The sequence below is a fragment of the Cryptosporangium sp. NPDC048952 genome, assembly GCF_043197895.1.
Lineage (GTDB): Bacteria > Actinomycetota > Actinomycetes > Mycobacteriales > Cryptosporangiaceae > Cryptosporangium.
On record NZ_JBICTY010000008.1, the window covers coordinates 226,847 to 436,831 of the forward strand.

The 209,985-nt window shown below is 69.2% G+C and carries 258 protein-coding genes, 15 tRNA genes, 4 pseudogenes and 1 riboswitch (2 of these 278 only partly in view); of the genes and pseudogenes, 144 read left to right on the forward strand and 133 right to left on the reverse strand.

Going from position 1 to position 209,985, the window contains the following annotated elements:
- Together ACGFY5_RS37900 and purD are read left to right on the forward strand one after the other, a co-directional pair.
- Positions 1-239 carry the 3' portion of a hypothetical protein gene (locus ACGFY5_RS37900; RefSeq protein ID WP_392728396.1) on the forward strand. The gene continues 106 nt to the left of window position 1, outside the view, so 239 of the gene's 345 nt are visible here — the last part of the coding sequence; the start codon falls outside the window, past its left edge; the stop codon is at positions 237-239.
- A 22-nt stretch (positions 240-261) separates the two neighbouring features.
- Entirely contained in the window at positions 262-1,503 is a 1,242-nt protein-coding gene (gene purD, locus ACGFY5_RS37905; protein WP_392728399.1) for a phosphoribosylamine--glycine ligase, read from the forward strand.
- Between the two features lie 26 nt (positions 1,504-1,529).
- Here purD and ACGFY5_RS37910 read toward each other — a convergent pair whose 3' ends face one another.
- Entirely contained in the window at positions 1,530-2,228 is a 699-nt protein-coding gene (locus ACGFY5_RS37910) for a hypothetical protein (RefSeq protein WP_392728402.1), read from the reverse strand.
- 145 nt (positions 2,229-2,373) lie between these two features.
- On the opposite strand from ACGFY5_RS37910, the gene ACGFY5_RS37915 reads away from it, so the two are divergent.
- Entirely contained in the window at positions 2,374-3,435 is a 1,062-nt protein-coding gene (locus tag ACGFY5_RS37915) for a glycoside hydrolase family 6 protein (protein ID WP_392728405.1), read from the forward strand.
- Here the strand turns inward: ACGFY5_RS37915 and ACGFY5_RS37920 are convergent.
- On the reverse strand, positions 3,399-4,613 hold the full coding sequence (locus ACGFY5_RS37920) for an RNA polymerase sigma factor (protein ID WP_392729074.1): 1,215 nt from the start codon (positions 4,611-4,613) through the stop codon (positions 3,399-3,401). The genes ACGFY5_RS37915 and ACGFY5_RS37920 overlap by 37 nt on opposite strands.
- A complete protein-coding gene (locus tag ACGFY5_RS37925) occupies positions 4,598-4,978 on the reverse strand; it encodes a YciI family protein (protein ID WP_392728408.1) in 381 nt (126 codons plus the stop codon). The genes ACGFY5_RS37920 and ACGFY5_RS37925 overlap by 16 nt, the downstream gene beginning before the upstream one ends.
- Before the next feature lie 89 nt (positions 4,979-5,067).
- On the opposite strand from ACGFY5_RS37925, the gene ACGFY5_RS37930 reads away from it, so the two are divergent.
- Both ACGFY5_RS37930 and ACGFY5_RS37935 read left to right on the forward strand, forming a co-directional pair.
- Complete coding sequence (locus ACGFY5_RS37930; RefSeq protein ID WP_392728411.1) at positions 5,068-5,832, forward strand: maleylpyruvate isomerase family mycothiol-dependent enzyme; 765 nt, start codon at positions 5,068-5,070, stop codon at positions 5,830-5,832.
- Positions 5,833-5,990: 158 nt separating this feature from the next.
- Positions 5,991-6,890, forward strand: coding sequence for a serine/threonine-protein kinase (locus ACGFY5_RS37935; RefSeq protein WP_392728414.1), 900 nt, complete (start codon positions 5,991-5,993; stop codon positions 6,888-6,890).
- On the opposite strand, the gene ACGFY5_RS37940 is transcribed toward ACGFY5_RS37935, so the two are convergent.
- Positions 6,839-7,543: an endonuclease/exonuclease/phosphatase family protein gene (locus ACGFY5_RS37940; RefSeq protein WP_392728417.1), complete on the reverse strand. Its 705-nt coding sequence runs from the start codon at positions 7,541-7,543 to the stop codon at positions 6,839-6,841. The genes ACGFY5_RS37935 and ACGFY5_RS37940 overlap by 52 nt on opposite strands.
- An 89-nt stretch (positions 7,544-7,632) precedes the next feature.
- Between ACGFY5_RS37940 and ACGFY5_RS37945 the strand changes: the two genes are divergently transcribed.
- Positions 7,633-9,087 carry an alpha/beta hydrolase gene (locus ACGFY5_RS37945; RefSeq protein ID WP_392728420.1) on the forward strand — a complete coding sequence of 485 codons (1,455 nt, stop codon included), beginning with the start codon at positions 7,633-7,635 and terminating at the stop codon, positions 9,085-9,087.
- On the opposite strand, the gene ACGFY5_RS37950 is transcribed toward ACGFY5_RS37945, so the two are convergent.
- Both ACGFY5_RS37950 and ACGFY5_RS37955 read right to left on the reverse strand, forming a co-directional pair.
- Entirely contained in the window at positions 9,075-9,515 is a 441-nt protein-coding gene (locus tag ACGFY5_RS37950) for a DUF4396 domain-containing protein (protein ID WP_392728423.1), read from the reverse strand. The two genes, ACGFY5_RS37945 and ACGFY5_RS37950, sit on opposite strands and share 13 nt — an antisense overlap.
- Before the next feature lie 25 nt (positions 9,516-9,540).
- On the reverse strand, positions 9,541-10,470 hold the full coding sequence (locus tag ACGFY5_RS37955) for an acetamidase/formamidase family protein (RefSeq protein ID WP_392728426.1): 930 nt from the start codon (positions 10,468-10,470) through the stop codon (positions 9,541-9,543).
- 131 nt (positions 10,471-10,601) lie between these two features.
- Here ACGFY5_RS37955 and ACGFY5_RS37960 point away from each other — a divergent pair, with 131 nt between their 5' ends.
- The gene (locus ACGFY5_RS37960) at positions 10,602-11,018 is read left to right on the forward strand and encodes a RidA family protein (protein WP_392728429.1); all 417 of its coding nucleotides are present in this window, start codon (positions 10,602-10,604) and stop codon (positions 11,016-11,018) included.
- Positions 11,019-11,020: 2 nt separating this feature from the next.
- On the opposite strand, the gene ACGFY5_RS37965 is transcribed toward ACGFY5_RS37960, so the two are convergent.
- Complete coding sequence (locus tag ACGFY5_RS37965; protein WP_392728432.1) at positions 11,021-11,707, reverse strand: FadR/GntR family transcriptional regulator; 687 nt, start codon at positions 11,705-11,707, stop codon at positions 11,021-11,023.
- A gap of 50 nt (positions 11,708-11,757) precedes the next feature.
- Between ACGFY5_RS37965 and ACGFY5_RS37970 the strand changes: the two genes are divergently transcribed.
- From ACGFY5_RS37970 to ACGFY5_RS38000, 7 genes are read left to right on the forward strand one after another with little or no spacing between them, the layout of a single operon-like run.
- A complete protein-coding gene (locus ACGFY5_RS37970; protein ID WP_392728435.1) occupies positions 11,758-12,447 on the forward strand; it encodes an alpha/beta fold hydrolase in 690 nt (229 codons plus the stop codon).
- A complete protein-coding gene (locus ACGFY5_RS37975) occupies positions 12,444-12,911 on the forward strand; it encodes an MOSC domain-containing protein (protein ID WP_392728438.1) in 468 nt (155 codons plus the stop codon). The genes ACGFY5_RS37970 and ACGFY5_RS37975 overlap by 4 nt, the downstream gene beginning before the upstream one ends.
- Before the next feature lie 2 nt (positions 12,912-12,913).
- Positions 12,914-13,846, forward strand: a complete 933-nt coding sequence (locus tag ACGFY5_RS37980; protein WP_392728441.1) for a PDR/VanB family oxidoreductase — start codon at positions 12,914-12,916, stop codon at positions 13,844-13,846.
- Between the two features lie 18 nt (positions 13,847-13,864).
- The gene (locus ACGFY5_RS37985) at positions 13,865-15,022 is read left to right on the forward strand and encodes a serine hydrolase domain-containing protein (RefSeq protein ID WP_392728444.1); all 1,158 of its coding nucleotides are present in this window, start codon (positions 13,865-13,867) and stop codon (positions 15,020-15,022) included.
- Between the two features lie 29 nt (positions 15,023-15,051).
- Positions 15,052-16,773: a SpoIIE family protein phosphatase gene (locus ACGFY5_RS37990; protein WP_392728447.1), complete on the forward strand. Its 1,722-nt coding sequence runs from the start codon at positions 15,052-15,054 to the stop codon at positions 16,771-16,773.
- A 40-nt stretch (positions 16,774-16,813) separates the two neighbouring features.
- Entirely contained in the window at positions 16,814-17,545 is a 732-nt protein-coding gene (locus ACGFY5_RS37995) for a VOC family protein (protein ID WP_392728449.1), read from the forward strand.
- A gap of 2 nt (positions 17,546-17,547) precedes the next feature.
- Positions 17,548-18,063 (forward strand): DinB family protein, encoded by a 516-nt coding sequence (locus ACGFY5_RS38000; protein ID WP_392728451.1) that lies wholly within the window; start codon positions 17,548-17,550, stop codon positions 18,061-18,063.
- Positions 18,064-18,192: 129 nt separating this feature from the next.
- Here the strand turns inward: ACGFY5_RS38000 and ACGFY5_RS38005 are convergent, their stop codons facing one another.
- Positions 18,193-18,579: a 4-oxalocrotonate tautomerase family protein gene (locus ACGFY5_RS38005; protein WP_392728453.1), complete on the reverse strand. Its 387-nt coding sequence runs from the start codon at positions 18,577-18,579 to the stop codon at positions 18,193-18,195.
- A 60-nt stretch (positions 18,580-18,639) separates the two neighbouring features.
- Here ACGFY5_RS38005 and ACGFY5_RS38010 point away from each other — a divergent pair, with 60 nt between their 5' ends.
- On the forward strand, positions 18,640-19,089 hold the full coding sequence (locus ACGFY5_RS38010; protein WP_392728456.1) for a MarR family transcriptional regulator: 450 nt from the start codon (positions 18,640-18,642) through the stop codon (positions 19,087-19,089).
- Positions 19,090-19,106: 17 nt separating this feature from the next.
- Positions 19,107-19,176, forward strand: a riboswitch (guanidine-III (ykkC-III) riboswitch).
- Positions 19,177-19,191: 15 nt separating this feature from the next.
- The gene (locus tag ACGFY5_RS38015) at positions 19,192-19,506 is read left to right on the forward strand and encodes a DMT family transporter (protein WP_392728459.1); all 315 of its coding nucleotides are present in this window, start codon (positions 19,192-19,194) and stop codon (positions 19,504-19,506) included.
- Here ACGFY5_RS38015 and ACGFY5_RS38020 read toward each other — a convergent pair.
- Positions 19,503-20,630: an ROK family transcriptional regulator gene (locus ACGFY5_RS38020; protein ID WP_392729076.1), complete on the reverse strand. Its 1,128-nt coding sequence runs from the start codon at positions 20,628-20,630 to the stop codon at positions 19,503-19,505. The genes ACGFY5_RS38015 and ACGFY5_RS38020 overlap by 4 nt on opposite strands.
- Positions 20,631-20,724: 94 nt before the next feature.
- Between ACGFY5_RS38020 and ACGFY5_RS38025 the strand changes: the two genes are divergently transcribed.
- Positions 20,725-21,987 carry a DUF1479 domain-containing protein gene (locus ACGFY5_RS38025; protein ID WP_392728461.1) on the forward strand — a complete coding sequence of 421 codons (1,263 nt, stop codon included), beginning with the start codon at positions 20,725-20,727 and terminating at the stop codon, positions 21,985-21,987.
- Here ACGFY5_RS38025 and ACGFY5_RS38030 read toward each other — a convergent pair.
- Entirely contained in the window at positions 21,949-22,713 is a 765-nt protein-coding gene (locus ACGFY5_RS38030) for an alpha/beta fold hydrolase (protein WP_392728463.1), read from the reverse strand. The genes ACGFY5_RS38025 and ACGFY5_RS38030 overlap by 39 nt on opposite strands.
- Before the next feature lie 93 nt (positions 22,714-22,806).
- Between ACGFY5_RS38030 and ACGFY5_RS38035 the strand changes: the two genes are divergently transcribed.
- Complete coding sequence (locus ACGFY5_RS38035) at positions 22,807-24,309, forward strand: carboxylesterase/lipase family protein (RefSeq protein WP_392728465.1); 1,503 nt, start codon at positions 22,807-22,809, stop codon at positions 24,307-24,309.
- On the opposite strand, the gene ACGFY5_RS38040 is transcribed toward ACGFY5_RS38035, so the two are convergent.
- On the reverse strand, positions 24,306-24,785 hold the full coding sequence (locus tag ACGFY5_RS38040) for a cupin domain-containing protein (protein ID WP_392728467.1): 480 nt from the start codon (positions 24,783-24,785) through the stop codon (positions 24,306-24,308). The genes ACGFY5_RS38035 and ACGFY5_RS38040 overlap by 4 nt on opposite strands.
- A gap of 69 nt (positions 24,786-24,854) precedes the next feature.
- Between ACGFY5_RS38040 and ACGFY5_RS38045 the strand changes: the two genes are divergently transcribed.
- From ACGFY5_RS38045 to ACGFY5_RS38055, 3 genes are all read left to right on the forward strand, one after another.
- Positions 24,855-25,484 carry an SRPBCC domain-containing protein gene (locus tag ACGFY5_RS38045; protein ID WP_392728470.1) on the forward strand — a complete coding sequence of 210 codons (630 nt, stop codon included), beginning with the start codon at positions 24,855-24,857 and terminating at the stop codon, positions 25,482-25,484.
- 229 nt (positions 25,485-25,713) lie between these two features.
- Positions 25,714-25,824, forward strand: coding sequence for a hypothetical protein (locus ACGFY5_RS38050; protein WP_392728472.1), 111 nt, complete (start codon positions 25,714-25,716; stop codon positions 25,822-25,824).
- A 47-nt stretch (positions 25,825-25,871) separates the two neighbouring features.
- Entirely contained in the window at positions 25,872-27,026 is a 1,155-nt protein-coding gene (locus ACGFY5_RS38055; protein WP_392728475.1) for an RNA polymerase sigma factor, read from the forward strand.
- Positions 27,027-27,098: 72 nt separating this feature from the next.
- Here the strand turns inward: ACGFY5_RS38055 and ACGFY5_RS38060 are convergent, their stop codons facing one another.
- On the reverse strand, positions 27,099-27,851 hold the full coding sequence (locus ACGFY5_RS38060) for a DeoR/GlpR family DNA-binding transcription regulator (RefSeq protein ID WP_392728478.1): 753 nt from the start codon (positions 27,849-27,851) through the stop codon (positions 27,099-27,101).
- A 48-nt stretch (positions 27,852-27,899) separates the two neighbouring features.
- Between ACGFY5_RS38060 and ACGFY5_RS38065 the strand changes: the two genes are divergently transcribed.
- The 4 genes from ACGFY5_RS38065 to ACGFY5_RS38080 are packed head-to-tail and all read left to right on the forward strand — an operon-like array spanning position 27,900 to position 29,573.
- Positions 27,900-28,277: a DUF4406 domain-containing protein gene (locus tag ACGFY5_RS38065; protein ID WP_392728480.1), complete on the forward strand. Its 378-nt coding sequence runs from the start codon at positions 27,900-27,902 to the stop codon at positions 28,275-28,277.
- A complete protein-coding gene (locus ACGFY5_RS38070) occupies positions 28,274-28,417 on the forward strand; it encodes a hypothetical protein (RefSeq protein WP_392728483.1) in 144 nt (47 codons plus the stop codon). The genes ACGFY5_RS38065 and ACGFY5_RS38070 overlap by 4 nt, the downstream gene beginning before the upstream one ends.
- Before the next feature lie 19 nt (positions 28,418-28,436).
- Entirely contained in the window at positions 28,437-28,817 is a 381-nt protein-coding gene (locus ACGFY5_RS38075) for a PPOX class F420-dependent oxidoreductase (RefSeq protein WP_392728486.1), read from the forward strand.
- Between the two features lie 42 nt (positions 28,818-28,859).
- Positions 28,860-29,573: a class I SAM-dependent methyltransferase gene (locus tag ACGFY5_RS38080; RefSeq protein ID WP_392728489.1), complete on the forward strand. Its 714-nt coding sequence runs from the start codon at positions 28,860-28,862 to the stop codon at positions 29,571-29,573.
- 24 nt (positions 29,574-29,597) lie between these two features.
- Here ACGFY5_RS38080 and ACGFY5_RS38085 read toward each other — a convergent pair whose 3' ends face one another.
- Both ACGFY5_RS38085 and ACGFY5_RS38090 read right to left on the reverse strand, forming a co-directional pair.
- The gene (locus ACGFY5_RS38085) at positions 29,598-32,372 is read right to left on the reverse strand and encodes an AAA family ATPase (RefSeq protein ID WP_392728492.1); all 2,775 of its coding nucleotides are present in this window, start codon (positions 32,370-32,372) and stop codon (positions 29,598-29,600) included.
- A gap of 159 nt (positions 32,373-32,531) precedes the next feature.
- Positions 32,532-33,794: an alkaline phosphatase gene (locus tag ACGFY5_RS38090; RefSeq protein WP_392728495.1), complete on the reverse strand. Its 1,263-nt coding sequence runs from the start codon at positions 33,792-33,794 to the stop codon at positions 32,532-32,534.
- A gap of 162 nt (positions 33,795-33,956) precedes the next feature.
- Here ACGFY5_RS38090 and ACGFY5_RS38095 point away from each other — a divergent pair, with 162 nt between their 5' ends.
- Positions 33,957-34,301: a PadR family transcriptional regulator gene (locus ACGFY5_RS38095; RefSeq protein WP_392728498.1), complete on the forward strand. Its 345-nt coding sequence runs from the start codon at positions 33,957-33,959 to the stop codon at positions 34,299-34,301.
- The gene (locus tag ACGFY5_RS38100; protein ID WP_392728501.1) at positions 34,298-35,275 is read left to right on the forward strand and encodes a permease prefix domain 1-containing protein; all 978 of its coding nucleotides are present in this window, start codon (positions 34,298-34,300) and stop codon (positions 35,273-35,275) included. Before ACGFY5_RS38095 ends, ACGFY5_RS38100 begins: the two co-directional genes overlap by 4 nt.
- Positions 35,276-35,319: 44 nt before the next feature.
- Here ACGFY5_RS38100 and ACGFY5_RS38105 read toward each other — a convergent pair whose 3' ends face one another.
- Positions 35,320-35,997 (reverse strand): response regulator, encoded by a 678-nt coding sequence (locus ACGFY5_RS38105; RefSeq protein ID WP_392728503.1) that lies wholly within the window; start codon positions 35,995-35,997, stop codon positions 35,320-35,322.
- Positions 35,994-37,139 (reverse strand): sensor histidine kinase, encoded by a 1,146-nt coding sequence (locus tag ACGFY5_RS38110; protein WP_392728506.1) that lies wholly within the window; start codon positions 37,137-37,139, stop codon positions 35,994-35,996. Before ACGFY5_RS38110 ends, ACGFY5_RS38105 begins: the two co-directional genes overlap by 4 nt.
- A 186-nt stretch (positions 37,140-37,325) precedes the next feature.
- On the opposite strand from ACGFY5_RS38110, the gene ACGFY5_RS38115 reads away from it, so the two are divergent.
- The 6 genes from ACGFY5_RS38115 (at position 37,326) to ACGFY5_RS38140 (ending at position 42,559) form a co-directional block, all read left to right on the forward strand.
- Positions 37,326-39,470 (forward strand): MMPL family transporter, encoded by a 2,145-nt coding sequence (locus tag ACGFY5_RS38115; protein WP_392728508.1) that lies wholly within the window; start codon positions 37,326-37,328, stop codon positions 39,468-39,470.
- A complete protein-coding gene (locus ACGFY5_RS38120) occupies positions 39,454-40,287 on the forward strand; it encodes a TIGR03619 family F420-dependent LLM class oxidoreductase (protein WP_392728511.1) in 834 nt (277 codons plus the stop codon). Before ACGFY5_RS38115 ends, ACGFY5_RS38120 begins: the two co-directional genes overlap by 17 nt.
- A gap of 37 nt (positions 40,288-40,324) precedes the next feature.
- Positions 40,325-40,567: a hypothetical protein gene (locus tag ACGFY5_RS38125; RefSeq protein ID WP_392728513.1), complete on the forward strand. Its 243-nt coding sequence runs from the start codon at positions 40,325-40,327 to the stop codon at positions 40,565-40,567.
- A gap of 81 nt (positions 40,568-40,648) precedes the next feature.
- Positions 40,649-40,927: a hypothetical protein gene (locus ACGFY5_RS38130; protein WP_392728516.1), complete on the forward strand. Its 279-nt coding sequence runs from the start codon at positions 40,649-40,651 to the stop codon at positions 40,925-40,927.
- Between the two features lie 94 nt (positions 40,928-41,021).
- Positions 41,022-41,429 (forward strand): YciI family protein, encoded by a 408-nt coding sequence (locus ACGFY5_RS38135; RefSeq protein WP_392728518.1) that lies wholly within the window; start codon positions 41,022-41,024, stop codon positions 41,427-41,429.
- Positions 41,426-42,559 carry an RNA polymerase sigma factor gene (locus ACGFY5_RS38140; protein WP_392728520.1) on the forward strand — a complete coding sequence of 378 codons (1,134 nt, stop codon included), beginning with the start codon at positions 41,426-41,428 and terminating at the stop codon, positions 42,557-42,559. Before ACGFY5_RS38135 ends, ACGFY5_RS38140 begins: the two co-directional genes overlap by 4 nt.
- On the opposite strand, the gene ACGFY5_RS38145 is transcribed toward ACGFY5_RS38140, so the two are convergent.
- Complete coding sequence (locus ACGFY5_RS38145; RefSeq protein ID WP_392728523.1) at positions 42,543-43,400, reverse strand: LysR family transcriptional regulator; 858 nt, start codon at positions 43,398-43,400, stop codon at positions 42,543-42,545. The genes ACGFY5_RS38140 and ACGFY5_RS38145 overlap by 17 nt on opposite strands.
- Before the next feature lie 96 nt (positions 43,401-43,496).
- On the opposite strand from ACGFY5_RS38145, the gene ACGFY5_RS38150 reads away from it, so the two are divergent.
- Positions 43,497-44,213 carry an LLM class flavin-dependent oxidoreductase gene (locus ACGFY5_RS38150; RefSeq protein WP_392728525.1) on the forward strand — a complete coding sequence of 239 codons (717 nt, stop codon included), beginning with the start codon at positions 43,497-43,499 and terminating at the stop codon, positions 44,211-44,213.
- On the opposite strand, the gene ACGFY5_RS38155 is transcribed toward ACGFY5_RS38150, so the two are convergent.
- The 8 genes from ACGFY5_RS38155 to ACGFY5_RS38190 form a co-directional block, all read right to left on the reverse strand.
- Entirely contained in the window at positions 44,191-44,589 is a 399-nt protein-coding gene (locus tag ACGFY5_RS38155; RefSeq protein ID WP_392728528.1) for a RidA family protein, read from the reverse strand. The two genes, ACGFY5_RS38150 and ACGFY5_RS38155, sit on opposite strands and share 23 nt — an antisense overlap.
- A 10-nt stretch (positions 44,590-44,599) precedes the next feature.
- On the reverse strand, positions 44,600-46,060 hold the full coding sequence (locus ACGFY5_RS38160; protein ID WP_392728531.1) for a hypothetical protein: 1,461 nt from the start codon (positions 46,058-46,060) through the stop codon (positions 44,600-44,602).
- Between the two features lie 141 nt (positions 46,061-46,201).
- Positions 46,202-46,399: a hypothetical protein gene (locus ACGFY5_RS38165; RefSeq protein WP_392729089.1), complete on the reverse strand. Its 198-nt coding sequence runs from the start codon at positions 46,397-46,399 to the stop codon at positions 46,202-46,204.
- Complete coding sequence (locus tag ACGFY5_RS38170) at positions 46,320-46,535, reverse strand: SgcJ/EcaC family oxidoreductase (RefSeq protein ID WP_392728534.1); 216 nt, start codon at positions 46,533-46,535, stop codon at positions 46,320-46,322. The genes ACGFY5_RS38165 and ACGFY5_RS38170 overlap by 80 nt, the downstream gene beginning before the upstream one ends.
- On the reverse strand, positions 46,532-47,689 hold the full coding sequence (locus tag ACGFY5_RS38175; protein WP_392728536.1) for an alpha/beta hydrolase: 1,158 nt from the start codon (positions 47,687-47,689) through the stop codon (positions 46,532-46,534). The genes ACGFY5_RS38170 and ACGFY5_RS38175 overlap by 4 nt, the downstream gene beginning before the upstream one ends.
- A 50-nt stretch (positions 47,690-47,739) precedes the next feature.
- The gene (locus ACGFY5_RS38180; RefSeq protein WP_392728539.1) at positions 47,740-48,561 is read right to left on the reverse strand and encodes an ABC transporter permease; all 822 of its coding nucleotides are present in this window, start codon (positions 48,559-48,561) and stop codon (positions 47,740-47,742) included.
- On the reverse strand, positions 48,558-49,523 hold the full coding sequence (locus tag ACGFY5_RS38185) for an ATP-binding cassette domain-containing protein (protein ID WP_392728541.1): 966 nt from the start codon (positions 49,521-49,523) through the stop codon (positions 48,558-48,560). The genes ACGFY5_RS38180 and ACGFY5_RS38185 overlap by 4 nt, the downstream gene beginning before the upstream one ends.
- A 98-nt stretch (positions 49,524-49,621) precedes the next feature.
- A complete protein-coding gene (locus ACGFY5_RS38190) occupies positions 49,622-50,017 on the reverse strand; it encodes a hypothetical protein (RefSeq protein WP_392728544.1) in 396 nt (131 codons plus the stop codon).
- Positions 50,018-50,085: 68 nt separating this feature from the next.
- Here ACGFY5_RS38190 and ACGFY5_RS38195 point away from each other — a divergent pair, with 68 nt between their 5' ends.
- Positions 50,086-50,529: a DUF6869 domain-containing protein gene (locus ACGFY5_RS38195; protein WP_392728547.1), complete on the forward strand. Its 444-nt coding sequence runs from the start codon at positions 50,086-50,088 to the stop codon at positions 50,527-50,529.
- A gap of 20 nt (positions 50,530-50,549) precedes the next feature.
- Positions 50,550-51,191 carry an alpha/beta fold hydrolase gene (locus ACGFY5_RS38200; protein ID WP_392728550.1) on the forward strand — a complete coding sequence of 214 codons (642 nt, stop codon included), beginning with the start codon at positions 50,550-50,552 and terminating at the stop codon, positions 51,189-51,191.
- Here the strand turns inward: ACGFY5_RS38200 and ACGFY5_RS38205 are convergent.
- Together ACGFY5_RS38205 and ACGFY5_RS38210 are read right to left on the reverse strand one after the other, a co-directional pair.
- Positions 51,179-51,757, reverse strand: coding sequence for a pyridoxamine 5'-phosphate oxidase family protein (locus ACGFY5_RS38205; protein WP_392728552.1), 579 nt, complete (start codon positions 51,755-51,757; stop codon positions 51,179-51,181). The genes ACGFY5_RS38200 and ACGFY5_RS38205 overlap by 13 nt on opposite strands.
- Positions 51,758-51,761: 4 nt before the next feature.
- The gene (locus tag ACGFY5_RS38210) at positions 51,762-52,268 is read right to left on the reverse strand and encodes a PadR family transcriptional regulator (RefSeq protein ID WP_392728555.1); all 507 of its coding nucleotides are present in this window, start codon (positions 52,266-52,268) and stop codon (positions 51,762-51,764) included.
- Between the two features lie 60 nt (positions 52,269-52,328).
- Here ACGFY5_RS38210 and ACGFY5_RS38215 point away from each other — a divergent pair, with 60 nt between their 5' ends.
- Entirely contained in the window at positions 52,329-52,775 is a 447-nt protein-coding gene (locus ACGFY5_RS38215; protein WP_392728557.1) for a hypothetical protein, read from the forward strand.
- 10 nt (positions 52,776-52,785) lie between these two features.
- A complete protein-coding gene (locus tag ACGFY5_RS38220) occupies positions 52,786-53,655 on the forward strand; it encodes an alpha/beta fold hydrolase (protein WP_392728559.1) in 870 nt (289 codons plus the stop codon).
- On the opposite strand, the gene ACGFY5_RS38225 is transcribed toward ACGFY5_RS38220, so the two are convergent.
- Both ACGFY5_RS38225 and ACGFY5_RS38230 read right to left on the reverse strand, forming a co-directional pair.
- Complete coding sequence (locus ACGFY5_RS38225) at positions 53,606-54,166, reverse strand: PH domain-containing protein (protein WP_392728561.1); 561 nt, start codon at positions 54,164-54,166, stop codon at positions 53,606-53,608. The genes ACGFY5_RS38220 and ACGFY5_RS38225 overlap by 50 nt on opposite strands.
- Before the next feature lie 20 nt (positions 54,167-54,186).
- A complete protein-coding gene (locus ACGFY5_RS38230) occupies positions 54,187-54,876 on the reverse strand; it encodes an alpha/beta fold hydrolase (RefSeq protein WP_392728564.1) in 690 nt (229 codons plus the stop codon).
- Positions 54,877-54,895: 19 nt separating this feature from the next.
- Between ACGFY5_RS38230 and ACGFY5_RS38235 the strand changes: the two genes are divergently transcribed.
- A complete protein-coding gene (locus ACGFY5_RS38235) occupies positions 54,896-55,372 on the forward strand; it encodes a GNAT family N-acetyltransferase (protein ID WP_392728566.1) in 477 nt (158 codons plus the stop codon).
- 159 nt (positions 55,373-55,531) lie between these two features.
- The gene (locus ACGFY5_RS38240; protein ID WP_392728567.1) at positions 55,532-56,380 is read left to right on the forward strand and encodes a CPBP family intramembrane glutamic endopeptidase; all 849 of its coding nucleotides are present in this window, start codon (positions 55,532-55,534) and stop codon (positions 56,378-56,380) included.
- 51 nt (positions 56,381-56,431) lie between these two features.
- On the opposite strand, the gene ACGFY5_RS38245 is transcribed toward ACGFY5_RS38240, so the two are convergent.
- The 5 genes from ACGFY5_RS38245 to ACGFY5_RS38265 form a co-directional block, all read right to left on the reverse strand.
- On the reverse strand, positions 56,432-57,094 hold the full coding sequence (locus ACGFY5_RS38245; RefSeq protein ID WP_392728569.1) for a response regulator: 663 nt from the start codon (positions 57,092-57,094) through the stop codon (positions 56,432-56,434).
- A complete protein-coding gene (locus tag ACGFY5_RS38250) occupies positions 57,091-58,227 on the reverse strand; it encodes a sensor histidine kinase (RefSeq protein WP_392728570.1) in 1,137 nt (378 codons plus the stop codon). The genes ACGFY5_RS38245 and ACGFY5_RS38250 overlap by 4 nt, the downstream gene beginning before the upstream one ends.
- Positions 58,224-58,925 carry a hypothetical protein gene (locus tag ACGFY5_RS38255; protein ID WP_392728571.1) on the reverse strand — a complete coding sequence of 234 codons (702 nt, stop codon included), beginning with the start codon at positions 58,923-58,925 and terminating at the stop codon, positions 58,224-58,226. The genes ACGFY5_RS38250 and ACGFY5_RS38255 overlap by 4 nt, the downstream gene beginning before the upstream one ends.
- A complete protein-coding gene (locus ACGFY5_RS38260; protein ID WP_392728573.1) occupies positions 58,922-59,830 on the reverse strand; it encodes an ABC transporter ATP-binding protein in 909 nt (302 codons plus the stop codon). The genes ACGFY5_RS38255 and ACGFY5_RS38260 overlap by 4 nt, the downstream gene beginning before the upstream one ends.
- A 107-nt stretch (positions 59,831-59,937) precedes the next feature.
- A complete protein-coding gene (locus tag ACGFY5_RS38265; protein ID WP_392728575.1) occupies positions 59,938-60,114 on the reverse strand; it encodes a hypothetical protein in 177 nt (58 codons plus the stop codon).
- 119 nt (positions 60,115-60,233) lie between these two features.
- Between ACGFY5_RS38265 and ACGFY5_RS38270 the strand changes: the two genes are divergently transcribed.
- On the forward strand, positions 60,234-60,362 hold the full coding sequence (locus ACGFY5_RS38270) for a hypothetical protein (protein ID WP_392728576.1): 129 nt from the start codon (positions 60,234-60,236) through the stop codon (positions 60,360-60,362).
- Between the two features lie 57 nt (positions 60,363-60,419).
- Here the strand turns inward: ACGFY5_RS38270 and ACGFY5_RS38275 are convergent, their stop codons facing one another.
- Positions 60,420-60,851 (reverse strand): VOC family protein, encoded by a 432-nt coding sequence (locus tag ACGFY5_RS38275; protein WP_392728578.1) that lies wholly within the window; start codon positions 60,849-60,851, stop codon positions 60,420-60,422.
- A gap of 103 nt (positions 60,852-60,954) precedes the next feature.
- Positions 60,955-61,521, reverse strand: coding sequence for a hypothetical protein (locus tag ACGFY5_RS38280; RefSeq protein WP_392728580.1), 567 nt, complete (start codon positions 61,519-61,521; stop codon positions 60,955-60,957).
- Between the two features lie 289 nt (positions 61,522-61,810).
- On the opposite strand from ACGFY5_RS38280, the gene ACGFY5_RS38285 reads away from it, so the two are divergent.
- From ACGFY5_RS38285 to ACGFY5_RS38300, 4 genes and pseudogenes are all read left to right on the forward strand, one after another.
- On the forward strand, positions 61,811-61,939 hold the full coding sequence (locus ACGFY5_RS38285; protein WP_392728582.1) for a hypothetical protein: 129 nt from the start codon (positions 61,811-61,813) through the stop codon (positions 61,937-61,939).
- A 119-nt stretch (positions 61,940-62,058) separates the two neighbouring features.
- A complete protein-coding gene (locus ACGFY5_RS38290) occupies positions 62,059-62,760 on the forward strand; it encodes a DUF433 domain-containing protein (RefSeq protein ID WP_392728584.1) in 702 nt (233 codons plus the stop codon).
- Positions 62,761-62,818: 58 nt separating this feature from the next.
- Positions 62,819-63,109, forward strand: a pseudogene (locus ACGFY5_RS38295) (DUF5615 family PIN-like protein); the annotation flags it as partial.
- Positions 63,110-63,155: 46 nt separating this feature from the next.
- Positions 63,156-63,308 (forward strand): hypothetical protein, encoded by a 153-nt coding sequence (locus tag ACGFY5_RS38300; RefSeq protein ID WP_392728586.1) that lies wholly within the window; start codon positions 63,156-63,158, stop codon positions 63,306-63,308.
- A 5-nt stretch (positions 63,309-63,313) separates the two neighbouring features.
- Here the strand turns inward: ACGFY5_RS38300 and ACGFY5_RS38305 are convergent, their stop codons facing one another.
- Positions 63,314-63,595, reverse strand: a complete 282-nt coding sequence (locus ACGFY5_RS38305) for a hypothetical protein (RefSeq protein WP_392728589.1) — start codon at positions 63,593-63,595, stop codon at positions 63,314-63,316.
- Between the two features lie 115 nt (positions 63,596-63,710).
- Between ACGFY5_RS38305 and ACGFY5_RS38310 the strand changes: the two genes are divergently transcribed.
- The 9 genes from ACGFY5_RS38310 to ACGFY5_RS38350 all read left to right on the forward strand — a co-directional run bounded on the left by ACGFY5_RS38310 (position 63,711) and on the right by ACGFY5_RS38350 (position 73,833).
- The gene (locus ACGFY5_RS38310; RefSeq protein ID WP_392728591.1) at positions 63,711-64,118 is read left to right on the forward strand and encodes a hypothetical protein; all 408 of its coding nucleotides are present in this window, start codon (positions 63,711-63,713) and stop codon (positions 64,116-64,118) included.
- Between the two features lie 692 nt (positions 64,119-64,810).
- Positions 64,811-66,187, forward strand: coding sequence for a nucleotide sugar dehydrogenase (locus ACGFY5_RS38315; protein WP_392728594.1), 1,377 nt, complete (start codon positions 64,811-64,813; stop codon positions 66,185-66,187).
- Position 66,188: 1 nt separating this feature from the next.
- Complete coding sequence (locus ACGFY5_RS38320) at positions 66,189-67,205, forward strand: polysaccharide deacetylase family protein (protein ID WP_392728595.1); 1,017 nt, start codon at positions 66,189-66,191, stop codon at positions 67,203-67,205.
- A gap of 25 nt (positions 67,206-67,230) precedes the next feature.
- Positions 67,231-68,580 (forward strand): glycosyltransferase, encoded by a 1,350-nt coding sequence (locus ACGFY5_RS38325; RefSeq protein ID WP_392728597.1) that lies wholly within the window; start codon positions 67,231-67,233, stop codon positions 68,578-68,580.
- Entirely contained in the window at positions 68,570-69,307 is a 738-nt protein-coding gene (locus tag ACGFY5_RS38330; protein WP_392728600.1) for a hypothetical protein, read from the forward strand. The genes ACGFY5_RS38325 and ACGFY5_RS38330 overlap by 11 nt, the downstream gene beginning before the upstream one ends.
- Entirely contained in the window at positions 69,304-70,809 is a 1,506-nt protein-coding gene (locus ACGFY5_RS38335) for a polysaccharide deacetylase family protein (protein WP_392728602.1), read from the forward strand. The genes ACGFY5_RS38330 and ACGFY5_RS38335 overlap by 4 nt, the downstream gene beginning before the upstream one ends.
- 208 nt (positions 70,810-71,017) lie before the next feature.
- Entirely contained in the window at positions 71,018-71,296 is a 279-nt protein-coding gene (locus ACGFY5_RS38340) for a hypothetical protein (RefSeq protein ID WP_392728605.1), read from the forward strand.
- Between the two features lie 120 nt (positions 71,297-71,416).
- Entirely contained in the window at positions 71,417-72,904 is a 1,488-nt protein-coding gene (locus tag ACGFY5_RS38345) for a GMC oxidoreductase (RefSeq protein ID WP_392728607.1), read from the forward strand.
- Entirely contained in the window at positions 72,904-73,833 is a 930-nt protein-coding gene (locus tag ACGFY5_RS38350; protein WP_392728610.1) for an aldo/keto reductase, read from the forward strand. Before ACGFY5_RS38345 ends, ACGFY5_RS38350 begins: the two co-directional genes overlap by 1 nt.
- A gap of 43 nt (positions 73,834-73,876) precedes the next feature.
- Here the strand turns inward: ACGFY5_RS38350 and ACGFY5_RS38355 are convergent, their stop codons facing one another.
- The gene (locus ACGFY5_RS38355; protein WP_392728612.1) at positions 73,877-74,860 is read right to left on the reverse strand and encodes an LCP family protein; all 984 of its coding nucleotides are present in this window, start codon (positions 74,858-74,860) and stop codon (positions 73,877-73,879) included.
- A 494-nt stretch (positions 74,861-75,354) separates the two neighbouring features.
- Here ACGFY5_RS38355 and gmd point away from each other — a divergent pair, with 494 nt between their 5' ends.
- The 5 genes from gmd (at position 75,355) to ACGFY5_RS38380 (ending at position 82,035) form a co-directional block, all read left to right on the forward strand.
- Complete coding sequence (gene gmd / locus ACGFY5_RS38360) at positions 75,355-76,341, forward strand: GDP-mannose 4,6-dehydratase (protein ID WP_392728614.1); 987 nt, start codon at positions 75,355-75,357, stop codon at positions 76,339-76,341.
- The gene (locus tag ACGFY5_RS38365) at positions 76,338-77,651 is read left to right on the forward strand and encodes a glycosyltransferase family 4 protein (RefSeq protein ID WP_392728617.1); all 1,314 of its coding nucleotides are present in this window, start codon (positions 76,338-76,340) and stop codon (positions 77,649-77,651) included. The genes gmd and ACGFY5_RS38365 overlap by 4 nt, the downstream gene beginning before the upstream one ends.
- A gap of 601 nt (positions 77,652-78,252) precedes the next feature.
- A complete protein-coding gene (locus ACGFY5_RS38370; protein WP_392728620.1) occupies positions 78,253-79,482 on the forward strand; it encodes a glycosyltransferase in 1,230 nt (409 codons plus the stop codon).
- On the forward strand, positions 79,475-80,761 hold the full coding sequence (locus tag ACGFY5_RS38375) for a hypothetical protein (protein WP_392728622.1): 1,287 nt from the start codon (positions 79,475-79,477) through the stop codon (positions 80,759-80,761). Before ACGFY5_RS38370 ends, ACGFY5_RS38375 begins: the two co-directional genes overlap by 8 nt.
- A gap of 59 nt (positions 80,762-80,820) precedes the next feature.
- Positions 80,821-82,035, forward strand: a complete 1,215-nt coding sequence (locus tag ACGFY5_RS38380) for an O-antigen ligase family protein (protein ID WP_392728624.1) — start codon at positions 80,821-80,823, stop codon at positions 82,033-82,035.
- A 10-nt stretch (positions 82,036-82,045) separates the two neighbouring features.
- Here the strand turns inward: ACGFY5_RS38380 and ACGFY5_RS38385 are convergent, their stop codons facing one another.
- Complete coding sequence (locus ACGFY5_RS38385; RefSeq protein ID WP_392728627.1) at positions 82,046-82,558, reverse strand: sigma-70 family RNA polymerase sigma factor; 513 nt, start codon at positions 82,556-82,558, stop codon at positions 82,046-82,048.
- Between the two features lie 106 nt (positions 82,559-82,664).
- On the opposite strand from ACGFY5_RS38385, the gene ACGFY5_RS38390 reads away from it, so the two are divergent.
- A complete protein-coding gene (locus tag ACGFY5_RS38390; protein ID WP_392728628.1) occupies positions 82,665-84,752 on the forward strand; it encodes a BTAD domain-containing putative transcriptional regulator in 2,088 nt (695 codons plus the stop codon).
- On the opposite strand, the gene ACGFY5_RS38395 is transcribed toward ACGFY5_RS38390, so the two are convergent.
- Both ACGFY5_RS38395 and ACGFY5_RS38400 read right to left on the reverse strand, forming a co-directional pair.
- Positions 84,745-86,067, reverse strand: a complete 1,323-nt coding sequence (locus tag ACGFY5_RS38395; RefSeq protein WP_392728630.1) for an FAD-binding oxidoreductase — start codon at positions 86,065-86,067, stop codon at positions 84,745-84,747. The two genes, ACGFY5_RS38390 and ACGFY5_RS38395, sit on opposite strands and share 8 nt — an antisense overlap.
- The gene (locus ACGFY5_RS38400) at positions 86,067-86,891 is read right to left on the reverse strand and encodes an SMP-30/gluconolactonase/LRE family protein (protein WP_392728632.1); all 825 of its coding nucleotides are present in this window, start codon (positions 86,889-86,891) and stop codon (positions 86,067-86,069) included. Before ACGFY5_RS38400 ends, ACGFY5_RS38395 begins: the two co-directional genes overlap by 1 nt.
- A 191-nt stretch (positions 86,892-87,082) precedes the next feature.
- Here ACGFY5_RS38400 and ACGFY5_RS38405 point away from each other — a divergent pair, with 191 nt between their 5' ends.
- Positions 87,083-87,208: a hypothetical protein gene (locus ACGFY5_RS38405; protein WP_392728634.1), complete on the forward strand. Its 126-nt coding sequence runs from the start codon at positions 87,083-87,085 to the stop codon at positions 87,206-87,208.
- A 183-nt stretch (positions 87,209-87,391) separates the two neighbouring features.
- On the opposite strand, the gene ACGFY5_RS38410 is transcribed toward ACGFY5_RS38405, so the two are convergent.
- Positions 87,392-87,832, reverse strand: coding sequence for a hypothetical protein (locus tag ACGFY5_RS38410; RefSeq protein ID WP_392728636.1), 441 nt, complete (start codon positions 87,830-87,832; stop codon positions 87,392-87,394).
- On the opposite strand from ACGFY5_RS38410, the gene ACGFY5_RS38415 reads away from it, so the two are divergent.
- Entirely contained in the window at positions 87,821-88,528 is a 708-nt protein-coding gene (locus ACGFY5_RS38415; protein ID WP_392728637.1) for a GNAT family N-acetyltransferase, read from the forward strand. The two genes, ACGFY5_RS38410 and ACGFY5_RS38415, sit on opposite strands and share 12 nt — an antisense overlap.
- A gap of 198 nt (positions 88,529-88,726) precedes the next feature.
- Here ACGFY5_RS38415 and ACGFY5_RS38420 read toward each other — a convergent pair whose 3' ends face one another.
- Positions 88,727-89,005 (reverse strand): GlsB/YeaQ/YmgE family stress response membrane protein, encoded by a 279-nt coding sequence (locus ACGFY5_RS38420; RefSeq protein ID WP_392728640.1) that lies wholly within the window; start codon positions 89,003-89,005, stop codon positions 88,727-88,729.
- Positions 89,006-89,176: 171 nt separating this feature from the next.
- Between ACGFY5_RS38420 and ACGFY5_RS38425 the strand changes: the two genes are divergently transcribed.
- The gene (locus tag ACGFY5_RS38425) at positions 89,177-89,710 is read left to right on the forward strand and encodes a hypothetical protein (protein WP_392728641.1); all 534 of its coding nucleotides are present in this window, start codon (positions 89,177-89,179) and stop codon (positions 89,708-89,710) included.
- On the opposite strand, the gene ACGFY5_RS38430 is transcribed toward ACGFY5_RS38425, so the two are convergent.
- Entirely contained in the window at positions 89,701-90,195 is a 495-nt protein-coding gene (locus ACGFY5_RS38430) for a pyridoxamine 5'-phosphate oxidase family protein (protein ID WP_392728644.1), read from the reverse strand. The genes ACGFY5_RS38425 and ACGFY5_RS38430 overlap by 10 nt on opposite strands.
- A gap of 112 nt (positions 90,196-90,307) precedes the next feature.
- Positions 90,308-90,766, reverse strand: a complete 459-nt coding sequence (locus tag ACGFY5_RS38435) for a nitroreductase/quinone reductase family protein (protein ID WP_392728647.1) — start codon at positions 90,764-90,766, stop codon at positions 90,308-90,310.
- Between the two features lie 102 nt (positions 90,767-90,868).
- Between ACGFY5_RS38435 and ACGFY5_RS38440 the strand changes: the two genes are divergently transcribed.
- On the forward strand, positions 90,869-91,321 hold the full coding sequence (locus ACGFY5_RS38440) for a MarR family winged helix-turn-helix transcriptional regulator (RefSeq protein ID WP_392728650.1): 453 nt from the start codon (positions 90,869-90,871) through the stop codon (positions 91,319-91,321).
- A gap of 218 nt (positions 91,322-91,539) precedes the next feature.
- Positions 91,540-92,529, forward strand: coding sequence for an LD-carboxypeptidase (locus ACGFY5_RS38445; RefSeq protein ID WP_392728652.1), 990 nt, complete (start codon positions 91,540-91,542; stop codon positions 92,527-92,529).
- Between the two features lie 29 nt (positions 92,530-92,558).
- On the opposite strand, the gene ACGFY5_RS38450 is transcribed toward ACGFY5_RS38445, so the two are convergent.
- The 3 genes from ACGFY5_RS38450 to ACGFY5_RS38460 form a co-directional block, all read right to left on the reverse strand.
- Positions 92,559-93,020, reverse strand: a complete 462-nt coding sequence (locus ACGFY5_RS38450) for a cupin domain-containing protein (RefSeq protein WP_392728655.1) — start codon at positions 93,018-93,020, stop codon at positions 92,559-92,561.
- Positions 93,021-93,086: 66 nt separating this feature from the next.
- On the reverse strand, positions 93,087-93,698 hold the full coding sequence (locus ACGFY5_RS38455; protein WP_392728658.1) for a class I SAM-dependent methyltransferase: 612 nt from the start codon (positions 93,696-93,698) through the stop codon (positions 93,087-93,089).
- A 127-nt stretch (positions 93,699-93,825) separates the two neighbouring features.
- Complete coding sequence (locus ACGFY5_RS38460) at positions 93,826-93,987, reverse strand: hypothetical protein (RefSeq protein WP_392728660.1); 162 nt, start codon at positions 93,985-93,987, stop codon at positions 93,826-93,828.
- A 185-nt stretch (positions 93,988-94,172) separates the two neighbouring features.
- On the opposite strand from ACGFY5_RS38460, the gene ACGFY5_RS38465 reads away from it, so the two are divergent.
- Positions 94,173-94,301, forward strand: coding sequence for a hypothetical protein (locus ACGFY5_RS38465; protein WP_392728661.1), 129 nt, complete (start codon positions 94,173-94,175; stop codon positions 94,299-94,301).
- A gap of 108 nt (positions 94,302-94,409) precedes the next feature.
- On the opposite strand, the gene ACGFY5_RS38470 is transcribed toward ACGFY5_RS38465, so the two are convergent.
- Entirely contained in the window at positions 94,410-94,940 is a 531-nt protein-coding gene (locus ACGFY5_RS38470) for a hypothetical protein (protein ID WP_392728663.1), read from the reverse strand.
- A 236-nt stretch (positions 94,941-95,176) separates the two neighbouring features.
- Here ACGFY5_RS38470 and ACGFY5_RS38475 point away from each other — a divergent pair, with 236 nt between their 5' ends.
- Together ACGFY5_RS38475 and ACGFY5_RS38480 are read left to right on the forward strand one after the other, a co-directional pair.
- Positions 95,177-95,635 carry an NUDIX domain-containing protein gene (locus ACGFY5_RS38475; protein WP_392728665.1) on the forward strand — a complete coding sequence of 153 codons (459 nt, stop codon included), beginning with the start codon at positions 95,177-95,179 and terminating at the stop codon, positions 95,633-95,635.
- A gap of 103 nt (positions 95,636-95,738) precedes the next feature.
- Positions 95,739-95,864 (forward strand): hypothetical protein, encoded by a 126-nt coding sequence (locus ACGFY5_RS38480; RefSeq protein ID WP_392728668.1) that lies wholly within the window; start codon positions 95,739-95,741, stop codon positions 95,862-95,864.
- Between the two features lie 48 nt (positions 95,865-95,912).
- Here the strand turns inward: ACGFY5_RS38480 and ACGFY5_RS38485 are convergent.
- Positions 95,913-96,005: pseudogene (locus ACGFY5_RS38485) on the reverse strand (SAM-dependent methyltransferase); the annotation flags it as partial.
- 348 nt (positions 96,006-96,353) lie between these two features.
- Here ACGFY5_RS38485 and ACGFY5_RS38490 point away from each other — a divergent pair.
- Positions 96,354-96,950, forward strand: a complete 597-nt coding sequence (locus ACGFY5_RS38490) for a hypothetical protein (protein WP_392728670.1) — start codon at positions 96,354-96,356, stop codon at positions 96,948-96,950.
- Positions 96,951-97,053: 103 nt separating this feature from the next.
- The gene (locus ACGFY5_RS38495) at positions 97,054-97,182 is read left to right on the forward strand and encodes a hypothetical protein (RefSeq protein ID WP_392728661.1); all 129 of its coding nucleotides are present in this window, start codon (positions 97,054-97,056) and stop codon (positions 97,180-97,182) included.
- Between the two features lie 69 nt (positions 97,183-97,251).
- Here ACGFY5_RS38495 and ACGFY5_RS38500 read toward each other — a convergent pair whose 3' ends face one another.
- Complete coding sequence (locus ACGFY5_RS38500) at positions 97,252-98,883, reverse strand: DUF222 domain-containing protein (RefSeq protein WP_392728672.1); 1,632 nt, start codon at positions 98,881-98,883, stop codon at positions 97,252-97,254.
- Between the two features lie 203 nt (positions 98,884-99,086).
- Here ACGFY5_RS38500 and ACGFY5_RS38505 point away from each other — a divergent pair, with 203 nt between their 5' ends.
- A complete protein-coding gene (locus ACGFY5_RS38505; RefSeq protein WP_392728675.1) occupies positions 99,087-99,209 on the forward strand; it encodes a hypothetical protein in 123 nt (40 codons plus the stop codon).
- A 54-nt stretch (positions 99,210-99,263) separates the two neighbouring features.
- On the opposite strand, the gene ACGFY5_RS38510 is transcribed toward ACGFY5_RS38505, so the two are convergent.
- Complete coding sequence (locus ACGFY5_RS38510; RefSeq protein ID WP_392728676.1) at positions 99,264-100,115, reverse strand: LysR family transcriptional regulator; 852 nt, start codon at positions 100,113-100,115, stop codon at positions 99,264-99,266.
- An 81-nt stretch (positions 100,116-100,196) separates the two neighbouring features.
- Between ACGFY5_RS38510 and ACGFY5_RS38515 the strand changes: the two genes are divergently transcribed.
- On the forward strand, positions 100,197-101,162 hold the full coding sequence (locus ACGFY5_RS38515) for a 4,5-dihydroxyphthalate decarboxylase (RefSeq protein ID WP_392728679.1): 966 nt from the start codon (positions 100,197-100,199) through the stop codon (positions 101,160-101,162).
- Here the strand turns inward: ACGFY5_RS38515 and ACGFY5_RS38520 are convergent.
- Complete coding sequence (locus ACGFY5_RS38520; protein ID WP_392728681.1) at positions 101,159-102,241, reverse strand: hypothetical protein; 1,083 nt, start codon at positions 102,239-102,241, stop codon at positions 101,159-101,161. The genes ACGFY5_RS38515 and ACGFY5_RS38520 overlap by 4 nt on opposite strands.
- 2 nt (positions 102,242-102,243) lie before the next feature.
- Complete coding sequence (locus tag ACGFY5_RS38525) at positions 102,244-102,750, reverse strand: SigE family RNA polymerase sigma factor (RefSeq protein ID WP_392728682.1); 507 nt, start codon at positions 102,748-102,750, stop codon at positions 102,244-102,246.
- A gap of 177 nt (positions 102,751-102,927) precedes the next feature.
- Here ACGFY5_RS38525 and ACGFY5_RS38530 point away from each other — a divergent pair, with 177 nt between their 5' ends.
- Complete coding sequence (locus tag ACGFY5_RS38530; protein WP_392728685.1) at positions 102,928-103,056, forward strand: hypothetical protein; 129 nt, start codon at positions 102,928-102,930, stop codon at positions 103,054-103,056.
- On the opposite strand, the gene ACGFY5_RS38535 is transcribed toward ACGFY5_RS38530, so the two are convergent.
- The 3 genes from ACGFY5_RS38535 to ACGFY5_RS38545 all read right to left on the reverse strand — a co-directional run bounded on the left by ACGFY5_RS38535 (position 103,038) and on the right by ACGFY5_RS38545 (position 106,233).
- Positions 103,038-103,451: an SDR family NAD(P)-dependent oxidoreductase gene (locus tag ACGFY5_RS38535; protein ID WP_392728686.1), complete on the reverse strand. Its 414-nt coding sequence runs from the start codon at positions 103,449-103,451 to the stop codon at positions 103,038-103,040. The genes ACGFY5_RS38530 and ACGFY5_RS38535 overlap by 19 nt on opposite strands.
- 73 nt (positions 103,452-103,524) lie before the next feature.
- Positions 103,525-105,204, reverse strand: coding sequence for a sugar transferase (locus tag ACGFY5_RS38540; RefSeq protein WP_392728687.1), 1,680 nt, complete (start codon positions 105,202-105,204; stop codon positions 103,525-103,527).
- 210 nt (positions 105,205-105,414) lie between these two features.
- Positions 105,415-106,233, reverse strand: coding sequence for a glycosyltransferase family 2 protein (locus tag ACGFY5_RS38545; protein ID WP_392728688.1), 819 nt, complete (start codon positions 106,231-106,233; stop codon positions 105,415-105,417).
- A 428-nt stretch (positions 106,234-106,661) separates the two neighbouring features.
- Here ACGFY5_RS38545 and ACGFY5_RS38550 point away from each other — a divergent pair, with 428 nt between their 5' ends.
- Positions 106,662-108,077, forward strand: coding sequence for a polysaccharide biosynthesis tyrosine autokinase (locus tag ACGFY5_RS38550; protein WP_392728690.1), 1,416 nt, complete (start codon positions 106,662-106,664; stop codon positions 108,075-108,077).
- Between the two features lie 6 nt (positions 108,078-108,083).
- On the forward strand, positions 108,084-108,845 hold the full coding sequence (locus tag ACGFY5_RS38555) for an SGNH/GDSL hydrolase family protein (protein ID WP_392728691.1): 762 nt from the start codon (positions 108,084-108,086) through the stop codon (positions 108,843-108,845).
- Here ACGFY5_RS38555 and ACGFY5_RS38560 read toward each other — a convergent pair.
- The gene (locus tag ACGFY5_RS38560; protein ID WP_392728694.1) at positions 108,842-109,564 is read right to left on the reverse strand and encodes a class I SAM-dependent methyltransferase; all 723 of its coding nucleotides are present in this window, start codon (positions 109,562-109,564) and stop codon (positions 108,842-108,844) included. The two genes, ACGFY5_RS38555 and ACGFY5_RS38560, sit on opposite strands and share 4 nt — an antisense overlap.
- A gap of 14 nt (positions 109,565-109,578) precedes the next feature.
- On the opposite strand from ACGFY5_RS38560, the gene ACGFY5_RS38565 reads away from it, so the two are divergent.
- From ACGFY5_RS38565 to ACGFY5_RS38595, 7 genes are all read left to right on the forward strand, one after another.
- A complete protein-coding gene (locus ACGFY5_RS38565; protein ID WP_392728697.1) occupies positions 109,579-110,154 on the forward strand; it encodes a DinB family protein in 576 nt (191 codons plus the stop codon).
- 38 nt (positions 110,155-110,192) lie between these two features.
- Positions 110,193-110,672, forward strand: coding sequence for a carboxymuconolactone decarboxylase family protein (locus ACGFY5_RS38570; RefSeq protein ID WP_392728699.1), 480 nt, complete (start codon positions 110,193-110,195; stop codon positions 110,670-110,672).
- A gap of 64 nt (positions 110,673-110,736) precedes the next feature.
- Entirely contained in the window at positions 110,737-111,705 is a 969-nt protein-coding gene (locus ACGFY5_RS38575) for an NAD-dependent epimerase/dehydratase family protein (protein ID WP_392728702.1), read from the forward strand.
- On the forward strand, positions 111,702-112,196 hold the full coding sequence (locus ACGFY5_RS38580) for a class I SAM-dependent methyltransferase (RefSeq protein ID WP_392728705.1): 495 nt from the start codon (positions 111,702-111,704) through the stop codon (positions 112,194-112,196). The genes ACGFY5_RS38575 and ACGFY5_RS38580 overlap by 4 nt, the downstream gene beginning before the upstream one ends.
- Positions 112,197-112,207: 11 nt before the next feature.
- Positions 112,208-112,465 (forward strand): hypothetical protein, encoded by a 258-nt coding sequence (locus tag ACGFY5_RS38585; RefSeq protein WP_392728708.1) that lies wholly within the window; start codon positions 112,208-112,210, stop codon positions 112,463-112,465.
- Positions 112,462-113,001, forward strand: a complete 540-nt coding sequence (locus ACGFY5_RS38590) for an META domain-containing protein (protein WP_392728710.1) — start codon at positions 112,462-112,464, stop codon at positions 112,999-113,001. The genes ACGFY5_RS38585 and ACGFY5_RS38590 overlap by 4 nt, the downstream gene beginning before the upstream one ends.
- Positions 112,998-113,480, forward strand: coding sequence for an N-acetyltransferase (locus ACGFY5_RS38595; protein WP_392728713.1), 483 nt, complete (start codon positions 112,998-113,000; stop codon positions 113,478-113,480). The genes ACGFY5_RS38590 and ACGFY5_RS38595 overlap by 4 nt, the downstream gene beginning before the upstream one ends.
- Here the strand turns inward: ACGFY5_RS38595 and ACGFY5_RS38600 are convergent.
- Positions 113,407-114,129, reverse strand: coding sequence for a helix-turn-helix domain-containing protein (locus ACGFY5_RS38600; protein WP_392728716.1), 723 nt, complete (start codon positions 114,127-114,129; stop codon positions 113,407-113,409). The genes ACGFY5_RS38595 and ACGFY5_RS38600 overlap by 74 nt on opposite strands.
- Positions 114,130-114,328: 199 nt before the next feature.
- Between ACGFY5_RS38600 and ACGFY5_RS38605 the strand changes: the two genes are divergently transcribed.
- Positions 114,329-114,991: a DUF4097 family beta strand repeat-containing protein gene (locus ACGFY5_RS38605; RefSeq protein ID WP_392728718.1), complete on the forward strand. Its 663-nt coding sequence runs from the start codon at positions 114,329-114,331 to the stop codon at positions 114,989-114,991.
- Here the strand turns inward: ACGFY5_RS38605 and ACGFY5_RS38610 are convergent.
- On the reverse strand, positions 114,961-115,830 hold the full coding sequence (locus ACGFY5_RS38610) for a LysR family transcriptional regulator (RefSeq protein WP_392728719.1): 870 nt from the start codon (positions 115,828-115,830) through the stop codon (positions 114,961-114,963). The genes ACGFY5_RS38605 and ACGFY5_RS38610 overlap by 31 nt on opposite strands.
- Positions 115,831-115,899: 69 nt before the next feature.
- On the opposite strand from ACGFY5_RS38610, the gene ACGFY5_RS38615 reads away from it, so the two are divergent.
- A complete protein-coding gene (locus tag ACGFY5_RS38615; protein WP_392728722.1) occupies positions 115,900-116,751 on the forward strand; it encodes an NAD(P)H-binding protein in 852 nt (283 codons plus the stop codon).
- Positions 116,748-117,419, forward strand: coding sequence for a tRNA (guanosine(46)-N7)-methyltransferase TrmB (trmB, locus tag ACGFY5_RS38620; RefSeq protein WP_392728724.1), 672 nt, complete (start codon positions 116,748-116,750; stop codon positions 117,417-117,419). The genes ACGFY5_RS38615 and trmB overlap by 4 nt, the downstream gene beginning before the upstream one ends.
- Positions 117,420-117,426: 7 nt before the next feature.
- Here the strand turns inward: trmB and ACGFY5_RS38625 are convergent, their stop codons facing one another.
- A complete protein-coding gene (locus tag ACGFY5_RS38625) occupies positions 117,427-118,011 on the reverse strand; it encodes a TetR/AcrR family transcriptional regulator (protein WP_392728726.1) in 585 nt (194 codons plus the stop codon).
- Between the two features lie 72 nt (positions 118,012-118,083).
- On the opposite strand from ACGFY5_RS38625, the gene ACGFY5_RS38630 reads away from it, so the two are divergent.
- Positions 118,084-119,025 (forward strand): ATP-binding cassette domain-containing protein, encoded by a 942-nt coding sequence (locus tag ACGFY5_RS38630; RefSeq protein WP_392728728.1) that lies wholly within the window; start codon positions 118,084-118,086, stop codon positions 119,023-119,025.
- Complete coding sequence (locus ACGFY5_RS38635; protein ID WP_392728730.1) at positions 119,022-119,774, forward strand: ABC transporter permease; 753 nt, start codon at positions 119,022-119,024, stop codon at positions 119,772-119,774. The genes ACGFY5_RS38630 and ACGFY5_RS38635 overlap by 4 nt, the downstream gene beginning before the upstream one ends.
- Here the strand turns inward: ACGFY5_RS38635 and ACGFY5_RS38640 are convergent.
- The 5 genes from ACGFY5_RS38640 to ACGFY5_RS38660 form a co-directional block, all read right to left on the reverse strand.
- Positions 119,771-120,118, reverse strand: coding sequence for a nuclear transport factor 2 family protein (locus ACGFY5_RS38640; protein WP_392728732.1), 348 nt, complete (start codon positions 120,116-120,118; stop codon positions 119,771-119,773). The genes ACGFY5_RS38635 and ACGFY5_RS38640 overlap by 4 nt on opposite strands.
- A complete protein-coding gene (locus tag ACGFY5_RS38645; protein WP_392728734.1) occupies positions 120,118-120,540 on the reverse strand; it encodes an SRPBCC domain-containing protein in 423 nt (140 codons plus the stop codon). The genes ACGFY5_RS38640 and ACGFY5_RS38645 overlap by 1 nt, the downstream gene beginning before the upstream one ends.
- Positions 120,530-120,844, reverse strand: coding sequence for an ArsR/SmtB family transcription factor (locus tag ACGFY5_RS38650; RefSeq protein ID WP_392728736.1), 315 nt, complete (start codon positions 120,842-120,844; stop codon positions 120,530-120,532). The genes ACGFY5_RS38645 and ACGFY5_RS38650 overlap by 11 nt, the downstream gene beginning before the upstream one ends.
- Before the next feature lie 103 nt (positions 120,845-120,947).
- A complete protein-coding gene (locus tag ACGFY5_RS38655; protein ID WP_392728737.1) occupies positions 120,948-121,577 on the reverse strand; it encodes a TetR/AcrR family transcriptional regulator in 630 nt (209 codons plus the stop codon).
- A gap of 36 nt (positions 121,578-121,613) precedes the next feature.
- A complete protein-coding gene (locus tag ACGFY5_RS38660) occupies positions 121,614-122,048 on the reverse strand; it encodes a nuclear transport factor 2 family protein (protein ID WP_392728739.1) in 435 nt (144 codons plus the stop codon).
- Positions 122,049-122,084: 36 nt separating this feature from the next.
- Here ACGFY5_RS38660 and ACGFY5_RS38665 point away from each other — a divergent pair, with 36 nt between their 5' ends.
- Positions 122,085-122,744 carry a TetR/AcrR family transcriptional regulator C-terminal domain-containing protein gene (locus ACGFY5_RS38665; protein ID WP_392728742.1) on the forward strand — a complete coding sequence of 220 codons (660 nt, stop codon included), beginning with the start codon at positions 122,085-122,087 and terminating at the stop codon, positions 122,742-122,744.
- On the opposite strand, the gene ACGFY5_RS38670 is transcribed toward ACGFY5_RS38665, so the two are convergent.
- From ACGFY5_RS38670 to ACGFY5_RS38685, 4 genes are read right to left on the reverse strand one after another with little or no spacing between them, the layout of a single operon-like run.
- The gene (locus tag ACGFY5_RS38670) at positions 122,729-123,454 is read right to left on the reverse strand and encodes a hypothetical protein (RefSeq protein ID WP_392728744.1); all 726 of its coding nucleotides are present in this window, start codon (positions 123,452-123,454) and stop codon (positions 122,729-122,731) included. The two genes, ACGFY5_RS38665 and ACGFY5_RS38670, sit on opposite strands and share 16 nt — an antisense overlap.
- A 22-nt stretch (positions 123,455-123,476) precedes the next feature.
- Positions 123,477-124,604, reverse strand: a complete 1,128-nt coding sequence (locus ACGFY5_RS38675; RefSeq protein WP_392728746.1) for an esterase-like activity of phytase family protein — start codon at positions 124,602-124,604, stop codon at positions 123,477-123,479.
- Positions 124,605-124,646: 42 nt separating this feature from the next.
- The gene (locus ACGFY5_RS38680; RefSeq protein WP_392728749.1) at positions 124,647-125,093 is read right to left on the reverse strand and encodes an SgcJ/EcaC family oxidoreductase; all 447 of its coding nucleotides are present in this window, start codon (positions 125,091-125,093) and stop codon (positions 124,647-124,649) included.
- 29 nt (positions 125,094-125,122) lie between these two features.
- Entirely contained in the window at positions 125,123-125,569 is a 447-nt protein-coding gene (locus ACGFY5_RS38685) for a GNAT family N-acetyltransferase (protein ID WP_392728751.1), read from the reverse strand.
- 67 nt (positions 125,570-125,636) lie between these two features.
- On the opposite strand from ACGFY5_RS38685, the gene ACGFY5_RS38690 reads away from it, so the two are divergent.
- A complete protein-coding gene (locus ACGFY5_RS38690) occupies positions 125,637-126,509 on the forward strand; it encodes an RNA polymerase sigma-70 factor (protein WP_392728753.1) in 873 nt (290 codons plus the stop codon).
- A 54-nt stretch (positions 126,510-126,563) separates the two neighbouring features.
- The gene (locus ACGFY5_RS38695) at positions 126,564-127,073 is read left to right on the forward strand and encodes a GNAT family N-acetyltransferase (protein WP_392728755.1); all 510 of its coding nucleotides are present in this window, start codon (positions 126,564-126,566) and stop codon (positions 127,071-127,073) included.
- On the opposite strand, the gene ACGFY5_RS38700 is transcribed toward ACGFY5_RS38695, so the two are convergent.
- Complete coding sequence (locus tag ACGFY5_RS38700; RefSeq protein ID WP_392728758.1) at positions 127,033-127,923, reverse strand: LysR substrate-binding domain-containing protein; 891 nt, start codon at positions 127,921-127,923, stop codon at positions 127,033-127,035. The two genes, ACGFY5_RS38695 and ACGFY5_RS38700, sit on opposite strands and share 41 nt — an antisense overlap.
- A 70-nt stretch (positions 127,924-127,993) precedes the next feature.
- Here ACGFY5_RS38700 and ACGFY5_RS38705 point away from each other — a divergent pair, with 70 nt between their 5' ends.
- Positions 127,994-128,860 (forward strand): dihydrodipicolinate synthase family protein, encoded by an 867-nt coding sequence (locus tag ACGFY5_RS38705; protein WP_392728760.1) that lies wholly within the window; start codon positions 127,994-127,996, stop codon positions 128,858-128,860.
- 5 nt (positions 128,861-128,865) lie between these two features.
- Positions 128,866-129,297: a VOC family protein gene (locus ACGFY5_RS38710; protein ID WP_392728762.1), complete on the forward strand. Its 432-nt coding sequence runs from the start codon at positions 128,866-128,868 to the stop codon at positions 129,295-129,297.
- Here ACGFY5_RS38710 and ACGFY5_RS38715 read toward each other — a convergent pair.
- Positions 129,247-129,612 carry a DoxX family protein gene (locus tag ACGFY5_RS38715; protein WP_392728764.1) on the reverse strand — a complete coding sequence of 122 codons (366 nt, stop codon included), beginning with the start codon at positions 129,610-129,612 and terminating at the stop codon, positions 129,247-129,249. The genes ACGFY5_RS38710 and ACGFY5_RS38715 overlap by 51 nt on opposite strands.
- Before the next feature lie 94 nt (positions 129,613-129,706).
- Between ACGFY5_RS38715 and ACGFY5_RS38720 the strand changes: the two genes are divergently transcribed.
- A complete protein-coding gene (locus tag ACGFY5_RS38720; RefSeq protein WP_392728765.1) occupies positions 129,707-130,081 on the forward strand; it encodes a winged helix-turn-helix transcriptional regulator in 375 nt (124 codons plus the stop codon).
- Here ACGFY5_RS38720 and ACGFY5_RS38725 read toward each other — a convergent pair.
- Complete coding sequence (locus ACGFY5_RS38725; RefSeq protein ID WP_392728767.1) at positions 130,063-130,488, reverse strand: hypothetical protein; 426 nt, start codon at positions 130,486-130,488, stop codon at positions 130,063-130,065. The two genes, ACGFY5_RS38720 and ACGFY5_RS38725, sit on opposite strands and share 19 nt — an antisense overlap.
- A gap of 8 nt (positions 130,489-130,496) precedes the next feature.
- Entirely contained in the window at positions 130,497-131,336 is an 840-nt protein-coding gene (locus ACGFY5_RS38730) for a LysR family transcriptional regulator (protein WP_392728769.1), read from the reverse strand.
- Positions 131,337-131,413: 77 nt separating this feature from the next.
- Between ACGFY5_RS38730 and ACGFY5_RS38735 the strand changes: the two genes are divergently transcribed.
- Both ACGFY5_RS38735 and ACGFY5_RS38740 read left to right on the forward strand, forming a co-directional pair.
- Entirely contained in the window at positions 131,414-132,127 is a 714-nt protein-coding gene (locus ACGFY5_RS38735; RefSeq protein ID WP_392728772.1) for an SDR family NAD(P)-dependent oxidoreductase, read from the forward strand.
- Between the two features lie 178 nt (positions 132,128-132,305).
- Positions 132,306-134,123 (forward strand): acyltransferase family protein, encoded by a 1,818-nt coding sequence (locus ACGFY5_RS38740; protein WP_392728774.1) that lies wholly within the window; start codon positions 132,306-132,308, stop codon positions 134,121-134,123.
- Positions 134,124-134,148: 25 nt separating this feature from the next.
- On the opposite strand, the gene ACGFY5_RS38745 is transcribed toward ACGFY5_RS38740, so the two are convergent.
- The 5 genes from ACGFY5_RS38745 to ACGFY5_RS38765 all read right to left on the reverse strand — a co-directional run bounded on the left by ACGFY5_RS38745 (position 134,149) and on the right by ACGFY5_RS38765 (position 134,551).
- Positions 134,149-134,224 (reverse strand) — tRNA-Cys (locus tag ACGFY5_RS38745).
- Between the two features lie 13 nt (positions 134,225-134,237).
- Positions 134,238-134,311 (reverse strand) — tRNA-Arg (locus tag ACGFY5_RS38750).
- A 13-nt stretch (positions 134,312-134,324) separates the two neighbouring features.
- Positions 134,325-134,399: transfer RNA gene (locus ACGFY5_RS38755), tRNA-His, on the reverse strand.
- A gap of 1 nt (position 134,400) precedes the next feature.
- Positions 134,401-134,473 (reverse strand) — tRNA-Val (locus tag ACGFY5_RS38760).
- Between the two features lie 5 nt (positions 134,474-134,478).
- Positions 134,479-134,551: transfer RNA gene (locus tag ACGFY5_RS38765), tRNA-Asn, on the reverse strand.
- A 91-nt stretch (positions 134,552-134,642) separates the two neighbouring features.
- Here ACGFY5_RS38765 and ACGFY5_RS38770 point away from each other — a divergent pair.
- Entirely contained in the window at positions 134,643-135,002 is a 360-nt protein-coding gene (locus ACGFY5_RS38770) for a ClpX C4-type zinc finger protein (protein WP_392728776.1), read from the forward strand.
- A gap of 8 nt (positions 135,003-135,010) precedes the next feature.
- On the opposite strand, the gene ACGFY5_RS38775 is transcribed toward ACGFY5_RS38770, so the two are convergent.
- From ACGFY5_RS38775 to ACGFY5_RS38785, 3 genes are all read right to left on the reverse strand, one after another.
- Positions 135,011-135,084, reverse strand: a tRNA-Ile gene (locus ACGFY5_RS38775).
- Positions 135,085-135,095: 11 nt separating this feature from the next.
- Positions 135,096-135,169, reverse strand: a tRNA-Asp gene (locus ACGFY5_RS38780).
- An 11-nt stretch (positions 135,170-135,180) separates the two neighbouring features.
- Positions 135,181-135,253 (reverse strand) — tRNA-Ala (locus tag ACGFY5_RS38785).
- A gap of 58 nt (positions 135,254-135,311) precedes the next feature.
- On the opposite strand from ACGFY5_RS38785, the gene ACGFY5_RS38790 reads away from it, so the two are divergent.
- The 3 genes from ACGFY5_RS38790 to ACGFY5_RS38800 are packed head-to-tail and all read left to right on the forward strand — an operon-like array spanning position 135,312 to position 137,569.
- Complete coding sequence (locus tag ACGFY5_RS38790; protein ID WP_392728779.1) at positions 135,312-135,809, forward strand: flavin reductase family protein; 498 nt, start codon at positions 135,312-135,314, stop codon at positions 135,807-135,809.
- Complete coding sequence (sodN, locus tag ACGFY5_RS38795) at positions 135,809-136,207, forward strand: superoxide dismutase, Ni (protein WP_392728782.1); 399 nt, start codon at positions 135,809-135,811, stop codon at positions 136,205-136,207. Before ACGFY5_RS38790 ends, sodN begins: the two co-directional genes overlap by 1 nt.
- A 36-nt stretch (positions 136,208-136,243) precedes the next feature.
- The gene (locus tag ACGFY5_RS38800) at positions 136,244-137,569 is read left to right on the forward strand and encodes a radical SAM protein (RefSeq protein WP_392728784.1); all 1,326 of its coding nucleotides are present in this window, start codon (positions 136,244-136,246) and stop codon (positions 137,567-137,569) included.
- Positions 137,570-137,809: 240 nt separating this feature from the next.
- Here the strand turns inward: ACGFY5_RS38800 and ACGFY5_RS38805 are convergent.
- The 7 genes from ACGFY5_RS38805 to ACGFY5_RS38835 all read right to left on the reverse strand — a co-directional run bounded on the left by ACGFY5_RS38805 (position 137,810) and on the right by ACGFY5_RS38835 (position 138,436).
- Positions 137,810-137,882, reverse strand: a tRNA-Leu gene (locus ACGFY5_RS38805).
- A gap of 5 nt (positions 137,883-137,887) precedes the next feature.
- Positions 137,888-137,960 (reverse strand) — tRNA-Leu (locus tag ACGFY5_RS38810).
- A 5-nt stretch (positions 137,961-137,965) separates the two neighbouring features.
- Positions 137,966-138,042, reverse strand: a tRNA-Gly gene (locus tag ACGFY5_RS38815).
- A 1-nt stretch (position 138,043) separates the two neighbouring features.
- Positions 138,044-138,115, reverse strand: a tRNA-Phe gene (locus ACGFY5_RS38820).
- A 1-nt stretch (position 138,116) separates the two neighbouring features.
- Positions 138,117-138,190 (reverse strand) — tRNA-Arg (locus ACGFY5_RS38825).
- A 13-nt stretch (positions 138,191-138,203) separates the two neighbouring features.
- Positions 138,204-138,276 (reverse strand) — tRNA-Pro (locus ACGFY5_RS38830).
- Positions 138,277-138,362: 86 nt separating this feature from the next.
- Positions 138,363-138,436, reverse strand: a tRNA-Trp gene (locus tag ACGFY5_RS38835).
- Between the two features lie 357 nt (positions 138,437-138,793).
- Between ACGFY5_RS38835 and ACGFY5_RS38840 the strand changes: the two genes are divergently transcribed.
- Both ACGFY5_RS38840 and ACGFY5_RS38845 read left to right on the forward strand, forming a co-directional pair.
- Positions 138,794-139,138 (forward strand): PadR family transcriptional regulator, encoded by a 345-nt coding sequence (locus ACGFY5_RS38840; protein ID WP_392728787.1) that lies wholly within the window; start codon positions 138,794-138,796, stop codon positions 139,136-139,138.
- Positions 139,135-140,166 carry a GlsB/YeaQ/YmgE family stress response membrane protein gene (locus tag ACGFY5_RS38845; RefSeq protein WP_392728789.1) on the forward strand — a complete coding sequence of 344 codons (1,032 nt, stop codon included), beginning with the start codon at positions 139,135-139,137 and terminating at the stop codon, positions 140,164-140,166. The genes ACGFY5_RS38840 and ACGFY5_RS38845 overlap by 4 nt, the downstream gene beginning before the upstream one ends.
- On the opposite strand, the gene ACGFY5_RS38850 is transcribed toward ACGFY5_RS38845, so the two are convergent.
- The gene (locus ACGFY5_RS38850; RefSeq protein WP_392728791.1) at positions 140,096-140,572 is read right to left on the reverse strand and encodes a carboxymuconolactone decarboxylase family protein; all 477 of its coding nucleotides are present in this window, start codon (positions 140,570-140,572) and stop codon (positions 140,096-140,098) included. The two genes, ACGFY5_RS38845 and ACGFY5_RS38850, sit on opposite strands and share 71 nt — an antisense overlap.
- Before the next feature lie 68 nt (positions 140,573-140,640).
- On the opposite strand from ACGFY5_RS38850, the gene ACGFY5_RS38855 reads away from it, so the two are divergent.
- Entirely contained in the window at positions 140,641-140,991 is a 351-nt protein-coding gene (locus tag ACGFY5_RS38855) for a VOC family protein (protein WP_392728794.1), read from the forward strand.
- Positions 140,992-141,123: 132 nt separating this feature from the next.
- Positions 141,124-141,654 (forward strand): NUDIX hydrolase, encoded by a 531-nt coding sequence (locus ACGFY5_RS38860; RefSeq protein WP_392728795.1) that lies wholly within the window; start codon positions 141,124-141,126, stop codon positions 141,652-141,654.
- Here the strand turns inward: ACGFY5_RS38860 and ACGFY5_RS38865 are convergent.
- Entirely contained in the window at positions 141,651-142,448 is a 798-nt protein-coding gene (locus tag ACGFY5_RS38865) for an SDR family oxidoreductase (protein WP_392728798.1), read from the reverse strand. The genes ACGFY5_RS38860 and ACGFY5_RS38865 overlap by 4 nt on opposite strands.
- 95 nt (positions 142,449-142,543) lie before the next feature.
- Between ACGFY5_RS38865 and ACGFY5_RS38870 the strand changes: the two are divergent.
- Positions 142,544-143,253 (forward strand): annotated as a pseudogene (locus ACGFY5_RS38870) (helix-turn-helix domain-containing protein).
- A 76-nt stretch (positions 143,254-143,329) separates the two neighbouring features.
- On the forward strand, positions 143,330-144,352 hold the full coding sequence (locus tag ACGFY5_RS38875; protein ID WP_392729079.1) for a MerR family transcriptional regulator: 1,023 nt from the start codon (positions 143,330-143,332) through the stop codon (positions 144,350-144,352).
- A gap of 49 nt (positions 144,353-144,401) precedes the next feature.
- Here the strand turns inward: ACGFY5_RS38875 and ACGFY5_RS38880 are convergent, their stop codons facing one another.
- The gene (locus tag ACGFY5_RS38880) at positions 144,402-145,190 is read right to left on the reverse strand and encodes an ABC transporter permease subunit (protein ID WP_392728800.1); all 789 of its coding nucleotides are present in this window, start codon (positions 145,188-145,190) and stop codon (positions 144,402-144,404) included.
- Positions 145,187-146,170 carry an ABC transporter ATP-binding protein gene (locus tag ACGFY5_RS38885; protein ID WP_392728802.1) on the reverse strand — a complete coding sequence of 328 codons (984 nt, stop codon included), beginning with the start codon at positions 146,168-146,170 and terminating at the stop codon, positions 145,187-145,189. Before ACGFY5_RS38885 ends, ACGFY5_RS38880 begins: the two co-directional genes overlap by 4 nt.
- Positions 146,171-146,311: 141 nt before the next feature.
- On the opposite strand from ACGFY5_RS38885, the gene ACGFY5_RS38890 reads away from it, so the two are divergent.
- A complete protein-coding gene (locus tag ACGFY5_RS38890; protein ID WP_392728805.1) occupies positions 146,312-147,451 on the forward strand; it encodes a sensor histidine kinase in 1,140 nt (379 codons plus the stop codon).
- Positions 147,448-148,089, forward strand: a complete 642-nt coding sequence (locus ACGFY5_RS38895; protein WP_392728808.1) for a response regulator — start codon at positions 147,448-147,450, stop codon at positions 148,087-148,089. The genes ACGFY5_RS38890 and ACGFY5_RS38895 overlap by 4 nt, the downstream gene beginning before the upstream one ends.
- Here the strand turns inward: ACGFY5_RS38895 and ACGFY5_RS38900 are convergent.
- Entirely contained in the window at positions 148,028-149,239 is a 1,212-nt protein-coding gene (locus ACGFY5_RS38900; protein WP_392728810.1) for an MFS transporter, read from the reverse strand. The two genes, ACGFY5_RS38895 and ACGFY5_RS38900, sit on opposite strands and share 62 nt — an antisense overlap.
- Positions 149,240-149,297: 58 nt before the next feature.
- Here ACGFY5_RS38900 and ACGFY5_RS38905 point away from each other — a divergent pair, with 58 nt between their 5' ends.
- Positions 149,298-150,287, forward strand: coding sequence for a LacI family DNA-binding transcriptional regulator (locus tag ACGFY5_RS38905; protein ID WP_392728812.1), 990 nt, complete (start codon positions 149,298-149,300; stop codon positions 150,285-150,287).
- A 33-nt stretch (positions 150,288-150,320) separates the two neighbouring features.
- Here the strand turns inward: ACGFY5_RS38905 and ACGFY5_RS38910 are convergent, their stop codons facing one another.
- Complete coding sequence (locus tag ACGFY5_RS38910) at positions 150,321-151,334, reverse strand: hypothetical protein (RefSeq protein ID WP_392728814.1); 1,014 nt, start codon at positions 151,332-151,334, stop codon at positions 150,321-150,323.
- Positions 151,335-151,394: 60 nt separating this feature from the next.
- Here ACGFY5_RS38910 and ACGFY5_RS38915 point away from each other — a divergent pair, with 60 nt between their 5' ends.
- Complete coding sequence (locus tag ACGFY5_RS38915; RefSeq protein ID WP_392728816.1) at positions 151,395-151,964, forward strand: TetR/AcrR family transcriptional regulator; 570 nt, start codon at positions 151,395-151,397, stop codon at positions 151,962-151,964.
- On the opposite strand, the gene ACGFY5_RS38920 is transcribed toward ACGFY5_RS38915, so the two are convergent.
- Positions 151,935-152,522, reverse strand: coding sequence for a TetR/AcrR family transcriptional regulator (locus tag ACGFY5_RS38920; RefSeq protein ID WP_392728819.1), 588 nt, complete (start codon positions 152,520-152,522; stop codon positions 151,935-151,937). The genes ACGFY5_RS38915 and ACGFY5_RS38920 overlap by 30 nt on opposite strands.
- Before the next feature lie 77 nt (positions 152,523-152,599).
- Between ACGFY5_RS38920 and ACGFY5_RS38925 the strand changes: the two genes are divergently transcribed.
- Positions 152,600-153,412 (forward strand): alpha/beta hydrolase family esterase, encoded by an 813-nt coding sequence (locus ACGFY5_RS38925; RefSeq protein ID WP_392728822.1) that lies wholly within the window; start codon positions 152,600-152,602, stop codon positions 153,410-153,412.
- Here the strand turns inward: ACGFY5_RS38925 and ACGFY5_RS38930 are convergent.
- Positions 153,409-154,059, reverse strand: coding sequence for an alpha/beta hydrolase (locus ACGFY5_RS38930; protein ID WP_392728823.1), 651 nt, complete (start codon positions 154,057-154,059; stop codon positions 153,409-153,411). The two genes, ACGFY5_RS38925 and ACGFY5_RS38930, sit on opposite strands and share 4 nt — an antisense overlap.
- Before the next feature lie 122 nt (positions 154,060-154,181).
- Complete coding sequence (locus tag ACGFY5_RS38935; RefSeq protein ID WP_392728826.1) at positions 154,182-154,910, reverse strand: TIGR03089 family protein; 729 nt, start codon at positions 154,908-154,910, stop codon at positions 154,182-154,184.
- A 60-nt stretch (positions 154,911-154,970) separates the two neighbouring features.
- Between ACGFY5_RS38935 and ACGFY5_RS38940 the strand changes: the two genes are divergently transcribed.
- Positions 154,971-155,390: a hypothetical protein gene (locus ACGFY5_RS38940; RefSeq protein ID WP_392728828.1), complete on the forward strand. Its 420-nt coding sequence runs from the start codon at positions 154,971-154,973 to the stop codon at positions 155,388-155,390.
- Positions 155,391-155,405: 15 nt separating this feature from the next.
- A complete protein-coding gene (locus ACGFY5_RS38945) occupies positions 155,406-156,794 on the forward strand; it encodes an alpha/beta hydrolase domain-containing protein (protein ID WP_392728831.1) in 1,389 nt (462 codons plus the stop codon).
- Here the strand turns inward: ACGFY5_RS38945 and ACGFY5_RS38950 are convergent.
- The gene (locus tag ACGFY5_RS38950) at positions 156,766-157,635 is read right to left on the reverse strand and encodes a hypothetical protein (RefSeq protein ID WP_392728833.1); all 870 of its coding nucleotides are present in this window, start codon (positions 157,633-157,635) and stop codon (positions 156,766-156,768) included. The genes ACGFY5_RS38945 and ACGFY5_RS38950 overlap by 29 nt on opposite strands.
- 21 nt (positions 157,636-157,656) lie before the next feature.
- Positions 157,657-158,610, reverse strand: coding sequence for a helix-turn-helix transcriptional regulator (locus ACGFY5_RS38955; RefSeq protein WP_392728835.1), 954 nt, complete (start codon positions 158,608-158,610; stop codon positions 157,657-157,659).
- Positions 158,611-158,671: 61 nt separating this feature from the next.
- Between ACGFY5_RS38955 and ACGFY5_RS38960 the strand changes: the two genes are divergently transcribed.
- Positions 158,672-159,772, forward strand: coding sequence for an epoxide hydrolase family protein (locus tag ACGFY5_RS38960; RefSeq protein ID WP_392728837.1), 1,101 nt, complete (start codon positions 158,672-158,674; stop codon positions 159,770-159,772).
- Here ACGFY5_RS38960 and ACGFY5_RS38965 read toward each other — a convergent pair.
- Positions 159,740-160,252, reverse strand: a complete 513-nt coding sequence (locus ACGFY5_RS38965; RefSeq protein ID WP_392728838.1) for a GNAT family N-acetyltransferase — start codon at positions 160,250-160,252, stop codon at positions 159,740-159,742. The genes ACGFY5_RS38960 and ACGFY5_RS38965 overlap by 33 nt on opposite strands.
- Positions 160,253-160,326: 74 nt before the next feature.
- Here ACGFY5_RS38965 and ACGFY5_RS38970 point away from each other — a divergent pair, with 74 nt between their 5' ends.
- Complete coding sequence (locus ACGFY5_RS38970) at positions 160,327-160,569, forward strand: hypothetical protein (RefSeq protein WP_392728840.1); 243 nt, start codon at positions 160,327-160,329, stop codon at positions 160,567-160,569.
- Here ACGFY5_RS38970 and ACGFY5_RS38975 read toward each other — a convergent pair.
- From ACGFY5_RS38975 to ACGFY5_RS38985, 3 genes are read right to left on the reverse strand one after another with little or no spacing between them, the layout of a single operon-like run.
- The gene (locus ACGFY5_RS38975; protein WP_392728842.1) at positions 160,557-160,841 is read right to left on the reverse strand and encodes a hypothetical protein; all 285 of its coding nucleotides are present in this window, start codon (positions 160,839-160,841) and stop codon (positions 160,557-160,559) included. The genes ACGFY5_RS38970 and ACGFY5_RS38975 overlap by 13 nt on opposite strands.
- Positions 160,838-161,152: a hypothetical protein gene (locus tag ACGFY5_RS38980; protein ID WP_392728845.1), complete on the reverse strand. Its 315-nt coding sequence runs from the start codon at positions 161,150-161,152 to the stop codon at positions 160,838-160,840. The genes ACGFY5_RS38975 and ACGFY5_RS38980 overlap by 4 nt, the downstream gene beginning before the upstream one ends.
- A gap of 38 nt (positions 161,153-161,190) precedes the next feature.
- Positions 161,191-161,796, reverse strand: a complete 606-nt coding sequence (locus tag ACGFY5_RS38985; protein WP_392728847.1) for a TetR/AcrR family transcriptional regulator C-terminal domain-containing protein — start codon at positions 161,794-161,796, stop codon at positions 161,191-161,193.
- A gap of 69 nt (positions 161,797-161,865) precedes the next feature.
- On the opposite strand from ACGFY5_RS38985, the gene ACGFY5_RS38990 reads away from it, so the two are divergent.
- The 4 genes from ACGFY5_RS38990 (at position 161,866) to ACGFY5_RS39005 (ending at position 164,798) form a co-directional block, all read left to right on the forward strand.
- Positions 161,866-162,369, forward strand: coding sequence for a peroxiredoxin-like family protein (locus tag ACGFY5_RS38990; protein WP_392728850.1), 504 nt, complete (start codon positions 161,866-161,868; stop codon positions 162,367-162,369).
- A 105-nt stretch (positions 162,370-162,474) separates the two neighbouring features.
- Positions 162,475-163,506 (forward strand): hypothetical protein, encoded by a 1,032-nt coding sequence (locus tag ACGFY5_RS38995; RefSeq protein ID WP_392728851.1) that lies wholly within the window; start codon positions 162,475-162,477, stop codon positions 163,504-163,506.
- A 13-nt stretch (positions 163,507-163,519) separates the two neighbouring features.
- Positions 163,520-163,846, forward strand: a complete 327-nt coding sequence (locus ACGFY5_RS39000) for a hypothetical protein (protein WP_392728852.1) — start codon at positions 163,520-163,522, stop codon at positions 163,844-163,846.
- Positions 163,821-164,798 (forward strand): MerR family transcriptional regulator, encoded by a 978-nt coding sequence (locus ACGFY5_RS39005; protein WP_392728854.1) that lies wholly within the window; start codon positions 163,821-163,823, stop codon positions 164,796-164,798. Before ACGFY5_RS39000 ends, ACGFY5_RS39005 begins: the two co-directional genes overlap by 26 nt.
- On the opposite strand, the gene ACGFY5_RS39010 is transcribed toward ACGFY5_RS39005, so the two are convergent.
- Both ACGFY5_RS39010 and ACGFY5_RS39015 read right to left on the reverse strand, forming a co-directional pair.
- On the reverse strand, positions 164,730-165,380 hold the full coding sequence (locus tag ACGFY5_RS39010) for a response regulator (RefSeq protein ID WP_392729081.1): 651 nt from the start codon (positions 165,378-165,380) through the stop codon (positions 164,730-164,732). The two genes, ACGFY5_RS39005 and ACGFY5_RS39010, sit on opposite strands and share 69 nt — an antisense overlap.
- A complete protein-coding gene (locus ACGFY5_RS39015; RefSeq protein ID WP_392728856.1) occupies positions 165,368-166,468 on the reverse strand; it encodes a sensor histidine kinase in 1,101 nt (366 codons plus the stop codon). Before ACGFY5_RS39015 ends, ACGFY5_RS39010 begins: the two co-directional genes overlap by 13 nt.
- A 109-nt stretch (positions 166,469-166,577) precedes the next feature.
- Between ACGFY5_RS39015 and ACGFY5_RS39020 the strand changes: the two are divergent.
- The 4 genes and pseudogenes from ACGFY5_RS39020 to ACGFY5_RS39035 all read left to right on the forward strand — a co-directional run.
- A pseudogene (locus ACGFY5_RS39020) lies at positions 166,578-167,228 on the forward strand (ABC transporter ATP-binding protein); the annotation flags it as partial.
- A 41-nt stretch (positions 167,229-167,269) separates the two neighbouring features.
- The gene (locus tag ACGFY5_RS39025; RefSeq protein WP_392728857.1) at positions 167,270-167,956 is read left to right on the forward strand and encodes a hypothetical protein; all 687 of its coding nucleotides are present in this window, start codon (positions 167,270-167,272) and stop codon (positions 167,954-167,956) included.
- 31 nt (positions 167,957-167,987) lie between these two features.
- Positions 167,988-168,812, forward strand: coding sequence for an MOSC domain-containing protein (locus tag ACGFY5_RS39030; protein ID WP_392728858.1), 825 nt, complete (start codon positions 167,988-167,990; stop codon positions 168,810-168,812).
- A 4-nt stretch (positions 168,813-168,816) separates the two neighbouring features.
- The gene (locus tag ACGFY5_RS39035) at positions 168,817-169,416 is read left to right on the forward strand and encodes a GNAT family N-acetyltransferase (RefSeq protein WP_392728860.1); all 600 of its coding nucleotides are present in this window, start codon (positions 168,817-168,819) and stop codon (positions 169,414-169,416) included.
- On the opposite strand, the gene ACGFY5_RS39040 is transcribed toward ACGFY5_RS39035, so the two are convergent.
- Genes ACGFY5_RS39040 through ACGFY5_RS39050 form a run of 3 tightly spaced genes read right to left on the reverse strand, consistent with a single transcriptional unit; the run spans position 169,388 to position 171,372 of the window.
- The gene (locus tag ACGFY5_RS39040; protein ID WP_392728863.1) at positions 169,388-170,128 is read right to left on the reverse strand and encodes a hypothetical protein; all 741 of its coding nucleotides are present in this window, start codon (positions 170,126-170,128) and stop codon (positions 169,388-169,390) included. The two genes, ACGFY5_RS39035 and ACGFY5_RS39040, sit on opposite strands and share 29 nt — an antisense overlap.
- The gene (locus tag ACGFY5_RS39045; RefSeq protein WP_392728865.1) at positions 170,125-170,604 is read right to left on the reverse strand and encodes an RNA polymerase sigma factor; all 480 of its coding nucleotides are present in this window, start codon (positions 170,602-170,604) and stop codon (positions 170,125-170,127) included. The genes ACGFY5_RS39040 and ACGFY5_RS39045 overlap by 4 nt, the downstream gene beginning before the upstream one ends.
- A gap of 39 nt (positions 170,605-170,643) precedes the next feature.
- Entirely contained in the window at positions 170,644-171,372 is a 729-nt protein-coding gene (locus ACGFY5_RS39050; RefSeq protein ID WP_392728867.1) for a TioE family transcriptional regulator, read from the reverse strand.
- 62 nt (positions 171,373-171,434) lie between these two features.
- On the opposite strand from ACGFY5_RS39050, the gene ACGFY5_RS39055 reads away from it, so the two are divergent.
- The gene (locus ACGFY5_RS39055; protein WP_392728868.1) at positions 171,435-173,006 is read left to right on the forward strand and encodes a DUF6194 family protein; all 1,572 of its coding nucleotides are present in this window, start codon (positions 171,435-171,437) and stop codon (positions 173,004-173,006) included.
- Between the two features lie 12 nt (positions 173,007-173,018).
- Here ACGFY5_RS39055 and ACGFY5_RS39060 read toward each other — a convergent pair whose 3' ends face one another.
- On the reverse strand, positions 173,019-173,255 hold the full coding sequence (locus ACGFY5_RS39060) for a hypothetical protein (protein WP_392728870.1): 237 nt from the start codon (positions 173,253-173,255) through the stop codon (positions 173,019-173,021).
- Positions 173,256-173,334: 79 nt separating this feature from the next.
- Between ACGFY5_RS39060 and ACGFY5_RS39065 the strand changes: the two genes are divergently transcribed.
- Complete coding sequence (locus tag ACGFY5_RS39065) at positions 173,335-173,892, forward strand: TetR/AcrR family transcriptional regulator (RefSeq protein ID WP_392728873.1); 558 nt, start codon at positions 173,335-173,337, stop codon at positions 173,890-173,892.
- Here ACGFY5_RS39065 and ACGFY5_RS39070 read toward each other — a convergent pair.
- Together ACGFY5_RS39070 and ACGFY5_RS39075 are read right to left on the reverse strand one after the other, a co-directional pair.
- Positions 173,863-174,405 carry a GNAT family N-acetyltransferase gene (locus ACGFY5_RS39070; protein ID WP_392728875.1) on the reverse strand — a complete coding sequence of 181 codons (543 nt, stop codon included), beginning with the start codon at positions 174,403-174,405 and terminating at the stop codon, positions 173,863-173,865. The genes ACGFY5_RS39065 and ACGFY5_RS39070 overlap by 30 nt on opposite strands.
- Positions 174,405-174,797, reverse strand: coding sequence for a nuclear transport factor 2 family protein (locus ACGFY5_RS39075; RefSeq protein WP_392729082.1), 393 nt, complete (start codon positions 174,795-174,797; stop codon positions 174,405-174,407). The genes ACGFY5_RS39070 and ACGFY5_RS39075 overlap by 1 nt, the downstream gene beginning before the upstream one ends.
- A gap of 36 nt (positions 174,798-174,833) precedes the next feature.
- Between ACGFY5_RS39075 and ACGFY5_RS39080 the strand changes: the two genes are divergently transcribed.
- Positions 174,834-175,646, forward strand: coding sequence for a DUF1932 domain-containing protein (locus ACGFY5_RS39080; protein WP_392728877.1), 813 nt, complete (start codon positions 174,834-174,836; stop codon positions 175,644-175,646).
- On the opposite strand, the gene ACGFY5_RS39085 is transcribed toward ACGFY5_RS39080, so the two are convergent.
- Positions 175,643-176,173: a CGNR zinc finger domain-containing protein gene (locus tag ACGFY5_RS39085; protein ID WP_392728878.1), complete on the reverse strand. Its 531-nt coding sequence runs from the start codon at positions 176,171-176,173 to the stop codon at positions 175,643-175,645. The two genes, ACGFY5_RS39080 and ACGFY5_RS39085, sit on opposite strands and share 4 nt — an antisense overlap.
- A 38-nt stretch (positions 176,174-176,211) precedes the next feature.
- On the opposite strand from ACGFY5_RS39085, the gene ACGFY5_RS39090 reads away from it, so the two are divergent.
- The 4 genes from ACGFY5_RS39090 to ACGFY5_RS39105 are packed head-to-tail and all read left to right on the forward strand — an operon-like array spanning position 176,212 to position 178,310.
- Positions 176,212-177,180, forward strand: coding sequence for a DMT family transporter (locus ACGFY5_RS39090; protein WP_392728879.1), 969 nt, complete (start codon positions 176,212-176,214; stop codon positions 177,178-177,180).
- Positions 177,177-177,479 (forward strand): hypothetical protein, encoded by a 303-nt coding sequence (locus ACGFY5_RS39095; RefSeq protein WP_392728880.1) that lies wholly within the window; start codon positions 177,177-177,179, stop codon positions 177,477-177,479. The genes ACGFY5_RS39090 and ACGFY5_RS39095 overlap by 4 nt, the downstream gene beginning before the upstream one ends.
- 39 nt (positions 177,480-177,518) lie before the next feature.
- On the forward strand, positions 177,519-177,848 hold the full coding sequence (locus tag ACGFY5_RS39100; protein ID WP_392728882.1) for an ArsR/SmtB family transcription factor: 330 nt from the start codon (positions 177,519-177,521) through the stop codon (positions 177,846-177,848).
- Between the two features lie 3 nt (positions 177,849-177,851).
- Positions 177,852-178,310, forward strand: a complete 459-nt coding sequence (locus ACGFY5_RS39105; protein WP_392728885.1) for an SRPBCC family protein — start codon at positions 177,852-177,854, stop codon at positions 178,308-178,310.
- Here the strand turns inward: ACGFY5_RS39105 and ACGFY5_RS39110 are convergent.
- From ACGFY5_RS39110 to ACGFY5_RS39155, 10 genes are read right to left on the reverse strand one after another with little or no spacing between them, the layout of a single operon-like run.
- A complete protein-coding gene (locus ACGFY5_RS39110; protein WP_392728888.1) occupies positions 178,292-178,990 on the reverse strand; it encodes an alpha/beta fold hydrolase in 699 nt (232 codons plus the stop codon). The genes ACGFY5_RS39105 and ACGFY5_RS39110 overlap by 19 nt on opposite strands.
- On the reverse strand, positions 178,975-179,340 hold the full coding sequence (locus ACGFY5_RS39115; protein ID WP_392728889.1) for a hypothetical protein: 366 nt from the start codon (positions 179,338-179,340) through the stop codon (positions 178,975-178,977). The genes ACGFY5_RS39110 and ACGFY5_RS39115 overlap by 16 nt, the downstream gene beginning before the upstream one ends.
- Positions 179,341-179,350: 10 nt before the next feature.
- Complete coding sequence (locus ACGFY5_RS39120) at positions 179,351-179,854, reverse strand: DUF664 domain-containing protein (RefSeq protein ID WP_392728892.1); 504 nt, start codon at positions 179,852-179,854, stop codon at positions 179,351-179,353.
- Positions 179,851-180,678 carry a MerR family transcriptional regulator gene (locus tag ACGFY5_RS39125; RefSeq protein WP_392728894.1) on the reverse strand — a complete coding sequence of 276 codons (828 nt, stop codon included), beginning with the start codon at positions 180,676-180,678 and terminating at the stop codon, positions 179,851-179,853. Before ACGFY5_RS39125 ends, ACGFY5_RS39120 begins: the two co-directional genes overlap by 4 nt.
- Before the next feature lie 10 nt (positions 180,679-180,688).
- A complete protein-coding gene (locus ACGFY5_RS39130; RefSeq protein WP_392728897.1) occupies positions 180,689-181,150 on the reverse strand; it encodes a hypothetical protein in 462 nt (153 codons plus the stop codon).
- Positions 181,151-181,161: 11 nt separating this feature from the next.
- The gene (locus tag ACGFY5_RS39135) at positions 181,162-181,785 is read right to left on the reverse strand and encodes a hypothetical protein (protein WP_392728899.1); all 624 of its coding nucleotides are present in this window, start codon (positions 181,783-181,785) and stop codon (positions 181,162-181,164) included.
- Positions 181,779-183,299, reverse strand: a complete 1,521-nt coding sequence (locus ACGFY5_RS39140) for a hypothetical protein (protein WP_392728900.1) — start codon at positions 183,297-183,299, stop codon at positions 181,779-181,781. Before ACGFY5_RS39140 ends, ACGFY5_RS39135 begins: the two co-directional genes overlap by 7 nt.
- Positions 183,296-184,150 (reverse strand): ABC transporter ATP-binding protein, encoded by an 855-nt coding sequence (locus ACGFY5_RS39145; RefSeq protein ID WP_392728901.1) that lies wholly within the window; start codon positions 184,148-184,150, stop codon positions 183,296-183,298. The genes ACGFY5_RS39140 and ACGFY5_RS39145 overlap by 4 nt, the downstream gene beginning before the upstream one ends.
- Positions 184,147-184,953, reverse strand: coding sequence for an anti-sigma factor family protein (locus tag ACGFY5_RS39150; RefSeq protein ID WP_392728903.1), 807 nt, complete (start codon positions 184,951-184,953; stop codon positions 184,147-184,149). Before ACGFY5_RS39150 ends, ACGFY5_RS39145 begins: the two co-directional genes overlap by 4 nt.
- Positions 184,950-185,492: an RNA polymerase sigma factor gene (locus ACGFY5_RS39155; protein WP_392728905.1), complete on the reverse strand. Its 543-nt coding sequence runs from the start codon at positions 185,490-185,492 to the stop codon at positions 184,950-184,952. The genes ACGFY5_RS39150 and ACGFY5_RS39155 overlap by 4 nt, the downstream gene beginning before the upstream one ends.
- A 111-nt stretch (positions 185,493-185,603) precedes the next feature.
- Here ACGFY5_RS39155 and ACGFY5_RS39160 point away from each other — a divergent pair, with 111 nt between their 5' ends.
- From ACGFY5_RS39160 to ACGFY5_RS39175, 4 genes are read left to right on the forward strand one after another with little or no spacing between them, the layout of a single operon-like run.
- On the forward strand, positions 185,604-186,578 hold the full coding sequence (locus ACGFY5_RS39160; RefSeq protein WP_392728908.1) for an NAD(P)-dependent alcohol dehydrogenase: 975 nt from the start codon (positions 185,604-185,606) through the stop codon (positions 186,576-186,578).
- A 12-nt stretch (positions 186,579-186,590) separates the two neighbouring features.
- Positions 186,591-186,986, forward strand: a complete 396-nt coding sequence (locus tag ACGFY5_RS39165; RefSeq protein ID WP_392728909.1) for a VOC family protein — start codon at positions 186,591-186,593, stop codon at positions 186,984-186,986.
- A 49-nt stretch (positions 186,987-187,035) separates the two neighbouring features.
- Positions 187,036-188,580, forward strand: coding sequence for a tetratricopeptide repeat protein (locus tag ACGFY5_RS39170; RefSeq protein WP_392728910.1), 1,545 nt, complete (start codon positions 187,036-187,038; stop codon positions 188,578-188,580).
- A gap of 8 nt (positions 188,581-188,588) precedes the next feature.
- The gene (locus ACGFY5_RS39175; protein WP_392728913.1) at positions 188,589-189,077 is read left to right on the forward strand and encodes a GNAT family N-acetyltransferase; all 489 of its coding nucleotides are present in this window, start codon (positions 188,589-188,591) and stop codon (positions 189,075-189,077) included.
- Here ACGFY5_RS39175 and ACGFY5_RS39180 read toward each other — a convergent pair.
- Both ACGFY5_RS39180 and ACGFY5_RS39185 read right to left on the reverse strand, forming a co-directional pair.
- Complete coding sequence (locus ACGFY5_RS39180) at positions 189,056-190,117, reverse strand: hypothetical protein (RefSeq protein ID WP_392728915.1); 1,062 nt, start codon at positions 190,115-190,117, stop codon at positions 189,056-189,058. The genes ACGFY5_RS39175 and ACGFY5_RS39180 overlap by 22 nt on opposite strands.
- A gap of 23 nt (positions 190,118-190,140) precedes the next feature.
- On the reverse strand, positions 190,141-190,878 hold the full coding sequence (locus tag ACGFY5_RS39185; RefSeq protein WP_392728917.1) for an alpha/beta hydrolase: 738 nt from the start codon (positions 190,876-190,878) through the stop codon (positions 190,141-190,143).
- A gap of 126 nt (positions 190,879-191,004) precedes the next feature.
- Between ACGFY5_RS39185 and ACGFY5_RS39190 the strand changes: the two genes are divergently transcribed.
- Together ACGFY5_RS39190 and ACGFY5_RS39195 are read left to right on the forward strand one after the other, a co-directional pair.
- Entirely contained in the window at positions 191,005-191,184 is a 180-nt protein-coding gene (locus tag ACGFY5_RS39190; RefSeq protein ID WP_392728920.1) for a hypothetical protein, read from the forward strand.
- A gap of 80 nt (positions 191,185-191,264) precedes the next feature.
- Positions 191,265-192,008 (forward strand): maleylpyruvate isomerase family mycothiol-dependent enzyme, encoded by a 744-nt coding sequence (locus tag ACGFY5_RS39195; RefSeq protein ID WP_392728922.1) that lies wholly within the window; start codon positions 191,265-191,267, stop codon positions 192,006-192,008.
- On the opposite strand, the gene ACGFY5_RS39200 is transcribed toward ACGFY5_RS39195, so the two are convergent.
- From ACGFY5_RS39200 to ACGFY5_RS39210, 3 genes are all read right to left on the reverse strand, one after another.
- Positions 191,995-192,120 (reverse strand): hypothetical protein, encoded by a 126-nt coding sequence (locus tag ACGFY5_RS39200; protein ID WP_392728924.1) that lies wholly within the window; start codon positions 192,118-192,120, stop codon positions 191,995-191,997. The genes ACGFY5_RS39195 and ACGFY5_RS39200 overlap by 14 nt on opposite strands.
- A 290-nt stretch (positions 192,121-192,410) precedes the next feature.
- Complete coding sequence (locus ACGFY5_RS39205) at positions 192,411-193,832, reverse strand: hypothetical protein (protein ID WP_392728927.1); 1,422 nt, start codon at positions 193,830-193,832, stop codon at positions 192,411-192,413.
- 3 nt (positions 193,833-193,835) lie between these two features.
- Positions 193,836-195,203: a serine/threonine-protein kinase gene (locus tag ACGFY5_RS39210; RefSeq protein ID WP_392728930.1), complete on the reverse strand. Its 1,368-nt coding sequence runs from the start codon at positions 195,201-195,203 to the stop codon at positions 193,836-193,838.
- Between the two features lie 289 nt (positions 195,204-195,492).
- Here ACGFY5_RS39210 and dnaE point away from each other — a divergent pair, with 289 nt between their 5' ends.
- Both dnaE and ACGFY5_RS39220 read left to right on the forward strand, forming a co-directional pair.
- Complete coding sequence (gene dnaE / locus ACGFY5_RS39215) at positions 195,493-199,035, forward strand: DNA polymerase III subunit alpha (protein WP_392728932.1); 3,543 nt, start codon at positions 195,493-195,495, stop codon at positions 199,033-199,035.
- A 3-nt stretch (positions 199,036-199,038) separates the two neighbouring features.
- Positions 199,039-199,629, forward strand: a complete 591-nt coding sequence (locus ACGFY5_RS39220) for a DUF6300 family protein (RefSeq protein WP_392728934.1) — start codon at positions 199,039-199,041, stop codon at positions 199,627-199,629.
- Here ACGFY5_RS39220 and ACGFY5_RS39225 read toward each other — a convergent pair.
- A complete protein-coding gene (locus tag ACGFY5_RS39225) occupies positions 199,614-200,396 on the reverse strand; it encodes an alpha/beta fold hydrolase (RefSeq protein ID WP_392728937.1) in 783 nt (260 codons plus the stop codon). The two genes, ACGFY5_RS39220 and ACGFY5_RS39225, sit on opposite strands and share 16 nt — an antisense overlap.
- 65 nt (positions 200,397-200,461) lie before the next feature.
- On the opposite strand from ACGFY5_RS39225, the gene ACGFY5_RS39230 reads away from it, so the two are divergent.
- Genes ACGFY5_RS39230 through ACGFY5_RS39240 form a run of 3 tightly spaced genes read left to right on the forward strand, consistent with a single transcriptional unit; the run spans position 200,462 to position 202,926 of the window.
- Entirely contained in the window at positions 200,462-201,445 is a 984-nt protein-coding gene (locus ACGFY5_RS39230) for a nitronate monooxygenase (protein WP_392728939.1), read from the forward strand.
- A gap of 54 nt (positions 201,446-201,499) precedes the next feature.
- Positions 201,500-202,273 (forward strand): sensor histidine kinase, encoded by a 774-nt coding sequence (locus tag ACGFY5_RS39235; protein ID WP_392728941.1) that lies wholly within the window; start codon positions 201,500-201,502, stop codon positions 202,271-202,273.
- On the forward strand, positions 202,270-202,926 hold the full coding sequence (locus ACGFY5_RS39240; RefSeq protein WP_392728944.1) for a response regulator transcription factor: 657 nt from the start codon (positions 202,270-202,272) through the stop codon (positions 202,924-202,926). Before ACGFY5_RS39235 ends, ACGFY5_RS39240 begins: the two co-directional genes overlap by 4 nt.
- On the opposite strand, the gene ACGFY5_RS39245 is transcribed toward ACGFY5_RS39240, so the two are convergent.
- On the reverse strand, positions 202,894-203,472 hold the full coding sequence (locus tag ACGFY5_RS39245) for a sensor histidine kinase (RefSeq protein ID WP_392728946.1): 579 nt from the start codon (positions 203,470-203,472) through the stop codon (positions 202,894-202,896). The genes ACGFY5_RS39240 and ACGFY5_RS39245 overlap by 33 nt on opposite strands.
- 285 nt (positions 203,473-203,757) lie before the next feature.
- Between ACGFY5_RS39245 and ACGFY5_RS39250 the strand changes: the two genes are divergently transcribed.
- Genes ACGFY5_RS39250 through ACGFY5_RS39260 form a run of 3 tightly spaced genes read left to right on the forward strand, consistent with a single transcriptional unit; the run spans position 203,758 to position 207,088 of the window.
- Positions 203,758-204,840: an OmpA family protein gene (locus tag ACGFY5_RS39250; RefSeq protein WP_392728948.1), complete on the forward strand. Its 1,083-nt coding sequence runs from the start codon at positions 203,758-203,760 to the stop codon at positions 204,838-204,840.
- A complete protein-coding gene (locus tag ACGFY5_RS39255) occupies positions 204,837-206,339 on the forward strand; it encodes a hypothetical protein (RefSeq protein ID WP_392728951.1) in 1,503 nt (500 codons plus the stop codon). The genes ACGFY5_RS39250 and ACGFY5_RS39255 overlap by 4 nt, the downstream gene beginning before the upstream one ends.
- Positions 206,336-207,088: a VWA domain-containing protein gene (locus ACGFY5_RS39260; RefSeq protein ID WP_392728953.1), complete on the forward strand. Its 753-nt coding sequence runs from the start codon at positions 206,336-206,338 to the stop codon at positions 207,086-207,088. Before ACGFY5_RS39255 ends, ACGFY5_RS39260 begins: the two co-directional genes overlap by 4 nt.
- Here ACGFY5_RS39260 and ACGFY5_RS39265 read toward each other — a convergent pair.
- Complete coding sequence (locus ACGFY5_RS39265) at positions 207,078-207,311, reverse strand: hypothetical protein (RefSeq protein ID WP_392728956.1); 234 nt, start codon at positions 207,309-207,311, stop codon at positions 207,078-207,080. The genes ACGFY5_RS39260 and ACGFY5_RS39265 overlap by 11 nt on opposite strands.
- Before the next feature lie 319 nt (positions 207,312-207,630).
- Here ACGFY5_RS39265 and ACGFY5_RS39270 point away from each other — a divergent pair, with 319 nt between their 5' ends.
- Positions 207,631-208,839 (forward strand): helix-turn-helix domain-containing protein, encoded by a 1,209-nt coding sequence (locus ACGFY5_RS39270; protein ID WP_392728958.1) that lies wholly within the window; start codon positions 207,631-207,633, stop codon positions 208,837-208,839.
- Here ACGFY5_RS39270 and ACGFY5_RS39275 read toward each other — a convergent pair.
- Both ACGFY5_RS39275 and ACGFY5_RS39280 read right to left on the reverse strand, forming a co-directional pair.
- On the reverse strand, positions 208,826-209,641 hold the full coding sequence (locus ACGFY5_RS39275) for a MerR family transcriptional regulator (protein WP_392728960.1): 816 nt from the start codon (positions 209,639-209,641) through the stop codon (positions 208,826-208,828). The genes ACGFY5_RS39270 and ACGFY5_RS39275 overlap by 14 nt on opposite strands.
- Before the next feature lie 21 nt (positions 209,642-209,662).
- On the reverse strand, positions 209,663-209,985 hold the 3' end of the coding sequence (locus tag ACGFY5_RS39280; RefSeq protein ID WP_392728962.1) for an NAD(P)H-dependent flavin oxidoreductase. The gene runs 796 nt beyond the window's last position; the window shows 323 of its 1,119 coding nt (coding positions 797-1,119); its start codon lies off the right edge, out of view; the stop codon is at positions 209,663-209,665.

Here is a 209,985-nt window from a genome sequence, read left to right on the forward strand (position 1 = left end):
GGATCCTGGCGAACGGCCCGATGGAGGGCCACGTGCTGTGGACGCTCGACAGTGAGCACGGCCTGACCAGCGCGGACCTGTTGACGATCCCGATACTGACGCTCGCCGGGTGGCGGCTGTGGCGCAGCGCTCCGCCGCTCGTCGCCCCGTCCGCTCAACGGAGGGTTACTCGCCGTCGATCGGCTGCCTCGCTCGTCCGGTTGTCCACAGGAGGGCCGGGCGGGGCATCGGGCGACTGACCACGCCACTAGGCTCGTCGCCGTGCGCGTCCTCGTTATCGGATCCGGTGCCCGTGAACACGCTTTGTGTACGGCACTGGCCGCAGACCCGTCTGTCGAGCTTCTCGTCTGCGCCCCGGGCAACGCCGGGATCGCGGCGGTCGCCCAGATCGAGCCGGTCAAGCCGACCGACCCGTACGCCGTCGCGGCGCTCGCCCGGCAGGTCGACGCGGAACTGGTGATCATCGGGCCGGAGGCGCCGCTGATGGCCGGCGTGGCCGACATGGTGCGCGAAGAAGGCATCCCGGTGTTCGGCCCCGACGCCGCGGCCGCGCGGATCGAGGGTTCGAAGTCGTTCGCCAAGGCCGTGATGAGTGCGGCCCGCGTGCCCACCGCCGAGTCCCGCACCTGCGACGACGGTCCGCAGGTGGAGGCCGCGCTCGACTTGTTTGGCGCGCCCTACGTCGTCAAGGCCGACGGGCTGGCTGCCGGCAAGGGTGTCGTCGTCACCGACGACCGGGCCGTCGCGCTGGCCCACGCGGCCGACTGTGGCCGCGTCGTGATCGAGGAGTTCCTCGATGGCCCCGAGGTGTCGCTGTTCGTCATCACCGACGGGGTCACCGCGGTGCCGCTGCTGCCGGCGCAGGACTTCAAGCGTCTCGGTGACGGCGACGAAGGTCCCAATACCGGCGGCATGGGTGCGTACACGCCGCTGAGCTGGCTGCCCGGCGGGTGCGTCGACGAGGTCATGCGGGCTGTGGTCCACCCGACGCTCAAGGACCTCGCGAGCCGCGGCACGCCGTTCGTCGGCGTTCTGTACGTCGGGCTGGCCATCACGTCGCGCGGGCCGCGGGTCATCGAGTTCAACGCGCGCTTCGGTGATCCGGAGACGCAGGTCGTGCTGGCGATGCTGGAGACGCCGCTGTCCGGGCTGCTGCACGCCGCGGCTACCGGTGCGCTGGCCGCGCACGCGCCGCTGACGTGGCGCGAGGGGTCGGCGATCACCGTGGTCATGGCGTCGGCCGGGTACCCGGGCACCCCGCGTACCGGGGACGTCATCACCGGCGCCGACCAGCCGGGGGTGCTGCACGCGGCCACCGCGCGCAACGACGCCGGTGAGCTGGTCACCAGCGGGGGCCGTGTCCTGTCGGTCACCGCGGTCGGCGCCGACCTCCCCGAGGCCCGGGCCGCCGCGTACACGAAGCTCGACTCGATCAGCTTCGACGGCGCCCAGTACCGCACCGACATCGCCGCCAAGGCCGAAGCGCAGGAAATCTCGGTCTGACCCGCCGCGCCGAGCCGGCAGAGGGGTCAGTCGGTCGCGGACGCCGCCCAGCTCCCGTCGTTGCTCACGGTAATGCGGTAGGGGAGGTCGGCGCCGTCGTCGAAGCGCACCAGGCACGCGTACGTCCCGACGCCGAGCGGGTCGACGGTGTCTTCGATGCAGGTCGCGCCCGTGACCGTCCCGTCGGCGGACGTGGTCGACGTCAGCTGCTGCTCGAGTTCGGTGGTGGTCATGACGGTCGAGGTCGCGTTCAGGTAGAGCGGGACGGTCACCGCGATGACGATGCCGAGGATCAGCGTCCAGACCGCGAAACTCGCGACCAGAGTGCCGGCGAAGACACCCCAGTAGCGGCCGCCGGGTAGTCCCAGCGCGCGGGCGTCGCTCGACCGGCGGGCAGCGGAGATCGCGCCGAAGATGCCGAAGAACATCGTGAAGACCGCGACCGGCCAGGCTTTGGGACCGTCGATGGACGGCCAGGCCGGAGCGGACGAGTAGTCGTAGCCGTAACCGGGGGAGTCGAAGCTCGGAGGAGCGGCGTGCGCGCCGTAGGAGTCGGGGATCGTGGCCGCGCCGCGGCTCCACGCACCCGCCATCGCCGGCGCGGGATGCGGAAGCGAGACCGCCGGGGACACCGGCGCCTCCGCCCCCGGTTCCACGTGGAACGCCGGAGCGGGCACAGCATCGGTCAGCGGGGAGGGCGTCGGCTCGGTGCCGGGATTGGTCATCGGGTTGGCTCCAGGAACGGGAGGGGCGGTGCACCGTTCGAGTCGGCCTCGCGGGCCCGAGCGTCACTGGTTCGCGCCGACCGCTCCCGTCCCGCACCAGAGCAAAAACCGTCAGGAACTCGCGCGTCGGACCGATGTTCCACGCATGCGGACGCTCGCCGGACGACACAGTGGCGTGGCGATCCTCGCCGCGACGGCGTTCGGTCTCGCCACCCTCACCGCGGGCGAACGAACCAACGCGCGGCTGGAGGAGACGCTCTCCGCGCCGGGCAGTCCGCTCACGGTGGCCGCGGCCGGTGCGAGCCCGGAGACCCAGCAGACGATCGTCCGCGCGCGGGCGCTCTACACCGCCCCGGGGAGTGCGGCAGCCGTCGCGCTGGCCAAGGCACCGCGTTCGCAGACCCGCACCCGCTCGTTGCTCGGCAAGATCGCCAACCAGCCGCAGGCGGTCTGGTTCGGCGACTGGCTCACGCCGGCGAAAGCGCGTTCGCAGGCGACGACGCTGGTCAAGGCTGCGAAGAAGACCAACAAGCTGTTGCCGGTCGTGCTCTACAACATCCCGTTCCGCGATTGCCACGGCTACTCGGCCGGCGGGGCGAAGAGCGACACCGCGTACCGCGCGTGGATCGACCAGGTCGCGGCCGGGCTCGCCGGTGGGAAGGTCGTCGCGGTCCTCGAGCCCGACGCCCTGCCCCACCTGGATTGCCTCACCACCTCCCGGCAGGCGGCCCGGCTGGCGTTGCTGCGCTACGCGGTCACGCGGCTGACGAACACGTCCGGTATCGCGGTGTACATCGACGCGGGCCACAGCGCGTTCAAGTCGGCCGAGACGATGGCTGCCCGCCTGGAGCAGGCCGGTGTCGACCGCGCCGCAGGGTTCGCGCTCAACGTCGCGAACTTCCGTGCGACGGCGGACGAGGTCGCGTACGGCCGCGACATCTCGCTCCGCGCGGACAATGCCCACTTCGTGATCGACGTCAGTCGCAACGGCAACGGGCCGTGGAGCGGGACGCAGAGCTGGTGCAACCCGCCGGGCCGTGCGCTGGGGTCCCGGCCCACGACGTCGACGGGGGATCCGTTGCTCGACGCGTCGCTGTGGATCAAGACGATCGGGCTGTCCGACGGGGCGTGCCGCACCGGCGCGCCGAAGGCCGGCATCTGGTGGCAGTCCTACGCGTTGGGCCTGGCCACGCGGGCGCGCTGGTAGAGGAACGCCTTCTCCGCCTCGTTCGCGGTGAGTTCGGCGGCTGCCTCGTACGCGGCGACCGAGTCGGACGTGCGGTCGAGGCGGTGCAGGAGGTCGGCGCGGACTGCGTGGAACAGGTAGTAGTTCTCCAGCGGCAGTTCGTCGACCAGTGCCAATGCGGCCGACGGCCCCTCCAGCTCCGCGATCGCCACCGCCCGGTTGAGCGCGACGACCGGCGTCGGCGTCATCGTCATCAGCAGGTCGTAGAGCTGGCGGATCTGGCTCCAGTCCGGAGGTGGTCCGTCGGTGTGCGCAGCGCTGATCGCGGCCTGCACCTGGTACGGACCGGGCTGTCCGCGGCGCAGGCACTGCCGCACCAGCGCCCGGCCCTCGTCGACCAGCGTGGCATCCCAGCGCGTGCGGTCCTGCGCGGTCAGCGGCAGCAACGAGCCGTCGGCGGCGACCCGCGCCTCCCGCCGCGACTCCGCCAGCACCATCAGCGCGAGCAGACCGCGCGCCTCCGGCTCGTCGGGCATGAGCTCGACCAGCAGGCGGCCGAGCCGGATCGCCTCCGCGCACAGCTCCGCCCGCACCAGGGACGCGCCCTCGCTGGCCGCGTACCCCTCGTTGAAGACGAGGTAGACGACGGCGAGCACACCGCGGAGCCGGTCGGGGAGGTCGGCGTCGCGCGGCACGCGGTACGGGATCCGCGCGGCGGTGATCTTCTTCTTCGCCCGGGTGATGCGGGCGGCCATCGTCGCCTCGGGCACCAGGAACGCCCGGGCGATCTCGGCGGTGGTCAGGCCGCCGAGCAGGCGCAGCGTCAGCGCGACCTGAGCGGCGGGGGCGAGCGCGGGGTGGCAGCAGGTGAACACGAGACGCAGGCGGTCGTCCTGCACGGGGCCCACCTCCTCCGGCGGCGTCGGGTCCATCAGTTGGAGCGCCTGCACGTGGCGGGCGTCCCGGGTGCTCTCCCGGCGGGCGCGGTCGATCGCGCGGTTGCGGGCGGTCGTGATGAGCCAGCCGGCCGGGCTCGGCGGTATCCCGTCGGTCGGCCAGCGCCGCACCGCGGAGGCGAACGCGTCCTGGACGCACTCCTCCGCGGTGTCGATGTCGCCGCAGACGCGGACCAACACCGACACCGCGCGCCCGTACTCGGCGCGGAAGATCGCGTCGATCTCGTTCAGGACTTCGCCCAGTAGAACGGCCGGACCTCGATCGGCAGCCCGATCGCGAGCGTGGTCCGCCGGCCCCAGCGCAGGGCCTCGTCCAGGTCGTCGACCTCGATGATCGTCAGGCCACCGAGGTACTCCTTGGCCTCGACGAACGGGCCGTCGGTGACCAGCACGTCGTCGTTGGCCAGCGAACCGCTCGGCAGGAGCCCGCCGGTCGCCCGGACCACTGTGGCGGTCTCCTGCGCCTCGAGCCCACCGGAGAACAGCCACACGCCGGCGTCCTTCATCTCCTGTTCGTTCTTCGCGACGCGCTCCATGATCGCCGCGAGAGCGTCGGGCTCCGGCGGGGTGCCCTCGGGCTGGTACACGCTGAGCAGGTACTGCGGCATGGTGGCCTCCGATTGTTTAGTGGATGCCGACTACACGAACGGACTCGAGCCGAATCGACAGTCTCACCCGCACGCGATATATGTCGGTCATGAGCGCGCCGGACATCGAGACTCCGATCAGCGCCCTGGCGCGGATCGACCACATCGAAGCGATGGACCTGACGGTCGTCGAACACGACCGTTTCCATGCCCAGATCGACGCCCTGGAGCCGGACGACTGGGAACGCGCCACCGACTGCGCGGGGTGGAGCGTCCGGGACGTGGTGGTGCACGTGCTCGGATCGGCGCGCGCTCAGGCGTCGCCCAAAGAAATGGTGCGGCAGGTGCGGGCCGGACGCCGGAGCGGCGCGAAGCGCTGGCGTGACCGCGCGAACGCGACCCAGTTGGCGGAGGGGGCCGAGCTCACGCCGGCCGGGTTGCCGGACGCGTGGGCGACCGCGTCGTACCAGGCGCTCCACGCCCGCCAGCGGATTCCGAGCGCAGTATTGGGATTGCCGCTGCTGCCGCTGGGGGTCGTCGACGGCATGCGCTTCGGTTGGAAGCCGGTCGGTTACCTGTACGGGATCGGGTTCACGCGCAGCGTCTGGATGCACCGCATGGACGTCGCCCGGGCAGTGAACACGGAGCCACACCTGAGCCCGGAGCACGACGGGCGGATCGTGGCCGACCTGGTCGCGGAGTGGGCGACGACCCACGCGGAGCCGTTCACGCTGTGGCTGACCGGTCCGGCCGGTGGCAAGTTCGAGCGCGCGTCGGGGCCGGTGACCGAGCTCGATGCGATCGAATTCGCCCGCACCCTCTCGGGCCGGGTCGACGGCGAAGGCTTACTCCGCCACCGCCTCCCGCTGGTCTGAGAGGGACTCGAGTGACGGAAGTCAACGAGCTGAATGCCGTTCTTTAAAAGAAGCTAGTAGCAGCGTGAACTCCACATTCGTGTCCTGGTGCATTGGCAGTCGCCATTTACCGTTGATTAGCGACAAGTGCGGGCCCTGGTATCCGGTGGGGGAAGCCGATGCGGCTCATCGCAGGACGGTACGAATTGCAGAAAGAGCTGGGCGCCGGCGGCATGGGGGCCGTCTGGCTCGGTCACGATCAGGTGCTGGGTCGGTCCGTGGCGATCAAGGAGATCCGCCTCGCCGCGACCGGCGCCACGAAGCTCACCGCTGCTGCCTTCCGGGAAGCGCGCGCCGCGGCGGCGCTGAACCACACGCACATCGTTCCGGTCTACGACGTCGTGGAGTACCGCAGCCGGCCGTGGATCGTGATGCTCGCGGTCGAGGGGCTGACGCTCCAGCAGCGTGTGCAGGCCGACGGCCCGATCGACCCCGACGTCATCGCGGCGGTCGGCGTCAACCTGGCGTCGGCGCTGGACGCCGCGCACGGGCAGGGCATCGTCCACCGGGACGTGAAGCCGTCGAACGTCATGCTGGCCCAGGACGAACACCCGTGGCTCGTCGACTTCGGAATCGCCCAGCCACGCAGTTGCGGAACGATCGACGAGACGTCTGCCCTGGTCGACGGGCCGCCGATCATCTCCCGCGCGGCCAAGGGAAGTGCTGGCTACGCGGCGCCCGAGCAGGTGCGCGGCGACCCGCCCGAGCCTCCCGTCGACGTCTTCGGGCTCGGCGCGACGCTCTACTACGCGGTCGAGGGCGAGCACGCGTTCAGCGGCGACGACGCCTGGGCCACGCTGATGGCGCCGCAGTTCGAGACGCCCCGCCGCCCGCGGAGGGCGGGCCGGCTGGGGTCGATCCTGCTGCGGATGATGGCACGGCAGCCCGACGAGCGCCCGACGCTCGAGGAGGTGCAGACCGCCCTGCGCCTACCGCCGCGTCGAACCTGCTTCCCCCCGCGGCGGCGTCACTCCGGTGCGGCTCCGCTCGGAGTCACGGTGGCGACCAGCGCTCGGTGATCTCCCACACCCAGGATCCGCGTGTGCAGTGACTCGACGGTGAGCCCCTGCGTGATCACGTAGTCGATCGTCCGGTCGGGGTGGCGCAGCGGGAACGTGTTGAGCCCGGCGGTCGCGCTCCAGCCCGCCTCTTCGACGGCGGGCACCACGACCGAGGGGGGCAGGTTCAGGTCGCCCATCAACAGGTGCGGGCCCGGCCGACGGCGCAGGACGTCGATCACGGCCGCCAGCTGGATCTCGGCGAGCGCGGGCCGGAAGTCCAGGTGGGTGACGCCGACCGACAGCGTCTCGCCGGCAGCGTGCACGTGCGCCAGGATCGCGACGCGCTGCTCGGCGCCCTCGTACCGGGACGTCTGCGGCAGCAGCACGACTTCGCGATCGCCCAGGTCACCGTCGACGAGCAGCGCGTTGCCGTACTCGCCGCCCTCCATCTCCATCGCGGCGCCGAAGCACGACTGCATGCCGGTCTCCTCCGCAGCGAGCGCGGTGAGGTCGGTGCCGCCGGAGCGGGTCGTGCACCGGTCGACCTCCTGGAGCGCGATCACCGAGGCGTCGAGTTCGGCACACGCCTTGCCGAGCAGGCCGGGCTCGACGGTGCCCGCCTCGGTTCGCCCGTGTTGGATGTTGAACGTCGCTACGACCACGGAACCCATACCGAGCGCTTACCCCGTAGATGGGCGACACATGTTTGGGACACGGAACGGGTAGCGATGCCTCAACCCCTGCATCAGGAGAGGACGCGATGGCTCTGCCTTACCCCACGCTCCCCGGTGACGTCGACCGGGCGGTCGCTGACGATTTCGCCGTCGTCCTGCGCCTGCTCGAGCACCTGGAGAACGTCGCCGGTGACCGTCGGACGCTCGCCGACCAGCTCGTGCACCGCTACACGTCGCTGTCGGTCGGGCTGGAGCAGGTCGTCTTTCCTACGTTCAAACAAAGTGCCGCTGTCGACGACGCGCTGAGCGCCCAGCACGCGGCCAAGGAGCGGCTGGCCGTGCTCGAGGCCGCCGAACCGGGCGAGGCGGAGTTCGAGCAGGCCTTGCTGCGCATGATCGAGGGCACGCGGCTGCACGTCGCCGAGATCGAGGGTCAGCTGCTCCCGGCGCTGCGCTCGTCCGGCGTCGACCTGCGAGCGCTCGGCGACCAGTATCTGGAGGCCCGGCGTCGGGCGCCCGGTCACGCGCACCCGGACGCGCCGGAGTCGCCCGCGGCGTCGAAGATCGTCGCGAAGGTCACGTCGGTGATCGACGGGCTGCTCGACCGGTCGTCCGGCCGGGTCGAGCGGCTGGCCACCGATGCGTCAGGCCTGCTCGACTCCGACGCCCAGCGGGTGGTCGACGCGTACGCGCAGCTCCAGCCGCGTCCGCTCGACACGCTCACCCCGGAGGAGGCGCGCGAGCAGCCGACGTTCCGCAACGTCATCTCGGTGCCGGCGTCCGACCCGGCCGAGCGGCGGACGATCGCCGGTGTGCCGACGATGGTGTTCCGCCCGATCGGCGTGGAGACCGTGCTGCCGATCGTCGTGTTCGCGCACGGCGGCGGCGGTGTGGTCGGGGCCGCGGTGAACACCACCGCCCAGGCGCTGTGCGACCAGCTGGACTGCCTGGTGGTGAGCGTCGACTACCGGCTCGCGCCGGAGCACCCGTTCCCCGCCGCACACGACGACGTCCGTGCGGTGCTGGAGTGGGTGCTGGCCAACGGCGCCGAGCTCGGTGGCGACCCCGCCCGGGTGATCGCGGCCGGCGAGTCGATGGGTGCGAACCTGGTGGCCTCGGCGGGTGACCTCGGGCCGGCGGCCCAGCTGCTGCTCACGCCGCTGACCACTGCCAGACAGGACACGCCCTCCATGGAGGACGCTGCCGACGCGGCGCTGCTGGACCGGCCCACACTCGACTGGTTCCTGACGCACTTCTTCGCCGACCCCGCCGACGCGCTCGACCCCCGGTTCGCGCTGCTGGAGGCCCCGGCGGAGCAGCTCGCCGCGATGCCGCCGACGCACGTCGTCACCGCCGAACGCGACCCGCTGCGGGACCAGGGTGAGCTGTTCGCCGCGCGGCTGGCCGAGGCGGGCGTCCCGACGACGCTGAGCCGGTACACGGGGGTGCCGCACGCGTTCTTCGGCCTCGGCGCCGACGTGCAGGCGTCCGTGCAGGCCCAGCTCGACGCGGCAGGAGCGCTTCGTCGCTACATCGAGTGATAGGAATGCACCACTGCATGGCCACGGCCCCGGCTGATCATCCAGCGGTTGACCGGAGTCGTGACCAGGAACGCGATCAGCAGCGAGAAGGCCAGCGAGCCCCAGAACAGCACGCTGGCCAGCCCGGCGTCCATCGCGCCGGGTACCGCGAGCACCACGCCGTTGTCGACGATCTCCATCACCGCGATGGAGACGGTGTCCGCGGCGAGCGCGACGCTCAGTGCCTGCCGTAATGTCACCCCGGCCGCGAGGACGCCGCGAATCGTCAGCGCGTAGCCGAAGACGAACGCGAGCGCGATCGACAGCACGACAGTGGCCGCGTTGTGCCAGCCCAGTGCTGTTCCGATGACCATGCCGAGCACCTCGCCGATCGCGCAGCCGGTGAGGCAGTGCAGCGTGGCCTGTAAGGCGGGCCGCCAGTCGCTCATGGAGCGAATATACCCCTCGGGGGTACTAGCCGACCATGGCGGCCAACGGGAGATAGGCCCCCACGACCCAGTTGGGCGCGTCGACGACCTCGCTGATCTTCAGGTCCACGAGCACGCTGCAGAGCAGGTACGCGTCCACCGGGCCGAGCCCGTACTCGCGACCGAGGTGGTCGATCATCGCCCGCACCGCGTCCCTGGCGGCCGTCATCAGGTCGGGCCCGACGCCGGTCGTCGCGTACCAGCCGGCGTCTTCGAGCCCGGCCCGTAGCGGCCCGGGGGTCTGCAGCTGCGGACCGGGGATCGACCGGCCCTTGTGCAGGCGGACGCGGATCTCGCCGGAGGCCGACGCCTCGATCGCGCTGACACAGACCTCGCCGTCCCCCTGAGCGGCATGCGAATCGGCGAGAGCGAGCCGCGCGCCCGGCGTCTGGACCGGTAGGTAGAGCTTCGTTCCGGCGACCAGGTCACGGCAGTCGAGGTTGCCGCCGAAATGGCCGGGCGGCAGGACCGGCTGGGGCTCCACGACGTCCGGACAGACACCCATCACGCCGAGGAACGGCCGGATCGGAATCCGGGCGGCCCCCTTGAAGTCGGCGTGGCTGCCGGACGACAGGTCCCACCGGTGGAACGCGGAATCCGGGAAGTCGTCGGCGAGCAGGCCGAGGCCGGGCACGATCGCCGTCCAGCCCCAGTCGACCGGCGTGACGTCGACGACTTCGACCTCGAGGACGTCACCTGGTTCGGCATCGGCGATGAGAATCGGCCCCGCCATCGGGTAGACGGCGTCCCAGTCGAGGTCGGGCACCGAATCACCGGTGCTCAACTCGTCGAACTGCCCGCCGAGGGCTTCCTGGACGAAGAACCGCACCGAATCCCCGTCGGAGACGGTGACGGCAGGTTCATGGGTGGTGGACCAGAGTCGGTGCGGTGGGCCGGTGAGTTCGTGCGTGGCCATACGCGATCCCCGGGGTCAGCAGGTCATCAGATGACTGGAGAGTTTCCGCGCCGGGGTGGGTCGTGTCAATGGAGTCTTGACACCGCTCCAACTTGTCTGATGACCTGATGTCCCCGACCTCGGAGTGCGCGATGGCTGTGCAGCGAATCAACCCGCCCACGTTGGCCGCTCCCGTGATGGACCTCTACTCCCACGTCGCGGTGTCGTCACCGGGAGCCCGGCTGGTGGCGATCGCCGGTCAGGTCGCTCTCGACGAGGCCGGCGCGCTCGTCGGCGCGGGCGACCACGGGCTCCAGGCAGAGCAGGCCTTCCGCAACTTCCGCCTCGCGTTGGAGGCCGCCGGTGCCACGCCGGCCGACCTCGTGAAGTACACGATCCACGTCGTGGGCTCCTCGCCGGCGCTGATCGAGCCGGTGTTCGGAGCCGGTCGGCGGGTCTTCGGCGACGACTGGCCACTGGTGCCCAGCACCTGGCTCGGCGTCGCGGCGCTGGGCCTGCCGGAGTGGTTGATCGAGATCGACGGTCTCGCGGCCGTTCCGGGCGCGTGAGGTCAGCGCTCCCGCTCGAAGAGCGCGACGGTCTCGTCGAGATGGGCGGTCGTTGCCGCGACCGCCGCGTCGGCGTTGCCGGCCTCGATCGCGTCGAGCAGCACCTCGTGCCGGTCGTTCGCCTGCTGGGGCACGACGATGTCGGCCACCACGCCGAGCGCTCCTTCCAGCGGGGGGCGGAGCGCCCCGTACATCTCGACCAGCACCGAATTGCCGGTGGCCTCCGCGGTGACCTGGTGGAAGACCGAGTCGGCCGCGATGAAGGCCGGGAGGTCGCCGGCCTCGGCGTACCGACGGCAGTCCGCCAGTGCGTTCCGCAGACGTTCGACGTGCCGGCTGGTCCGCCGGGCGGCGGCCAGCTGCGCGATGAGAACCTCGAGTGCCCGCCGCACCTCGAACACCTCCGGCACCCGGGCCGCGGCGAGCCGTGCCGGAAGCCCCGGGTCCTGCGCCACGAACGTGCCGCGGCCCTGCCGGGTCTCCAGCAGGCCGGTGTGCGAGAGCGCGCGGATCGCTTCCCGCAGAGTGGAGCGCCCCACCCCGAGCCGTTCGGCGAGCTGCGGCTCACTCGGCATGCGGTCGCCGACCGTGAGCCCTTCGTGCTCCACGAGCTCGCGCAGGCTCGCGATGACCTGATCGACGAGGAGGCGGCGCGTGGGCATCGCGATCTGCCGCCGGTCCTCGGTCACGCCGCAAGGTTACGACAGGGGCCTTCCACCGACCGTCGAGGAGATCCGAGATGACCACCTACGTCCTCGTCCATGGCTCCTGGTCGGGCGGCTGGAGCTGGGAACACGTCCGGCCCCGGCTCGAAGCCGCGGGCCACCGGGTACTCGCGCCCAGTCTCACCGGCCTGGCCGACCGTGGCCATCTGGCCGGGCCCGAGATCGGGCTCTCCACCCACGTCGCCGACATCACCAGGCTCCTGCAGTGGGAGGACCTGACCGACGTCGTCCTGGTCGGCCACAGCTACGGCGGCATGGTCGTCACCGGAGTCGCCGCAGAGGTACCGGAGCGGCTCGCCCACCTGGTCTATCTGGACGCGTTCCGCCCGGAGTCGGGCCAGTCGGCATTCGACGTCCTCCCGGTGCTCGAGGGGATGTTCGGCGATCCGCCGCCGGAACATCCGTGGGGCTGGTCGATGATCGACGTCGGCGTACTGGGCATCACCGATCCCGGAGAGGTCGCGGCGCTGACCGACCGCGCCACTCCCATGCCCGTGCTGACCCACCGCGAGAAGCTCGGGGCCTCGCGGCACCGGGTTCCGACCATCTACGTGCAGGGCGCGGCGTCACCGCTGTTCGACGCCACCGCGGCCAAGGCAGCCGCGGACGGTGCCACCGTGTTGACGTGGTCCGACGCCGGGCACGCGCTCCCGCTCCAGTTCCCCGAGCGGGTGGCCGGCGTCCTGTTGGAGCTGGGCTCGTGAGCTGGCGCGGCACGCTGCTGGCGATCTACACCGCCGAGATGGCCTCGGTGGAGATGACCGAGCGCTCCGAGGCGCGGCTGCTCGCCGGCGTCGGCATCGAAGGCGACCGGTACGCGACCGGACGCGGTCACTACTCCTACCTCCCGCACGAAGACCGGCAGGTCACCCTCATCGAGCAGGAGACGCTCGACGCGCTGGAGCGGGACCACCAGCTGACGCTGCGCCCGGAGGAGACCCGCCGGAACCTGTTGACCCGGGACGTCCCGCTCAACCACCTGATCGGTCGGCAGTTCCGGGTCGGTGACGTGGTGCTGTACGCCGGTCGGCTCAACGTCCCGTGCACGTACCTGGAGGATCTCCTGGACAAACCGGTGTTCACGCCCCTGGTCAACCGGTCCGGCCTGAACTGCCGGATCGTCACCGGCGGTGTCATCCGCCCCGGCGACGTCGTCGAACCGGTCTGACCATGGCGCCGAAACTGTTGATCAAGGTGCGTCTGGTCGAGGTCCGCGACGAAGCGGAGGGAATCCGGTCGCTGACGTTCGTGCCGGTGACGAGGCCCGACCTGCCGCCGTGGCACGGGGGTGCCCATGTGATCCTGCGGTTGCCGGACGGCGTCCGGCGCAGCTACTCGCTCTGCGGCGACCCGTCGGACCGCGGTACCTACCGGGTGGCGGTGCAGCGGGAGCCCGACAGCCGGGGTGGTTCGGAGTACCTGCACGCCGCGGCCCACGTCGGAGACGAGTTCTACCTGACCCACCCGCAGGACGACTTCACGCTCGCTCCCGACGCGTCCAGGCACATCCTGATCGCGGGCGGGATCGGGATCACGCCGATCCTCGGCATGCTCCGCGACCGACCGTCCGGGACGCGCACCGAAGTGCACTACTGCGTGTCGACGTCGAGCCGCGCGGCGTTCCTGACCGAGGTCAGGGAGCTCGCGGATGCGGTGACCCTCTACCCGTCCGACGCGGGACGGCGGCTCGACGTGTCGCGCCTGCTCGCCGAGCACACGCCGGGTGACCACGTGTACTGCTGCGGGCCGGCGTCGCTCGGCGACGCGGTGGAGGCGGCGGCAGCGCACTGGCCGGACGGCACGGTTCACCGGGAGCGGTTCGTCGGCGCCGCTCCGGAGCGCGGTGACCCGTTCGACGTGGAACTCGTCGCCAGCCGCAAGACGTTGCACGTCCCGGCCGATCAGACGTTGCTGCAGGTCCTGCGCGAGGCCGGAATCACCGTCGACAGCTCCTGTGAGGGCGGTCTGTGCCGCTCGTGCCGGGTGGGCGTCGTCGCCGGGACGCCCGTCCACCGGGATCTGGTGCTCTCGGACTCCCAGCGCGAATCGTCGATGCTCGCCTGTGTATCCCGCGGGGAAGGGGTGCTCCGTCTGCTGTTGTGACCTGAGAAGCTGTCTCGTATGGCGGAAGTGACGACGATTCAGGTGTCGGACGTGCTCGCCGCGTATGTCGCGGGCGGGAACGCGCCCGGGGCGCTGGCGCTGGTGAGCCGTGGGGACGAGGTGACCGTCCGGATCGAGGGCTCGGCGGACGTCGAAGGTACGAGCCCGTTGCGCCGCGACACGATCTTCCGGATCGGTGCGATGACCGTACCGATCGTCGCGGCCGCCGCGTTGATGCTGGCCGAGGAGGACCGGCTCGGCCTCGACGACCCGGTGGACCTCTGGTTGCCCGAGCTCGCCACGCGGGAGGTCCTGCGTTCCTGGACCGCTGAGATCGACGACACGGTGCCGGCGAAGTCTCCGGTCACGCTGCGGCATCTCCTCACGAACACGTGGGGCTTCGGCCTGTTCTTCGGTGCCGGGGACGCGCCGCTGCGCCGGGCGGCCAACGAACTGCGCGTGCTGAACGGTCCGCCGATCCCCGAGCACTCCGACAGCCCCGACGAGTGGCTGCGGCGGCTCGGCGAACTCCCGCTCGTGCACCAGCCCGGCGAGGGCTGGATGTACAGCGTCGGGGCGGACGTGCTGGGCATTTTGCTCTCCAGAGCGTCCGGACAGGCTTTGGAAGTGTTCTTGCAGGAGCGGGTGTTCGACCCGCTGGGGATGGTCGACACCGGTTTCGCAGTGCCGGCGGAGAAGCTCGACCGGGTGCCGCCCGCGTACTCGCGCGACCCGCGCGGCGGGGAACTGGACGTCTACGACCCGGGGTCGTGGGGCAGCGAGTGGCGGGAGCGGCCGGCGTATCCGTCCGCTGCGGGCGGGCTCGTGTCCACCGCGGACGACCTGCTGGCGTTCGGCCGGCTGCTGCGGAGCGGCGGACGTGCGAACGACGAGTGGCTGCTGACCCGGCGGTCGGTGGCCGCGATGACGACGGACCAGCTGCCCCCGGCGGCCAGGGCGAACGCGCGCTTCTTCCCGGGATTCTTCGAGGATCACGGCTGGGGGTTCGGCCTTGCGGTGACGCCGTCCGGGCGTTTCGGCTGGGACGGTGGGCTCGGGACGTCGTTCTGGGTCGATCCGGCGTCGGACACGATCGGGATCTTGCTGACGCAGCGCTCCGGAATGCTTGTGCAAACTGAGCTGTACCGGGACTTCTGGGCTGTTTTGGACGCATGAATTTGCTGCTCAGCGGTATTAAAAGCAAGGTGACCGAACTTTCGTCCGAGCGCCGGCTGGACGCTCTGGGGCGAACCGGCCTGGACGCTGCCGCTGACGCGATGTTCGACCGGTTCGCCGAGATGGTGCGCACCGTGCTCGACGTTCCCGTGGCGCTGGTTTCGCTGGTCACCAGCGATCGGCAGATTTTTCCGGGCGCGTGCGGGCTCGGTGACCCGTGGGCACAGGAGCGCGAGACGCCGCTGAGCCACTCGTTCTGCCAGCACGTGGTCGCCAGCGCGTCGCCGCTGGTGGTGGTCGACGCCCGGGTCGATCCGCGGGTGGCGGGCAACCTCGCGATCGACGACCTGGGTGTCGTCGGGTACGCGGGGATGCCGCTGACCGACGCAGACGGGCTGGTGCTCGGCTCGCTGTGCGCGATCGACACCGCGCCCCGGAACTGGACCGAACGCGAGCTCTCGCTGCTCGACGGCCTGGCGGCCGCTTGCTCCGACAGCCTCCGGCTGCGGATCGCGTCGCACCTCGTCGCGGAGTCGTTCGCGCGGAGTCGGCTGCTGCTCAGCGCCGCGTCCGCGCTGGCCGCCACGACGACGCTCGACGACGTCGTCACCACGGTGCACGAGCTGGTCACGACGATGCTCGACCCGGCGTACGTGGGCATCTCGGAACTCGCGCCGGGGCGGGAGGTGGCGCTGGCGTCGACCCAGTTCCTGCCGTCGCACCTGGCCGAGCGTTGGACCCGCTACAGCGAGGACGCCCGGACGCCCTCGGCGCTGGCGGCGAGCCTCGGTGAGGTCGTGCTGCTGCCGGACCTTTCTTCCGTGGCGGCCCGGACCCCCGACGCGCTGTCGACGTTCGAGGAACTTGGCTGGCAGGCGGCGGCCAGCTGGCCGCTTCCCGGGCCGCGCGGCCCGATCGGCTCGCTGACCTTCGTCTGGAAAAAGCCTTTCGTTCGCGACGCCGATCAGCAGGCGATGTTGGGCGCGTTGGCGGGGTACGTGGCGCACGCGGTGACGCGGGCCGGGGTGTTGGACGATCGGCGCACGGCGGCGGCGACGATGCAGAAGGCGCTTCTCACGCCCCTGCCCGCACATGCGGATCTGAGGATGGCCGCGCGATACGCCCCGGCGCACCACGAGAATCACGTCGGCGGTGACTGGTACGACGCGATCGCGTTCGACGGCGGGCGGCTCGCGCTGGTCATCGGCGACGTGGTCGGGCACAGCGTCGAGGCCGCCGCGACGATGAGCCAGTACCGGAGCACGCTGCGGACGCTGATCGTCGACCGGCAGGAATCGCCGTCGTGGGTGCTGCGGCGGCTCGAGCGCACCGGGATGGCGCTGGGCACGTCGGGGCTGGCGACCGTGCTGCTCGCCTACCTCGACCCCGCTCCGGCCGGCGGGTACACGCTGACGTGGTCGAACGCGGGGCATCCGCCGCCGACGCTCGTTTCGGCCGGCTCGGCGGAATTGTTGCCCGGAACGGACCCGCTGATCGGACTGGCGCGTGACCTGGCCCGGCGTGACCACTCGGTGACGCTGCCGCCGGGGTCGCGGCTGGTGCTGCACACCGACGGCCTGGTGGAGAGCCGCACGATGCCGGTCGACGTCGGACTGGAGCGTCTCGGAGAGCTGCTGGCGTCGCACGCGGACACCGATCTGGGGGAGCTGGCCGACCTGCTGATCGACACCGCGGTGGCCCAGGGACACGACGATGTGGCGCTGCTGCTGGTGGCGACGCCTCATACATAGCTGACTTGTTCTGTCAGTGGTCGGGTGCAGGATGGCGGGCATGACTGGAGTGGGACGTCTGGAAGTAATCGCCTTCGACGCGCCTGACATCGGGAAGATCGCGTCGTTCTACGAGGAGCTCGCGGGCTGGCGGATCGTCCGCACCGACGACGACTGGATCGCGATGCGTACTCCTGAAGACAAGGAGGTCGCGTTTCAGCGGGCGGCCGACCACGTGCCGCCGCAGTGGCCCGGGCAGGAGCGTCCGCAGCAGTTCCACCTCGACCTGCTGGTCGACGGGTACGAGCAGGCCGCGCAGCGAGCGGTCGAGCTCGGCGCCACCCACCTCGCCGACGGCGCGACCTGGATCACGCTCGCCGATCCGGCCGGGCACCCGTTCGACATCTGCCAGCGCGACGGCGTCGGCCCCGCGATGGATCTCTACGCGGTGACGATCGACGCGCCGGACGCGTCCGCGCTGGCCCGCTTCTACGCCGACCTCACCGGCATGGAGGTCACCTACGACGGCGAGTACGGCGCGCAGATCACCGGCGTCGGGTACCGAGGCATCGAGTCCAACCTCATGTTCCAGCCGGTCAGCGCCTTCACTCCGCCGCAGTGGCCGGATCCGGGGCACCCGCAGCAGGCCCACCTCGACATCGCGGTGGAGAACGTGGCCGACAGCGAGGCGAAGGTCGTCGAGCTGGGTGCGACGCTGCTCAACCGCGACCCCAACGGCTTCACTGTGTTCGCCGACCCGGTCGGTCACCCCTTCTGTCTCACGGCGCCGTGAGGGTGGAACCGCCCATCGCCGGCACCGAGGCCGAGACCTGGCTCGGCTCGCTGGACCGGCAGCGGGCCACGCTGCTCTGGAAGTGCACGGGCCTCGACGCGGAAGGCCTGAACACGACCGTGGGCGCGTCCACGATGACGCTCGGCGGTCTGCTCAAGCACCTCGCGCTCGTGGAGGACCAGTACTTCACCGTGCGGTTGCGCGGTGGTGACTACCCGGCGGTGTGGAGCTCCTACGACGGCGACGGCTGGGAGTGGCGCTCGGCCGCCGACGACTCACCCGAGGACCTGATCGCGCTGTGGAAGGGCGCGGTCGAGCGATCCCGGGCGGCGGTCGCGGCGGCGCTCGAGGAGGGTGATCTCGGGCAGCTGACGAAGTGGAAGTCCGACAGCGGGCACCAGCCGAGCCTGCGCCGGGTCTTGGCCGACCTGCTCGAGGAGTACGCGCGCCACGTCGGCCACGCCGATCTGATCCGTGAGGCGGTCGACGGCCTCGTCGGTGAGGACCCACCGGGGTGAGTGACTTCGCTCGGCTGCGCGGTGTGCTCGCGGCGCATGTCGACACCGGCTACACACCCAGCGCGCGGGCTATCCGCCGCTGTCGAAGGTCTATCTCGACTTCTGGACCAGTGCGTATGCGGCGTTGGACTAGGGGCTGACCAGCACGCCGGCGACGGCGGTGCGGCCGTCGGGGGCACCGACGAACTCGATCTCGGTGCCCTCGCGGACGCGCTCACCGATCACCGAGGCGATCGCGTCGGTGATGCCGGCGGCGAGTGTGGCGAGGATGTCGGGGCCGTCCGGGCGGCTGAACACGCCGTCGCGGATGCCGAACGTCACGCGTGGGGCCGGGCTCGCTGCCGGCTTGCCGCCGATGCCCCAGCGTCCGGGCGGGAACCCGACGAGTTGGACGACCGCGATGTCTCGTGCCCAGGTGCCGTAAACGGCGACGATAGCGTCGGTGATCGCGGTGATGAGGTCGGCTTCACGGCCGTCCAGGTCGCTGTCGAGCGCGTGGACGAGGAGGTGCGGCACGACTGCTCTCCTTTGATTCCAAATTAGCTTTGACTGCAAAGGTATTGAGGAGGCGGGGCTGTGTCAACGGATGACGCCGTCCGCGAACTGCTGCTCGTGATGCCGCGAGTGATCGGCCGCATCAAGAAGATCGCGCCGCCCGAGCAGCTCCGGTCGGCCGAGTTGGCGCCCCGGCATCTGTCGCTGCTGTCGTTGTTGCTGCTCGACGGGCCGCAGACCGTGTCGCAATTGGCCGAGCGGCTCGGGGTCGCGCCGACGACGGTGAGCCTGATCGTCGGCGAGCTGAGCCGGAAAGGGGTGCTCGATCGGCGCGAGGACGAGAACGACCGTCGCCGGCGCATCGTCGACATCGCTTCGGACGTGCGGCCGGCCGTGGAGGCGTGGCTCCAGCCGGGAGCGGCGGCCTGGCGGACGGCGTTGGCGCCGCTCAGTGCGGCTGAGCAGCGGATGGTGGTCGACACGTTCCTGGCGTACGAGGCGGCGACGGGCGTCACAGCCGATGACGCGTGAACGTTGCTACGGTGTTAGGTGACGCCGCAATCGTGGTGATCCCGGACGAGATGCGTGTCGTACCCGGCCTGAAAAGACGACCGCCGTCGAGGTGAGTCCGTCATGGCGTGGCTGGTATTGGTCGTTTCCGGGGTGCTGGAGACCGTCTGGGCGATTGCGCTCGAGAAGAGCTCTGGGTTCAGTCGGCCGCTACCGACTGTGGTTTTTGCGGTCGCGGTGGTGCTGAGCATGGGAGGGCTGGGGTATGCGCTCCGGTCGATTCCGGTGGGCACCGGGTACGCGGTGTGGGTGGGGATCGGCGCGGTCGGGACCGCCGTGGTCGGGATGGTGGCGCTCGGCGAGTCGGTCAACTTGCCGCGCATCCTGTGCCTACTGCTGGTGATCTGCGGCGTCGTAGGCCTGAAGGTCTTCCACTAGGCACCGGTCACGATCGCTTGGCGTAGGCGGTGGAGGGCTTCCAGGCGGGCGCCGGTGAGGGATGGTTCGGTGAGGACGCTCGGGGGGCGGATGGGGGCGTGGCGGGGCTGGCGCTCGGTGGCTGTGGTGATCGCGTCACGCAGCGCGGGGTGACTACCCCAGGGGCCGCCGACGATCACGTACTCCGGGTCGGCGAGCGCGAGCAGCGCGGCGAGTACGCCGCTCACCGCTTCGCCCAGGGCTTCGTGGGTGGCCGGGGCGGCGGCGAGGAGGCGGTCGACGTCGATCGCGGTGGAGTCGGGTTGCCGTAGACCCATCGCGTCGAAGACGTCGATGAAGCGGGCGGCGCGACCGTCCGGGCCGGTCGTGAGCAGGTGCGCGACCTCGCCGGCCAGGCCGTTCGCGCCGCGTCGTACCTCGCCGTCGCTGACGATCGCGCAGCCGAGTCCTTCGCCGAGGAACAGGTACGCGAAGTCCGCGGTGCCGTCGCGCTCGGCCCGCGCGGCCCAGTTCACGTCATTGTCGACGACGATCGGCCCGTCCACGAGCGGCCCCAGCACTTGCAACGGATCGAGCTCCCCGAGCAGGAACGGCGAGTCCGGCAGATGGATCATCCGCCCGGTCCCCCGATCAACCGGATCAGCAGCACTGACCACCCCCAACCGCACCCCACGGTCCTCCGCCCCATGGGCCCCTGCGGCAGTCGCGGGCGCTGTCTCCGCGGCCGCGGCCGCGGATGCCGCTTCGGCGGCGGCTCGGAGGGCGGTGGCCACCATGTCTGGGCGGGCGGGACGGGTTACTGGGTGCTCGGCGCGGGATACGACGTCGCCGTAGGCGTTGACGCGTTCGGCGACCACCCCCTCGGGCGCGATGCTCACCGCGAGCGCGGTGCCCACCCCGGAAGCCAGCGAGTAGTACGTGCCGACGCGCCCGCGCCCCCGCCCACCCGGCGTGCGCTCGCCGGTGTCCACGATCAACCCGGCGTCACTCAGCCGCCGAACACTCTCCCCGGCGGTCGGCTTCGAGATCCCGGTCTCGATCGCCAACTCCGCCCGCGTCAACCGACGACGCTGCATGAGCGCACGCAGCACGTGCTCATCGGTCACCGAACGCACGAGCTCCATCGGCTCCACGCCCCCGATCCTAGACAGGACCCTTGTCTAGAACGCCGACAACCCGTCTAATACAAGTAAGGAGACTTACCTAGAAGGAGCCCCGATGCCCCTACCGCACTGGGAACAGCAGCCGACCGACCTCCCCGCCGCCACCCGCGAAATCAAATCCGCGCTCCGCGCACAGATCGCCGCCTCCGGCCGCTCCGTCGAAGAAGTCTTCGCCGTCCTCGAAAAGCGCATCCAAGCCGACGTCGACGACATCAAGGCAGCGAAGGACCGCGGCGAGACCATCTGGCCGGTCATCGACTACGCCGACATCGAAGCCGGCACCGTCCCCCCGGACCAGCTGGCAAAGCTCCACCGACGAGGCTGCCTCGTCGTCCGCGGCCACTTCCCGCGCGAACAGGCCCTCGCCTGGGACGACAGCATCGTCGACTACGTCGAAAGCAATCAGTTCTTCGACAATTACCGCGGCCCCGGCGACGACTTCTTCGGCAGCGTCGGCTCGAAACCCGAGATCTACCCGATCTACTGGTCACCGGCCCAGATGCAGGCGCGCCAGAGCGTCCGCATGTCATGCGTCCAGAAATTCTTGAACGGGCAGTGGAAGCACGAGTCCGAGGGCACGCAGTGGTTCGACCCCGAGCGCGACTCGCTCTACCCCGACCGGATCCGCCGACGCCCGCCCGGCGCCAATTCTGGCGGCCTCGGCACGCATCTCGACCCCGGAACGCTCGACCTGTGGATGACGCAGGCCTACCAACAGGCGTTCCGGCACCTGTTCGACGGCTCGGTCGAGCAGTACGACCCGTGGGACGCCGCCTACCGCACCACCGGTCCGCAGTACCCGGGCTCGACGATGTGCTCGGTGTTCCGCACGTTCCAGGGCTGGACGGCCCTCTCGGACATGGCGCACGACCAGGGTGTGCTGCACACCGTGCCGATTCCGGCGGCGATGGCGTATCTGTTGCTGCGTCCGCTGCTCACTGACGTTCCTGATGACGACATGTGCGGCGTCACCGTGAACCAGGTCTTCCCGGCGAGCTTGAAGTGGCACCCACTGCTGCTCGAAGCGCTCAGCGGCATTCCGGATGTGCATGCCGGTGACTCGGTCTGGTGGCACTGCGACATGATCCACAGCGTCGCGCCGGTGGAGGACCAGCAGGGCTGGGGCAACGTCATGTACATCCCGGCGGCGCCGTGGTGCCCGCGCAACGAGCGGTACGCGGCGCAGGTGCGGGACGCGTTCACGACGGGTTCGAGCCCGAGCGACTTCCCCGAGGAGCACTACGAACGCTCCTGGCCCAACCGGTTCTCCACCGACGAGCTATCCGAGATCGGCCGCCGAGGCCTGGGCATCCTCTGATCCACCGCGGCGGAGCGGGGCGAAGCCATTGCCCTTGTCGGCAGCGTGGAAGTCGCGGATGAGCTGAGCGAAGAGCGCCGGCTTCTCGACCGGGAAGCCGTGCGTGCTCCGCGGCACGACGGCGAACTCACCGTCGGGGAGCGCCTCGTACATGGCGCGTGCATGGTCGAAGCGGATCTCGTCGTCGTCGCCGATCACCACGAGCGTCGGCACGTGCAGTCCGCGTAGGTCGTCGAGGGAGAGCGCCGGCTCCGTCTCGTGCATCGCCGCCATCTTCGCGACCACGATCGGCCAGTGGTCCCGCCCGTCGGGTGACACCTCTCCGTAGGAGTCGCCGAAGAACTCTGGCGGTTCGCCGTCGAGCACACCCGGCAGCCACCCCTCGTGATGGCAGACCGCGCCCGCGAACACCAGCGAGCGCACCAGGTCGGGTCGGGTGAGCGCGACGTGGAGGGCCACGATCGCGCCGTCGCTGTGGCCGAGCAGGTGGACGGGCGCGTCACCGGTGGATTCGATGAACTCGGCGGTGTCCGCCGCCATCGCGGCGAACGTCAGCGGCCCGTCGACGTCGGGCGTGTGGCCGTGGGCGCGCTGCTCGGGCGTCCGCACGAGGTACGAGCTCTCGAGTTCGGCGACCAGCGGGTCGAGGGACCGCGAGTCGACGCCACCTGGGTGGAGTAGGACGAACGGTGTGCCCGAACCGCGCTCGGTGTGCCAGAGCTTCATCTCCAGGAGCCTAGGTGGGTTCCGACCAAAGGTGGAACGGGTCTCGCGCATGGGGCGATTCGCGGGAGTATCGCCGCGCGATAGATCCTTTCTATGCGCAAATTACTTGTAGCTCTGCTGGTCATCCTCACCGCTTGCAGCGGTGCGCCCCCGCCCGCAACCAGCGCTCCGTCCGACGGCGGCCTCGCCCGCGCGACGGCCCGCGCGGCCGACCGGGAGACGGTCCGCGTGACCGATCACGGGGCGGTTCGCGGTACCGACCACGGGGAGTACCTCACGTACCGGGGCATCCCGTACGCGGCGCCGCCGGTCGGCGAGCGGCGCTGGAAGCCGCCCGAGCCTGCGAAGGCCTGGAACGACACGCGTGACGCGACCAAACCGGCCCGTGCGTGCGCCCAGGCGAACCTCGGCGCTCCGGGCCTACGGGGCTCCGAGGACTGCCTCTACCTCAACGTCACCGCGCCGGCGGGCCGGAGCAAGAACCGCCCGGTAATGGTCTGGCTCCACGGTGGCGGCTTCACCTACGGCTCCGGCAACGATTACGACGCAAGCCTCCTGGCCACCCGCGGCGACACGGTAGTCGTCACCGTGAACTACCGCCTAGGCATCTTCGGCTTCTTCGGCGACAACTTCGGGCTCGCCGACCAGGCCGCCGCCCTGCGCTGGGTGCGCACCAACGCGGCCGCGTTCGGCGGCGACCCGCACGACGTCACGCTCTTCGGGGAGTCCGCGGGCGGGATGAGCGTCTGCTCCCACCTCACGTCGCCGACGTCGAAAGGCCTGTTCGACAAGGCGATCATCGAGTCCGGCTCGTGCCTGACCGAGTTCCCGAAGAACGGCATCGCACCCGGCGTGCCGACCTACCGGCCGTGGTGGCCGAAGGACCGGATCGCAGCCATCGGTGCACAGACCACGAAGCAACTGGGCTGCGCGGACATCGCCTGTCTCCGCGCCAAGCCCACCTCCGAACTGGCCACCACCGACCTGATGTCCCGCTTCTCGTTCCCGGCATACGGCGTCGACCAGCTCCCGGAGGACCCGGCGGTCGCATTGCGCACCGGCCGCGTCCCGAAGATCCCGATCCTGCAAGGCTTCAATCGCGACGAGATGCGCTTCTACGTCGCTCCCGCGCTGGCGGGCGGCCTCACCCTCGACGAGGCCAAGTACGACGCGTTGCTCACCGACTCGTTCGGCCCGGCCGCGCCGAAAATTCGAGCCGTCTACCCACCGAAGCCCACCCCGGCCCTCGCCTGGGCGACAGTGCTCACCGACGCCGGCTGGGCGTGCACCACCCTCGCCGCGAACCAGGCTCTCGACGCCTACGGCTACGAGTTCGCGGACCGCACCGCGCCGAACGCCCAGCGGATTCCGACCGTCGCCGGCTTCCCGCTGGGCGCCGCACACGGCACCGAACTGGCATACCTCTTCCCGGGGCCGAAGCTCACTGCCCAACAGCAAAAGCTCTCCAACCGCATGGTCGACGCCTGGAGCCGCTTCGCCCACCGCGGCGACCCCGGCTGGGCGGAGTTCCCGCACGTGGAACCCCTCGGCGGCACCGCCGCCGACCACCACTGCGACCTGTGGACGTCGATCTAGAGCCAGTGGTTGTCGTGCTCGAGATAGAACTCGGCCTTCTCCTCCTCGGACATCGAGCCCAGGGCGAGCAGCCCTTCGAAGTAGCCCTCACGAGGCGCTCCGGGCGCGAAATGCAGCAGCATGGAGGCCGGCTCACCGGATTCGTTCCGGAACGCGTGCACACCCCCGATAGGCACGTGCACCCAGTCGCCGGGCGTCGTCTCGATCCAGCGCGTGCCGTCGTAGATCCGCACGGTGCCGGTCAGGATGTAGAACGACTCCGCGATCGACCGGTGGAAGTGGGGCTCGGGTCCGCTCGGCTCCGGCCCCATCTCCCATCGGTAGAGCCCGAACAGCCCACCCGTCGACTCGTGCGTGGCCAGGTAGTGCACGGTGTTGCCGTTCGGGTACGTCAGCTCCGGCTTGGCGTCGGGTCGGCGGTAGGTCGCGGTCAGTGTCCCGGTGTCTCCGTCGTACAGCGGAGGTGGATAACTCATGCTGTCGATTTTCGTCCGAGTCGTTGGTCGTCACTGACAGAACGGTTCGAACGAAACGGAGAGAGCACCATGCCCGAGACCTATCGCTGGGACGGCACGCTTCCGGCCGACGCCCTGACCACGTGGGACGCGATCACTCGTCATACCGCCGCCTGGCAGTGGCAGATCGACTACGAGCCGCGCCTCGGCGGTACCGAGCGCGGCCTCACGCCGGGCGGCGGGATAGTCGCCGCCTGGCTGCCCGGTCGGCACTTCCGGACGCGGGCCGAGAACGCGGACGGCTGGTTCAACGAGATCGACTTCCGCCTCGAAGCCGCCGGTGAGAACACGCACCTGCACTTCACGCACGCCAGCCCCGACATCGCCGACGACGTCGTCTACGCCCAGTGCGCCGGCCACACCGAGTTCTATCTGCGCAGCCTGGAGGCCTACCTGCGCTGGTTCCCCGGTCGGCCGGCCCGCTGTACCGAGGTCGACGTCCCCGGCTCGTTCGCCGAGGTCTGTGAACGGGTCGGGGACCGCGGAGAGGTCTACTACCGGTCCGCGCAGTTCCTCGGGCTGAAAGCCGGCAGTACCTTCGTTCGCGTCTTCGGCCGGGACGCCTGGGGTGGTTCTGTCGGTGTGTCGGTGCATGCTTTCGACGACAGCGAATTCGACTGGCTCAGCGACCTGGCGACGACCGAGGCGGTGTCCGCATGAGTAGCCAACCCCAGTACGCGGTCTTCATCTACGAGGCCGTGCCCCCGGAAGAGCTCCCTCCGGACGTGATGAACGGGCACCTGACGCTCCCCGACCGCATCGCGGAGAAGGGCGGGCGCGTCGTGGCGGGTCTGGGCTTTCAGACCCGTCGACGGCCACGGCGATCCGCGGCGGCCTGCCCACCGACGGCCCGTTCGTCGAGACGAAGGAGGCGCTGGCCGGTGTCTACGTGCTCGAGGCGCGCGACCTCGACCACGCGCTCGAGCTGGCGAAGCTGACGCCGATCGTCACCGGTGGCGTCGAGGTGCGTCCGCTGATCGACTTCCAGGTCATCAACTGACCACCAGGCAAGCCATTGCCGATGCGCACCGCCGCGAGTGGGCCCGCGTGCTCGCCGCGACGGTGCGTGTCACGCGTGACCTCGACCTCGCCGAGGAGTGCGTTCAGGACGCGTACGTCTCGGCGCTCACCGCGTGGGACCGGGACGGGGTTCCGGAGCGTCCGGGGGCCTGGCTCACCACCGCGGCCCGCAACAAAGCGCTCAATGCCCTCGCCCGTGGTCAGACGCTGCGGGCGAAGTTGCCGCTGCTGATCGAGCCGGAGGAGGAGCCTGCCGTGCACGGCATTACCGACGACCGGCTCCGGCTCGTCTTCACGTGCTGCCACCCCGCGCTGGCGCCCGAGGCGCGGATCGCGCTGACCCTGCGTCTGGTGTGCGGTGTCAGCACCGCGGACGTCGCGTCGGCGTTTCTGGTGCCCGAGGCGACGATGGCGGCTCGCATCACGCGGGCCAAGAAGAAGATCGCCGCTGCGCGGATTCCGTATCGGGTGCCGGGTACGCACGAACTGCCTTCCCGTCTCGACGACGTGCTGACCGCTGTGCACCTGCTCGCGACGACCGGGCACACCGCGCCGTCGGGTGACTCGCTCGTGCGTGTCGATCTGGCCGATCGGGCGCTGGATCTTGCGCGCATGCTGCACGCGCTGTTGCCGGGGGAGCCGGAAGTCGCTGGGCTCGTTGCGCTGCTCGTCGTCCACAAGAGCAGGGAGAGCACCCGCACCGACGCCGCGGGCCGGCTGCTGCGGCTCGCCGACCAGGATCGGTCGGCCTGGGATCACCTGTTGATCGCGGAGGCCGACCGCCTGGTGGTGGACGCTCTGCGGGCCGGGCCCGCTGGCCGGTTCACGCTGCAGGCCGCGATCGCGGCCCTGCACGCCCAGGCGCCGAGCTACGCCGAGACCGACTGGCCCCAGATCCTGACGCTCTACGACGCGTTGCTGCGGGTGTGGCCGACGCCGGTCGTGGCGCTGAACCGGGCCGTGGCCGTGTCCATGGTCGACGGGCCCGCCGCAGGGCTCGCCGCGCTGGCGCCCCTCGAGGCCGGCGGCCAGCTCGCCCAGTACCACTACCTTCCCGCCACCAAAGCCGACTTCCTCCGCCGCTCCGGCCGCCACACCGAGGCCCGCGACGAATACGCACGCGCTCTGTCCCTGACCGACAACGCCGCGGAACGAGCCTTCCTGCAGCGCGAGCTCGGCTGACCGGCGCCGCGCCCATCGCACGCGAGACCGCCCGCCGCGCGGCCTCGCACGGCGCCGCCGCGCTTGGCGGGCTCAGGTGAGGACCTGTACGCCGGCGGTCGTCAGGTCTTGGAGGGTGGGGTTGGTGGGGGATACGTCGGTGATGATGCCGGCGACGTCGGTCAGGCCGAGGACGGCGAACCGGGAGGCGGTGCCGATCTTCTCGGCGCTCGCCAGCACGTAGGTGTCGGCGGCCCGGCGGGAGAGCGCACGTTTCATCGCGGCCTCGTCGGCGTCGCCGGTGGTCAGACCCGCGCTGGCGTGCACCCCGGTGACGCCCATCAGGAACACGTCGGCATTGATACCGGCGGCGGCCTCGACGGCGGCGGCCCCGCAGGCGACCGCGGAATGTTTGAAGATCCGCCCACCGATGACGTGGATCTCCAGAGTGGGGTGATCGACGAGCGCGGACGCCACCGTCGGGCTGTGCGTTACGACAGTGGCGCGCAGGTCCGGCGGCAGCGCCCGGGCAACGGCCAGCGCGGTCGTGCCGCCGTCGAGGATCGCCGTGGTGCCTGGCGAGATCAGCCTCGCGGCCCGCGCCGCCACCCTGTTTTTGCTGTCCGGCTGCACGTTTGTGCGTGTTTGAAGGTCCGCGATGGCGGGGGAGACAGGAAGCGCTCCGCCGTACACCCGCTGGCACAGCCCCGCCGCCGCCATCTCTCGCAGGTCCCGCCGAATGCTGTCCTCAGAGATCCCCAGCTCAGCGGCCACGTCCTTGGCGACGATCCGCCCCTCGGACTCCAGCCGTCGAAGCAGGAGCTCCTGACGCTGAGCGGCAAGCATGCCAACTCCTTCTTGTTTCTGCATGATTCTGCATGTAGCTTAACGTTCATGACGACGAACAAGCCACTGCTCATTCTGATCGCCGGCCCCTACCGCTCCGGCACCGGCGACGACCCCGAGCGTATGGCCGCCAACCTGCGGAAACTCGAAGAGGCCGCGTGGCCGATCTTCCAGGCGGGACACGTGCCGATGATCGGCGAATGGGTCGCGCTGCCGGTTCTGCACGGTGCCGGCGGCACCGGGCCGACGGACCCGGTCGCCGAGCAGGTCATGTACCCGACCGCCCAGCGTCTCCTCCAGCACTGCGACGCCGTACTGCGCCTGCCCGGGAACTCCACCGGCGCCGACCAGGACGTCGCCATCGCCCGCGAACGCGGCCTCCCCGTGTGGTTCCGAATCGAAGACGTGCCGGGTGCTGCGGCATGACCCGAAGATCGATCGCAGCCAAGCGCGCCGCCGCGCGCCTCGCCACGCAGGAGAACTACCGCGGTCGCCACCGCGCGCACGCGTCCGGCAGTTCGCTCGAATCCTTCGTACTGCTGAGTCCGCAGTGGTGGTTGCGGTGATCGGCCCTACGCTGGCGGGATGACCGCCGTGGATGAGATCGGCCGTAGTAAGTACGTCAGCCTCACGACCTACCGCAAGGACGGCACGCCCGTGGCGACACCGGTGTGGCAAGTGCCGCACGACGGTGAGCTGTGGATCGTGACCGAGGCGGAGTCGTGGAAGGTCAAGCGGATCCGCAACAACCCGCAGGTCGAGGTCGTGGCGTGCGACATGCGCGGAAAGATCGCGCCGGGTGCGCCCACAGCGTCCGGCACCGCCCGCCTGCTCGACGACGTCGGCACGGCGCAGGCACGCAAGCTGCTCGCTGACCGTTACCTCATGTCCAAATTGGGCAACGCGTTCGCACGCGTGGTGCGCCTGCGACGCCCGCCGATGATCGGCGTCGTGGTTACGCTCTGACACCTCGCAACGTGTTTCCCCTTCGGAGATAAGGTCTCAAGGGTGGGGGAGGACTGGACGCCTGTTGCCGAGGAATGGGCGCGGTGGTGGGGGTCGTTCGCGGCCCCGGCGCGAGAGCTGATCGTGCGTGCCACCGCCGTCGCCCCCGGCTCGCGCGTGCTCGACGTCGGCTGCGGCAGTGGGGAGTTCCTGGCGGAGCTCGCCGGGCGGGGTGCGCGGGTGGCCGGTGTGGACCCCGCGGAGGGAATGGTGGAGCTCGCCCGCCGGTCGGTGCCGGCCGCCGACGTGCGGCTGGGTGACGCGGAGGCCCTGCCGTGGCCGGAGGGCGCGTTCGACGTCGTCACGGCGATCAACGCGCTGCAGTTCGCCGACGACCGGGACACCGCGGCCGCCGAGCTGCTGCGGGTCACCGCGCCCGACGGCTGGGTGGCCGTCGCGAACTGGGCCGAGCGCGCGAACAACCAGCTGGACGCCATCGACGCCGCGCTGAACGACGAGCCGGGCGAGGACGGGGACCTGCGCCTCCCTGGCGGCATCGAGCACCTCCTGATCGACGCCGGCGCCCACGTCGTCGAGACCGGGCTGATCGAGGTGCCGTTCGAGGTGCCCGACGACGACGCCCTGGTCGCCGCGATCCTGTTCGGCGAGGATCCCGCGTCGGGCCCGCTGGTGATCGAGGCTGCGCGTCCCTACCGCACGGGGTCGGGCGGCTACCGCTTCCTCAACCACTTCCGCTACGCACTGGCCCGCCGCTGACCGATCGGCAGCGAGGTCGGCCGGCTAGCCGGTCAGGCCGCTCTCGGTCACCAGGCGGGTCATCGCGGTCCGCGACCGCACGCCCAGCTTCCGGTAGGCGTGCGTCAGGTGCGCCTCGACGGTCTTCGGCGAGATGAACAGCGCGGCGCCGATCTCGTTGTTGGTCAGGCCCGCCGCGACCATCCGGGCGACCTGAAGCTCCTGGGGGCTGAGCTCGTCGAGTCCGGCGCCGGGGGTGTCCCGTGGCAGCCGGTGCCCGCTGGCGGCCAACTCCGAGAGGCATCGCTGCACCCACGGATCGGCGCCGAGCGCGGCGAACATGCGGTGCGCCGCCAGCAGCGGGGTCCGGCTCTGCGCCTTGCGTCGGGCCCGCCGCAGCGCCTCGCCCTGGCACAGCAGCGTGCGCGCGTGGTCGAACGGCGTCGACAGCCGTTCGTGCTCGGCGACCGCGGCCCGGAACTCCGCGTCGGCCTCCTCGGCGTCGTCGGCCAGAAGACCGCGGCAGCGGGCGCTGACCGCACGCGGCCAACGCAGGCCGGTGCGGGAGGCGCAGTCCTCCAACCAGGCCAGCGTCTCCCTGGCCGCGGCCGGATTGCCGGCCCGGACGTGGGCCTCGACAGCGTCCGCCCCGAACGGCGTGATGTTCGGGTTGCCCAGACCGAAGCGGACGAAGATCCGCTGGGCGTGGTCGAGGTGGACGACCGCGTCGGCGCCGGCCCCGCGGCTCAGGCAGTCCAGGCCGAGCGCCGCGTCCCGGTAGACCTGCATCGAGCGGACGTCGTCGAAGTCGGTGAACTCGACGGCCTCCGCCACCCGGCGCGCGCAACCCTCGTGGTCACCGCGGACGGCGTCGAACCGGGCGAGCATCAGCAACGAGGCCGCGACCACACCCCGCTGGCGTAGCGCGCGCCCCTTCTCGAGAGCCTCGACGTTGTCGGAGTAGCCGGCCGACCACTGGCCGGTCCACCAGCCCAGTTCACCGCGGACACCGAACGCGAACCCGTACGTTACCGGGTTGCCGCTGCGGCGCGCCCCGTCGAGGACGTCGTGCAGCAGACGCTGCGAGACATCGAAGCGTTCGAGGACGAAGCAGACCTGCGCGAGGTTCGTCAGCTCGATGCCGGTGACGCACGGGTCGGTGCCGTCGAACGCGGCCAGCGCACGGTCCAACTCGACGCCCGCTTCGGCGACGTCGCTGGTCAGCGCCAGACTCTGGCAGAGGAACAGCGAACTGCGTGCCGCCTCCTCGCCCGAGGTGGCCAGCGCGATCGCACGCCGGGCGGCCCGCGTGGCGCTGTGCGGGTCGGCGTGCATCACCGAGGGCAGGGCGGCTTCCCGGGCCAGCACGCCGGCGCGTGTGGCGTCGGCCGGAGCAATTGCTTCGACCGCAGCCGTCATCAGACGTTGCGCCTGTCCGACGTGGCCCATCCACGTGAGCGCGCGTCCGTGCAGCAACGCGATGTCGGCGCGCAGCGCCGGATCGGTCGCGACCTCCGCGGCCTCGACGCACCAGCGGGCGGTGTCGTCACAGGAACCGCCGAAGAACGCGTCGCGTGCGGCGTCGAGGAGGCGGGCGGCCGACTCGTCGGACCGGGGTGTCAGCTCGGCGGCGCGCGCCCACGCCCGGGCCGCGGCCAGGTACGAGCCGCACTGCCGGGCCTCCCGCGCGGCCCGCACCAGTTCGGCGGCGACCTCGTCGTTCGGTGCGGTGACCGCGCTCGCGAGGTACCAGGCGCGGGCGGCGCCGGTCGCGCCGTAGCCGAGAGCGCGGTAGGCCTCCCGGCGGACGCGCGGCGGCACGGCGTTGAGCGCGACCCCCCGCAGGATCGGGTGCATCAGCTCGTAGCGGTCACCGTCGACGGTGATCAGCCGGGCGTCCTCGGCAGCCGCCAGATCGTCGGGAGCGAGACCGAAGCCCTGCAATGCACGGTCGACGGTGTCGACGGCGGGATCACTCGCCGCCGCGACCAACGCGAGCGCGCGCCGGGCCTGCGTGGGGAGCGCCCCGATCCGCGCGATCCACCCCTGCTCGGCCCGGCCGCCGAGCGCGGGAGCGGCCGGCAACGGCTCGTTGCCCCGCAGCTGCGCGGAGCTGAGCCGGAACGCGAGTTCGAGCAGGATCAGGGGGTTGCCCCGGGAGAACGTGACCAGCGAGTCGAGGACGCCGCGCGCGACGTCGAGCCCGTGGCTGCGCAGCAGCTGGTCGCACTCCCGCTGGCCGAGCCCGGTGACCAGCAGGGTGTCCGGCCAGGACGAGTCGTCGCGGGTGGTGGCGTCGCGGGTGGCGGCGTCGCGGGTGGCGGCGACGAACGCGATCCGGTCCGACGCCACGCGGCGCGCGACGAAACGGAAGACGCTCAGCGAGTCGGGGTCGGCCCACTGCAGGTCGTCGACCAGGACGACCAGCGGCTGGTCCTGCCCGCCGAACGACAGGACGTTGAGCGTCGCGACGCAGACCGCGTACGGGTTGCCGGCCGACGCGGACGCGCTGAGCGCGAGCGCCGTTTCCAGGCTTTCGCGCTGGGCGCCGGGAAGCGTTGCGAAGTGCCGGCGCAGGGGGAGCAGCAGTTCCCCCAGAGCGGCGAACGGCAGACTGGTCTCGGATTCGACGCCCCGGACGCGGTGCACCTGGTAGAGCCGCTCGGCGGCCCGCTGCTCCAGGTAGTCCAGCAGCGTCGTCTTGCCGACGCCGGGGTCGCCGCGGACGAGCAGCGCACGGCCGGATACGGGAAGCTCGGTGAGCAGTTCGTCGAGATAGCCGCACTCGTTGTCGCGGCCGATGAGTCGAAGGCGGGACATCGGTTCTCAAAATAGGGGAATTCCCCTATTCCCGAAGCCCCGCGAGTGGGAGAACCCCTACTACCGCTGCCCGTTTTGGGTGGATTAACTGGACGGGACAGCAACGGCCCGACCGGTGCGCGGAGGGGGGCGCCGGTCGGGCCGTGTCATGCTGAGCTGCTACTTCGTGAGGATCTTCGACAGCACCTCGTGCACGTACGTGTTGGCGTGCTCGCCGGTGAACGACGAGGCGTACGGGCCGGACGCGGTGACCGGCACGTTCACACCGGTGTGACCGCTGGTGGTCCAGTCGATGGTGAACTTGTGCGGGCTGCCCGCGATCGCGAACGGACCGTCTTCCTTGGAGATGCCGTCGCCGGACTCGTCCTCGGTGTCCTCCGCGGCCTCGACGGTCGCGCCACCGCAGTCGTGGTCACCGGTGATGACCAGCAGTGTGTCCGGGTGCTCGTTCACGTAGGCCTTGGCGACCTTGACGGCCTTCTCCAACTCGGCCATCGACTTGAGCATCTGGGTGCCGTTGTTCTCGTGCGAGAACTCGTCGATGCCCTCCTCTTCGACGAAGAGGAAGAAGCCGTCCTTGTCGTTCGACAGCGTCGACAGCGCCTTGGTCGTCATGTCCGCGAGCGGCACGACCGGCTTGTAGACGTCGCCCTTGCCCTCCTCCTTCTGCTGGAACATCTCCTCGTTCGAGAAGAGGCCGAGCAGCTTGCCGCTCTTGGCGGCCTTGAGCTGCGAGGCGGAGGTGACGTAGGTGTAACCGTCCTTCTTCGCCTCCTCGATCAAGTTGCCCTTCGTGCCCTTGCTGGCCTCGGTGGGGTCCTCGGCCGGCTTGTCCGGGAACGCGCCGGGGGTGCCTGCGGGCAGCCACCAGTCCTCGCCACCGCCGAGGATGACGTCGGGCTTGGTGACCTGGAGGTACTGGCGGGCGATGTCGTCCTGCTGCCCACGGTCGGCGGTCTGGGAGAACCACGCCGCCGGGCTCGCGTCGGTGACCTGCGCGGTGGTGACCAGGCCCGTCGCCTTGCCGGCCTTCTTGGCCTGCTGGCCGAGCGTCGTCAACGGCTTCTTGTTGACGTCGACGCTGATTGCGCCGTTGTAGGTTTTCTGGCCCGTCGCCCACGCGGTTGCCGCTGCGGCCGAGTCGGTGATCGCCGACTTCGGGTCGTGCGGGCTGGTGGTCAGCTGACCGGAGTACGACAGGCTGTCCATCGCCAGGCGACCGTCGAGGCCCTGCAGCGCCAGGCGCGCGGCCTCCCGGTGCGCGGCGGACATGCCGTCGCCGTTGATGAAGATGACGCTCTTGGCGCGCTGGTGTCCCGACGTCGCGTCGGCCGCACCAGTGGTGAGGGCGGCCGTCCCGACCGCCACGACTACGCCTGCGGCAACCGAGCCGGCAAGCCAGCGCAGTCTCTTGGTGTCCACGGATCCTCCTGTGGTTTATGACCCAGGTCAGGCAACACCGTCGTATGCGTGACCGTGAATATCGGGCCTATGAACACAATCTGAACAGTTGCTCAGGCCAATCGGTCCGTCACATCATCTTGGCCGTTGTAATAGTGTGCGACACACACTATGGTGAGTGACATGACAAGCGACGCGACACTCTCCAGCCACCTGCAGGAGCTGCGCCGCGGCACGGTCGTCGTTGCGAGCCTCACCGTCCTGCGCGAACCGGGGTACGGGTACTCGCTGCTCGAAACGTTGAGCGCGGCCGGATTCGAGGTAGAGGCCAACACGCTCTACCCGCTGCTGCGGCGTCTGGAGTCCCAAGGACTCCTCACCAGCTCCTGGAACACCGACGAGGCACGGCCGCGCAAGTTCTACAAAACGACCCCGGAGGGCGACGCGATCGCCGACACCCTGCGCACCGAGTGGTCCCGCCTCGACACCGCCATCACCGACCTCGACAAGCTTGGGAGCCCGGAATGACCACCACCCTGATCGACCGTTACGTCTTCACCGCCGTCCGCTACGTTCCGGAGAACCAGCGCGCCGACATCGACCGCGAACTGCGCGCCTCGATCGACGACGCCGTCGACGCACGCATCGAAGCCGGCGAGGATCACGACTCCGCCGTCGACGCCACGCTCCGCGAATTGGGCGACCCGCGCCGCCTCGCCGACCAGTACGCCGACCGGCCGCAGTACTTACTCGGGCCGGCCCTCTATCCGGTCTGGCGACAGATCATGAAGATGCTCTTCACGCTCGTGCTCCCGATCGTGGTCGTGGTTCTGGCGGTGATCCAAGCGCTCGCCGATCCCGATATCGGGAAGATCATCGGTAGCGCGATAGGCACGATCATCACGGTCGGCACGCACATGGCGTTCTGGACCACCGGAGTGTTCGTGATCCTGGAGCGCACCGGCGTGGCCAGCGAGGATCTGGCACGCGGCGAATGGACCCCGAAGGATCTGCCGAAGTACGAGCCCAGCGTCCTGACGCTTCCCCAACTGGCCGCCCAGATCGTCTGGCCCGTGCTGGTGGTCGCCGCGCTCGTGCTGCAGCAGTTCACGTTCACCGACGAGCCGGTCCTCGACCCCGACAACTGGACGTTCTGGTGGCCGTACCTGATCGTGCTGTTCGCGCTGTCGATCGTCTACACGGTGTGGGTCTTCCGAAAAGCCGCCTGGAGCCACTCCGTGACCGCCGTGAACGCGCTGCTGTCGCTACTGATCGCCGGGCCGGTGGTGTGGCTGCTGGCCAACGACCGGTTCTTCAACTCCGAGTGGGTCGACAGCCTCGACTGGGGTGAGGTCAGCAACCCCGGTACGTGGCTCACCCGGATCGTGATGCTCTCGGTCATCGGCGGCACGATCTACGGCATCGGCGAGACCGCCGTGAAGGCCGAGCGGGCCCGCCGTGGCCTGGCCAACCCGATCCCCGGCACGGAGAAGGTCGTCTGACCCTCCGCGAAAGCTCCGTCCCCGAGAATGGGGGCGGGGCTTTCTCAGTGTCCGATGTCGAAACCCCCCGGCTCCACCAACGCACTCTCGTACGCGAACACCACGATCTGTGCCCGGTCACGAAGACCGAGCTTGGTGAGAATGCTCGACACGTGCGACTTCACTGTCGCCGGCCCGACGTACAGCTCCTGCGCGATCTCGGTGTTCGTCGCCCCGCGGGCGACCGCGACCACGATGTCGCGTTCGCGGTCGGTCAGCCGTCCGACCCGGTCCGCAACGACGCTGTTGACGCCCGGCTGCGCGGCAAAGCGACTGATCAACCGACGGGTGATCGACGGTGCGATCAACGCGCCACCGGCGGCCACCGTCCGCACCGCGACCGCCAGCTCCGCCGGTGGGATGTCCTTGAGCACGAAGCCGCTCGCCCCGGACCGCAGCGCCCGGTACACGTACTCGTCCGGGTCGAACGTCGTCAGGATCAGCACCCGCACCGGCCAGTCGGCGTCGGCGAGGATGCGTGCGGTGGCTTCCAGCCCGTCGAGCTCGGGCATCCGGATGTCCATCAGGATGACGTCGGGACGGTGCCGTTCAGCGGCCTCGATGGCCTGCAGCCCGGTACCGGCCTCGGCCACGACGTCGATGTCGGGCTGTGCCCGGAGGATCATGCTGAAGCCGCCGCGCACGAGCGCCTGGTCGTCGGCCACGACGACGCGGAGGCTCACGCGGTCGTCCCGTCACGGGGCAACCGGGCGACGACGCGGAACCCGCCCTCGGGGCGCGGCCCGGCTTCGAGCGTGCCGCCGAGCAGCGTGGCGCGTTCGCGCATGCCGATCAGGCCGTGGCCCGGAGCGCGCGTCGGCGCCCCGGAATCCCCGGAGTCGGTGACCTCGATGACCACCTCGGGGCCGTCCTCGCGGAGATCCACCTCGGCGCGGGTGCCGGGCCCACCGTGTTTGAGCACGTTGGTCAATGCCTCCTGGACGATGCGATAGGCCGACAGCTGTACCCGGGTGGGCAGCGGGCTGCGGATGTCGTCGACGATCGTGACGTCCACGCCGGCGTTGCCGACCTGCTCGATCAGCCGCGGCACGTCGGCGAGCCCCGGCTGCGGTCCCACCCCGTTCGCCGTGGGCTCGGGACGGAGCACGCCCAGCAGGTGACGCAGTTCCTCCAGCGTCTGCCGACCGGCCCGTTCGACAGCGGCCATCGCCTCGCGCGCCCCGTCGGGATCGACCGCCGCGACGGCCTGAGCGGCCCCGGCCTGCACGGTCATCATGCTCACCTGGTGTGCGACGACGTCGTGCAACTCGCGCGCGATGTGGGTGCGTTCCTCGGCGACGATGCGGCGCGTCTCGTCGAGGAGTTGGCGGTGTCGTTGCGCCGCGTGTTCGGTGCGGAGCCGCAGGCGACGCCCGATGTACCAGATGACGAACATGAAGACGACGCCGAACGTGGTCTCGCCCCAGGTCGTGTCCGTGGTGAGCCCGTCGATCGCCAGCACGGTCATCGAGGCACCGAGGCCGGCCAGCGCGAGGCGCACGTCGACCACGTACCGGCCGACGCTGTAGAGCGCGGCGACCATGATGAAGCCGATGTCGTAACCGTCGCTCAACAGCAGCAGCAACCAGCAGACGAGCACGATCGCGAGGGTCTGCAGCGGCGCCTGGCGCCGGAGGTACAGCGCACTGCCCGCGACGGCCAGCGCCAGCATCACCGCGAACGGGACGAGCGCGATGTTCCGGACCACCCAGGAGTCGTTCGGCCCGTCCGCCAGGAAAAGCGCACCGGCGAACAACACGACGGCCAGCACCGCGTCGGATGCCCGTGGCCACCGCGCGAACGGGCCGCGGAACGAGAACCTCATCGCTGCCTCCGTTCTGGTCACCAGCACGGTAGGGCCCGGCTGACGGTGCCGTCATCCCTCTGCGGGCGAGCGCCGTCTCCGCCGCACGGGGGAGGCCCACGCCTGGGCGGCCCGTCGCGCGTGGGGCCGGCGACCCCGTCCCGCGCCGGGCGACCCACGCCCAGGGCCGGACCCACTCTGGCGGCCATGAATTCCTTCACCCGGCGACTGGGTACCGCCAGCGCCCGCAGGCCCTGGACCACGATTCTGACCTGGGCGGTCGTCGCGGCCGTCATGCTCGCGTTGGCCGGAACGGTCGGCGGCTCGTTCGCCGACGACTTCGTCGCACCCGGCAGCCAGAGCGAACGTGCGATGCAGCTGCTCGAGGAACGGTTCCCCGCCGCGGGCGACGGTGTCGCCGTCGCGGTGTTCGCGGCCTCCGACCTCACCGACCACCGCGCAGCCATCGAGGACGCGGTGGCGCGGATCGCGTCGGTGGATTCCGTGACCGCGGTGACCGACCCGTTCGCCGCAGGCACGGTCTCGCCCGACGGGCGGATCGGCTACGCCGAAATAAGCTTTGATGTTCCGGCGACCGAGATCGGTCGCGAACCCTTCACAGCCGTCTCTGACGCGCTGAGGCCGGCCGCCGGTGGCGGGCTGACCACGGAGCTCGGCGGCGACGCGGCCTTCATCAACGCCGAGGACGCGACGTCCGGCGCCGAGGCGGTCGGGATCCTGGTCGCGTTGGCCGTGCTGATCGTTGCATTCGGGACGGTGGTGGCCGCGCTGATCCCGATCGTGCTGGCGCTGATCGTGGTGGGTGTGGGATTCGGTGGGATCGCGTTGCTGGCCCACGCCACGGACGTGTCGACGGCGGCGCCGACGATCGCGGCGATGATCGGGCTGGGCGTCGGGATCGACTACGCGTTGTTCGTCGTCGCGCGGTACCGGGAGGGACGGGCGGCGGGCAGTCCCACGGCGCTGAGCGACGCGATGGGGACCGCCGGGACGTCGGTGCTGTTCGCCGGCGGCACCGTGGTCGTGGCCATGGTGGCGCTGGTGCTGACCGGGCTCGGGTTCCTGATCTCGATCGGGCTCGCGACCGCGATCGTGGTGCTCACCGCGGTGCTGGCCGCGCTGACGCTCCTCCCGGCGATCCTGTCGCTGCTCGGCGACCGCATCGACCGCGGCCACGTGCGGATCACAGCGTGGCGGAAGCGCCGGCCGTCCGGTGGCGCGCCGGTCCCGGCCGTGCCGGAAGGCGTCGGGCTGTGGGGGAGGGTCGCGCGGCACGTGTCCCGGCGGCCGGTCGTCTACCTGGTGGCGTCGACGGTGGTGCTGCTGACGCTCGCGGTGCCCGCGCTGAGCATGCGGACCGGCTTCCCCGACGCGGGTGACGACGCGACGAGCATCAGCCACCGCCGTGCGTACGACCTGCTGGCCGAGGGCTTCGGACCGGGGATCAACGGACCGCTGCTGGTGGTCGTCGACCAGCGGTCGGCCACCACCGACGTCCCGGCACTCGCGCAGCGGATCGCCGACGACCCGGGCGTCGCATCGGTCGGGGAACCGGTGACCTCGCCGGCCGGAGACACCGTCGTGCTGCGGGTGCTCACGTCCACGCCGCCTTCGGACGCCGCCACCTCGGACACGCTCGACCGCCTGCGCGACCTGACCCCGGACAACGTCGCGATCGCGGGGCTGACCGCGATGACCGACGACCTCACCCGTCAGCTCGAACGCACGCTGCCGATCTTCGTCCTCGGCATCCTGATCGCGTCGTTCGTGCTGTTGATGCTGATCTTCCGCTCGATCGTGGTCCCGCTCAAGGCCGTGCTGATGAATCTGCTGTCGATCGGTGCCGCGTACGGCGTCGTCGTGGCGGTTTTTCAGTGGGGTTGGTTGAAGGAGCTGTTCGGGCTCGAGGACACGATCGTGATCGCGTCACCGCTGCCGACGATCTTCTTCGCGGTGCTGTTCGGGCTCTCGATGGATTACGAGGTGTTCCTGCTGTCCCGCATCCGCGAGGCGTACCTGCGGGACGGCGACGCGGTGGGGTCGGTGGCGCGGGGCATCGCGTCGACCGGGCGGGTGATCACCTCGGCGGCGCTGATCATGGCCGCGGTGTTCCTGGCGTTCGTGTTCAGCCCGTCGCCGCTGTCGCGGATGATCGGGCTCGGGCTGGCCACCGCAGTGCTGCTCGACGCGACGCTGGTACGCCTGGTTTTCGTGCCGGCGGCGATGACGCTGCTGGGCAAGGCGAACTGGTGGTTCCCGGGCCGGCGGCCGCGGGCTGGCGTTGACGCCGACGTCAAGGTCTACCGTCGGGCCGATGAGGTTCGGAGTTAGTTACAGCACGGCCGGGAACGGCATGAACCCGGACCGGCTTCTCCGGTTCGCGCAGCATGCCGAAGCCTGCGGATTCGAGTCGTTCTACGTGCCTGAGCACCTGGTGCTGTATCCGGGTGCTCAGGTCTACGGCAACGAACTGCCGGCGGACCTCGAGTTCGCCGACCCGCTCGACCTGCTCACGTTCGTCGCCGCGGCCACGCACCGGATCGTGCTCGGCACCGCGGTGCTGCTCCTGCCGTACCGGCATCCGATCGTGCTGGCCAAACGCCTCGCGACGATCGACGCGCTCTCCCGCGGGCGGATGCGGCTGCTGACGATCGGGCTGGGGTCGCTGCCCGGCGAGGCCGAGGCGATGGGCGTCGACTTCGCGACCCGGGGCCGTCGGGCAGACGAGTCGATCGACGCTCTGCGGCAGCTGTGGGGCGGCGACGCCGAGTTCAACGGCGTGGTCGTCCGCAGCTACCCGAAGCCGTTCAACGGGGACGTCCTGCCGATCCACGTCGCCGGTTCCAGCGCTCCGGCCGCTCGTCGGGCGGGGAAGCGGGGTGACGGCTACTTCCCCGGTGGCGCTCTCACGCCGACGGATCGGGCGGCGCAGTGGGAGCTGGTGCGGTCGACGGCAGCGGCCAACGGGCGCGATCCGGACGCGCTGGAGTACACGCGTTGGGGCTCGATCAACGCCGGCCCTTCGCAGGTCGAGGTGCTGGCCGCCGAGGGCGTGACCCGGCTCGTCGTCAACGCGTTCGGGGACACCCTCGACGAGCAACTCGACCAGCTCTCGGCCTTCGCTTCCCGTCACAAACTGGCTACTTGATGTGTATGGGTCCGTTCGTGCCGGGTAGCCCTCGTTCATGAAGATCCTGCTCGGCATCGCGCTCTTGATTCTGGCGGCGTTGGCAGTGCGCTGGCTGATCACGGCCCGCCGGCAGAACGTCGTGGCCGAAGCCCATGCGGAGACCGAAGTCCTCGGGCCGCACCTCCCGCTCCGGTCCTCCGGGCAGGTGTCCCGCGCCCTGCGCGCCAACGGCTACACCGAGGTCCGGCGCCCGGACCAGGAGCCGGAGCCCGGCTCCGGCCCGATGCTCCGGCCGTGAGGGGCCTCTACCGATAGGTAGAGCGCCGGTTCGCTCTCGGGGACGACGAGAGCGGCGCACGGCGTTCGTAGCGTTGATGGCATGAATGCATCGCTTCCCAAGCGCCACGTCGCCGCTGCCGTCCTGACCGTGGCCGGTGGACTGGCCCTGATCCTCGTGGGTTGGTGGATCGTCGGATTCGAGTTCCAGGGAGACTGGGGACGCTTCGCGGACGGCTCGTGGTGGGCGAGCGAAGCCGTCAAGGCGATCGGCCTCCTGGCGTTCGGCAAGGCCGGCTTCAAGGTCGCGCTGGCGTGCGTCGCCGCCGCGATCGCGGTCAGCGCCAAGGTGGTCAGCCGGCGCCGTCGCAAGACTCCATAAAAACTTGGCCGACGATGTCGAGAATCGGTTTTCGGCTCCGTCCCTGGGGCGAACGTGACCACGAGGTCGCACCAGCACCGAGGAGAACACCGTCATGGCCAAGTACCTCCTGCTCAAGCACTACCGCGGCGCCCCGGCTCCGGTGAACGACGTTCCGATGGACCAGTGGACGCCCGACGAGATCTCGGCGCACATGCAGTTCATGGCCGACTTCGCCGACAAGCTCGAGAAGAACGGCGAGTTCGTCGACGGTCAGGCCCTCGCGCCCGAGGGGACGTTCGTGCGGTACGACGGCGAGGGCCGCCCGCCGGTCACCGACGGGCCGTTCGCCGAGACCAAGGATCTCATCGCCGGCTGGTACATCATCGACGTCGACAGTTACGAGCGAGCCGTGGAGCTGGCGGGCGAGCTGTCGGCCGCGCCCGGCAAGGACGGGAAGCCGCTCCACGAGTGGCTCGAGGTGCGCCCGTTCCTCTCGGTGCCGTCGAACACGGCCGAATGAACGAAGCACTGATCCGGGGCCTCACCCCGGGCGTGCTCGGAATCCTCGTCCGCCGCGGAGCTGACTTCGCGGCGGCCGAGGACGCCGTGCAGGACGCGCTGGTCGAGGCGGTGCGGGTCTGGCCCGACGACATGCCGAAGGACCCCAAGGGCTGGCTGGTCACCGTCGCGTGGCGCAAGTTCCTGGACGCCGCCCGATCGGACACCGCCCGCCGACGGCGTGAAGAGGTGGACGAACCGGCGCCCGGGCCGGCCCGGGAAACCGACGACACGCTGCAGCTCTACTTCCTGTGCGCGCACCCGTCGCTGAGCCCCTCGTCGGCGGTGGCGCTCACGCTGCGCGCGGTCGGCGGGCTCACCACGCGCCAGATCGCCCAGGCCTACCTGGTGCCCGAGGCGACGATGGCCCAGCGCATCAGCCGGGCCAAACGCACCGTGTCCGACGTGCGATTCGATCAGCCCGGTGACGTCGCCACCGTTCTTCGCGTTTTGTATTTGGTCTTCAACGAGGGCTACTCCGGTGACGTCGACCTCGCCGCGGAGGCGATCCGGCTCACCCGCCAGCTCGCAGCCGCGATCGACCACCCGGAGGTGGCCGGTCTGCTCGCGCTGATGCTGCTGCACGACGCCCGGCGCGCGTCCCGGACCGCGCCTGACGGCAGCCTCGTGTCGCTCGCGTCGCAGGACCGGTCCCGGTGGGACACGGGGGCGATCGCGGAGGGCGTCGAGATCCTGCAGGCGGCGCTGGCCCGCGATCGGCTGGGCGAATTCCAGGCGCAGGCCGCGATCGCGGCGCTGCACGCCGACGCGCTGACCGCGGACGAGACCGACTGGGTGCAGATCGTCGAGTGGTACGACGAACTGCTGCGGATCAACGACAGCCCGGTCGTGCGGCTCAACCGGGCGGTCGCGGTCGGGGAGGCCGACGGGGCCCGTGCCGGTCTGGCCGCCCTGGCGTCGTTGGATCCGGGGCTACCCCGCTACGCCGCCGTGTCCGCGTACCTGCACGAACGCGACGGCGACCTGACCACGGCGACGAACCTGTACGTCGAGGCCGCCGCCAAAGCCTCCAACCTGCTCGAACGCGACTACCTGACACGCCAGGCAGCCCGCCTCAACGCGCTGCCATGAGCTCGCGGAACTCCTCGAGCAGCGAATTCCGATCGCCGACGCGGGTCGCCAGCACGACCTGGCTGGGCTCCACTCCCTCCAGCGGAATCGTCGTCAGGCCGGGCCGGTGGATCCCGAGGTTGCCGGGGATGATCGCCACGGCCAGACCACCGGCGACCAGCTCGGTCTTGTCCTGGACGTCGTCGATGACCGGTCCGTCGGGCGCCCGGCTGCCGTCGGGGCGCGGATCGACCCGCCAGAACGCGTCCCGGGCCGGGTCGAGCACTCGCGGCATCGGCTCGTCCGCGATGTCGTCCAGCGTCACCGAGTCTTTCCCGACCAGCCGATGATCGTCCGGTACGAGCAGAACACGAGGTTCGACGTAGAGCGGAACTATCCGTAGTTCCTCGGTGGGGAACGGCAAGCGGGCCACTACCGCGTCCACCCGGTGGTCCAGCAGCGCCGTCTGCGGGCTGCGCCAGTCGACGTGCAGCGTCCGGACGTCGGCATCCGGCCGACGGCGGCGGAGTTCGCGCACCGCCGGCGTGACGATCAGGTTGTCGGCGTAGCCGATGGTCACGCGGTTCGGCTCGGCCGCGGCTTTCGTGCGCAGTACGGCCTGGGCGCTGGCGTCCAGCACCGCCCGGGCCAACGGCAGAAACGTCTCCCCAGCGGCGGTGAGCCGGGTGCCCTGCGGTGTGCGGCGCAGCAGCCGCGCGCCGACCTGCTGTTCCAACCGGGTGATCTGTCGGCTCAGTGACGACGGCACCAGGTGAAGCTGAGCCGCAGCGCGGCCGAGATGCCCATGCTCGACGACGACGAGGAAGCAGCGCACGAGGCGCAGGTCCAGGTCGTCGGTCATGGTTCGAATGTACTGACGTGCGGTGTTGCGCCCAATGCATCGAGTGGTGCGGAATGGTCACTGGCTTTCGGCCTGGGTTGGGCCGAAGCTCGGCTGGTGACAACTTTGCCGCGGATCGGTGTGCTCCTTCCGGTTTCGTTCACGACCACGCCGTCGTTGGATCGGCAGCGCGCGGCCGTGCAGCGCCTCGAACACGCCGGGTACGGGATGGCCTGGACCAACGAGGTGATCGGCAAGGACGCCCTCGTGCAGGTGGCCGTGCTCCTCGCGGCCACTCGTCGGATGATGTTCGGCACCAGCATCGCCAACATCTGGGCCCGGCCGGCTCCCACGATGAGTGCCGCTGCCGCGGAGCTGGCGCAGGCCTATCCCGGTCGGTTCGTGCTCGGCCTGGGCGTCGGTTACCCCCAGCAAGCCGAGGCGGTGGGTCGACCGTTCGGCAGCCCGCTGGCCACCATGCGCGACTACGTGCACCAGATGGACGCTCCGACCCAACCGCCCGCACCCTCGGCCGAGTACCCGCGCCTCATAGCGGCCAACGGACCGAAGATGCTCGCGCTGGCCGCCGAGCTTGCCGACGGAGCGCTGCCCGCCGGTCAGCCGGTGTCCGGAACGGTGGCGGCCCGGCAGGCGCTGGGGCCTCGGAAGCTGCTCGTCGTCGGGGCGTCCGCCGAGGGGGCACCGCTCGAGCACCTAGCGGCCGGCGCCGACCACGTACTTGTGATGCTCGAACGCGGAATCGACTACGACGCAGGAATCGATCAGCTGGAGCGCTTGGCCCCGGCATTGCTCAGGACGGAATCCCCACGATGAGGTCGATTTCGACGGTCGCGCCGACGGCGAGGCCGGTGGAGCCGACGCACGTGCGTGCCGGGAGCGGGCCGGTGAACCAGCTGACGTACTCGGTGTTGAAGCGGTCGTAGTCCGAGAAGTCGGTGAGGTACACGCGCACCATCAGCGAGTCGTCGAGCGTCGCGCCGAACTGCGCGACCACCGCGGCGAGGTTCCGGAACACCTGCTTCGTCTGCACGACGACGTCACCGGGCACGAGCTGGCCGGTCGCCGGATCGGTCGGCATCTGACCGGTGACGTAGAGCGTGTCGCCCCACCGCACGGCGTGCGAGAACGGCCCGACGCCGGGCGGCACCCCAGTGGACGAGTCGAACGTGTAAGCGGTGCGTTCGGGCATGACGGCGACTCTAATTCACCAGCTGCCACATGACTTCCACCGGCAACGCGGGGTTCGAGGCGGCCGCGCGGGCGAGACCCGGGTCGTCGAGCAGGGCCACGACCTGCTTCGGCGGTAGTTGCGGCGACGCGGCGATCGCCTGCCGGACGTCGGCGTCGGTGTCGTAGAGCAACGCGTCGACGATGCTCGGCTCCGCGTCGGGATCGAACGCGACCAGCAAGCGCAACGCGGGATCGGGGTCGCGCCAGTACCGGGCGAGGCCCGCCCCCGGGAAACCGGGCTTGCGCAGGAGCGTGTCCCGCCCGCAGCCCGTGTACTCCAGATAACTACGCAACAGCAGGTGCGGCGGAGCGTCCGCGCAATGCAAGGCCAGCAGAATGCGGACGCCGGCGTCGCCATCGGCGGCCAGCACCGGCACGAGGGCGGGCGGCAGTTCGGGGGAGCGCGCAGCGCGACGCCGGAGCAGCACGTTCGACGAGCGCGCCCACTGGGTGACCTCCTCGACCGTCCACGCCGGATCGACGCGCCAGGAGCCGGAGTGTTCGCAGTCGGGCCCGAAGTCGCCCTCGCCGGGCACGTGCCGCAGGTCGACGCCCATCGCGGCCCGTTCCTCCTCGGTGAGCGTCGGGTGCACCGAGATCGCGTTGCGGACGACGGGGTCCGGGTCGCCGAACAGGCGGGTGACCTGGCGCGCGGTGAGGTCGTCGCGGTGGGCGATCGCGCTGCGCACCTCCGGCGCGGGGTGGGAGATCAGCGTGGCGACGGCGTCCGCGGGGGCGTGCGGGTTGGTGGCGATGACCGTGAGGTCGTTGGGGTCGCCCTGGGCGAGGACGTGGTCGACGACCTCGCGGGTGAGCGGGCGACCGAGCTGCATCCAGCGTCCGAAGCCGGGTTCGGGGGTGAGTTCGGCCAGTTCGGTGGCGCGTTCGACGCGGTCCTCGAAGGCTTGCCGGACCGGTTCCGTGCGGTCTTTCTGCAGCGCCGCGCGGTCTGCGGGCGTCAGCTGCTGTTCGAAGAACACGGCGGCCGCGCGGACGTTCGGGTTCGGGTGGCGCGCGGCCGGCGTGACGAGCCGCCGGTCGTCGGCCATCGCCAGGCACAGTTCCTGGCGCGCCTCCCGCGCGTTGAGCAGTCCGCCGGCCGCCACGCGGTCGAAACCCTCGAGGTACGGACCGACCGCCTCCGGCGGTAACGGCTTCCGTCGATCGTGGCGCACGCGGGCGATCACGATCGGGTCCGGGTCGTCGACCATGCGGACGCGAATGCGCAGGTCGACGTCCAGGTTGCCGGCCAGGCCGCTGCGCACCTCGCGCTCGGGGTGACGGAGCATCACGTCGATGACCGGTGCGGGGAGCGGGCGGGAGGTCAGCTCGCTGCCCAGATCTTTGCCGTGCTGGTCGATCAGCCGTATGAGGAGCTCAGCCGGGGCTGCGAGGTTGCGGATGAGTCCTTCGAGGACAGCTGTCGGCACGGCGCCATCCTGCCGCAACGGCGCAAACGGGCGCGGATCGGGTTAGGGCGGACGCTCCGTGATCATTCACGCACTTCCGGTTCGTCGGCGACGCCCCGGTAGGTACGGAGAGACCTGGAACGCATCCCGGTCGGCGACACTTCAGCCGAGAACGACTCCGCGGGACGCGAGCTGCTGAAGCTCACGGGTGTGCTCTTCCGCTGCCTCCGGGCGGCCGTGGTACTGCGCGGGTGTGTTCTGGAAGAGGACGATCGAGCAGTCACCGTCCCGTTCTTCGGCGATGAACGTCTGGACGGCGTTGAGGGCTGGTTCGAGTCGATCCTGGCCGGGTGGCGTCATTCCCCCCGGCTATTCGGCTGCCGTCGAAGCCGATCAGGGTGCCGTCGGGCTGGAAGAGTGCGCTCATGCGCTGGGCGTCGCGCTCGTTCCACGTGGTGAGCAGACGCTCGTAGAGGGCTCGGGCTGCGGCTGTCATACCTCCGGAGGATCCCAGGCTTTGCGCCGGCGAGTGGTCCCACGTGTGTCTAGATTTGTGCCGAAGGCGGCTACCGCCTCGATGATCTGGCTGTAGCGCAACGAGTAGTAGAGGTCGTACGTGTGCTGGGCGCCCGGCAGTTCGGCGTACACCACGGGCTGGGTGCTGACCTCGCGAAGCCGCGCGACGAACTCGCGGGTGTCCTCCACCAGCGTGGAGCTGTCGAGGTCGCCGTGCAGGAACAGGAACGGCGGCGCGTCACGCAGGTGGTCCAGCGGCGACGATCCGGGGCCGTCCACCGGCCCGTAGTAGCCGTAGAAGCCGACGACGCCGGAGACCGAGGTGTCCGCGCTCTCGAAGCCCGGCTGGAACGCCGGATCGTTCGGTGTCAACGCGGTCATCGACGCCAAGTGCGCCCCGGCTGAGCTCCCCGAGACGATGATCTCGCCCTCGTAACGCGCGCGCACCCAGGCGATCACTCGCTTGGCGTCGACATGGGCTTCGGGGAAGGGACGGGACAGCGGGTAATTGGCGCTGACGCACACCCAGCCCCGCGCGGCGAGTGCGTAGAGGAGGGCACGGCCCTCTTTGCGTTTGTGGCCGATCCGGAAGCCGCCGCCGTGGAAGAACACCAGGACAGGTCCGCCGGTGGGGCGGTTCCGGTGGTGGTAGACGTCGAGCAGGTTGCGCCGGCCCGCGTCACCGTAGGCGAGGTTCCCGACGCGGACGACGTTGCGGCGGCGTTTGAGGAACGGTGCCAGCAGGATGTGGGCCCAGGGCCGGCGCTGGGGCGGTAGGTCGATGCCGAACTCGTGCAGGGACCGCCGCAGCGCCGCCTCGGTCGCGAGCGCTCGCCGGACCAGGACGACGAGGCCGCCGGTGGTGACCAGCGCGATCGCCAGCGTCGTCAGGCCTACGGGATTGACCAGGTCGCCCTGGGCGAAGGCGATGGCGGTGTTCCCGGCGAGCACGTAGAGGGCGAGGAACGGTAGTTCGTTGATCAGGAAGGTCGCCCAGAAACCCCAGAAGTTCTGGGTCGTGTGTGCGGGGCGGGGTCCGATCACCGCGGTGGCGGTGCAGAACGCCACGATCGTGACTGAGAAGAGGTATCCGAGGGGCATGTCGATGAGGATGGCGATCCGGATCGGGGTCACGCATCGATCGATGAGCAGGGGTGTTTGCGACTTTGGTCGAAGTCACCAGCTCAGACCTTCTTGCGGTAGGCACGCAGCGCCAGCGGCATGAACACCGCGACCAGACCCACGCACCACGCCAACGTCCACCAGATGTGGTTACCGACCGGCAGGCCCAGGAACAGGCCGCGCATCGAGTCCACCAGGTGCGTGATCGGGTTGACCTTCACGAAGCCCTGCATCCACCCGGGCAGCGCCGACAGCTCGACGAACATCGTCGACGCGAAGCTCAGCGGCAAAACCGCGAGGAACATGATGCCCTGCACGGAGCCGGAGGTCCGGGCCTTCATGCCGACGAACACCGACACCCAGCTCAGCGAGAGTGCGAAAACCACAGCCAGCGCACAAGCCGCCACCGCGGCGAGCGGGTTGTTGTCGATCCGGAAGCCCATCGCGTAGCCGACGGCCAGCGTCGAAACCGTGACGATCACGTACCGGACGACGTCACCCAGCACCGCACCGATCAGCGGCGCGGACCGCGGGATCGGCAGCGAACGGAACCGGTCGAAGATGCCCTTCTCGAGGTCCGTGTTGAGGTTCACACCGATCGAGATCGCACCGGTGGCGATGCTCTGGGCCAGGATGCCCGGAAGCAGGAATTCCAGGTACGTGTCCGTGTCCCCGGAGATCGACTTCCCGAAAATGTAGACGAAGATGACGAGGAAGATCGCCGGCTGGATCGTCACGTCGATCAGGGCTTCTGGCGTGTGCCAGGTCTTGATCAGGCTGCGTTTCGTGAGCGCCAGCGAGTGGCGTACCAGGCGAAACGGCCGGCGGACGCGGGGCTCGGGGGTGGAGCGGGCGACGTCGGGGCTGGTGAGGGTCGTGGTCATGCCGCGGCCTCCTCGGAATCGGCGGCCGGGCGGCCGGTGAGCGTGAAGAAGACCTCGTCGAGGCTGGGCAGGTGGAGCGAGAGCTCGGTGACGGGGATGTGCGCGGCGGCCAGGCGGGCGACGGCGACGGTCATCGCTTCGTCGGACGCGACCGGGACGGCGAGCACGCCCTTGCGGATCTGATCGGCGGGGGTGCCGGCGGAGATCTCATTGAGTATCTGCGCGGCCGAAGCCAGGTCTTCGGCGTTCGACGGACGCACTTCGAGCGTCGACCCGCCGACCACGCGCTTCAACGCCTCGGGAGTGTCGTGGGCGATGACCGTGCCGTGGTCGATCACGGTGATCTCGTCGGCCAGCGCTTCGGCTTCTTCGAGGTACTGGGTGGTCAGGAGGACGGTGGAGCCGTCGCGGACGAGCGTGCGGACGACGTTCCACATGTCTTCGCGCTTGCTCGGGTCGAGGCCGGTGGTGGGCTCGTCGAGGAAGATGACGTCGGGGCGGCCGACGAGGCTCGCCGCCAGGTCGAGGCGGCGGCGCATACCGCCGGAGTAGGTCTTGGCGGAGCGGTTCGCGGCGTCGGTGAGGTCGAACCACTCGAGCAGTTCGCTGGCGCGGCGGCGGGCCTCGGAGCGACCGAGGTCGAGCAGGACGCCGAAGAGTTCGAGGTTCTGGCGACCGGTCAGGTCCTCGTCGACCGAGGCGTACTGGCCGGTGAGGCCGATCGCTTCGCGGACCCGCTCGGCGTCGCGGACGACGTCGAGGCCGGCGATGCGGGCGTGGCCGGCGTCGGGGGTGAGGAGGGTGGACAGGATGCGGACGGCGGTGGTCTTGCCGGCTCCGTTGGGCCCCAGGACACCGAGGATGGTGCCGCGCTCCACGGCGATGTCGACGCCTTGGAGTGCCTTGGTGGGGCCGAAGTGTTTGACGAGGCCTTCGGCCTCGATCACCAGGTCGGTTGTCATGTGCAACACGTTGGTGGTCGGCGCTGCCAGCGAGCTGAGATGACGCTGTCCTGACGCTGACAGGCTGAGCGACCGCTGTCAGGGCGCGATCGACAGCATCAGCCTGATGCGGAGCCTGACAGGGGCTGCATCTGGGAAGGGTCGAACGCGGAGTGGAGGCGGACGACGCGTCCGTCGACCACGGTAAGGGTGTCCGTGCCGACGATCGTGAGTTCATTGCCGTCGGGTAAGCGGCCCGTCACGCGCAGGGCGACCACGACCTCGGTGTCGTCGCCGGAGACATCGGCGTGCTCGTAGAGGTCGGCGAGAACGCGCTGCTTGGTGGCCTCCTGTTGAGCGTGGGCTGCGAGGACGACGTCGCGGTCGTACGTGCCGTCCGCGGGCATCGGCGGTTCGTGCAGAATCTCGACGCGTTCGGCCAAGCGACGCTCCAGGAAGGCGAGCACCGCTGCGGACCCGTCGCGGTAAGCCGCATCCACTTCACTGGTGATCATTGCTGCATAATGCTCGACCGGCGGCGAGCCGACGTTGATTTTCGATCATCAGTACGTAGGATTCGCCGGTGATCGAGTCCGTTGCCTATATCGCTCCCGATGGCCAGTGCGAATACCATCCGCTCGACGACCCGGCGGTTGTCTGGCAGTCCCCGGACGCGTTCGCCGAGGCGTGGATGGCCGAGCGCCGCTCGGACGATCTCGGCCCGACCTGGACGTTCCTGTGGCACGCGTGTGCCGACGTCCAGCCGGGTGTCGTCACCGTGGTGATCGCCCTCGCGAAGGCGGCCGCTGACGACCGGCAGCTCCTGTCGGAGATCGGTGCCGGACCGCTGGAGGACCTGATCCGGCACGCGGGCAACAACCACGAACTGCTGGACGAGATCGAGCGCGCCGCGCGTCAGGAGCCGGCGTTCCGGGACGCGCTCGCCTCGATGTGGCTGAGCTCCGACGTCCCGGGGCACGTGCGGCAGCGGCTCGTTCCGTTCGGCGTGGCCGACCTCAGCGTCTAGCGTGTGGGCACCATGGGGGCATGGCTACGTTCGCGCTGATCCACGGTGCCGGTGACGTCGGTTGGTACTGGCACCTGGTGGAGGCCGAGTTGCGGGCGCGTGGCCACGACACGGTCGCGTCGGATTACCCCTGCGACGACGACTCCGCCGGCCTGCCCGAATACGCGGACGCCGTGGTGGCGGCGATCGGCAGCCGGCGGAACGTGGTCGTCGTCGGGCAGTCGCTCGGCTGTTTCGTGGCACCGCTGGTCTGTGATCGGGTCGCGGTGTCGATGCTCGTGCTCGTCGCGCCGATGATCCCCGCGCCCGGGGAGGCACCCGCGGACTACTGGGCGAACACCCGGTACGCCGACGAGGAACGGGAAAGCTACGACGAGCTGTTTTACCAGGACGTACCGCCCGGCCTCGCGGCCGAGGCGCGGAAGCGGGGACGGGCCCAGTCGGAAACCCGGCTGGGCGAACCATCACCGCTCCGCGCCTGGCCCGACGTCCCCACGCGGGTGGTGCTGTGCCGGGACGACCGGCTGCTGCCTCCCGCGTTCGTCCGACGCGTCGCGCAGGAGCGGTTGGGCGTCGTACCGGATGTAATCGACGCTGGACACACCCCGGCGCTGAGCCACCCCGTCGAACTGGCGGACCTGCTGGAAACCTACGTCCGCTGAGGCAGCGGAACCGGCAACGCCGGGAGCCCGTCGATACTCGCGACGTTCGTCTCCTTGGACTCGCAGTACGCGGCGAACCCGTCCTCCCCCTTGCGCCCGAAGTACTCGGCGTGCAGCGTGCGCTCTTCGCGGTAGTCCAGGAACGGCACCGCGAAGCCGCAGCTGTCGCTGATCCGCTCGGCCTCGACCAGGATGATCGCGCGGACCCCGACGTCGTCGGCCTCGGCCATGCGCGCGGCCAGGCCCGGGAAGCGAGGGTCGTCGCGGAACACCGGCTCGCCGCGGCCGTGGACACGCAGCACTGTCGGCGGACCGTCGAACGCGCACCACATCAGCGTGATGCGGCCGTTCTCCCGCAGGTGGGCGATGGTCTCGGCGTGGCTGCCGCCGAAGTCCAGGTAGGCCAGCGTCCGGTCGTCGAGCACGGCCAGGGAACCCGACCGGCCCTTCGGTGAGAGGTTGACGTGCCCGTCGGCGTCCAGCGGCGCGGTGGCCACGAAGAACACCGGCTGAGCGTCGATGAAGGCGCGAAGGCGGTCGGTGAGGCGTTCGTACTGTTTCCCCATACCGCTAATCGTCCGTCAGCAGCGCCGGTAGGTCATCCATCCAGTCGAGCACGGCTTGTTCGTACCGCAGTCCGAAGGCGAGCGTGGCGCGCTGCTGCGGCGTGACCGTCACCGTCTCCCGGTACTCCCGGAGCCGCTTCTCGTGCTCGCGCCGGTGGTCGTCGATGAAGCGGGACAAGCGGTCGCGGTCGACGTGGGCGCCGAACGCGATCGTCAGCAGCAGCGGGAACCGGATCTGTTCGGGGCTCGGCGGAACGCTCAGCCACTGCGCGAACGCATCGCGACCGGCGTCGGTGATGCGGTACCGACGTTTCGAGCGCGCCCCGACCTCGCCGCCTTCGACGTATCCGCGCTCCGTGAGCGCCGCCAGTTCCCGGTAGACCTGGCTCTGGCTCAGGCTCCAGAAGTCCCCGATGAGCTGCTCGGCGACCCGCACCAGGTCGTAACCGCTGAAGTCACCTTCGTGCAGGAAACCCAGCAGCGAGGCCGCGGTCGGATTGAGATCAGGCATATGTCCTCCTTGACATGCCACTGTGACATGTCAAAGTGTTAGGTGAGCGAGGAGGTCGACATGCTGCGCACCGTATTACTGAGCCTGCACATCGCCGCCGGAAGTTTCGGGCTGCTCGTCGGGCCGGTGGCCATGCTGGTGCGCAAGCGCCGTGGCTGGCACACCCGGCTGGGCATCGTGTATCAGGGTCTGGTCGCGGCCCTGTGCCTCACCGGGTTCGGCCTCGTGGCGATCAATCCGGACGTGTGGTGGCTCGCAGCGATCGGCGCGGCGACCTGGGCGGCGGCGTCGATCGGCTGGTGGGTGCGGCGGCGTCAGCGGCCCGGCTGGGTGTCGTTGCACGTCTCGTTCATGTGCGGTTCGTACGTGTCGTTCCTGACCGCGTTCCTCGTCAATGTCTGGGGATCCCCGCTGTCGTGGATCATCCCCACGATCGTCGGATCACCCTGGATCGCGTACGCCTCCGCGCGAGCCGGCGCCCGTCCCCGCCGAACGGCGCCCGCGTAGCCTCGCGGGTGTGGAGATCGCGCGGCCCGATGGGCGGAAACTCGAGTACCTGGTGACCGGCCCCGAGGACGGCGTTCCGCTGGTGATGCACACCGGCACCCCGTCCGCCGCCGTGCTCCACCAGCCCATGGCCGACGCCGCCGCGCGTCACGGCCTGCGTCTGGTCCTCTACAGCCGTCCCGGTTACGCCGGTTCCACGCCGCAGCCCGGCCGGAGGGTCGCCGACGTCGTCCCCGAAATCGTCGGGCTCCTCGACGAACTGGGCGCCAACCGCTTCGTCACCGCCGGCTGGTCGGGTGGCGGGCCGCACGCCCTGGCCTGCGCGGCCCTGCTGCCGAACTGGTGCGCCGCCGCGGCCGTCATCGCCGGACCCACGCCGTTCGGCGCCGACGGCATCGACTGGCTCGCCGGGATGGGCGCCGAGAACATCGAAGAGTTCGGTGCGGCAGTCGAGGGCGAGGAGCCGCTGACCGCGTTCCTCGAAGCCGCAGCTCCGGAGCTGGCCACCGTCACCGCCGACCAGGTCGCCACCGCCCTCGGCGATCTGGTGGACGACGTCGACAAGAACTCCCTGACCGATGAATTCGCCACCTACAACGCGGCATCGTTCCGCGCCTCCGTGTCCACGGGCATCAGCGGCTGGCGCGACGACGACCTGGCTTTCGTCACCGACTGGGGCTTCGACCTCGCCTCGATCAAGATCCCGGTCTCGATCTGGCAGGGCGGCCAGGACCGTATGGTGCCCTACGCTCACGGCGAGTGGCTCGCAGCCCACGTGCCCGGCGCGAAAGCGCACCTCGACCCGGCCGAAGGCCACCTCTCCGTCGTCCTCAATCGCTTCGACGCAATTGTCGAGGAACTCGCGGGATACGTTCGCTGACCTGCTTCAACTGTTCCCGTTCAGCGGCCAGCGCCGCCTCCCGCTGCCGCAGGTCGCGTTCGACCTGCTCCTCCGTGCGCGGTAGGTCTTTGTGGATCGACGCCATTCGGCGAGCCACCGTGGGCTTGGTGCCGAGCGCGGCCACAGCGTCCGATTGCTCGCCGCGGAGGCCGAGCAGGGGCAGGGTCCGGCCGTCGACCAGGCGGATGTGCACGTACGTGCGGGAGTGGTCGAACCGCTCGACGTTCTCGACCCGGCCCCAGGGAATCAGCCGGTCGGGCAGCTCGAGCCGACGCTGTTCGAACCACGACAGGCGGATGCCGTCCCCGTTCACGACGACGTTGCCCCAGGCCCAGGACAGGGGTAACGCGATCATCCAGGCGAGCGCGTAGACCAATTTCGACCAGTCCTCGCGGTACACGACGGCAGCCAGGTAGACCGCCACGAGACAGCCCCAGATCGCGACCATCCACCACCGCAGGAGCCAGCGCCCTCGGATCTCGTCCGCCATATGGGGGCAGTACCCCGTCGCTATTCGGCGAGAAACGCGACGACCAGAGCGGCGAATTCGTCGGGGCGGGTGGAGTGGATGCGGTGCCCCGCCCCTACGGTGTTCAGATCGGCGTGCGGTAGGGCCGTGGCAATGTCGGCCGTGCGTTCCGGGGGCAGGTGGCTCGCCGGGCCGCCCGACAGCACGAGCGTCGGCGCGGTGACGAGCTCCAACGCGTCCCACCAGCCGGGGTCGGGTCGGCGCAACTGCTGGATCGCCGAGGTCACCGCTTTGGGGTCGTAGGGGCGGCGGCGCGCGACACCCGACAGGCCCAGCAGGAGCATCCGCAGGCGCGACAAAGCCGGTGGCCCCATCTCACCGCGAGGGGGCGCAGGCGGCTCCTCGAGCACCAACCGCCTGACCCGCCCAGGCTCGGCCTGAGCCACGAGCGTCGCGACGTAAGCACCCAACGAATGCCCCACCAGCGCGAACTCGCCCACCCTCAGATCGTCGACCAGAGCTTGGACGTCGTTCCGGTAGTCGACAAGCGGATACCGGTCCGCGCGTGGGCTCCGTCCGTGCCCCCGCAGATCGGCCGCGATCACGCGGTGCCCGGCCGCCGTGAGTTCCGGCGTCAGCCGATCCCACGTGGACAGTCCGCTGGCCCCGCCGTGCAGCAATACGACCGGCTTCCCCGTCGGGTCCCCGGACTCCCGATAAGCCAAGCTCATGCGTTGTAGCTTTCCGCACATGCAGGGCACTTACGTCCGCCTTCGCGAGGCGACCGAAGCAGACCTTCCCCGGATGGCCGAGATCCGCGCGACGCCCGAGGTCTACGCGCGCTGGGGCGGCGACCCCGACGACCTGACCGACGACGACGTGCACGTCCTCGTCATCGAGTACGACGGCCGCGTCGTGGGCGCCATCCAGTGGTCCGAGGAGGAGGACCCGGACTACCGCCACGCCGGCATCGACATCTACCTCGACCCCGCGGTGCACGGTCGCGGCCTCGGCACGGACGCGGTCCGCGCGCTCGCCACGCACCTGATCGAACGCGGCCACCACCGCCTCGTGATCGATCCCGCCGCCGACAACGAGCCGGCGATCCGCTGTTACGCCAAGGTCGGCTTCCGCCCGGTCGGCGTCATGCGACGCTACGAGCGCGGACCCGACGGCACCTGGCACGACGGCCTCCTCATGGACCTGCTGGCCGAGGAGTTGACCTGATGAGCCGCGTCCAGGACGTGCGCCGACGCCTCGCCGCTGCGGACGCGGCTGTCCCCCGGAAGAGCTACACGCGAATGTCCAGCTCAGAGGGATTTGGCGGCGCGCCCGAATTCCTAATCTCAGTCGTGTCGGAACACGCACTGAGAGAGGAACCCGATCGTGACCACGACCCTGGCACCGCAGACGAAAACCCAACTCCAGCGCTTCCGGGTCCCGGTTCTGATCGCCGGGCTCGCGGTCGTGCTCGTCGGGGCACGCGGCTTGAACGCCGTCGCGGCGCACAACCCGATTCTCGCCCTCGCGATGGGCTTCTCCACTGCCACCGCCGCGGTGTTCGCCTACCGCTGGCTGACCCGCACCGTCGAGGGCCGCACCACCGTCGACGAACTGCCGAGCGCGGGCAAGTGGACCGGCCTCCGCCGCGGCGCGCTGATCGGCTCCGGCGCGTTCACCGCCACGATGCTCCTGATCGGCATGTTCGGCGGCTGGGAGCACGTCAGCGGCGGTTCGTTCAGCGGCATGCTGATCACGCTCGGCGCGATGGCGAGCGTCGCGGTCAACGAGGAACTGCTCTTCCGTGGCGTCATCTTCCGGATCATCGAGGAGCGCACCGGAAGCGTGGTCGCGATCGTGGCCTCGTCGCTGCTCTTCGGGCTGGTGCACCTGGTCAACCCCAGCGCCACGCTGTGGGGCACGCTCGCGATCGCCATCGAGGGCGGCACCCTGCTCGCCGTCGCCTACGTCCTGACCCGCTCGCTGTGGCTGCCGATCGGCCTGCACTTCGCCTGGAACTTCGTCGGCGGCGGCTTCTTCGGCATCGTGGTCTCCGGTGCCCCGCAGGAGGACACCAGCCTGCTGCACACCTCGCTCTCCGGCTCCGACGCCCTGACCGGAGGAGCGTTCGGCCCCGAGGCCAGCCTGGTCGCCCTCGCGGTCTGCCTGACGATCACCGCGGTTCTGCTCCGCCGCGCGGTCCGCACCGGCAAGCTCCGCCGCCGCAGCGCCTGACGTCTCCGGCCCGAAAGCCTCGGCTCGATTCGAGCCGGGGCTTCGCCGTTTCTAGGACACGAGGCCGAGCCGGTGGGCCAGGACGACAGCTTGAACGCGGTCGCGGACCTCGAGCTTGGTGATGATGCGCCCGATGTGGGTCTTGACTGTCGCCTCGGACAGGAAGAACCGCTCCGCGAGCTCGGGGTTGGACAGCCCTTCGGCCGCCGCCAGGAAGATCTCGCGTTCCCGCGGCGTGAGCCGTTCGACGCGTGGGTCGTCCAGCAGCGGGCTGCCCGCACCGGCCTCGGGCAGACGGTCGGCGTAGGCGTCGAGCAGGCGACGGGTCACGCTCGGGGCCACTACCGCGTCACCGCTGGCCACCGACCGGATCGCCGAGACCAGGTCGTTGGGTGGAGCGTCCTTGAGCAGGAATCCGCTGGCCCCGGCGCGCAGCCCCGCGTAGGCGAACTCGTCCAGGTCGAACGTCGTCAGGATCAGGACACGCGTCTCGCCGCCGGCCTCGACGATCCGACGCGTGGCTTCGATGCCGTCCGTGCCCGGCATCCGTACGTCCATGACGACGACGTCGGGCTGCAGGCGCGCGACCTGCCGGACGGCGTCCGCACCGTCGACGGCCTCCCCGACGACGGAGAGGTCGTCCTCGCCCTCGAGGACGAGGCGGAACCCCTTCCGGATCAGGGCCTGGTCGTCGGCCAGCACGATCGTGATCATCGGGGCAGCCGTGCCTCGACGTGCCAGCCGCCGCCGGGTCGGGCGCCAGCGGTCACCGTGCCGCCGTGGACCGCGACGCGCTCACGCATGCCGACGAGCCCGTGGCCGGGTTCACCGGTTTCCGGTCCGGATCCGTCGTCGACGACCTCGATGAGGCATTCCTGATCGGACACTGCGACGGTCACGGCGACCTCGGTGGCGTCGGAGGCGTGTTTCAGCACGTTGGTGAGCGATTCCTGGACCAGCCGGTAGACGGTTGCCTGCGGCCCGGCCGCGAGCGTCGTCACCGGGCCGGTCAGCGTCAGGCGGGCGTGCAGACCGGCCGCACGCAGCGAGTCGAGCAGCTGGTCGAGGTCATCCAGACCCGGCGCGGGGTGCCTGGACTGCGATGGCTCGCGCAGAGTGCCGAGCAGCCGGCGCATGTCCGCGAGCGCGGAGCGTCCGACGTCGGCGACCTCGAGCATGATGTCGGCGGCTTCGTCCGACTTCTTGGCCGCCACGGCGGCACCCTGCGACAGCGCGACCATCACCGACAGATTGTGGGCGACGATGTCGTGCATCTCGCGGGCGATCCGGGCGCGTTCGTCGGCTGCGGCGAGCAGGGCGCGCTGGTCACGCTCGATCTCCAACCGCCGGGCGCGGTCCTCGACCGCGGCGAGGTAGTCGCGCCGCGAGCGCACGGCGAACCCGATCGCCACCGCGGCCACCCCCGCCGCGACCATCAGGACCGGTGTCTCGGGCAGCCGGCCGTGGCGCGGCCAGAGCGCCACACCGCCGAGGGCGACGACCACGTACACAGCGAAGGCCGCGTACGCGATCCGTCGACGACGCAGCACCGCGACCGCGTACAGCGCGACGAGCAGCGCCGGTTCGACGAGCGCCGCGTCGGACGCCCACCATCGGCTGACCGCGACGACCAGCAGTACTCCCAGCACCGGAACCGGCGCCACCGACCGCAGCAGCAGCGCGGCCGCCGTGACCACCAGCTGCGCCGCGAGGACACGTTCGTCCACGTGAAGGTTCGCGCCGTTGCCGGCGTCCCAGATCAACACCGGGACCGCCGCTGCGGCGTTCACGACGAGCCCCGACGCCCACGCGGGGCGCCGGGTGGCGGTGGCTCGTTCGGTGCTCATGCGTCCCTTCGACGCAGCAGGTACGCGGCTCCGGCCAGTGCGGCCACCACCCAGGCGAGCAGGATCGCCGCCGCCGGCCAAGCGTCCGACATCATCGTTTCCCCCGCTCGGCCGGGAGCGAACCTGGCGACGTCCGACGAGACGATGTCGAGCAACCCGGGCAGGATCGCCACGACGGCGATGACCGCGCCCACCGCGGCCGCAGCGTTGCGCAGGAGCGTGCCGACGGCGACCGCGAGCAGCGTGATGCCGACCAACTGTCCGACCGCGCCGGCCAGCGCGGTCGGCACCCCGGCGTCGCCGAGCCCGACCCCGCGCGGACCGAGGACCGCCTGCGCAGCGAGGAACGCCACCGGCACGGTCACCAGCCCGACGACCGCCGTGACACCACCCGCCACCAGGGCCTTCGCGGCGAGCACCGGAAGACGGGTCGGCACTGCGGCGAACGTCCACCGCACCAGGCCCGACGAGTACTCCGACGTGGCGACGAGCACGCCGAGTACACCGACGGCGAACCGGGCGTACTGCACGCCCTCCATGCTGGCCGCGATGGGCCCGATGAGCATCCGCGGCGACTCCGCGACCGCCCCGGCCGTGAGCACCCCACCGGCCACGATCGCCACCGCCGTCGCCACGATCGCCCAGACCGGGGCCCGGAGCGACCAGAGCTTCACCCATTCCGCTTTCAGCGCCCTCATGACCGCACGCTCCGATAGTCGCTCTGGTCCCTGGTCAGATCCATGAAGGCCTGCTCCAACGAGGCGGCTCGTGGCGTCAAGCCGTGGATCGGCAGTTGTGCTTCGGCGGCCCGGGCGGCGATCGCCTCGGCCCCGAGGCCCTCGACTTCCAGTACGCCGGGTTCCGGGGCGCTCACCGTCACGCGGGGACCGACCAGCAGGTCGCGGAGCGTGGTCGCGTCGGGCGAGCGCACCTCGATCACGCCGTTGCCGGCCCGGCGGACGAACTGTTCGAGTGGTTCGTCGGCGATCAGCTTTCCGCGGCCGATGATCACCAGGTGGTCGGCGGTGAGCGTCATCTCGCTCATCAGGTGCGAGGAGACCAGCACCGTGCGGCCCTCGGCGGCGAGGCTCCGGAGCAGTTCGCGTAGCCATCGCACGCCGTCGGGGTCCAGGCCGTTGACCGGTTCGTCGAGCATGATCGCCTGGGGGTCCCCGAGCAGCGCCGACGCGATGCCGAGGCGCTGGCGCATGCCCAGCGAGAAGCGTCCGACCCGGGTGTTCGCCACTGTCTCGAGGCCGACCATCGCGAGAACGTCGTCGACCCGCTTGGAGGGCAGGTTCGTCGTGGCGGCGAGGGCGCGGAGGTGTGCTCTGGCGGTGCGGCCGGGATGCGCCGCACCCGCATCGAGCAGCATGCCGAGGGTTCGCAGGGGCGCTTCGTGCTCGGCGTAGGGACGGCCAGCGACGGTGGCGCGTCCTCGTGTCGGGGCGTCGAGGCCGGCGATCAGCCGCATCGTTGTTGACTTGCCCGCCCCGTTCGGGCCGAGGAATCCGGTGACCCGCCCCGGCTCCACTGTGAAGCTCAGGCCGTCCACCACTGTCGTGCGTCCGTACCGTTTGACGAGGTCAATGACGTCGATCATGGCTCTCCCTCCTTCCCTGTCGACGCTAGGAAGCGCGCGGGAAAGCGACGAGAGACCAGGGTCGGAACCTCCACCCCGACGCCGTACGACTTCTGTTGTATCCGCGGTCAGTCGACCTGGGCCGCAACCTCGTGGTGGTCGACCCGGTCGTCCCAGCGCAGCAGCCGTGCCCCACGGAAGCCCGGCACGTTCCGCAGGTGTTCGGTCACCTCGGTCTCGTAGTGCTCCCGATAGATGTCGGCGGTAGCCGGTGCGGCCCAGCCTCGCCATGTCCGAGCAATCACGGTCGCGCCTCCTCGAGCAGTGTTGGCAAGCGAACGTTCGGGCCGTCGTGCGGCCGATCGAGCGGTTCGCGGTTTCGGGCGAAGCTAACGCCACAACGACTTCTTGGAGGCTGAACGACATGAGCGACTGCTACGGCTGGGACTACAACCAGGGCAACGACTGGGACTACAACGAGTGCAAGCCGCGTCGCCGTCGTCACCACAAGAAGCGCTACAACGACTGCTGGGACTACAACCCCTGCAACTGACAGCCCACGAACGAGGCCCGGAGCGCGATGCGCCCCGGGCCTCGTTCGTGTCACCGGTCAGCCGTGGCAGACCGCCTCGAGATTGATGCCGTGCGGGTCGAGCACGAACGCGCCGAAGTAGTCCGGGTGGTACTCCTCGTGCACGGCCGGCGGCAACAGCACCGAGGCACCGGCGGCCAGCGCCGCCTCGTAGAACGTCGTCACGTCCGCACGGCTGTCGACGGTGAACGCGACATGCATGTTCGTACCCACAGTGCCGCCGTCGATCAGCCAGAAGTACGGCTTGACGTCCGCGAGGCCGAAGCCGGTCATCGCCGTCGGCTGGTTCGGTGTGGCGTTCGGCGGGATCTCCAGCATCTTGCTGATGCCGATGCTGGCCAGCACCGGCTCGTAGAACGCCACCGCGGCGGCGAGATCGGGTACAGCCAGGTTGAGATGGTCGATCCGGGAGCCGGCCCGGTTGAGCGTTCCGTCCTTTGATGACGTCATTGCCCCATGCTGACGACGACTCCGGACACCGAGTGACCGCAATTGCCGTGTATGCCCACGAGTCTCGGATACAGCGACGCCATGAACGTCGCGGCCCTGAGCGTCACGCGATCGTGAGCGCCGACCGCTCGACCTGGACGTGCTGCTTCTGCGCGACCAGCTGGTCCGCACCCTCGGCGGCGGTGACGCCGACCTTCGCGGGGAAGTCCGCCCCGTGCCCCGTGACCGTCCCGATGAACGACACCGTCTGACCGGCCTTCACCTTGAACGGCGACTCGCCCTGGCCGGTGAGCTGCACCCACACCCGCTCGGTGTCGCTCGACCCGACCCAGAATCCCTCGTCAGCGGGCACCGACTCGACGATCACCGCGGTACCGACTGCGGGCTGTCCGGCGTACTGCGTCAGATCTGCAGTGGCTGTCGAGCTGTCGCCGTCCGAGAACAGCGCCGTCGTTCCCAGGGTGAGCCCACCGGTCGACGACGCGCTGCCCGGCGTGGTTCCTGCTGCGTCGGACGTGGCCGCTGCGCTCGCTGTCGCAGTCGCGCTCGGCGCTGCCGTCGTAGTCGGCGTCGACGTCGAGGACGCGTCGTCGCTCGAGTCGTCGTTGCCGCACCGGCTGAGCCCGAGCAGCAGCAGAACGACGAGCACGATCAATAAGACGATGGGCAACAGCCACGACCGACGACGTCTCGGCGCGGCGTTGGATGCTCCAGCAGGCGAGGCCATGATTCGTCCCTCTTCGGACCTGGGCTACATGAGTGACCGATTTTCGGTACGCGGTGGATAGCCCAGCCACAGCCCCAGAAACGACCCCTCTACGGGGCACGGAGCTCACACCGTGCCGTGTTCGGAAGCGAACACTCCGGGGGTTCCGCGGCCGAACGAGCGTGCGCTTCATCCGCGCGAAGCTGTTTGCACACGGGAACACACCCCGAACCACACACTTGGAGGAAGCGACATGAGCGGCTGCTACGACTACGACTACAACCAGTGCAACGACTGGGACTACAACGAGTGCAAGCCGCGCCGTCGCCGCCACCACAAGAAGCGCTGCAACGACTGCTGGGACTACAACCCCTGCAGCTGATCACCCAGCACCACCAAAGCCCGGAGCCCACGCTCCGGGCTTTTGTCTGCTCTGGCTTTCCTTGGCACGTACCCGTGAGTTGGAGTACGGTTGCCCCCGATGCGGAGAGGAGGGGACTCGTGCGCACGCTCATGGTTCTGCCCCCGGCGCCCGCTACCGTATTAGTCATGGCGAAGCCGGGAAGCGGTGATCTCGTGTCGCCAGACGAGCAGCGACTTGCGGTCAATCGAGAGAGCGCCGCGAGGCTCGCGCAGCTGTCCCTGCGCCAAGTCGATTACTGGGCGAAGTCCGCTCTCATCGTCCCCACCGTCGACGAACATCTCGGTCCAGGCCGCCGCGTTCGGCTGTACGGCTTCGTGGACCTGCTGGCCATGATGGTGGCGGCCACGTTGAAGGAACGCGGTATCTCGCTCCAGCACATTCGAGCAGTCGTCGATCATCTCCAGCGTCGTGGCTACCAGCAGCCGCTGACCGAGGTTCGCTGGGCGACCATCGGAAACCGGATCTACTTCCAGCATGACGACGGGGGCTGGGAAGGTGATCTAAGTCCTGACCAGACGGTGCTGTCCGAGGTGCTCAACCTCGACGTGCTGCGTGCCCGGATCAGCACTGCCACCGAGCGCCCCGGAGGCACCGCCGGACAGATCGAGAAGCGTCGAGGCGTCCGAGCCGGTAAGGCGGTAGTCGCCGGCACTCGCGTGCCGGTCGACACCGTGCGCAGGTACCTTGCCGCTGGTCGCACGGTCGAGGAGATCATCGAGTCATTCCCGGTCCTCACGGCCACTGACGTCGATGCAGTCCGCGCCGAGACAGTCGCTTGAGCGTTGAGGTTCGTCTGCGATAACGACGTCGACGCCGCAGTAGCGGCACGGTTACGACGCGTGGACCGTGCAGCGGGCGGGCCTGGGAACAGCAGCGGACGACGAGCTGACGGTCTACGCGCAGAGCCATGGAGCCGCGCTGATCACTCACGACAAGGAGTTTTCTCAGCGGCGACGTCGGACGGTCATCGGCCAGCATATTTGGCTGCGATGCGTCGAGTGGGATGCTGCTGATCTCTTGGTCGCAAACCTCGACGAGTTGGAGCCCATGCTCAAACGCCATCGTGACCTGTGGGTCCGGCTGGCGAAGGATGCGCAAATGGAAGCGTCGTGGGTGTGGGACCCCTGATGTGCTCAGCGCGACGGCCGCCTGGCATACCCGAGGAAGGTGGGTCATGGAGATCACTCGACTCACGCCAGTGTCCGCCGGTATGTGGGTGGCGCCGCCCACCATCTCGGGTCCGATCCCGATGCCCTCGACACCGGCGGTTGATGGCTTAGGGGCCGGTGACCTGCTCTCGACGCTGCGTGACGAGGAGAATCGGTGACGAGCTCAGCGGGTTGCGGTGGCCAGGCGTAGGCCCAAGCCGATGAGCACCGTTCCGCTCACCGCCTCGAGCCTGGCACGTTCTCCGACCTCTGACCGCGCCAGGCGGTCGACGAGCGCCGCCAGGCCCGCGCCGGCGCAGAGTGCCCAGACATACAGGCCCGCCTCCAACCCGAGCACGGTCGACACCGCTGCCCGGATGCCGTGCAGAGCCGCGCGTCGCCCCGGAGACGCCGAAATCAGGAGCACCGCCACCACGAACGCCGGGATGAGTGCAACGAGGTCCATGGCCGCATGGTGCGCCGCGCCGTTCGGCGTTCCTCCAATCCTTTGCGGACGCTCCGCGCGCACTGGCGGATCTTTGGCACGCTGGCCCGGCGAACTCGCCTACGGATGGGTGCACATGGGGAACCTTCTGCCCGGCATCGCCGGGGGACTCATCGGCTTGGCCGGTGTGCTGCTCGGGGCGTGGATCGGTAGTCGCAGTCAGGACCGGCGGTGGGTGCGGGAGCAGAAGCTCAAGGCGGCGACGGAGGTCACCACCGCGGGCATGCACCTCTACCAGTCGCAGCTCGAGGGAGCCACCCAGCGTCGGCACAGCACCACGGACCGGATGCTGTGGCTCGACCGACTGCAGGCCGGGCGGTCGCAGATGCACCTGCTGTGCAGCCGCGAGACGCGCGACGCGTCCGACCGGCTCGCCGAGCTCGTCTGGCGTGAAGAGGGAACCGATACCCCGGCCGACGAAGCGGAAGTCATCAAGGCACTCCAAGCGCTGACCGACAGTCTCCGGCGCGAGTTCCGGACCTGATTGGACGTCCGTGCGGCGTTGCACTGAGCGGTCCTGTTCTGCCAGTTCTGCGAGTTACGACAGCCTGAAGCCGATGACCGACAGCACGATCGAGCCCGGCCGATTTCGCGGGTCCGAACTGTGACCCATCCCATTTCCGAGCGGGTAGTTCGCGTTCCTATTTGCGGACGGTGTCCGAAGTGGATTTATGCGATCCGGCATTGCTACGGATCGGCGAAACCGAACTCGTCCTTTCTGGAGCGTAACGAGGATTGGTGACGAACTGCGGCCATTTCGTAACCCGCACTGGCCACCTTTCGGAGGTCGAATAGTTGCCTATCAACCAGCCCCGACCAGCCACTACCCCTACCGACGCGACCATTGCGCTGCGACCTGTACTTGCTGGTCAATTGGCATTTTTCGAGGAAAACGGTCGTCGTGGTAACGCAAATGAAATGGACTGATCGCGCTCAGTAACGTCGCGAAACTATTCCCAGCGAAAGGCGAACTCTTGGCGACGTGGAGCCGCGGTGACCATTCCGAGAACCGCGCAAGAAGGGTCGGGTGCATAAGCCAAAAGGGCTAGTTGCGCGGCGTCCGGAAAGTTGTATCGTTCAACGCGGCGCCGGCCTCTGCGCCAGTGTGTGCGGTTCTGCGAAAGGCCGAAAGAGGGCGGCCCGATGCGGTACCCGCAGTAATTGTCTGGGGGGACCATGTCTCAGCTTCCTGCCCTCAAAGGGCAACCCGATCGGCGCGAAGACGATCCGATAGCGATCATTCCGATTCAACGCGACGCGAGCCAGTTACCGCGTGCGGTGGCTCCCGCCGCCCGCGCCACGGTCGCGATCGTCGGCATGGGCTACGTGGGTCTGCCCACCGCCCTCTCGCTACTGGACGCCGGGATGCCGGTCATCGGACTGGACGTGTCACCGGTGCGCCTGGCGGCGATCCGCGCCGGCAGCGTCGACCTGCTGCCCGACGACCTGGCTCGGCTGCACCGGCAGCTGGCCGGTGACGACTTCACGCTGACGACCGACGCCGCCCGGCTCCCCGAGGCCGACACCGTGATCGTCTGCGTTCCGACGCCGGTCACCACGAATCTCGCGCCCGACCTCGCGCCGCTGGCCGCCGCCTGCGAGACCGTCGTCGCCGCGGCCCGTCCCGGGCAGACGATCGTCCTGACCTCGACGACGTACGTCGGCTGCACGCGGGACCTGCTGGAACAGCCGCTGCGGCAGCGCGGGCTCGAGCCCGGCGTCGACGTCCACGTCGTATTCTCCCCGGAGCGCATCGACCCCGGCGTCGCCGACCACAACCCCGCGGCCACCCCCCGCATCGTCGGCGGTCTCACGCCACAGTCGACGGAGTCGGCGGTGGCGGTGCTGCAGCGCACCTGCCCGAGCCTGCACATCGTGAGTTCCCCGGAGGCGGCCGAGATGGCCAAGCTGATGGAGAACACGTTTCGGGCCGTCAACATCGCGTTCGCCAACGAGATGGCCGACATCGCCTTCGAACTGGGCCTCTCCGCCCGCGAGGTGGTCGAAGCGGCCGCGACCAAGCCGTACGGGTTCATGAAATTCATGCCCGGCCCGGGAGTGGGCGGCCACTGCATCCCGGTCGACCCCCACTACCTGCTCTGGCAGCTCCGCGGCCGACGCATGGCCGCCCCCGTGATCGACGCCGCGATGACCGGTATCGCCCTGCGCCCCAAGCGTGTCGTCGCCCGGCTCGTCGAACTGCTCGCCGCCAATGGCCGACCGCTGCGCGGCGCCCGCGTCCACGTCGCCGGCGTCGCCTACAAGCCGGGGGTTGCCGACGCGCGCGAGTCGCCCGCCCTGGAGATCATCGAGGCCTGCCGCACCGCCGGTGCCGACGTCACGTTCACCGACGTCATGGTCGACGAGATCCGGCTGGCCGATGGAACGCGGCTGGCGTCCACGCCGCTGACCGAGGTCGCACCCAGCCTCGTCGACGCCGTCCTCGTGCACACGGCTCACCCCGGCGAGGACCACGGCTGGCTGCTCGAGCACCCCGTCGTCCTGGACACCACCTACCGGCTGGACTCCGTTCCGCACCGCGCGGTCCTCTGACGTGAAAGCGCTGTTACGCGCGCTGACGGCCCTGGCCGTCCTGGCGCTCGGACTCGTGGGCGCCGCGCCGGCCTCAGCAGACACCTCTCTGCTGGGCCCCGCGCCGCTGACCGTGTCGTTGACCTTCGACGACGGCTTCGCCAGCCAGGTGGACGCCGTCAAACTGCTGTCGAAGCACGACCTGAACGGCACCTTCTACATCATCAACGGGCTGGTCGATACCAATCGGTACCTGACGTGGGAGCAGATCACCCGGATCGCGGCGGCCGGCAACGAGATCGGCGGCCACACCGTTACCCACCCGCACCTGGACAAGCTGCCCTACGCCCAGGCCAAGGCCGAGATCTGCGACAACCGCGCCACGCTGCTGGCCCTCGGTTTCCAGGTGACCAACTTCGCCTACCCCTACGGCTCCTCGTCCGCGGACAACGAGAAGCAGGCCAAGGAGTGCGGCTACAACTCCGCCCGCGACGTCTCGGGTCTGGTCAACGCGCAGAACGGCGGATGCCTGGACTGCGAGCTGTCCAACCCGGTGCCGCCGACCAACCCCTACCGGGTGCTGGCGAACTCGTCGACGACCGACGACCTGGCCGGCCTCAAGCGGTACGTCACGCAGGCGCAAGCGTCCGGTAGCGGCTGGGTTCCGCTGATCTTCCACCGCTTCTGCGCGACGCCGGAGGCGTGCGCCGAGGAGAAGAAGACCGACGACGAGTGGATCTCGCTGACCGACTTCGACGCCCTGCTGACCTGGCTCACGGCCCAGCCCGGAGTGGTGGTCAAGACCATGCAGCAGGTCGTCGGCGGCATCGTTCAGCCGTCGGTCGGCACCCCGACCGCCGCCTCGCTCACGGCCTTCAAGACGGTCAACCAGCCGGCCCCGCTCTCGCAGACCGCGGCAATCCGTCCGCTCGGCGTGCCGATCGGCCAGACCCAGGTCCTTCTCGGCGGCATCGGAGCGGCCGTCATCATCGCGGGCACCTACCGCTTGGCCCGAAGGGGGCGTCGGTATGTCGGTTAAGACGGGTCGCGCCACTGTTGAGGGGATGGCGGTGCCGCCGGTGCAAACGGCCGTGCCGGTATCGAAGCGTTCCTACGGTCTCTACGGCTTACGGCCGGGGCGCAAAGGTCGATCCAACCCGTTGGAAGGTTGGCGCCGCATCCTGGCGCTGCTGGCACTGGTGGCCCTGGTGGGCTACTGCGTCTGGTCGTACGCGGGGTGGACCGACCCCAGCGTCGTCCTGATCCTTGGGCTTTTTGTGCTTTTTGCTTTGTTGATCGTGGGCTACCTCGGCGCGGGGATCTTCTGGCGCTCGTTCACGCACCTGCCGCCGGCGCGCGGTCGGGTGCTGGCCATCGTCCCCGTCTACAACGAGGAAGAGCACCTCGTGCGCGCCACTGTGGCAGCACTGCTGCGGCAGACGATCCTGCCGGACCAGGTCGTCGTGGTCGACGACGGCTCGAAGGTGCCAGTCGTCGGTTTCGACGACCCGCTCGTGCGCTGGGAGCGGACGCCCAACGGCGGCAAACGCGAAGCGCAGGCGCACGCGCTGCGACTCTATGAGCCGGACGAGTTCGACTTCATCCTCACCGTCGACTCGGATTCGGTGCTGGACGACGACGCGCTCGAGCGGATGCTCGAGTCGATGTCCGACGAGCGGGTGCAGGCCGCGACCGGAACCATCATCATGCGGAACTGGGACGAGAACCTGCTGACGCGGCTGACCGACATCAACGTGGTCACCAGCTGCCTGCTGTTCCGGATGCTGCGGTCGTGGCTTGGGATCGTGTCGCCGACGTCGGGTTGTCTGGCGCTGTACCGCTCCGCGATCCTGTACGACAACCTGCCGGATTACCTGACGTCGGGAACCGCGGGGGACGACCGGCGGCTGTCCTTCTACGCGCTGCTGCGTGGCCAGGTGGTGGGGGTGTCCGAGGCGCTCGTGTCCACGCAGCTGCCGTCGACGGTGCGTGGGGTGTTCCGCCAGCGGACGCGGTGGAGCAAGTCGGCGTGGCTGGGCATCCCGTTCGTGCTGACCAACCTGCGGTTGTCGGTGGTGGTCTTCTACATGTTCCCGCTGGTGTTCGCGGCGCTGTGGCCCCTGGTGATCGCGGTGCTGGTGACGCTCTCGGTGCGGTTCGAGAGTCCGGTGCTGCTGTACGGGGTGGCGTTCTGGCTGGTGTGCTCGGTGACGCAGACCGCGGTGTACGCGCTGTACCGGCCAGGGTTCAGTGCCGCGCAGCGCTGGTCCCAGTTCGCGTTGTCGCTGGTCTACCCGCTGCTGGGGTACCTGTTGCTGCGGCCGGCGGCGTACTGGGCGCTGACCAAGCTGCGGGACAACTCGTGGATCACGCGGGACGTGGCCCCGGTTGCGGTTGAGCCCGGTGTCTCGTGAGTTGGCGGCGCTGTTGGGTCTGGTCGTGGTGACCGCGCTCGCCGGCTGCTCGTCCACCCCGCCCGACCGGTCCTGGCGACCGACGTTCCCGTCGGACGACGGGCTGATCACCAACGAGGTCGGCGTGCACAAGTCGCCGGACTGGCAGGTGACCAGCGGCTCGCTGTTCGCTGCTTCCGGCACGGGGTCAACCGGCGCGATCGACGGCGGTGCACCTGACGCGTCGTCCTCGCGCGCCACCGGATCGGCCGTGTTCCGCGCGGTCTCGCAGCGCTCTGACTTCCAGGATGTCGAGGTATCGATGGAGATCAACATCGGGCCGATGACGTCCACCCCGCGGACGCCGGAGCAGGACTACGACGGCGTGCACGTGTTCCTGCGCTACCAGAGCGCAGCATCGCTCTACACAGTGGACCTGTGCCGACGGGACGACACCGTGACCATCAAACGAAAGGTCGCCCGCTCGGGCGCGCCGGATGGTGGTGACTACACCACGCTGATCTCGGCGCCCTATCCCTGCAAGCACGGCATCTGGAACCGTTTCACCGCCACCGTACGCAACCAGTCTTCCGGCGTTTCGCTGTCGCTGCGGGACGCGTCCGGATCCGTCGTCTCGGTCGTGGACAAGAGCTCCGCCCTGCGCTCCGCCGGCCGCGTCGGCCTTCGCGGAGACAACACACCATTCCAGTTCCGGTCATTCGTCGCGGCCCCATCGGAGGAGTCATGACCAAGCGCCTCCTCGCGGCGTTCCTCGCCGTCACGTTGCTTGCCGCTGCGGGCGGTGGCATCTGGTACTACCACCACTGGAAGACGTTCATCGGCAGCAAGATCCCGGTTTCGGCTGTCTTGAGCTCGACGAACTCTGCCTTCTACTCCAAGTTCGCTGGGCAGGCCGCTTCGGCGCCTACCGGCTGGTTCGCCGACCCGGTCGTGCTCACGTACCACGACATCGGGCCGAACGAGCAGCACAGCGAGTACGTCGTGCGCCCCGAGGCGTTCGCCGAGCAGATGCAGATGCTGCACCTAGCGGGTTACCGGTCGCTGACCGCGGCCCAGTTCGTCGCGTACTCGCAGGGGACGTACACGCCCCCGCCGCGGTCGGTGCTGATCACCTTCGACGACGGCACGGGCGGCCTGTACCGCTACGCGGACGGAATCCTGGCTCGCTACGGGTTCACAGCGGTGTCGTTCCTCATCACCGGCCGGGTCGGCACCCGCCTGCCGTACTACCTGACCTGGCAGCAAATCGACCGGATGCATTCCAGCGGGCGCTGGGACTTCGAGGATCACACGCACGACCTGCACACCCAGTTGACGATCAGACCTGGGGTCATCGGGTCGGAGCTGTCGAACCGGATCCCGGTCGACGGATCCCTGGAGACGCTTTCCGCCTACAAGCAACGGGTGACCGCTGACCTGGACCAGTCGTTCCGGGACTTCGCTGCCCACGGACTGCCGAAGCCTTCGCTGTTCGCATGGCCGTTCTCCGACATCGGCCAGGCGTCGCCCAACGACCCGGAGGCGGTGAACTTCGTGAAGCAGCAGATCCAGCAGCGGTTCGAGCTGAGCTTCGAGGACTTCGCGCATCACGCTCAGCCGGCCACGCGCTCGGTATTGGCAACGAAGGCGGTCGAGCGGCTGGAGCTGACGCAGTCCGATACTTCGCGGACGCTGTTCGACGCGTTGCAGCAGATGGCGACGCTGCCGGTCGGCGGATTTTCGCCGACCGCTGTGGATTCGACGTGGATCCAAGCGGGTGGTGCGCGGCCGGCGCCGTTGTCCGTGCGCGAGGGCGTCATCACCGCGACCGATACGACGCGGAAGAACGTCACCGCGGACTGGGCTGTGCAGCGCACGAGTATGTGGTCGGCGTACACGGTCGACGCGCGCATCGACACGATCGAGTCGCCTTCGGTGGCTGCCAGCATTCGGGTGCGGGTCGGGCACGGTGGGGAGGCGGCGGTGTCGGTTTCTGCGGATCGGGCGGCGATCCTGGTGAAGAACCGGACCGTGGTGAACGTGAACATCGAGCCGGGGCCGCATGATCTGCGCATCACGGTGACGCCGACGAAGACGGTGGCTTGGATCGACGACGAGTTGATCGGGGAGGTTCCCGCGCCGGCGGATGCGGCTGCGGCGCGTGGGGGACTGGGTGTGGACTTCGGTCGACCCTCGGCGGACGTGACCTGGCCGTCGATTTACGAGCTGCGAGTGAGCGAAGCCTCCTGAGCTCTACGTCAGCGCCGCGTCAACACGAAGACATCCCACTCAGCCGGCCGAAGCTCCCACCAGCTCGGTAAAGGTGTCCGGCTCGGCGCGCCGTTGCCTTCCACTGCCGCCTGATCCGGTGGATTGATGAGCCAGAACGGCCCTCCGACCAGCACCAGACCACCTGGTGGGAGGCTGCGTTCCAACAGGGTGCCGCAGTGAAGAGGTCGTGGATGCGGTGGTCGCGCTCACGGATGACAAAGCTGCGTGGAAGCCATTGGAGTGCGAGCGATATGCGCGGGCGGCGCAACGCCCGGAGGCGGTCAACTTCGTCAAGCAGCAGATTCAGCAGCGGTTCGAGTTGAGCTTTGAGGATTTCGCGCATCATGCCTCTCCGGCCAGCCGGAGGGGTGCTGGCTTGAAGGCGATCGAGCGGCTGGAGCTGGTGTCGTCACCGGCGGCCGCGCACAGTCTGTTGTTCGCGAAAGTTATCTTCCTTTGCCTTTAGTGAATTGGCCCCTCTTCGGCGGCCATGGACGTATTGACATTGCTGCGCTCAGCGCAGCTAATGTGGGGCTGATCGGGGCATAGGTGACGTGATCTATAACAGGTGGGGGAACCACAACTGATGTACTTTGACGTCGCCGTTATCGGCGCCGGCGCAGTCGGCATCTCGGTAGCCCGACACCTGGCGGATTCCGGGATTTCGGTTGGACTGTTGGAGGCCGGCAACGGGGATACGGAAAATCCTCGTGAGGTAATCGCCCACACGGTGACAAATCTCGGCCGACACCACCAGGGAGTGCGCCAGGGCTGGGCCGTCGGGCCTGGCGGCACGACTCAGTTATGGGGAGGTCAACTTTGGGCGTGGGAGGACTACGAGTTCCGCAGTAGGAGCTACTTGAGGTCGTCCGAATGGCCCATCAGCAGTCAAGATCTGCGCCACTATAATGAAGCATTCCTGCATGGCATCGGAGCGCATCCGCGGATCGAAGATTTACTGTTGGGTCCCACGAGCAGCTTCGAGAACAACCCGCGCCTCGGACCGGCCTACGTCAAGCACTCCGCTTGGCTCCCGTGGCGGAAGAGAAACTTCTTCCGAAGCGGGCGACACTCGCTCCGGCGCGACGCCCGTCTCAAATTGCTGGTCGGAGAACGCGTGGTCGGGTTGGAGGAACTTGGCTCCGAGCGGTTGACCGTCGCGTTGCGCAGTGTCAGCGGCGTCGAATCGCGACTAACGTGCCGCATGCTGATAATGGCGGCAGGTACATTGGGCAATATACGGCTCATCCAGCGATCGGGAGCGAGCCAATCGCCATGGCTCGGCCGTGGTTTCATGGACCATGTCGGCGGTCGCTATGCATCGTTCGACGTTTTCGATGCTCGGCGGTTCATGCGGAGCGCGGGTGCGAAGTATGTTGGAACAAGCCTCCTCACGCCTCGCATGGTGATGCACCCAGAGGTTGCTGCAAAGAACGAGCTGCTGAACAGCTTTGCGCACTGGGCGGTTGCCCTGCCTGCGGAGAGTGGGCTCTACGCTTTACGCGAGATGCTCCGAGCAGTTCAACGCAGAGACCCCCACGCGCGAAGTTTGCGCCTTCTTCCTCGCGCGATCGGCGGTGGCACCAAGGAAGCCGTCGATGCGGCTTATGCGATGACGGCTCTTCGCCGTCGACCCGTCCCAGCGGGAGCTAAAGTGCACCTGCAGGTCGACGTCGAACAACCGCCGCGCTATGAATCGTCGGTTCAATGGGTCAGGTCCGGAGACTCAGAGAGCCTTCAGGTGTCCTGGGACATAGGTGCAGAGGAACGTCGATCCTTCGATTGGTTGGGAAGCGCACTTCTGGAGTCTCTTGACTTGGCCTCGCTCGGTTTGACGAATGCCGCGGTAGAGTCCGACCCGCACCTTGGTGACACGTACCACATGATGGGGGGAACGAGGATAAGCCAACGGATTGCAGACGGCGTGGTCGACAACCGACAGCGAATTCATGGACTAGCTAACGTCATGGTCGCTGGCGCGTCCGTTTTTCCGACCGGGGGCGTTGCAAACCCGACCATGACAGCGGCCGCTTTGGCGCTGCGGGCGGCCTCGACCGTCATTGAGGAAATCTAATGAACCAAGCCGTCCGGATCGGACTCGGAATGGCTACGCTGATGCGGGAGCCGTCCCACCGCCGCCGCAAGTATTTAATGGATCTGTCGTACGACATTGGTATTCGCCACTATGACGTCGCGCCAGCATACGGATTGGGGGCGGCGGAGACCGAGCTGGGGCAGTTCCTGGACGCCGGCCACAGCGATGTATCAGTGGCCACCAAGGTCGGTCTGGCGCCGAGTGCTTTAGCCAGGCTGCTGGCGCCAGTGCAGGCGCCCCTGCGCTGCGCCTTACGGCGGTCACCTAAGTTGCGAACGCTGGCAAAGCGCAATAGCCCGGCGATCAACAGGCCAGTGCCGCAACTCGACGCGACGGCACTGCGTGACGGCGTGCAGCAGAGTCGTGTGCGGCTCCGAGGGCATCGCATCAACTATCTATTCCTGCACGAATTGCCGCTAGCAGTGCTGACCGCCCCGGTCTCGACCGCCGTCGAGTCGCTCATCCACTCAAACGTCGTTGGCCAATTCGGGATTTCAGGGCCAGCGACCGTCCTGCCTCCCGAGCTGAGCGCTGGGAGTCCGTTGGTCTCAGCCATACTTACGAATGACTCGTTGACGCACCGTGACCTTCATCATCAGCCGGGGATCGCTTGGTTCCACTACGGGGTCCTGGGTCAGACGTTGGCGCACGCGCGTGAAGCCCTTGAGGATCGTGAGTTGCGAACCACCGTCGAGAGCGTCGTGGGGGAACCTCTGCGGACCAAGGAGCAAGTGGCACGGTTGCTGATTGTCCTGGCAGGCACGGCGAGATCTCAGGCGACGGTGCTCGTCGGAACAACCAATCCTGGTCACCTCGCGGCACTCGTCCATGGACTGGACGCCGAGCTTCCCGGGGCCGACGCGATTGCGCGGGCCAGGAATCTCTTGACACCGCGAATCGGGCACTGAGCACGAGCGTTCACGCTCAACGGGCGCGTTGAGGCTCGACGAACTACTTCGGCGTATCCACCCGGTGGCGAGCGAGCCAGTCGCCGACCTTGTCGTCACGGATCGAGGCGAACAGCTGCGGTGCGAGAAGTGGATCGAGCTCCACGGCGGGGCCGTCTGGCGTCGGCAGGTCGAGGCGCTTCACTGGAACCGTTGCGAATTCGACGTCGCCGGGACGGATGCTCCGCATTGCCAGCGCGAGCCGCGGCAGGTCAAGACCCTCATCAACGACAAGCGAGAGTGCAGTCGCGCCCAGCAGCTCCTTGAGTCTCAGCGGGTTCGCTAGAACGCCGGCGCTGGCAGCCCTGTCGATCAACGCCTTCAACACCCGCTGCTGATCGTTGATCCGGTCGAAGTCAGTGCTCTGCCCCAGGGTTCGCGCCCGCATGAATGTCGTGGCCTGGCGGCCGCTCAGTTTCTGGCACCCCTTCTTCCGTGAACTACCGTCCGGCAGGGCTTCGGCGCTTTCGAGACATATTTCGATCCCGCCAACTGCATCAACCACATGGCTGACGCTGTTGAGGTCGACGACGATGGCCCCGTCCAACCGTATTCCGATGAGCTCCGAGACTGTCCTGGTGACCAGTGTTGGTCCACCGAGCACGACCGCACGGTCAAGAGTCGTCTTGTCGCCGTTCCACGCACCTTCACGTGGAACTGCTACATGCGCCCCGCGTGGTATGGCGATGACCGTTGCGCGGCCCATCCGCCGATCCACATGCACCAGCATGATCGAGTCGAGCGTCGGCTCCTCCCCGACCAGGTCGCGCCCGTCAGAATCAGACCCGAACACCAAGAGGTTCAGCGCTGATTCGCCTTGGCGAGCAGGAGAAGTCGACTGCTCAAGCAGTGGGGCGCGCTTCACCTGCGAGCTGTAGTAGGCGACGACGCCGTACGTCGTGACACAGATCGCTAATCCGAAGGCGAACAGTACGAGAAGCAGCCTCTTCCAGACCTGCCGCGACCTCAAGGCGCGCCAACTCTGCATGCACCTCGTATCAACTTTTGCAGCGAGCCTAATAGCCGCCGACTCTGGTGGTAGTACATAGCTGCCATCATCCGGACGTGGAGCGAACTGCGCTACCCGCGATGACGGCCACCTAATAAGTATCAGCAATAGGCGGAGGAGCTCGTGGTCGGATGGGTGAAGCCGGCCTCCGCCAATAGGCTGTGAAACCCGACTGGTGCGCCGGCGACACACTCGATACACAGCAAAGGTCCGATCGTAATACCTCGGCGTATTGAGAATTCCCCGATGCCCTCGATTTAGGGGCCAAGGATCGAGTTGACAGCGCGGACGTCGCGGCGGATATGGTCGTGGACGCATACCGTCGCAAACTTGCGGCGATGGGGGACGAGGGGAGCCGGCGCGTACTCAGGTGCTGGTCGGTGCGGATGGCGCTTCTGCGAGTTGAGTACTCGCTGAAAACTCGCCGCGGCCTCGCTTGATCCCGACAGACTCTCGAGAAAAGGATCGAAGCGATGCCGAAGACCGCGCTCATCACTGGAATAACCGGACAGGACGGATCGTATTTAGCAGAACTCTTGCTCGAAAAGGGCTATCGCGTGCACGGCCTGATCAGACGCTCCAGCACTTTCAACACATCGCGCATAGATCACCTTTACCAGGATCCGCACGACGTGAATGCGCGCCTCTTTCTGCATTACGGAGACCTGACCGATGCGTCCCGTTTAGTGACGCTACTCGAACGCGTCAGGCCGGACGAAGTCTACAATTTGGCGGCGCAGTCCCACGTTCGGGTCTCCTTTGATGAGCCCGAATTCACCGCGATGACGACCGGTGTCGGAACGGTACGACTGCTGGAAGCGATCCGGATGATCGGGCTGGACTGCCGATTCTACCAGGCGAGTAGTTCTGAGATGTTCGGTGCGAGTCCGCCCCCACAGAATGAAGACACGCAGTTCTACCCGCGGAGCCCTTACGGTGTAGCGAAAGTCTTTTCGTACTGGATCACGAAGAACTATCGCGAGGCGTACGGATTGTTCGCAGTGAATGGAATTCTGTTTAACCATGAATCGCCGCGTAGAGGCCAGACGTTCGTGACCCGGAAGATCGCGATGGCAGTCGCGGCGATCGCGGCAGGTAAGCAGAATTCTATCTACCTGGGCAATCTGGATGCAATTCGCGACTGGGGCTACGCGCCTGAGTATGTGAATGCCATGTGGCGCATGCTGCAGCAAAACTCGCCAACCGACTACGTCGTGGCTACCAACACCTCCTATTCGGTTCGTCAGTTCGCTCAGTTCTGCTTCGAGCGGGTCGGATTGGATTGGGAGCGCTTCGTGAAGTTCGACGAGCGCTACCTGCGCCCGACCGAGGTGGACGCATTGATCGGTGACTTCAGCCGCGCGAAGTCATTACTCGGCTGGGAGCCGACAGTCCTGACGCCACAGCTGGCGGCATTGATGGTCGATGCCGAACTGGCTGCGTTGGGTGTGCGGCTGTGACCGTCGGTCGAGAAGCGCTGCCTGATTCAGTGCACGAGAAATCATTGGCAACCGCCGGACTCCGTTCGATTCTAATTGTCGCAATGAATTACCATCCGGAACCCACGGGGATAGCCCGTTATGTTGTCGGACTTGCCGAGATGGCTTCGTCCGCAGGCGCGGCCGTCGAGGTCGTCACCGGGGTTCCGCACTATCCGTCATGGACGATAGATGCGAGATACCGATGGAGACCTCGTTTTCGCGAGATGATTGGCGGCCTCCCAGTGAAGAGGTTGAGGCACTTCGTGCCGGCCAAGCAGTCGGCTGCGCGGCGAGCTGTCTGGGAGGCGACGTTCACTCTCAACGGGCTCGCCAACCGTCCGGCTTCTCGTCCGGATGCGATTGTTGCTTTTACCCCGTGTCTCGGCGCCGGCGTGGTAGCTGCACGGTATGCAGCAAAGGCCGGTGTTCCGCTCGGCGTGATCGTGCAGGACCTGACCGGACAAGCAGCTTCGCAGAGCGGGATAGTCGGCGGGGCCGCGGTCTCCGGCATCGCAAGCTCAGTAGAACGGTGGACCCTGCGGCGTGCCGACTCGGTCGCGATAGTGAGCGAGGGATTCCGTCAGCAGCTGAGTGGCTACGGGATCGACGAGAGTCGGATCCAACGGTTGCCGAACTGGACGCATATTCCGGATCCGACACGGACCCCCGATCAGATACGCGCCCAATTGAGCTGGGATCATTCGTCTTTCGTGGTGCTGCACAGCGGCAACATGGGATTGAAGCAGGACCTCGGAAATGTCATCGAAGCCGCTCGCCTGATCGAGGGTCAGAAGGATGTCTTGTTCATCCTTCTCGGACACGGTAATCAGCGTGCGAACCTAAAACGCCAGGCCGCCGATTTGTCGAACCTTCGATTTGTCGATCCGCTTCCCGATGAAATGTACTCCGATGTACTGGCGGCTGTGGACGTGCTTCTCGTAAACGAGCTGCCGAACGTCGGAGAAATGTCATTGCCCAGCAAATTGACTTCATATCTTGCTTCCGCACGTCCGGTCATCGCGGCGGTCGGGGAAACCGGAGCGGCGGCTCGGGAGCTCACCAGGGCGACCGGCGCTTCCGTGAGGGTCGATCCAGGTTCGCCGACAGAACTTGCTGCGGCCATCATGTCGTTGAAGAGTATGGACCCAGCCGAACGCGCCGCTATGGGCTTTGCAGGTAAAGTCTACGCGGAGGCCGAACTTACCCGATCTGCGGCCTCGAAGCGCGCGATCAATTGGCTGCTGCACTTACAGAATTCAGCTGCGCAGAGGGTTTCGATCCGTGACTGATCAGGTGCGGGGGGCGCCCCCAATGCGATCCCAGCGCCGGCTCAGCGGGTTCACTGGTAAGGGTTATCAGAAAGGCCGTTCAATTGCGTGGCAGGCCGCGTGGTTCGCCGTGCAGAACTTGGTGTTCTACAAGTGGTGGTGTCCTGCGCGGCTACGACCGACTCTACTGCGCTTATTCGGGGCGCACGTCGGAGAAGGTGTCTTCATTCGCCACCGAGTACGAGTGTTGTGGCCATGGAAACTGTCGATCGGCAGCCACTCATGGATCGGGGAGGACTGTTGGCTTCTAAATCTGGAGCCCATTGTGATCGGCGACGACGTCTGCGTCAGTCAGGGCGCCTTTCTCTGTACGGGAAGCCATCGACATCGCGATCCGAATTTCGAGTATGACAACGGCGCTATACGTGTCGGATCCGGCGCTTGGATAGCTGCCCGAGCAGTCGTTCTCCGAAGCTCGGTCGTTCCGCCGAACTTCCTGGTTCCTGCAAACTCGACGTTCGGTTCCCGACGAGCAGAACGCCGTCAAGCCACCAATCCAGGTGTGAATGTTGACGGCCACTAGGTCCCGTCATCGAATGGCTGCCTCTCAGGAAGGGTGTCCGTGGAGGGACAGTTCTCGGCAGCGCCGCGGTCGAAACTCGACGCTGGGGTTGTTCATGTCATGGCGTCGGTGGCTCGACGCGATGGAGGTCCGTCGACAGCGGTCCGGAACATCGACAAGGCGCTGCGCAGCAAAGGCGTCCGCAGTTTCATTCTGGCGACAGTGGCGGACGGGCCACGTGCCTCGCTCGACTTCCCCACTCATGAAGTTGTCGCGGAGGACGGCGCCCACATCTGGTACTGCCGACGTAGTAGGCCCTTGGCTCTGATGGCGTCCTGGCAACAACTCGCCCGGTTATGGCGAGCAAGTGCGAATGTCGGCACCATTCATGTACATGGCGTCTATCTTGCCAACTCGATTTACAGTTACGTGGTCGCCCGCCTACGCAAAAAGCCTTATGTGGTCCATCCGCACGGTACGCTGGAGCCCTATCAGGAGCGCAAGGGGTCACGGCGTAAACGGCTGTTCAACTGCTTGATAGGTGAGCGAATTCTGCGTAATGCGGACGCGGTCATCGCGTGCTCGCAGATGGAGGTGGAAAGCCTCCGTGCCAGGGGCCAGGGTTACCGCGTCTACAAAGCGACTTTGGGAGCCGCCAATCCGGAACCCCGTCGCCCTGCTTGGTCGGATGAAGTTCTGTCTGACTGGCTGAGTGAACCTCGATCCAGGCGCTTGATCTTCCTCGGTCGACTGGCGAAGAAGAAGCGACCAGATCTTCTGCTCGATGCCTGGGCCATGGGAAATACCTCCGGTGCCCTACTGATCGTGGGACCGCAGGAGGATTGGACTCATGAGCAGTTGGAATCACATCTTCCGGGTGGCGCTCAGGACCACCGGGTGTACTTCGCGCCAGCCGCGTCTGCGGCGGAGTCTGCCTGGCTTCTGCAGCACGCCGGAATCTTCGTGCTCCCGAGCGAGAACGAGAACTTCGGGATTTCGGTGGTCGAGGCCATGCTCAACGGATGTGCGGTTATCGTCACTGCAGCAACGGGGTCCAGTGAGCACGTCAAGCGTGCCGGCGCAGGCATCGTCCTCGGGCAACTCTCGGCGGAGGGTGTTGCTCAGGCGATGCAGCTGCTTGTCCACGACGAGCGTCTCACTCGCGAGTTCGGAGTGCGTGCGACGAACTACGCGGCCGACAATTTGACCTGGGAAGCGGCAACGGACCAGATAGCGTCGATCTATAGCACGGTCAATTCGGGCGTCGAAGAACCTGACGTTCATGCGTAATGGCCTGCGCAGGGCGGCGGTCGCAGGCGCCTCGCAAGCGGTGAGTTCGGTCCAGAATTTCGCGGCCCTGTCATTCATCGCTCAAGCCTCGTCGGCAACTTCGTTCGGAAGAGTTTCTCTGCTGGTGGCGGTGCAAGTCGGGGCGGTGGGAGTCGGTCAGGCTCTATTCGGACAGCCCTTCATCATTCTGTATTCGGATAGGATTGAAGGATTCGCGCGGGAGGCCCACCGAGTTCTCAACGGTGCGACTTTGTACTCGATACTGGTGAGTGCGGTAGCCGCTGTGGTGGCAGTGTTCGCGGCTGGGGAATGGCGGAATCTTCTTCTCGCCTTCGCCATCGGGTTTCCCGCACTGCACCTGCAGGAGCAGTTCAGGGCCGTCTTATTCGCTCGTGGCGAGACCAATACAGCGCTTGCCTCGGATCTGACGTGGGTAGCCGCATGGGGGGCGGCACTCGCCGTAGCGGGGGACCACGGCGCCATCGCCCTCTATTCGATCTGGTTAACGTCCGCCGTGTTCGGTGTCCTGGTCGGAGCCGGGCGTATGAGGATCTGGTTCCGACCATCTTCGTCGGATCTGCGATGGTGGTTCGGCCAGACGAAGGAGATGCGAGGACCGCTTGTCTTTGAGTACTTGACGGTCAATGGGACCAATCAACTCGCGACGCTCGGAGTCGGGGGACTGATCGGTCTGGCCCCTTCGGGGGGACTGCGCGCCGGTCAGGCGATCGTTGGTCCTATCAACACGGCTCTGACGGCACTCTCGATGCTGACGTTGCCGGAGTTGGTCCGTGCAGGAGGCGCGACGAACGGTCGGGGGCGGCGGCTCACATCGATCCTTACGCTTGTCGCGACGGTCGGGGCACTGATCAGTGTGCCCATCGTTTTGTACCTGGGTTCCCGATGGGGCAGTGCGCTCTTCGGCTCCTCGTGGCAGTACGCGGCGCCGATTGTGTTCCTGCTGCTCTTGCAGCGCGTTGCCATGGGGCTCGGGATGGGCGCCGGCACCGCTCTACTGGCGGATCGGCATGCACGACGCAGTGCTTCGGCGCGATCCATCGGTGCGGTCTGCGGCCTTCTGATGACCACGGTGGGGGCATGGCGAGGCGGGCTCGTAGGTAGTTGCTACGGACTGTTGCTCGGTTCGCTCCTGACCTCCGCGCTTCTGGTTGCCGCGCGTCGATCGGTGCTGAAAGCCCACGTCAATGGAGATGCCAAAGAGGGCTCCGATTTAATGAAGCCCTCTGCCCTCCCGGTGCCGGGAGGTGAGCATCCGTGATGCCAGGACGCGCGCCCGTTGTCCAACAGACTGGACCGCCGGCGTGGACGCTGACCGACGTGGGCGCAGGATTGATTGGGATTGCGGCTGCGACTTCGACGTGGGGTGCACTCCATCTCGGCCCGGTGCAACCGGTCGACGGGTTTCTCGCCGCCGGGGCAGCCCTGGTTCTTCTCGATGCCTTGGTTGCGCGGGTCCGGATGCCGAGTCTGCTTCCGCGCTGGGCGTTGATCGGTACGTGGGCGATCCTTTTCATCACGGCATCGAGCGTCCTGCTACCTCCTTCGCCAGGCTTCGTGTCGAGGAGGCTCGTAGTCGACACGTCTTTCGTCACTGGCAACGGAGATCTCACGCCCGTGTGGTTGAAGGGCGTGCAGTGGCTCGTTGCCGCGTCGGTACTCATCGTCGTCGTCAGGCTCATCGCCTTGCGATCACCGCATCGCGTGCAGTGGATCAGCAGCATGTGGATGCTCGGAGCGTGCGTCACCGCGGTCATCGCGATTAGTGACTTCGTCGGTGCGAGCACAGTTTCGACCATTTTGATGGGCTATGAGAATATTGAAGGTCGCCAGTCAGGGTTGAGTTCCCACCCCAACAATCTCGGCATTGCGTGCGCGATGGCCGTACCCATCGCGGTCTTCCTGGCTGCGAGCCGCCGCATGACCGGCCTCATAGCGGTAGCGCTGCTAGTCAGCGGAGCGGTCGTGTCAGGCTCTCGTGCTGCACAGGTAGCGATCGTGCTGGTGCTTCTCGCGTCCGTGACCATGCGCTCTCTGGGGCGGAGGATGCTGCCGTGGTTCGCTGGGGGAGCGGTGGCGTTCGTTTTTGTCGTCGCGTTCATCCGACCGTCATGGATACCGTCTCTTACCTCCCTGTTCAGATTCTCTGCGTCCAACTCGAACGCATCGGAGAGTGACGCTGGGCGGGCTGAACTGGCCCGGCAGGCGTTTGCTGATTTCGGCGAGAGCCCGGTTCACGGCATCGGCCTCGACTACATCGTCACCGCGCACAGCATCTATCTCCAGGTGTTCGCAGCGGGGGGAATGCTGCTCGGTGTGGGCATGCTCGTTTATCTGATCGGAGCCCTCTCGACGGGCCTTCGGCTGGCGCGTGAATCCTCGAGCCTGGCGTTCTTCTTGATGCTGTCCCACGTCGCCTGGCTCGGCTCCGGCGCGGTTTCGAATCAGCTGACGGACCGATATCTCTACTTCCCCGTGGCCTGCCTGGCTGGCCTGGAACTGGTGCGTGGACTCAAGGTCGATCAGTCGTCTTAGTTCGACGGCCCTAGTCGACGGCCGCCATCCCGTCGCGCAGCGCCCGCAACGCGTAGTGCGCCCGGGACTTCACGGTGCCCACCGGCACGTGCAGCCGCTCCGCCAACTCGTGCGCCGGGATCCCTCGCATGTGCAGATCGACGAGCACGCTGCGATGGGCGTCGCTCAGCCGCCCGAACGCGTCGCGCATCGCGTCGTTCACCAGCGCCGCGTCGGTCGTGTCCTCGACCCGCGCGATGTGCTCGAAGTCGACGATCGTCGTCTCGACCGGCCGGATCTGCTTGGCCCGCACCGTGTCGATGAACAGCCTGCGCGCCACCGCGAACAGCCAGCGGCGCTGATTGGACTCCTGTTCCGGCAGGCTGTCGGCGTGCTGCCAGGCCCGCAGCATCGTCTCCTGCAGCATGTCCTCCGCGGTCTGGCGGTCGCCCCGGTTCAGCTTGAGCAGGTAGCGCAGAAGGCTGCTCGCGTGTACGGAGTGTAATGCATCGATCTGAGCATTAGAGGAGGATGTGCTCGGCATGTGCAGGACGCTAGAAAGGCTCACTGCGTTCTAACTGACGCAGAACTGACACAGCGATCTGGGGATCCGGTCGGTCGGCGAGCCCGCAATCGTTACGCTGAGCAACGTGCAGTCCGAGACCAGACCCGCGGTGTACTTCACCGTTCTCGGACCCGTACGTCTCTTCCGTAACGGCGAAGAGCTGACCGTGGGGCCGGGCCAGGAGCAAGCCGTGCTGGCGTTGTTGCTCGCTCGCGCCGGACACCCCATCTCGGTAGGCACTTTGATCGATGCATTGTGGGGGGACGACCCGCCGGCCAGCGCGATGAACGTCATCCAGCGGTCGGTCGGACGGATCCGACGCCTGCTGGAACCGGAGCTCCCACATCGGGCAACCGGGCAGTGGCTGTTACGAACCGGGAACGCCTACCGGCTCGTTCTGAACGAGAACGAGTGCGATCTCCTGCACTTTCGGGCACTCGTTCGGCGCGCGAGGGAGACCACGCATCCCCTCCGGGCAACCGTTCTGCGCACCGAAGCGCTCGCGCTGTGGGACGGCCGGGCCGCTGCGGGCATCGAAACGTCGGTCGAGGCCACGACCGTGTTCCGCGCGATCGATGCCGAACGCTCGCAGGTGGCGATCCAGGCCGCCGAGGTGGCCGCCGCGTACAGCGGCGCCGAGCCCTCCTACGAACTGCTCCGCGTCCTGCGCGCCGCCGTCGCCGCCGACCCCCTCAACGAACTGCTGCACGCCGCGCTCACACGTTGCCTCACCGCCGCCGGACACCGCGCCGAGGCGCTCGGCACGATCCAGACCCTTCGTCAGCGACTGGCCGACGAGCTCGGCATCGGCCCGGGTCCTGCCCTGCGCCAGGCTCATCTCGAAATACTTCGGTCCGACGATCAGGCGATGCAAGTGACGCCCACCGTGCGCCCCGCGATGGTGCCGGCTGAGCTGGCCACGTTCTCCGGCCGCGCCGCCGAGATCGAGCGCATCGACGACTTCGCCGCCGACCGACCGGACGCGGCGATCGTCGTCATCCACGGTATGGGCGGAGTGGGCAAGACGACGCTCGCGGTCCGCTGGGCGCGCGCCAACGCCTACCGGTTCCCCGACGGGGAACTCTTCGTGGACCTGCGCGGATTCGGCCCGGAGGGCCGGCCGATTCCCGCCGGGGAGGCGCTGCTGCCGCTGCTGACCGCGCTCGGCGTCCCGGCCGACGAGATGCCGGCGAGCGTGGACGAGCGCGTGGCGCTCTACCGGTCGCTGCTCGATCGGCGACGGGTGCTGCTGGTCGTCGACAACGCGCGCGACGAGGAGCACGTCCGCCCGTTGCTGCCGCCCGGCCCCGGGTCGCTGACCGTGGTGACGAGCCGCAGTCGACTGACCGGTCTGGTCGTCGCGCAGGGGGCGATGCCGGTCGCGTTGAACGTCCTGTCCGACGCCGAGGCGCGCGCGATGCTGGTGCGGCGCCTTCGAATGCCAGTGGACGGCGCGGCGGTCGACGAGATTCTCGGCTTCTGCGGCGGGCTGCCGCTGGCGCTCAGCATCGTTGCCGCGCGCCTGCTGACCGACCCGTCGCTCACTCCCCGTGACGTGGCCGACCAGATGCGGGCGAGCGCGTCCCGGCTCACCGTGCTCGAAGGCGGGGACGTAGGAGTGCGCGCGACGCTGCGCTGGTCCTACGAAGCTCTGTCGTCGCTGGGGCAGCGGGCAGTTCGGCTGGCCGGGGTGCATCGCGGTTACGAGGGCTCGATGCAGCTGACGGCGAGCGTGTGTGGCGTGTCGATGGCGGAGGCCCAGCGCGTCACCGACGAGTTGATCGACGTCCGGCTGCTGGACCAACCGAGTCCGGGCCGGTACCGGGCACATGACCTCATTTGTTTGTTCTCCTACGAGATGTGCATGGAGGGCGAAACCGAGGCTTCGAGGCGGGAAGCACGCGGACGCCTTCTCGGGTGTTACCGGGCGAGCCTGGCCGCTGCAGCGGCGGTGATCAGCGGCGACGCGCGCCTCGTTGAAACGTTCGAACCCGGCGTCACTCCGATGGCCTTCGACGATCCGACACAGGCCCGCACCTGGCTCGCGGCCGAACGTCCACAATTGCTTTTGACGTTGGACGACCTGGGCAAGCACCCGCCGGGTGCGTGGGAAGCAGACCAGTACGACGAGTTGGCGGCGTCGTTGGCGCACCTCGAGTCGCTGCTCAAATAACCGGTACCTCATGGTTGGCGCGGAACACCGCGAACGGGTCGACCTTCCGGCGGATCCGCATCAGCGACTGCCACGCTCCGGAGTCGAAGCCGGTGGCGGGGTCGACGGCCTGCTGCGTGAAGTTCAGGTAGTTCCGGTCGCTGCTCCACGGTCGCATCGCCTCGATCGTCCGCTGCGCCTGGTCCCCGACGCTCACGCCACCGGCGAGCAGGAGGAACTGCTCGTCGATGCGGTTGAGCACACCGCCGGACGCCGCGGGTCGCCGCAGCGCACCGCCGAGCTGGCGGAGCTCGGTGGTGAGGATCAGCGAGTCGTCGATGGACACGTCCAGGAGCCGTTCGACGCCTTCCGGCGGCAGGTCCCACAGCATCGCCGAGCGCACCCCACCGAACGAGGGCTCCTCCGGCTCCAGGTGTAACCGGGAGAGCGACCGGGCGGGCACCCGGCGGAACGTGTCCCACTTCGGCTTGAGCGCGCGGAGCAGCAGGAGCATGCGGGTGGCTTCGTCGTCGCTGCCGAGCACCGCGCCGTCGATAACCACGAGCCGACGGCCACGCAGCTGTTCGGGCAGCTGGGGTATCAGCGGGTACTGCACCTGCCGGTAGGCCGTGGTGACGGTGTCGGGTGCGTCCTCGGCCCAGTCCGCCCAGACCGGGAGGACACGCTCGGCGTCGCGCAGGTCCCACACCAGCATTCCGGCGTAGACGCTCCGGATCGGCTGCAGCTGCATCTCGATGTTGGTGACCAGGCCGAAGTTGCCCGCGCCGCCGCCCCGGATGGCCCAGAACAGCTCGGACTCGTGGTCCTCGTCGACGCGGACCAGGCTGCCGTCGGCGGTGATCATCTCGACGGCCGTGACCGAGTTCGCGGCCAGCCCGAGCGCCCGCCCGTACCAGCCGATGCCGCCGCCGAGCGTGTAGCCGACGATCCCGGTGTCGGGCGCCGAGCCGTGGAGCGCGGCCAGGCCGTGCTCGCCGATCATGTCGACCAGCGGACCCCAGACCGCACCGGCGCCGACGCGCGTGATGCCCGCGTCGGGGTCGAGTTGGTAGGAGTTGAGATGGTCGGTGCGGACGATCACCGTGTCGCTGAGGTCCTGACCGTCGAACGGGTAGGCGTTGTGGCCGGTGCCGAGCGGCGCCACGCGGAGGCCCTCGCTCGTCGCCAGCCGCACCACCACGGCCGCCTCGGCGGTCGTGCGGGGAAAGGCCACCGCGGCGGGCTTCAGGTCCGCGGCCAGCGCCCAGGTCTTGCAGGCCACCTCGTACTCGAGGTCGACCGGCCGGTAGATGTATCGCTCCAGCACGTTGCTCATCAGCCGTTCACCTGTAGCCGGACCAATCTGGCGGGGGTGGTCTTCTCCCCAGCGGCCGTGACCCAGACGAAGTCGGAGTTCTCCGGGTCGATCGCCACCGCGGTGGTGTTCTCAAGCGTTCGCGCGATGTCGCGCCGGCTCCCGTCCGGACGTATCTGGACGACGCTGTCGTGCAGGTACGTGGCGACGTAGAAGCTGCCGTCGGGATGCCGGTCGAAGTCGTCGGCGACGACGTGGTCGGCGACGATCGAGAGGTTCGGGAAGATCAGCGGGGTGTGCAGGATGAGCGATCGTCCGGTGTTGCTCAGGTAGGCGTCGTCCTGTTCGACGACGATGCCGTTGACGCCCGGGATCGTCTCGTAAGGGCTCTTGAGCAGTTCGTCTTCGATCCAGACGGCAGATTCGCCGTTCTCCGGGTTGATCCGGGTGATCGTTCCTTCGAAAGAGTCGACGACGAACAGGTGCCGGCCGCTCGCGGCCATGCCGTTGCCGGTCCGCAGGTGCGGGAGCTTGCAGACGAGCTCGGCGCCGGTGTGGGCCAGCGAGATCCGGTAGAGGCGCCAGTTCTCGTGGCCGATGCTTCCGGAGACGACGTAGGCGTCGTCCTGGACCACCACGATGCCCATGGGCGTGGCCGGCAGGGTCGCGAAGACCGTGATCGTGCCGTCGGGGTAAACGCGGTCGATGCGGTTGTGGCTCAGGAAGGTGACGAGCCAACTGCCGTCAGGGGCGGCGGCGAGGTTTCCCGGGAACGTGCCCGGTGGCCACTGCGCCATCGTCGTGGCTGGTACGGGGTCATAGAGGGCGTCTTGTTGCTTGTTCAACCATGTCACACCTGCGACGACGGGCAATCGGGAGCAGAGTTCATTTTGTGCATGACGCGAACATTGATCGCATAAGGGGTTGGTTGTGTTGGGGATGAAACGTTCCAACCGTCAGGAGGCTGATCAAGCCGGACGCTGATCCGGGCGACTCTTGTGGTGCACGCAATCACACCGATCACAGGAGGAACGCCATGAGCCACCACAAGCACGACCACGGTCACTGGGACCACCACGACGACCACGACAAGCACCGTCGTCGGCGTCGTCATCACCGCAAGCACCACCGCGACGAGAGCTGGGGCTGGAGCCACCGCTAAGCAACTCGTCTCTCGGCGGCCCGGGGCGCTTCGCGCCCCGGGCCGCTCTGCGTGCGCGGGCGCGCGGCGCTGTCGAGCGGCGCTGTCGGGCGGCGCTGTCGGGCGGCGCTGTCGGGCGGCGCTGTCGGGCGGCGCGGGCACGCGCTGTCGAGCGGTGCGGCGCGGTGCGTTTGGGAGGCGCGGTCAGGCGGTCGGTGGGGCGATCGTCAGCTCGGGTCCTGGCGGGGCGGCGACGACCAGCGTGGCTCGTGCCCAGGGCCGTTCCCGCAGCATGAACGGCAGCTCCTCCTCGAGCCAACGGCGCACGTGCTCGAGTTGCTCGGGCGAATCGCCATCGCGGGCGACGAGCAGGCGCTCCTGCTCATCGAGATCGCCCTGGAGATAGATCGAGGCATCCAGCCAGGGGGCGAGCTCTTCCCGGATCACGCCGGTGCCTTCAACCCAGACCGCTGACGTTCCAGCGGGAACACTGATCTCACCGGCCCGGTCATGGGCCCGCCAGGCGTCGGGCCGAAAGTTGACTGCTTTCTGCTCACAGATGGGCCGGACGACGTTCTCGAGAAGGATCCCGCCCCAGTCGAAGTAGGCCTGATTCCAAGCGACGTCATCGGTATGAACGATCACGGAGTTAGGCACCGCGCCCCGCAACCGCTCAGCAAGCGTCGTTTTCCCGGCCCCACCCCGACCGTCGATCGCAACGATCCGCGGCCGCCCCTCAACCGCGGGCGACGCGGACCACAAAAGCCGCACGACCTCGTCGACGGAAGCCGCCCGCCACCCAACAGCCTCGATCTCCCCGGGATGCAATCGCATACCCGTAGCATCCGCTACGTGATCGAGACGGAACGCTTGTTTCTCCGGCCACTGACCGTCGACGACGTCGACACGATCGTCGATCTCCACGCAGATCCCCGCGTGAACCAGTTCGTCGGCTCTTACACCCGCGCCGAAGCTCTGGCGCGGTTGACGACGATCGAGCGCCAGTGGAACGAGCGTGGCCATGGCCAGTGCGCCGTCGAACTCAAGTCGACCGGTGAACTCATCGGCCGCAGCGGCCTCCGCTACTGGGACGAGTTCGACGAGACCGAAGTGGGCTGGACGTTCCGAGCAGAGCACTGGGGCCACGGCTACGCCACCGAAGCCGCACGAGCCTGTGTGGACTGGGGCTTCGCCCATCTACCGATCGACTACCTCACCGCGATGATCCGCCCCGCCAACCTGGCATCCATCCGCGTAGCCGAACGCCTCGGCTTCTCCGTCCGCCGCGACGACGTCCTAGGGAACGAACCCATCACCATCTTCGCCCTGAACCGCCCCTGACCTCTCCTACGAGTTCCCGGGCCTTCGACGACTTTCCGGTCCTACGGCGGCCGGGGGTAGGGCCAGAAACTCGTCGTAGCACCGAGAACTCGCCGGCGGCACGCGCGTCGAACGGAGACAAGTAGAGGGGCTGGCCGCTTCGCTGCGGCCAGCCCCTCTGCCAACCCACCTCTAGGGGGTGGTTCTCGGCGTGTTCGATCAGTGAACGCGGTGCCCGCGCCGACCCCAGAACCCGGCGGCCAGAGCAACACCGACGGCGGCGAGCACGACCTGGAAGATCAGCTCGATCCAGTCGAAGCCGTTGGTGTCGGCGACACCGACGCCACGCGCGATCGCCGTACCCAGGAGAGCAGCCACGATACCGATGACGATCGTGAGCCAGATCGGAATGTTCTGCTTACCGGGGACGACCAGGCGCCCAAGCGCTCCAATGATCAGACCCACGATCAGCGCTGAAAGAATGCCGGCGACGGTCACGGCGCACTACCTTCCTTGTCTCTCGCCGCAGTGGTTCGCGGCGACCCAGACCCTGAATCCCCCACCACCCGAACCCACCAAACGAGTTGTGACGTAACAGAAACTGCGTTTAACGCCCACGCGGCGCGGTTAATCCCCGCAGCTTCAGCACCGCTCATCGATCATCGACGGATGACAGTTCCACCGCCGCGCCTCATCCTCGTCACCGGTGAGGAAGGCGCCGGCAAGTCGACGATCGTCCGCGCCCTGCTGCCGCACACCCCGAATGGCGCCCGGATCGACGCCGAGGACATCGGCCAGACCAACCCGTGCCCGATGGATGACGGTTTCTTCGCTCTCCTGCGCCGCAACGTCGCCGGCCTCGTGACCAACTTTTGGAACGCCGGCTATTCGAACGTCATCGCGGGCAGCTTCCTCCGCGACTACGCCGACTACCGCGCCTTCCGACGGCTGCTCCCGGCCCAGCCGGCCGTGCACCTGGTCGAACTCCTCGTCGAGAAGAGCGAACGCGACCACCGCCGCGTCACCCGCGCAAAGCAGACGACGCAGGAATGGCGCGATTCGGTCGACCTGATCCCCCAGGACCTGACCATCCGATCAGCAACCGACGCCGACTACCGCTACCTGGGCCTCGACACCACCGACCTGGACGTCACCGCGACTGTCCAACACATCAAGGACGCGATCCCGGAGATTTACCGCTGACGCGCCTCGCGCTCACGGACCAGTTCCTCGACCGCGGTGGGCAGCGTCGTCTCGAAGTCGATGAGCTTCACCCACGTCGGCGTCACCACCACCCGCACCATCCCGTCGTACAGCGACCGCACTTCCCGCTCCCACTCCACCCGCTGCTCGGCAGTCATCCCGTACGTGCCGTTCATCTGGAGGTACTCCTCCGGAATCCCGTCGACGACGTCCAGCTCGGCCCGGCCGCGGACGAGCAGGATCTTCGGTGGGTGCACCTCGGTGTCGATCGTCAGCGCCACCATCGGGTTCGCCCGCAGCGACGCGAGCTTCGGCGCGTTCTTCGACGTGCACATGACGATCTCCGCGCCGTTCCACGTGAACGCGATCGGGACGTTGCGCGGCGTACCGTCCTTGCCGACGTACGCCAGTCGGGTCAGGTCCCGGGCCAGCAACTCCTGGCTGTACGGACGGTTCAGGATCTCGTCGATCTCGTTCTGCTCCACGGCGCGCTCCTCGTAGGTTGTGCGCCAGGGACGGAGCCACGAACGATTTCTCGACATAGTTGTTCGAACTCGTGGTCCTCGACCAGCTCCTCGACGACGAGCGAGCTGATGATCAGGTGCGGGGCGTCAACCGGATAACCGGAAGTTCGCGATCGGTCTTCACCTGGTACTCCGCGAACCCCGGCGCGCTCGACGTGATCGTCTGCCACGCCGCCTCCCGCTCGTCCCCGTGCAGCTGCTCCGCCGTGACCGGCACCGTCTTGCCGTCGACGTCGATGCTGACCCGGTCAGGGTGAGCGGCCAGGTTGTAGTACCAGGCAGGGTTCTTGGGTGCCCCGCCCGCGGAGGCGCAGATCAGCCAACTCCCGTCCTCGCCCGGGAACCATGCGACCGGCGACTGCCGCTCCTCCCCGCTCTTGGCCCCCACCGTCCGGAGCACGAGCGCCTGCCCACCGCGCATCCCGCCCTTGCCGCGCCGGATACGTCGCATCATCAGCCGGTTCGCCCAGATCAACAGGCGCCCACGAGGCTGCCGCGCACCGCGACTGCCGTTCCGGGTATCGAAGGCCACGGAAATCCTCCATCGCTAGATGCTTCGCGAAGCGTCACCTGATACTTCGCGTCGCGAATAAACTATTTCGCGCCGCGAACTTTCGCAAGCTAGGATTTCGGTATGCAGGAGCAAGGAGCCGGGGCCGCGCTGGTCGGTCTCGCGGTGCTGATCCAGCGTCGGTACGCCGAGATCTGCGCCGAGCACGACCTGACGCCCGCACAAGCCCACCTGTTGTGCATGCTCATGGACCAGCCCCGCGGCCTGACCGAGCTCTCCCGGCTACTCGGGCTGGCGCGCCCCGGCCTCAGCGGCCTGGTCGACCGCACGGAACGCCGAGGTCTGGTCCGCCGCGACAACCCGGCGCATGACCGCCGCGCGGTCACGCTCAGCACGACGCCCCAGGGTAAGAAGACGGTCGACGCGCTGTATGCCGACGTCTCGACCCGCCTCCCCGACCTGCTCGATCACCTCTCGCCGGCCGAACGACGCAACTTCGAAACCATCGCCGCCGACATAGCAGCCGCCGCCGGCCTCCCGGAGGCTTTCGGCGGCAGCTGCCCCCGCCGCTGTTAGTTCAGCACTCAGTTGGCGGGAACTTCCACGACGCCTCCGCCAGCCGCTTGTCGTACGTGACGAACGAGGTGAGCTGCCCGCGATTGCGACGTCGCAGACCGGTCGCCAGGTGTATGGCGTCAAGGCTCCGCACCGTCGGCGGGCTGACGGTTGCCGAGAGGCAACCGCCCCGCATAAATCCGTAGCTGGGTTGCCCGCGGCGTGGGGATGCTGCCTCGGTGATCCCCGATCATCTACTGCGACCTCACGCGCTCACGCCCGGAGATCTCGTCGTCATCGCATCCCTGTCCGGGCCGCTGGACACGAAATACGTGCCCGACCTCGAACGGGCGGTGGCCGTGCTCGAACGGATGGGGTTCCGGGTGCGTCTCGCACCGCTACTCCAGCCAGAGCGACGTCGCTGGTGGAGCGCGGCGGGGCCGACGGAGATCGCTGAGGAACTCAACGCCCTGCTGCGTGATCCCGAGGTCCGCGCGATCGTCGCGCACGACGGCGGCCAGACCGTGTTCGGTTACCTCGACCTGATCGACGTCGAGGCGATCACCGCGGACCCCAAACCGATCCTGGGCTACAGCGACATCTCGCTGTTGCATCTGGTCCCCTACGCCCGCACGGGCTTGGTCGGGTTCCACGCCGACCTGGCCACGCCCGGTCTCGGCGGGGCGTGGCAGGCTGCGCCCGCAGCAGGCAGAAGAGAACTGGAAAAGCTCTACACCACGCTGCTGACCAGCGTCGAGCCGATCGGTGCGCTGCCAGCCAGCCCGTCCTGGGAGTCATGGCGTCCCGGTCGGACCGAGGGTCCGCTGATCGGCGGGGTCATCAACCGCCTGGCGCTGGTCCAGGCGACGCGCTACGCACTGCCGCTCGAACAGTTCGACGGCGCAGTGCTGTTCTGGGAAGAAATGGGTGGTCTGGCCTCGTACGTGTGGACCTATCTGCAGGTGCTTCGGCACGCCGGCATCCTCGACCGGATCGTCGGCATGATCGTCGGCATCCCGCACGAGATCGCCGGACTCGAAGGGCCCGACGCGTCGCCCACGCTGGCTGAGATCGTCCTCGACGTGCTCGGCGACCGTGACATCCCGGTCCTGGGAAACGTCGAGTTCGGCCACGCCGGTCCGAATCTGCCGATGCCGGTCGGAATCCGCGTGGCCCTCGATGCGCAGGAGCGAAGCTTGTCGCTGCTCGAGCCGGCCGTAGCCCGCTAATGGTGGCCGAACCGGCCGAGCAACGCGAATCAGCGCGGCGGCCCCACGATCACACTGCCGTACCGCTCCGCCGCCGCGGGATCCGGCTTGATCGAGAACCCTTCCGGTCGCGGCGTCGACTTGTCCCGCCCGGCCTCCCGGAACATCCCTTCGATGCCGGCCGGCGTGTTGATCATCAACAGGTCAGCCTTCTTCGACGTGATGCGATACGCGTGCGGCACGTTCTTCGGAAGGAACACGATCCCGCCCTCGGCGAGTTCGTACTCCTCGTCGCCGTACCAGACGAGCGCCGCGCCCTTGAGCAGCAGGAACACCTCGTCTTCCCGGGTGTGCATGTGGAACGGCGGCGCCTCACCCTCGGAGACGTCGAAGCGACCGATCATCAGTTGGCCGTCGCTGGCCTTGCCGTCGAGCAGCATGCCGAGCGTGCCGCCGTTGAGCCATTCGAGTTGCTGCTGTTGGTCGGGCTGGGCGAGATAGAGCTGACTCATGCCACGATCATCGGCACAACACCGATCTCGTGCCTGGGCCAAATCGGCCCAGGCAGCAGCACAACGTCAGACCGCTCGTGCCGCGATAGCGGCGTACTTGCGATCCGGGCGTTCCGGGAACTGGTGCTGCAGGCGCTCCACCTCGACGAACCCCGCCCCCGCCAGGCGCTCAGCAAAGACGTCGACGGGCCAGCGGTACGCGGTTACGACCGCATGGTCGAAACTCGCCACCTCGTCGTCGCTGTCGAAGAAGCCGATGACGAGCGCACCGGAGGGTTGCACCAGCCGACGGAACTCAACGAGCACTCGGTCGAGCTCCGCAGGCGGCAGGTGGATGGTCGAGTACCAGGAGAGAATGCCCGCCACGGAATGCTCCGGCACATCGACCTCGGTCATGGTGCCGAGCCGGAACTCCGGGCCGGGATGCGTCGCCCGGGCGTGCGCGATGAACTCGGGAACCATGTCGACACCTGTCACCTGAGCCCCTAGGGAGTGCAGGTAGGCGGTCCAGTGACCGGGCCCGCACCCGAGGTCCAGCACCGGCCCGGACAGCCCGGTCAGGTACCGCTGGACAAGATCGGTGTCCTCCTTCCGATCCTGCCAACCACCACCGTCGAACATCCCGATGTACCGCTCCGAGGCGGTCGAATAAGCGTCACGTACCGGCTGCGAATCCACTCCCGCAGGCTAGGACCGAGCACCGACAGAAAGGCCGTGCTGCGCGATCGCCTGCGCCGCACCTCGTCGCGGGTCTCCCACGACGTGGCGACCGTCTCCGCCACTCCGTTCTTCGCCACGACGGCCTTCAGGCGGTCGGATCCGACCGCGTGAAGCTCACGAGCGAGGTACCGAACTCGATGCTGTCCGACACCGACCTCAGGCCCGCGACCAGATCATGGGCGACCAACAGCACCGCGCGCCTCCACCAGCGCGGCCACGACCGCGGCGAGATCGACCTGGACAGCATTCCCACCACCTGCTCACCGTGCCGTTCGACCTACCGCTGGTCGGGAGCAGCGGTTGAGACACGGTTGCAGTGTTGGCAGACGAACATTCCGGCCGTTCGTGCGCTGAACGAGCGATCCGTCGATCCACGCGAAGCTATTGGCACACGGGGAACACACCCCAACCAAAACTTGGAGGATCGGCGACATGAGCGGCTGCTACGACTACTCGTACGACAACTGCAACGACTACTCGTACGACGAGTGCAAGCCCCGCCGTCGCCGGCACCACAAGAAGCGCTACAACGACTGCTGGGACTACAACCCCTGCAGCTGAACAGCCGAATAACGCAGGTCAGGGCCCGGAGCGCACGCGAATGCGCTCCGGGCCCTGTCGCGTCCGCTAAGCGCCACAGGCGGCGCTACGGGCGATCAACCATCTCCGCTAGCGACAGCCAGGCAACGCCGACCCGTAACCGGGTGACGCAGCACGCGTCTGCTTCACGGCACCGAACGTGAACGAGCTGCCGTTCCACGTAGCCGTCTGCTCGACGACGATGCTGGGCCGATCGGCAGGATCCCCATCGGCGAGCGCGCGACCGACCACAGTGACGACCCGCCCGTCCGGATGAACGCACCCGCCCCGCTGAAGATGCACCGGCAAATGACCAGTCACCGTGCCGAGGAGGTGTGCACTGCCCGGGTCCCAGTCGTCCATCACCAGAACGTTGTCGGCGCCGTCCGCACCGCCACAGTGGAGCGTCACCAAGTACTCGAACGTCCCATCGCCGGTGACGTCGCCAGGCAACGGATGCCCCGGTACCAGCGCGTCCTTACACCCCGGCACCAACTCGGCGCCCCGCTTCGCCCACAGGGGCTCCGCCTGGACATGGGGAACACCGCCATTCCGACGCTCGTCCTTGGCCTTCCCAACCAGCCAGAACCCCACAATGGTGAGCAACACCAGAAGAAACACGCCGGCGACGCTGCCGCCATGCCCACGTTCACGAATCAACAGTCAGTTCCCCCTCGACCACACACAGTGCCATCCGGATACACCTAAGCAGTAGGGGTCTTTTGGGGGGCTACATAACGCAGGCCGACCGCACAGCGCCCTATTTCAGGTACCGGCGCCACAACTTAGCCCTGACCCTCGGCCCGGCTTGCAGGGCCCTACGAGCGTCACGGGGGCCCGGACTAGCGTGCCGTTGCGTGGCTTTCGACTACTCGACCCTGCCCACCAAACGCTCCGCATCCGGCGTCCTCTTCACCCGCGACGACGACACGGTCCTACTGGTCGAGCCGGTGTACAAACCGGACTGGGAGGTCCCGGGCGGCACCGTCGAACTCAACGAATCCCCTCGCGCCGCCGCGATCCGCGAGGTGGGAGAGGAACTAGGCCTGACCATTACTCCCGGCCGCCTACTGATCGTCGACTGGGTGCCGCCGCGCGACACCCGCACCGAGGGCGTCATGTTCCTCTTCACCGGCGGCGAACTGAACACCGCTGCGATCCATCTCCCGCCGGAGGAGCTCCGCAGCTGGGCCTGGTGCTCGCCCGAGGAGGCCGAGGCCCGCGCCTCGCCGCTGCTGGCGCGCCGCATCCGCGCCGCCCTCACCGCCCATGCGACGGGCGGCAGCCTCTACTGCGAAGACGGCGTCCCTGTGTAGCGAAGCGAACGTTCCTGCTGTTTCGCCGCGGAACGAACCCGACGTCGATCCAGGCGAAGCTATTGGCACAGCAGGGAACACAAACTTCAGGAGGCTGGACGACATGAGCGGCTGCTACGACTACTCGTACGACTGCAACGACTACTCGTACGACGAGTGCAAGCCGCGGCGTCGCCGGCACCACAAGAAGCGCTACAACGACTGCTGGGACTACAACCCCTGCAGCTGAGAGTTGTTCGAAGCCCGGAGCGCGGTGCGCGCTCCGGGCTTCAGCGCGTCAACGGCGCTTCAACGCGAAGACGCCCCATCCCAGATAGCGCCGCTGATATCGCACGTAGTTGAGCGGAGCGTCGTCGAGCTCGGCGCGCAAGAAATCGGTGCGACTTCACGCGTGGAGTCGCCTAGCGTGGCGGACATGACGAGCACGAACCCCTGGCGACTCAGCTAACCCGCCGGCCATTCGAGGCAACGCCCGCGGCCGGCGACGTGGGGCGGTGATCAGCCGCGCCCTCCGCTGACGAAGGGTTCTGTTCGTGTTCGTTCTTGACGTCCGTTGGCGCCAGCAGACGGCTGCGTTAGCGGCCCAGCGTGCTCGCGAATTGGCGGTGTGGTCAGCGCCGTTGCCCAGTCGGCGCCCCAGCCGTGCCAGGGCGGATCGTCGCCGTGTCGTGAGTCGGTTGCGGCGACGTCGCTTCGGCTCGGGGCGGCGGCGAGCGTAATGCTCCTACTTGTCACCGGATCGAGCGGCGTCGGCAAGTCCACGGCGCGCCGAGCGATCCAGGATGCGTTAGCTCCGTCGGTGGAGTCCGCCGAGCTGACCGCGTTCTCGCCGCTTCCGCCGCACCCGACCGTTCGTTGGCGTCAGCAAGCGGCTGAGCTCGCTGCTCAGCGAGCACGGGTGCTGGCGTCGTCGGGGCGGCATCTGCTGTTGGCGGGAGACCCGGTTGCGCCGGGGGAGATGGTCGCGGTGCCGTCGGCGCGTGAGATCGACATCGCGATCCTTCTGCTCGACGCGTCCGAGGACGTGCAGGTTGCGCGCCTTCGGGGGCGTGGGGGCGTGCCGCCCGAGCAGCTCGTTCGGCATATCGGGTTCGCTGCGTGGATGCGTGAGCACGCCGTCGATCCGATGTCTCTACGGGAGGTGATCACCGAGGGCGGCTGGGAGGAGATGAAGTGGTCTCGCCGGCTCTCGGATCCGTGGAAGATCCCGGTCCTGGATACGTCCAGGCTCTCACCGGCCGAGGTGGCTGCCGAGGTATTGCGGTGGGCGCTGGACGCCCTGGCCGGTCGCGCCCTGGTCTTCCGGGCCGGCTGAGTGTTCGGAACCGAACGTTCACGGCGTCATCGCGGCGATCGAGGGCCCACCGGTTCCACGCGAAAGTAGTGGCACACCGAACTTCACCAGGAGGCTGGACGACATGAGCGGCTGCTACGACTACTCGTACGACAACTGCAACGACTACTCGTACGACGAGTGCAAGCCCCGCCGTCGCCGCCACCACAAGAAGCGCTACAACGACTGCTGGGACTACAACCCCTGCAGCTGACACTTAGGCAGCACGAGGACCCGGAGCGCATACCGCGTTCCGGGTCCCTCTGTATCTGACGGGGCCTGATCAGGGCGGCCCGCCGGACCGCCGCTCCGTAGACACATGGCGGTCGTAATCAAGAACGGTGCCGTCGGGGCGGTACACGATGAGAGTGCAGCCATCGAACTCCAGGCCCCAGCCATCTTCATGAACCCGGCGATGGTGGTGGCCGCACAAAAGCACCATATTGTCCACATCGGTCGGGCCACCGTCCGCCCAGTGGATAACGTGGTGAGCCTGCGTCCAGGCCGCCGGCCGATCACAACCAGGGAACCGGCACCCACCGTCCCGGGCCACCATGATCCGGTGCTGAGACGCCCGCACCAGCCGTACCTGGCGACCGGCGCTGAGGGGAACATCGCCCGGGGCGAAGACCACCCGATGGATGCCCGCGTCACAGGACATGCGCCGAAGCGCATCGAGCGGCAGATGCCCACCCCAATCGGTGACTCCACCCGCGCCAGGCACCGGCAACCGCGAGCGGTGATATCCATTGCCGTAAGCACTGTTTAGCCGCTCGCTCAACGTCTGAGGTCCGGTGTGCACGGGCGTGAAGTGCGGCAGTGGCGCGTCGGGGATGGCGCCGAAATCTTCGGGCGGCACGAAGCCGACGACCGGGGTCGGCTGGGGCGCCGATTCGGCGCTGGTCCGCGCCGCACCGCTACTGCGCGGCGCGTTCTCATAGTCGGCGTCGTCGGCCCAAACCGCGAGCATCAAGTCCCAGTCGAGACTGGCATCGGCCGCCCAGCCCTGCGGGTCGTCGACCCAGTCCGGCATGATCAGTGGCACGTTGTCGTCCAGGTAGGCGTACAGCGCGGCCAGGCTGTCGTCGCCGTCGAAGCGCCGCGCCTTCGGACGGGCCTTGCCGCCGGGCACAGGTGTTTGCAAATCGGACGCATGCACGATCGCACCGATATGCGGCCGCTCACCGGCCACCATGGGGAGGTCCATGTGGCTCAGCCCGAAGTCCAGGACTTCGTCGAGGGTGTCGTGGCGGCGTTCGGCCGGGACGCGATCGTCTTCGGCGTCGGGAATGCCGTTGAGGGCGTTGTGGATGGTCAGGAACTTCGCCGTGGTTTCGGCGGTGAGGTCGCCTTGGATGACGCCCTTGCCTTCGAAGGTCGCCGAAACGAACAGGTTGCGTTCGGTCTTGTCCCGCGGCTTGGGCTTCTCGTCCTGCTCTGAGCACAGCAGTTCCTGCAGGCGGAGTGCGACCTGCCGGGTGTCGGCGGGGCTCATCCCTACCGCGTGGCTGAGCAACGCGTCCAAAGCCGCACTGGCGTGCTGGGAGCCGACCTTCTTCGCCAGGCGGCAGGCGATCTTGACCTGCGCCATCGACCATGTCCCCGCCTGCATCGCCTCCCCATAAGCCGGGTGATCCGCGCCGAGCTTCGCGGCCTGCATGATGTCCGCCGCAAACGCGTGCGATTCGTGGCAGCTACCTTTGATCCACGCCACCGTCGACGTCGCCCCGTCGTGGTCCGCGGCGCCGCGCTGATTGATCGCCCCCGCGGCTTCTACGGTCAACGCACCGACCTTCCGCGCTATCCGATGCAGGGCCGTGAACCGGTCGAGCAGCGCCGCGTCGGAGTAGCTGGTGAGGCCCTCACCCAGCGCTTCCTCGACGGCGGCGGCGAGCCGATCGATCACGGTTTCCATGCCTACGACCCTATTTCGACGAACACCCGTTCGGTATCGGCCGAACGGCATAGGGCCTTACGCCGGGGTGCGCGTCGACTGACCACAGTGTTCGCAACCGAACGTTTCTGCCGTCATCACGCCGAACGAGCGCGGCCCTGTGAAGCGCGAAGCTATTGCCACAAGGGGAATACACCCCAACCAAAACTTGGAGGATCGGCGACATGAGCGGCTGCTACGACTACGACCAGGGCAACGACTGGGACTACAACGAGTGCAAGCCGCGGCGCCGTCGCCACCACAAGAAGCGCTACAACGACTGCTGGGACTACAACCCCTGCAACTGACCTCAAAGCACACAGGCCCGGAACGCGAGCGCACGCGTTCCGGGCCTCGCTGTGTCACCCGCGCACCGAGCCTGCGGCAATCCGAACGAACGACCGGACCAGCGGCGTCACCCGATCCCCCCGCCACGCCAACACAACCCGAGACGCCGGCCGATCCCTCACCGCGATCGTGACCAGCCCGTCCGGCAACGGCTGATCGAGCGGCGCGAACGCCGTCGTCCCGTTCCACAGCACCGACTGCAGGCACTCCTGGATCGTCCGCAGAGCGGGCCCACCGGCCTCCGACGGCCCGGTCCAGTAAGCCGTCCACAGCGGGTCGGTGCCGTCCGGCAACCGCACCCACGAGCGCCCCGCCAGATCCGACTCGGACACCGAAGGCCGACCCACGAGCGAGTCATCCGCCCGCACGACCACCCCGAGCGGCTCGGACCCGAGACCGTACGTGCGCAGCCCGGCGTCATCGAACGGCGTCCGAGTGAAGGCCACGTCCACCAGTCCCGCCCGTAGTCCCGCTGTCGGGTCACTGAGATCCGCCTCGTGGACGGTGACCGCTACCCGCGGATGCTGCTGCCGGAACGCCGCCACCAACTGGCCGCTCACTCCTTCGGCAGCGTCGGCGAGCGTGCCGATCGCCAGCGTCGCCTCCCCAGCTGCGTCACGCACGGCCACCCGCACCCGATCGACGTGCTCCGCCAACGCCCGGCCCTCGCGATACAGCGCCTCACCGGCCGCGGTCGGCGACACCCCACGGGGCGTGCGATCGAGCAACGTCGCACCGAGATCGTCCTCGAGCTGCCGGATCGCCCGGCTCAACGGCGGCTGCGTCATGTGCAGCCGAGCCGCCGCGCGTCCGAGGTGCCGCTCCTCGACCACAGCCAGGAAGTACCGCAGCAACCGCAAGTCCACCAGGGCCCCATACCCAAAATGAATCGAAGCCCACCGATAGGACTTGGACGCACACCCCCGCCCGGGCGAAGGCTCGAAGGCATGAAGCTCTCCGTCACCACCTACGACACGACGCGCGCCCTGTTCGACGGCTCGGTTCCGATTGACGGCGTCGACGTCACCACCGCCCCCACACTGCCGGACATCTACCGCAGCCTCATCGGCGGCGAAGTCGACCTAGCCGAATTCGGCCTCACCTTCTACCTCCGCAGCCTCGACCAGGGCGCCCCCTTCACCGCGCTCCCGATCTTCCCGAACCGCGTCTTCCGGCACTCCTGCGTCTTCGTGCACGCCGACAGCGGCATCACCCACCCCAGCGACCTGGTCGGCAAGACGATCGGCGAGTTCGGCGTCTACGGCCAGGACTCGGGAGTCTGGGCCAAGGGCATCCTGATGGACGAATACGGCTTTCAGCCGGAATTGAACCGCTGGGTCATCGGCGGTCTCGAGCACCCTGCACCGCCGTTCGAATTCACGTCTCATCCGCATCCGGACGACGTCGAGCTGACCGCCGTACCGGAAGGCAAAACGCTCAGCGGCATGCTGGAATCAGGCGAGATCGACGCCCTGTTCACGGCGAACGTGCCGCAGCCAGTCCTCGACGGCTCACCGGCCATCCGGCGGCTGTTCCCGAACTACGAATCCGTCGAGCGCGATTACTACCGACGCACGGGCATCTTCCCCATGATGCACGCCATCGCCGCGCCGAAAGACGTGGATGCCGGCTTGGCGCGAGCCGTCTACGACGCCTTCCTCGAGGCAAAGGACATCGCCGCCGACCAGTACCGGCAGAGCCGGCGGCTCTTCCAGGTGCACCACATGCTGCCCTGGACCAACGCCCTCTTCGAGGCCAACGAGCAGCTGTTGCCGCACGACTGGTGGCCGTACGGCGTGGCTGCGAACCACAAGGCGCTGGACGCTTTCCTGCGCTACCACTTCGAGCAGGGCTTGTCGGCCCGCCGCTGGACCGTCGAGGAAGTCTTCGCGCCGGAACTACTCGGTACCTAGTTCACCGGATGCGCAGACCAAGTGTCCGGCTTCAGCGCGTCGCCAACCCTCTCGAAGCTTTCCGCTAGATCGAACACCAACTGCTTGAGCTGTTCCGGCGACGTCGCCTTCTCCTCCGCCATAGACCGCGCCTGGAACTCGACGATCGCGTCGTCATAAGGCTTGAACCGCACGGTCATCACGCGATCGGCAGCGAACACATCGGCGGGCTTGCCCGCTACCGTCTCCCGGCCCGTGAACGAAACCCGAGCCGGCCACATAGGAACGATCTGCAGCCCGAACGAGGTGCCGGGCACCGTCCTCCCCTGGATCTCCATCGTGGGCCCGTTATCGACGCAGTAATTGAGCTCAGCGCCGTACGAGAATTTGTCCGGCGCGGCCCCGGATCGATTCTCGGTGACGCGGGTTCCACACACCGACACACCGCGCGGCGTAGTCACCTGGAACGGCATCCGCACCGCCGCGATCCGATCGGCCCGAACGCTCCGCGCGATCTTCACGGCCACGTCCTTCTGATCGTCGCCGAGTGAGACGTCGACTGCGGCTTGGGCATTTTTTCCCCAGTCCCATATCAGTCGGCCGCCGGTGCCGACGTCTGTCCGCGAGCTCGGGTACCAACGAGAGGGAGCCCCGTTGATGTCCGGGCCGTCGACCCAATTGCCTTTCGTCGACTGCAACCGCGCCGGAATCGACTTCCCCGCCGGAGCCAAATAGACCTGGATCTCGTACTTCGCCCCGGTCGCCGAAACGCTGAGCAGCTCCAGATCGTGGCTGGCCTCACGTGTCGTCGTCGTACCACGCTGAGGCAGCCAGCCGACCTCCAACCGTTGCTCCAGCGGATCGAATTCGCTGGGCACCACCTGCAACCCGGCCACCGGCGTCGGCCGCTCCTTCGTTCCAACAGCAACAGCCACGGCGACGACAATCAAGGCGACGAGTGCAGCCGCGCTGGCCATCGCCCGGCGCTGCTGCCTCCTGCGAACGGCGTAGCGGTACAGAAGATCAGCGTCGAGGTTGGTGTAGGCGGGAGTCTTGCCGGCGATGTCGGTAAGAACGTCCCGAACCGTAGCGTCGTCCATGGTCAGCTCCTCGCCTGGTTCGAGGCGTCATCGGGAAGGGCGCGTCGGAGCGCAGCCAGGCCTCGCGCGGTGTGACTCTTCACGGTCCCGACCGGGCAGCCGAGCGCGGTCGCAGCCTGTTCCACCGAAAGATCGGCATAGAACCGGAGGACAAGGGTCGCGCGTTGTTTGGGCGGCAGGGTCGCCAGGGCGTCGCTCAACACCATCCGAGTCGACGGATCGGACTCCGGCTGTGGACGCTCTGGGACGTCATCAAAAAGCTGAACACGCTGAGCCCAGCCGGTGCGCCTGTCGCTGAGGAACATCCGCACCAGGATCTTGCGGGCATAGGCGTCCAGGTCCTCGACCCGCCGCGCCCGTCCCCACCGCGTGAACAGCTTCAACAGCGTGTTCTGCACGAGGTCGTCGCCGCGGTGCGCGTCCTGGGTCAGAACGAACGCGAGCCGGCGCAGCTTCGGCACAGCGGATCGGACGTACTCGAGGTACTCCGCGTCTCGCTGATCAGGCACGGTGTTTCCTCCGCCCGGTGGTCGATTCCACCCCTACAAGGGGACCGGGCTTCCGTTCGGTTGCAGTGTTCGCAAGCGAACGTCGGGGCCGTTGTCTCGCCGATCGAGCGCCGCCCTGTTCCGCGGGAACCTATTGGCACCGCAGGAACACGAACTCGCACTTGGAGGATGGACGACATGAGCCACCGCTACGACAACTCGTACGACAACTGCAACGACTACTCGTACGACGAGTGCAAGCCGCGGCGCCGTCGCCACCACAAGAAGCGCTACAACGACTGCTGGGACTACAACCCCTGCAGCTGAATCTTCGGCAGCACGAGGCCCGGGGCGCAGCCTGCGCCCCGGGCTTCCGCACGTCCTGGCCCGCCACAGCCGCTGCGATACTTCCGCCGATGACTACCAGCACCCCACCCGGCTCCCGCACCACGCTGGCAAACGATGTTCAGACGGCCGAACATCTCGGCAGTCTGGTCGACGGCAGCCGTCACCTCGTCGACGTTCCGCCCGTCAGCCTTGATCGCGATCGCCCGCCGCCCGGCGTCCCTGATGCCACACGCCACCGCGTCGGCCTGGTCCCGCCCCTGCACGTAGGTCATCCCAACATCAGCACCGCACTCCGAAAGCCGACGGGCGATAGCCGCCCCGATTCCCCGCAATCCACCCGTCACCAACGCCGCCTTGCTAGTCAACTTGTTCATGCCGACCAGAGTGGCCGGACAGCGCGATGTCTGGCGAGCTTCGAACGTCGAGTTCCCAGAACTTCCCTACCTATCAGTAGGCCCCGGAGGAGCGCACCACAGCGGCGATTGTTCGGAACAGAATTACCAGGTCGAAGCTCAGTGACCAGTTTTCCACATATCGAAGGTCCAGCCGTACCGAGTCTTCCCATGAGAGGTTCGAACGTCCACTGACTTGCCACAACCCGGTCAGCCCCGGGATAACGGCGAGTCGTCGACGCACGTCGTTTGCGTACTGGGCGACCTCTTTCGGCAGCGGTGGGCGCGGCCCGACCAGGCTCATGTCTCCTTTGATGACGTTGAGCAGCTGGGGCAGCTCATCAATCGACAGCCGTCGAAGGTACTTGCCGATCTTCGTGATGCGCGGGTCGTCCTTGATCTTGAACAACACACCGCTGTGCTCGTTCTTGTGTTGCAGTTCCGAGAGCCGTTGCTCCGAGTCGACATACATCGAGCGGAACTTGTACAGCCGAAATTCCTTGCCGCCCTTACCCACCCGGGTCTGCACGAACGTGGCTGGTCCCCGACTAGTCAGCCGCACGGCCGCGCCCACAAGTATCAACAGCGGCGACAGCACCGCGAGTAGGACCCCAGCCAACACGATGTCGAAAGCACGTTTGACAACTCGGCGTGCTCCGGAAAGAGCTGCTGGCTCGACGTGGAGCAAGGGAAGTCCATCAACTGGCCGAATGCTCGTACGAGGGCCGGTGACGTCCATCAACGCGTTCGCGAGGACCAGGTCCACGCCGGTGCCCTCCAAGTCCCATGACAGTGCACGCACAGCGGACGGATCCATGTCCTGGCAGGGAAGCACGATCAGCGTATCGGCCGCAGATTCGCGAATCGCTTTCACCGCGTCGTCGAAACTTCCGTACACCGGCACCGCGAACTGCGGGCTCACTGCATTCGCCTGAGTGCGCGGTAGACAGGCTCCGACCACTCGCATGCCGTGGTAGGTCTCGCGTTCCAATTGTCGTGCGAACCCCACGATCTGCTGTTCATAACCGAGGACAATTGCACGGTGCATGCAGGAGCCCCGCCGCCGCTGCCTATTGAGGGAGACGCGTAGTAGGTACCGAGCCAGCAGATCCATAGCTAGCAACAGCGGCATCGAGAGAATGACGTAACCGCGGGCGAATTCTGCGTTTGCGCTGTAGGCGAGTACCGCGATGCCGGCAGTGAGCCCGAATGCCGCATTGACGACCCGGCGCGACTCATCTCCGCCGACAAAGAGGTAGCGCGCCTCATAGGCGCGGTTTGCCGCGAGTAACATCACCCAACCGAACGGCAACGCGGCGGCCGCCGTTAGATAGGTCCAGTTGGCTCCAGGTACTTGACCGAATCGCAGCAGGTAGGCAGCCAAACCCGCGGCGAAGCCCACCTGAAGATCGATGAAAAGCAAGCGCCAGACGTATTGCCGCTCCCAACCCGCGCTCCCGCCGCGCTTACCTTCCTCGGCCTCCATCCGGAGCTGGCTCAGCTCTATCGTCCGGTCGGCTGTTCCCACCGAGCGATCGCCGGCCTGGGCCGGAAGGTCAGCAACGGCCTCCGAGATATCGGCTGCTGACGCGCCTTGAATGATCATGCGACGACCACCGGACAGTGGCCCCGAGCAAACCTCGATATCCGCCCCCGCAGCAAAACCGACATTCGAACTACCCCCCACATCTGCGAAGCGCGCTGTCCCCAGGCCGATCCCCACCGAGGGGTTCATTCACCGAGCGCAGGCGTCGCGTCGCACTTTCTGGCAGTGGACGCGACGAACCCTAAAACGCACTCCTCGATAATGGGGTTTCTCGCGGTCGTACTTTCAGTCATAGATGTCACGACTCCTAGCCTTCGAGTGCAGGCCTTGGAGCCGTAACGGTCTCGCACCCTGCAAGTGCGAGCGCCCGTCAGTATTGTGCGCGGCGTTAGAAAGTTCTCACCTGTGCGCATGACGTGCTGCGGTCAATTCGCGCGCCTTGAGGTCGATCTGCCAGAAATAGAACGAGTGCGCGACTGCGTAATGCAGTCCGGCGAAACCATCCAGGAAGCCTAGTCGCAGTAGATACGAGTAAATAAAGAACACAAGTGGCTTCGCGGGAATCCGTGCAAAGATTTGCCCGCCTCGGCTACGGTGTTGATTCGGATCTCCGCCCGCTGGAGTTGTGCTCCGCGCTTTCAGGTGCGCCTCCCAATCGCTGTACCGGTTGTGGCGAGCGAAATAGTCATACAAGGGGTCTCGATCGTCATGTGTGAACTTGGCACTCAACTTGCCGACCGGGCCGTCAACTTGGGGCTGGTAGTGACCCTCTACTTCCCACATCGTGGAGATGCCGAGGTCGTCCACACGAGGCCAGGTAGTCAGATGTCGGTTCACGAGCACACGTTTGGTCACTCTGTGGCCGTAGCGCAGCTCGCGGCGCAGGAAGTGATACCGCAGGTCGACATCGAACGCTGCGAATGGCACCCTCGCCGGCGCGGCGAACCTGCGCTTGAGTTCGGCTACCAGGTCACCTTCTACTGCCTCGTCTGCATCGAGGTAGAGCACCCAGTCGTACTCGAACGGCAGGTTCAGTAAAGACCATTCCTTCTTTTTCGGATATCGTCCGTTCCAGCGGTAGTCGAGGACGACTGCTCCTGCGTCGTGCGCGATCTCTACCGTTCGGTCTGTGCTTCCACTGTCTACTACAAATACCTGTCCGAAATCACGGACGCTATTCAATGTTCGCGAGATGACGCGCTCCTCGTTCTTGGTCATGATGATGACCGAAATCGGCAGCATTCCATTCGTTCGCATGTGAACCATCCATCGTCTGATGCCATTCATCACTGCCCTGGCTCGCCAGGGCGCACGGAGTCGGACAATACATGGAGTTCTGTGTAGGTAGATTCTGCTGGCCGCAGGCGACTCGGACTTCCGGGCGAAGAGTTCGACCCAAGATCGCGGTCCGGGCACCCGATCGGCGCTGAGTGCCAGACGGAAAAGGTGCATTCCCGCGCCATAACGCCGTACACTAAAGTGAATTGAGTGACGACGATCCTTGATATGCTGCGCGGTTCGTAATATGACCACTATTTGGGGCCAATGGAGTGGTTTGACACGCGCGCCCGATCGATGGTTACTGTTGCTCGACCCAGGGCCGGCATGAAGTCTGGTATTGCTCGACTCTCTAACGTGGAGTAGCTGTGACCTTAGTCGGATACTTGCGGGCTGTTCGCGCACGGTGGGTCGCCCTCTTGATATGCGCGGCGATCTCAATGGCATGTGCTGCTGGCTACTCGCGTCTACAAGAGCCCATCTATGCGGCCAATGTCCAACTGTTTATATCGACCGGCTCGGGCGACAGCGACCTGACGGCGTTGGCGCAAGCGGGTACGTTCACCCAACAGCGAGTGAAGTCGTACTCGGATATCGTCAGTAGTCCGGCTGTGCTCGAGCCCGTCATCAAGACGCTCAAGCTTCCGTACAGCACGGCGCAACTTAGCGAAAACGTCACTACCGTGCCCCCCGCCGACACCGTTCTGCTCGACATTACGGTCCAAGACCCGTCGCCGCGTCGAGCGGCCGATATCGCGAACCTGATCGCCAAGCAGTTTCCGCGAGTCGTGGACAACATCGAAACTCAACCTGGCCAGCGGGTGTCGCCGGTGAAGGTCTCGGTCACGAGGTACGCGTCAGCGCCCACCGCTCCTATCTCACCCAATATTACGCTGAACCTGGCCGTTGGTCTGGCTCTGGGCTTGGCCATCGGGTTCGCCTATGCAGTGATGGCTCAAGTACTCGACCGCACGATTCGGTCTGCGGCCGCCGCAGGGGAGATCGCTAGCGCTCCGGTGCTTGCCGCGATTCCGCGATGCGCCGTGCTGGACTCCAGCTCGGTAGCGGCCTATAACCAGGGTGCCGGGTTGCCGGAGGAGTTCAGACACCTGCGCACCAACATTCGATTCCTGTCGATCGACGGTCGTGTGGACAGCTTCGTCGTCACCGGCTCACTTCCCGGCGAAGGTAAGACCACCGTCGCTTCTCGGCTCGCGCTCACTCTGGCCGAGGCGGGAACCGATGTCGTCCTGATCGACGGTGATCTGAGAAAACCGCGAATCGCTGAAGCGTTCGCCATCCCGGCCGGGATCGGACTGACCAACGTACTGCTCGGCGATGTACCGGTCGGAAACGCACTCCAGCGATGGCGTGACGACCTGGGGCTCTACGTGCTCACGGCCGGACCTATTCCGCCCAACCCCAGTGAACTTCTGGGATCCACTCGCCTGACCGAAGTCGTCGCAACGCTCAATCGCGCTGGTATGACCGTGGTGTTCGACTCGCCACCGCTGCTGCCCGTCACCGATGCCACGCTCATCGCGAAGGCCACTCGCGGCGCGTTGGTGGTAGCGCATGTCGGTAAAACAAAAGAAGAGCAACTTAAGGCGTCCGTGGATGCGCTTCGAACGGTTGGTGCTGAAGTGCTCGGCATCGTTGCGAACTCGGTTCGGCAGAGTGCGGCGACCTACCAGGAGTACTCGGCCTATGCAGCTCAACATTCGCGCGTGGGTGTGGGTCGCAGCAATTCGCCGAAGGTCGAGTCCTCGGCTGTGTGGAGCTAAGTCGTCATGAGATTCTTGGACGTACGGCATTACGTCGCGATGTTGCTTGCGCTCGTTTCTGTGGTTGTGGTCGCCGTCGTATTGTTCGATGGTCACTCGGCGCCTCCGCCCTATTCCACGCCGGACACCGCACGGGAACCGTTGTCGGCGGAACCTAGGGCGCGGCCGACAGTGTTGTTCATCGGAGACAGCTACACAGCAGGGCATATCGGAGTAAAGGGTAGTCAGACTTTCGCTCGACTGGCCGCCGATCAAATGGGCTGGATATGCAACATAGATGCGGAAGGGGGTACGGGCTACCTTGCCGACGGACGCGAGAACTCCACCGACTTCGCTCCCTACATCAAACGTTTGGCTCGCACGCGGAGTCAGTATCTGGCCGATTACATCGTCGTGTCGGGCGGTCGAAACGACCTAGAGGTAGCGGGTTTCGAGAGCAACTTCGCGACCGCTGCGTCGAGGTACCTGCGAGCTCTGCATGAGGCCTTTCCTGACGCGAAGATGTTCCTACTGGCGCCTTTCTGGCAGAACGACAATCCGCCCGAGGCGTTGCGTCAGGAGCGTGCTGTAATCGAAGCTATCGCCGCTAATGTTGGTGCAACTTTCATCAACACGTCGACGTGGCTCAATCCGAAAATGATCAGCGGCGACGGTATCCACCCGTCTCTCGGCGGCCACCGCGAACTGGCTGATGAGATGGTGTCGGCGCTTCGGTCCAGAGGCCTCGAACCGTTCGAGAGTGGCCCGCTGGCTGCTGCGCACTCCTAAGGCCGCTGCGCCAGGAACACCCACTCGAGGCCGGGACGGTCGGGGGCGTCGCGGACCTCGAGTAGTTCGTAGCCGTGCGTGTTCAGGGACGACTCGACCTCGCGGCGGGTGCGGAAGCGCAGCGTGGAGTGGGAGGTCAGGACCGCGGCGTCCGGGAACACCCAGGTCACCCGGAACGTGAGCAGCGGACCTGCGAGGTCGACCACCTCGGTCCACGTGCGCACCGGGCCGACGCCCTCGACGTCGACGGTGCGGTCGGTCAGCTCGGACGTCCAGAGCTCCCACGCGCGCTGCGCCGGGTCCCGGGTCTCGAACACCAGGTACCCGCCGGGCCGCAGTACCCGGCGCACGCCCGTCAGGGTGCGGTTCCACTTGTTCGGGTCGACGATGGCCTGCGCGACGTTGCCGGTCATTGTCGCCAGGTCGAAACCGCTGTCGTGGACGTCCTGCAGATCGCCGCGGATCCAGTGGACGAGCTCGCCGGCGGGCCGGTCCCGGGCGAACCGGATCGAGCCGGCCGCCGGATCCAGGCCGGTGACGCGCTTGCCGGTGGCGGCCAGCCGGGCCGCGAAGACGCCGGTGCCGCAGCCCACGTCGAGGATCCGCGCCGCGCCCAGCTCCTCGACGAGCAGCTCGTAGGCGTCCAGATCGTGCCGTTCGCCTTCGAAGGCGTCGTAGACGCCGACCAACCGCGGGTGGTCGAACATCGGCTCCGGCATGCGCTCCATAGTGCATGCTCGTCGACGTGAAAGCAGACCTCCTCGCCTACTTGAACGAAGGCCGCGACGCGCTGCTGTTCAAGCTGGACGGCGCGTCCGAGTACGACGTCCGCCGACCGCTGGTACCCACCGGCACCAACCTGCTGGGCCTGGTCAAGCACATGGCGGGTGTGGAATCCGGGTACTTCGGAGCGACGTTCGGCCGCCCCTTCGAGCACCTGCCCTGGATCGACGCCGACGACGCCGCGGAGAACGCCGACATGTGGGCGACGGCCGAGGAGTCGCGGGACGCGATCGTCGGTCTCTACCGGCGCGTTCAAGCACACGCCAATGCCACTATCGACGCTCTGGAGCTGAACGCCGTCGGTGAGGTGCCGTGGTGGGGGCCGGACCGGCGGACGGTGACGCTGCACCGGGTGCTGGTGCACGTGACCGCGGAGGTGCACCGGCACGCCGGCCACGCGGACATCCTGCGCGAGCTCGTCGACGGGGCCGTGGGGCGGCGGGCGCCCGGGGACAACCTGCCGGCGGACTACGAGTGGGGCGAGTACCACGACCGGCTCGAAAGCGTGGCGCAGCAGTTCCGGTGAGGGTGTCACACCCGGCCGGGGGTCGGTGTCTGGTGGGCATGGACGCTCGATTGAACCTTTTCGGAAGCCCGCTCGCGGGGAAGCTCATCAAGCACCTGGTGTCCGCGGGGCGGGCCCTCGAGGACGCGGCAGTGCCCGTAGCCACGATGGAGCTGGTCAAGCTCCGGGCGAGCCAGATCAACGGCTGCGGATTCTGCACCGACATGCACACCAAGGACGCCCTGGCCGCCGGTGAGACGCACCAGCGCCTCCACCTGGTGGCGGTGTGGCGCGAGGCCACGGTGTTCACCGACGCCGAGCGCGCGGCGCTGGAACTGACCGAGCAGGGCACCCGCATCGCCGACGCTGCGGGTGGGGTGTCCGACGAGGTGTGGGCCAACGCTGCCAAGTACTACGACGAGGAGCAGTTGCTGGCCCTGGTGGCCGGCATCGCGCTGATCAACACGTTCAACCGGATGAACGTGATGGTCCGGATGCCGGCGGGGAGCTACCAGCCGGGGCAGGCGCCTCGGAACTAGCCCTGGGAGTCCCAGGACAGCGGGGCTGCTGGCTGGGGTGTGTGCACTGGCGTTGTATCCGCTCATGAGCACAGTTCTGGTTACCGGTGGATCCGGCTACGTCGGTACGCAGCTGGTCGCTGCGTTGTTGCGGTCCGGTCGTGAGGTGCGCACCACGGTCCGCTCGGCTTCGGCCGAGGCGGAACTGCGCGCCGCCGTGCGTCGTGGTGACGCCGATGGTGCGCGCCTGCACGTGGTCACTGCGTCCTTGGATGCGGACGACGGGTGGCGCGCCGCCGTCGACGGGTGCGACGAGGTGCACCACGTGGCGTCGCCGATCCCGGTCGCCCAGCCCGACGACCCCGACGACCTGATCGTTCCCGCCCGCGAGGGCACACTGCGCGTCCTGCGAGCCGCCCGTGACGCCGGAGCCCGGCGGGTGGTGCTGACGTCGTCGTTCGCCGCGATCGGCTACACCCCCAAGCCGGGTGCCGAGTTCAGCGAAGCGGACTGGACCGACCCCGACATGCCCGGCCTGCCGGCGTACCCGCGCTCCAAGGCGGTCGCCGAGCGGGCGGCGTGGGACTTCGTCGAGAAGGAAGGCGGCGACACCGAGCTGGTCGTCGTCAACCCGACCTTCATCCTCGGGCCGACGCTGACCACGCGCCTGGGTTCGTCGATGTACCTGATCAAGGGGCTCCTGGAGGGGACGATGCCGGTCGCGCCGCGGGCACGGATGGGCGTCGTCGACGTGCGTGACGTCGCTGACCTGCACGTCCGCGCGATGGCGGCGCCCGACGCCGCCGGCAAGCGGTTCCTGGCCGTCGCCGACGGCCCGACGACGAGCTTCCTCGGCGTGGCCGCCGTACTGCGCGAGCGCCTGGGCGCCGCGAAGGCACCCACCGAGGAGGCCCCGGGCGACGACCTGCCCCGCCCGACCATCCACAACGACCGCGCCCGCAACGAGCTCGGCTGGCAACCCCGAGCCACCGAGTCCACGATCGTGGACTCCGCCGAAAGCCTCCTCGTGCTGGGACTAGCGTCGCTCGTGTGACGGCACAACCGAGCCGGACCGCGGTGCAGGTCTGTCAAGGCCGCGCCGCGGCCGACGGCCGCCTCGCACCGGGCCGATTCGCGGATCCGACCGCGATGATTCTGCTGCGCCCCGACGAGCGCGAAGCCGTGCAGCGGGTCCGCGACGGTACGGTTCCCGCCGCGTGGCGGGAACGCGTCGACTACGAGACGGTGCTGGCGACCGCCGAGATGATGATTCCCCGCACGGTCGTGATCGACGACGCCGTGCGCGAGTGCTCCGCGTCGCAGTTGGTCATCCTGGGAGCCGGGCTGGACGGGCGGGCGTGGCGGCTTCCGGCGCCGGTCGTATTCGAAGTGGACCAGCCGGCGAGCCAGCGGGACAAGCGTGAACGCGCGGAGGAGTTGTCCGGGCAGCCGCCGGTGTACGTGCCGGTCGACTTCCGCTCGGACTCGCTGCCGGACGCGTTGGCTGCCGCCGGGCACGAGTCGGGCTGCCGGGACGGGCGGTGACGTTCGGGCGCGTGATTTCGACCGTGTTGGCGCTGTCGACCGGGCGGGCGAGTGTGTTCCGGAACGAGCCGTGGAAGTCGCTGTGGACGCCGGCGGAGATGGCGGCGCTGTTGGAGCGGCACGGGTTCGGTGTGGTTCAGGAAATCGACCTGGTGGAGACCGCCGAGGGTCTGGGGCTCGAGCTGAAGCGTCGGCGGGTGCTGGGCTACAGCCGCGTGATGGTCGGTGACCGGAACCCGGGTGGGGGCGCTGGCGTCCAAGGGCCATGACTCGCTCGCTGCTCGTCGCTGCGTTGATGCTCTCCGCCGCCGGCTGCACCGCCGACGCGCCGGCGTCCGTTCCGTCGCCGGCGTTTGCGGCGACTTCGCCGGCCCCGTCGGCTTCGGCGGGGCGTCCGTCGGCTTCGGCGACGTTGACACCGAGGCCGGTTGGGCATCCTACGTATTCGATCGATCCGAAGCCGTTTCATGGGACGCGGTGGGTACTCGACCACGTCGTCACGGATACGGGCAAGACCATTCCGGGGCCGAGGACCTACACCGCGTACCTGCAATTCGACGGGCGGCGGGTGGTCGGCTCGGGTGGGTGCGGGGAGTTCTCGGGGTCGATGGCCGAGAAAGCGAACATCCTGCGCTTCCGGAACCTCGACGGTGAGCCGATCCCGTGCCCGTCCGGCCAGGCCTCGACCAGAACGACGATGTTCCAGGTGCTGGAAGCCGACCACGTGACGTTCCTGTTCGCCGGCAGCCCGAGGGGCTTCTTCCTCCACCTGCACGCCGGCGGACTTACGCTGGTCCTGCGATGACAGACTTCGTGCCCGACCACTTCGAACCGCCGCGCGAATGCGTGGGCGAGGGGTTCCGGCTCGTCCCGCTCGACGTCGAGCACAACGAGCGTGACTACGAGGCCTGGACCTCGAGCATGGAACACATCGCACAGACGCCCGGGTTCGCGAACTGGGGCTGGCCGAAGCCGATGACGCTCGCGGAGAACCACGGCGACCTGGCCCGGCACGCGGCGGACTTCCGCAACCGCGTCGGCTTCACCTATACCGTGCTCGACGGCGACGACGTGATCGGCTGCGTCTACATCTACCCGGGTGGCGGCCCGGGCGAGGCGTCCGTCCGGTCGTGGGTGCGGGAGTCGCGCGCCGAACTCGACCGGCCGCTGTACGAGCGGGTGACGCAGTGGCTGGCCGAGGCGTGGCCGTTCACTCAGGTTGTGTACGCACCTCGCGAAGCACCTCGCGAGCCTGCTCGGCCGCGCGGAGCAGACCCTCGCTGACGAACTGCAGGTAGCGCGCGGTGTTCTCGAGACGCACGGCGGCCGGGGTACCGGGGCCGAGAACCGCGGCGCCCTGCCGCGCGACTTCGATGAGCTGGTCGTTGGCCCGAGCGCTGGCGATCGTCGACTGGTACCAGAGCTCCGGATCGACGACGTAACGCTCCCGTCGGCGTTCGTCGGGCTCCCGCCGGACGAGGTCCTGGCTCTCCAGGAACGTGATCGCCTTCGAGATCGACGCCGGGCTGACCCCGAGCCGCTGGACGAGCTCGGACGCGGTGAGGCTGCCCGCGTCGGTGGTGTAGAGGCAGGCCAGCACCCGGGACATCATCTTGGGCAGGCCCTGCTGCACGAGGACGGCCGTCCACATGTCCTCGTAGTCCCGCACCGCGCGAGCGTCGCGCCCGTCGAGTTGCGGCGGCGACTGTGCCCCGCGAGGCCTGGTCTGCCTGCGCTGGTGGGTCCGGCGTTCGGTGGCGAGGTGGGCGAGGTCGGCCCGGTACGCGGTGGGGCCGCCGTTGCGCATCACCTCGCGCGTGATCGTCGACGTCGGACGGTCGAGCCGGCGGGCGATCTCCGCGTAAGCCAGCCCGTCGGCCAGACCTGACGCGATCTGCTGCCGTTCCTGCTGGTCGAGCCTGCCTGCCGGCACGAGCGCCTCCTCGCAATTGCGTTCACTTCTGATCCAGCGCAACGGCACGTTGCATTGAAATTACGTCCAGTGCAACGATCTTAGCATCTTGAGCTGCAGTTTCGTGGTTCCCACGCAACGAATTTGTTGCTGAGATCGTGAATGCAACGTAGCGTTTGCGTTGTCGGAAACACCGGAACGTCAAACATGGGAGAGAACAATGCAGACCTTCGCCACCCCCGCCCCGATCGCCGCCCTCCTCACGATCCCCGCCGGTCGCATCCAGTTCGTCGCCGCCGACCGGGCCGACACCACCGTCGAGGTCCGGCCCGCGAACGCCGCGAAAGACCGCGACGTGAAGGTGGCCGAGCAGACCAGCGTCGAGTTCGGCGACGGGGTCCTCCGCATCGTCACGGCGGCGAAGGACCAGTTCTTCGGCCCCTCCGGCACCATCGAGGTGACCGTCCAGGTGCCCGTCGGCTCTCGGATCGAGGCCACCGCGGCCAGCGCCGACTTCCGGGCCGTCGGCGCGTTCGGCGACGTCACCTACGAGAGCTCGCGCGGCTCGATCAAGGTCGACGAAGCCGCCAACGTCCGGATCACCACGCTGGCCGGCGACGTCGAGGTCGGCCGCCTGAACGGCTCGGCGGAGATCCGCGCGGCCAAGGGTGACATCCGCGTCACCGAGGCGGCGAGCGGCACTGTCGTGCTCCGCACCGAGGCCGGTGGGATCTCGGTCGGTGTGGCCGCCGGGGTCTCGGCTTCCCTCGACGCCGGTACGTCCTCCGGCCGGGTCAGCAACTCGCTCAAGAACGACGGCACCGCCGGGCTCGCGATCCACGCGACCACCGCCTACGGCGACATCGACGCCCACAGCCTCTGAGAACTCGCGAGCTCCTTGGCCACTCGCACGAACGTGGCCACGGCCGTCGAGCGGGATTCGGACGGCCAGGCCACGACCAGCGTCACCGGGTCCAGGTCCTCCACCGGCAGGTAGGTCAGGTCCGGGCGGGGGAAGCGCCGGGCCACCCACTCCGGCAGGAACCACACGTTGCCGCCGACCTCGACCAGGTTGAAGATCTGCGACAGGTCCCGGTACCGGGTGCCGGACGGCGCCGGGTCCATGCCGCCTTTCTCGGCGGGGGTGCCGTCCGGAAGGACCCGCCCGACGAGATCCGACAGCCGCAGTGACGTCCGAGCCGCCAATGGGTCGGTCGCCGCGACCGCCACCAACTTCGGTCCGGTCAGCAGCGGCTCGCAGTCCAGTCCGCGGTCGTCGGACGGCATCGGCATGATCCCGACGTCGGCCCGCCCGTCGCGCAACGCCGGCACCTGCTCGTCACGCCCGCCGAGCAGCAACTCCACCGGCAGAACGTCGTACGCATCGAGAATTTTCGGCAGCAGACCACCGTCGTAGTCAGCTTTGAGGGCCAGCCGGAGCGTGGGCTGCGGCCGACCGGCGCTGCGGGCGCGACGCTCGGCAGCGCCCACCGCCTCCAGGGCCGCGCGGGCGTCCGCCAGCAACGTTTCCCCGGCCGGGGTGAGCGCGACCTGGCGCGTCGTGCGGACCAGCAACTGGACGCCGAGCTGCCGTTCGAGGTCGCGGATCGCGCGGGACAGCGGCGGCTGGGCCATCCCGAGCCGCTCGGCAGCACGCCCGAAGTGGCACTCCTCGGCCACCGCCACGAAGTAGCGCAGCTGCCGGGTCTCGAGGTCACTCATATCACCACGGTATCAATCGAGAGGCGATCGGTCTTTCCGATTCGCGCCCGACCGGCAAACACTCGAGTCATGACAATCGTTGTTACTGCTCCGACCGGTCAGATCGGCGGACAGGTCGTCAAGGATCTATTGGCAGCGGATGCCTCGGTGCGGGTCGTCGTGCGGGACCCGGCCCGGCTCACGCCGGAGGTGGCCGAGCGGGTGGAGGTCGTGCGTGGTTCCCACGGCGATCCCGACGTCGCGCAGAAGGCGTTCGCGGGGGCCGACGCGGTTTTCTGGCTCGTACCGCCGAACCAGCAGGCGGCGAGCGTGGACGACGCCTACTCGGGCTTCGCGCGCCCGGTGCTCGGGGCGCTGCGCGACGCCGGCCGGGTGGTCGCGGTGTCGGCGTTGGGCCGCGGCACTGCCGTCGCCGGTCAGGCCGGTTACGTCACCGCGTCGCTGGCCATGGACGACCTGATCGCGGCCACCGGCGTCCCGTACCGGGCCTTGACCGCACCCTCGTTCATGGAGAACACGCTGCGGCAACTCGACTCGATCACCGAACACGGCGTGTTCCGCGGCCCGAACCTGCCCGACAACCCGGCACCCATCGTGGCGACCAGGGACATCGCCGCGGTCGCCGCGCGTCTCCTGCGCGACGACGCGTGGACCGGCTTCGCCGAGGTGCCGGTACTCGGCCCCGAGGACCTCACCTACGACCAGCTGGCCGCGATCATGTCGGAGGTGCTCGGCCGCCCGGTGCGCTACGAACAGCAGGTTCCCGGCACGTCGGACGCGGCCATGATCCAGGGGCGGATCGACATGGCGCTGGCCAAGAACAACGGCCTCGACCACGGCGTCCGCCGGACGCCGGAGAACAGCACCCCCACCACCTTCCGCCAGTTCTGCCTGGAAAGGATGACGCACAATGGGGCGTGACCGTCAACTCTGCGCCCCAGACCTACAAGCTTCGTAGAGGGCGCATCACCCCTGGTCAGGCGCTGGCGCTCGGCACGCTGGCCGACCGGTTCGCGGTACCGGAGGGCGACGGGCCGATCGATCTGGCCGCGCTCTTCGGCCGGGAAGCGCCGGTGGTGCTGGAAATCGGGTTCGGCATGGGCGGAACGACGCTCGAGATGGCCCAGGCCGACCCGGGCACCGATCTGATCGCCGCCGACGTGCACACGCCTGGCGTCGGCGCGTTGCTGCGCGGCGTGCACGAGCGGGAACTCGCCAACGTGCGGGTGCACAACGGCGACGGGGCGAAGCTGTTGGCGCAGCGGATTCCGTCCGGGAGCCTGGCGGGGATCCGGCTGTACTTCCCCGACCCGTGGCCGAAGGCGCGGCACCACAAGCGCCGGCTGGTCGACGCCGGGTTCGCGGCGCTGGTCGCGGACCGGCTCGCGCCGGGTGGCCGGCTGCACTGCGCCACCGACTGGGAGCACTACGCCCAGCAGATGGTGGCGGTGCTGTCGGCCGAACCCGGCCTCGAGGTGGAGCACGGCGGGCCGGTGGAGCGCCCGGAGTGGCGGCCGGTCACGAAGTACGAGGCTCGCGGCCGCGACCGGGGCCACGCCGTGGCCGACATCTTCGCTGTCCGATCGTGAACGGTTCTCAGCGTAGGCGCTCGGTCAGGCGGCGAACCACTTCCAGGTAGCGCTCTTTGAACTCCGGGTCGTCCGGGTTCTCGCCGGTGAGGCGCTGGAGCACCTGGGGGAGCGCGATCGGCGCGAGGCTCGCACCCATCAGCGCCAGCTGAACGAGGCGCGGGTCGAGGTCGTCAGCGATTTCGCCCTCGTTCTGGCGCTTCGTCATCGCCGACGCGTCGTCCGGTTGGGCGGAGAACTCCTCGTCGGTGTTGTTGAGGCCGTTCCAGAGCAGGAGTCGTGCGCCGCGCGGATCCTCGAGCGCGGACCGGGTGTACGCGGCGATGAGTTCCGGCAGGTCCTTCGACTCGGGCTCGAGCGTCTCCTCGAACGCCAGCCAGCGTTCACCCAACGCCCGGTAGAGACCGGCCTTGCCGCCGAAGTAGTAGCTGATCAGCTGTGGGTTCAGCCCGGCGCGGGACGCGATCGAACTCACCCGGGCGCCGGCGTAGCCCACCGCGGCGAACTCGTCGGCCGCGGCGGCCAGCAGGCGCTCGCGCGACCGGTCGGCGTCGCGTTGGCGCTCTTCGGGGTCGGGGGATCGACGGGGCACCCCGCCATCCTAGGCAGCGAGTAATCAACTGAATGATTGACAATGTTCCTTGGCCGGTTGATAGTGGCTCGCATGGCTGACGTCATCGAAGTGCACGACTTACGCAAATCGTTTCCGGGCGTGGAGGCCGTTCGTGGCCTCGACCTCCACGTCGCCGCCGGTGAGCTGTTCGGGCTGCTCGGCCCGAACGGCGCCGGCAAGACCACGACGCTGCGCATGCTCACGACACTGCTGCCGATCGACGCGGGGACCGCTGTCGTCGCGGGAACGGACGTCGCGCGCGATCCCCGCACGGTGCGGCGCCGAATCGGGTACGTGGGTCAGGCCGGTGGGGCCGACCTTCCGGCGACCGGCCGGGAGAACCTGCTGCTGCAGGGCAGGCTCTACGGCGCCTCGAAGGCCGACGTCCGGAGCCGCGCCGACGAGCTGATCGACGCGTTGGCGCTGGGTGCGTTCATCGATCGCCGGGTCAGCACGTACTCGGGCGGTCAGCGTCGGCGCCTGGAGATCGCGTTGGGGCTTGCCCATCGTCCACAGGTGCTCTTTCTGGACGAGCCGACGACGGGCCTGGATCCGCAGAACCGGGCGAACCTGTGGGAGCAGTTGCGTGCTCTGCGTGCCGAAGGCACGACGATCGTGCTGACCACGCACTACTTGGAGGAGGCGGACGCGCTCGCCGACCGGCTGGCGATCGTCGACGCCGGGCGAGTGGTAGCGGAAGGGTCGCCGCGGGCGCTGAAGTCGCAGCTGGCCGGTGACACCGTGACGCTGCGGCCACGGGGGGACGTGTCCGCGGTCCGGACGCTGCTGGACGCGCAACCGTTCGTGCGGGACGTGGTGCTCGACGGGGAGGTGTTGCGGTTGGCCGTTCCGGACGGCGCCGAGACGTTGCCCAAGCTGCTGGACGTGCTGGGTGGCGCGGGAATCGAACTGGCGGCGTTGGCCCTGACCGAACCGTCGTTGGACGAGGTGTTCCTGCAGGTCACCGGGCACGCGCTGCGGGACGCCGCATGACGCACATCGGACTGCTGTGGTGGCGCAAGATGCTCGAGACGATCCGGCAGCCGGTCTGGGTGGTCGCCGGGCTCACCACGCCGTTGCTCTACCTGCTGCTGTTCGCGCCGCTGCTCGATCGGCTGGCCGGTGGGCCGGCGTTCCCGCGCGGTGAGGTGCTGGACGTGTTCATGCCCGGCCTGCTGGCGCTGCTGGCGTTCAGCTCCGGGATGGGGGCCGGCTGGGGCGTGATCGCGGAACTGCAGACCGGCGTTGTGGAGCGTCTCCGGGTGACGCCGGCGAGTCGGTTCGCGCTGCTCATCGGTGGGGTGCTGCGTGACGTCGTGGCGTTCCTGCTGCCGGCGGTGATCGTCGTGCTGATCGCGGTGCCGTTCGGGTACTCACCGTCGGTTCCCGGCGTCGTCGGCCTGTTGGTGTTGCTCTGTTTCGTGACCGCGACGACGTCGGCGTGGTCGAGCGCGCTGGGGTTGATCTTCCGCGACATCGGCGGGCTCGCGGCCGTCGTCACCGGCCTGCAGTTGCCGTTGACGCTGCTCTCCGGCGTGCTGCTGCCGTTGTCGCTGGCGCCGGGCTGGCTGCGCGGGCTCGCGCACGTCGATCCGCTGTACTACGCGGTGCAGGCGTCGCGGGCGCTGTCGGACGGGGTTGTGGACCTGTCCCGGGTCGGGCTCGGTGTCGCGGTCATCGGTGTCCTGACCGTCGTGACGCTGACCTGGGCGACGCGCTGCTATCGGCGCGTGGCGGCTTAGGGCAGCGGGACCACGTACGAGTCGACGCGGGCGATGAGGCCCTCGCGGAACGTGAACAGGTCGTTGAACGCGAAGCGGAAGGGGCCCTGGTCCTTCAGGGCGCCGCGGCCCTCGCCGGTGACGACGACGACCGGCCCGTCCTCGAAGACGCGCTGGACGTCGAGCTCGGGGCTTCCGGTGAACGCGGGGTTCTCGATCTCGTCGTCGAATTCGGCTTTGCCGTTCGTGGTTCGCGCGCCGTGGATGACCCACTCCACGTCGTCGCTGAGAGTCGCGAGGATTCGGGGGTGGTCGCTCGCGCGGAAGGCGTCGAAGTACTCGAGGACGAGGTCGCGTTGGCTCATCACGTTTCTCCCAGGTGGGTGGCGAGGGCTTCGAGGATCGAGGCGAGCCCGTCGGCTGCCTGGGTGGTCCGGAGCTCCGGCGGTAGGTGGCGCTGGTGCACGGTGAGATCCGTGCCGCCGCCGGCCGTCCGGATGCTGACCGTCGTGCGCAGGCCGGTGACGGGCTCGTCGAAGACGAGTTCGGACGGCTGCGTGAGGCTGACGTAGACGAACCGGAGTCCGTGGCTCCTGCCGTCGGGTGCGCGGGTGTCGAGCGAGAACTCGCCGCCCGGACGCAAGTCGACGCTCACGGAACCGGGCGGCACAGTGGCGTGGGAACCACCCCAGAACGCCGCGATGCCGGCCGGTGTCGTGAACGCGGTCCAGACGCGCTCGGGGGCCGCGTGCAGTCGACGCCGGGCGATCAGTTCGTCACTGGTCACCGAGGTGCCGTTCCAGGGCGTCGATCCGGTCGTCCCAGATGCGGCGTTGTTCGTCGATCCAGGTGCCGAGCGCGGAAAGCTCGTCGGCTCTGAGCCGGCAGGGGCGCCGGGTGCCTTCCCGGCGCTGCTCGACCAGGCCGGACCGGCGCAGGACACCGACGTGGTGGGAGATCGCCTGGTGGGTCAGGTCGAACGGTTCGGCGAGTTCGCTGACGGTCGCCTCGCTCAGGGCGAGGCGACCGACCAGCGCGCGGCGGACGGGATCGGCGAGGGCCGCGAAGGCCAGGTCGAGATCGGGTGGCACACGGTGAGTCTAATGCAAACGAACCTTTGCGCAAGAGATCGTTTGCATTAGCGAGTGAGGGCGGCGGCCACGCTCAGGCGGTGAACCCGGACTGCCAGGTCGATCAGGCTGACGAGCACGATGAGTGCGCACGCGCCTTTGACGGCCTGATCGGTCGGAGCGGCGTGGTCGCGAAGCCGCGGATCGCTAGTTCGGCGAAGCGGTGCGAGGCCGCGATCCGGGCGGCCGGGGACTTGGCCTGGATGCCGCCGTTGGCCATCAGGACGAGGATCAGGTCGTCGATGACGAAGTCCTGGCGGAGGCGGCCGGCCTCCTTGGCGCGGCGGGCCAGTGCCCCCATCGTCGTCAGCGCGTAGGCACGGCCTTCGGTGAAGTCGATCGCGTGGGGATAGGCGGAGATGAACGCGGCGGTGAAGCCGCGGTCGCGGGCGTGCAGGTCGAAGATCTTCTCGATCACCGTGCAGAAGCCGCGCCACGGGTCCGGGTCGGCGGCGCCCTCGTCCACGATGGCGCCGCAGGCGCGCATCTGCTCCTCGAACGCCTCGGTGACCAGCGACTCCTTCGTCGGGAACCGCCGGTAGAGCGTGGCTGGGCCGACGCCGGCCCGGCGGGCGATCTCGCGCATCGGCACGTCGAGGCCCTCGGTGGCGAACACCGCGCGGGCGACCTCGAGGATGCGGTCACGGTTGTCGCGGGCGTCGGAGCGCAGGGACTGAGTCGAACCGTCGGTCACCGCTCTCACTGTAGCCAAGTGGACGGGGGCGTCCGGTTAGCGACGCATGCGCTTGAGCATCGGCAAGACCGAGCCGGTGCGGAACACCAGGCGCATCCCCATCTCGCGCAGACGCCAGCCGTCCGGTGTGCGGGCCGCGACCGCGGTGAGCACACCACCGCCGACGAAGTGGGTGTTGAGCTCGAGCGGATCGTTCAGTTCGGGGTTCCAGATGTGCGTGGCCTGCAGGTTGGCGCGGATCCGAGCCGTGTCACCCTCCTGCTCGACCAGGAAGTTCGTGAGCATGTGGTGGGTCGCCCGGAAGCGCGCGAAGCTTTCGGTCTGCTCTTCGAGGATCACCTCGTGGCCCCTGAGTTCGGAGCCGTCGGGTCGGCGGATGAAGCCGTCGGGTATGAACGTCGCCGCCACGATCTCGGTAGTGAGGCATTTGTCGTCCACGGCGGCGTAATACCGGCTGAGTAAGTCGTCCATGGCTACACTGTAGCCAGAGTTGGCTACACTGTAGCCATGTTGACGTGGCTCAAGCCGGCGCCGGTCCGCCGCGGTGGCGCCCCGGACCTGGCGCAGGTCATCACTACGGCGATCGAAATTGCCGACGAGGAAGGGCTCCCGGCGGTGTCGATGCGTCGGATCGCAGCCGCGCTGCGGTCCGGCACGGCGTCGCTCTACCGGATCCTCGAGAGCCGCGAGGAGATTCTCGACCGCATGGTCGACGTCGTCCTCGGCGAGGCGCTCCCGCCGGTGGCGACCGGAGACTGGCGCGCGGACCTGACCGCCGTGGCCCGCAACCGGCGTGCGCTGATGCTCCGCCATGCCTGGCTGGGCCCGGAGCTCTCCGGGCGCCCCTCGCTCGGCCCGAACGCGCTCACCCACCACGAGCGCACGCTCGCCGCGGCGGCCGGCCTCACCGACGATCCGACGGCAGCGAGCAGCGCGGTCGAGACGCTCCTGGCCTACGTGCTCGGCGCCGTGGCCCGAGAAACCGCGGAGACGCAGACCCGGCAGCGCACGCCCGACGAGGTGTACCCGTACCTGCAGCAGGTCATCGATGGTTATCCGCACCTGCGCCGGATGGTGCACGAGGCGGAGGACTTCGGTCCCGACGACCGGTTCGAGCGGGGGCTCGCCTGCGTGCTCGACGGGATCGGCGCTCAGTCGGGGGCGTGAGCGCGACGCCCCGCGAGCACCGACTGGCGGTACTCGTCCCAGGACGCCGGGGTCACGAGCGCCGGGTAGGCCAGCGTGCCGCGGTAGGTCTCCCGGATGTCCTCCGGCGCGGACGCCAGCAGGTGCAGCGCGCGGCGCCCGGCGAGCGTCCGGGGATCTTCGACGTCGAGCCAGGCCAGCCGCTCGCCGGCCCGGATCGCGGCCCAGCGCGCGACGAACTCGACACCGGCGAACAGCAGCATGATCCCGGCGACCGACAACGCCGCCAGCGACGGCGACTGCGAACGTAACGCGCCGATCACCACGACGGCCACGGCACTGACCAGGCCGAATCCGGCGCCGAGCAACGCACCGCCGTACACCGTCGGCAGCGTGTTCACCGGCGACGACGCGAGGCCGAACGTCGAATAGAAGGAACGACGGCGCAGCAGACCCGCGCGGGCCAGCGCCCGCCACGCGCGGATCGGATCAGCGACCCGCCCCGGGCCGCGGGCCAGCAGCGCGACCTGCTCGGGATCCGGGTCGCTGCGCACCCAGGCGCGGGCGAGGCGGTTGGCGCGGTCGAGGTCGACCATGCGCCGGTCGAGCAGCACCGGCCCGATCAGCAGAACTGCGAACAGCGCCAGAGCGACGACGACCGCGCCGCTCTCGGACCAGACGAGCAGCAGCAGCGGGACGATCGCGCCGACGAGACACGCCACGATTGCCATCTGTCGGACCGGTTGGTCGGCGTTAGACACCCGAGATCGCAAACGCGGTGAACTCGGTGATCTCGGCCGTGTTGAAGTTGTCGTCGGTGACGAGGATCAGGCTGCGGCGACCGTCGGGCAGGCGCGGGCCGAGCGTCGCGCCCTCGAAGTTGTCCAGCTTGAGGTCGGGCACATCGGAGAGGTCGAGCAGCAGCTTCTTGCGCATCGGGGTGCCCGAGATCGTGTCCTGGCCCAGGACGTTCGTCGCGCCGGAGGTGTCCGCGAGGTAGAGACGCACCTTCCAGTTGTTGGTCTGGAAGATCGACGCCCGCTCGGTGATCAGCAGCGTGCCGTTGCCGAGCGCGAGCACGTCGGTGAGGCCGTTGGTGTCGGTGGAGTCGGCGTTCGGCGGCATCGCGAACAGCTTCTCCAGTGGGTACGCGAACTGGGCGACCGGCTTGCGCGTCTTCGGGTCGAACTCGGTGATCCGGGTGAGCGCACCCTTGGTGGGGGTGGGCACCGGGCCGTCCTGGAAGAGCGGGTCCTCGATGCCGGCGTAGAGGCGGCGGCCGTCGGGGGTGAACGACAGGCCCTCGAGCACCTGGTTCTGGCGCGGGCCTTTCTGCTCGGCGGTGATCGTGAACTGCTTCGGCAGTTCGACGTCACCGCGGTAGGCGCCGTCACGAGAGGCGACGCGGATCCAGGGCTGGCCGATCGTGGGCGCGCCCGTGGCCGGCACGATCCGCTCACCTTCGCTGCTCCAGAACAGCTTTCCGGAGCGCGGGTCGACCGCGAGGCCTTCGGGGTCGGGCGCGACAGTGGTGCCCGCCGTCGGCGGGAACACCGTGCCGTCCTTCTGCAGCCATGGCTTGGTGCTGGTGAGCGCGACCTTCGGGGCGCCGGACGTCGAGACCGCGATGCGCGCGGTGTAGAAGCGCGCCGGGTTCTTCGCGGAGCGGTCGTCGCTGATCAGGAAGTACTGGCCCGTGCGGGCGTCATAGCTGATCGCGGACAGTCCGCCGACTGTCGTCCCCTGGAATTGCAGTGCGTTGGGGAGGACCGTCGCACCGAGGAAGTCGAGTGTGACGCCTTCCGTGGCCTGCGCCGCAGGCGCGGCCGTGACCAGTGCGGCCGCGGTCAAAGCCGACGTGAGCAGAGCGACCATGCGCATGACGTGGTCCTTCCCCAACGCGGTGAGCTGGCGCGCCAGACGCTAAGCCTCCTGTGTGAGGGTTGAGTGGCCAGTGGTTGTACGAGGGTCGAAGATCGGGCGGGTGGGTTCGTCGCTGGGGGCGGCGGTGTTCTGGCAGGCGGTCAGGAGCCACCGCCCGTCCTCCTTGGCCAGCACCCACAGCGGGGTGCCGACGTCGGGTCCCTCGGCGGTGCGATAGATCTGCCGCACCTTGACGGCGGCGACGTCGGGCCGGATGAACAGGACGTGTTCGAGCTCGAACGTGACCGACGCGTCCTTCATCCCGCCGGGAAGCACCTGGCGGGTGAACGCGGAGATCTCGTCGAGGCCGAAGAGGCGCTTGCCGTGGCCGGTGGTCCAGATCGCGTCGGGGCGGAAGAGGGCGAGGAACTCGTCGGGGTTCTCGGTGTTCTGGGAGTGCTCGACGGTGGCGATGACCTGCTTGATCGCGTCGATGTCGGTGGTCATGCGGCGAACCGTAGGAAGTGAACCCGACTTCAGGTCAAGCGTCGCATCGGCACTGCGGGAGGGGTGCCGAACCCGAGTTGTTCGTAGAGACCCAGCGCGTCCTCGGAGGAGTGGACGTCGACGGCGGAGATGCCCTGGTCGTCGAACCAGTCGAGGAGCGCGGTGAGCGCGCCACGGGCGGCGCCGCGACGCCGCTGCTCCGGATCCGTGGCGAGCCACTCGACGTAGCCGATGCGCCCGTCGGGCCGCCGTGGGCTGGGCAGCCGCTGGTCGACGACGCCCACCGCGGCGGCGACGGGCGTGTCGCCGCTGTCGACGGCCACGAACGTCGCGATGTCGGTGCCGGACACGAGCCGTTCTCGCGCGCTGTCCTCCCACCCGGTGCCGGTGGCGCCCAGATCGTCGAACATCTGGGTGACCAGCTCGATGACCTTCGGCAGATCGGCAGGCGTCGCGGCGCGCGTGGGCAGTGGCATGGTCTGAGCCTGACAGCTGTCACACCCGGGCGCTGGCTGGTGTCTGGTGTGGTGAGGAGGTGACGCCGTGAGCGACGCGTTCAGCGCGCACCGGAACCTGCTGTTCACCGTGGCCTACGAGATGCTCGGCTCGGCGGCCGACGCGGAGGACGTGCTGCAGGAATCCTGGCTGCGGTGGTCCGAGGTCGACGTCGGGCAGGTGCGTGACGAGCGTGCGTACCTCGTCCGCATCACCACCCGGCAGGCGCTCAACCGGCTGCGCACCGTCCGCCGACGCCGCGAGACGTACGTCGGGCCCTGGCTGCCCGAGCCGTTGCTCACCACGCCCGACGTCGCCGAGGACGTCGAGCTCGCCGAGAGCGTGTCGATCGCGATGATGCTGGTGCTGGAGACGCTCTCGCCGACCGAACGCGCGGTCTTCGTGCTGCGCGAGGCGTTCGACGTCAGCTACGAGGAAATCGCGGCCGCGGTGGACAAGACGCCGGCGGCGGTCCGGCAGATCGCGCACCGCGCGCGCCGTCACGTCGAGGCCCGGCAGCCGCGCCGGACGGTCTCGCCGAGCGAGTCCCGCGCGGCGCTCGAGTCCTTTCGGCGCGCGCTCGAGACCGGCGATCTGCAGGGGCTGCTGCGGACGCTCGCTCCCGACGTCGTACTGCTCGCCGACGGTGGCGGCGTGAAGCAGGCGGTGCAGCGGCCGATCGTCGGCGCGAGCAAGGTGGCGCGGCTGCTGCTCGCCGGATCGTCGAAGACCACTGTCGTCAGCGGCCACGTCACGGTCAACGGTAGCCCCGGGCTCGTCCTGAGTACCGACGGCGAGTTCGACGGCGTCCTCGCGGCCCGGATCGAGGACGGACGCATCGTTGGCCTCTACTACGTCCGCAACCCGGAGAAGCTCTCCCGCATCGACGCGGAGACCGTACTCACGCGGGGATTACCCTGAGCGACTTCGCGAAAGCGCTGTGTCGAGCGGCGTCCACGCGGTAGAACCGGCAAGGTGAGTCTTGCACTACGCCCCGCCGCCGACACCGACGCGCGTGAGATCGCGAAGATCCACGTCGCCGGGTGGCAGGCGGGCTACCGGGATCTGATCGACGACGCGTACCTCGACGCGTTGTCGGTCGATGCGCGCCACGAGATCTGGCGGCGCATTCTCTCCGGTGGAGTCGGCCGCATCCTGCTGGCCGAGGAAGGCACGTGTGCGCAGGGATTCATCGCGTTCGGCCCGGCCAACGACCGCGGGCTGCCCAGCCACACCGGCGAGGTCTACGCGCTGTACGTCAACCCGAAGGTGTGGGGCCGCGGCACCGGTGGCCGGCTGCTCGGCCAGGCGAGCGCGGAGCTGGCGCGGGCGGGGCGTCGAAGCGCGGTGTTATGGGTGTTCGAGGCGAACGTTCGGGCACGCCTGTTCTACGAGCGGTACGGCTGGAAGGCCGACGGCGTCCAGCGCGTCGAACGCGAGAACTTCAACCTGCCGGAAGTTCGCTACCAGACGCTGCTGAGCTGAGCGCGGCGACGCACGCGGCGACGGCCGGGTGGGCGGCGGAGCCTCGGCGGAAGGCGATGCGGGTGCGGCGGCGGATCGGCAGGGTGTGCAGGCGCACCGGCGGTGGCAGGTGTTCGACGCCGAGCTGCGGCACGACGGCCACGCCCTGACCGGCGGCGACCAGCGCGAGCACAGCGGTGAAGTCGTCGGCGTGGTGTCGCACGCGCGGCGGGAAACCGGCGTCGTGGCACAGGCGGAGCGCGAGCGTGTGGCACAGCGTCCCCGGGCTGCCGACGATCCACTGGGCGTCGGCCGCGGCGGCGAGCGTGCCGGGGTGGTCGCCGGAGACCGCGAGGAACACCGCCTCGTCGACCAGCGGGAGCCACTCGACCGTCGGATCCGGCGACGCGGGCACCAGGTCGTAGTCGTGGACGAGCGCGACGTCCAGGCGACGGTCGCGGAGGGCCGCGGGAACGTCGACCGGGTCGAGCTCGGAGACGTGCAGTTCGACATGGGGATGGTCGCGGCCGAGCGTGGTCAGGGCACCCGGCAGCAGCGTGCGCACCGCGCTGGGGAACGCGCCGATGCGCAGCGGCCCGGTGAGGCCACCCCGGGCGGCCGCGAGCGTGGCGTCGGCGGCTTCGAGAGCGCCGAGCAGCACTTCCGCGTGCTCGACGAGCGCGTCACCGGCGGAAGTCAACCGCACGCGTCGGCCATAGCGTTCGAGCAGTGGTACCCCGGCCTCTCGCTGCAGCGCCGCGAGCTGCTGCGACACGGCCGACGCGGTGTAGGAGTGCGCTTCGGCGACGGCGGAGATCGTGCCGAGGTGCGCGAGATCGCGGAGCAGACGCAGCCGCCGGACGTCAAGCATCAGCTCAGCTTAGGTGTCTGAGTAGGAATCGGAACTGGTGCTAAGGAGTCTGCCGGTTCACGGTGGAGCCATGATGCTCACCGGTCTGTTCGTCCCGTTGATCACGCCGTTCGACGGGGAGGGTGGGGTGGATGGTTCTGCCCTCGAAGGGCTCGCCCATTCATTTCTCGACGCTGGGGCTGGGGGGTTGGTGGCGTTGGGGACGACGTCGGAGGTGTCGGCGTTGACGCCGGGGGAGCGGGGGGTGGTGCTGGAGGTGGTTGCCGGGGTGTGTCGCGACCGGGGGCATCCGTTGCTGGTGGGTGCTGACTCGCCTGGTGCGCTGGCGTCGCTCGGCGGGAAGAACGTGCTCGCTGCGCTCACCGTGGTGCCGCCGTTCGTCCGGCCCGGGGAGGCCGGGGTGATCGCTCACTTCCGTGCGCTGGCGGCCGCGAGCCCCGTTCCGCTGGTGGTCTACGACGTGCCGGCGCGGACCGGTCAGCCGCTCTCGGCAGCGGCCCTGCGCGAGCTCGCCGCGATCCCCGGCGTCGTCGGTGTGAAGCACGCACCGGGCGGCATCACCGCGGACACGGTCGCGCTGCTGGCCGACCCACCACCGAACTTCGCGGTGCTCGGCGGCGACGACGCTTTCCTCGGGCCGCTCCTGGCGATGGGCGCGGCCGGGGCGATCACCGCGTCGGCGCACTGCGCGACGGACCGGTACGCGCGGCTGATCGACGCCTGGCGGACCGATGCCTGGGGGGAGGGGGTGCTGGACGACGCGCGGGCTCTGGGGAACACGCTGAGCCGCTTGTCGACGGCGCTCTTCGCCGCGCCGAACCCGACCGTCATCAAGGGCGTGCTGCACGCGGAGGGCCGCATCCCGACGCCGGACGTGCGGCTTCCGCTGCTGCCCGCCGATCCCGCGCTGGTCGCCGCGGCGCTGACCCTACGATGATCGGCATGCACCTCGAGCTGGTCTCGATCATCGTCGACGAGTACGACCCGGCGATCGCGTTCTTCACCGACGTGCTGGGCTTCGAGCTGGTCGAGGATTCGCCGGCGACCTCGACGCACCACGGCACCCCGAAGCGGTGGGTCGTGGTGCGTCCGCCCGGCGCGCGAACCGGGATCCTGCTGGCCAGGGCCGACGGCGAACGGCAGTCCGCCGCGGTCGGGCACCAGGCGGCGGGCCGGGTCGGGTTCTTCCTGCGCGTGGACGACTTCGACGCGCACTACCGGCGGATGCACGAGGCCGGCGTCGAGTTCGTGGGTGAGCCGCGCTCGGAGCCCTACGGCATGGTCGTGGTGTTCGTCGACATCGCCGGGAACCGCTGGGACCTGCTAGGTCCAGGTGGTGGCCAGCCAGGCGGCGACGGCGGCCAGGACCAGTAGCACCACGTTCAGCCCGAGGTCCTTGTACTCGCCCCGGGACGAGTGCACGACCATCGCGCCGATCTGCACCAGCACGAGGCCGACTGCGGCGGCGATCGCCAGCGCGGGCGCGATGCCGGTCAGCGGCGGCAGGATCAGCCCGATCGCACCGAGCACCTCGAGGACGCCGATCGTGCGCACCAGCGGCATCGGAATCGTGTCGACCCAGCCCATCATCGGCTGGAGCTGCTCCTTGCTGCGCACGACCTTGACGCCGCCGCCGTAGAGGTAGAACAGCGCGAGTAACCCTGCGACGATCCAGTACGCGATTTCCATGATGACCTCGATAGTTACGAGTCGTAAGTAGCCCCATCATGCGGCACTATCAGAGGCGCTACAAAAGGCACAGGCGTGTGCCCAGGGAGGTCCCGTGTCCGAGTACGAGCACACGTGCATGATCCGTGGCGACGGCGGCAAGACCCTGCGCGCGATCCTCGATCAGATCTGCAACAAGTGGACGCTGCTGATCGTCGCGACGCTCGATCAGGGAACCGTGCGCTTCACCGAACTACAACAGCAAATACCAGGCATTTCACAGCGAATGTTGACGCTCACCCTGCGCAATCTCGAGCGCGACGGCCTCGTGGAGCGAACCGTCTACGCGGAGGTGCCCCCACGGGTGGAGTACGCGCTGACCGCGGTGGGCAAGAGCCTGATCGCGCCCGCCCTGGCCCTGGCCGGCTGGGCCATCGAGCACGTCCCCCACATCGAAGCCAGCCGAACGGCCTACCGCAGCCGGATGTAGGTCATCGCGAAGTCGTGCTCCCAGTCCTTCCCCGGGTGGGCGATCTCCCAGGCACCCTCGATGCGGTCGCCGTCGAACGTCGCGGTGAAGCGTTGACGGAAGTCCAACGGCGAGAAGTCCGCTGCCTCGCGGAGCAGCGTCCACGTCGTCCCGTCGAACGTCATCGCGTAGAGCCGGCTGACGCCCCGGGTGTCGAAGTAGTGCTGCGTGTACGTGCCCGGCTCGGCTCCCGGCGCGTAGATCGCCTGCGCGTTCGGGACTTCGGAAATCGGCACGTCGTTCCGCTGCTGCAGGTAAGCGCCGTCGAGGATCCATTCGAAGACGCTGTGCGCGCCGGTCACCGGGGGTGCACCGGGGAAGCGGAGCTCGACGGTCCACTCGCCGACGAAAGCGTTCAGGTCGGTCATCGGATCCCCTAGAGACGTGTGGCGACGCGGATCAGGTGGGCCAGTGGGCGGGAGCGGCTGTGCGGCGGCCAGGCGATCACGGTCGTGACCTCGTGGGCGTCCGCCACCGGCACGGTCGCGATGCCGTCGCGCAATTGGGTCCTGACCGATTCCGGCAGCACGACGAGCGTCCGCCCGAGTGCGATCAGTTGGATCAGCTGCGTGTGGTCGCGCACCTCCGGCCCCGGACCGTCCGGGTAGCTGCCATCGGCGCGCGGCCAGCGTGCCATCGGCAGGTCCGGCAGCGCCTCGATCTCGGCCATCCGGACGTGCGGACGCGTGCTCAGCGGGTGACCGGCCGGCAGCAGTACGACCTGCTGCTCCGTCCGCAATTCTTCTGCGTCGAGTCCGACCGTCGAGTCGTGCGGCCGGTGCAGGAGCGCGACGTCGGCCCGCCCGTTCCGCAGCATCTGCTCCTGCTCGCGCACCCCGCACAGCACGACTTCGACGTCCACCGCGTCGGGCTCGGCGGCGTACGCGTCGAGCAGCTTCGCGAGCAGTTCGCTGGAGGCCCCGGCCTTGGTCACCAGTACGAGACTGGGACGACTCGCCGCCGCACGCCGGGTGCGCCGCTCGGCGGCGTCGACCGAATCGAGGGCAGCCCGACCTTCGCGGAGCAGCACCGACCCGGCCTCGGTGAGATGGACGGCGCGGCTCGTACGCTCCAGCAGAGCGACGCCCATGCGGCGCTCGAGCTGCTGGATCGCGCGGGACAGCGGCGGCTGGGCGATACCGAGCCGTTCGGCGGCGCGTCCGAAGTGCAGCTCCTCGGCCACCGCGACGAAGTAGCGGAGCTCGCGGGTCTCCATATCCATACTCTAGAGGTATCGCTGGGCACCCGATCGGTGTTGGCGCCTCCAGCTGACCCGGCGCGACGATCGAAGACATGAGCGAGCAGACAACTGCGCTGGTCACCGGCGCGAACAAGGGCATCGGGTACGAGATTGCGATCGGGCTCGGCGCCCTCGGCTGGCGTGTGGGTGTGGGCGTCCGGAACGACGTCCGCCGCGAGGAAGCCGTCGAGAAACTGCGTGCGGCCGGCGTCGACGCGTTCGGCGTCGCGCTGGACGTGACGTCGGACGCGAGCGTCGCCGCGGCCGTGGGCCAGTTCGAGCGCCTGGACGTGCTGGTCAACAACGCCGGAATCACCGGCGGGATGGCCCAGGAGCCCGGCAACACCGATCTGGACGTCGTGCGGGACGCGATCGAGACCAACGTGCTCGGCGTCATCCGCGTCACCGACGCGTTCCTGCCGCTGCTACGCGCGTCCGCGTCGCCGCGAATCGTCAACATCTCCAGCAGCGTCGGGTCGCTGACCCTGCAGAGCCAGGGCACCGACGCGACCGGTCCGATCGCCATGGCCTACCCGACGTCGAAGACGTTCCTCAACGCCGTCACCGTGCAGTACGCCAAGGCGCTGGCCGGGACGAACATCCTGATCAACCTCGGTTGCCCCGGCTTCGTGGCGACCGACCTCAACGGCTTCCGAGGCCACCGCACGCCGGCGCAGGGTGCGGCGATCGGAGTTCAGCTCGCGACGCTGCCCGACGACGGGCCGAGCGGCGGCTACTACGACGACAACGGTCCTGTTCCCTGGTAACGGATGGTTTCTGCCGTTGCGGTTGCGGCAGGAGCGATGTGGCGGGAGGCTCGCGGGAGTGAGTTTCCGCCACGGTGGCATCGGCGCCGGTGTGGCCATCTTGTGGCCGGGCAGTAACCTGTGAGTTCTCTCAGGAATCACAGCGTTCACTCAGGTACCGAAAGCTTGGAGCTTCCCGATGACGGCTGCCGTCGGCTCGACCGTGCCCGGGACGCGGAAGCGAGAGCTGTACCTGGACGCCTTACGGACCGCCGCCATCGTCCGAGTCGTCACGTACCACACGTTCGGCGGGGCATGGCTGAGCTGGGCTTTCCCTGCGATGGGCGTGATGTTCGCGCTGGCCGGCGGGCTCATGGTGAACTCGCTGGACCGGCAGGACCCGAGCACCGTGATCCGCAACCGGGTACGGCGGCTGCTCCCCGCGCTGTGGCTGTTCGGCGCGGTGATGGTGCCGCTGATGATCTGGGCCGGCGGCAAGATGAGCAGCTGGACCGACTCGGGCACCGGCGAGCCGGTCCCGCTCTGGCACATCGTGTTCTGGTTCGTGCCGCTGCTCGACCCGCCCGGCAACACGTTCGGCGAGAACGCCACGGTGGTGCTCTGGTACCTCCGGACCTACCTGTGGCTGGTCCTGCTCAGCCCGGTGCTGCTCACCGCCTTCCGCCGCGCCCCTGTTCCGACGCTCATCGCGCCGCTGGGTCTTCTCGTGGCCCAGGCGTTCGGCTTCCTACCGACCGGTGACGACGGGCCGATCTGGGCGTTGGTGTCCGACCTGGGCATCTTCGCGCCGTGCTGGATGCTCGGTTTTGCTCATCGCACCGGCGCGCTCAAGCGGTTGCCGAACGTCGCCCTGGGGCTTTTTGTCGTGGTGGCTGCTGCCGGGGCCGTGGCCTGGGTCGTGGCGCACCCGTCGGACTCGTACGACCTCAACGGGATTCCGATCGCTCAGTCGCTGTGGTCGATCGCGGTGATCCTGCCGTTGCTGCGGTTCGCTCCGGACGCGTCGTGGATCGGTCGGACGCCGGTGCTCGGGCGCTTCGTGGCGCTCGTGAACAACCGCGCCGTGACGATCTATCTGTGGCACAACATCCTGATCGATCTGGCGTTCTTCAGCGGTGAGCGGCTGGAGGAGGTCGGGGGTGTGTGGGAGTCCGGGATTTCGACGAACCCGTTCTGGGCCTACGGCACGGTGTGGGTGCTGATCGCTGTCGCGGTGATGGTGTTCGGGTGGGCGGAGGATCTGGCCGCCCGGCGTCGGCCTCGGCTGTGGCCGGTCGGGCCGTCGGCGGGGGAGGTGCGGGAGGCGCAGACCGCCTCCGAGTCGTCCCCACCGGACCCGGTACCGGTGGGCGCGACCGTGCCGACCATGGACGGCCCGTACGTGCCCACCATGGACGGGCCGCGCGTTCCGACGATGGACAGGCCGCGTGTCCCGACGATGGACCGGCCGCGCGTCCCGACCATGGACGGGACGCACGCGCCGACGCGGAGCGAGCCGTACGCGCCAGCCGGCCCCGTGCGGGGTGAGCCTCGCGTGCCGGCCATGGATGCGACATCTGCGCAGGCGCGGAGAGGGCCGTATCCGCCGACGATGGATGGTCCGGCGCGGAATCCGCAGTACGCGCCGGGCCCGCCGCGAAGAGGGCCGGGCGCTGGTGGGCCGCCGCCACGAGGATTCGGCGCTCCAGGCCCACGCCGTCGGTCGCCGAACGGACCCCCACCGCCGGACGCGGCCACACCACACTTCGGGGCCCCCGACGCGGCCACACCACACTTCGGGCACCAGGACCCGCGACGCGTTCCAGCGCAACGAGGACAAACGGGTCCCCACGGCGCACGGCCGCAAGGATCGGGCGCCCCGTACGCGTCGCCGCCACGCCCAGGCAGGGCACACGCCGATGGGAGTTACCCCGGCGACGCGCGCACCGGCGGAGCGCCGGGTGCGGCGCCGGAAGACGAGCTCGGGCAGCGGCGCGGCAGGCACCGCCCGGAATAGAACACCGCACAGCGGATGGCAGCAGAGCCGGAAGCCGGATTCGAACCGGCGCACAGCCGCTTTGCAGGCGGAGCCCTTGGACCAGACTCGGGCATTCCGGCAGGGAAAACTGCGCACCCCCGGGCGGGATCGAACCGCCGACCCCCAGGTTCGGAACCTGGTGCTCTCGTCCGCTGAGCTACGGGGGCAGACAAACACACGTGGGGTGACCGACCGGGATCGAACCGGCACCTCCAGGGTCACAACCTGGCGCTCTCCCATTGAGCTACGGCCAACGTGCCCGCGGACGGATTCGAACCGCCGACCTCCCCGGTGTGAACGGGGCGCTCTCCCACTTGAGCTACCCGGGCTGATGCTCCCCCGGCAGGATTCGAACCTGCACCGTGGCGGTTAACAGCCGCCTGCCCTGCCAATTGGGCGACGAGGGAATGGCGTCCTGGACGGTGCCTTCCGTGGGTTGTCAGGGTTCTCCTGACGCCCTATCGTGTCAGGGAATCCCTGACACCTCCAGGAGGAGCGATGACCGTCGAGCTTCAGATCGCCTGTTCGTTCTGCAGCAAACCGAGCACCGAGGTCGAGAAAATCGTCGCCGGCCCAGGCGTCTACATCTGCAACGAGTGCGTTGCGCTGGCCGCCACCGTCATCGAGCAGAGCGGCGAAACCTCGACGCCACCCCGGGTTCCGATCTGGGAGTCGCTGAGCGACGAGGAGATGCTCAGCCACATCCCCCGCGTCGGCGTACACATCAACTACGCCGAGACCGAACTCCGCTCCTGGGTGCAGGAACTCCGCCGCCGCGGCGTCACCTGGACAAGGATCGGCGAGGCTCTCGGCATCACTCGCCAATCCGCCTGGGAACGCTTCTCCGGCGAAGAATGACCGTCGCGTGTCGTCGGAAGGATTTGAACCTTCTGCCTCCGCGGTATCAGCGCGGCGCTCTCACCGGATGAGCTACGACGACCTCGTACTGCGCGCCCGGTACCGGGTTCGAACCGGCGACCTCCCGCGTGACAGGCGGGTGCTCTGACCTGCTGAGCTAACCGAGCATGAATACGCGTGGACCCGGTCGGACTCGAACCGACCACCTCCCGCTTGCAAGGCGGGTGCTCTCCCTGATGAGCTACGAGCCCGCGACCAGCGTCACACCGGTTTGACCTCAACTTCGGTTGAGGTCCTAGCGTGCTCCCCGTGGAGCGCGCAGCGGTAAAAGAAGTGGTCACCGACGGGATGAAGGCGGCCTTCCGCCGGTACCCGACCGGTGTCGCGGTCATCAGCACGGTCGGCCCCGACGGGCCGGTCGGGCTCACCGCGTCGAGCGTCGCGTCGGTGTCGGTGACGCCACCGGCGCTGTCGTTTTCGGTCATGGGTACGCCGACCGCCCGCGCGATCCTCGCCGCTCCGAGCTTCGTCGTGCACCTGCTCGGCTCGAAGCACGTCGACCTCGCGCACGAGTTCTCGCATCCGGACGGGCGTCGCTTCTCGTCGGACCAAGGATGGGAAGCCCTCCCGACGGGAGAGCCGATCCTCCCGGACGCTCTTGCCGCGCTCCGTGCGGCGCCATTGCACGTCGTCCCGGTCGGCGATTCGACGCTGGTCGTCGCGTCGGTGCTCGAGGTGTTCCACGGCCCGGACGACGGGCGGCTGATCTACCACCGCAAGCAGTTCGTCACCACGGAAGGAATCTGATGATTCGTCTTTTTCGTCCCCGCGCTGTCGCGAGTGCTCACTGTGATCTTCCTTGCGGTGTCTACGACCCGGCGCAGGCCCGCATCGAAGCCGAGTCGGTGCTGGCTATCGTCAAGAAGTACCAGGACAACGACGACCCGGCGTTTCGTACCCGCGCGCTGATCATCAAGGAGCAGCGCGCGGAGCTGGTCAAACACCACCTGTGGGTGTTGTGGACCGACTACTTCAAGGCGCCGCACTTCGAGAAGTACCCGCAGCTGCACGGTCTCTTCAACGAGGCCACGAAGCTCGCGGGGGCCGGCGGCGCGAAGGGGGCTGTGGATACAGCCGTCGCCGAGAAGTTGCTCGTTAAAATCGAGGAGATAGCGAAGATCTTCTGGGAGACCAAGCAGGCCTGACCCGGACGATCTCGTACAACCCGCCCCGGAGGGCGCATGCTTACCCGCACTGATCTCGTCGAAGACCTGATGGGCCGCTTCTCCAACGTGCCCCGAGAAGCGGTCATCAAGGAGGATCTGCTGCGGGGTGGGGTGGCGTTCGACGACTCGGCCCTGACCGACAACGACCAGGGCGACGTCAAGCCGAAGTCGTACTTCATCTTCTCGTTCGACCACCGGACGCTGCCCGAGCTGGGTAGTGCCGCGCTGCGTCGCCCACCGGAGGAGATCGTGCTCACCGGCGGGCCGTACGAGCTGAGGCGCACGGTCGTGTCTGTCCGGGTGAACCCCGCTTCGCCGTACCGCGTCAAGGCCGACGACGACGGCCGCATGCGTCTGTACCTGGACGAGCGGCCGATCGCCGAGGTCGGGCTGCCGCCGATGCCCGACTACTACCGGCACACGCTTCCGAACGGGAAGTCGGTGATGGAGGTCGCGCCCACGATCCAGTGGGGGTACCTCATCTACCTGACCGCGTACCGGCTCTGCCAGTACTTCGGGGCCACCGAGGAATGCCAGTACTGCGACATCAACCACAACTTCCGCCAGCACAAAGCGGCCGGCCGCCCGTACACCAGCGTCAAGCCGACGGACGAGATCCTCGAGGCGCTGGAGATCATCAACAAGTACGACACCGCGAAGACGACGACGGCCTACACCCTCACCGGTGGCAGCATCACGCGGAAACTCAACGGGCTGGCCGAGGCCGACTTCTACGGCAGCTACGCCCAGGCGATCGAGGAGCGGTTCCCCGGGCGGTGGATCGGCAAGGTCGTCGCACAGGCGCTGCCCAAGGCCGACGTCCAGCGCTTCAAGGACTACGGCATCCAGATCTACCACCCGAACTACGAGGTCTGGGACAAGAAGCTCTTCGAGCTCTACTGCCCGGGCAAAGAGCGCTACGTCGGACGCGAGGAGTGGCACCGCCGCATCCTCGACTCGGCTGACGTCTTCGGGCCCCGCAACGTGATCCCGAACTTCGTCGCCGGCGTGGAGATGGCGGCGCCGCACGGCTTCACGAGCGTCGACGAGGCGATCGACTCGACGGCCGAGGGGCTGCAGTACTTCATGTCCCGCGGCATCACGCCCCGGTTCACCACCTGGTGCCCCGAGCCGACGACGCCGCTCGGCAAGACGAACCCGCAGGGTGCGCCGCTGGAGTACCACGTGCGGCTGCTGCAGACCTACCGGGCGGTCATGGAGGCCAACGGCCTCAGCAGCCCGCCCGGGTACGGCCCTCCCGGACCGGGTCGTGCGGTGTTCTCCGTGAGTTCGTTCATGGACAGCCTCCCGGCGGAGCCGGAAGTAGCGGTGACCGCCTAGCGCTGGCGGCGCAGCCGGCCGGCCCCGCGGGCCGGCTGCGCCGAAGCCGCGCAGAACCGCGGACTCCGTGCCCGGAGCGCGATTCGAACGCGCGGGTGGACCTGTGCGGTTGACGGCGTGTCTGGTGCCCGGGGCGCGATTCGAACGCGCGGGTGGACCTGTGCGGTTGACCGCGTGTCTGGTGCCCGGGGCCGCGATTCGAACGCGCGGGTGGACCTGTGCGGTTGACGGCGTGTCTCGTGCCCGAAGCGCGATTCGAACGCGCACTGGCGCGGTTCTGAGCCGCGTGCCTCTGCCGTTGGGCTACCCGGGCGTGCGTGCCCTCGGCGCGATTCGAACGCGCACTGGCGACGTCCTCAACGTCGTGCCTCTGCCGTTGGGCTACGAGGGCGGAAGTGGAGCGGCTGGCCAGCCTCGAACTGGCGACCTCGGCGTTGGCAACGCCGCGCTCTGGCCTGCTGAGCTACAGCCGCGTGCCTCCCGCAGGGGTCGAACCTGCGCCTCGCGGGCTTCAACCGCGTGCTCTGCCGACTGAGCTAGAGAGACGTACCCCCGGACGGATTCGAACCGCCGACCCCCAGATTCGTAGTCTGGTGCTCTGATCCGCTGAGCTACGGGGATGAGTTGCAGTACGTCTGGAGCCCTGGAGTCGAACCAGGTGTCTTCCGCTTCCAAGGCGGACGGGTTGACCGTCTCCCTCGCTCCAGATGCGCCGGGCCTGTCTGCGGCCCGGCGTCTGCCATCCACTGTGCAGTTTTCAAGCGTCATGACCGCCGGCCTGCCGGGGTCGGTGCATGGGTGGCAGGAATCGAACCCGCAACATCCGAATTTGGAAGCCGGCGCTCTACCGAATTGAGCTACACCCATAGCGAATTACAATTTTCGGGCACCATTGACAGGGAACGGGCCCAAAAAGAAACCGCCCGTTCCCGGCTGGGAAGGGCGGCGTTTTCGCAGCGCTGTGCGCTAGCGTCGCCACCGTTCCCGGTGATCGACCGGGCAACCCTCGCCGAACAGCGCGATCCGCTGCCGCGCGATATCGGCGTTGCCCCACATGGCGTGCTCCCTGTCGTCTCCGGTGTTGGTAATGACCATAAAGGCGAGCCTCCGTATCGCCAAGAGAATTAAAGAAGCCATTTCCGAATGCGTCCTGTCGGCCGGGGCGACGGGACGGAGGGGAACCATCGCTAGCGGTATATCTTCGTGGCCGATATATTGGTCGGCATGACGACGCCGTTGCGGGAGCCGACGTTCCTGATACTGACCGCGCTGGCCAGAGAGCCGCTGCACGGATACGGGCTGATCACCGAGGTAGCCGAGCTGTCCGAAGGGCGGATCACGCTGCGGCCGGGCACGCTCTACGGCGCGCTCGACCGGCTCTCCGACGACGGGCTGGTGGCGCGCGACCACGAGGAGGTCGTGGACGGGCGTCTGCGTCGCTACTACCGGCTCACCGACGAGGGCTTGAGCGTGCTCGGCGCCGAGACCGAGCGGATGCGCCGCAACCTTCAAGCCGCGACGGTCCGGCTCAAAGCGTCCGGCTGGGCGCCGGCGGGAGGTCTCGCATGAACGAGCTGGAACGGCGGTACCGCCGGCTGCTGCTCGCCTACCCGGCGGACTATCGCGCCGAACGGGGCGACGAAATCGTCGACACCTACCTGGACACGGTCGAACCCGGGCGGACGCGGCCCAGCGCCCGGGATGCCGTCGACCTGCTGGCCGGTGGCGCACGGCAGCACTTACGAGCGCGCGGGGCGTCCGGGCTGCCGGGCGCGGTGTCGATCGCCGCGGTGCTGGCGCTGGCGACCGGGTCGATGCTCGCCACTATCTGGCTGCTGGCGATCGAGTTCACGCCGGTGCTCGACGACTATGACCTCTCCGGCCCGGCCTGGACTTTCCAGACGTTCGCGGCGTTCGCGTGGATCGCGTGGCTGGCAGCTGCCATCGCGTTCGCCGTTGCGTCCGGCCGCTGGTGCCGGCGGTTGATCGCGGCTTCGCTCGTGCTGATGGTGGCGGCCAAGCCGGTGGGTCTCCTGGCCACCGCTCTGTGGGCGCCGAACGGCTGGTTCAGCATCTCGATGCCGTCGTTCATCGCGCTCGTCCCGCACGCGGCGCTCGGCGTCCTCGCGTTGGCGGTGCCGTCCCGTCCGGGCCGGGTGACGCGGTGGGTGCCCGTGCTCGCGGCGGTCGTGCCGATCGTGCCGGTGCTGCGCCTCGACCTCGCGTACTACTGGTCGTACAACTGGGTCGCGCCGAGCGTCTTCGCGGTGGTGGCGCCGTTGTTGCTGTTCACTGCCAACGCGGTGGGGGCCTGGCTGATGGCGCGCCGGGACCGGCGCGGTTTGTGGATCGGCGTGGTGACGCTGCCGTCGGTGGCGCTGCTCTCGGCCGAACCGCTCATCCAGGTGGCGGCCAGGCTCGACACGAACCTGGCGGTGGGCCTTCCGTTCTGGTTGGAGCGGTCGACGGTCAGCGCGCTGCTGACCGTCGTCACGCTCGGGATCCTCGGGTTGGCGTTCGCGGTCACTAAGCCCCGGCGAACTGGCTCGGACGGTAGCTTCCCGCCGGCTGCCAGACCATCACGTTCAGCCGGTTGAACGCGTTGATCGCGGCGATCAGCGACACCAGCGAGCCGAGTTGGTCGTCGTCGTACTGCTTGGCGGCGTTGGCCCAGACCTCGTCGCTGACGCCACCCGCGGCGTCGGCGATGCGGGTGCCTTCCTCGGTCAGCTCCAGCGCCGCGCGCTCGGCGTCGGTGAAAACCGTGGCCTCGCGCCACGAGGCGACGAGGCAGAGGCGGACGGCCGTCTCGCCGGCGGCAGCGGCGTCCTTGGTGTGCATGTCCGTGCAGAAGCCGCAGCCGTTGATCTGGCTCGCGCGGATCTCCACGAGCAGCTGGGTCGAGGCCGGCACCGCCGATGCTCCGGCGGCCTGGCTGGCCGCGACGAGGCGCTTCATGAAGGTGCCGAGCGTGTTCTCGAAGTTGTTCAAACGGGCGTCCACGGTGTTCCTCCGTCAGCATGTGATCGTTACGCCGCACTGACGAGTGGACTTCCGAGAAGGTAACGCGCATGCCTCAACACCACGCCATCGACTACGTCGAGTTGGGCGTCACCGACCTCGAGCAGGCGAAACGTTTCTACGGGGAGGCGTTCGGCTGGCGGTTCAACGACTACGGGCCGCAGTACGCCGGCATCCAGGGCGCCGGCGGCGAGGTCGGTGGCCTGCGTCTGGACGACAAGGCTCCGACCGGCGGCGGACCGCTCGTCCTGCTCTTCTCGGACGACCTGGACGCCTCCGTGGAAGCGGTGCGCAGGGCCGGTGGGACGGTCGCCGTCGAGCCGTACTCGTTCCCCGGCGGACGCCGCTTCCACTTCGCCGATCCGAGCGGCAACGAACTCGGCGTCTGGGCTGCGTCGTAAGGGCAGCAGTGTCTCCGGCGCCAACTCCACGCGGACGTCCGGCGACGCAGGTAGTCGTGGGCGATGTGCGGACGTCGAGCGGCGGGCCGAAACGCATGGGGCAGCACACCACGTTCGAGCTACGGTGCCGCCATGCTGCTCTCACTGCTCACCGACTACCAACCGAAGGACGACGTCGAGAAGGTCGACCACGCGCGGGCGCTGACGCTGGCCGCCGGCGAAGATCCGTGGTCACGCAGCACGCCGGTGCACATCACTGCGTCGGCGCTGGTGGTCCACCCGCCCACGAAGCGGGTGCTCCTGCGGTGGCACGCCCGCCAGCAGGCCTGGCTCCAGGTCGGCGGCCACGCCGACCCCGGCGAGACCCACCCGCTCGAGATCGCGCTCCGCGAAGGACGCGAGGAGGCGGGCCTCACCGACCTGGTCAGCTGGCCCGACGCCGGGCTGCGTCACGTCGTCGTCGTGCCGGCGGCCGCGGGGAAGGGCGAACCGGCCCACGAGCACATCGACGTGCGGTTCGTCCTCGCGACGGACTCTCCGGACGACGTCCGCCCGGAGAAGCCCGACGCGAAGCTGGAGTGGCTGAGCGTCTCCGAGGCGACCGCACGCACCAGCGAGCCGAACCTGCGGGAATTCCTGGCCCGCGTCGGCGAGCTGTTCTAGACGTCAGCCTCGACCGACGCCAACCGGGCCCGGAGCGCGGTGGTCACTCCTTCGTACGAATCGGACCCCAGCACGAGTCGCAGCGGCGCCGGCTCCCGGGTAGCGCTCGCGATGATCTCGGCCGCGATCTTCGCAGGGTCTCCGGGGAGGAGGTCGGTGTTGCCCTGCACCCCGCGCACGAACGCGGCCGGTGTCCCGTCGTACACCGCCAGCGGTGTGCCCATCTGCAGGCTGCCGCCGGCGAAGGCGGTGCGGGCGCCGCCCGGTTCGACGAGCGTCACGCCGATGCCGAAGGGGGCGACCTCCGGCGCGAGCGCCTCGAAGAAGCCTTCGACGCCCCATTTGCTCGCGTGGTACAGCGACGCCCCCGGATGCGCGGTGAGACCTGCAACCGACGACAGTTGGATGATGCGGCCACCGCCCTGGGCGCGCAGGTGCGGGAGCGCGGCCCTGGCCGTCTGGATGGAGCCGAGCAGGTTCGTCGCGATCTGGTGCCGCACCTGCTCGTCGGCCAGCTCTTCGGCTGCGCCGAACAGCCCGTAACCCGCATTGATGACGACGACGTCGATGCGGCCGAGGGCGGCGAACGCGGTGTCGACCACCGTGCGGACCGCCGGTAGGTCGGTGACGTCGAGGTGCCCGAGCCAGAACTGGTCGCCGTACTTCTCGCGGAGATCGTCGACCGAGCCCTCGCGCCGGACCGTGCCGGCGACCCGGTCGCCGCGGGAGAGCAGCTGCTCGGCCAGCTCCCGCCCGAAGCCGCTGTTGACGCCGGTGATGAACCAAGTTGTCATGTCGACGATGCTCCGGCCGCCGGGCGGATCGTGGCAGTCCGTGGTGTTCCTGGTAGGCGGTGTCCTGGTAGTAGGGGGACATCTACGGTGGAAACATGGACAACGCGCTCGGGGACTTCCTCCGCGCCCGGCGGGAGCTGGTCACGCCTGCTGAGGTGGGCCTGCCGCCCGGCAACGGCCTGCGCCGGGTGCCCGGTCTGCGCCGCGAGGAAGTCGCGATGCTCGCGGGCATCAGCGCCGAGTACTACCTGCGGCTCGAACAGGGCCGCGACCGCCATCCGTCAGCTCAGGTCGTCGATGCGATTGCTGCAGTTCTGCAGTTGGACGCGGAGAGCACGGCGTACCTGATGGCGCTGACCGCCCCGAAGTCGCGCCGCGTTCCGGTGGTGCAGCACGAGCGTGTGCCTGCGAGCCTTGAACTCCTGCTCCGGACGATCAACGTGCCCGCAATCGTGTTCAACAGGTACGGCGACGTGCTGGCGGCCAACTCGTCGGCGCAGGAGCTGTCGCCGGGCATGGTGCCCGGTACGAACCGGCTGCGGTCGCTGGCGACGAGCGCCTGCACGCGCTGATCGCCGAGCTGTCGCTGGAGAGTGAGCGGTTTCGGCAGCTGTGGGCACGCCATGACGTCCGGACCGCGGGCGAGGGCTCGCTCGTCATCCGCCATCCGCGCGTCGGGGAGCTCGAGCTGTACACCGAGAAGTTCTTCGTCGCGGGCAACCTCGAGGCCCTGTTCCTCCACGCCGAACCCGGCACCCACTCGGCCGACGCCTTGACCAGACTGGTCGCGGCGGAACGGTCTTGACCTTCCCCGAAGGGGAGGGCTGAGCCTGACTCGTGCCGGGCGCCCACCGCGACCGGCGCGAGGAGGAACGGTGACCGTGGGGCTGTACACGATCGGAGAGTTCGCCCGGGCGGCCGGGCTGACGGCGAAGGCGTTGCGGCTCTACGACGAGTCGGGGCTGCTGCCGCCGGCAGCGGTCGACCCCGAGTCGGGGTACCGGTTCTACGACCCGGCGCAGCTCGCCGCCGCGGAGCTCATCGTCGAGCTGCGGCGGATCGGGATGCCGCTGGCCGAGATCCGCACGGTCTGCGCGCTGGACGCTCCGGCGGCGGCCGAGGCGGTCAGCGCCTACTGGGACCGAGTGGCGGCGCAGACCGCTGACCGCGCGCACACCGCAGCCCTCCTCGTCGAAAAAATGTCAGGGAGGACTGCCATGATCGCTTTCCGTTCGGCTTCCGCGTGCGAGGCCGGAAAGGTCCGGACCACCAACGAGGACGCCGCCTACGGCAGTGAGCGGCTGCTCGCTGTTGCCGACGGCGTGCGCGGAGAAGGAGGTGCCGCGGCCAGTGCCGCTGCCATCGAGGCGCTGAAGCCGCTGGAGTCTGGTGTCGGTTCGGCGGTGGAGGTGCTGACGCAGCTGGCCGAGGTCGACCGTGCGGTGCGCGCCGTGTCGGAGGGCGCGGCGACCACACTGACCGCCGTGCTGCGGTCGGGTTCGCGGCTGGCGTTGGTGCACGTCGGTGACACGCGTGCCTACCTGGTGCGGGGCGAGGACCTGGTGCAGCTGACCACGGATCACACGTGGGTGCAGTCGCAGATCGACCAGGGGAAGCTCGACCTGGCCGGGGCCGCGGCACACCCGGATCGGGCGTTGCTGACCCGTGCGCTCGGGGTGGGGGACCACGAGGCCGATTTCGCGGTCCGTACCGCGGTGGCCGGTGACAGGTATCTGCTCTGCAGCGACGGGCTGTCCGCGGTGGTCGACCGGGCGCGTCTGCACGAGGCCGTGAGGTCCGCCCCCACCCCGGAACAGGCGGTGACGGACCTGCTCGAACTCGCCCACGAATCCGGCGCCCCGGACAACATCGCCTGCGTGGTAGCAGACGTCGTGACTGCCTGATCGTGCTGCCGGCCCGGCGGGATGTTCCGCTGGGCCGGGTTTGGCGCTGTTACAGGTCTCGGTGTTGGAAGGTCAGGGTGGCTAGGGCTGCCAGGGCGGCTACCCAGGCGGTGAGGACCAGGGCGCCGGCCGCCGGGGTGAGCAGCTCGACGGGAGCGCCGGCCGGGTCCAGGGTGTAGAGCGACTGTGCCGCCGCTACCGGTGTGTACTTCACTGTCGCGTCCTCGATCCGCTCCGGCAGTGCGGCCGGTAGCAGCGCCGGTAGCACCAGCAGCGCGGTGACGTAGACCGTGATCGCGGCCGCCGTGTGGCGCACCAGTGCTCCGATGCTCAGCCCGATCAGCAGCACCGCGATCGGATACGCCGTCGCACCGACGACCGCTCGGGCCACGCCCGCGTCGCCGAGTCCGGCGCCCGCGTCGCCGAGCATTGCCTGCACGACCAGGAACGACCCCACGCTGACGACGATCACCACCGGTATGACCAGCCCGAGCAGTGCGCTGGCCTTCGCCGCGAGCAGGGGCCAGCGGCGCGGTACCGCTGTCGCGCTGGCCCGGATCAGTCCCGAGCCGTACTCCCCGGAGATCTGCAGCACGCCGACCACGCCCAGGATCAGCGCGAGCAGGTCGAGACCGATGTAGGACACGTTGACGGCGTTGGCGACGCTCGCTGTGGCGTCTCCGGCGTCGACGTCCTGATTGAACGAGTAGCCGAACGCGGTGGCCAGCCCCAGCGTGAGCGCGGTCGCGACGCCGAGCGTGATCCAGTTGGACCGCAGTGACCGCAGCTTCGTCCATTCCGAGCCGATCACCCGGGACATCGTCACGGCATACGTCATCGGTACTCCACCGCCTCTCGGGTCAGCTCCATGTACGCCTCTTCCAGTGACGCCCGGCGCGGGGTCAGCTCGGAGAGCACCAGCCGCTCGTCCGCGGCCACCCGCCCGATCTCCTCCGCAGCCAGCCCGGTCACCCGCAGCAACTCCCCGCCGGACGCCGGCCGCGGCTCCCCGCCGGACGCCGGCCGCGGCTCCCCGCCGGGCGCCGACCGCGGACCACGGCCGGGCGGTGGTGGGTCGTCGGCCGTCACTGATGCTCCGTTTCGGACCAGGGCGTCACGCAGGTGCGCGGCTTCCGGGCTGCGCACCAGCACGGTGCCGACCTCTACCCGCGCGATCAGCTCGTCGACGCCGGTATCGGCCAACAGCCGCCCCCGACCGATGATCAGCAGGTGATCGGCCGTCACCGCCATCTCGCTCATCAGATGGCTCGACACCAGCACGGTGCGCCCCTCCGCGGCCAGCTCCCGCAGCAGCGTCCGCACCCAGAGCACCCCGTCCGGGTCCAGGCCGTTGATCGGCTCGTCCAGCAGCACGACGCTCGGATCGCCCAGCAGCGCTGCGGCGATCCCCAACCGCTGCGACATCCCCAGCGAGTACTTCCCCGCCCGTCGCTGCGCGACGTCCCTCAGACCAACCAATTCCAACACTTCGTCGACGCGACGAGCCGGAAAACCGTGGGTGCGAGCGAGTGCCAGCAGGTGGGCGTACCCGCTGCGTCCCTTGTGCACGGCGGAAGCGTCGAGCAGAACGCCGAGCTCGCAGAGCGGAGCGCGGTGCTCGGCGTACGGACGGCCGTTGACGGTCGCGGAGCCGTTCGTCGGGCGGTCGAGGCCGACGATCATGCGCATCGTCGTCGACTTCCCGGCGCCGTTGGGGCCGAGGAAGCCGGTCACCTGACCTGGTTTCACGGCGAACGAGAGCCCGTCCACCGCGACGGTGTCGCCGTAGCGTTTGGTGAGTGCGTCCAGTTCGATCATGGATTCCAGTGCAGCGGCGGAGGGCCTTCCCCGAATAGCGCGTTCAGTCGGCGTCCGCCACGACGAAGGTGTGCTCCCTCGCGGCGGCTCGCGACTTTCGTCGCATGCCGGAGGGACCCCGCGCGTCCTACCGTGGACAGCATGAGCCGATCACGGGTCGGTGACCTCCTGGCCGTCGCCGCCGCGGCGACGCTCGCGGTGTTGCTGGCAGTCGGGATGCTGCGGCCGTTCGGTGGCGTGACGGTGTTGGCGCACGTGCTGCTGGCGGTCCCGCTGCTGTGGCGGCGGCGGGCTCCCGTGGTCGTCGCCTGGATCGCGGTGGCCGCCGCTGTCGTCATCGCGCTGGGCGGGGACGTGCTGGTGTCGCCGGGGCTCAGCCGGCAGTCGTACCCGTGGGCGCCGGCGATCGCCCCGTTCGCTGTCTACGCCGCCACCGCGTACGGCGGACGCCGCGGCCTGGTGCCCACCACGGCGCTGACCCTGGTCGCGTCGCACTTCTGGGCGCTGTCGAACGACTCGCCGTGGGTGATCCAGTCGCTGGTGTTCGTCGGTGTTCCGGCCCTGCTCGGGCTCTACGTCGGCGCGCGCAGGCGGCTGATCGACTCGCTGATCGAACGCAGCGAACGGGCCGAGCGCGAACGCCACCTCCTGGCCGAACAGGCACGGGCCGAGGAACGGTCTCGTCTCGCCGCCGAAATGCACGATCTGGTGACTCATCGCGTCAGCCTGATGGTTTTGCAGGCGGGGGCGTTATCGCTGACCTCGGCCGAAGGACCGACGCGGGCCGCGGCGGAGGAGATCCGGGCGACCGGCAGCCAAGCGATGGACGAGTTACGCGACCTGATCGGAATTCTGCAGGTGGTGCCCGACGGCGCGGTCGCGGAGGCGCCTGCGCCGGGGACGTTGGTGACCCTCGTCGACGAGTCCGGGGTGAGCGCCGAGCTGGTGGAGGACGGGAACGCCGATCAGCTGTCGCCGGTGGTCAGCCGGGCGGCGTACCGGGTCGTGCAGGAGGCGCTGACGAACATCCGCAAGCACGCTCCCGGGGCCGAGGCCTCGGTGCGGGTGCGGTACCGGCCGGACGGGGTGTCGGTGTCGGTGTCGGTGACGAACGGTCCGGCGGCGAGCGCGCCGGACCCGGTCCTGGTCGGTTCCGGCTCCGGCGTGGGGCTGCGTGGGCTGCGGCAACGCGTCGAACTACTGGACGGCACGTTGACCGCGAGTGCACACGCGCAGGGCTTCACGGTGGAGGCGCACCTACCTGCCTACGTGGCCCGATGATCCGGGTCGTGGTCGTCGACGACGAGCCGATGGTCTGTACCCACCTGACCACGATCCTCGGCTCGGCCGAGGACCTCGACGTCGTCGATCAGGCGCACGACGGTGCCGCGGCCGTCGAGGCGGTGATCCGGCACCGGCCCGACGTCGTGCTGATGGACCTGCGGATGCCCGGCGTGGACGGTCTGACCGCGATCGAGCGGATCAACGAGCTCCGGAAGCCGCCGGTCGTCGTCGTGCTGACGACGTTCGACGCCGACCACTACGTCACCAGGGCGCTGCGGGCCGGTGCGGCGGGGTTCCTGGTGAAGTCGACGCCGCCGGAGGATCTGATCGGGCTGGTACGGGTGGCCGCCGACGGCCACACCGTGCTTTCGCCGATCGCCACCGCGCGGCTGCTGGCCGGTGCCGGGACCCGGGTGGACGAGCGGGCACGTCAGCAGGCGCTGCTCGCCGGGCTGACCGAGCGGGAGGCGCAAGTCTTGGCGTGCCTGGGGGCGGGGATGTCCAATGCGCAGATCGGGAACCAGCTGTATCTGGCCGAGGCGACGGTCAAGGGGTACGTGTCGCGGTTGATGCTCAAGCTGGGGTGTGCGAACCGGACGCAGGCGGGGTTGTTGGCTCAGCAGTTGGGCTTGTGATCGTGTATCGGCTCAGCGTGAGCAGGGGCAGGGTGAGGGCGGCCAGCGCGACGCCGAGCGCGGCGATCGCGATCATCGCGCCGCGGAGGCTCGTCGCGGAGGCCCACAGCCCGACGTACACCGGGCCGAGCAGGAAGCCCAGGTAGGACACGACGGTGACGATCGACGTCGCGCGTCCGCGGGATGATTCGACGACGTTGCGGGAGACGATGCTCAGGAGCGTCGGGTAGAGGGCGGCGGTGCCGGCGGCCGCGAGGACCAGGCCGGCGAGGGCGATCGGGACGGACGGGGCGCGGGCGACGACCATCGCACCCGCGGCCGCGACGGCGGCGCCGAGGACCAGCACCGTGCGGGCGTGCGTGGGGTTCAGGGTGCTGGCGCCGAAGCGGGTGAGCGCTACCACCGCCGCGAAGGCGGCGGGGGCCAGGGCGCTGATGCCCGGGCCGGCGTTCAGCACGTCTTGCAGGAAGACGGCGCCCCAGCTCTGGTGGGCGTTCTCGCTGGCGAAGGCCAGCGCGCCGAGCGTCCCGACCAGCAACAACGGCGCGAGCGCGGTTTTCGCCGATGCCGGAACCACGGCGGGGGCGTCGCTGGCTGCTTCGGGGTCGGCGGCCAGAGCTCGGAGGATGGCTGTGGCAGCTAGGGCGGAGGCGGCCAGGACTACGGCGAACGGGATCCAGGTGGGGGCGTCGAAGGCGTAGGCAGCGCCGGTGCCGAGGCTGGACACGACGACTGCGGCGGAGAACAGCGCGCCGCTCCGGGTGATGATCGGCCGGCCCGAGCGTTGCTCGGCACGGCCACCGACCGAGTTCATGGCCACGTCCGCTGCACCGCTCGTCACACCGACAAGAGTCAGCCCGACGCACAGCGCGACCAGCCCGTGGGCGGTGACCGACAGGACGACCCCCGCCGCACCAAGCGACACCACGGCGTACGCGGTGAACCGCAGACCCCGGCGATCCAGCAACCGGCCCGTGAGCAGCATCGCCGGCAACGCGCCCGCACTGACGAACAGCAGCGCGGTACCGAGCTGGGCGTCGTCGAGAGCGGCCTGGTCACGAACGCGCGGGACAGCCGAACCCCACGTGCCCCAGAAGGCACCGAAGGCAGCGGCGGCGAAGTAAGCCGCCTTTGCGAGGCGATTGCGCACGTGTGTAACGCTACACAGATAGGATCGCCCCGTGCAATCACCGCGGCCACGAGTGACGATGACCGACGTGGCGCGCGCCGCCGGGGTCTCGCCGATGACCGTGTCGTACACGTACAACCGGCCGCAGCGGGTGTCGGCGGAGACCAGGGCGAAGGTGCTGGAAGTCGCCGCGTCGCTGGGGTACGCGGGCCCCGATCCGAGCGCGCGCTCACTGCGGTACGGCGCCACCCGGACGCTCGGCCTCGTGCTCGGCGAGCACCTCACGTACGCGTTCGACGATCCGCAGGCCGTGCAGTTCCTGGCCGGCATCGCCGAGGTGTGTGCCGAAAAGGGCTACGGCGTGCTGATCGTGCCGACCGGAACCGGCGACGAGGATGCCGACCGGGTGGTCGGCGCGGCCGTCGACGCGTACGTGGTGTGGACGACCACCGACGACGATCCGGTGCTCGCCGCTGCGTTCAGCACCCGGCGGCCGGTCGTGGTTCACGGGGGGCCGGAGCGTGCGGGTTCGGTCATGATCGGCGTCGACAACCGGGCGGCGGCTCGTGCGGTCGGTCTCGAGGTGTTCGCGGGGGCACGACATCCGGCGGTATTGAGCTTTCCGATCGACCGGGACCGGGAGACGTTCGTGGGGGCCGGGCTCGATCCGACCGGGGTTGCTTATCCGGTCACCCGGGACCGGTTGGCCGGGTACCGGGATGCGGCGGTCGAGTTGGGTGTCGACTGGTCGCGGGTGCCGGTGGGGGTGTGTCGCACGAACGATGCGGGGGAGGCCCGCTCGATGATGCGTCGACTGCTCGAGCTGGAGCCCGGGATCGACGCGGTCGCCGCGATGAGTGATCAGCTCGCGGCCGCAGCCCAGGACGAGGGGGCGCGGCGCGTCAGCGGGTGGGACGACTCGGACGTCGCGCGTCAGCACGACCTCACGACCGTCGCCCAGTCCCTGCGCGAACAGGGCGCCGCGTGCGCCACCACGGCCCTGGGCGGCTCCGCCCCCACCCACCGCGACGCCTGGCACCTGGTACGCCGCTCCTCGACCGCCCACTAAGCCCCGCGCTGCCCGCGTCGGATCCGCGGTGCGTTACCGGGCGGGGTGGCCTCCGTAGAGCTGCGCGATCGTGGAGAAGGCGGCCTTGGGCTGCCAGTCGCCGGATTCATCGAGCTTGGTGATGCCGTAGCTGGCCAGGTCGAGGTCATTGCGGGGGTCGCCGGTCGGGCGGTGGGGGAAGTCGCGCAGGGCGAACGCGAAGACGAACGTGCTGTCGACCCCCTCGGCGTCGAATATCTCGAGCAGCTCGCGAATCACGGCAGCCTGGCCGTCCTCGTCGCGCTCGTAGACGCCGTCCAGGTGCAGCGGCATCGCGGTCTCCGGATCGTTCACCACGATGTCCAATCCCTGAGCCCCGCGATCGGCCGCGCCGCGGAACGTCGCACACCCGAACTCGGTGATCGCGAGCGGCTTGTCGAACGCCGCATACGCGCGGACCCCGTCGACGAACTGGTCCGCGATCGCGGGCGTGCGATAGAGGTCGATCGAGACGATGTCGAACGGGTCCCAGTTGACGCGTTCGAGCTGCACAGCGGCGTACGTGACCTTCCCGCCGAACCGTTCGCGCACGACCCCCACCGCCCGGCCGAGGAACGCGTTGATGCGCCGGGTCAACTCACCGATGTGTCCGGCCAGCGACTGCGGATTCTCCACCAGCGGCCGGACCCGGTCCTCGAACGTCTCGCCCGGCAGGAAGCCCGGGTTGAACAGGGTCAGTTCGGCGCCGGTGACGAACACGATCTCGCCGCCGCGTGACCGGAGCTTCTCGGCCCGTTCGGCACCGTCGGCGAACCGGGCCAAAATCTCGTCGTGCGTCAGCTCGATAGGGTACGGTGAGTACCAGACTTCTAAGCCCAGATCGACCGCGACGTGCGCGGCGGCGTCGATGCGGTCGAGTTCGCCGCCTACGATCCGGACGGCGTTGCAGTGCAGGTCGTCGCGGATCACCCGCAGATCTTCTGCCACGGTGGCCAGGTCCCACGGATCCTCGCGCTTCGCGGTGCCGCGGGTGAAGCCGGTCTCGTAGGTGATGCCCCTGGCGCGCATGACGTCCTCCTTAAATTGGGTACTGACCGTACCCTATACCGGAGATGAGAGAGTGGGGACATGCAGACCCGACGGCGAGGCGCGGCGCTGGAAGCGGCGATCCTGCAGGCCGCCGTCGACGAGCTGACCGAATCCGGAGTCGCGGGCCTCACGATGGACCGGGTCGCCCAGCGTGCGGGCACCAACAAGAACGCCATCTATCGACGCTGGCCCGACCGCATCGCGCTCGGCCTCGCCGCCTACAAGCAGATGGCCCGGTCGATCGAACCCCCCGACACCGGCAGCCTCCGCGAGGACGCGCTGGAGACGCTGCGCCGGGCGAACCGGCACCTGAGCTCACCGCTCGGCGCGATCCTGCGTGATCTGATGGCCGCCGCCGGGGGCGCGACCGAGCTGCTGGGGGAGCGGTCGGACGATTCGCAGGCCGCGATGTGGCTGGTGATCCTGGGGCGTGCGGTGGCGCGCGGTGAGGCCGCCCCCGAAGCGCTGCACCCGCGCGTCGCGACCGTGGCGATCGTGTTGCTGCGGAACGAGTTCGTCGCCCGGGGTGTGCCCACCGTGCCCGACGACGTGCTCCTGGACATTGTCGACGAGGTGTACCTACCGCTGGTGGCCGGGCGTAGCGCGTAGTCCCGCCAGTACGACGTTCAGGTACCTCCGGGTGAGCGCGGCGCGATCATTTCCGTCGGTGTGCACGCTGCCGGCGAAGACCACTCCGCACAGCAGTCGGGTGACGTCGGCCTGGGTGACATCGGCGCGAATCGCCCCGGCGGAGTGGGCGCGCTCGATCAGCCGGCCGATGGCGTTCAGCACACGGGCGAGGAGCTCCGCGGTGCGCGGCAGCACGGGCGACCCCGCGGCGACCACCGGCTGCACCGCCGCGTCAGCGAGTTGTGCGTCGATACCGGCGACGAAAAAGCCCGAGAACGCCTCCCAGGCGTTCTGGGACGAGTGCTCCACCGCGCGATCCGCCTCGTCCGCGAGCTTCTCCAGCGACGGCAGTGCAATCGTCTCGAGCAGCGCCTCGGGTGTGGGGAAGTGGCGGTACACCGTGGCCACCCCGACCGACGCTTGTTGTGCGACGTCGTTGAGTCGCAGCGGCGAGCCCTGCTCCACGAGCCGCTGCCCGACGTCGACGATCTGCTGCCAGTTCCGCGCAGCATCACGCCGCAGTCGGGGGGTCGTCACGTGACCAGCATAACCGGATAGCTCATCCGCATTGTGCTAGCGTCTAAATGGATAACTTATCCAGTCAGGAGCAGTCCATGACCTCGATCGACGTGGCCGGCCGGACCCGTACCTACACCGCGGTGACACCGGAGGACGGCGACTTCAAACGTGTCCTGCTCGTCTTCCACGGCTCCAAGCAGAACGGCGCCGCGTTTCGGCGTTTCAGCGGGAATGCCTTCGACCGGCTGAGCGACACGGCGGTCGTCTACCTCGACGGGTACCGGAAGAACTGGAACGACGCCCGCGCGGCCAGCGCCTTTCCGGCCCGCGCCGAGAACATCGACGACGTGGCGTTCGCCGAACGCGTGGCCGACCGGGTCGCCGACGGCCGTCCGGTCTACGCCGCCGGGTTCTCCAACGGCGGTGCCATGGTGATCCGGTTGCTCCACGAGCGCCCCGATCTGCTGGCGGGCGGAGCCGTGATCTCGGCGCAGCAGCCCGCGCCCGACAACTTTTTGCTTCCTGACGCGCCGGTCGTCGCGAAGCCGGTGTTGCTGTTCCACGGCACGAAGGACCGGATCGTGCCGTACGGCGGCGGGGAGATGGCGCGCTGGGCTCAGTTCGCGTTCAAGGTCGGTGGTGCGATGCTCTCGGCGCCCGAGACCGCTGCCTATTTCGCGCAGCGCAACGGCATCACCGCGCCGCCGCTCACCGTGGACCTACCGCATCGCGGCGGCAGGACCACGGTGAGCCGCACCGACTACCGGCAGGACGGGCGTGCGCCGGTCACGCTCTACACCGTCCACGGTGGCGGACACACGGTCCCGGGAGAGAAGCCGTCACCGGCTCTGATGGGCCGCACCGGCAGCGACGTGCACGCCGCCGAGGCGATCGAAGAGCTCTTCTAGAGGTGGCGCCGGAAGAAGTGTTCGGCGGATTCGATCTCGAAGCGGGGCACCTCGACGTGACCGCCCGGGTTGGCGTGCAGTGTCTTCTCCGTCGAGCCGAGGGCGTCGAACAGCGCGAGAGCGTCCGCACGCGGGACGAGGTCGTCGTCCCACTGCAGCAGGAACTCGACCGGGACGCGGATGTCGGCGGCGCCGTCGACGGGCCCGAGCAGGCCGAGAACCGCGCAGGTGATGCGTGGTTCCGACGCCACGAGCGGGACGCCGATCGCGGTGCCGAGAGACACGCCCCAGAACCCCACCGGGCCGGTGATCTCCAGGGCGTCGAGGGCCGCGCGCCACTCGGGCACGGCCTGGGCGGCGCGCTCGGCGTTCATCGCCGCGATGAGCGGACCGATGGGTTCGCCGGCCGCTTTCCGCCGCCGGATCTCGGTGAGCGCGGCCTCGTCAGCCGCCCGGCCACCGTGGCCGGGCGCGTCGAGCGCGAGTACCGCACAGCCGAGGGTGGCGACGAAGTGCTCGGCGCGGGCGACGACGCCGGGCGCCTGGCTGTGCTGGCCACCGCCGTGGGCGATGAGAACCCAGGCTTTGGGGTCGTCGGACGGCGCCCACGTGGTGCCGGTGATGTCGTCAAGAACGAAACGATGCAAGGTCGTACCTTTCGGGAAACAGGCTCCCGTCAGGCCGATCGGCGATCGACCAAAGGGGAGTCCCAGCCACTTCCAGCGGTAATGGGTCTCACCTCCTTCGGTCGTTCGCGGTCGGGTGAACCCTACAACAACGTGTGCGTGACGCCCTCGGCATTTATGCGCTCCTCTAGGCGGGCCTGGTCGAGGTGCGCGCAGACCACCACCGACGCGCTGGCAGCCAGGGGTGCGAGCAGCCAGTGCGCCGGATGTTCGAAGCTCGCGGAGTCGACGAGGAGCCGGTCGCCGACGTGCAGGTCGAGCTGCGCGGCGATTTCGGCGGCGAGGGCGCCCCACTGCCGGTAGGTGGTGCCGTCGGCGGTGGCGGCGTCGGTCCAGCGGAGGGGTGCGGAGGAGGGCAGCGTGTCGCTGAAGTGTTTGGATTCGGCGAGGAAGTCGCGGTAGCCGGGGTGTGGTGCGGTGGCGGCCAGGACGAAGCGGTGCGTGGCCAGGGGAGGCTCGTCGAGCCAGCTGCGGAGGCGCGCCGCACTGACGAAGCTCGCGTCCAGCGGGCCGTCGTCGGGCTGCCTCAGGCCGGCCGTCGACCAGGGGCGGTACGACACCGAGACGCCAGCGGCCCACGCGCCGAGCAGGATGCCCGCGGTGAGCCAGTGCGGTGGGAGCAGCACGGCCGCGCGGTCGCCGATCTGCAGTCCGCAGCCGGAGTGGAGCAGTCCGGCCGTGCGCGCGGCCCAGCCGCTGAGTTGTCGCACGGTGAGCTCGGTGCGCTCGCCCGTGGAGTCGTCGTAGTAGATGAGTACGGGCCGGTCGGGCTCGGCGGGCAGCGCACTGCCGAAGAGCGCGGGTAACGACATGGCGGTCAGGTTAGCCTGACGCTGAACGTCAGGGAAGCCTGACGTCGATACGATGGCGGGATGTTCGCGTCGCTGCTCGGTCACACCGGTTCGCTGGTGGGGTTCCGGGCCGTGTGCTCCTGCGGCTGGACGGGGCCCACCGAGTACCCGGACGGCGAGACCGCCGAGTGGGGCTCCGCCGCGGACTGGGGTGCCCACATCGGCCGAATCGCCGCGGTGACGCCACCGGACTGGCTGCTCAACCGGTCCGACGGTCTGCGCGACAACCTCACGGACCTGGCGCAGGAGCAGCCACTGCAGGCGCTCGGCGTGCTGGCGGCGATCGAGCAGTGGCAGCGTCCGCTGTTGCAGCAGGCAGTCGACGCCGCCCGGGCGAACGGTTCGTCGTGGGCCGAGATCGGCACCGCGCTGGGCGTCACGAAGCAGTCCGCGCACGAACGATTCAGCGCTCCGAAACGCCGTCGCTCCGCCGCCGAGTAGGGCCATTATGGACCGATGGCGGAGCTGAGCGGACCGCTGGAGGGTCCTCCGGTGCTGATCTCGACGTCGTTCGATCTGGACGTCGTGGGCTATCGCACCGAGGAGTACCTGGTCGCGGGCACGGCGACGGCGTACGAGCCGGACGGTGACACCGGAGACGACGGGCGCTGGGAGGTCCGCGCGGCCGGCGAGGCGGGGTTCTGCACCCGGATCGTCGTGAACCGGCCGAACGAGGGCTTCAACGGCACGGTTGTCGTCGAATGGCTGAACGTCTCGTCCGGTGCCGACGTGGCCGCCGAGTGGCTCACCGTGCACCGGCATCTCGTCCGGGAGCGCATGGCATGGGTGGGAGTCTCCGCGCAGCGCGAGGGTGTGGTCGGTGGTGGCGCGTTCCGGCCGGAGCGCGACGGGGCGGGCTGGTTCCCCGCACTGCCGTCGCTCAAGAGCAGCAACCCGGTCCGCTACGCGGCCCTCGAACATCCCGGTGACGCGTTCTCGTACGACATCTTCACGCAGGCCGGGCGCCTCGTCCAAGTGCTCTTGCCGACGGATTGCCTGCTCGCGGCCGGGGCGTCGCAATCGGCTGCGTACCTGGTCACGTACGTGAATGCGGTCGCAGCGCGGACCGGGGTCTACGACGGGTTCCTCGTCCATGGGCGCCCGGGGAGGCCCGCGGACCTGCAGGGCTGGGACGGCGAGGTACGTGCCGGACGGGTCCGGGTGCGCGACGACAGCCGCGCGCCGGTGCTCACACTGCAGACCGAGACCGACGTCGTCGGCGTGCTGCAGTCGCTGGAGTCCCGGCAGCCCGACAGCGAGTGTTTCCGGCTGTGGGAGATCGCCGGGGCGTCGCACGCCGATCTGTACACGATCAAGGCCGGGTTCCAGGACTCCGGTGAGGCGGACATCGCTGAGCTGCTCGCTCCGACGAGTAGTCCGTTGGGGCCGGATCTGGGTGTGGCGATCAACAGTGGGCTGCAGCAGCACTATGTCGGGCAGGCGGCGGTTGCGGCGCTGGAGAGGTGGGTGCGGGAGAGGGTATCCCCGGGTACCGCGGTACGACTGGAAACCGCCGGTGAGGAGCTCGTGCTGGATGCGGACGGTCTGGCTCGGGGTGGTGTGCGGACGCCCTGGGTGGACGTTCCGACCGGGGTGCTGTCGGGGCTCGGGCAGGAGAAGTCCGGCGGGGCCGCGTTGCTGTACGGCACCACCGTGCCGTTCGACGGGGCCACGCTCGCCGAGCGCTATCCGGGTGGCCGGGACGACTACCTCGCGGCGTTCAGCCGCAGCGCCGAGGACGCCGTCGCGAACGGCTTCCTGCTCGCCGCGGACGTGGCCGAGGCCCGCGGCTTCGCCGCAACAGCCTTCGACCGGCTCAGTCGACGAGACGAGCCAGCGACGTGAGGCTCGCTACCAGCGCTGACACGTGTTCCAGGGCGCGCTGGTGGGAGTCGGGAGCGTCAGCGGCAGCCAGCTCGACGACCAGGCCCCGCACGTGGCCGACGAGCAGGTTCGCGGCTCGTGCGCACGACGCGATCGCCATCGACGTGCCGACCAGCTGGCCCAGCGCGTCGATGTTGTGGTTCATGAGCGTGAGGTACTCGTCGGCCTCGTGACCCGGCCAGTGCAGCACCGGCTGCAGGATCCGGTACAGGTCGGCGCCGGCGGCGTGGAGCACGGCGGCTCCCATCTCGAGCACCTCGGCCTGCGACGCCACCGCGTCCGGCGTCCCCGTGAGGCCGTTCAGGATGCCGCGCAGCGGCAGCGATGCCGACGGCGGTGAACCGGTCGCACGCGGGGGCGGCAGGCCGGGGCCTAACCGAGGATCGACCCACTCGCCGGCGGAGATCTCCTCGAGCAGCTCGATGAACTGGGTTTCGGGTTTGTGGAGGGTGCGCGGACCGCGGATCACGATCGTGCCGCCGTTTTCTCCCCGTGCGGGGCCCGGCAGACCGATCGCCCACCGACCCGCGGGCTCCGCACCTTCCCGCGACTCGACCGTGTCCCACAACCCCTGCGAGATCAGCTCGAAGTTCTCCGCGATGTACTCGACGAGCCCGACCTGCCGGACGGTCACGCGCTCCAGCGCCTCGGCGATCCAGCCGGCCAGCGAGCCGAACGAGTCGTCGTCCCAGTGCAGCCCGCGCGACTCGGCCGCGACGTCGTCGACGCGCATCCGCAGCGTGGCGATGGCGGCCGCGTGCGCGCTCAGCGTCGGTGTGTCCACTGCCCAGCCGTCGACCATGCGCCCATCCTCGCGACGCGGTCAACCGACGGCGTGGTTCATGCGATCGCGGAGGACGCGGAACCGCTCGATCAGTTCGGGGGGCTCGTGCACCGTGAACTCGAAGCCGAGCAGCGTGACGTGGAGCGCGAGCCCGTCGAGCGAGTTCGAGCCGGCGCGCAGCGTGCACTCGTCGGAGCCGGTCGCCTCGATGAGTCCGGCCTCGGCCGAGACCTTCGCCGCCACCTGCTCGGCCGGCGCGTGCATCGTGAACCGCGCCTGGTAGCGGTACTGCTGCACCCCAACCGCCCAGGACGCGTACGCGCCGATGTCCACGTCCGGGGGAGTGCGCGGCATGAACCGCGGGCCGGGTGGCGTCCACGGCCGGAGTCGGTCGACGCGGAACGTCCGCCAATCGTCGCGGTCCAGGTCGAACGCCACCAGGTACCAGCGGCGCCCGGCGTGCACGAGCTTGTGCGGCTCGACCTGCCGGAGTGACTCGCTGCCGTCGTGGCTCCGGTAGTCGATCCGCAGCCGCCGGTGGTCGCGGCAGGCCGCGGCGAGCGTCGTCAGCAAATCGGCGGAAACCACGGCGGTGGGACGGTTGGCGCTGACGGTGGACGCGCTGAACGCGGACACCCGATGCCGGAGCCGCGACGGCAGGATCTGCTCGAGCTTCATCAGCGCACGCACGGACGTCTCCTCGATGCCCTCGATCGAGGCGTTCGCCGCGGTACGCAACCCGACGGCCACGGCGACCGTCTCCTCGTCGTCGAGCAGCAGCGGCGGCATGCTGCTGCCCGCGCCCAGGCGGTAACCGCCGGTGTTGCCGACCGTGCCGTGCACCGGATAGCCGAGTTCACGCAGCCGATCGACGTCCCGGCGCACCGTGCGCACGGTGACGCCGAGGCGGTCGGCCAGCTGCGGCCCGGACCAGTCCTGGTGCTGCTGCAGCAGTGACAGCAGCCGGAGGAGGCGAGCGGACGTTTCGAGCATGCCTCGATTCTCGCGCGCAACGAGGACAGAAGCTGACCTCATTGGTGGGGAGAGTTCTCCCATGACACCTTTCCGCATCGAGTTTCCGCAGGCCGCGATCGACGACCTGCACCGTCGGGTGGCCGACACGCGGCGGCCGTCGCAGGTGCCCGACGTCGACTGGTCGCGCGGTGTTCCCGTTTCCTGGCTGGACGAGCTGCTCGTCCAGTGGCCCACGCACGACTGGCGGGCGACCGAGGCCCGGCTCAACGCATATCCGCAGTTCGTCACCGAGATCGACGGGCAGCCGATCCACTTCCTGCACGTGCGGTCCCCGCACGAAAATGCGTCGCCGCTGATCCTGCTGCACGGGTGGCCCGGTTCGGTCCTCGAATTTCTCGACGTCATCGAGCCGCTCACCGAGGACTTCCACCTGGTGATCCCCTCGCACCCCAACTTCGGTCTCACCGGACCGGCCGCGGCGGGCTGGGACAGCAACCGGATCGCGTCCGCGTATGCGGCGTTGATGGCCTCGCTGGGGTACGAGCGGTACTTCGCCCAGGGTGGCGACTTCGGCGCGTTCATCGCGCCGGACCTGGGCCGGGTGGACCCGGAGCGCGTGGCGGCGGTGCACGTGAACGCGGCGACGGTCGGGTTCATCCCGTTCGAGGCTCCGGAGGGTGAGTTCACCGATGCGGAGAAGGTGCGGTTGGAGCGTCGCGAACGCTTTCTGAACGACGGGAGTGGCTACTTCCAGATCCAGGCCAGCCGCCCGCACACGCTCGGGTTCGCGCTCGCCGACTCGCCGGCCGGGCAGCTCGCGTGGATCGGCGAGAAGTTCCACGACTGGGCGCATCCGGCGGGGTCGATCGCCGCGGCGCACGTGCTCGACCACGCGACGCTGTACTGGCTGACCAACACCGGGGCGTCGTCGGCGCAGATGTACTTCGAGTCAATGCATTCAAAGAACTGGCCGACGCCGTCCGCGGTGCCGACCGGGGTGGCGAACTTCGCCGAGGACGTGGCGATCCGCAAGTACGCCGAGCCGCTGAACAACATCGTCCACTGGGCCGAGTACGAACAGGGCGGCCACTTCGCCGCCCTCGAGGTGCCCTCCCTCTTCGTCGACGAGGTCCGGAGCTTCTTCGGGTCACGGGATCTCGGGGGACGGGTCGGTGCGTAGGCGGCTGTAGAGGAGGCCGTCTCGCCACTCGCCGTCGCTGAACTCCGCGGCGCGGATGCGGCCCTCCAGGTGGAAGCCGGCCTTCACCAGGGACTTCTGCTCGGGGATGTTCTCGACGCGGGTGCCGGCCTGGATCCGCTGGATCGGCTCGCGGGTGAACAGGTAGTCGCAGAGCATGGCCTGGGCCCGCCAGCCGATGCCCTGGCCCCGTCGCTCCGGCACGACGACGATGCCGATCTCCCAGCTCAGCCGCGGTACGCCGAACGAGGCCGTACGCCAGTTGAGCAGCGCGACGGCCTCGGCGTCGTGCTCCGCCACGAGCCAACTGTTCCCGTCGCTGAAAAATCCGTCCTTCGCGAGACGGCGTGCGGGCTCGCCCGGGTCGGCGAACCCGGGCCAGCTCAGGCCCCAGAAGTCGGGATCGGTGCGCAGCAACTGGAACAGGACGAGGTCGGGCTCGGCGACGGGCCGGAGTTTCACTTGTTCTCCTCCGCTGGGTGGGTAAACGCGGCACGCACTCGACTTGATCGAACACACGTTCGTATCCTGCGGGTATGCGAGTGGTCCGGCACTGGTGGAACCAGCAATGGGGGCGGCTGGGGCGCCGTGACGTCTACGTGCGCGGTGACGGCACCCGCTTCGAGGTCGAGGTCGCCCAGGGCGGGGCGGAGGGCAAGCGGTGGGTGGCGCTGTTCGACAGCGTCGAAGAGGCCGTCGAGGAGGCGGAGAGGCACCTCCTCGACCCTCACGACCGCTGGCGGGACGTCAGCGACGCCCACAATGCTCACCACGGGTAGACGTGACTCGGAAGCAGCAACGCGAGCTCGCCGATCGGGAGAACGACGGTCAGGACACCCAACGCGCTCGCCCGAACGATCGACGGCGGTCGGGAAGTCAGCAGCACTGCCCATCCGATCGCTGCCCCTGCGGCGATCGCCCCCGCGAGCAGGACCGGGTTCGCCGGTCGGTACGGCGCGGTGGAGCCCGCGAGGTGGAGGGCCAGTTGGAAGGCCCAGAGGCCGCCCCACACGCCGAGCGCGGTGAGCACCGCGACGGTGGCGAGCTTCATGACGCCCACGCCCAGAGCACGAGCAGCGGCACCGCGAGAATCGGCGCGGCCAGGGCGCCGACACCGGCCGCGACGAGCGCGTCCACGGCCGGCCGGGGTCCGGGATTCCGCCACGTGGCGCCGAGGATCGCCCACCCGACGAGGATCGCCAGGCCGATCAACGGCACCCCGCCCACGGCGAAAAACGCGAGCCCGAAGCTCTTCGGACCCAGCCACGCCCACCCGAAGACCACCAGCAGGTGCGCGCCGAACAGATAATCGACGACGAGCAACGTCGTCCACCACGGACGCGTGAGAACGGACCCGGTCACCCGAAAATTCTCCCGCCCGGACCACTCGCGCAGCGGCGTTATCGCAAAGCGGCCAGGCCGCGGAGTAGGGCTTGCAGGCCTTCGGTGAACTCCTCGTCGGCGGACAACGCCAGGGCTCTTCGTGCGTTCGCGGTCGTGTGCGGGAAGTCGTCGGCGGGTAGGTCGGCCAGCGCTCGGGTGCCCGTGCCGGACAGGGGCCCGAGGTGCTCGAGTTGCATCGCGCCGACCAGATAGCTGAACACCGCCCGCACCGCGATCACCCGCTCGCGGTCGGCGAACCCGGCGTCGGTGAGGACGGCGAGCAGCGACTCCGCCCAGCGCAGGGTGCCCGGCGACTGGTGCCGGTGAGTGAGCGTCAGCGCGACGACCGCCGGATGTGCGGCGAACGCGGCGCGGGCCCGCGCGGCCAGCTCCACGACCTGTTCTTCCCACGGGCCCGTCGGCGGGTCGGTGTCCACCGTCTCGAAGACGTGGTCGACGACCAGCCGCTCGAGTTCCTCCCGGTCGGCCACGTACCGGTACAGCCCCATCGTGCTCATCCCGAGCTCGGCGGCGACAGTGCGCATCGACAGGTCCCGCCGGTCAGCCACCGCGAGCGCGGCAACGGCGAGTTGGTCGGGAGTCAGTGAGCGTGGTCGAGGCATGGCACTTGACAGCGTACGGCCTACGCTTACGGTGGTGAGCGTAGGCCGTACGCTAACGAGGAGGCCGTGATGCTTCAGACCGTGCTCGGCGAGGCGGTGAGCCTCGAGCCGACCGACGGCTTCGTCCACCTGCAGTTCCGGCGGTTCGCCGGCTGCCCGATCTGCAACCTGCACTTACGGACGATCGTCGAGCGTCATGACGAGATCGTTGCCGCCGGGGTGCGGGAGGTCGTCGTGTTCCACTCGCCGGTCGACGAGTTGCGCGAGTACGCGGCGGATGTGCCGTTCGCGCTGGTCGCCGACCCCGACAAGACGCTGTACCGGGAATGGGGCGTCGAAGCCGGACGCCGGGCGCTGCTCGACCCGCGGGTCTGGCCCGTGATCGTGCGGGCGGTCGTCGCCGGAATCCGGCGGCGTGACCGGTCACCAGCGCTGGCCCAGCCCGGTGGTCGGCTGGGACTCCCCGCTGACTTCCTGATCGCTCCCGGCGGCGCTGTCGTCGCGTCGAAGCGCGGCACGCACGCCTACGACCAGTGGTCGGTCGACGAGATCCTCGACCATGCGTCGACTTAGGTCTATGGGTGGGCTACCTCCGGCCGCTGAGGTGGACGCGCGGCGGGGCTGACTCTGGGGATGCGCCGGTGCGAACGCCCGCGCGGAACCCGGGAGGAGTCACCGATGTCCCGTCGACGGCGGATCGCGGCAGTGGTCGCGCTGGGGGTGCTGGCGCCGTGGGCCGCCGAATGCTCGTGGGGCGGATTCGCCCTCCGCGACTACCTGATCGTCGTGGTGTTCCTCGGCCCGATGTACGGCGGCGCGGTGATCCTCATCCGCGAAGCCGTGCGCAGAGCCGGTCGCGGCTGGCCGTCGATCGCGCTGCTCGGCGCCGCGTTCGGCGTGTTCATGGCGGGCCTCGTCGACCAGTCGCTGTTCAACCCCGACTACCTCGACGACACCGAATACGCCGGCATGATCCGCGACGCCACGCTGACCCAGCTACCGGGCCTCGGGCTCAGCGTCGGCGACGCGCTCAACTTCGTCGGTAACCACATCGTGCTGAGCGTCTGCCTGCCGATCGTGGTCGTCGAGTCGATCGTCGGTCCGCAGGGGCGTCGTGAGCCGTGGCTCGGCCGGTGGGGTCTGGGTGCGGTCGGGGTTCTGTTCGTGCTCGGCAGTCTGCTCATTCATTCCGACGCCACCAAGGGCTTTGCCGCGGCGCCGCACCAGATCGGGGTGGCGGTCGCGAGCATTGTCGTGCTCGTCGGGCCGGCGTTCGTGCCGCGATCGTTGGCGCGGCGGCTTGCGTGGAGTTGGCCGCGGCCGAAGGCCTGGAGTGATCCGCGCACCAAGCCAGCGCCAGCGGCTTTTTGGTGTGCGGTGGTCACTCTGATAGCGGCGGCCAGCTCGGACCTCGTCCCCGGCTGGGGCGGCGTCGCGATCAACGTCGCGGTGATCCTCACCGCGACCGTCGTGATCGTCCGCTGGTCGCAGCGTCCGGGCTGGACCCAGCGACACGTGCTCGCCGCGTTCTCCGGACCGCTAGTGCTGGCGGCTGCCGTCGCCTACGTGGTGCCGAACTACGCACCGGCCTCCCCGACCCAGGCGCTCCTCGGTGACGTCACGATCACCGTCGTCACCGTCGCCCTGCTCACCGCGGGTTTCCTGCGTCTACGACAAGGCCGAAATAACGAGTTCCAGCCACTGAACTAGTTATCGTCTGCGAGTGACCGTGGCGGGGCTGGTGCGGCGTGGCCGGGTGGTAGCGGTTGCGTTCGGTGCGGTGGCGCTCCTGCTCGCGCCGGTGATCCGGGCGATGCCGGTCGACTGGTTGCATTTCTACAGCCTGTCGACCGGCGTCGGGTTGCTTCTCCTGCTGATCGTGGGAAGCCCTCGCGCCCGGCGGCCCGACGCCCACCGAAGTGCGCGGCCGGGCACTCTGGCTGCAGGTGCACCACAACGCCGAGCGCCTCGGGCGTGCGCGGACCGCTTGAGTCTCCAGCGGGTGGAGGCCGCACGCTTGTCGCGTGGACGACCTGTACTCGATCGGTGAGCTGGCCCGCCGGACCGGCCTGTCCGTCCGGACCATCCGCTTCTACGCCGACGCCGGCATCGTGCCGCCGACGGACCGGAGCGCGGCCGGGTACCGGCGCTACGACGCCGACGCCGTAGCGCGCCTGGAGCTGGTCCGGACGCTGCGCGACCTGGGCCTCGACCTCGCGACGATCCGGCGGGTCGTGGACCGGCACGTGTCGCTCGACGAGGTCGCCGCGGCGCACGTCGAGGCGCTCGACGTCCAGATCCGCAGTCTGACCGCCCAACGAACGGTGCTGTCGCTGATCGCGGCGCGCGGCACCGACCCCTCGGAGGTTCCTCTCATGCATCGACTTGCCCGTCTCTCCGCCGCTGAGCGCGAGCGTCTCGTGTCGACGTTCGTCGAGGAGACGTTCGGAGACCTGGACACCAATCCCGAGTTCGTCGAGATGATGCGGACGGCGCTGCCGGATCTGCCCGAGGATCCGAGCCCGCAGCAGCTCGCGGACTGGGTCGCGTTGGCCGAGCTCATTCAGGACACGCAGTTCCGAGCCGCGGCCCGGCGCGCCGCCGAGCACCAGGCGGCCGAGCGGGCCGCCGGCGACCGCACGGGGCTGCACGGCGCGCTCACCCAGAACGTCCGGGATCTGGTCGGCGACGCTCTGGCGGCGGACATCGACCCGGAGTCGGCGGCCGCGAAGCCCGTCGTCGAACTGATCGTCGCGGCCTACACGGCGGAGTTCGGCGCGACCGACAGCCCGAGCTACCGGGAGGCGCTGATCACGCGCCTCGAAGTCGGCGCCGACCCGTATGCCGAGCGCTACTTCCAGCTCCTGTCCCGCCTTAACGGCTGGCCCGAGTCCCCGTCCCTCCAACCGACAGTCCAGTGGCTGACCACCGCACTACGCGTCGCCGTCGTGCACCACCAGGGCGATCTGGACGCGGTTCGTCGCGTCAAGTTTGGTGAGTAGGCGGGACACGTGCGCCTTGACGGTCGGCAGGCTCATGCGTAACTCGGACGCGATCTCGGCGTTCGAACAGCCACGCCCCACCGCCAGCGCGACCTCACGCTCACGGGCCGTGAGCCGATCCAGGAGCACGCGAGCGGGGCCACGACGCGGCGCACTCTCCGCCACGTGCTCGATGAGCTGCCTGGTCACCGACGGCGACAACATCGCGTCCCCGGCGACGACAGTGCGCACCGCCTGGATCAACTCCCGCGGCGGAGTGTCCTTCAACAGGAATCCGCTCGCCCCGGCACGCAACGCCCGCAGCACGTAGTCGTCGGCCGAGAACGTGGTCAGCACGACGACGTGCGGCCGGTCCGCCCGCGACCGCAGCCGCTCGGTGGCGACCAACCCGTCGACGTTCGGCATCCGGATGTCCATCAGCACGACGTCCGGCGAGTGCGCGTCGACGACCCGGACGGCCTCGGCCCCGTCCGCAGCCTCGGCCACGATGACGATGTCGGGCGCAGCGGCCAGCAACAGCCGCAGCCCCGCCCGCACCAGCGGATCGTCGTCCACGATGGCGAGTCGGATCACGTCGGCCAGGGCAACCACCCCTCCAGGCGGAAGCGGCCGTCCGCGTCCGAACCGTGCTCCAGGCGACCGCCGGCGAGCGCGAAGCGTTCGCGTAAGCCGACGAGCCCCAGCCCGGCGCCGGGCACGGCGGAGTGCGGTGTGATCGGCAGGGGATTCGTGACCCGTGCCTCCAGGCCCTCGCCGGGTGCACCGGAGACACGCACGTCCGCTGTGGTGTGCGGTGCGTGCTTGCGCACGTTCGTCAGCCCCTCCTGCACCAGCCGGTACACGGTTCGTCCTGCGGTGGCCGGCACCGTAGCGTCGATATGGCAGTTGTAGGAAACCTTGGTGCCTGCGGCGCGGGCGGTCTCGACGAGCTCCGGCAGGTCGCCCAGGTCCGGTTGCGGCCGTTCCCCGCTACTGCCCGTCGGCTCGGCGCGGAGCACGCCGATGATCTCGCGAAGGTCCTCGAGCGCCTCGTGGGTGTTCGCGCGGATCACGCCGGCGGCTTCGGCGATCTCTTCGCGGCGCGCGTCGGTGCGGATCTCCAACGCGCCCGCGTGCAGGCTGAGCAGCGACAACCGGTGCGCGAGGATGTCGTGCATCTCGCGGGCGATGCGGGTGCGCTCGGTGAGGCGCGCCTGGTCGACCCGCAGGTGCTGCTCGGCCTCCAGCTGGGCGGCGCGGTCACGCAGCGACCGCACGAGATGCCGCTGCGTCCGCACGGCCGACCCCCACCCGACGGCGGCGGCGAGAAGCGCACCGCGGAGCGTGAAGTCGACCCAGATCGGGAACTCCGGATCGGCGTGGAGCAGGAAGAACACCGGCACCGTCGCCAGGTTCGCGGCGGCCACGGCCAGCGCTACCCGGGTCCGGTGCGCCACCGCCACGGCGAACACCGCGACGGTGATCGCCGCAGTGGTCGCGCCCACCACGGCGCCGATCGGCGTGAACACCAGCGCCAGGATCAGCGGCCACTGGTTGCGCCACCACAGCGCGACGCAGCAACCGGCCGCCACAGCCACGTCGACGTACCACGGCAAGAACGGTTGGTCACCGAACCGCGCGAGCAGGGCCGTGCAGCACAGCGTCAACAGGACCGTGCCGAAGCGCCTCACCGAATAAGCGTAAGTGCGCCGAAGAGGCCGGTGAACCCCTACTTCAGTAGGGGTACGGCCGCGCACGACGGCCGATGTCCGCACGCCGGATCCCGGCGAACCTCGGACCATGATCGACGTACACAACCTCACGAAACGCTACGGCGACCGCCTCGCCGTCGACGACGTCTCCTTCACCTGCGAACCCGGCACGGTGACCGGCTTCCTCGGACCCAACGGCGCCGGCAAGTCCACCACGCTGCGGATTCTCTGCGGTCTGGCCGCCGCGTCGTCCGGCTCCGCGCTCATCGGTGGCACGCCCTACCGCGAACTTCCCGTTCCTGGCCGTCGCGTCGGGGTTCTGCTCGACGCCTCCGCCCAACACGGTGGCCGTACCGGCCGCGAAATTCTGTCCCTGTCGGCTTCCGTCCTTCAGATCGACGCCAATCGGGTGGACGAACTGCTCGATGAGGTGGGGCTGGCTGACGCCGGACGTCGACGTGTGCGCGGTTATTCGCTGGGCATGCGCCAGCGGTTGGGCATCGCGCACGCGCTGCTCGGCGAACCCGAGGTGCTGATTCTCGACGAGCCGGCGAACGGGTTGGACCCGGAAGGGATCTGGTGGATGCGCCAGGTGCTGCGCTCGCACGCGGACCGGGGCGGCACGGTGTTGCTGTCGTCGCACCTGCTCGCGGAAGTCGACCGGGCCGCCGACCGGCTGGTGATCGTCGCCCGGGGGCGCATCGTCGCGCAGGGAACGCGGGACGAGCTCGGTGGCGACGACCTGGAAGCGATGTTCCTGCGGCTCACGGGGGTGACGTCGTGATTCTGGTCGAGCTGCGGAAGGCAGTCGACACGCGGGCGGGTGCGGCGTTGCCTGTGACCATCGGGGTGCTGGTCGTCGCGGTGACGGGGGTGCAGTTGGCGTTCGCCGACGACCGGACGTGGGTGTCGGTCGTGGCGAATGCGCAGCAGCCGGTGTCGGTGCTGGTGCCGTTGATCGGGTTGTTGCTGGTGACGGGGGAGTGGTCGCAGCGCACCGGGCTGACGACGTTCGTGCTGGTGCCGGCGCGGTCCCGGGTGGTGGTGGCGAAGTTCGTGGCGGCGAGTGTGCTGTCGGTGGTGGTGTCTGTCGTGGGGTTCCTGATCACGTTCGTGATGTTGATCGGGAGCGAGTGGGAGTTCTCCTGGTCGGTGGTCGTCCAGTTGGTGCTCGTGAACTGGTTGACGACGATGTTCGGTACGTCGTTCGGGTTGTTGCTGTGGTATTCGGCGCCGGCGATCGTCGTCTATTACGTGGTGCCTTTTGTGTGGACGTTCGTGGGGAGGCTCGCGCCGGGGCTCGAGTCGGTGTCGCCGTGGCTCGATCTCGGGCAGTCGAGGATGCCCCTGGCTGCGCCGGGTGTGGCTGCTCGCGAGTGGGCCCAGCTCCTCACGTCGTCCCTGCTCTGGATAGCCGTCCCCGCCGCGCTCGGCACCCTCCGCCTCAACCGCTCCGACCTCAGCTGACCTCGAATCCGGATGCTTTTACAGTCGACGGGTGGCAACGATTGTTGAGCTCGCTTCGTACCCCGTGAAGTCGTGCGCCGCCGCCGTGGCCGGCTCGCTGACGATCGGTCCGGCCGGACCGGCGCACGACCGCGCGTTCCTGGTCACCGACGCCCACGGCGACTTCCGCACCCAGCGCGTCCTCCCGCGGCTCGCGGTGATCCGACCGGCGGTCAGCGACGACGGCACGACGCTGACGCTGCACGCGCCGGACGTCGAACCCTGCGAAGTGCCGATCGACCTGGCGGGACCCCGGTCACCCGTGTCGCTGTTCGGTGACCCCTACACCGGCATCGACCAGGGCGACGACGTCGCCGACTGGCTCGCCACGGTGCTCGGCGGCGCGTACCGGTTGATGCGCGTGCCGCCCGAGCACCAGCGCGTCACCAAGGGGGAGACCGACGGCACCGCGAGCTACGCCGACAGCTCACCGCTGATGCTGCTGTCGCGGGCCTCGCTGCGCGCTCTCAACGCCCGCCTGGCCGAGCGGGGCCAGCCCGAGATGCCGATGGCCCGGTTCCGGCCGAACCTGATCGTCGACGGCTGGGACGAGCCGCACACCGAGGACGGACTGCGCCGATTCCGGGTCGGCGACACCGAGTTGGCGTTCGCGAAGCTGTGCCTGCGGTGCGCGGTGGTCACCGTGGATCAGGACGCCGGCCGGAAACGCGGCCCGGAGCCGCTGCGGACGCTCGCCACGTACCGCCGCGCGCCCGGGGGCCTCGCGTTCGGCGTCAAGATTTCGGTGGTGCGGGGCGGCAAGGTCTCCGTCGGCGACACGATCGACGTAAATGGCTGGGCCGACTCGCCACAATGATCCAATGCAGATCTTCCTCGAGACCGAGCGGCTGGTGCTGCGGCGAGCGACTCTCGACGACCTCGATGCGATCGTCGAACTCGACAGCGATCCGAAGGTGACCTGGTTCGTCACCGGCGGCCGGGCCACACCGCGCGAGGTGCTGCGCGACGAAGTGTTGCCGCGCTGGTTCTCGTTCTACGACCGCTACCCGGGGTTCGGCTACTTCATCGCGATCGAGAAGGCCACCGGCGACTTCCTCGGCTGGTTCCTGCTGCGCCCCAACGACAAGCCGGTCCGGTCCGACGGCAGCACGCGCGACGGCATCGAGCTGGGTTACCGGCTGCGGCAGGCGTCGTGGGGTAAGGGGTACGCCACCGAGGGCTCGAAGGCGCTCGTCGACAAGGGGTTCGCCGACCTGGGCGTCGAGCGGATCTTCGCCGAGGCGCTGGCCGTCCACGGCGCGTCGCGTCGGGTGATGGAGAAGGCCGGGCTGCGGTTCGTCCGCGCGTGCCGGGACAACTGGCCGGACAAGATCCCGGGCGACGAGAACGGCGACGTCGAGTACGCGCTGACTCGGGACGAGTGGAGGGTACTCACCGGGGCGGATGCGGCGACTCGCTGACGCTGATCCGGTTCATCTTCTCGCCGTCCCACCGGTACTCCTCGGTTCGCCAGGGGCCGCCCGCGAATTGCAGTTCGAGCGTGATCACCTGGCCTGCGATCGTCACCACCGGAACGACGTAGGACTGCTCGGCGTAGAGGGCCGCGAGTGGCTTCGGCCCTCCGCGCTCGTTGCTGGTGAACGCGGCGACCACCCACCGGCTCTCCGGGCCGCCGACGTCGGCGTCGCCGTGGCACTCGAGGACCACCACGGCGTCGTCCCGGTCGTCGCCGGTGAAGTCGCCGTAGGACGGCGCGCCGATCGAGTACTGCCACGGCGGGAAGGCCGCCTTGCCGTCGGTGAATTGCACCCGCCGGTGCGGGCACCCGTCGTTGGTCGGCAGGTTCATCACCGAGTTCGGCCAGTCGATGCGCCAGTCGTCCGAAACCGATCGGCTCAGGGGAGTGGGAGGGGCCGACGTCGGTATGGGCACCTCGGAGGAGCCTGTCGACGACGATCCGCCGCGAGCGGCCGGCTGCAGCCGGTCGGGCCGTTCCTGCCAGAGTCCGACGAAGACGGCCGCGACGAGCACGACCACGGCAGCGACCATCGCACCGAGACGGCGGCGGCGTTGGGTGGCGCGGGCTCGGGCGGCGGCCGGGCCGGGGCCCCGGTAGGGCTCGTCGGCGGCGGCACGCAGATCCCGAAGGTGCTCGTCAATGTTTTCGTTCATCGCGCTGCCCTCTCGCCGAGTTGGGCCGCCAGTGCTGCCCGCCCGCGGTGCAGCCAGGACTTCACCGTGCCGTCGGCCACCCGCTCGCTCGCCGCGATCTCCGCGATCGGCAGGTCGGCCAGGTAGTGCAGCACGATCGCCCGGCGGTGGTTCGCGGGTAGCGTCGCGAGTGCCGCGACCAGGGCCACGTGCGCCGGGTCGGGCGGCGGCACCACGGGTTCCTCGCGCTGCCCGGCCAGGAACGTCAACGCCCGGCGGGCGCGCCGCCACCGGCTGATCGCCAGCCGCCACGCGACCGTCCGCACCCACGCGGCCGGTTCGTCGTAACCGCGGATCTTGGCCCAGTGGGCCCACCCGCGCGAGAACGCCTCCTGCACCAGCTCCTGGGCCTCGCCGCGGTCACCCGTGTAGGCGTAGAGCTGCTTGCACAGCGAGGGGAAGTGCTCGGCATAGAAGTCCGCGAACTCCTGCTCCATCAGCGACCCCCGCTCGGTATATAGAGGAACACGCCGACGTCAGGCGTCGGTTGCAGTCGATTCCCGAAACCGCAGGTACTCGTCGAGGCGTGCGGCGGCGAACAGCATCGCGCGGCCCCGGTCGGTCAGGCGGTCGCGCCAACCGGCCAGCGAATCGGCCAGCGCCTCGACGCCGCCGGCGCCCCGCACCTGCGAGAGCACCGTCGCGATGTGCCCGAGCAGGTAACCCCCGCGCCGCAGGAGGTGGGCCAACTCGGCGTCCCGGACGTCGTCAGGCGTGTAGAACCGGTAGCCCGAACGGTCACGCGGTGGCACGAGAATCCCCGCCCGCTCCCACTTCCGCAGCGTCGCCGGGCTCACGCCCAACCGATGGGCGACGGCGCTCACCGGCAACACCCCACCGGCCGGCGCGGGCACCCCGGTCAACACCCCGATCGCCGCCGAGACGGCATCGAGCGTCTCCCGGTCGCGCAGCAGCACGGCATGGCTGCGATCAACAGCGCGCAGGGCGTCGTCGACATTGTTGTCGTTGACCGAACGGAGGATCTCGCCGCCGGTCGCGTACCCGTGGGCGGGTAGTTGCGCGAGAAACGCGCGCAGCGCGTGCGCGTGCAGGTCGGTGTAGATCCGGTAGCCGGACGCCGTGCGCGAAGCGGGCGGCAGCACCCCGCGGCGTTCGTAGTTGCGCACCGCCTGCGCGGTCAGTCCGTGTTCGCGGGCCAGGTCCACGGGCCGGTGGGTCTGTACCCCGGTTTGAGGTTTCGGCACGCGTCTCCTGGCGTTGGTGAGGAAAAGCCTCAACCGCTCGTTCAACGATACGGTTCAAGGGTATGGATACCGCACTGGAAGCTCTGCTGGAGAACAGTCCGACCGTGCTGGCGCTCGGGGAGCCGAGCCATGCCGTCCCCGCGTTCCAGGAACAGCGCAACGAGGTCTTCGCCGAACTGGTGGAGCGCGGGTTCCGTTCGATCGCGTTGGAGACCGACCGGATCGCGGCGATCGCGATCGACGACTACGTCAACGGCCGCACCGACTCCTGGTCGCCCGACGCGTTCAGCCACAACTGGGGCGCGCTGGAGGGCAACCGCGAGCTCGTGGAGTGGATGCGCTCCTCCGAGCAGCCGCTCACGTTCTACGGCATGGACGCGGTCACGGAGACCGTCACCGCGCCCAGCCCGCGTCCCTACCTGCGCGAACTCTGCGAGTACGTGGCCCCGGAACGCTGGGGAGCGCTCGACGAACTGCTCGGCGACGACGAGCCCTGGGACGAGGTGTTCGACCCGTCGGCGTCCCTGGGGAACTCGCCGCAGGCCGTGCAGCTGCGCGCGGCGACCGACGACCTGATCGGAGCGCTGTACGTCGCGGCGCCGAGGCTGACCGCACGGGACTGGTACCGCGCCCGCGCCTGCGGCACCGCGGTGCTCAACCTGCTCCGCTACCACGCGCAGGTCGCGATCGACGGGCCCGACCGACTCAGCCGGATGTCCGCCGTCCGCGACGCCTGGATGGCGCAGAACATGTTGGAGATCCGGATGATCGAACAGCACCGCGGCCCGACGCTCCTGCACGCCCACAACCGCCACGTGCAGCGCAATCCCAGCCGGATGACGATGGGCGCGGAAGAACTCGAGTGGGCCAGCGCGGGCTCGATCCTGTCCGCGCTGCTCGGTGACCGCTACGCAGTCGTTCTCGGAAGCCTCGGCGCGGCTCCGGCGCTCCGCCTGGCGGCCCCTCCCGTCACTACCTACGAGCACGCTCTCGACGCCCTGAGCCAGCGGTTCATCAGCGGGGCGGCCGCCCGGGAGGCGACAGTGGCGTCGGAGCGGCGCGGCGACGTACCGAACCAGATGCACTTTCCGCTGGAAGCCGAGGACCTCGCGTCCGCGGACGCGTTCCTGCACATCGCCGTGGCGCCGGGCGAGGCTCCCGATCCGAACGAGACCGTGTCGGAGATGGCCGCGAACCGCGCCGGGGGCCTGGCCGGGCTGATCAGCCGGCTGCCGGACGTGAAGCAGCTGTACGTCGAGTACGGCTCGGAGGCGCCGGAGAGCAACTGGGGCAACTACTTCTTCTACGTCGGTGACGACCAGTACCAGCCGTTCGCGACCGTCGTCATCCGGAACATGCCGGGCTTCGACGAGGAGTCGCAGCTCGACCGGCCCGACGTCGTCCGGCTGAATCTCCACGTGGGGAGGGCCGAGTTCCAGCGACGTTTTTCCCAGGACAGTTTTGATTACTCGGCGATCGACGAGATCCTGCCGCACCCGGTCTACGCCGCCCAGGGCTGGATCTGCGTGCTCAACCCCGAGCGGACGTTCGACGAGGTCAACCAGCTGATCGGGCTGGCTCACGCGAATGCGGTCGCCCGCCGGGAACGACGGGGGCCGAGGACGGCCGGCTGACGAGCGCCATCTTTATCGGGAGGATTGAGTCTTTCCGCGCTCCAGGAGAAGGATCACCACAGCGACGACCGCCAGGATCACCAGCGGGACGATCCAGAGGGCCGCGCCGGGGTCGTCGCCGAGGACGAAGCGGAGGAGTCCGCCGCGGCGGACTCCGATCGCGTACTGGACGAGCGGGATGACGCCGAGCGAGACGCCGATGAGGGCGAGGAAGCCCTGCCAGCCGTCAATCGTCTTGTTCTTTGCCATGGCGTGCTCCTTAGCAATGCGGTCGCATTGATATTATGGGACCGTGCCAAGGACCGCTGATCACTCGGAAAATCGCAGGGTGTTGAGCCGCGCGGCGTGGGACCTGATCGCGGCCGGCGGAATGGAGGCGGTGTCCCTGCGCACGGTCGCCAAGCAGGCCGGCGTCTCGATGGGGCGGGTGCAGTACTACTTCAAGACCAAGGACGACCTGCTGCTGTACGCGCTCGAGGACGCGCACGGGCGGATGACCGCGCGTATTCTCGACCGAATTTCGGATGAGGATCCGCGGGCGGCGCTGTTGGTCGTGCTGGACGAACTGCTCGGTGGCGACCCCGAGACCCGGGACGCGATCCGCGTGCACCTCGCGTTCGCCGCGAAGGCCCGGGAGGACGAGCGGCTGGCCGCGGTGCTGGTCGAGGGCGACGACGAGCTGCTGGCACTGGCGGTGCACGTCGTGGGTCTGGCGCGCGACGCCGGGGCGGACGTCGATCCTTCGCTGGACGGGCAGGCGCTGTGGGTGCTCGCCCGCGGCCTGGGGGTGGACGTGGCGCTCTACCGCCTGCCGATCTCCCGGGCGCGCGAGGTCCTGGCCCACGCGGTGGCGCGGCTAGCGCCGCCACTCGGGAGCGAGCACTGACCACACCTCGATGTCGTCGCGGCGGCCGCGGAACAGGTAGTGCTCCCGCAGGACGCCGTCGAGCTGCATGCCGAGGCGCTTCGCGACCGCGATGCTCGCCGTGTTACCGGACGAGGCCTGCCACTCGACGCGGTGGATGCCGCGCTCGAGGATCGCCCAGTCGATGATCGTCGTCGCCGCGCGGGTGACGAGGCCCTTGCCGGTGGCCGCCGGTTCGAGCCAGCAGCCGGCCTCGGCGTAACCCCGGGGCACGTCCAGAATTCGGAACAGGACGCCGCCGACCAGCTTCCCGTCGAGCCAGATGCCCCAGATGCGTCCGGTGTCCTCGGCTGCCTTGAAGGCGTAGTCCTGCAGGAACGCCTTGGCCGACGCGGAGTCGGTGACCGCGTCGGCGAGGCGTATCCAGCGGCCTATCGACTCGCGGCCGCGGTCGATGTTGGCGAGGAGCTCCTCGGAGAGCCAGGGGTCCAGCGGGCGCAGTTCGGCGCCGTCGCCCAGGGGGTTGGAGAACATCAACTCGCGGTGGCTTCCTGCTGGATGCGGTCGAACTGGGCGGCCATGGCCTCGGCGAGGGCCTGGGCGCCGGAGAGCGGACGCACCATCACCGTGAGGTCGTCGATCAGGCCTTCGTCGTTGAGGTGCAGGAAGTCGCAGCCCTCGATGTCCTTGCCCTGCACTGTGGTTCGGAAGACCAGCGAGTGGCTTCGACCGTCCGCACCGGACATCTCACGGACGTAGTGGAAGTCCTCGAAGACGCGCAGCACGCCACGCAGGATCGCGGCGGTGAGCGCCTTGCCGGCGTACGGCTTGAACGCGACCGGGCTGTGGAACACCACGTCGTCGGCGAGGAGGGCTTCGACGGCTGCGGTATCGCCGGACTCGGCTGCTTTGCGGAACGCTTCCACGGGTGCCTCCACGGCATCTGAACGTAGGGTCGACGGGTGGAACCGATCGGAGTGTTGCATCCGGGTGCGATGGGCGCTGCCGTGGGCGGGGAACTGGTCGCGGCGGGCCACGCCGTGTACTGGGTGACGGCGGACCGCGGAGCGAACACGTACCGCCGGTCGCAAGCCGCCGGCCTGCGACCGCTCGCCACGCTCGACGAGCTGGCGTCGACCTGCGCGGTGATCCTGAGCATCTGTCCACCCGCCGCCGCCTCGTCGGTCGCCTCCGCGGTGGCCGCCACCGGCTTCGACGGGATCTTCGTGGACGCCAATGCGATCGCCCCGTCCCGGGCGCGCGAGATCGCCACGATCCTGCCCACCGTCGACGGGGGAATCGTCGGCCCGCCACCGGGCGGACCGGGCCGGACGATCCTGTACCTCTCGGGCACGGGCGCCGGGGATCTCACCGCCCTTTTCACGGGCACGCGCGTCGAGACCCGCGTCCTCGACGGCGAGGTCGGGAAAGCGTCCGCGCTGAAGCTGGCGTTCGCGGCCTACAACAAGATCTCGTGCGCGCTGGCGGCACAGTCCTACGCCCTGGCGGCCTCCTACGGTGTTCAGAACGACCTCGAGACGCTGGCCGGATCGACGCTGCCCGGCACACCACTCGATGGACCCTCGGCGCTGAGCGGGGTCGCCGAGCGGGCCTGGCGCTGGGCACCGGAGATGCAAGAGATCGCCACCGCAGCGGCGGAGAGCGGCCTCGACCCGGGCATCGCCGAGGCGGCAGCGGCCCTGTTCGCCCGCTGGGACGTGTTCAAGGACGATTCGAATGTCCCGCTCGAGCGCCTCCTCGACGAGCTGCGCTAGCTCTCCGCTTTCCGCGCGCGGTACGCCGCGACGTTCGTCCGGTTGCCGCAGCCGTTGCTGCAGAACCGCCGCGACCGGTTCTTGGACAGGTCGACGAGGACGTCCTCGCAGTCGTCGGCGGCGCAGACGCGCATCCGGCCCAGCTCGTCCATGCGGACGACGTCGACCAGCGCCATCGCGGTCTCGACCTGGATTCGTACCGCCAGGTCGGCGTCGGGGGACACCGCGTGCAGGTGGTAGTCCCACCCGTCGTGGGCGACGAGCTGCGGCAGCGCGGCGGTCTCCCGCAGGATCGCGTTCGTCTCCTCGACGATCTCGTCGCGGTCGGCGTGCCAGAGGCGTTCGAGGCGAGGCCGGATCGCCCGGACGGCGGCCAGTTCCTCCTCGTCGCCGGTGACCCGGCCGGTGTAACCCCAGCGGGTCGCGAACTCGGTGACGTCGGTGAGACCGTCGGGGCTTTCGTGGGCGGAGTTCACCAGCTCGGCAGCCGCCATCAACGAAGCCTCGGTGTCATGAGCAAAAAGCACCTTGACTCCTTACGTGGGTGAGCTCTACCGTCGGTGTCATGAGTGTAACGAAGATTGCCTCTTACGCAGGGCTCGCCGTCGCCCTGGTGTCCGCAGTCTCGTTCGGCACCGCCGGCAGCTTCGGCGACTCGCTGATGTCGACGGGCTGGTCGTCGGGTGCCGTGGTCACCACCCGCATCGCGCTCGCCGCCGTGATCCTGACTGGACCGGCGCTCGTAGCCCTCCGCGGCCGCTGGCGGTCGTTGTGGTCGAACGCCGGCCTGATCGCCTTCTACGGCGCGGCCGCTGTGGGTGGCTGTCAGCTGTTCTTCTTCAACGCGGTGCAGCACCTGGACGTCGGTGTCGCGCTGCTGCTGGAGTACATGGGGATCGTCCTCGTCGTGCTCTGGATGTGGGCCCGCCACCGGCGGCGTCCCGGCTGGCTGACGATCGTCGGCATGGTCGCGGCGGTTGTCGGCCTCGTGCTCGTCCTCGACCCGTCGGGTGGTCTGGACCCGATCGGCGTGATGTGGGGTCTGCTCGCCGGTACCGGCCTGGCGGTGTACTTCGTCGTCTCCGCCCGCCAGGACGACGCGGTGCCGCCGCTGGTCGTCGCGTGGGGCGGCATGGTCGTGGGCGCTGTGGTGCTCGGCGCGTTCGCGTTGGTCGGGGCGCTGCCGATGGCCACTGCGAACACCGACGTCGAGCTGTTCGGGCAGCAGGTCAGCTGGCTCGTGCCGGTGCTCGGTCTGTCGGTCGTGGCCGCCGCGATCGCGTACTCCACGGGTGTCATCGCGGCGCGACTGCTCGGCGCGACCGTCGCGTCGTTCGTCGGACTGACCGAAGTGCTTTTCGCAGTGCTTTTCGCCGCCCTGTCGGTCGGCCAGATCCCTGGTGTCATGCAGCTGATCGGCGGGCTGGTCGTGCTCGTCGGCGTCGCGCTCGTCAAAGCCACGGAAACCAAGGGCGACGTCGAGCCGGCCGTGGAGCGTGAATTGTCGGTGGTGGGTGGTACACCGACAGCATGACTACCGTGGTCGAGGCGTTCGCGAGCGTCGCCGCGCAGGTGGTGGAGAAGTTCGTCGGGCGCAACGGGCGGGTGCGCGGCTCGTCGGTCGTCCACGCCGTGCACCCCGAGCGCTGGCTGGCGGAGATCCGCGTGCCGGCTCCCGCCTGCCGGGTGGGCATGGCTGGGTTCGAGCTCGACGCGCTCGTACCCACCGATGACGCGGTGACGTGCGCCCGCTGCCTACAGAGCGGCCAACACAGCACTGTCGGCCGCGTAGGCCCCCACCAACTACCCCTCTGGGAAGCGGATCCCGAATAACGGTTGCTCTAGGCTTACCGTTAGTGCAAACTTACCGATGTGCCTGCTGCAGCTGCCGTCCTCGACGCGCTCGGAGACCCGATGCGTCGATCCATCCTCGAAGAGATCCGCACCGCGCCACTGCCGGTCGGCGTGCTCGCCGACCGGCTGCCCATTTCCCGGCCGGCGGTTTCCCAGCACCTGCGGGTGCTGAAGAACGCCGAACTGGTCACTGAAACCGTCCAGGGAACGCGCCACCTCTACGGCATCGACCCGACGGGCTTCCGCGCGGTGAGTACGTATCTCGACCGCTTCTGGGCCGAAACCCTCGGCAACTTCGCCGCGCTGGCGGAGGCCGAGGCGCGCCGGTCCGATTCCACTCAGGAGTAACGCGTGAGCACAGATTCTCTCGTCGTGCGTAAGTCCGTCACCGTCCCGCTCTCCGCTGATCGGGCGTTCGAGCTGTTCACGAGCCGGATGACCGAGTTCTGGCCGAAGTCGCACAGCATCGGCGCCGTGCCGCTGGCCGAGGCCGTCGTCGAACCGCACGCCGGTGGGCGGTGGTACGAGCGCGGGGCGGACGGCAGCGAGTGCTCCTGGGGTCGCGTGACGGTCTGGGAGCCACCGACGCGCCTCGTCCTGCTCTGGCAGATCGACGCGTCGTTCAAGTTCGACCCCGACCTGGAGACCGAAGTCGAGATCACGTTCACCGAGGAGGGCGGCGCGACCCGCGTCGATCTGGTGCACCGCGACCTCGAACGGTTCGGCGACCAGGCGTTCGCCGTCCGCGACACGTTCGACTCCCCCGGTGGTTGGCCCGGCATCCTCGACGCCTACGTGGCGGCCGCCTGAGCGATGACGCGGCCCAGGTCGGTGGGGCGGGAGAACTGGGGCCAGTGGCCGGTGGGGAGTTCGACGTACTCGACGTCCCTGGTCCGGGCCAGCTCGAGGGCGTCGGGATCGCCCGCCGCGATCCACTCGCGCATCATCTCGGGCGTGTAGTCGCAGGCCACGACCGTGACCGGCACGTCGTAGCGGCGCTCGTCGGAGAGCACCTGGGGGTCGGTGGCCGCGCGTGCCGGTGAGGGTACGGACTGGGCGAGGATCGTCTGCTGGAGCTCGTCGTCCAGACCGACCAGCATCCCTTCCTCCCAGAACGACCAGTCCGGCATCCGGATCTCACCGTTCGCGGACGGCAACCCGTCGTTGACGCACTGGCCCTCGGCGACGGGTCCGCTCGCGGTGTAGATCACGCGGGCGACGCGGTGCGGCCTGGCGTCGGCAGCGGCCTGAGCCACCGCACCGCCGGCGGAGTGGCCCACCAGCACGACGGGGCCGTCCAGCGCGTCGATCCGGGAGACGACAGCGTCGACGTGGTCTCGCAGTGAGATCGCGGAGCGGTCGGCGTCCGGTGACTCCAGGCCGGGCAGCGTGACCGCGTGGGCGCGGTGGCCGGCCTCCTCCAGGGCGGGAACCACGGCGTTCCACGACGATCCGTCCAGCCAGAGGCCAGGGATCAGGAGGATGTCCACGAGCTCTCCTCGGACTCGGCCGGCAGCGCGCGCTGGGTAGGCAGCGCGTCGGGCTCGGTGTACTCCGCGGCGCGCTGGGCGATGAGGTCGCCGAACAGTCCCGAGAACCGGCCGCAGTCGTTGCAGTGGAAGCTGGTGTCCATGCGCCGGCTGCCGCAGTGGTCGCAGCTCCCGTTGTCCCGTGGATCGCCGTAGGCGCGCAGCGCTTCGACGAGAGCGCGCGCGACCGGCTCCCGCAGCGTCAGCTTCCGGCCGTCCACCTCGAGTTCGGTGTGGACCGGAGCCTCCGGGTCGAAGACGTCGATCCGAGCGACGAACTGGGCCAAGGCATCAACGACGTCATCCGGCATGCCCGACAAACTACTCACCCACCGCGCCGTCGGAGAGCTCTACGACCACATCCAGGTGGCCGAGGTGGCGGGCGTACTCCTGGAGGAGGTGGAACAGGATGCGTTCGAGGGAGGCCGGGGGAGCGCCGTCCCAGCGGGGGCCCGGGGCGCCGATCTCGGCGAGGTCGTGTGCCTCGACGGTCGCGCGGGTGTGGGCGCCCTGCTTGCGGAGCGCGGTGGTCACGTCGTCGAGCGATCGGTCAGCCGCCACGTACCAGCGGTCGTCGCGCCGGTCTCCCCACGGCTCGGCCACCGGACGCCCCTCGAAACCCCACTCGATCCACCGCAGCTCGACGTACTGCAGGTGCTGGAGCAGCTCCAGCGGGGTCCAGCCGGAGGGGAGAAGACTGGACCGCAGGGCACCCTCGGACAACGAGCCCGCTTTCGTCAGCGCGCTCTCGCGGAAGTAGTCGAGGTACCGGAGGAAGACCTCTTTCCGGTCGGCGACGGGCTCGGTCGGCTCGAAGAACGTCATGACCGCATTCTCTCGATGTACCAACTGATCGTCGCCTCGTCCGACTCTTCCGCCGGCCATCCGTTGACCACCGCCAACAGTTGCTCGTAGCGGTACCGGCGCGGGTCGTTGGCCAGCTCCAGGCGCGCGAGCAGGCGCTGACGCAGCTCGGGGGTGTCGGGCTCGCCGAGCGCCGCGGCGAGGGCGCCGACGTCCGGTGGGGTGATCGAGCGCGCCACCGCGACGGCGTCCGGCCGCGGGACGGCGCCCGGTTCCCGATCCGCGGCATGCTGCACGGCCAGCGCGCGCAGGGACTCCCGGAAACCGGCGTCCTGGGCCAGCGTCACCAGCTCGACCCACGCGTCGATCTGTTCGGGTGTGGGATCGGACGGCAGTACCGGCGTCATCGAACGCCGGACGCCCTCGTATCCGTCCAGCCCGGCGAACGTCGACGTCAGGAACTCGTCGACCAGTCGGTGTCGTTCGTCTTCGGAATAGCCGGCCAGCTGGTGCACGAGTTCAGACCTCTCCGCGATGACAGAAAGCGCGGCGCGGCGAAAACGCAGCGCGCGGATCGTGACGTCCAACGCCTCGGCGGAGGCCGCGGCCACGTCGGCGACGGTGACCTCCCGATCCAGCACCCGCCGGATCGTCGGGAGGTCGATGCCGAGGTCGCGCAGGCTCCGGACCAGGTCCAGCCGTGCGGCCGCGTCCTCGTCGTAGACCCGGTGACCGGCGGCGTTCCGCTGCGTCGCCGGGACGATGCCCTGGTCGGCGTAGAAGCGGATCGCTTTGACGGTCAGCCCGGTACGCCGGGAGAGCTCGCCGATCGAGGAGAACGTCACGCCGACAGCGTCACGCCTCCTGCTGGGGGAGGTGCAAGCGCCGGTTGGCGAGGTTCGTGAACACACCGGTCAGCAGGAGCAGCAGCAGCGCGCCGTAGTTCACCTGCGGCACCAGGACGCCGAGCGCGGTGGCCAGACCGGTCAGGACGGTGGTGACCACCGACGGCACCGCCATCCGCTTCGACGATTCGACGTCCGCCTGGTGCAGTTCGGGCTTGCGGGCCAGGTACAGCGCGAGCACGGTCAGCAGCGCGGAGCTCACGAACAACGTGAGCAGGTACACCGCGATCACCGGCCGCTCCTCGACGCCGTAGATACCGACGAGGGCGGTCGGGAACGGCATGAAGACGATCGTCAGCGTCCAGGCCGCGGTCACGACCCCCACCACACGGTCGTACGACTCGACCGGATCCATCGCGATGATCGCGTCCACGAACGTGAGGAAGCGGTCGAGCCCTGGGGACTTGTGCACGGCAGCGGAGATTACCGTTGGGCGCCTGCACCAACCATCAAGGCCAGGCAGGCGGTGAGCAACAGCACGCCCCACTGGCCGTGCACCGAACTCCAGCGCGGATCGGTCACCCCGACGAACAGCGCGATGCTCCGCGGGAGCAGCGCCAGTGCGCCGACCACGACCAGCACCGTCGGCGCCGCCACGGTGCTGCCCACCCCGCGTTCGGCCAGGCGGTACCCCGTCACGCCCAGCACCAGCGCGACCGCGATTATCGTCGCCGACTCCAGTGTCGTCCCGGCGAGCCGCAGCTCGTCACCGATGCTTTCCTCCGCACCGACCAGCACGATCGCGACCGCGACCATCCACCAGAGCGCGGCCACGACCACGGCGAGCGCCACTCGGAGCGTCGTCCGCAGCCACGCCCGGCCGGGGACCACCAGCGTCGTCGGCTTCGCGGGGTCGTCGAACACGAACACCGCCCCGATCGCGGCGCAGACCGTCGCCAGCCGCAGCTGCAGCGTCAGCGAGTCCGGATCGATAGCGGTGCTCAGGGCTGCGGGGACGGCCAGCAGCAGCCACCCCGCAGCGCAGGCGAGCAAAAACGGGCCGGTCCGGGCCGCCCGCACGATCGGTACCGCCAGGGCGATCAGCATCCGGCCCGCTCCTCGGCCGTGGGCGGCTTCGGCGCGGGCACACCGACGAGCTCGGCGAACCGGGCCGTCTCGGTGTCCGGTGCGCTCAGCTCGTCCCAGTGCAGCTTCACCAGCGCGCGGGCATCGGGCTTCTCCAGCAGCGCGAACCCTGCCGCGGCGTCCGAATCGCCCACCGCGAGCAACCCGTAGCCGCTGAAGTTGTCGAAGACCAACTCGTACCCGCCCCGCTCGTCCAGTTCCCGCAGGCCGTCGGCGACCCGGCCGCCCGCCTGGCCCACCAGCCAGACCAGCAGCGCGCCCCGGGAGCGGCAGAGCGGCCGCCCGTCCTGCCGCGCGTGACCCGCGATCAGCCGGTACGCGACCTCGCTCGCGAACACCGCCTCCTCCCGGTCGCTGCTCCAGTCCGTCCCGACCGGGATCTCCTCCGGAGATCCGACGGGAACGGCCGGGGAATCCTCGGTTCCGACGCCCGGGTACCCCACCGCCAGAACGTGTTGGCGGACGACGAGCGACGGGCTGTTCGGGGCGCCGCGCCGCACGTCGCGCAGAACCCCGTCCCAGTCCTCGATCCAGGGCGCGAAGTCGTCGAAAGCGCAGTATTTGACGTCGTCGAGCGTCCGGCAGGTCTGGATCGAACCGGGGGAGTCGGTCGCGGTGAGACGGGCGTCGCGCAGCGAGTCGTCCACGCGGAACTGGGTGACCACGCCGGTGAGAGTGACCGCCGCGGCCACGGCCCCCGCCAGCCACACCCGTCGGCCGGCACCGGAGCGGGCCAGCGCGAGCACCGCGAACACCGCGATCAGCCCGACGACGTACACCAGGTGCCGCCCGGACGGACGCCCGTCGAGGTCCACCGGCAGCGGCATCGGGAACTCCGGGGTGACGATCGGCAGGAACAGGCGGGACCGTGCCGCGGACGACCCACCCACCGGCCCGATGAACGCGATCGAGGTGAACAGCAACGCCACGACCGGCGCGATCACCGCCGACCGGGTCAGCCGGGCGAGCAGCACACCCGACGCCCCGAACAGCGCGACGGCAGCCGGCACGGCCAGCAGGTCGAGCGGCAGTACGTACCCCACGGCGCCGGGCAGCAGCGCCAGCGCGCCCACCCGCGCCGAGATCAGCACGAGCGCCAGGACGGTCGGCGCGAGCACCGCCAGCAGCAGCGCCCCGGTACGCCACGCGGTCGGCAGCAGCAGGACGTCGAACAGCGTGTCCACCCGGTGCCGGTGCGGCCGGAGCGCGGCGAAGTTCGCGGTGATCAGCGCCCCGTTCGCGAACACCAGCAGCGCGACGAACTGGACCTCGACAGACTCGTCGTGCAGCACCGGGTGCTCGTTCGCGGTGCCGGCGATCCAGCCGTAGACCCACGGCGCCAGGAACAGGACCGCCGCGACGATCGTGACCGGTGACCGCAGTTGCTGGACGGCCTCGACGCGGGCCAGCGCGAGCATCGCCCGGCGTCGGTCGAGCGTCGAGTTCGCGGGGGGTGAGGTGAGGACCGTTGTCATGACAGGTCCACGAGCGTGAGGTAGCCGTCTTCGAGGGTCGGGGCGATCAACTCGGCGTTTTCGGGGGGTGTGCCCACGTGGCGGAAGGATCCGTCACCTGTTCGCCACGAGGCCAACGCCGCCGGCTCCCGGGCCGCGCTGGTCCACACCCGACCCTCGGCGAGCGCGGTGAGTTCGACCGGCGATCCGCGGAACCGCACCCCGCCGTGATCGAGCACGACGACCTCCCGGCAGAGCGACGTCACGTCCTCGGTCTGGTGGGTCGAGAGCAGCACCGCGCGCCCCTCGCCGAGGTCGGCGAACAGTTCGCGGAACCGGAACCGCTGCTCGGGGTCGAGCCCCACCGTCGGTTCGTCGAGGATGAGCAGGGACGGGTCGCCGACCAGCGCGGCGGCCAGCGCCACCCGCTGCTTCGACCCGCCCGACAGCGTCCGGATCTTGTCGCCGCGCCGGTCGCTCAGGCCCACGGCGTCGAGCACCCGGCGCACCTCGGCGTGGCGGGTCCGTCGGTCCGTGAGCTCCTTGAGGATCGCGACGTAGTCGACGAACTCGAACGCGGTGAACGAGCGGTGGAAGCCGGGATCCTGGGGCAGGTAGCCGAGTTGCCGACGCGCGGCCAGGCGGCCCGGGCCGGTGCGCGGATCGTGGCCGAAGATCCGCAGCGAGCCCGCGTCCGGCGTCACCGCTGTCGCGAGGATGCGCAGCAGCGTCGTCTTCCCGGCGCCGTTCGGGCCCAGCAGGCCGGTCACGCCGGTGCCGAGCGTGAGCGACACGTCGTCGAGCGCGACCGTGCGGCCGTAGCGCAGCGAGAGACCGGTCGCGGAAACGGCCACGTCCGTCGAGAGGGTCACCGGGTCCTCCGGGGCAAGGGGCGGGTGCTGTCGAACGCGGACATCTGGAAACAGAGGGCCACCGCGGCGAGGGCGGCGGCCACGGCCATCGCCACCTGCCCGGCGGCGGTGTACGGCAGCGACGACGTGGAGTGCCAGGTGCCGGCGACCAGCGTGAGCCAGCCGAGCCCCACCACCGTCGCGCCGGGTACCGCGCCCAGCCGGGGCGTGATCAGCAGCGTCAGGATCGTGAGGGCCAGCGACGGCAGGAACCAACCGGCGATGCGGACGCCGTACTCGGCCAGCGTCAGGCTGGCGGCGGCGGTGAGGAGCGTGTTCGCCGAGAGCACCGTCGCGCAGCGCAGCAGGAGCAGGCGGAACGTGGAGTACGGCGCGACGACGGTCGTCTCGTAGGTCGGGTCGATGCCCGGCCCGAACGAGACGGCGACACCCAGTACCGGCAGCAGCGGCGTCAGCGCGAGGAAGACGAACGGCTTGGCGTAGTGGGCCAGCACCGCGGCCAGCAGGAGCGTCAGCACCACGGCCACGAGCCACGACCCACGTAGGGCCGGCGTCGCGGCGAGCAGCCGCGCGGTGTGCTCCGGGACGCCGCAGAGGCCCAGCGCCCGCTCGACGAACCCCGGCGTGGGCGCGTCCAGCGACGCGTCCAACCGCTCCCATCCGGCGTCGACCGACTCGAGGGTCAGCCGCTCCCGGCAGTCCTGGCAGGCAGCCAGATGCGCCTCGACCGACCAGACCCCGGGCGCGGGCAACGAACCGTCGGCATAAGCATCCAGATCGGAATCTTCCACGTGCCAACTCATGTCAGCTCCTGGCGTAGTTGCCGACGGGCGCGCATGGCCCGCGTCTTCACGGTTCCGGGCGGGATGCCGAGCAACACGGCCGCTTCGCCGGTCGTCAGGCCGTCCAGCACGGTCGCCTGCAGCACCGCGCGTAACTCCGGTGAGAGCCGGGCCAGCGCCCCGGCGAGATCCCCGTGCTCGACGCCACGCAGCACCAGGTCCTCCGCGGACGGCGCCGGACCGCCCCGGACCCGCGCCAGCACCTGCCGCAGACGTTCCTTGGCGCTCTGCTTGCGCAGAGCGTCGACCAATCGACGGGAACCGATGCGCCACAGCCAGCCGGTGATGTCGCCCTGCTCGCGGTAGCGAACGGCGGCGCCGCGCCAGATGCCGAGAAACGTCTCCTGCACGACGTCGTCGACGAGCGTGTGGTCGGAGCAGCGGTGGCGCAGGCGCAGCACGAGCCACGCGGAGTGGCGGCGGTAGAAGGCCTCGAACGCGGCCCGCTCACCGGCTGCCACGCGGGTCAGCAGGTCGACGTCGCTCGGTGAACCGTTCACATCCCTCCATCGCAACGAGTGCCGCGATCGGTTCACCTAGGGTGCTTCCCGGATGTCCGGCGGCCAAGTTCTCCCTAGCGTTCGGTCCACACGCGATTTCAGGAGATCTGGATGAAGGCCATCGTCCAAGACCGCTACGGCTCCTCCGACGTCCTCGAGCTCCGCACGATCGACACCCCCGCGCCCGGTGAGAACGAGGTGCTGGTGCGGGTGCACGCGGCGGCGATCAACGCCTACGACTGGCACTTCATGCGTGGCGACCCGTACGTCGGCCGGGTCGCGATCGGCTGGACCGGGCCGCGCAAGCGGGTCCGGGGCCGCGACTTCGCCGGCACCGTCGAGGTGACCGGTGCCGCGGTCAGCCGGTTCCGCCCCGGCGACGAGGTGTACGGCGAGGCCGACGGCACGCTGGCCGAGTACGTCCGCGTGCCCGCGAAGGTCATCGAGCACAAGCCGGTCAACCTCTCGTTCGAGCAGGCCGCCGCGGTCCCGCTGGCGGGCACCACCGCCCTCAAGGGCCTGCGCGACGCCGGGAAGGTGGGTCCGGGCCAGCGCGTGCTGATCAACGGCGCGTCGGGTGGCGTCGGCACGTTCGCGATCCAGATCGCCAAGGCCTGCGGAGCGGACGTGACCGGCGTCTGCAGCGCCCGCAACGTCGAGCTGCTCGAGTCGCTCGGCGCCGACCACGTCTTCGACTACGGCGCCACCGACTTCGCCCGCGGCGACACCCGCTACGACGTCATTTTCGACGTCGTCAGCAACCGGAAGCTGGCCGAGTACCGGCGCGCACTCACTCCGAACGGGACGCTCGTGCTGCTCGGCGGCGGCCCGTCGAACGGCGGCTCGTTCTTCGGTCCGTTGCCGCTGATCCTGCGCGCGCTGGCCGTGTCGCCGTTCGTCAGCCAGCGGTTGGTGCCGTTCACCGTGCGTCGGGACGCGGAGCTGCTCTCGACCCTGCGCGACCTGATCGAGGCCGGCGCGGTCGCCCCGGTCATCGACCGGGTGTTCCCACTCGACCAGGCGCCCGAGGCCATCCGCTACCTGGAGGAGGTGCACGCGCGAGCGAAAGTTGTCGTGACCGTGTGATAGGCCCTAGGCATGACTTATCCCGTTCTGCGGAGCACCGTGCTCGACACGGAGAACACCCGCGAGCTCGCCGAGTTCTACCGCCAGCTGCTGGGCTGGGACTACCGCCCCGGTGACGAGCCGGAGAACGGCGACAAAGACTGGTTGATGCTGCGCAATCCGGCCGGTGGAGACCTGTCGTTCCAGCAGAGCGAGAAGCTGGAGAGGGCGACCTGGCCGGAGGGCGACGTGCCCCAGCAGTTGCACCTCGACTTCTCGGTCCGCGACGCCGGCACGCTCGTCGAGCAACGCGAACGAGCCCTCCAGCTCGGCGCCACGCTGCTCCGCGATCGCTTCGACGACCCCGAGGAGCCCCTCTACGTCTTCGCCGACCCCTCCGGCCACCCCTTCTGCATCTTCGTCGCGTAGCTCAGGGTTACGGTGGTGGCTTCGGTGAACGGTGTGAGAGGAGCACGGCGTGGCGGGATGGTCTCTGACCGGCCGGTCCAACCCGAAACCCGTGTTGAAGGCCGCCGATGAACGGGGCCGGCCACCGCGCCTCGCCGATGTCTCGCTGGGTGAGCTCGGGGTCCACGCACCGCACGGCACGTACGTGCAGCGCGAGGCCGACACGGCACTGGAAAAGCTCTTCGCCGACGACGCGCAGCTCGTCGTCGTCCATGGCAAGAGGCTGGTGGGTGCCAGCCGGACGCTGGCGGAAGCGGCGCGCAAGCACCTGCCGGACCACACGCTCTTCGCGTTCCACCCCGACCCGCGGGTGCCGCTCGCCGACCTGATCTCGGCCGCGAAGCGGGCGGCGAAGAACGGCGCGGTGCTCTGGCTCGACGACGTCGGTTCGGAGTTGCTCGCGCAGCTCGCCACCGCGGAGATCCCCGCGGGAGTCCGGGTTCTGGTCACGGTGCGCTCCGCGTTGCTCGGCGGTACCCGGCTGCCCGACCCGCTGCCGGGCGCGGCAGTGGAGATCGGTTCCCTCACCACTGCGGAGATCGACGCTCTGCGCGAGGCAGACCACGAGATACCGGCCGACGCCAAAGCCGACCGGGTGGGCCTGCTGCTCGTGCCGCTCGAGCCGGTGCAGACCGCGCTGACCGGTGACAGCGAGGAACGCAGCATCCGGTTCGACCGGCAGGCGCTGCTGCACGTGCTCACCGACTGGCACCGGATGGACCCGCCGCTGGTGCTGACCGCCAAGATGCTCACCGCGCTCTACGGCGACTACCGGCGCGAACTCGCGCACCTCGACGGCCGGGCCGCGGTCTCGACCCCGGGGCGGGAGCGGGCGATCGAGTGGGCGGTCGAGCTCGGGCTGCTCACCGAGGTCTTCGCCAAGGGCAACGAGTACTACTACGGCAGCGGGCTGTTGTCGGCGGTGGCCGACGGTCAGCGGCGGCCGGTCAGCGGGCCGTTCTGGCGGTACGTGGCCGGTGCGTTCGACGCGGCGGCCCGGCGTGCCACGGGCCTGACAGCGTTCGACCGCGGCGACTACCCGCACGCGCGTGACCTGCTCGATCAGCTCGACGACGTGCCGCTGAACGTGAAGTACGTGATCGCGTACCGGGCACATCGCGGCGGCAGCGTCGCGATCGCCCGGCGCTGGTACGAGAAGGCGATCGCGGACGGGTCGGCGCCGGCCATGGTCGACCTGGGCGTGCTGGAGGCCGCCGAGGGCAAGGCGGAGGAAGCGCGCAGGTGGTTCCAGGCCGCTGTGGACAGTGGCGACCCGGCCGAGTCGGCGCGGGCGATGCGTGGCCTCGGCGTCCTGGAGAAGGAGCAGGGCAATCCCGAGCGGGCCAAGCAGTGGTTCACCGACGCGCTGGACAGCGAGGATTCGGTGCAGGCCGCGAACGCGATGGTCGACCTCGGCGTGCTGGCCGAGGAGCAGGGTGAGGTGGAGGAGGCGCGGTCCTGGTACGAGAAGGCCGCCGAAACCCACCAGCCGGCAGCCGTGACCGTCGCCGGCGCGAACCTCCGTGTCCTGTCCGACGCCCCGGACTCGGACTAGGTTCCGCGATGCGTCTCCGGGACGTTCGGCGGGACGACGTCGAGGCGTATCTGCGCATGCGGTGCGACCCGGCCATGATGGCCGAGCTCGGCGGGCCCCAGCCGCGGGAGGGCATTCCGGCCAAAGTGGAGGCCGACGTGCGCGCGGTCGAGGCCGACGAGTACTGGGTCGTGATGGTCACGCCGGACGACTCGGACGAGGTGCTCGGCTCGGTGACGCTCTGGTCGCACGCGGACCACGGCGAGCCGATCTCCGAGATCGGCTGGATGGTGCTTCCCGAGCACCAGGGACGAGGGGTCGGGAAGTGGGGCGTGCGGGCGCTGCTCGAGCGTGCGGCCGCCGACGGGCGGTGGGGGGCGGTGCACGCGTTTCCGGCGGTGGCCAACCAGCCGTCGAACGGGATCTGCCGCTCGCTGGGGTTCCGGCTGCTCGGCGTCGAATCGTTCGAGTTCAACGGGCAGATGATGACGTCGAATCACTGGGTGTCTTCACTCTGAGCGGCCAGGATCTGAGCGGCCAGGGTCCGGATGTCCGGGTGGGGGTCGTTGGCGGCCCGGTCGAGCAGTAATCGGTGGGTCCGCGTGGCGGGCCAGGTGAGGGCGGTGCGCACGAGTGCGGTGCGGCGGACGACGTGGTCGTGGTCGGTGGTGGCCCGGTCGGTGACCAGCGTCCGGACGTCGGGCCGGTCGGGCCAGTGGGTGGCGAGGACGTCGATGGCCGCTGCCCGGGTGTCGTTGTGGACGTGGGTGGCGAGGTCGAGAAACGGCTGCGGATCGGTGGGGTGGCGGGACACGAGTGCGTGCACCGCCGCTGGTCCGAGCCACCGGTCGTGGAGCGCCTCGTGGAGCGTGGCGTCGTCCCAGTCGGGCTCGTCCTCGAGGGCGCCGACGGCGGCGGAGCCGACCAGCGTGTCCGGTTCGGTCCGTGCCCGGTCGGCGAGTAGTTCCGCGGTACGCGGGTCGAGCGGCCGGCGTTGCGCGATCGTGCGGAGGGCGAACAGCCGGGGCTCGGTGCCCGGGTCGGCCACCGCGCGTTCGTAGAGGAAGTTCCAGGTCGTCGGAGCTTCGGGCCGGAGCTCGACCAGCGCTTCCAGTGCTTGCCGACGCACGGCCGCGCTCGGGTCGTGGACAGCGGTTTCGCGCACCAGGGCCTCGTTCGCCGCAGGCATCGCCCGTACGGCGGCGCCGCGGACCTGCGGGGCGTCGGCCGACAGCAGTGACCGGACCTCGTCGACGCCGGGGAACAGCGCACCGAGGACGCGGACCGCGGTGGGGGACGGGTGCGCCACCCCGGCGAACCAGTCGCGGAAGAGCTCGCGACCGGGCCAGGACGGGGCCAGATCCGGCACGACCTCGTCCGCGAAGTCGGCGTGCTCGCGGCCCAGCGCGTCGATGAGTGCTCGGAGGACGCGTTCTCTCTGGCCGTCATCGCCGGCGAGGTGCACGGCCGCACACAGGTGGTGCGGCACCGGCGGATCCCGCAGCCACCACAGTGGATCAGCGGCGAGCAGCCGTTCGACGTCGTCGGCTGAGCTCATTGGCTCGACCCTAGGTGATGCCGTCAGTGGCGGACGACCCAGTCCGTGGTTTCGCGGATCACGAGCGCCTGCCATGCCCGGGTCTGCGGCTCGGCGTAGGCCGGATCGTCGTGCACCGCGAACCCGTGCTGCGCACCTTCGATCTCGATCAGCGTGCTCTCGGCCGCCAGCTGGCCGACCGCCTCGCGGGAGGAGTCGATGCTGATGAACGTGTCCTTCGTGCCGTGGACGAGCAGCGTGGGTACGGCGATGCGGGGAAGGGCGTCCCGGGCGGAGATCTGGAAGACCTCGTTGAGCATCGCGCGCCCCAGCTTGAACGTCGGCGAGTGCTCGACGTACCCGCGCCGGTCGAGCTCGTCGGCGTGCGGTGCGTCGATGCGGTCGGACGACCAGTACGGCTTCTCGTCGACGAACCGCTGCTTGTAGTCGAGCAGCGAGTTGAACAGGACGAGGCTGCGTAAACTCGGCGTGCCGACGGCAGCGACCAGGGCGCAGACACCGCCGCTGAAACTGGTGCCGATCACGGTGACCGGCGCAGTCATCTCCTCGACAGCCGCCCGGACGTCGTTGGCGGCCGCGGACAACGTGAGGTCCTGCTGCCGGCCGCCGCTGGCGCCGTGTCCACGCAGGTCGAACCGGAGCGACGCAATTCCGTTCGAGGCGAAGGCGTCGGCGAGTCGGACGTAGAAACCGCCCTCGTCGCGGGTGACTCCGCCGCCGTGGACGAGGACCACGCAACGGTTCGCGCCGACCGGGGACACCAGCGTTCCTACTAACTGAGTACCGTCGTGGCTACGGAAAGTGATTTCGCTCTGGGGCATCTGGCGCCTCCCGGTGGCGGGCGTCCCCTTCTCGCAGAGCTTTGCGTACCCCCTTACGGTGAAGATATGAGCGAGCAGAAGCCTGGGGAAAAGAAGGCCGGTGTCGGCATCGGGTTAGGCCTCGCGTTAGGTGCCGCCTTCGGACTGCTTTTCCACAATCTGGCGCTCGGGGTGGCGTTGGGCCTCGCGATCGGCGTCGGCTTCGGCGTCTCCTGGAAGGACCTGCGTCGCGGGCGGCGTCGGTAAATCGTTCCAGAGTCGATTGTGTCGTCGCGACGCGCGGATCGATGAGAGCGGTACGGCGTTCGGCGAGCTACCGTCACGACATGGACCACGGGGAATACTGCAAAGCGCTGTTCCGCGAGATCGATCGGTTAGCCGCACTGCTGTCGGACGCCGATCTGAGCACGCCGGTCCCGAGCTGCCCCGCGTGGGACCTCGCGAAGCTCGCCACCCACGTCGGTGCCACCGAGCGCTGGGTCACCGCGATGATCACGTCCGGGTCGGTCGAGAAGCTGCCGTTCGCCGACTACGAGCAGGGCGTACCCACTGACTCCACCGCGATGTCGGACTGGGTGGCGGCCGGCGTCGACGCGCTGATCAGCGCGTTGGTGGCAGCTCCGGCGCACCAGCAGGTGTGGACGCTCGGCGGGCAGACCCGCCCCACGCTGTTCTGGGCCCGTCGCATGCTGCACGAGGCCACCGTTCACCGGGTGGACGCCGCGCTCGCGCTCAAGGCACCCGCCACGATCGATCCGACGGTCGCGATCGACGGCATCGACGAGATCCTCACGATCCTCCCGTTCGCGCCCCGGCTTGCCGGGTTCGGCGCCGTGCGCGGCGAGGGCCAGTCGATCGCGCTGGTCGCGACCGACGCCGACGCCCGGTGGCGGATCGACGTCGGGTCGGTCGGTTACGAGTGGTCCCGGTCGGCGGCGGCGGACGCGACGGTGACGGCCACCGCACCGGTGGCCGGCCTGTACCAGTTCCTCTGGGGCCGTCCCTCGGTCCCCCAGATCACCGGCGACTCCGGCCTCCTGGCCCGCTGGAGCGCGGCTACGGCGTTCTAGGCACGGCGGTGAAGAACTCGTAGGTGTGGCCGTCGGGGATGCCGTCGAGGCGGGTCAGTAACGCGTCGAACGTCCCGTCGTCGACCAGGAAGCCGTAGTGGCCGGGGGCCACCGGGCCGCGGTCGTCGAAGTCCGGCTCGTGCGTTCTGGTCCCGACGCTGGGCGCGTGGGCCCGGGACGCCGCAGTTGGTGCTCACGCTAAAGGCGGTGCGGGCGGCCGGGGCGGACGCCGGGGTGAACGACGTCGCCCGGCAGTTGGGGTTGGACCAGTCGGGAGCGAGCCGGAGGGTGGCTGCCGCAACCGGCGCCGGCTATCTGGGACGCGGAAGGTCCACGGCCGACGCACGGCGGACGGTGCTACGGCTGACGTCGACTGCAGCGCCTGGCCGACGAGGTCGGCGCCTAGCGGATGCGGGGGGTCACCGGGCGGAACGTGGACGGGGCGCCCGGGGTACCGCCGCGGCGGGCGGCATACGACGGGACGCCGACGCACGTGAAGAGCAGGGGCACGAGGTCGGCCGGCTCGTGGAGGAGGGCCGGTACTTCGGAGTCCGCGAACGTCATGCCGGTGGCGCTCGCGCCCAGCGCGTAGGCGGCCAGGTGCAGGCGGCCCTCGACGAGACCGGCCGCGAGCTGGGCGTCCCGGTAGGTGCGGTCGTCCAGGTCCGCGTCGGGAACCGCGCCGATGACGACGTACGCCGCGTCGCCGCCGAGCCCTTGGTCGAGGCAGACGCGGGTCGTCTCGTCGCGCAGCTCGACCTGGTACACGGGCGCGCCGTCGCGGTAGACGCCCGGATCGACGCCGTCGACACCGTGCACCACGACCCAGTGCGGGATCGGGATGCCGCGGAGGGCGGCGCGCAGCGGCCAGTCCAGATGCGTGCGGGGCAGCGTGCGGGCGCGGTCCATGCGGCGCTGCGAACCGCGCCGGAGGATGACCTCGTCGAGGGACTCGGCCGCCGGTGCGTCGTCGAGCGGCTCGCCGTCGAGCCACGGCTCGCCGAGGACGTTCCGCTCGCCGGCGCGCTGGGCGTCGGTGCACAGCGGGAACTCCATTGCGGGCAGTTCGCCGTTCTCCGCCGTACCCGACGGCACGATCGCGGGGTCGCCGTCGCCGAGGCTGAGCAGCGCCAACGGGTACTCGTGCACACCGTCGGCCCCGACCAACGTCCGCAGCGTGGCGTCCGGAAAGAGGGTTCGAAGGCGAGGGGGCAGGCCTGCGCTCGCCACCGCGGCGGACAGCTGCGAGAGCAGCGTGCCCGCGTCCCAGTACAGGTGACGCCAGCCGCGTTCGGCGTAGCGCCAGCCGGTGCGCCACGGGACGCCGGTGACGACGAGCGTGGTCGTTTCGCCCTCGGCGGGTGGGCCGATGGGCACGAGACCGTGCGCGAACGGGTCGTACCAGTGGACGCCGTCAGGCACGCCGTCGACGTTCCGGGCGCTGACGTAGAGCTCGAGCGGGAAGCGGGCCCCCGCGGAGCCGGAGGCGCGGAACGGGTGCGGGCGACCGCGACGCTCGGCGGTGCGGACGATCCCGGCGCCGAGGAACAGGATGCGCGCGAGCTGTGCCGCGTCCAAAGCCTGGGGCGCGGAGCGGCGGCCCGCGAGGACGTGCGTGGCGCTGACGCCGGGGTTCGGCAGGTCGCGGGGGAGGGGCAGGCGCTCCAGGCCGCGGTACGTCTTGGCGAACGGCGGGTGCGTGTCGGGGTCGTTCGGCGTGAGGTCGTGCCGGACGCGTGGGTCGTCGGCGGGGACGTCCCACTCGCGGTCGAGGGTGTACGACGTGAGCCTGTGCAGCAGGCCGGCGCCCGACTTGGGATCCATCCGTCAGACCGTAGCGGCGGCGCGGATCTCCGGGGCGCCGCGGAACGGGATCTCGGCGGCGTCGAGCCAGCCCGGGCGCAGGGCCGCGCCGGACGCGGCGGCCAGGTCGAGGGCGAAGTCCTTCGCGGTCGGGTGCCGGTTCTCCGGGAACCCGTTGAGCGAACGCTCCAGCACCGACGCGATGCCCGGCGGAATCGCGGTCAGGTTCGCCCGCGGGGAGCCGTCGGGGCCGGGGAGCGGCGGTGTCCGGCCGGTGAAGAGCTTGTAGAGCGTGGCGCTGAGGCCGAACAGGTCGGTGCGCGCGGTGATCTCGTCGCCGTTGATCTGCTCGGGCGCGGCGTAGCCCGGGGTGAGGGCGAGCACGCTCGCCTGTTCGCCGTCGACGCCGCCGGCCAGCAGTTTCGCGATGCCGAAGTCGGTGACCTTGACCGTGCCGTCCTCGGCGAACAGCAGGTTGCCCGGCTTGATGTCACGGTGCACGACGCCGCGGGCGTGTGCGGCCGCGAGTGCGTCGGCCACCGCGAGCCCGAGCGCGCAGAGGGGTTCGGGGCGGCCGAGGAGCTCGGTGCGGCGGGCGGACGCGCTGCCGCGTGCGAGGAACTCCATCACGATCAGGTTGAAGCCGGCGTGCTCCACGTACTCGTAGACGCGGGCGACGTGGGGGTGGTCGAGGCTCTCCATGACCTGGGCCTCGCGCAGGAAGCGCGACTGCGAGTCGGGTAGGAGGTCGGGCTCGGTGAGCAGCTTGAGTGCGCGCTGCCAGCCCGCCTGGCGGTGTTCGGCGAGGAAGACGATGCCGCAGCCGCCTTTGCCGAGCATGCGCTGCACGGCGTATGCAGGGAGCGCCGCCTCGATCATCGCCGCGGCCTCGGTCGGCTCCACGTCGGCGGTGATCGCCGCGGGCGCGACCCGCGCCGGCTCGGCGGCGGCCGCAGGGACCGGTGCCGGCTCGGCGGTGGCCGGGGTCTCGACCCGGGTCCGGCCCGGCGGCGGAGCCGGCGTCGGGTGCGGATCCGGCGTCGCATCGAGGGCTTTGATGCGGGTGGTGATCTCCGACTCGCGCTGGCGGATGCGGGTGGCCGAGCGTCCCAGCACCAGGTACCGGCCGACCGAACTCCAGGCCGCGTACAGCACGAACGGCAGCGCGATCACCGCGAGAACCGCGAACGCCCGACCACGCCCGGGCTGCCCGGCCGCGTACGAGTACGCCGACACGGAGGCGAACACAGCGAGCCCGACGAGCATCAGCCCCAGGCTCAGCGCGGCAGTGCGATCCAGCGCGCCACGCCGACGCGCAGCGGTCTCGTCCAACGCAGAGCGGACCTCGCGTAACTCGGCGCGGAGCTCCCCCGGATCGCCCTGCTGCGGCATGGATGCAAAGGTACTGCACAGCCGCAGGAGTAACAGAAAGTAATCAACGATCAACACCAGGACGACGCTCGCCAGGCTGCAACCAACGGCGGTGACGCAGCGCAATTCAACCGCCGAGACGGCTCCTCAGCGGGACGCTGACACGACCCCTCCACCGGACGGTGTAAGCGTCATTGGGCCGGTCAGCGCTATTGTCCACACCTCCGCGTCGCGTGGCCCGAGCCGTGCGTCGGGCGGGTAGGGTCCTAGGTTGTTCCCGGCCACTCCCGCCCCAGGAGGCGCTCTCACGATGCCCGGCGCCGCCGATGGATTCGTCCACCTGCATGTGCACACTGAGTATTCGATGCTTGACGGAGCGGCGCGTCTCAAGCAGATGTTCGCCGAGGCCCAGCGCCTCGAAATGCCCGCCATCGCGATGACCGACCACGGCAACACCTACGGCGCGTACGACTTCTTCACGCAGGCCACCGCCGCCGGGGTGACGCCGATCATCGGTACCGAGGCGTACATCGCGCCCGCGAGCCGGTACGACAAGAAGCGCATCAAGTGGGGCCGCCCCGATCAGAAGGGCGACGACGTCTCCGGTTCGGGCTCCTACACCCACATGACGATGTGGGCACGCAACGACGAAGGGCTGCACAACCTGCTGCAGCTGTCCTCCCGGGCCTACACCGAGGGCTACTTCGTCAAGTGGCCGCGGATGGACGCCGAGCTGCTCGCCGAGCACTCCGCGGGCATCATGGCCACCACCGGATGCCCCTCCGGTGAGGTGCAGACCCGGCTGCGTCTGGGCCAGTTCGACGAGGCGCGCGCAGCGGCCGCGAAGTTCCAGGACATCTTCGGCAAAGAGCACTTCTACCTCGAGCTGATGGACCACGGGCTGCACATCGAGCGCCAGGTCCGCGACGGGTTGCTGCAGATCGGCAAAGAGCTGGGCATCAAGCCGGTCGTCACGAACGACTCGCACTACACGCACGAGGCCGAGGCGACGTCGCACTCCGCCCTTCTCTGCGTGCAGACCGGCTCGACGCTGGCCGCGCCGACGTTCCAGTTCGACGGCACCGGCTATTACATCAAGTCGGCCGCCGAGATGTACGGCGTCGACTCGTCGGACGCCTGGCAGGAAGGCTGCCGGAACACGCTGGCGATCGCCGAGAAGGTCGACACCACCGGCATGTTCGTCAAGAAGAACCTCATGCCGAAGTTCCCGGTGCCCGAGGGCGAGACCGAGGAGAGCTGGTTCCGGCACGAGGTCTGGGAGGGGATGAAGCGCCGCTTCCCCACCGGCATCGACGAGCAGCACAAGGCCCAGGCCGAGTACGAGATCGGCATCATCCTGCAGATGGGCTTCCCGTCCTACTTCCTAGTGACGGCCGACTTCATCAACTGGTCGAAGGCCAACGGCATCCGGGTGGGCCCCGGCCGTGGCTCGGCCGCCGGCTCGATGGTCGCCTACGCGATGGGCATCACCGACCTCGACCCGATTCCGCACGGCCTGATCTTCGAGCGGTTCCTCAACCCCGACCGCGTCTCGATGCCCGACATCGACATCGACTTCGACGAGCGTCGGCGCGGTGACGTCATCCGCTACGTCACCGACAAGTGGGGCGCCGACAAGGTCGCCCAGATCGTCACGTACGGCACGATCAAGGCCAAGGCTGCGATCAAGGACTCGGCCCGCGTGCTGGGCTACCCGTACGCCGTCGGCGACCGGATCACCAAGGCGATGCCGCCCGCCGTCATGGGTAAGGACATCCCGCTGAGCGGCATCTTCGACCCGAGCCACAAGCGGTACAACGAGGCCGGTGAGATTCGCGGGCTCTACGAGAGCGATCCGGACGTCAAGAAGGTCATCGACACCGCCCGCGGCCTGGAAGGCCTGATCCGGCAGGCCGGTGTGCACGCGGCCGGCGTGATCATGTCCGCCGAGCCGCTGACCGACCACATCCCGGTCTGGATGCGCGCCTCCGACGGCGCGATCATCACGCAGTTCGACTATCCGACCTGCGAGACGCTCGGCCTGCTGAAGATGGACTTCCTGGGCCTGCGCAACCTCACGGTCCTGGACGACTGCCTGAAGGCGATCGTGGCCGACGGCGGCCCCGAGATCGACCTGCTCGAGCTCCCGCTGGACGACAAGGCAACGTACGAGCTGCTCGCCCGCGGCGACACGCTGGGCGTCTTCCAGCTCGACGGTGGGCCGATGCGGTCGCTGCTCCGCCTGATGCGGCCCGACAACTTCGAAGACATCTCCGCGGTGCTCGCGCTGTACCGGCCGGGCCCGATGGGCGCGAACTCGCACATCAACTACGCGCTGCGCAAGACCGGGCAGCAGGAGAAGACACCGATCCACCCGGAGCTGGCCGAGCCGCTGGCCGAGATCCTGGACACGACGCACGGCCTGATCGTGTACCAGGAGCAGGTCATGTCGATCGCCCAGAAGGTGGCCGGCTACTCGCTCGGCAACGCCGACCTGCTGCGGCGCGCGATGGGCAAGAAGAAGAAGGAGATCCTCGACAAGGAGTTCAAGCCCTTCTCCGAGGGCATGAAGGCCAACGGCTACTCCGATGCCGCGATCAAGGCGCTCTGGGACGTCCTGGTCCCCTTCTCCGACTACGCGTTCAACAAGGCCCACACGGCGGGGTACGGGCTGGTCTCGTACTGGACCGGGTACCTCAAGGCCAACTACCCCGCGGCGTACATGTCGGCGCTGCTCACGTCCGTGCGTGACGACAAAGACAAGATGGCGGTCTACCTCAACGAGTGCCGCAAGATGGGCATCAAGGTGTTCCCGCCCGACGTCAACGAGTCGGACGCGAACTTCACCCCGCGTGACACGAACATCCGCTTCGGTCTCACCGGTGTGCGCAACGTCGGCGCGAACGCTGTCGAGGCGATCATCGCCGCGCGTGCCGAGAAGGGCGCCTTCAAGGACTTCTACGAGTTCCTGAAGAAGACGCCGGCGATCGTCTGCAACAAGAAGGTCGTCGACGCGCTGATCAAGGCCGGTGCGTTCGATTCGCTGATGCACACCCGCAAGGGCCTGCTCGCGGTGCACGAAGCCGCTGTCGAGTCGTTCGCCGAGATCAAGAAGAGCGAGGCGGTCGGCCAGTTCGACCTGTTCGGCTCCGGATTCGGGGACGACCAGGCCGAGGACCTGAGCGTCGCGTTCACACCGCCGATCGGCACCGACGAGTGGCCGAAGAACGAGAAGCTGGCCACCGAGCGGGAGATGCTCGGCCTGTACGTGTCCGACCACCCGCTCTCCGGCGTCGAGCACCTGCTGGCCGCGAAGGTCGACTGCCCGATCTCGGCGCTGGTCGGCGACGACTATCCCGACGGGCGCACGGTCGCGGTCGGCGGTCTGCTCTCCGGGCTGCAGAAGCGGGTCACCAAGCAGGGCAAGCTCTGGGCCAGCGCGCGTCTGGAGGACCTCGAGGGCGGTATCGAGGTCCGGTTCTTCCCGGCCACGTACGAGCTCGTCGGCCAGCACCTGGTCGAGGATGCGATGGTGCTGGTGAAGGGCCGCATCGACAAGCGCGAGGACCAGCCGCAACTGCTCGCCCAGGACCTGGCGCTGCTCGACCTCGGCGAGGCCGACTCGGAGAAGCCGGTGGTCATCCTGATCACTGCGAACCGGGTCAACGACCAGCTCGTGGCGCAGCTGCGGGAGACGTTGTCGACGCACCCCGGCACCACCGAGGTGCACCTGAAGCTGCAGCACAAGGCGCGGGCGACGCGCTGGCGGCTCGGCGACAACGTCCGGGTCGCACCCACACCTGCGCTGATGGCCGACCTGAAGGCGCTGCTCGGTCCGGCGGCGATCGAGTAGATCGTGGTCCACTGCCCCCGCTGTAGCGGGTCGGCGCTGCTGGCGGTCGAGGTAGGAGCCGCCGGCAGCGCCGTGCTGTGTGCGGCCTGCGACCTCGACCACCCCACCGGCGGTGCGGTCGTGCTGTGGTTCACCGTCAACGGCCGCATCAACACGCCCGCGCAGATGGAGGAGCTCGCCGGGCTACTGCTGCCCTGGGTGGAGGACGTCTCACCGCCCAGCGTCGACAGCACGGCTCTGCAAGCCACGGTCGCCGCGTGGACGGCGACGCTCACCGACATCGGGCCGACGGGCCAGGTCGACACCGAGGCGGGGACACCGCCGGCCGCGACCGGCGCGGGCATGATGTGCGACTTCTGCGAGGCCGCGGTGCCCCGCTGGGCCTACCGCGCCGATGAAACGGCCGCGTCCGTACCCGCCGGTGACTGGTTCGCCTGCGACGAGTGCCGGCCGTACGTGGACGCGCGGGCGTGGAACGGCCTCGCCGACGTCGTGGGTGACGACCGCACCGAGGCCTGGCTCGCGTTCGAGGGCGCCGCTCCGCGTGCCGCCCGCCCCTGGCCCCCACGCCCCCAGATCTACCGCTGGCCCTGACCGCCCGCCAGGAACGGCAGCAAGGCGGCGTGGAACTCGGCCGGCGCGTCCAGCGGGAGGGTGTGGGCGGCGTTCGGCAACCGCACTGCCTCGGCGCCCGGGACGGCGTCGACGATCGAATCGGCCAGTTGCAGGATGTCGGGCGAGTCCAGCGCGCCGGTCATCACCTGCAGTGGAGGACGTAGCTCGGCCAGCCGGTCGACGGCGTGGTCTTCGACCAACCTGCCCCGCGCGGTGTAGTGCTTCGTCGCGACGGTCGTCGCCATCTCCCGGCACGCCTCGCGGACGCCGGGATCGGTCTGCGCCGGCTCGCGCTGCGGGCCGTCGACCCACATGCGCAGGAAGCACTCGACGAACCCGTCGGCGTCCAGGTTCCGCGCGGCCTCGATCTGGCGGGCCTGCAGATCGAGGATGTACGGATCGCGGAACTCCATCCCGCTGGCGCCCGCCGAGATCAGCACCAGCCGTCCGACGAGTTCCGGCCACTCCAGCGCGAAGTCGATAGCGGCGCGCGCGCCCAGCGAGAGCCCGACCAGCGTCGCACCGCTCGACCCCGTCGCTTCGATCACCTCGTGCAGGTCACGCGCGGGTGACCAGTCGCCGGTCGCGCTCGGCGAGCGGCCGTGGGAGCGCGCGTCGTATCGGATCACCCGGTAGTCGTCAGCGAGCACGTCGACGGTGGCGTCCCACATGCGGTGGTCGAGCAGCCCGCCGTGCAGCAGCACGACCGTCGGGCCCGTGCCCCGCTCGTCGACGAAGAGATCCACAGCGCCCTCGATTCTTCGTACACAGGTTCTATCCACAGGTGTGGAAAGCTTGGGGAGTGCCTAGGTTGCCACAGACGGAGCTGCCGATCGTCCAGTCGCCGATGGCCGGTGGAGCTACCACGCCGGACCTCGTCGCGGCCGTCGTCGACGCCGGTGCGCTGGGATTCGTCGCCGCCGGATACCTCACCGCCGACCAGCTGCGGGATCAGATCGCCTCGGTCCGGGAACGCACCCGCGCGCCGTTCGGCGCCAACCTGTTCGTTCCGTGGCCGCGAAAGGACACGAACGTCGAGGGCTACGCCGCAAGCATCACTGACGACGCCACCCGGCTCGGCGTCGAACTCGGCACCCCGCGCTGGGACGACGACGACTGGGCCGCGAAGCTCGAACTGCTGCTGGCCGACCCGCTGCCGGTCGTCAGCCTGACGTTCGGCTGCCCGTCCGACGCGATCGCGGCACTCCACCGCGTCGGCTCCGCGGTCGCTGTCACCGTCACCACTGCCGACGAGGCCCGGAAGGCCGCCGCCGCCGGCGCCGACGCGCTCCTCCTGCAGGGAGCCGAAGCCGGCGCGCACCGCGGCGCCTGGACACCGGACGCTGAGCCGGTGCCGCTGGCAACGCTCCTGGCCGACGTGAAAACCCTGACCGACCTGCCACTGGTCGCCGCAGGAGGCCTCGAAGACGCTGACGCGGTTCGGGAGGTCCTGGAGAACGGCGCCACCTACGCCCAGGTCGGCACCGCACTCCTTCGCTCCCCGGAGAGCGGCGCCCAGCAGGCCCACAAGGACGCCCTGGCCACCCCCGCCGAAACCGCGATCACCCGTACGTTCACCGGCCGGCGCGCCCGCGGCATCGTCAACGCGTTCATCCGCGAACACGAAGAGCAGGCGATCGAGGCGTATCCCCAGGTCCACCACCTCACCCGCCCGCTGCGCGCGGCCGCGGCGAAGGCCGGCGACCCCGACCGGATGGCGCTCTGGGCCGGCACCGGCCACGCGTCCGCCCAGGATGCCCCCGCAGCTGTAATCGTGCGTTCACTCACGCAGTAATTTCTGGGTGCAAGCCCCCTGGCATCCGTCGCTCCAGAGAAGTTTCCTGGAGAAATGAACGTCCGCCGCGCGCTCACCAGCTCGTGGGTGGTGACGGTGGTCGCAGGTGCTCTAGCCGCGGCGGTGCAGCAGCCGCTCTGGTCCGGTGAGCCTCTGCTCGCCGCCGGCAACACCCTGCTGGCCGCCGCGTTCGCGTTCGTCGGCATCGTGCGGTACCGAAGATTCCAACGCCGTATCGACGAACAGTCGCGGGCGCTGGCCGCCAGCTGGGCGGAACGCCGAGAGTTGGAACAGCTGTTGCACGACGGGGCACAGACCCGTCTCTCCGCGCTGACGATGCGGCTCGGCGCTGCCCGCAGCGGCACCGACGAGCACGCCGGCCAGGTCCTGAAAGACGCGCAGGCCCAGCTCGACCTCGCCCTCAGCGAGCTCCGCGAACTCGCCCACGGCATCCATTCCGCGATGCTCACCGAGTCGGGGCTGGGGGCGGCCCTCGAGGCCAAGGCGAGCCGCCACCGAGTCCCGGTGCGCGTGACGGTGCCGGAGGACCGCTTCGACCCGGCCGCGGAAGCGCTGGCCTACTACGTTGTCAGCTGGGTACTGACCGACTACCTGCAGACGACCGACGAGGTGGTCGACGTGAACGCGACGATGGCCGGCTCCGAGCTGCGCCTGCGTGTCTCGGCCCGGAACGCCCCGCGGCCGGACGTCACGGAGCTGCTCGGCTCGCCGATCGCCCTCCGCGTGCGTGCCGCGGGCGGCACGGTGTCGATCATCGAGTCCTCGGGCGGTCGCGCCCGTGTCGAGGTGCGCATTCCGTGCCGGTGAGCGACCGCCCGCCACGGGTGGCGATCGCCGACGACGCCGCGCTCTTCCGCGAAGGCTTACGCCTCCTGCTCGAAGCCGCCGACGTGGAGGTGGTGCACCAGGCGCGCGACGGCACCGAGCTGCTGTCGATGGTGGACGCGGACGTGCCCGACGTCGCGATCCTCGACATCCGCATGGCGCCCTACCCCGAGGGTGGGCTGGACACGGCCGAGACGCTCCGGGCGCGCTACCCGGGCATCGGAATCCTGGTGCTCTCCCAGTGGGCCGAGGCCCCCCACCTCATGCGACTGCTCCGGCGGTTGGGTTCCCGTGGTCTGGGCTACCGCCTCAAAGACCACATTGCCGACGTCGACGCGCTGCGCACCGCACTGGTGCGGATCATCGCCGGCGAAACGGTCCTGGAGCCCGAGCTGATCGACCGGCTGGCAGCCGAGGGGCCGCACGAGCTCGACCGCCTGACCGGCCGGGAACGCGAAGTACTCCGCGCGATGGCCGAAGGACGCTCCAACGAGGGCATCGCCGAGGAACTGCACCTGACGACGAAGACGGTCGAGAACAACATCGCCCGGATCTTCACCAAGCTCGACCTGCCCTCCGACACCTCGCAGAATCGGCGCGTACTAGCCGTTCTGCGCTACTTTCGGAGTAGATAGTCGGATCGTCACCTGCGTGCCGCGCCCGGGCTCGCTGAGCAGTTCGGTGTCGCCGCCCAGCGTCGCGATGCGTCGGCGGAGGTTCTCCAGGCCGCCCGACGGGCTCGGCTGCGCAGTACCGGCGCCGTCGTCGGTGACGCGGCCGACGACGAACTCGCCGTCCCGCTCCACTTCGACGAGGATCGTGGACGCGCCGGCGTGCCGGACCGCGTTGGCCACCGCCTCCGACAGCGCCAGGAACAGCCCGGACTCCAGCGGCGCCGGATAGCGTTCGGCGACGACCCGGGCGTCGACCAGACCCGGGAAGCCGTCAGCGAGCGCGCGGAGCGCGCCCCGCAGGCCGTCGGACTCGAGGACCGCCGGGTTGATTCCCCGGGCGAACAGGCGGACGTCGCGCGCGGCGAGACCGAGCAGTTCCCTGGATTCGTCCAACAGCTCGCCGACGCGTGGGTCGGAGTTCCAGTGTGCGGCGAGCGCCAACCGCTGGAGCGTCGCGGTGATCTGAACCTGCACCCGATCGTGGAGGTCGTGTTCATTTAGCAACATTCTTCGATCCGCCACGAAACACCCCCGCACCTGCGCGTACTGATTTCCCTAGGGGGTTAACGCCCCGTAGTGCCTAGGGAGTTCCCCCTCGTCGGGCTTGCATTCGGAAGAAACGCTGTGAGCAGCGAGTCCGAAGCGACGTGGGGAGAAGTGTCGATGCAGAGCCGGGCCCGACTCTCGATACTCACAGTAGTCACCACTGGTCTCATCATTCTCAGTGGTTGCTCGAGTGAGGACCCGCCAGAGGACACGACCGCTGCCCGCTCGGACTCCGACTGCGCCCGCGTGGCCGAGGTCGCTCCGGAGGCTGGTGCGCCCAAGACGGCGCTCGTCGTGGACAACACCGCATCTGCCGTCTCGGGCGGGTTGCCGCCGGGCGTCACGACCGCGCTGAAAACCGCGCAGCAGCGGGGCGACGCCCTGGTACTGGTCGGTGTGGACGGTGCGGGCGCGCCACCGACCCGCACGGTCGCGCTGGACCCGGCGCCGGGCTCGAACTCCCAGGCCTCCCAGCGGGCCCGCGCCCTCGCCCTGGAGTGCGTCCCCACCTGGGCACGCGGTGACGAGCTGCAGCCCAAGGGCGAGGGCAGCCGCATCCTGAGCGCGCTCGGCCGGGCCGCCGAGGACAAGCCCGAGGAGATCCTCGTCGTCTCCGACGGCGTCTCCAACAGCGGCGAGTTCGACCTGAACAAACAGCAGTTCGACGCCGACCCGGCGGGCCTTGCCGACGCGCTGAAGGCCGCGAACGCACTGCCGCCGGCGCTCCAGGCGCAGAAGATCGTCTGGAGCGGGCTCGGTGACACCTCGTCCGAGCAGCGGTTACCGCAGTCGGCCCGCACGTCGCTGCAGAAGCTCTGGGACAGCGTGCTGAAGGCCGCCGGAGCCACGGTGACGTTCGAGTCCGCGCACGCGCCGGCCACCGAAGCGCCGCCGAACGGGCTCCCGAAGGACCCGATCGCGGTGCCGGCCGCCACCGAGGTCCGCGACGGCTGCGCCACCCGGGTCTCGATCCCGGCGTCGCTGCTGTTCGCCCCCGACAGCGCCGACCTGCAGCCAGAGGCCGACGGTGTGCTCGCGCCGATCGCGACGGACCTGAAGGGCGACGCCGAGGCCACCGCCGTCGTCTCCGGACACACCGCGCGGTACGGCGACGCCGGCTACCGCCGGGACCTCTCCACCCGGCGCGCGGAGGCGGTGGTCGGCGCGCTGTCCGAGCGCGGAGTGGACACCGCGCGCCTCGAGTCCGTCGGCTACGGCGCCGAACGTCCGGCCGTGGACGAGTTCGCCGACGGCCGCCACGACACCACCGCTGCCGCCAAGAACCGGCGGGTGGAGATCGAGATCCGACCCGGAGGGTGCACGCGATGAGCTTCTTCGCCCGACTGTTCGGCACCCGTGGTGTCGAACGTGCACGTCAGCGGGTCCTCGAGCGGGAGGCCGTCGCCCCCGGGACGATGTCGCCGGGCCAGGTCGCGGTGCTCGTCGAGGTGAACTCGACGATCGCGGCCGCGGACGCCAAGGCCTCGCGGTCGCTGCTGCGCAAACAACACGCGCTGGACGCCGCCGACTTCGCCGCGGTGCTGGCCTCCCAGCGCCTGGACGCCACGCGGACCAACCCGATCTGGCGGGGGCGCCGCGGTAGCCCGGCCAACGATCCGAACGGGCCGTTCGTCGAGGACTTCGACCCGCACCGGCCGCTGATCACCAACCGGGTGCTCACGATCGTCGAGATCATCTTCATCGTCGTCGAGGTGTTCTTCTGGTACTCCATCTTCGACGACGTCGTGGAGCCGGATGCGCCCTGGTACGACCCGTCGCGCGTGGCAGCGGCACTGTTGGCGCTGTTCATCCCGGTCGTGGGTGTCGCGACCGCGCGGGTCGTCGGACCGCTGGGGCACCGGTGGCTGGCCGGGTATCCCGGAGTGGGGCGCAAGGACCGGATCGGTGCGATCTTCGCGGTGCTCGCGTTCGTGCTGGCGCTGGTGTCGGTCGGCTGGTTGATCAACTTCCGGTTCGACGAGGCGACCGCGCCGATCGGGTCGTTGCCGCCGCCGGCGTTGCCGATGGCCGCGATCTTCGTCGCGGTGCTGATCGCCGATGCGGCGGCGCGGGTGTTCCTGGTGTCGGAGATCCGAGGGCAGAGTTCGGAGCGCGCGAAGGTGTTCGACCGGTTGGTGGCGGCCAAGACGCGGGCGGACGTCGCGCATCACCGTGCGTGGGAGGACCTGCGCGCGGAGGTGCAGACGCAGCTCAACGCGATCGAACGCATCGTCGCGGTCGGCGCCCGAATGATCGCCGACTCCCGAGCGGCCGCCCCCACCTACCCCCCGGCCACGTACGGAATGCCACCGGGTGAGGCGGCCCCGACGGTGCCACTCCCGGCAGCGCCGGGCCAGCTCGCGCCGGGTCAGCTCGCGCCGGGTCAGCTCGCGCCGGGTCAGCTCGCGCCGGGTCAGCTCGCGCCGGGGCAGCTCGCGCCGGGCCAGCCGGCGGCGTCGCCGGCGGTGGGGGAGCCGCGCGGAGCGCACCTCGGGAACTGGGCTAGGACGGATCGGGATGGAGCGAGGGACGGGCTGACCGGGTTGCCGTCCACGCGGCCGCTGACGCTGTTCGGGGCCGGGATGGCGATCGGGCCGATGCGCCGCGTGGAGGACGCGATCGAGCATCTGTCGCGCTGCCGCCCGGAAGATTCGGCGACCGCCGCTCGCCGAATCACCGAGCTGCGCGAGCGCCTCTTCCACCTGGAACCGCTCGCCGCACCGACGCTCCCGTCGACCGTGCCGATCGACCCGACCGTGCCGATCGAACCGAACGTGCCGATCGAACCGAACGTGGCGAACGGCTACGTCCCGGAGCAGCGCTCGTGACGACGCTGGCTCCCGGGCCACGGTTCGGCCGGTCCCCGCGGCTCGGCGGGCCGTCCCGCCGTCCCTTCTGGGCACTGGCCGCGCTGCTTCTGCTCGTTCCGCTGCTGTGGCTGCTGTTCACCAGCTGCCAGCGGCAGGAAGACCCGGCGCCGGTCGCCGGTGCCCTCGGCGACTACGCGCTCGAGGGCAAGCGCGGACCCGAGTGCCTGCGGCTGACCCTGCTGGTCGACTCGTCCGGCTCGATGCAGGACTACGCCGGTGCTCGCGACGCAGCACTCGCCCGGCTGGTGCCGTGGCTGGCCAACAACCTGCGCGACACCGACGAGCTGTCGATCCTCGACTTCGCGGAGACCGCGACGGTCCGCCTACCGCCGACGACCGCCGGGTCAGCGGGCGCCCCCGCCGCGACGGGAGTCGCCGACGGCGGCGGCACGCTGCTCGAACCAGCCCTCGCGCAGGTCGACGGCTTCCGCACGACGCAGTGCGAGACCGCGCTGCTGCTGCTCTCCGACGCCCAGGTCACCGACCTGCCGACGTCCGAGCAGGACGCACGGACACTCCTGCGGCAGCACCGGATCAGCGACGTGAAGCTGCTCGTACCCGGTCAGGACATCGACGTGCCCGACACCTGGCTCACCGCGTTCCCGGACGCGCAACCGCGGAAGTTCGACGGCTACGACCCGGACGCCACCGCGGTCGCGATCGGCCGCACGGTCGCCGAGCTCACCGGCCAGAAACTCACTCGTTGATCTGGCGTCGTTCCGCCGCGTCGAGCACCGCTTTGGCCCACAGATACTGCTCGCAGGGCCAGGCCGGGGCGTTGATGAGGTGCAGCGCGCTCGCGCACAGTCCGCGCGACGAGTCGGTCGGGGCGTGCATCGGCAGGATCCGGTTGGCGGTGTCCACGTCCTCGCTGGTCGCGTCGCGGCTCCAGCCCGGGGGTCTGAACGTTCTTACGCCCTGATGAGTCATCGAAGGGCTCCTTCCGCCGAGGGGTGAGTCCTCTCCCGGCGGTAGGGAGGACGCAGGCCGGCGACCGGGAGAGCCGGGCCGCGCGATCCCACGCACCGCCGGGAGAGGGGCTGGCGCGGCCGTCGGCCACTGTGGACTCCGACGGCCGGAGTGCTTCCGTCGCAGCTCCCGGACGGCGCGGCGGAGCGGGTATGTCTAGCCTGATACGCACGGGACTCGAGTCACAGCCCGAGTCGCTGCAATGCTGCTGCAGCGACGCTGAAAACAACATCGAAGACGCGACATCCGGGCACCGTCTATCTCCTGGACCGGAGGCCGGATGACTGCCGTCACCCATTGGACCGGCCGTGAGGCGCGGGCACTGCGCGAGGCGCTGCGGCTGAGCATCCGGGATTTCGCCGATCGGCTCGGAGTGGCCGCACGCACGATCTCCAACTGGGAGGCCGCGGGCGGTGACATCCGACCCCGCCCGGACATGCAAGCGGTGCTGGACACGGCCCTGGCGCGGGCGTCGGCCACCGAGCGGGACCGGTTCACCCACCTGACGTCGGAGCTGCTTCCGTCCGGGCTCGAGTCCGAGGACCGCCTGCCCACCGTCTCCGCGGACGACCTGGGCCAGATCAGCGCGGCCCTGGAGGACGCTCGGCGGTACTTCGACGGCGACGTCGTCGGACAGTTCCGCGAGCGCTTGCGGCTACTGGCCCGCGACGACGGTTCGAGTGGCCCGCGGGCAGCGCTTCCGGCGGCACTCGGCCTGGTGGGGGCGATCGACCGCAGCGCCCGGACCGTCCGCACCGACCTCCGCCGCCAACTCCTGGCGGTCGGCGCGCGGGCCGCGGAGTTCACCGGTTGGCTCTACCGCGACGCCGGGGGCCGCGTGCAGGCCGCGTACTGGCGGGACCGCGCAACCGAGTGGGCGCAGGAGGCCGGCGACCTGGCGATGCAGGGCTACGTGCTGCTCCGCAAGAGCCAGGCGGCGTGGGACGACCGGGACGCCCCGCGCATGCTCACGCTGGCCAGGGCCGCGCAGGACGGACCCTGGCAGGTGCCGCCACGGGTCCGTGCCGAAGCCGCGCAGCAGGAGGCGCGCGCCCACGCGATGCTGGGCGCGCGCCTGCAGACCGTGGAAGCCAAGCTGCACGAGGCCCGCGAGCTGCTCGGCGATCCCGGGGAGCACGACCTGGGCTCCGGCTACACGTATCCGCTGTTCTCCGTGCAGGCGGCGCTCTGCTACTGCGAGGCCGGCGAACCCGAGCGTGCGCTGGAGGCGCACGCCCGGTGGCAGGCCTACCGCGGCTTCTCCCGCCGCGACCGCGCCTACTTCCTGTCGCTGATGGGGACGTCACTCGCGCGGGCGGGCCAGCCGGAGGAAGCCGCCCGCGTCGGGTTGGCGGCGCACGACACGGCGAGTGACGTCAGCTCGTCGCGGATCCGGCTGGAGCTACGTCGGCTCGTGACCGTGCTGCGGCGCGGTCCGGACCGGCCGCTGGCCGTGCAGCGCCTGTTCGACGCGGTCAGGTCGAAGTGACGGCCATCTGGATCTCGGTGATCCACTTGTCCTTGTCCGCGGGGAACTCCAGCGTCACCTCGCGGGAGTGCGTCAGCGGACGGTAACCGTGGTCGGCGATCCAGGCGGCGAGCACCTGGTAGCTGTCGTCAACGGTCTCGAACGATCCGTGGTGGATCAGCGTCGCCGCGGTCGGGATCTTCGGCAGGTCGACGATCTCGAACCCGTACGACGGATCGGGGCCGACCGAGACCTCGAACGCGGCGCCCAGCCGGATCGGCTGTCCCTCCTCGCCGGTGCCGTCGTAGTAGGAGATGCCCTGACCCGGCTGGACGCCCGCGGCCTCCAACCGCTCGCACAGCTGCTGGTAGAGCGGCTGGATCGTCGGGCCGATCACGCTGCTGTCGAAGGCGCTCACCGTGGTGGTCAGCGCGGCCACCCGCACCGCGTCGACTTCTTTGAGCACTACCGCATCGGTACTCATCGTTCCCTCACTCTCGAGGAGTCGGAGTCGCACCTCGACCGCGTTGAGCCGGGCGTGGTCCTCCGCGATGCGCGCGTCGAGTTCCGCACGGCGCAGCCGCAGCATCCCGCGCAGCTCGTCGGTGCTGACCTCGTCGTGCAGGATCGTCTTGACCTGCGCGAGCGAGAAGCCGAGCTCCTTGAGTGCGGTGATCCTGTTCAGCTCGGCGAGCTGAGCAGCGGCGTAGTAGCGGTATCCCGACGTCGCACGCGCGGGCACCAGGAGGCCCAGGCTGTCGTAGTGACGCAGCATGCGCACCGACAACCGGCCGAGCGTGGCGAATTCTCCGATGGTGAACATGGCCCGATCTACGTTCAGCCCTCACACGGTGTCAGGGTCAAGCGTACGGGCGACACGTTCGGCGGCGTCGGCGTAGTCGGTCGCCATCTCGTACACCACCTCGCGGGTGGACTTCACCTCGTTCATCAGGCCCACCCCCTGGCCCACCCAGTACGTGGCGAGATCCTCCGCTCCCGTGTCGCCGGCGGCGGCCAGCGCGTCCACATGGCGGAGCGCCGGCTCGCTGATCAACGTCTGCAGGGGCATTTGCAGTGGCGTGGGGCTGTTCGGCTTTTCCCAGGCCTCCGTCCACGACGAGCGGAGCTGACGCGACGGCTTGCCGGTGCGTCCCCGCGAGCGGACGG

Excerpts from the sequence above, each read along its gene's own strand:
- ACGFY5_RS38405 (WP_392728634.1), top strand. The coding sequence starts at position 87,083 with ATGAGCCACCACAAGCACGACCACGGTCACTGGGACCACCACGACGAC.
- ACGFY5_RS37995 (WP_392728449.1), top strand. The coding sequence starts at position 16,814 with ATGACTGGAGTGGGACGTCTGGAAGTAATCGCCTTCGACGCGCCTGAC.
- ACGFY5_RS38425 (WP_392728641.1), top strand. The coding sequence starts at position 89,177 with ATGACAGTTCCACCGCCGCGCCTCATCCTCGTCACCGGTGAGGAAGGC.
- ACGFY5_RS38730 (WP_392728769.1), bottom strand. The coding sequence starts at position 131,336 with ATGGAGACCCGCGAGCTCCGCTACTTCGTCGCGGTGGCCGAGGAGCTG.
- ACGFY5_RS38235 (WP_392728566.1), top strand. The coding sequence starts at position 54,896 with ATGCAGGGCACTTACGTCCGCCTTCGCGAGGCGACCGAAGCAGACCTT.
- ACGFY5_RS38845 (WP_392728789.1), top strand. The coding sequence starts at position 139,135 with ATGAACGAGCTGGAACGGCGGTACCGCCGGCTGCTGCTCGCCTACCCG.
- ACGFY5_RS38500 (WP_392728672.1), bottom strand. The coding sequence starts at position 98,883 with ATGGAAACCGTGATCGATCGGCTCGCCGCCGCCGTCGAGGAAGCGCTG.
- ACGFY5_RS38375 (WP_392728622.1), top strand. The coding sequence starts at position 79,475 with ATGCGTAATGGCCTGCGCAGGGCGGCGGTCGCAGGCGCCTCGCAAGCG.
- ACGFY5_RS38245 (WP_392728569.1), bottom strand. The coding sequence starts at position 57,094 with ATGATCACGATCGTGCTGGCCGACGACCAGGCCCTGATCCGGAAGGGG.
- ACGFY5_RS38335 (WP_392728602.1), top strand. The coding sequence starts at position 69,304 with ATGACCAAGCGCCTCCTCGCGGCGTTCCTCGCCGTCACGTTGCTTGCC.
- ACGFY5_RS38125 (WP_392728513.1), top strand. The coding sequence starts at position 40,325 with ATGAAGATCCTGCTCGGCATCGCGCTCTTGATTCTGGCGGCGTTGGCA.
- ACGFY5_RS38275 (WP_392728578.1), bottom strand. The coding sequence starts at position 60,851 with ATGACGTCATCAAAGGACGGAACGCTCAACCGGGCCGGCTCCCGGATC.
- ACGFY5_RS38635 (WP_392728730.1), top strand. The coding sequence starts at position 119,022 with ATGACGCACATCGGACTGCTGTGGTGGCGCAAGATGCTCGAGACGATC.
- ACGFY5_RS38185 (WP_392728541.1), bottom strand. The coding sequence starts at position 49,523 with ATGACAACCGACCTGGTGATCGAGGCCGAAGGCCTCGTCAAACACTTC.
- ACGFY5_RS39245 (WP_392728946.1), bottom strand. The coding sequence starts at position 203,472 with ATGTTGCTAAATGAACACGACCTCCACGATCGGGTGCAGGTTCAGATC.
- ACGFY5_RS38590 (WP_392728710.1), top strand. The coding sequence starts at position 112,462 with ATGACTCGCTCGCTGCTCGTCGCTGCGTTGATGCTCTCCGCCGCCGGC.
- ACGFY5_RS38570 (WP_392728699.1), top strand. The coding sequence starts at position 110,193 with ATGGACGCTCGATTGAACCTTTTCGGAAGCCCGCTCGCGGGGAAGCTC.
- ACGFY5_RS39150 (WP_392728903.1), bottom strand. The coding sequence starts at position 184,953 with ATGAGTTGGCACGTGGAAGATTCCGATCTGGATGCTTATGCCGACGGT.
- ACGFY5_RS39190 (WP_392728920.1), top strand. The coding sequence starts at position 191,005 with ATGAGCGAGCAGAAGCCTGGGGAAAAGAAGGCCGGTGTCGGCATCGGG.
- ACGFY5_RS37915 (WP_392728405.1), top strand. The coding sequence starts at position 2,374 with ATGCGGACGCTCGCCGGACGACACAGTGGCGTGGCGATCCTCGCCGCG.
- ACGFY5_RS39270 (WP_392728958.1), top strand. The coding sequence starts at position 207,631 with ATGACTGCCGTCACCCATTGGACCGGCCGTGAGGCGCGGGCACTGCGC.
- ACGFY5_RS38200 (WP_392728550.1), top strand. The coding sequence starts at position 50,550 with ATGGCTACGTTCGCGCTGATCCACGGTGCCGGTGACGTCGGTTGGTAC.
- ACGFY5_RS37980 (WP_392728441.1), top strand. The coding sequence starts at position 12,914 with ATGGCGCCGAAACTGTTGATCAAGGTGCGTCTGGTCGAGGTCCGCGAC.
- ACGFY5_RS38675 (WP_392728746.1), bottom strand. The coding sequence starts at position 124,604 with ATGCGCATGGTCGCTCTGCTCACGTCGGCTTTGACCGCGGCCGCACTG.
- ACGFY5_RS38495 (WP_392728661.1), top strand. The coding sequence starts at position 97,054 with ATGAGCGGCTGCTACGACTACTCGTACGACAACTGCAACGACTACTCG.
- ACGFY5_RS38115 (WP_392728508.1), top strand. The coding sequence starts at position 37,326 with ATGAATTCCTTCACCCGGCGACTGGGTACCGCCAGCGCCCGCAGGCCC.
- ACGFY5_RS38680 (WP_392728749.1), bottom strand. The coding sequence starts at position 125,093 with ATGACCACCGACATCGACGCGATCAAGCAGGTCATCGCCACCGTCGAG.
- ACGFY5_RS38545 (WP_392728688.1), bottom strand. The coding sequence starts at position 106,233 with ATGACCAAGAACGAGGAGCGCGTCATCTCGCGAACATTGAATAGCGTC.
- ACGFY5_RS39070 (WP_392728875.1), bottom strand. The coding sequence starts at position 174,405 with ATGTTCTCCAACCCCCTGGGCGACGGCGCCGAACTGCGCCCGCTGGAC.
- ACGFY5_RS38960 (WP_392728837.1), top strand. The coding sequence starts at position 158,672 with ATGACACCTTTCCGCATCGAGTTTCCGCAGGCCGCGATCGACGACCTG.
- ACGFY5_RS38770 (WP_392728776.1), top strand. The coding sequence starts at position 134,643 with ATGACCGTCGAGCTTCAGATCGCCTGTTCGTTCTGCAGCAAACCGAGC.
- ACGFY5_RS39140 (WP_392728900.1), bottom strand. The coding sequence starts at position 183,299 with ATGACAACGGTCCTCACCTCACCCCCCGCGAACTCGACGCTCGACCGA.
- ACGFY5_RS38890 (WP_392728805.1), top strand. The coding sequence starts at position 146,312 with ATGAGCCGATCACGGGTCGGTGACCTCCTGGCCGTCGCCGCCGCGGCG.
- sodN (WP_392728782.1), top strand. The coding sequence starts at position 135,809 with ATGATTCGTCTTTTTCGTCCCCGCGCTGTCGCGAGTGCTCACTGTGAT.
- ACGFY5_RS37940 (WP_392728417.1), bottom strand. The coding sequence starts at position 7,543 with ATGGGTTCCGTGGTCGTAGCGACGTTCAACATCCAACACGGGCGAACC.
- ACGFY5_RS38460 (WP_392728660.1), bottom strand. The coding sequence starts at position 93,987 with ATGCTGTCCAGGTCGATCTCGCCGCGGTCGTGGCCGCGCTGGTGGAGG.
- ACGFY5_RS39090 (WP_392728879.1), top strand. The coding sequence starts at position 176,212 with ATGAGTGTAACGAAGATTGCCTCTTACGCAGGGCTCGCCGTCGCCCTG.
- ACGFY5_RS37955 (WP_392728426.1), bottom strand. The coding sequence starts at position 10,470 with ATGGCCACGCACGAACTCACCGGCCCACCGCACCGACTCTGGTCCACC.
- ACGFY5_RS38975 (WP_392728842.1), bottom strand. The coding sequence starts at position 160,841 with ATGAAGCTCGCCACCGTCGCGGTGCTCACCGCGCTCGGCGTGTGGGGC.
- ACGFY5_RS39195 (WP_392728922.1), top strand. The coding sequence starts at position 191,265 with ATGGACCACGGGGAATACTGCAAAGCGCTGTTCCGCGAGATCGATCGG.
- ACGFY5_RS39045 (WP_392728865.1), bottom strand. The coding sequence starts at position 170,604 with ATGGAGCAGGAGTTCGCGGACTTCTATGCCGAGCACTTCCCCTCGCTG.
- ACGFY5_RS38395 (WP_392728630.1), bottom strand. The coding sequence starts at position 86,067 with ATGAGCAACGTGCTGGAGCGATACATCTACCGGCCGGTCGACCTCGAG.
- ACGFY5_RS39120 (WP_392728892.1), bottom strand. The coding sequence starts at position 179,854 with ATGACGTTCTTCGAGCCGACCGAGCCCGTCGCCGACCGGAAAGAGGTC.
- ACGFY5_RS38100 (WP_392728501.1), top strand. The coding sequence starts at position 34,298 with ATGACCACCACCCTGATCGACCGTTACGTCTTCACCGCCGTCCGCTAC.
- ACGFY5_RS38610 (WP_392728719.1), bottom strand. The coding sequence starts at position 115,830 with ATGAGTGACCTCGAGACCCGGCAGCTGCGCTACTTCGTGGCGGTGGCC.
- ACGFY5_RS38180 (WP_392728539.1), bottom strand. The coding sequence starts at position 48,561 with ATGACCACGACCCTCACCAGCCCCGACGTCGCCCGCTCCACCCCCGAG.
- ACGFY5_RS38315 (WP_392728594.1), top strand. The coding sequence starts at position 64,811 with ATGTCTCAGCTTCCTGCCCTCAAAGGGCAACCCGATCGGCGCGAAGAC.
- ACGFY5_RS38540 (WP_392728687.1), bottom strand. The coding sequence starts at position 105,204 with ATGAACCCCTCGGTGGGGATCGGCCTGGGGACAGCGCGCTTCGCAGAT.
- ACGFY5_RS38025 (WP_392728461.1), top strand. The coding sequence starts at position 20,725 with ATGCCCCTACCGCACTGGGAACAGCAGCCGACCGACCTCCCCGCCGCC.
- ACGFY5_RS38700 (WP_392728758.1), bottom strand. The coding sequence starts at position 127,923 with ATGCTTGACGTCCGGCGGCTGCGTCTGCTCCGCGATCTCGCGCACCTC.
- ACGFY5_RS39095 (WP_392728880.1), top strand. The coding sequence starts at position 177,177 with ATGACTACCGTGGTCGAGGCGTTCGCGAGCGTCGCCGCGCAGGTGGTG.
- ACGFY5_RS39255 (WP_392728951.1), top strand. The coding sequence starts at position 204,837 with ATGAGCTTCTTCGCCCGACTGTTCGGCACCCGTGGTGTCGAACGTGCA.
- ACGFY5_RS38575 (WP_392728702.1), top strand. The coding sequence starts at position 110,737 with ATGAGCACAGTTCTGGTTACCGGTGGATCCGGCTACGTCGGTACGCAG.
- ACGFY5_RS38170 (WP_392728534.1), bottom strand. The coding sequence starts at position 46,535 with ATGACAGCCGCAGCCCGAGCCCTCTACGAGCGTCTGCTCACCACGTGG.
- ACGFY5_RS38140 (WP_392728520.1), top strand. The coding sequence starts at position 41,426 with ATGAACGAAGCACTGATCCGGGGCCTCACCCCGGGCGTGCTCGGAATC.
- ACGFY5_RS37960 (WP_392728429.1), top strand. The coding sequence starts at position 10,602 with ATGGCTGTGCAGCGAATCAACCCGCCCACGTTGGCCGCTCCCGTGATG.
- gmd (WP_392728614.1), top strand. The coding sequence starts at position 75,355 with ATGCCGAAGACCGCGCTCATCACTGGAATAACCGGACAGGACGGATCG.
- ACGFY5_RS38880 (WP_392728800.1), bottom strand. The coding sequence starts at position 145,190 with ATGACGTATGCCGTGACGATGTCCCGGGTGATCGGCTCGGAATGGACG.
- ACGFY5_RS39180 (WP_392728915.1), bottom strand. The coding sequence starts at position 190,117 with ATGAGCTCAGCCGACGACGTCGAACGGCTGCTCGCCGCTGATCCACTG.
- ACGFY5_RS38970 (WP_392728840.1), top strand. The coding sequence starts at position 160,327 with ATGCGAGTGGTCCGGCACTGGTGGAACCAGCAATGGGGGCGGCTGGGG.
- ACGFY5_RS38910 (WP_392728814.1), bottom strand. The coding sequence starts at position 151,334 with ATGCGCGCCAGGGGCATCACCTACGAGACCGGCTTCACCCGCGGCACC.
- ACGFY5_RS38020 (WP_392729076.1), bottom strand. The coding sequence starts at position 20,630 with ATGGAGCTCGTGCGTTCGGTGACCGATGAGCACGTGCTGCGTGCGCTC.
- ACGFY5_RS39205 (WP_392728927.1), bottom strand. The coding sequence starts at position 193,832 with ATGGATCCCAAGTCGGGCGCCGGCCTGCTGCACAGGCTCACGTCGTAC.
- ACGFY5_RS38045 (WP_392728470.1), top strand. The coding sequence starts at position 24,855 with ATGCCCGAGACCTATCGCTGGGACGGCACGCTTCCGGCCGACGCCCTG.
- ACGFY5_RS38840 (WP_392728787.1), top strand. The coding sequence starts at position 138,794 with ATGACGACGCCGTTGCGGGAGCCGACGTTCCTGATACTGACCGCGCTG.
- ACGFY5_RS39175 (WP_392728913.1), top strand. The coding sequence starts at position 188,589 with ATGCGTCTCCGGGACGTTCGGCGGGACGACGTCGAGGCGTATCTGCGC.
- ACGFY5_RS38310 (WP_392728591.1), top strand. The coding sequence starts at position 63,711 with ATGGGGAACCTTCTGCCCGGCATCGCCGGGGGACTCATCGGCTTGGCC.
- ACGFY5_RS38110 (WP_392728506.1), bottom strand. The coding sequence starts at position 37,139 with ATGAGGTTCTCGTTCCGCGGCCCGTTCGCGCGGTGGCCACGGGCATCC.
- ACGFY5_RS38725 (WP_392728767.1), bottom strand. The coding sequence starts at position 130,488 with ATGACCGACCTGAACGCTTTCGTCGGCGAGTGGACCGTCGAGCTCCGC.
- ACGFY5_RS38120 (WP_392728511.1), top strand. The coding sequence starts at position 39,454 with ATGAGGTTCGGAGTTAGTTACAGCACGGCCGGGAACGGCATGAACCCG.
- ACGFY5_RS38735 (WP_392728772.1), top strand. The coding sequence starts at position 131,414 with ATGAGCGAGCAGACAACTGCGCTGGTCACCGGCGCGAACAAGGGCATC.
- ACGFY5_RS38555 (WP_392728691.1), top strand. The coding sequence starts at position 108,084 with ATGAGATTCTTGGACGTACGGCATTACGTCGCGATGTTGCTTGCGCTC.
- ACGFY5_RS38015 (WP_392728459.1), top strand. The coding sequence starts at position 19,192 with ATGGCGTGGCTGGTATTGGTCGTTTCCGGGGTGCTGGAGACCGTCTGG.
- ACGFY5_RS38800 (WP_392728784.1), top strand. The coding sequence starts at position 136,244 with ATGCTTACCCGCACTGATCTCGTCGAAGACCTGATGGGCCGCTTCTCC.
- ACGFY5_RS37970 (WP_392728435.1), top strand. The coding sequence starts at position 11,758 with ATGACCACCTACGTCCTCGTCCATGGCTCCTGGTCGGGCGGCTGGAGC.
- ACGFY5_RS38040 (WP_392728467.1), bottom strand. The coding sequence starts at position 24,785 with ATGAGTTATCCACCTCCGCTGTACGACGGAGACACCGGGACACTGACC.
- ACGFY5_RS38095 (WP_392728498.1), top strand. The coding sequence starts at position 33,957 with ATGACAAGCGACGCGACACTCTCCAGCCACCTGCAGGAGCTGCGCCGC.
- ACGFY5_RS37945 (WP_392728420.1), top strand. The coding sequence starts at position 7,633 with ATGGCTCTGCCTTACCCCACGCTCCCCGGTGACGTCGACCGGGCGGTC.
- ACGFY5_RS38990 (WP_392728850.1), top strand. The coding sequence starts at position 161,866 with ATGCTTCAGACCGTGCTCGGCGAGGCGGTGAGCCTCGAGCCGACCGAC.
- ACGFY5_RS38605 (WP_392728718.1), top strand. The coding sequence starts at position 114,329 with ATGCAGACCTTCGCCACCCCCGCCCCGATCGCCGCCCTCCTCACGATC.
- ACGFY5_RS38885 (WP_392728802.1), bottom strand. The coding sequence starts at position 146,170 with ATGATCGAACTGGACGCACTCACCAAACGCTACGGCGACACCGTCGCG.
- ACGFY5_RS38230 (WP_392728564.1), bottom strand. The coding sequence starts at position 54,876 with ATGAGCTTGGCTTATCGGGAGTCCGGGGACCCGACGGGGAAGCCGGTC.
- ACGFY5_RS38905 (WP_392728812.1), top strand. The coding sequence starts at position 149,298 with ATGACCGACGTGGCGCGCGCCGCCGGGGTCTCGCCGATGACCGTGTCG.
- ACGFY5_RS38075 (WP_392728486.1), top strand. The coding sequence starts at position 28,437 with ATGACCGCCGTGGATGAGATCGGCCGTAGTAAGTACGTCAGCCTCACG.
- ACGFY5_RS38345 (WP_392728607.1), top strand. The coding sequence starts at position 71,417 with ATGTACTTTGACGTCGCCGTTATCGGCGCCGGCGCAGTCGGCATCTCG.
- ACGFY5_RS38660 (WP_392728739.1), bottom strand. The coding sequence starts at position 122,048 with ATGGACGACTTACTCAGCCGGTATTACGCCGCCGTGGACGACAAATGC.
- ACGFY5_RS38940 (WP_392728828.1), top strand. The coding sequence starts at position 154,971 with ATGTTCGCGTCGCTGCTCGGTCACACCGGTTCGCTGGTGGGGTTCCGG.
- ACGFY5_RS38740 (WP_392728774.1), top strand. The coding sequence starts at position 132,306 with ATGACGGCTGCCGTCGGCTCGACCGTGCCCGGGACGCGGAAGCGAGAG.
- ACGFY5_RS38065 (WP_392728480.1), top strand. The coding sequence starts at position 27,900 with ATGACGACGAACAAGCCACTGCTCATTCTGATCGCCGGCCCCTACCGC.
- ACGFY5_RS39135 (WP_392728899.1), bottom strand. The coding sequence starts at position 181,785 with ATGCTGATCGCCCTGGCGGTACCGATCGTGCGGGCGGCCCGGACCGGC.
- ACGFY5_RS38865 (WP_392728798.1), bottom strand. The coding sequence starts at position 142,448 with ATGACAACTTGGTTCATCACCGGCGTCAACAGCGGCTTCGGGCGGGAG.
- ACGFY5_RS38285 (WP_392728582.1), top strand. The coding sequence starts at position 61,811 with ATGAGCGGCTGCTACGACTACGACTACAACCAGTGCAACGACTGGGAC.
- ACGFY5_RS39235 (WP_392728941.1), top strand. The coding sequence starts at position 201,500 with ATGAACGTCCGCCGCGCGCTCACCAGCTCGTGGGTGGTGACGGTGGTC.
- ACGFY5_RS38530 (WP_392728685.1), top strand. The coding sequence starts at position 102,928 with ATGAGCCACCGCTACGACAACTCGTACGACAACTGCAACGACTACTCG.
- ACGFY5_RS37950 (WP_392728423.1), bottom strand. The coding sequence starts at position 9,515 with ATGAGCGACTGGCGGCCCGCCTTACAGGCCACGCTGCACTGCCTCACC.
- ACGFY5_RS38945 (WP_392728831.1), top strand. The coding sequence starts at position 155,406 with ATGGCGGAGCTGAGCGGACCGCTGGAGGGTCCTCCGGTGCTGATCTCG.
- ACGFY5_RS38060 (WP_392728478.1), bottom strand. The coding sequence starts at position 27,851 with ATGCTTGCCGCTCAGCGTCAGGAGCTCCTGCTTCGACGGCTGGAGTCC.
- ACGFY5_RS39060 (WP_392728870.1), bottom strand. The coding sequence starts at position 173,255 with ATGGCAAAGAACAAGACGATTGACGGCTGGCAGGGCTTCCTCGCCCTC.
- ACGFY5_RS38480 (WP_392728668.1), top strand. The coding sequence starts at position 95,739 with ATGAGCGGCTGCTACGACTACTCGTACGACTGCAACGACTACTCGTAC.
- ACGFY5_RS39265 (WP_392728956.1), bottom strand. The coding sequence starts at position 207,311 with ATGACTCATCAGGGCGTAAGAACGTTCAGACCCCCGGGCTGGAGCCGC.
- ACGFY5_RS38465 (WP_392728661.1), top strand. The coding sequence starts at position 94,173 with ATGAGCGGCTGCTACGACTACTCGTACGACAACTGCAACGACTACTCG.
- ACGFY5_RS38860 (WP_392728795.1), top strand. The coding sequence starts at position 141,124 with ATGCTGCTCTCACTGCTCACCGACTACCAACCGAAGGACGACGTCGAG.
- ACGFY5_RS38155 (WP_392728528.1), bottom strand. The coding sequence starts at position 44,589 with ATGCCCGAACGCACCGCTTACACGTTCGACTCGTCCACTGGGGTGCCG.
- ACGFY5_RS37925 (WP_392728408.1), bottom strand. The coding sequence starts at position 4,978 with ATGCCGCAGTACCTGCTCAGCGTGTACCAGCCCGAGGGCACCCCGCCG.
- ACGFY5_RS38985 (WP_392728847.1), bottom strand. The coding sequence starts at position 161,796 with ATGCCTCGACCACGCTCACTGACTCCCGACCAACTCGCCGTTGCCGCG.
- ACGFY5_RS38355 (WP_392728612.1), bottom strand. The coding sequence starts at position 74,860 with ATGCAGAGTTGGCGCGCCTTGAGGTCGCGGCAGGTCTGGAAGAGGCTG.
- ACGFY5_RS38935 (WP_392728826.1), bottom strand. The coding sequence starts at position 154,910 with ATGTCGTTACCCGCGCTCTTCGGCAGTGCGCTGCCCGCCGAGCCCGAC.
- ACGFY5_RS37930 (WP_392728411.1), top strand. The coding sequence starts at position 5,068 with ATGAGCGCGCCGGACATCGAGACTCCGATCAGCGCCCTGGCGCGGATC.
- ACGFY5_RS38225 (WP_392728561.1), bottom strand. The coding sequence starts at position 54,166 with ATGGCGGACGAGATCCGAGGGCGCTGGCTCCTGCGGTGGTGGATGGTC.
- ACGFY5_RS38630 (WP_392728728.1), top strand. The coding sequence starts at position 118,084 with ATGGCTGACGTCATCGAAGTGCACGACTTACGCAAATCGTTTCCGGGC.
- ACGFY5_RS38130 (WP_392728516.1), top strand. The coding sequence starts at position 40,649 with ATGAATGCATCGCTTCCCAAGCGCCACGTCGCCGCTGCCGTCCTGACC.
- ACGFY5_RS38520 (WP_392728681.1), bottom strand. The coding sequence starts at position 102,241 with ATGGACGACGCTACGGTTCGGGACGTTCTTACCGACATCGCCGGCAAG.
- ACGFY5_RS38685 (WP_392728751.1), bottom strand. The coding sequence starts at position 125,569 with ATGCCACTGCCCACGCGCGCCGCGACGCCTGCCGATCTGCCGAAGGTC.
- ACGFY5_RS39115 (WP_392728889.1), bottom strand. The coding sequence starts at position 179,340 with ATGCCGGATGACGTCGTTGATGCCTTGGCCCAGTTCGTCGCTCGGATC.
- ACGFY5_RS38665 (WP_392728742.1), top strand. The coding sequence starts at position 122,085 with ATGTTGACGTGGCTCAAGCCGGCGCCGGTCCGCCGCGGTGGCGCCCCG.
- ACGFY5_RS38490 (WP_392728670.1), top strand. The coding sequence starts at position 96,354 with ATGCTCCTACTTGTCACCGGATCGAGCGGCGTCGGCAAGTCCACGGCG.
- ACGFY5_RS38995 (WP_392728851.1), top strand. The coding sequence starts at position 162,475 with ATGTCCCGTCGACGGCGGATCGCGGCAGTGGTCGCGCTGGGGGTGCTG.
- ACGFY5_RS38595 (WP_392728713.1), top strand. The coding sequence starts at position 112,998 with ATGACAGACTTCGTGCCCGACCACTTCGAACCGCCGCGCGAATGCGTG.
- ACGFY5_RS38855 (WP_392728794.1), top strand. The coding sequence starts at position 140,641 with ATGCCTCAACACCACGCCATCGACTACGTCGAGTTGGGCGTCACCGAC.
- ACGFY5_RS38705 (WP_392728760.1), top strand. The coding sequence starts at position 127,994 with ATGATGCTCACCGGTCTGTTCGTCCCGTTGATCACGCCGTTCGACGGG.
- ACGFY5_RS38515 (WP_392728679.1), top strand. The coding sequence starts at position 100,197 with ATGAAGCTCTCCGTCACCACCTACGACACGACGCGCGCCCTGTTCGAC.
- ACGFY5_RS38255 (WP_392728571.1), bottom strand. The coding sequence starts at position 58,925 with ATGAGGGCGCTGAAAGCGGAATGGGTGAAGCTCTGGTCGCTCCGGGCC.
- ACGFY5_RS38925 (WP_392728822.1), top strand. The coding sequence starts at position 152,600 with ATGACCTCGATCGACGTGGCCGGCCGGACCCGTACCTACACCGCGGTG.
- ACGFY5_RS38950 (WP_392728833.1), bottom strand. The coding sequence starts at position 157,635 with ATGGTCGACGGCTGGGCAGTGGACACACCGACGCTGAGCGCGCACGCG.
- ACGFY5_RS37985 (WP_392728444.1), top strand. The coding sequence starts at position 13,865 with ATGGCGGAAGTGACGACGATTCAGGTGTCGGACGTGCTCGCCGCGTAT.
- ACGFY5_RS38385 (WP_392728627.1), bottom strand. The coding sequence starts at position 82,558 with ATGCCGAGCACATCCTCCTCTAATGCTCAGATCGATGCATTACACTCC.
- ACGFY5_RS38710 (WP_392728762.1), top strand. The coding sequence starts at position 128,866 with ATGCACCTCGAGCTGGTCTCGATCATCGTCGACGAGTACGACCCGGCG.
- ACGFY5_RS38070 (WP_392728483.1), top strand. The coding sequence starts at position 28,274 with ATGACCCGAAGATCGATCGCAGCCAAGCGCGCCGCCGCGCGCCTCGCC.
- dnaE (WP_392728932.1), top strand. The coding sequence starts at position 195,493 with ATGCCCGGCGCCGCCGATGGATTCGTCCACCTGCATGTGCACACTGAG.
- ACGFY5_RS39275 (WP_392728960.1), bottom strand. The coding sequence starts at position 209,641 with ATGTTCACCATCGGAGAATTCGCCACGCTCGGCCGGTTGTCGGTGCGC.
- ACGFY5_RS38030 (WP_392728463.1), bottom strand. The coding sequence starts at position 22,713 with ATGAAGCTCTGGCACACCGAGCGCGGTTCGGGCACACCGTTCGTCCTA.
- ACGFY5_RS38715 (WP_392728764.1), bottom strand. The coding sequence starts at position 129,612 with ATGGAAATCGCGTACTGGATCGTCGCAGGGTTACTCGCGCTGTTCTAC.
- ACGFY5_RS38035 (WP_392728465.1), top strand. The coding sequence starts at position 22,807 with ATGCGCAAATTACTTGTAGCTCTGCTGGTCATCCTCACCGCTTGCAGC.
- ACGFY5_RS38535 (WP_392728686.1), bottom strand. The coding sequence starts at position 103,451 with ATGAACAAGTTGACTAGCAAGGCGGCGTTGGTGACGGGTGGATTGCGG.
- ACGFY5_RS39040 (WP_392728863.1), bottom strand. The coding sequence starts at position 170,128 with ATGAACGAAAACATTGACGAGCACCTTCGGGATCTGCGTGCCGCCGCC.
- ACGFY5_RS38250 (WP_392728570.1), bottom strand. The coding sequence starts at position 58,227 with ATGAGCACCGAACGAGCCACCGCCACCCGGCGCCCCGCGTGGGCGTCG.
- ACGFY5_RS39165 (WP_392728909.1), top strand. The coding sequence starts at position 186,591 with ATGACTTATCCCGTTCTGCGGAGCACCGTGCTCGACACGGAGAACACC.
- ACGFY5_RS38615 (WP_392728722.1), top strand. The coding sequence starts at position 115,900 with ATGACAATCGTTGTTACTGCTCCGACCGGTCAGATCGGCGGACAGGTC.
- ACGFY5_RS38505 (WP_392728675.1), top strand. The coding sequence starts at position 99,087 with ATGAGCGGCTGCTACGACTACGACCAGGGCAACGACTGGGACTACAAC.
- ACGFY5_RS38350 (WP_392728610.1), top strand. The coding sequence starts at position 72,904 with ATGAACCAAGCCGTCCGGATCGGACTCGGAATGGCTACGCTGATGCGG.
- ACGFY5_RS38325 (WP_392728597.1), top strand. The coding sequence starts at position 67,231 with ATGGCGGTGCCGCCGGTGCAAACGGCCGTGCCGGTATCGAAGCGTTCC.
- ACGFY5_RS37910 (WP_392728402.1), bottom strand. The coding sequence starts at position 2,228 with ATGACCAATCCCGGCACCGAGCCGACGCCCTCCCCGCTGACCGATGCT.
- ACGFY5_RS38260 (WP_392728573.1), bottom strand. The coding sequence starts at position 59,830 with ATGATCGACGTCATTGACCTCGTCAAACGGTACGGACGCACGACAGTG.
- ACGFY5_RS37935 (WP_392728414.1), top strand. The coding sequence starts at position 5,991 with ATGCGGCTCATCGCAGGACGGTACGAATTGCAGAAAGAGCTGGGCGCC.
- ACGFY5_RS38190 (WP_392728544.1), bottom strand. The coding sequence starts at position 50,017 with ATGATCACCAGTGAAGTGGATGCGGCTTACCGCGACGGGTCCGCAGCG.
- ACGFY5_RS38915 (WP_392728816.1), top strand. The coding sequence starts at position 151,395 with ATGCAGACCCGACGGCGAGGCGCGGCGCTGGAAGCGGCGATCCTGCAG.
- ACGFY5_RS38640 (WP_392728732.1), bottom strand. The coding sequence starts at position 120,118 with ATGAGCCAACGCGACCTCGTCCTCGAGTACTTCGACGCCTTCCGCGCG.
- ACGFY5_RS38215 (WP_392728557.1), top strand. The coding sequence starts at position 52,329 with ATGCTGCGCACCGTATTACTGAGCCTGCACATCGCCGCCGGAAGTTTC.
- ACGFY5_RS38955 (WP_392728835.1), bottom strand. The coding sequence starts at position 158,610 with ATGCTCGAAACGTCCGCTCGCCTCCTCCGGCTGCTGTCACTGCTGCAG.
- ACGFY5_RS38415 (WP_392728637.1), top strand. The coding sequence starts at position 87,821 with ATGAACGATCACGGAGTTAGGCACCGCGCCCCGCAACCGCTCAGCAAG.
- ACGFY5_RS38165 (WP_392729089.1), bottom strand. The coding sequence starts at position 46,399 with ATGACGCCACCCGGCCAGGATCGACTCGAACCAGCCCTCAACGCCGTC.
- ACGFY5_RS38670 (WP_392728744.1), bottom strand. The coding sequence starts at position 123,454 with ATGGCAATCGTGGCGTGTCTCGTCGGCGCGATCGTCCCGCTGCTGCTG.
- ACGFY5_RS38450 (WP_392728655.1), bottom strand. The coding sequence starts at position 93,020 with ATGAGTCAGCTCTATCTCGCCCAGCCCGACCAACAGCAGCAACTCGAA.
- ACGFY5_RS38270 (WP_392728576.1), top strand. The coding sequence starts at position 60,234 with ATGAGCGACTGCTACGGCTGGGACTACAACCAGGGCAACGACTGGGAC.
- ACGFY5_RS39055 (WP_392728868.1), top strand. The coding sequence starts at position 171,435 with ATGGATACCGCACTGGAAGCTCTGCTGGAGAACAGTCCGACCGTGCTG.
- ACGFY5_RS38085 (WP_392728492.1), bottom strand. The coding sequence starts at position 32,372 with ATGTCCCGCCTTCGACTCATCGGCCGCGACAACGAGTGCGGCTATCTC.
- ACGFY5_RS38135 (WP_392728518.1), top strand. The coding sequence starts at position 41,022 with ATGGCCAAGTACCTCCTGCTCAAGCACTACCGCGGCGCCCCGGCTCCG.
- ACGFY5_RS38440 (WP_392728650.1), top strand. The coding sequence starts at position 90,869 with ATGCAGGAGCAAGGAGCCGGGGCCGCGCTGGTCGGTCTCGCGGTGCTG.
- ACGFY5_RS38895 (WP_392728808.1), top strand. The coding sequence starts at position 147,448 with ATGATCCGGGTCGTGGTCGTCGACGACGAGCCGATGGTCTGTACCCAC.
- ACGFY5_RS38560 (WP_392728694.1), bottom strand. The coding sequence starts at position 109,564 with ATGCCGGAGCCGATGTTCGACCACCCGCGGTTGGTCGGCGTCTACGAC.
- ACGFY5_RS38565 (WP_392728697.1), top strand. The coding sequence starts at position 109,579 with ATGCTCGTCGACGTGAAAGCAGACCTCCTCGCCTACTTGAACGAAGGC.
- ACGFY5_RS38305 (WP_392728589.1), bottom strand. The coding sequence starts at position 63,595 with ATGGACCTCGTTGCACTCATCCCGGCGTTCGTGGTGGCGGTGCTCCTG.
- ACGFY5_RS38145 (WP_392728523.1), bottom strand. The coding sequence starts at position 43,400 with ATGACCGACGACCTGGACCTGCGCCTCGTGCGCTGCTTCCTCGTCGTC.
- ACGFY5_RS39210 (WP_392728930.1), bottom strand. The coding sequence starts at position 195,203 with ATGCCGCAGCAGGGCGATCCGGGGGAGCTCCGCGCCGAGTTACGCGAG.
- ACGFY5_RS38210 (WP_392728555.1), bottom strand. The coding sequence starts at position 52,268 with ATGCCTGATCTCAATCCGACCGCGGCCTCGCTGCTGGGTTTCCTGCAC.
- ACGFY5_RS39160 (WP_392728908.1), top strand. The coding sequence starts at position 185,604 with ATGAAGGCCATCGTCCAAGACCGCTACGGCTCCTCCGACGTCCTCGAG.
- ACGFY5_RS38205 (WP_392728552.1), bottom strand. The coding sequence starts at position 51,757 with ATGGGGAAACAGTACGAACGCCTCACCGACCGCCTTCGCGCCTTCATC.
- ACGFY5_RS39035 (WP_392728860.1), top strand. The coding sequence starts at position 168,817 with ATGCAGATCTTCCTCGAGACCGAGCGGCTGGTGCTGCGGCGAGCGACT.
- ACGFY5_RS38300 (WP_392728586.1), top strand. The coding sequence starts at position 63,156 with ATGGAGATCACTCGACTCACGCCAGTGTCCGCCGGTATGTGGGTGGCG.